General features: G+C 66.3%; 167 protein-coding genes and 6 pseudogenes (2 of these 173 only partly in view). 90 read left to right on the top strand and 83 right to left on the bottom strand.

The annotated features are described in order from the left end of the window. Positions 1-345, bottom strand: the start of a protein-coding gene (locus tag JQT59_RS12425; protein ID WP_213576382.1) for a tyrosine-type recombinase/integrase. 807 nt of this gene lie to the left of the window's left edge; the window shows 345 of its 1152 coding nt (coding positions 1-345); its start codon is at positions 343-345; its stop codon lies beyond the left edge, outside the window. Between the two features lie 37 nt (positions 346-382). Next, complete coding sequence (locus JQT59_RS12420) at positions 383-697, bottom strand: hypothetical protein (protein WP_213576381.1); 315 nt, start codon at positions 695-697, stop codon at positions 383-385. A gap of 34 nt (positions 698-731) precedes the next feature. Here JQT59_RS12420 and JQT59_RS12415 point away from each other — a divergent pair, with 34 nt between their 5' ends. Both JQT59_RS12415 and JQT59_RS12410 read left to right on the top strand, forming a co-directional pair. After that, entirely contained in the window at positions 732-1016 is a 285-nt protein-coding gene (locus JQT59_RS12415) for a hypothetical protein (protein ID WP_213576380.1), read from the top strand. A 78-nt stretch (positions 1017-1094) separates the two neighbouring features. Then, a complete protein-coding gene (locus JQT59_RS12410) occupies positions 1095-1388 on the top strand; it encodes a DUF1330 domain-containing protein (protein ID WP_213576379.1) in 294 nt (97 codons plus the stop codon). A gap of 48 nt (positions 1389-1436) precedes the next feature. Here JQT59_RS12410 and JQT59_RS12405 read toward each other — a convergent pair whose 3' ends face one another. After that, entirely contained in the window at positions 1437-1697 is a 261-nt protein-coding gene (locus JQT59_RS12405; protein WP_213576378.1) for a hypothetical protein, read from the bottom strand. A gap of 73 nt (positions 1698-1770) precedes the next feature. On the opposite strand from JQT59_RS12405, the pseudogene JQT59_RS12400 reads away from it, so the two are divergent. After that, positions 1771-2214, top strand: a pseudogene (locus tag JQT59_RS12400) (VOC family protein); the annotation flags it as partial. Positions 2215-2217: 3 nt separating this feature from the next. Here the strand turns inward: JQT59_RS12400 and JQT59_RS12395 are convergent. After that, the gene (locus tag JQT59_RS12395; RefSeq protein ID WP_213576377.1) at positions 2218-3141 is read right to left on the bottom strand and encodes an alpha/beta fold hydrolase; all 924 of its coding nucleotides are present in this window, start codon (positions 3139-3141) and stop codon (positions 2218-2220) included. Positions 3142-3190: 49 nt separating this feature from the next. Continuing rightward, positions 3191-3805, bottom strand: a complete 615-nt coding sequence (locus JQT59_RS12390) for a TetR/AcrR family transcriptional regulator (protein ID WP_213576376.1) — start codon at positions 3803-3805, stop codon at positions 3191-3193. Between the two features lie 86 nt (positions 3806-3891). Between JQT59_RS12390 and JQT59_RS12385 the strand changes: the two genes are divergently transcribed. From JQT59_RS12385 to JQT59_RS12375, 3 genes are all read left to right on the top strand, one after another. Beyond that, positions 3892-5247: a cytochrome P450 gene (locus tag JQT59_RS12385; RefSeq protein WP_213576375.1), complete on the top strand. Its 1356-nt coding sequence runs from the start codon at positions 3892-3894 to the stop codon at positions 5245-5247. Positions 5248-5283: 36 nt separating this feature from the next. Next, a complete protein-coding gene (locus JQT59_RS12380) occupies positions 5284-6441 on the top strand; it encodes an alkaline phosphatase family protein (protein WP_213576374.1) in 1158 nt (385 codons plus the stop codon). A 74-nt stretch (positions 6442-6515) separates the two neighbouring features. Further along, positions 6516-7277, top strand: a complete 762-nt coding sequence (locus tag JQT59_RS12375; protein ID WP_213576373.1) for an HNH endonuclease family protein — start codon at positions 6516-6518, stop codon at positions 7275-7277. On the opposite strand, the gene JQT59_RS12370 is transcribed toward JQT59_RS12375, so the two are convergent. Beyond that, complete coding sequence (locus JQT59_RS12370) at positions 7278-7925, bottom strand: DUF3060 domain-containing protein (RefSeq protein ID WP_213576372.1); 648 nt, start codon at positions 7923-7925, stop codon at positions 7278-7280. A gap of 138 nt (positions 7926-8063) precedes the next feature. Beyond that, the gene (locus tag JQT59_RS12365; RefSeq protein ID WP_109333248.1) at positions 8064-9083 is read right to left on the bottom strand and encodes a beta-ketoacyl-ACP synthase III; all 1020 of its coding nucleotides are present in this window, start codon (positions 9081-9083) and stop codon (positions 8064-8066) included. Between the two features lie 285 nt (positions 9084-9368). Between JQT59_RS12365 and JQT59_RS12360 the strand changes: the two genes are divergently transcribed. From JQT59_RS12360 to JQT59_RS12350, 3 genes are all read left to right on the top strand, one after another. Continuing rightward, the gene (locus JQT59_RS12360) at positions 9369-10484 is read left to right on the top strand and encodes a glycoside hydrolase family 183 protein (RefSeq protein ID WP_213576371.1); all 1116 of its coding nucleotides are present in this window, start codon (positions 9369-9371) and stop codon (positions 10482-10484) included. 57 nt (positions 10485-10541) lie between these two features. Next, positions 10542-11165, top strand: coding sequence for a class I SAM-dependent methyltransferase (locus JQT59_RS12355; RefSeq protein ID WP_213576370.1), 624 nt, complete (start codon positions 10542-10544; stop codon positions 11163-11165). Between the two features lie 82 nt (positions 11166-11247). Further along, the gene (locus tag JQT59_RS12350) at positions 11248-13083 is read left to right on the top strand and encodes an acyl-CoA dehydrogenase (RefSeq protein WP_159924157.1); all 1836 of its coding nucleotides are present in this window, start codon (positions 11248-11250) and stop codon (positions 13081-13083) included. A gap of 107 nt (positions 13084-13190) precedes the next feature. Here JQT59_RS12350 and JQT59_RS12345 read toward each other — a convergent pair whose 3' ends face one another. The 3 genes from JQT59_RS12345 to JQT59_RS12335 form a co-directional block, all read right to left on the bottom strand. Further along, positions 13191-14186: a hypothetical protein gene (locus tag JQT59_RS12345; protein ID WP_213576369.1), complete on the bottom strand. Its 996-nt coding sequence runs from the start codon at positions 14184-14186 to the stop codon at positions 13191-13193. A gap of 143 nt (positions 14187-14329) precedes the next feature. Then, a complete protein-coding gene (locus JQT59_RS12340; RefSeq protein ID WP_213576368.1) occupies positions 14330-16522 on the bottom strand; it encodes a VanW family protein in 2193 nt (730 codons plus the stop codon). 330 nt (positions 16523-16852) lie between these two features. Beyond that, the gene (locus JQT59_RS12335) at positions 16853-18199 is read right to left on the bottom strand and encodes an acetyl-CoA C-acetyltransferase (RefSeq protein ID WP_213576367.1); all 1347 of its coding nucleotides are present in this window, start codon (positions 18197-18199) and stop codon (positions 16853-16855) included. 131 nt (positions 18200-18330) lie between these two features. Between JQT59_RS12335 and JQT59_RS12330 the strand changes: the two genes are divergently transcribed. Next, complete coding sequence (locus JQT59_RS12330) at positions 18331-19677, top strand: 3-oxoacyl-ACP reductase (protein ID WP_213576366.1); 1347 nt, start codon at positions 18331-18333, stop codon at positions 19675-19677. Next, positions 19677-20540: a MaoC/PaaZ C-terminal domain-containing protein gene (locus tag JQT59_RS12325; RefSeq protein WP_213576365.1), complete on the top strand. Its 864-nt coding sequence runs from the start codon at positions 19677-19679 to the stop codon at positions 20538-20540. Before JQT59_RS12330 ends, JQT59_RS12325 begins: the two co-directional genes overlap by 1 nt. 54 nt (positions 20541-20594) lie before the next feature. On the opposite strand, the gene JQT59_RS12320 is transcribed toward JQT59_RS12325, so the two are convergent. Together JQT59_RS12320 and JQT59_RS12315 are read right to left on the bottom strand one after the other, a co-directional pair. Beyond that, positions 20595-21194 carry a TetR/AcrR family transcriptional regulator gene (locus tag JQT59_RS12320; protein ID WP_213577680.1) on the bottom strand — a complete coding sequence of 200 codons (600 nt, stop codon included), beginning with the start codon at positions 21192-21194 and terminating at the stop codon, positions 20595-20597. Positions 21195-21380: 186 nt separating this feature from the next. Then, positions 21381-22562, bottom strand: coding sequence for a glycoside hydrolase family 3 N-terminal domain-containing protein (locus JQT59_RS12315; RefSeq protein WP_213576364.1), 1182 nt, complete (start codon positions 22560-22562; stop codon positions 21381-21383). Positions 22563-22678: 116 nt separating this feature from the next. Here JQT59_RS12315 and JQT59_RS12310 point away from each other — a divergent pair, with 116 nt between their 5' ends. The 4 genes from JQT59_RS12310 to JQT59_RS37995 all read left to right on the top strand — a co-directional run bounded on the left by JQT59_RS12310 (position 22679) and on the right by JQT59_RS37995 (position 28963). Continuing rightward, on the top strand, positions 22679-23149 hold the full coding sequence (locus tag JQT59_RS12310) for a universal stress protein (protein WP_109333266.1): 471 nt from the start codon (positions 22679-22681) through the stop codon (positions 23147-23149). A gap of 41 nt (positions 23150-23190) precedes the next feature. Beyond that, positions 23191-24282 carry an isochorismate synthase gene (locus tag JQT59_RS12305; RefSeq protein ID WP_213576363.1) on the top strand — a complete coding sequence of 364 codons (1092 nt, stop codon included), beginning with the start codon at positions 23191-23193 and terminating at the stop codon, positions 24280-24282. Positions 24283-24423: 141 nt separating this feature from the next. Next, positions 24424-24597, top strand: coding sequence for a DUF2613 domain-containing protein (locus tag JQT59_RS12300; RefSeq protein ID WP_159924141.1), 174 nt, complete (start codon positions 24424-24426; stop codon positions 24595-24597). A gap of 46 nt (positions 24598-24643) precedes the next feature. After that, positions 24644-28963, top strand: a complete 4320-nt coding sequence (locus JQT59_RS37995) for an alpha-(1->3)-arabinofuranosyltransferase domain-containing protein (RefSeq protein WP_213577678.1) — start codon at positions 24644-24646, stop codon at positions 28961-28963. A gap of 23 nt (positions 28964-28986) precedes the next feature. On the opposite strand, the pseudogene JQT59_RS12290 reads toward JQT59_RS37995, so the two are convergent. Then, positions 28987-30051: pseudogene (locus JQT59_RS12290) on the bottom strand (acyltransferase family protein); the annotation flags it as partial. Between the two features lie 220 nt (positions 30052-30271). Here JQT59_RS12290 and pgfA point away from each other — a divergent pair. Continuing rightward, positions 30272-31420 (top strand): cell envelope lipid trafficking protein PgfA, encoded by a 1149-nt coding sequence (gene pgfA / locus JQT59_RS12285; protein WP_109333274.1) that lies wholly within the window; start codon positions 30272-30274, stop codon positions 31418-31420. Between the two features lie 121 nt (positions 31421-31541). Here pgfA and JQT59_RS12280 read toward each other — a convergent pair whose 3' ends face one another. Further along, positions 31542-32744 carry a polysaccharide biosynthesis protein gene (locus tag JQT59_RS12280; protein ID WP_213576362.1) on the bottom strand — a complete coding sequence of 401 codons (1203 nt, stop codon included), beginning with the start codon at positions 32742-32744 and terminating at the stop codon, positions 31542-31544. Between the two features lie 54 nt (positions 32745-32798). Here JQT59_RS12280 and JQT59_RS12275 point away from each other — a divergent pair, with 54 nt between their 5' ends. Further along, entirely contained in the window at positions 32799-34553 is a 1755-nt protein-coding gene (locus JQT59_RS12275) for an MmpA family trehalose lipid delivery protein (RefSeq protein WP_213576361.1), read from the top strand. On the opposite strand, the gene JQT59_RS12270 is transcribed toward JQT59_RS12275, so the two are convergent. Beyond that, positions 34461-35714: a glycosyltransferase family 4 protein gene (locus tag JQT59_RS12270; protein ID WP_213577670.1), complete on the bottom strand. Its 1254-nt coding sequence runs from the start codon at positions 35712-35714 to the stop codon at positions 34461-34463. The genes JQT59_RS12275 and JQT59_RS12270 overlap by 93 nt on opposite strands. 172 nt (positions 35715-35886) lie before the next feature. Between JQT59_RS12270 and JQT59_RS12265 the strand changes: the two genes are divergently transcribed. The 5 genes from JQT59_RS12265 to JQT59_RS12245 all read left to right on the top strand — a co-directional run bounded on the left by JQT59_RS12265 (position 35887) and on the right by JQT59_RS12245 (position 41417). Beyond that, a complete protein-coding gene (locus JQT59_RS12265) occupies positions 35887-36642 on the top strand; it encodes a class I SAM-dependent methyltransferase (protein ID WP_213577668.1) in 756 nt (251 codons plus the stop codon). Between the two features lie 2 nt (positions 36643-36644). Next, positions 36645-37529 (top strand): ROK family protein, encoded by an 885-nt coding sequence (locus JQT59_RS12260; protein WP_213576360.1) that lies wholly within the window; start codon positions 36645-36647, stop codon positions 37527-37529. A gap of 105 nt (positions 37530-37634) precedes the next feature. Next, a complete protein-coding gene (locus JQT59_RS12255) occupies positions 37635-38798 on the top strand; it encodes a phosphotransferase family protein (protein ID WP_213576359.1) in 1164 nt (387 codons plus the stop codon). After that, on the top strand, positions 38795-39937 hold the full coding sequence (locus tag JQT59_RS12250; RefSeq protein ID WP_213576358.1) for an Rv3169 family protein: 1143 nt from the start codon (positions 38795-38797) through the stop codon (positions 39935-39937). Before JQT59_RS12255 ends, JQT59_RS12250 begins: the two co-directional genes overlap by 4 nt. Positions 39938-39968: 31 nt before the next feature. After that, positions 39969-41417 carry an aldehyde dehydrogenase gene (locus tag JQT59_RS12245; RefSeq protein ID WP_213576357.1) on the top strand — a complete coding sequence of 483 codons (1449 nt, stop codon included), beginning with the start codon at positions 39969-39971 and terminating at the stop codon, positions 41415-41417. A gap of 76 nt (positions 41418-41493) precedes the next feature. Here JQT59_RS12245 and JQT59_RS12240 read toward each other — a convergent pair whose 3' ends face one another. After that, positions 41494-41994, bottom strand: coding sequence for a hypothetical protein (locus tag JQT59_RS12240; RefSeq protein ID WP_230989960.1), 501 nt, complete (start codon positions 41992-41994; stop codon positions 41494-41496). Between the two features lie 144 nt (positions 41995-42138). On the opposite strand from JQT59_RS12240, the gene JQT59_RS12235 reads away from it, so the two are divergent. Next, the gene (locus JQT59_RS12235) at positions 42139-42618 is read left to right on the top strand and encodes a VOC family protein (protein WP_213576356.1); all 480 of its coding nucleotides are present in this window, start codon (positions 42139-42141) and stop codon (positions 42616-42618) included. Positions 42619-42698: 80 nt separating this feature from the next. Here JQT59_RS12235 and JQT59_RS12230 read toward each other — a convergent pair whose 3' ends face one another. The 4 genes from JQT59_RS12230 to JQT59_RS12215 form a co-directional block, all read right to left on the bottom strand. Then, the gene (locus JQT59_RS12230; RefSeq protein ID WP_159924125.1) at positions 42699-44528 is read right to left on the bottom strand and encodes a phosphoenolpyruvate carboxykinase (GTP); all 1830 of its coding nucleotides are present in this window, start codon (positions 44526-44528) and stop codon (positions 42699-42701) included. Between the two features lie 279 nt (positions 44529-44807). Then, the gene (locus JQT59_RS12225) at positions 44808-45119 is read right to left on the bottom strand and encodes a DUF6802 family protein (protein ID WP_213576355.1); all 312 of its coding nucleotides are present in this window, start codon (positions 45117-45119) and stop codon (positions 44808-44810) included. Between the two features lie 92 nt (positions 45120-45211). Further along, on the bottom strand, positions 45212-46666 hold the full coding sequence (locus JQT59_RS12220) for a GTPase Era family protein (protein WP_249354360.1): 1455 nt from the start codon (positions 46664-46666) through the stop codon (positions 45212-45214). Between the two features lie 8 nt (positions 46667-46674). After that, complete coding sequence (locus JQT59_RS12215; protein ID WP_213576353.1) at positions 46675-47721, bottom strand: hypothetical protein; 1047 nt, start codon at positions 47719-47721, stop codon at positions 46675-46677. 122 nt (positions 47722-47843) lie between these two features. Between JQT59_RS12215 and trmB the strand changes: the two genes are divergently transcribed. The 3 genes from trmB to JQT59_RS12200 are packed head-to-tail and all read left to right on the top strand — an operon-like array spanning position 47844 to position 52388. Then, the gene (gene trmB / locus JQT59_RS12210; RefSeq protein WP_213576352.1) at positions 47844-48620 is read left to right on the top strand and encodes a tRNA (guanosine(46)-N7)-methyltransferase TrmB; all 777 of its coding nucleotides are present in this window, start codon (positions 47844-47846) and stop codon (positions 48618-48620) included. Further along, positions 48617-49351 carry an NYN domain-containing protein gene (locus JQT59_RS12205; protein WP_208960440.1) on the top strand — a complete coding sequence of 245 codons (735 nt, stop codon included), beginning with the start codon at positions 48617-48619 and terminating at the stop codon, positions 49349-49351. The genes trmB and JQT59_RS12205 overlap by 4 nt, the downstream gene beginning before the upstream one ends. Positions 49352-49361: 10 nt before the next feature. After that, a complete protein-coding gene (locus tag JQT59_RS12200) occupies positions 49362-52388 on the top strand; it encodes an MMPL family transporter (protein WP_213576351.1) in 3027 nt (1008 codons plus the stop codon). On the opposite strand, the gene JQT59_RS12195 is transcribed toward JQT59_RS12200, so the two are convergent. The 5 genes from JQT59_RS12195 to JQT59_RS12175 form a co-directional block, all read right to left on the bottom strand. Next, positions 52363-54273: a DUF2339 domain-containing protein gene (locus JQT59_RS12195; RefSeq protein ID WP_213576350.1), complete on the bottom strand. Its 1911-nt coding sequence runs from the start codon at positions 54271-54273 to the stop codon at positions 52363-52365. The two genes, JQT59_RS12200 and JQT59_RS12195, sit on opposite strands and share 26 nt — an antisense overlap. A gap of 78 nt (positions 54274-54351) precedes the next feature. Beyond that, a complete protein-coding gene (locus tag JQT59_RS12190) occupies positions 54352-55014 on the bottom strand; it encodes a DUF1707 SHOCT-like domain-containing protein (protein ID WP_213576349.1) in 663 nt (220 codons plus the stop codon). Positions 55015-55086: 72 nt separating this feature from the next. Next, complete coding sequence (locus tag JQT59_RS12185) at positions 55087-55755, bottom strand: response regulator (protein ID WP_213576348.1); 669 nt, start codon at positions 55753-55755, stop codon at positions 55087-55089. Further along, positions 55748-56956, bottom strand: a complete 1209-nt coding sequence (gene macS, locus JQT59_RS12180) for a MacS family sensor histidine kinase (RefSeq protein ID WP_213576347.1) — start codon at positions 56954-56956, stop codon at positions 55748-55750. The genes JQT59_RS12185 and macS overlap by 8 nt, the downstream gene beginning before the upstream one ends. Continuing rightward, complete coding sequence (locus JQT59_RS12175; protein WP_249354591.1) at positions 56953-58092, bottom strand: AI-2E family transporter; 1140 nt, start codon at positions 58090-58092, stop codon at positions 56953-56955. The genes macS and JQT59_RS12175 overlap by 4 nt, the downstream gene beginning before the upstream one ends. 244 nt (positions 58093-58336) lie before the next feature. Between JQT59_RS12175 and JQT59_RS12170 the strand changes: the two genes are divergently transcribed. Beyond that, positions 58337-59794, top strand: a complete 1458-nt coding sequence (locus tag JQT59_RS12170; protein WP_213576346.1) for an adenylate/guanylate cyclase domain-containing protein — start codon at positions 58337-58339, stop codon at positions 59792-59794. Between the two features lie 28 nt (positions 59795-59822). After that, positions 59823-60944, top strand: a complete 1122-nt coding sequence (locus tag JQT59_RS12165) for a lysylphosphatidylglycerol synthase transmembrane domain-containing protein (protein WP_213576345.1) — start codon at positions 59823-59825, stop codon at positions 60942-60944. On the opposite strand, the gene JQT59_RS12160 is transcribed toward JQT59_RS12165, so the two are convergent. Further along, positions 60941-61183, bottom strand: a complete 243-nt coding sequence (locus JQT59_RS12160) for a helix-turn-helix domain-containing protein (RefSeq protein ID WP_213577665.1) — start codon at positions 61181-61183, stop codon at positions 60941-60943. The two genes, JQT59_RS12165 and JQT59_RS12160, sit on opposite strands and share 4 nt — an antisense overlap. A 545-nt stretch (positions 61184-61728) precedes the next feature. On the opposite strand from JQT59_RS12160, the gene JQT59_RS12155 reads away from it, so the two are divergent. Together JQT59_RS12155 and JQT59_RS12150 are read left to right on the top strand one after the other, a co-directional pair. After that, on the top strand, positions 61729-62106 hold the full coding sequence (locus JQT59_RS12155) for a DUF3054 domain-containing protein (RefSeq protein WP_213576344.1): 378 nt from the start codon (positions 61729-61731) through the stop codon (positions 62104-62106). A 60-nt stretch (positions 62107-62166) separates the two neighbouring features. Continuing rightward, positions 62167-63639: a peptide MFS transporter gene (locus JQT59_RS12150; protein WP_213576343.1), complete on the top strand. Its 1473-nt coding sequence runs from the start codon at positions 62167-62169 to the stop codon at positions 63637-63639. A gap of 21 nt (positions 63640-63660) precedes the next feature. Here JQT59_RS12150 and JQT59_RS12145 read toward each other — a convergent pair whose 3' ends face one another. The 3 genes from JQT59_RS12145 to JQT59_RS12135 form a co-directional block, all read right to left on the bottom strand. After that, positions 63661-64398 (bottom strand): sulfite exporter TauE/SafE family protein, encoded by a 738-nt coding sequence (locus JQT59_RS12145; protein WP_159924101.1) that lies wholly within the window; start codon positions 64396-64398, stop codon positions 63661-63663. An 87-nt stretch (positions 64399-64485) separates the two neighbouring features. After that, the gene (locus tag JQT59_RS12140) at positions 64486-66165 is read right to left on the bottom strand and encodes an NTF2-like N-terminal transpeptidase domain-containing protein (protein ID WP_213577664.1); all 1680 of its coding nucleotides are present in this window, start codon (positions 66163-66165) and stop codon (positions 64486-64488) included. A gap of 97 nt (positions 66166-66262) precedes the next feature. Beyond that, positions 66263-68065, bottom strand: coding sequence for a penicillin-binding transpeptidase domain-containing protein (locus JQT59_RS12135; RefSeq protein ID WP_213576342.1), 1803 nt, complete (start codon positions 68063-68065; stop codon positions 66263-66265). 94 nt (positions 68066-68159) lie between these two features. On the opposite strand from JQT59_RS12135, the gene abmR reads away from it, so the two are divergent. The 3 genes from abmR (at position 68160) to JQT59_RS12120 (ending at position 71267) form a co-directional block, all read left to right on the top strand. After that, on the top strand, positions 68160-68726 hold the full coding sequence (abmR, locus tag JQT59_RS12130) for an ATP-binding transcription factor AbmR (RefSeq protein ID WP_109333322.1): 567 nt from the start codon (positions 68160-68162) through the stop codon (positions 68724-68726). Between the two features lie 140 nt (positions 68727-68866). After that, entirely contained in the window at positions 68867-70447 is a 1581-nt protein-coding gene (locus JQT59_RS12125) for an ABC-F family ATP-binding cassette domain-containing protein (RefSeq protein ID WP_213576341.1), read from the top strand. A 13-nt stretch (positions 70448-70460) separates the two neighbouring features. Then, positions 70461-71267 carry an alpha/beta fold hydrolase gene (locus JQT59_RS12120; protein WP_213577663.1) on the top strand — a complete coding sequence of 269 codons (807 nt, stop codon included), beginning with the start codon at positions 70461-70463 and terminating at the stop codon, positions 71265-71267. A gap of 4 nt (positions 71268-71271) precedes the next feature. On the opposite strand, the gene JQT59_RS12115 is transcribed toward JQT59_RS12120, so the two are convergent. Further along, the gene (locus JQT59_RS12115; protein WP_213576340.1) at positions 71272-71649 is read right to left on the bottom strand and encodes a VOC family protein; all 378 of its coding nucleotides are present in this window, start codon (positions 71647-71649) and stop codon (positions 71272-71274) included. Positions 71650-71869: 220 nt separating this feature from the next. Between JQT59_RS12115 and JQT59_RS37690 the strand changes: the two are divergent. Further along, positions 71870-71995: pseudogene (locus JQT59_RS37690) on the top strand (transposase); the annotation flags it as partial. A 61-nt stretch (positions 71996-72056) separates the two neighbouring features. Further along, positions 72057-72293, top strand: coding sequence for a transposase (locus JQT59_RS36895; RefSeq protein WP_249354359.1), 237 nt, complete (start codon positions 72057-72059; stop codon positions 72291-72293). A gap of 248 nt (positions 72294-72541) precedes the next feature. Here JQT59_RS36895 and JQT59_RS12105 read toward each other — a convergent pair whose 3' ends face one another. Both JQT59_RS12105 and JQT59_RS12100 read right to left on the bottom strand, forming a co-directional pair. Continuing rightward, positions 72542-73777, bottom strand: coding sequence for an acyl-CoA dehydrogenase family protein (locus JQT59_RS12105; RefSeq protein WP_213576339.1), 1236 nt, complete (start codon positions 73775-73777; stop codon positions 72542-72544). 87 nt (positions 73778-73864) lie between these two features. Beyond that, positions 73865-75166: an alpha/beta hydrolase gene (locus tag JQT59_RS12100; RefSeq protein ID WP_213576338.1), complete on the bottom strand. Its 1302-nt coding sequence runs from the start codon at positions 75164-75166 to the stop codon at positions 73865-73867. Positions 75167-75232: 66 nt separating this feature from the next. On the opposite strand from JQT59_RS12100, the gene JQT59_RS12095 reads away from it, so the two are divergent. Then, complete coding sequence (locus tag JQT59_RS12095; protein WP_213576337.1) at positions 75233-75820, top strand: phosphoribosylanthranilate isomerase; 588 nt, start codon at positions 75233-75235, stop codon at positions 75818-75820. A gap of 1 nt (position 75821) precedes the next feature. Here JQT59_RS12095 and JQT59_RS12090 read toward each other — a convergent pair whose 3' ends face one another. Together JQT59_RS12090 and JQT59_RS12085 are read right to left on the bottom strand one after the other, a co-directional pair. Further along, positions 75822-76718, bottom strand: a complete 897-nt coding sequence (locus JQT59_RS12090) for an alpha/beta fold hydrolase (RefSeq protein ID WP_213576336.1) — start codon at positions 76716-76718, stop codon at positions 75822-75824. Positions 76719-76734: 16 nt separating this feature from the next. After that, complete coding sequence (locus JQT59_RS12085; protein ID WP_213576335.1) at positions 76735-77379, bottom strand: alpha/beta hydrolase family protein; 645 nt, start codon at positions 77377-77379, stop codon at positions 76735-76737. Positions 77380-77508: 129 nt separating this feature from the next. Here JQT59_RS12085 and JQT59_RS12080 point away from each other — a divergent pair, with 129 nt between their 5' ends. The 3 genes from JQT59_RS12080 to JQT59_RS12070 all read left to right on the top strand — a co-directional run bounded on the left by JQT59_RS12080 (position 77509) and on the right by JQT59_RS12070 (position 78499). Beyond that, positions 77509-78015: a hypothetical protein gene (locus tag JQT59_RS12080; RefSeq protein ID WP_213576334.1), complete on the top strand. Its 507-nt coding sequence runs from the start codon at positions 77509-77511 to the stop codon at positions 78013-78015. 87 nt (positions 78016-78102) lie between these two features. Next, on the top strand, positions 78103-78309 hold the full coding sequence (locus tag JQT59_RS12075) for a hypothetical protein (RefSeq protein WP_159924088.1): 207 nt from the start codon (positions 78103-78105) through the stop codon (positions 78307-78309). Between the two features lie 34 nt (positions 78310-78343). Then, positions 78344-78499, top strand: coding sequence for a DUF6131 family protein (locus JQT59_RS12070; protein WP_201453406.1), 156 nt, complete (start codon positions 78344-78346; stop codon positions 78497-78499). A 116-nt stretch (positions 78500-78615) separates the two neighbouring features. On the opposite strand, the gene JQT59_RS12065 is transcribed toward JQT59_RS12070, so the two are convergent. After that, the gene (locus tag JQT59_RS12065; protein WP_249354357.1) at positions 78616-79455 is read right to left on the bottom strand and encodes a ZIP family metal transporter; all 840 of its coding nucleotides are present in this window, start codon (positions 79453-79455) and stop codon (positions 78616-78618) included. A gap of 85 nt (positions 79456-79540) precedes the next feature. Here JQT59_RS12065 and JQT59_RS12060 point away from each other — a divergent pair, with 85 nt between their 5' ends. Further along, the gene (locus tag JQT59_RS12060) at positions 79541-80458 is read left to right on the top strand and encodes an amidohydrolase family protein (RefSeq protein ID WP_213576333.1); all 918 of its coding nucleotides are present in this window, start codon (positions 79541-79543) and stop codon (positions 80456-80458) included. Between the two features lie 72 nt (positions 80459-80530). Here JQT59_RS12060 and JQT59_RS12055 read toward each other — a convergent pair whose 3' ends face one another. Next, on the bottom strand, positions 80531-80710 hold the full coding sequence (locus tag JQT59_RS12055; RefSeq protein WP_213576332.1) for a hypothetical protein: 180 nt from the start codon (positions 80708-80710) through the stop codon (positions 80531-80533). 337 nt (positions 80711-81047) lie between these two features. On the opposite strand from JQT59_RS12055, the gene JQT59_RS12050 reads away from it, so the two are divergent. Further along, positions 81048-81812, top strand: a complete 765-nt coding sequence (locus tag JQT59_RS12050; RefSeq protein ID WP_213576331.1) for a pirin family protein — start codon at positions 81048-81050, stop codon at positions 81810-81812. Positions 81813-81831: 19 nt separating this feature from the next. After that, on the top strand, positions 81832-83781 hold the full coding sequence (locus JQT59_RS12045) for a M13 family metallopeptidase (RefSeq protein ID WP_213576330.1): 1950 nt from the start codon (positions 81832-81834) through the stop codon (positions 83779-83781). Between the two features lie 87 nt (positions 83782-83868). On the opposite strand, the gene JQT59_RS12040 is transcribed toward JQT59_RS12045, so the two are convergent. The 7 genes from JQT59_RS12040 to JQT59_RS12010 form a co-directional block, all read right to left on the bottom strand. Then, on the bottom strand, positions 83869-84780 hold the full coding sequence (locus JQT59_RS12040) for a L,D-transpeptidase (protein ID WP_109333345.1): 912 nt from the start codon (positions 84778-84780) through the stop codon (positions 83869-83871). Between the two features lie 164 nt (positions 84781-84944). Then, the gene (locus JQT59_RS12035; RefSeq protein ID WP_213576329.1) at positions 84945-86630 is read right to left on the bottom strand and encodes an FAD-dependent oxidoreductase; all 1686 of its coding nucleotides are present in this window, start codon (positions 86628-86630) and stop codon (positions 84945-84947) included. A gap of 127 nt (positions 86631-86757) precedes the next feature. Then, on the bottom strand, positions 86758-86979 hold the full coding sequence (locus JQT59_RS12030; RefSeq protein WP_213577661.1) for a dodecin: 222 nt from the start codon (positions 86977-86979) through the stop codon (positions 86758-86760). Between the two features lie 17 nt (positions 86980-86996). Further along, positions 86997-88202, bottom strand: a complete 1206-nt coding sequence (locus JQT59_RS12025; protein WP_109333349.1) for a serine hydrolase domain-containing protein — start codon at positions 88200-88202, stop codon at positions 86997-86999. 90 nt (positions 88203-88292) lie between these two features. Beyond that, positions 88293-88808, bottom strand: a complete 516-nt coding sequence (locus tag JQT59_RS12020) for a DUF6764 family protein (RefSeq protein ID WP_213576328.1) — start codon at positions 88806-88808, stop codon at positions 88293-88295. Positions 88809-88864: 56 nt separating this feature from the next. Next, entirely contained in the window at positions 88865-89893 is a 1029-nt protein-coding gene (locus JQT59_RS12015) for a DNA polymerase domain-containing protein (protein ID WP_213576327.1), read from the bottom strand. After that, positions 89893-90936, bottom strand: a complete 1044-nt coding sequence (locus tag JQT59_RS12010; RefSeq protein ID WP_213576326.1) for an ATP-dependent DNA ligase — start codon at positions 90934-90936, stop codon at positions 89893-89895. The genes JQT59_RS12015 and JQT59_RS12010 overlap by 1 nt, the downstream gene beginning before the upstream one ends. Positions 90937-91106: 170 nt before the next feature. Here JQT59_RS12010 and lppU point away from each other — a divergent pair, with 170 nt between their 5' ends. Continuing rightward, positions 91107-91697 (top strand): LppU family putative lipoprotein, encoded by a 591-nt coding sequence (gene lppU / locus JQT59_RS12005; protein ID WP_109333357.1) that lies wholly within the window; start codon positions 91107-91109, stop codon positions 91695-91697. 76 nt (positions 91698-91773) lie between these two features. On the opposite strand, the gene JQT59_RS12000 is transcribed toward lppU, so the two are convergent. The 5 genes and pseudogenes from JQT59_RS12000 to JQT59_RS11990 all read right to left on the bottom strand — a co-directional run bounded on the left by JQT59_RS12000 (position 91774) and on the right by JQT59_RS11990 (position 121133). After that, complete coding sequence (locus tag JQT59_RS12000) at positions 91774-92904, bottom strand: magnesium and cobalt transport protein CorA (RefSeq protein ID WP_213576325.1); 1131 nt, start codon at positions 92902-92904, stop codon at positions 91774-91776. 237 nt (positions 92905-93141) lie between these two features. Next, positions 93142-105672 (bottom strand): non-ribosomal peptide synthetase, encoded by a 12531-nt coding sequence (locus JQT59_RS36885; RefSeq protein WP_349307014.1) that lies wholly within the window; start codon positions 105670-105672, stop codon positions 93142-93144. Next, the gene (locus tag JQT59_RS37990; protein ID WP_349307013.1) at positions 105663-106325 is read right to left on the bottom strand and encodes an AMP-binding protein; all 663 of its coding nucleotides are present in this window, start codon (positions 106323-106325) and stop codon (positions 105663-105665) included. Before JQT59_RS37990 ends, JQT59_RS36885 begins: the two co-directional genes overlap by 10 nt. 112 nt (positions 106326-106437) lie before the next feature. After that, positions 106438-119806, bottom strand: a pseudogene (locus JQT59_RS38350) (amino acid adenylation domain-containing protein). A gap of 229 nt (positions 119807-120035) precedes the next feature. Then, positions 120036-121133, bottom strand: coding sequence for a hypothetical protein (locus JQT59_RS11990; protein WP_213576324.1), 1098 nt, complete (start codon positions 121131-121133; stop codon positions 120036-120038). Between the two features lie 322 nt (positions 121134-121455). On the opposite strand from JQT59_RS11990, the gene JQT59_RS11985 reads away from it, so the two are divergent. Next, positions 121456-123198: a sigma-54-dependent Fis family transcriptional regulator gene (locus JQT59_RS11985; protein WP_249354354.1), complete on the top strand. Its 1743-nt coding sequence runs from the start codon at positions 121456-121458 to the stop codon at positions 123196-123198. 40 nt (positions 123199-123238) lie between these two features. Here the strand turns inward: JQT59_RS11985 and nudC are convergent, their stop codons facing one another. Then, positions 123239-124141: an NAD(+) diphosphatase gene (nudC, locus tag JQT59_RS11980; RefSeq protein ID WP_213576323.1), complete on the bottom strand. Its 903-nt coding sequence runs from the start codon at positions 124139-124141 to the stop codon at positions 123239-123241. Between the two features lie 71 nt (positions 124142-124212). Beyond that, complete coding sequence (locus tag JQT59_RS11975) at positions 124213-124956, bottom strand: alpha/beta fold hydrolase (protein WP_213575209.1); 744 nt, start codon at positions 124954-124956, stop codon at positions 124213-124215. 221 nt (positions 124957-125177) lie between these two features. Here JQT59_RS11975 and lipP1 point away from each other — a divergent pair, with 221 nt between their 5' ends. From lipP1 to JQT59_RS11960, 3 genes and pseudogenes are all read left to right on the top strand, one after another. Continuing rightward, a complete protein-coding gene (gene lipP1 / locus JQT59_RS11970) occupies positions 125178-126110 on the top strand; it encodes a LipP1 family hormone-sensitive lipase (RefSeq protein ID WP_213576322.1) in 933 nt (310 codons plus the stop codon). Between the two features lie 166 nt (positions 126111-126276). Then, positions 126277-127500, top strand: coding sequence for a CaiB/BaiF CoA transferase family protein (locus JQT59_RS11965; RefSeq protein WP_213576321.1), 1224 nt, complete (start codon positions 126277-126279; stop codon positions 127498-127500). 250 nt (positions 127501-127750) lie between these two features. Beyond that, a pseudogene (locus tag JQT59_RS11960) lies at positions 127751-128077 on the top strand (acyl-CoA dehydrogenase); the annotation flags it as partial. Positions 128078-128696: 619 nt separating this feature from the next. On the opposite strand, the gene JQT59_RS11955 reads toward JQT59_RS11960, so the two are convergent. The 4 genes from JQT59_RS11955 to JQT59_RS11940 all read right to left on the bottom strand — a co-directional run bounded on the left by JQT59_RS11955 (position 128697) and on the right by JQT59_RS11940 (position 133994). After that, the gene (locus JQT59_RS11955; RefSeq protein WP_213576319.1) at positions 128697-129602 is read right to left on the bottom strand and encodes an alpha/beta hydrolase; all 906 of its coding nucleotides are present in this window, start codon (positions 129600-129602) and stop codon (positions 128697-128699) included. 45 nt (positions 129603-129647) lie between these two features. After that, entirely contained in the window at positions 129648-131264 is a 1617-nt protein-coding gene (locus JQT59_RS11950) for a flavin-containing monooxygenase (RefSeq protein ID WP_213576318.1), read from the bottom strand. Positions 131265-131381: 117 nt separating this feature from the next. Further along, positions 131382-132854 carry an aldehyde dehydrogenase family protein gene (locus JQT59_RS11945; RefSeq protein WP_213576317.1) on the bottom strand — a complete coding sequence of 491 codons (1473 nt, stop codon included), beginning with the start codon at positions 132852-132854 and terminating at the stop codon, positions 131382-131384. An 855-nt stretch (positions 132855-133709) separates the two neighbouring features. Then, positions 133710-133994: a YciI family protein gene (locus JQT59_RS11940; RefSeq protein WP_213576316.1), complete on the bottom strand. Its 285-nt coding sequence runs from the start codon at positions 133992-133994 to the stop codon at positions 133710-133712. A 278-nt stretch (positions 133995-134272) separates the two neighbouring features. Between JQT59_RS11940 and JQT59_RS11935 the strand changes: the two genes are divergently transcribed. Continuing rightward, positions 134273-134620: a hypothetical protein gene (locus JQT59_RS11935; protein ID WP_213577658.1), complete on the top strand. Its 348-nt coding sequence runs from the start codon at positions 134273-134275 to the stop codon at positions 134618-134620. Beyond that, a complete protein-coding gene (locus tag JQT59_RS11930) occupies positions 134613-135263 on the top strand; it encodes a Dabb family protein (protein ID WP_213576315.1) in 651 nt (216 codons plus the stop codon). The genes JQT59_RS11935 and JQT59_RS11930 overlap by 8 nt, the downstream gene beginning before the upstream one ends. Before the next feature lie 69 nt (positions 135264-135332). Here JQT59_RS11930 and JQT59_RS11925 read toward each other — a convergent pair whose 3' ends face one another. The 3 genes from JQT59_RS11925 to JQT59_RS11915 all read right to left on the bottom strand — a co-directional run bounded on the left by JQT59_RS11925 (position 135333) and on the right by JQT59_RS11915 (position 163911). Continuing rightward, positions 135333-136271, bottom strand: a complete 939-nt coding sequence (locus JQT59_RS11925; RefSeq protein ID WP_213576314.1) for an alpha/beta hydrolase — start codon at positions 136269-136271, stop codon at positions 135333-135335. Positions 136272-136418: 147 nt separating this feature from the next. After that, on the bottom strand, positions 136419-137105 hold the full coding sequence (locus tag JQT59_RS11920; protein WP_213576313.1) for a DNA alkylation repair protein: 687 nt from the start codon (positions 137103-137105) through the stop codon (positions 136419-136421). A gap of 121 nt (positions 137106-137226) precedes the next feature. Next, positions 137227-163911, bottom strand: a complete 26685-nt coding sequence (locus JQT59_RS11915; protein ID WP_213576312.1) for a non-ribosomal peptide synthase/polyketide synthase — start codon at positions 163909-163911, stop codon at positions 137227-137229. Positions 163912-164158: 247 nt separating this feature from the next. On the opposite strand from JQT59_RS11915, the gene JQT59_RS11910 reads away from it, so the two are divergent. From JQT59_RS11910 to JQT59_RS11900, 3 genes are all read left to right on the top strand, one after another. Then, positions 164159-164857, top strand: a complete 699-nt coding sequence (locus tag JQT59_RS11910; protein WP_213576311.1) for a TetR family transcriptional regulator — start codon at positions 164159-164161, stop codon at positions 164855-164857. Between the two features lie 162 nt (positions 164858-165019). Then, positions 165020-166180: an acyl-CoA dehydrogenase gene (locus tag JQT59_RS11905; RefSeq protein WP_109333462.1), complete on the top strand. Its 1161-nt coding sequence runs from the start codon at positions 165020-165022 to the stop codon at positions 166178-166180. 75 nt (positions 166181-166255) lie between these two features. Beyond that, a complete protein-coding gene (locus JQT59_RS11900; RefSeq protein ID WP_109333464.1) occupies positions 166256-167104 on the top strand; it encodes a 3-hydroxybutyryl-CoA dehydrogenase in 849 nt (282 codons plus the stop codon). Here JQT59_RS11900 and ubiG read toward each other — a convergent pair. Further along, positions 167101-167925, bottom strand: a complete 825-nt coding sequence (ubiG, locus tag JQT59_RS11895) for a bifunctional 2-polyprenyl-6-hydroxyphenol methylase/3-demethylubiquinol 3-O-methyltransferase UbiG (RefSeq protein ID WP_249354352.1) — start codon at positions 167923-167925, stop codon at positions 167101-167103. The genes JQT59_RS11900 and ubiG overlap by 4 nt on opposite strands. Between ubiG and JQT59_RS11890 the strand changes: the two genes are divergently transcribed. From JQT59_RS11890 to JQT59_RS11875, 4 genes are all read left to right on the top strand, one after another. Further along, entirely contained in the window at positions 167918-169288 is a 1371-nt protein-coding gene (locus tag JQT59_RS11890; RefSeq protein WP_249354350.1) for a hypothetical protein, read from the top strand. The genes ubiG and JQT59_RS11890 overlap by 8 nt on opposite strands. A 17-nt stretch (positions 169289-169305) precedes the next feature. Continuing rightward, the gene (locus JQT59_RS11885; RefSeq protein ID WP_213576308.1) at positions 169306-170565 is read left to right on the top strand and encodes a serine hydrolase domain-containing protein; all 1260 of its coding nucleotides are present in this window, start codon (positions 169306-169308) and stop codon (positions 170563-170565) included. A 1-nt stretch (position 170566) separates the two neighbouring features. Next, positions 170567-172036: an MFS transporter gene (locus tag JQT59_RS11880; protein WP_213576307.1), complete on the top strand. Its 1470-nt coding sequence runs from the start codon at positions 170567-170569 to the stop codon at positions 172034-172036. Between the two features lie 65 nt (positions 172037-172101). Next, a complete protein-coding gene (locus JQT59_RS11875) occupies positions 172102-172545 on the top strand; it encodes an RNA-binding S4 domain-containing protein (RefSeq protein ID WP_213576306.1) in 444 nt (147 codons plus the stop codon). On the opposite strand, the gene JQT59_RS11870 is transcribed toward JQT59_RS11875, so the two are convergent. The 4 genes from JQT59_RS11870 to JQT59_RS11855 all read right to left on the bottom strand — a co-directional run bounded on the left by JQT59_RS11870 (position 172516) and on the right by JQT59_RS11855 (position 177420). Further along, positions 172516-173430, bottom strand: a complete 915-nt coding sequence (locus JQT59_RS11870) for a diacylglycerol kinase (protein WP_213576305.1) — start codon at positions 173428-173430, stop codon at positions 172516-172518. The genes JQT59_RS11875 and JQT59_RS11870 overlap by 30 nt on opposite strands. Continuing rightward, positions 173427-175007, bottom strand: a complete 1581-nt coding sequence (locus JQT59_RS11865) for an FAD-binding oxidoreductase (RefSeq protein WP_213577656.1) — start codon at positions 175005-175007, stop codon at positions 173427-173429. Before JQT59_RS11865 ends, JQT59_RS11870 begins: the two co-directional genes overlap by 4 nt. Positions 175008-175096: 89 nt before the next feature. Continuing rightward, positions 175097-176365, bottom strand: a complete 1269-nt coding sequence (locus JQT59_RS11860) for an MFS transporter (protein WP_213576304.1) — start codon at positions 176363-176365, stop codon at positions 175097-175099. 44 nt (positions 176366-176409) lie between these two features. Next, positions 176410-177420, bottom strand: a complete 1011-nt coding sequence (locus JQT59_RS11855) for an aldo/keto reductase (protein WP_397517772.1) — start codon at positions 177418-177420, stop codon at positions 176410-176412. Between the two features lie 125 nt (positions 177421-177545). On the opposite strand from JQT59_RS11855, the gene ilvD reads away from it, so the two are divergent. Next, positions 177546-179240: a dihydroxy-acid dehydratase gene (gene ilvD, locus JQT59_RS11850; protein ID WP_159923954.1), complete on the top strand. Its 1695-nt coding sequence runs from the start codon at positions 177546-177548 to the stop codon at positions 179238-179240. Positions 179241-179308: 68 nt separating this feature from the next. On the opposite strand, the gene JQT59_RS11845 is transcribed toward ilvD, so the two are convergent. Next, complete coding sequence (locus JQT59_RS11845) at positions 179309-179962, bottom strand: S1 family peptidase (RefSeq protein ID WP_213576302.1); 654 nt, start codon at positions 179960-179962, stop codon at positions 179309-179311. A 170-nt stretch (positions 179963-180132) separates the two neighbouring features. Then, a complete protein-coding gene (locus JQT59_RS11840; RefSeq protein WP_213576301.1) occupies positions 180133-180843 on the bottom strand; it encodes a DUF6319 family protein in 711 nt (236 codons plus the stop codon). Between the two features lie 151 nt (positions 180844-180994). Between JQT59_RS11840 and JQT59_RS11835 the strand changes: the two genes are divergently transcribed. Continuing rightward, on the top strand, positions 180995-182044 hold the full coding sequence (locus JQT59_RS11835) for an adenylate/guanylate cyclase domain-containing protein (RefSeq protein ID WP_213576300.1): 1050 nt from the start codon (positions 180995-180997) through the stop codon (positions 182042-182044). Positions 182045-182255: 211 nt separating this feature from the next. On the opposite strand, the gene JQT59_RS11830 is transcribed toward JQT59_RS11835, so the two are convergent. Then, a complete protein-coding gene (locus JQT59_RS11830) occupies positions 182256-182918 on the bottom strand; it encodes a TetR/AcrR family transcriptional regulator (RefSeq protein WP_213576299.1) in 663 nt (220 codons plus the stop codon). Between the two features lie 168 nt (positions 182919-183086). On the opposite strand from JQT59_RS11830, the gene JQT59_RS11825 reads away from it, so the two are divergent. After that, the gene (locus JQT59_RS11825; RefSeq protein ID WP_213577654.1) at positions 183087-184607 is read left to right on the top strand and encodes an MFS transporter; all 1521 of its coding nucleotides are present in this window, start codon (positions 183087-183089) and stop codon (positions 184605-184607) included. A 100-nt stretch (positions 184608-184707) separates the two neighbouring features. Next, positions 184708-185604: an AurF N-oxygenase family protein gene (locus JQT59_RS11820; protein ID WP_109333487.1), complete on the top strand. Its 897-nt coding sequence runs from the start codon at positions 184708-184710 to the stop codon at positions 185602-185604. Between the two features lies 1 nt (position 185605). Here the strand turns inward: JQT59_RS11820 and JQT59_RS11815 are convergent, their stop codons facing one another. Beyond that, positions 185606-187891, bottom strand: coding sequence for a SulP family inorganic anion transporter (locus JQT59_RS11815; protein ID WP_213576298.1), 2286 nt, complete (start codon positions 187889-187891; stop codon positions 185606-185608). Positions 187892-188157: 266 nt separating this feature from the next. Between JQT59_RS11815 and JQT59_RS11810 the strand changes: the two genes are divergently transcribed. Next, positions 188158-188565: a DUF302 domain-containing protein gene (locus tag JQT59_RS11810; protein ID WP_213576297.1), complete on the top strand. Its 408-nt coding sequence runs from the start codon at positions 188158-188160 to the stop codon at positions 188563-188565. A 17-nt stretch (positions 188566-188582) separates the two neighbouring features. Here JQT59_RS11810 and JQT59_RS11805 read toward each other — a convergent pair whose 3' ends face one another. Continuing rightward, the gene (locus tag JQT59_RS11805) at positions 188583-189041 is read right to left on the bottom strand and encodes a carboxymuconolactone decarboxylase family protein (RefSeq protein WP_213576296.1); all 459 of its coding nucleotides are present in this window, start codon (positions 189039-189041) and stop codon (positions 188583-188585) included. A gap of 49 nt (positions 189042-189090) precedes the next feature. Between JQT59_RS11805 and pdxR the strand changes: the two genes are divergently transcribed. From pdxR to JQT59_RS11790, 3 genes are all read left to right on the top strand, one after another. After that, on the top strand, positions 189091-190500 hold the full coding sequence (gene pdxR, locus JQT59_RS11800) for a MocR-like pyridoxine biosynthesis transcription factor PdxR (protein WP_213576295.1): 1410 nt from the start codon (positions 189091-189093) through the stop codon (positions 190498-190500). Between the two features lie 218 nt (positions 190501-190718). Continuing rightward, positions 190719-191255 (top strand): OsmC family protein, encoded by a 537-nt coding sequence (locus JQT59_RS11795; RefSeq protein ID WP_213576294.1) that lies wholly within the window; start codon positions 190719-190721, stop codon positions 191253-191255. A 40-nt stretch (positions 191256-191295) separates the two neighbouring features. Then, the gene (locus tag JQT59_RS11790) at positions 191296-192597 is read left to right on the top strand and encodes a bifunctional o-acetylhomoserine/o-acetylserine sulfhydrylase (RefSeq protein WP_213576293.1); all 1302 of its coding nucleotides are present in this window, start codon (positions 191296-191298) and stop codon (positions 192595-192597) included. Positions 192598-192672: 75 nt separating this feature from the next. Here the strand turns inward: JQT59_RS11790 and JQT59_RS11785 are convergent, their stop codons facing one another. Together JQT59_RS11785 and JQT59_RS11780 are read right to left on the bottom strand one after the other, a co-directional pair. Then, complete coding sequence (locus JQT59_RS11785; protein WP_249354587.1) at positions 192673-194976, bottom strand: serine/threonine-protein kinase; 2304 nt, start codon at positions 194974-194976, stop codon at positions 192673-192675. Between the two features lie 89 nt (positions 194977-195065). Further along, a complete protein-coding gene (locus JQT59_RS11780; RefSeq protein ID WP_213576292.1) occupies positions 195066-195761 on the bottom strand; it encodes a TetR/AcrR family transcriptional regulator in 696 nt (231 codons plus the stop codon). A gap of 95 nt (positions 195762-195856) precedes the next feature. Between JQT59_RS11780 and JQT59_RS11775 the strand changes: the two genes are divergently transcribed. The 6 genes from JQT59_RS11775 to JQT59_RS11750 are packed head-to-tail and all read left to right on the top strand — an operon-like array spanning position 195857 to position 202641. Beyond that, positions 195857-197041 (top strand): lipid-transfer protein, encoded by a 1185-nt coding sequence (locus JQT59_RS11775; protein WP_213576291.1) that lies wholly within the window; start codon positions 195857-195859, stop codon positions 197039-197041. Between the two features lie 40 nt (positions 197042-197081). Beyond that, complete coding sequence (locus JQT59_RS11770; protein WP_109333505.1) at positions 197082-197513, top strand: type II toxin-antitoxin system Rv0910 family toxin; 432 nt, start codon at positions 197082-197084, stop codon at positions 197511-197513. A gap of 5 nt (positions 197514-197518) precedes the next feature. Next, a complete protein-coding gene (locus tag JQT59_RS11765; protein ID WP_213576290.1) occupies positions 197519-198394 on the top strand; it encodes a MaoC/PaaZ C-terminal domain-containing protein in 876 nt (291 codons plus the stop codon). Between the two features lie 12 nt (positions 198395-198406). Beyond that, the gene (locus JQT59_RS11760) at positions 198407-199276 is read left to right on the top strand and encodes an SDR family oxidoreductase (RefSeq protein ID WP_213576289.1); all 870 of its coding nucleotides are present in this window, start codon (positions 198407-198409) and stop codon (positions 199274-199276) included. 12 nt (positions 199277-199288) lie between these two features. Beyond that, the gene (locus JQT59_RS11755) at positions 199289-201502 is read left to right on the top strand and encodes an acyl-CoA dehydrogenase family protein (RefSeq protein WP_213576288.1); all 2214 of its coding nucleotides are present in this window, start codon (positions 199289-199291) and stop codon (positions 201500-201502) included. Next, positions 201499-202641 carry a CaiB/BaiF CoA transferase family protein gene (locus tag JQT59_RS11750; RefSeq protein WP_213576287.1) on the top strand — a complete coding sequence of 381 codons (1143 nt, stop codon included), beginning with the start codon at positions 201499-201501 and terminating at the stop codon, positions 202639-202641. The genes JQT59_RS11755 and JQT59_RS11750 overlap by 4 nt, the downstream gene beginning before the upstream one ends. 11 nt (positions 202642-202652) lie before the next feature. On the opposite strand, the gene JQT59_RS11745 is transcribed toward JQT59_RS11750, so the two are convergent. Both JQT59_RS11745 and JQT59_RS11740 read right to left on the bottom strand, forming a co-directional pair. After that, on the bottom strand, positions 202653-203114 hold the full coding sequence (locus JQT59_RS11745; RefSeq protein WP_213576286.1) for a PPOX class F420-dependent oxidoreductase: 462 nt from the start codon (positions 203112-203114) through the stop codon (positions 202653-202655). Positions 203115-203179: 65 nt separating this feature from the next. Beyond that, entirely contained in the window at positions 203180-203620 is a 441-nt protein-coding gene (locus JQT59_RS11740) for an Lrp/AsnC family transcriptional regulator (RefSeq protein WP_213576285.1), read from the bottom strand. Between the two features lie 80 nt (positions 203621-203700). Between JQT59_RS11740 and JQT59_RS11735 the strand changes: the two genes are divergently transcribed. Together JQT59_RS11735 and JQT59_RS36855 are read left to right on the top strand one after the other, a co-directional pair. Continuing rightward, on the top strand, positions 203701-204441 hold the full coding sequence (locus JQT59_RS11735; protein ID WP_213576284.1) for an AzlC family ABC transporter permease: 741 nt from the start codon (positions 203701-203703) through the stop codon (positions 204439-204441). After that, positions 204434-204763 (top strand): branched-chain amino acid transporter permease, encoded by a 330-nt coding sequence (locus JQT59_RS36855; protein WP_249354348.1) that lies wholly within the window; start codon positions 204434-204436, stop codon positions 204761-204763. Before JQT59_RS11735 ends, JQT59_RS36855 begins: the two co-directional genes overlap by 8 nt. Here JQT59_RS36855 and JQT59_RS11730 read toward each other — a convergent pair. Then, positions 204764-206161: pseudogene (locus JQT59_RS11730) on the bottom strand (diguanylate cyclase domain-containing protein); the annotation flags it as partial. Between the two features lie 136 nt (positions 206162-206297). Between JQT59_RS11730 and JQT59_RS11725 the strand changes: the two are divergent. Next, complete coding sequence (locus JQT59_RS11725) at positions 206298-207185, top strand: DUF8686 domain-containing protein (RefSeq protein ID WP_213576282.1); 888 nt, start codon at positions 206298-206300, stop codon at positions 207183-207185. A 5-nt stretch (positions 207186-207190) separates the two neighbouring features. On the opposite strand, the gene JQT59_RS11720 is transcribed toward JQT59_RS11725, so the two are convergent. Then, the gene (locus JQT59_RS11720) at positions 207191-207550 is read right to left on the bottom strand and encodes an Rv2640c family ArsR-like transcriptional regulator (RefSeq protein WP_109333523.1); all 360 of its coding nucleotides are present in this window, start codon (positions 207548-207550) and stop codon (positions 207191-207193) included. Between the two features lie 92 nt (positions 207551-207642). Here JQT59_RS11720 and JQT59_RS11715 point away from each other — a divergent pair, with 92 nt between their 5' ends. Further along, the gene (locus JQT59_RS11715; RefSeq protein WP_213576281.1) at positions 207643-208068 is read left to right on the top strand and encodes an ArsI/CadI family heavy metal resistance metalloenzyme; all 426 of its coding nucleotides are present in this window, start codon (positions 207643-207645) and stop codon (positions 208066-208068) included. Positions 208069-208132: 64 nt separating this feature from the next. Here JQT59_RS11715 and JQT59_RS11710 read toward each other — a convergent pair whose 3' ends face one another. Continuing rightward, on the bottom strand, positions 208133-209008 hold the full coding sequence (locus JQT59_RS11710; protein WP_213576280.1) for an amidohydrolase family protein: 876 nt from the start codon (positions 209006-209008) through the stop codon (positions 208133-208135). 49 nt (positions 209009-209057) lie between these two features. Further along, positions 209058-209576 (bottom strand): ribonuclease H family protein, encoded by a 519-nt coding sequence (locus JQT59_RS11705; RefSeq protein WP_213576279.1) that lies wholly within the window; start codon positions 209574-209576, stop codon positions 209058-209060. 82 nt (positions 209577-209658) lie between these two features. Here JQT59_RS11705 and JQT59_RS11700 point away from each other — a divergent pair, with 82 nt between their 5' ends. From JQT59_RS11700 to JQT59_RS11660, 9 genes are all read left to right on the top strand, one after another. Beyond that, positions 209659-210585, top strand: a complete 927-nt coding sequence (locus JQT59_RS11700; RefSeq protein WP_213576278.1) for a DNA-3-methyladenine glycosylase family protein — start codon at positions 209659-209661, stop codon at positions 210583-210585. 113 nt (positions 210586-210698) lie between these two features. Continuing rightward, entirely contained in the window at positions 210699-211406 is a 708-nt protein-coding gene (locus JQT59_RS11695; protein ID WP_213576277.1) for an energy-coupling factor ABC transporter permease, read from the top strand. After that, positions 211403-211762, top strand: a complete 360-nt coding sequence (locus JQT59_RS11690; RefSeq protein ID WP_213576276.1) for a PDGLE domain-containing protein — start codon at positions 211403-211405, stop codon at positions 211760-211762. Before JQT59_RS11695 ends, JQT59_RS11690 begins: the two co-directional genes overlap by 4 nt. A gap of 2 nt (positions 211763-211764) precedes the next feature. Then, on the top strand, positions 211765-212529 hold the full coding sequence (cbiQ, locus tag JQT59_RS11685; protein WP_213576275.1) for a cobalt ECF transporter T component CbiQ: 765 nt from the start codon (positions 211765-211767) through the stop codon (positions 212527-212529). Next, positions 212526-213338: an energy-coupling factor ABC transporter ATP-binding protein gene (locus JQT59_RS11680; protein WP_213576274.1), complete on the top strand. Its 813-nt coding sequence runs from the start codon at positions 212526-212528 to the stop codon at positions 213336-213338. The genes cbiQ and JQT59_RS11680 overlap by 4 nt, the downstream gene beginning before the upstream one ends. Before the next feature lie 37 nt (positions 213339-213375). Next, a complete protein-coding gene (locus JQT59_RS11675) occupies positions 213376-214440 on the top strand; it encodes a class I SAM-dependent methyltransferase (protein WP_213576273.1) in 1065 nt (354 codons plus the stop codon). Positions 214441-214799: 359 nt separating this feature from the next. Continuing rightward, the gene (locus tag JQT59_RS11670; RefSeq protein ID WP_213576272.1) at positions 214800-215225 is read left to right on the top strand and encodes a hypothetical protein; all 426 of its coding nucleotides are present in this window, start codon (positions 214800-214802) and stop codon (positions 215223-215225) included. 111 nt (positions 215226-215336) lie between these two features. Continuing rightward, the gene (locus tag JQT59_RS11665; RefSeq protein ID WP_213576271.1) at positions 215337-215807 is read left to right on the top strand and encodes a MarR family winged helix-turn-helix transcriptional regulator; all 471 of its coding nucleotides are present in this window, start codon (positions 215337-215339) and stop codon (positions 215805-215807) included. Then, a complete protein-coding gene (locus tag JQT59_RS11660) occupies positions 215804-216199 on the top strand; it encodes a DUF5313 family protein (RefSeq protein ID WP_213576270.1) in 396 nt (131 codons plus the stop codon). Before JQT59_RS11665 ends, JQT59_RS11660 begins: the two co-directional genes overlap by 4 nt. Positions 216200-216496: 297 nt before the next feature. On the opposite strand, the gene JQT59_RS11655 is transcribed toward JQT59_RS11660, so the two are convergent. From JQT59_RS11655 to JQT59_RS11640, 4 genes are all read right to left on the bottom strand, one after another. Further along, on the bottom strand, positions 216497-216868 hold the full coding sequence (locus tag JQT59_RS11655; RefSeq protein ID WP_249354347.1) for a type II toxin-antitoxin system VapC family toxin: 372 nt from the start codon (positions 216866-216868) through the stop codon (positions 216497-216499). 5 nt (positions 216869-216873) lie between these two features. Further along, entirely contained in the window at positions 216874-217122 is a 249-nt protein-coding gene (locus tag JQT59_RS11650; protein WP_249354346.1) for a type II toxin-antitoxin system Phd/YefM family antitoxin, read from the bottom strand. Between the two features lie 88 nt (positions 217123-217210). Beyond that, positions 217211-218407 (bottom strand): CaiB/BaiF CoA transferase family protein, encoded by a 1197-nt coding sequence (locus JQT59_RS11645; RefSeq protein ID WP_213576269.1) that lies wholly within the window; start codon positions 218405-218407, stop codon positions 217211-217213. 8 nt (positions 218408-218415) lie between these two features. Beyond that, positions 218416-218781, bottom strand: a complete 366-nt coding sequence (locus JQT59_RS11640; RefSeq protein WP_213576268.1) for an ArsR/SmtB family transcription factor — start codon at positions 218779-218781, stop codon at positions 218416-218418. A 162-nt stretch (positions 218782-218943) separates the two neighbouring features. On the opposite strand from JQT59_RS11640, the gene JQT59_RS11635 reads away from it, so the two are divergent. From JQT59_RS11635 to JQT59_RS11610, 6 genes are read left to right on the top strand one after another with little or no spacing between them, the layout of a single operon-like run. Next, positions 218944-220512, top strand: coding sequence for a long-chain-fatty-acid--CoA ligase (locus JQT59_RS11635; RefSeq protein WP_213576267.1), 1569 nt, complete (start codon positions 218944-218946; stop codon positions 220510-220512). Continuing rightward, the gene (locus JQT59_RS11630; protein ID WP_213576266.1) at positions 220509-221564 is read left to right on the top strand and encodes an MBL fold metallo-hydrolase; all 1056 of its coding nucleotides are present in this window, start codon (positions 220509-220511) and stop codon (positions 221562-221564) included. The genes JQT59_RS11635 and JQT59_RS11630 overlap by 4 nt, the downstream gene beginning before the upstream one ends. A gap of 10 nt (positions 221565-221574) precedes the next feature. Continuing rightward, positions 221575-222336, top strand: coding sequence for a crotonase/enoyl-CoA hydratase family protein (locus tag JQT59_RS11625; RefSeq protein ID WP_213576265.1), 762 nt, complete (start codon positions 221575-221577; stop codon positions 222334-222336). Continuing rightward, positions 222333-223136 carry an enoyl-CoA hydratase/isomerase family protein gene (locus tag JQT59_RS11620; protein WP_213576264.1) on the top strand — a complete coding sequence of 268 codons (804 nt, stop codon included), beginning with the start codon at positions 222333-222335 and terminating at the stop codon, positions 223134-223136. The genes JQT59_RS11625 and JQT59_RS11620 overlap by 4 nt, the downstream gene beginning before the upstream one ends. Positions 223137-223140: 4 nt before the next feature. Continuing rightward, on the top strand, positions 223141-224016 hold the full coding sequence (locus JQT59_RS11615) for a LysR family transcriptional regulator (RefSeq protein WP_213576263.1): 876 nt from the start codon (positions 223141-223143) through the stop codon (positions 224014-224016). Between the two features lie 4 nt (positions 224017-224020). Further along, a complete protein-coding gene (locus JQT59_RS11610) occupies positions 224021-224908 on the top strand; it encodes a LysR family transcriptional regulator (RefSeq protein ID WP_213576262.1) in 888 nt (295 codons plus the stop codon). 4 nt (positions 224909-224912) lie between these two features. Here JQT59_RS11610 and JQT59_RS11605 read toward each other — a convergent pair whose 3' ends face one another. Both JQT59_RS11605 and fabG read right to left on the bottom strand, forming a co-directional pair. Beyond that, the gene (locus JQT59_RS11605) at positions 224913-226124 is read right to left on the bottom strand and encodes an acetyl-CoA C-acetyltransferase (protein WP_213576261.1); all 1212 of its coding nucleotides are present in this window, start codon (positions 226122-226124) and stop codon (positions 224913-224915) included. A 40-nt stretch (positions 226125-226164) separates the two neighbouring features. Further along, a complete protein-coding gene (gene fabG, locus JQT59_RS11600; RefSeq protein WP_208960314.1) occupies positions 226165-226905 on the bottom strand; it encodes a 3-oxoacyl-ACP reductase FabG in 741 nt (246 codons plus the stop codon). A gap of 198 nt (positions 226906-227103) precedes the next feature. Between fabG and JQT59_RS11595 the strand changes: the two genes are divergently transcribed. Continuing rightward, on the top strand, positions 227104-228267 hold the full coding sequence (locus JQT59_RS11595; RefSeq protein ID WP_213577646.1) for an acyl-CoA dehydrogenase family protein: 1164 nt from the start codon (positions 227104-227106) through the stop codon (positions 228265-228267). Between the two features lie 60 nt (positions 228268-228327). On the opposite strand, the gene JQT59_RS11590 is transcribed toward JQT59_RS11595, so the two are convergent. Both JQT59_RS11590 and JQT59_RS11585 read right to left on the bottom strand, forming a co-directional pair. Next, the gene (locus tag JQT59_RS11590; protein WP_213577644.1) at positions 228328-229935 is read right to left on the bottom strand and encodes a class I adenylate-forming enzyme family protein; all 1608 of its coding nucleotides are present in this window, start codon (positions 229933-229935) and stop codon (positions 228328-228330) included. Positions 229936-229986: 51 nt separating this feature from the next. After that, on the bottom strand, positions 229987-230686 hold the 3' portion of the coding sequence (locus tag JQT59_RS11585; RefSeq protein ID WP_109333685.1) for an SDR family NAD(P)-dependent oxidoreductase. The gene runs 65 nt beyond the window's last position; the window shows 700 of its 765 coding nt (coding positions 66-765); its start codon lies beyond the right edge, outside the window; the stop codon is at positions 229987-229989.

The following is a 230686-nucleotide window of genomic DNA, read 5'->3' as shown; positions in this document are numbered from 1 at the left end:
CCAGGTCAGCGTGACTGCGCGGACCATGGCGACCGGGTGGGCCCCGGATCCTCCGGGCAGGTCGCCGGGATCGAGGTTGAGGCCGGCCCAGAGAAGTTTGGCCCAGAGGTCATCGGCGATCACCCGCGGGTCGGGTCCTTGCAGTGCCCGGATGCTGCGCGGGGTTTCCAACGCTCGCGCGGGGTCGAACCGACGCGAGATCCAGTCCCAGTCCTGGATATCGCGGAAGAAGGTGCGGACGATGCGGATGTAGGTGCGTTTCATTTTCGCCGACAAAGGTTTTCCGAGCTGTTCGATGCGGCTGTCACGCCAGCTCTCCGATTGGATGTGGTCGCCGACACGCATGCCGTCGACCCAGGCCGAGCAGGTCTGCCGTGTCCAGTCAGCGGGCCCGGTGATATCGGCATGGTCGGCGGCGATGCCGCCCCATGGAACGATTCGAACGCCAGCAGGCAGCGGTCACCGCCACGATGGTCGGCAAGGTGTACAGCAGCATGTAGGCGATGACCTGCCATCCTCCGTACTGCTCGAGTATTTGTCCTCCCGCGCGGGAAGGCTCGGACAGCCAGAAGAGTGCCAATCCGAAGACGACGATCGCGGCATAGATGAAAGGGTTGCGGGTCGAGCCGCGCTCTACTCGTCGGCTCCGTGGTCCAGGTGTCGTCTTCGCTTCCAGTGCCCCAGATGATGACAACACCGAGTATTGCTCCTCTGGCGAGCATCGCGAAGCAATGCGTGACCTGGCGGATCAACGACAGATCGGTCAGATGCGGTGCGATCCAGCTCTGGAAGTGGGGGTCGCGGGTTACGGCGGCGCAGCGCCAAAGGACCAACATGACGGTCAGGCGTCGTTCGAGGAGCGGGTCGCGGATGACCAGCAGCCGCAGACTGCGACGGCGATCAGAATCCCCATCAGCGGCCAGGCCAGCAGGGTCGGCGTAGTCGAGGTCAACGTCTTCCCCGCAACGCTTGGTTCGCTCGGCCCGCGAGCGGCGCCGCGTGGGGCGTTCGGGTAGTGCTCCGATTGCTGTGGCCGTTCTCTCGTCCGTGCCTTCGCATAGGCTCAAGCATCAAAATCGAGCACAGGAGGCACCGTGGCCAAAGGCTATTGGGTCAGCGTCTACCGCACCATCGCGGATCCCGAAAAGTTGGCTGCCTACGACAAATTGGCTGGTCCAGCCGTCAAAGCCGCAGGCGGGCGACTACTCTCCCGGGGCAGCCGGGTAACCGCACACGACGCCGGAATCGCGGAACGGACCATCCTGATCGAGTTCGACACCTTCGAACAAGCAGTCGCCGCACGTGCCAGCGCGCCCTATCAGCAGGCCCTGGCCACACTCGCTGATGGTGTCGAGCGTGACTTCCGCATCATCGAAGGCCTCGGCTGACGACCCAAGCTGTATTTGAAATCTGTCAGAAGACGGTGCGTCGCCTCTCTACTCCTCCGGCACGTCAGGACCGAACCGAAGTACCAACAACCCAACCAACCGCACCATGAGCTCAGCATCCCGCTGATCAGGCGACTGTGCGTCATGCGCATTAGACCGCTGCTTACGCACCGACACAACCCATTTCACGAGATCCTCGAGCGCATTTGCCAGAGGCGTGTCGACACCCGCAAGCCATCCCTGCTTCTTCGCGGCTTTGAGTTGATCCCCCAGCGAACCGCCCGAATATCCCAACGCCTCGAGGAGCATCTCCAGCGCCGTACCCGCGTCTGTGATGGCATCAGCCGGTTTGCCTGCCGACAACTCGGCAACCGCCTCCCCCATCCTCGCCGATCCCGCCGGCGCGGTCATCGGGGTCTGGCAGGCAGATCAGCACAGCGGCTTCGGACTCGTCGACGAACCGGGAGCCCCCGTCTGGCACGAGACGCTCTCACGCAACTATGCGGCCGTGCTCCCTTTCTATGCGGACGTGTTCGGCTGGTCCTACGAATCCATGGGCGAATCAACCGAATTCCGCTACTCCGAGGCGAAGATCGGCGACCGGATGGTGGCCGGCATCATGGATGCCGACGCGTTCCTTCCCGAGGGCGTGCCGTCGTTCTGGCAGTTCTACCTCGGTGTCGACGATGCGGACGCCGCGGTGGCCCGGGTGACCGAGCTGGGCGGAAGCGTCCAGCGCGAACCGGAGGACAGCCCGTTCGGCAGGCTGGCGTCGGTGGCCGATCCGTTGGGCGCGTCCTTCCAGATCATGGGAATGCGGTCGTAACCGCTACGGCGCGGACGAGTTCGCGTCGCGCGCGTCCCAGATGTCGAGCAGCGACGTGAGGATCTCCTCGGCCATGCCCAGCCCACCAAGGTGACTCTCGCCGCGCATCGTGTGAAACTCGGCATCCGGCAACATCGAGACCATGTGCTCCCCGTGCCGGTGCGGGATGATGTGGTCGCAGTCGCCGTGCCACCAGCGGACCGGAGTCTTCACCTCGTTCACCCGGAACCCCCAGTCCCGCGCGAACAGCACCAGGTCGGCGAAGGGTGCACTGAGCTGCTTGCGGCCACCGTTGAGCAGGTCGTCGAGGAACATCGCCTTGAACTCCGGGCGGGCCAGGAGGCGCCGGTCCCCCTCGGGCGACAGCCGCCCGTACAGGTCGATGATCGGGGAGGCGAACGGCCTGGCCAAGCGAATGACGGAGCTGGCCACCAGCCCGATGGGGATGCCGCCGGCCGCCAACGCCGGCGCTGCCAGCACCGCGAGGTCCATGAGCCCGCTGCGGATGGCGTCCGGCCCCTGCGTGGGCGCGACTCCACCGAGAATGCCGACGGCGACCACGCGGTCGGGCATCGCGTATGCCGCGCCCAGCGTGTAAGGGCCACCGCCCGACAGCCCCACGATGGCCATCTGGTCGATCCCCAGCGTGTCGGCGACGATACCCAGATCCTCGGAGAAGTCGAGCACCGATTCGTATCGGAAGGACGTCGAGGAGCCGACACCCGGCCGGTCGATGCCGATCAGCCGCAGATGGTGCTTCTCGGCGAACACCCGGGCCTCGGTCGGCACCTGACGACGCGCGCCCGGCGTGCCGTGCAGCCAGATGACCGCACGACCCTGGGCGGCTCCGAACTCGGCGAAACCGATCCGTCGTCCCTCGCGTACGGCTACTGTGCCCTCCAACTGCGGGCGTGCGATATCGATCATGCGCACAGCTTCCCACGTGACCCCGGTCACGATTTCGACCAGGTCCCGGTCAGCGGTGGGCGGTGGACGTGAACTGGTAGGTCGCCGCGTCGACGATCTGTTCCGGCGACACCTCGATCTCGCCGTTCAACCACGCGGTGATCAACTCCGACAGCCCACCGACGAACAGCAGGGCGGTGATCTCGTCCTGCGGCGACGACCACGCGCGGTCCCCGTAGAGCGCCTTGGACTCTTCTGCAACCATCGACGCGAACGCGCGCAGCAACTGACGGCGTCGTGTGCGCAGCGGTTCGGCACCCGCCGATTCGATGATCGACACCCTCCCCTTCCGCGGATCCTCCGTGAGAATCTCCACGAACGTCGCGATCGCCGCTCGCGCGCGCACTTCGGGATCTCCGGTGACCGTCTGCAGGGTGGCGTGCGCCGCCTCCCGCACCTCCTCGGCGATCCCCTCGATGACCTGTACCAGCAGATCGTCGCGACTGCGGAAGCTCTCGTAGAAATATCGTTCGGTCAGTTTTGCCTCTGCACAGATCGCGGTCATGGTGGCCTTGTCACCGACCGTCCCGAAGAGCTGCAACCCGGCTTCCAGCAGCCGTGCACGGCGATCTGCGGCCCGCTCCTGCGAACTTCTGCCGCGGTACTGCCGCGCCGGCTGAGTCATTCCTCGATGTTGACAGACCGTCCAGTGTGACGCACACTACACACAACTGACAGAGCGTCCTGTCACATCCTCGACGAGGAGAGCCGATGCCCAAGCTTCTTGCTCCCCCACCTCCCGACAGCACCCTGAGTCCCATCGCCGGTAACGCCGGACTTCCCATCATCGGACTGGGACTCGACTACATCCGCGACCCCATGGGACTGCTCGAAAGCCGCTGGGAGCGGTACGGGCCCGTGTCCTGGCTGAGCATGGCGGGCAAGCGGTGGGTCACCGTCATGGGACCGGACGGCTGCCAGACGGTGCTGCAGAACAAGGACCGGGCGTTCGCCAACGGTGACGGCTGGAGCGTGCTCATCGGCCCGTTCTTCCACCGCGGTCTCATGCTTCTCGACGGCGACGAACACCTCGCGCATCGGCGAATACTGCAGCAGGCGTTCACTCGCGAACGGCTGTCCCGCTACACCGAGGCACTGCACCCCGCCGTCGCGGGTGCGTTGGACGGTTGGCACCCGCGGGCAGGCTTCGCCGCATACCCGGCGTTGAAGGAACTGACGCTGGATCTGGCCACGAGCATCTTCATGGGCGGCGCCGAGGGGTCGTCGCACCAGGAGATGGTCGAGGTCAACAGGGCCTTCATCGATTGCGTCCAGGCTGCCACCTCCGTGGTTCGCTTCCCGTTGCCGGGCACTCGCTGGAAGCGTGGAATCGACGGGCGAGCACGCCTCGAGAAGTTCTTCCGCCGATACCTACCCGCCCGCAGGGCCGGCACGGGCGACGACCTGTTCACCACGCTGTGCCACATCGAATCCGAAGACGGACAACGGTTCAGCGACGACGACGTCATCAACCACATGATCTTTCTGCTGATGGCTGCGCACGACACGTCCACGATCACGCTGTCGACGATGATGCAGTATCTGGGTCAGCATCCGGAATGGCAGGAGCGATGCCGTCGGCAGTCGGCGGCGCTGGGAACGTCCACGCCGAGTTACGACCAGCTCGACGAGCTCACCGACCTCGACCTCGTCATGAAGGAGTGCATGCGGCTGGTGCCGCCGGTCCCGGTGGTGTCCCGGCGGGCGGTCAAGGACACGGAGGTGTTGGGTCGTTACATTCCACGGGGCTCGTACGTGTCGGTGGTCGTGCACTTCACCCACCACATGGCCGAATACTGGCCGGATCCGGAGAAGTTCGATCCCGAACGTTTCGCACCCGAGCGACGGGAAGACAAGATTCACCGATACGCCTGGGAGCCGTTCGGCGGGGGTGTGCACAAATGCCTCGGCATGCATTTCGCCGGCGCCGAGATCAAGACGGTCATGCATCACCTGCTCCAGCGTTTCGACTGGCACGTCGATCCCGGATACCGCGCGCCGCTCAACTACACCTCCCTGCCGTACCCCTCCGACGGGCAACCCGTCGACCTTCGTCACCGGTTGTGATCACGACGGGCGCCGTCCATCCCGCATAGTGGACCCATGACCACTACGGCGCCTGCGCTCGACGTGTACTCGCAGCCCACTCTGTCCACCCTCATGCCGTCCGTTCTGGCCTCGCTCGGGGTGGCGGGTGAAGCGAACCCCCTCGAGCTGCCGGACAGCCGGCACACCGTTGTGCTGCTTCTCGACGGGTTGGGCTGGAACGCACTGAATCAGCATCGAGACCACGCGCCATTTCTGCGCAGCCTCCCGGGCCGGCCGATTCGAGCCGGGTTTCCCACCACGACGGCAACCAGCATCGCTTCCCTCGGCACCGGATTACCGTCGGGCAGTCACGGCATCACCGGGTACCAGTCATACGTCCGTGAGGTTTCCGGCACGCTGAATTGGTTGTCGTGGCGGGCGGGGCGCCGAGGCGACGAACTCGCACGCCTCGTCCCCGAGGTCGCCCTGCCGACACCCACTGTGTTCGAACGCGCTGCGGCAGACGGAATTCGGTGCGCCAACGTGCTACCGGCAAAATTCGACGGGTCCGGTCTCACCCGAGCGGTGCTGCGCGGTGGAACCTTCACCGGCATACATGCGTACGGTGATCTGATCGCGCAGGTGATCACCGCCTCCCGTACCGGCGACCGCACCCTCACCTACTGCTATCTCAGCGAAATCGACACCCTCGGACACGTGTACGGTCCGGGATCGGAGTCGTGGACACAGCAAGTGGCCATCGTCGACGCACTCGCCGAAAATCTCGCCCGCGCCCTCGCGACCGTACCCGGAAACCCCACTCTGTACATCACCGCCGATCACGGCATGGTCACCGTGGACGACGTCGACAAGCTGGACTTCGATGCGGATTCGAGGTTGTCGGACGGCGTCATCGCACTCGCCGGCGAGCCCCGGTGCCGGCACGTGCACACCCGGACCGGAGCCGCCGGCGACGTGGCAGCCCGGTGGCGGCAAGCACTCGGCCCTCGTATGTGGATCGGCACGAGAGACGAGGCGATCACTGCCGGGCTGTTCGGCCCCGCCGTTCGATCCGACATCGCCGGGCGTATCGGTGACGTCGTGGCGATCGCACTGGACGGTGTCGCGGTGGTGCGGCGAAAGAAGGAGTCGCGGTTGTCCGCCCTTCCCGGTCAACACGGCGCACTCACCGACGACGAGTTGCTGATTCCCCTGCTGCACACCGCCGGCTAGTCCCGGGTCGGCCACCGGCACTGCGGGCCACTCCTGATAGAAATAGCGAACGCTGTTGAATCCAGGAGACATTCATGCCCCGCACTGCGGTACCGAATCATCGCACCATCATCTCGACCGTCAGAAGCAGGTGGCCCTGGATCCTCGCCGCCATCGCCGTCATCGTGCTTGCAGCGATGCTGGCCCCGCAGTCCGACGACACCCTCGCCGCTGGCACCGGCCCGCCCATCCTGCCGGAAGCCACTGACGCACAGCAGATACAAACGGCGTTCGCACAGTTGGCAACCCTCGAAGTCAAGGGCCGCGCGCCCAAGACCGGATACGACCGGGAACTCTTCGGCAGCAGCTGGACCGACAACGTCTCCGTCGAACTCGGCCGCAACGGCTGCGACACCCGCAACGACATCCTGCGACGCGACCTCGTCGACATCACCTCTCGGGATCGCACCCGAAACTGCGTCGTGCAGTCCGGGACGCTGCGAGACCTCTACACCGGCAGCGTCATTGCCTTCACCCGTGGCCCGAAGACGTCGGACGCGGTGCAGATCGACCACGTGGTCGCGCTGTCCGACGCGTGGCAGAAGGGCGCCCAGCTCCTCGACGCCCAGACACGGGCCGACCTCGCGAACGATCCGCGCAACCTCCAGGCGGTGGACGGTCCCACGAACCAACGCAAGAGCGATGCGGACGCCTCCACCTGGCTGCCGCCACTGAAGAACTACCGATGCACCTATGTCGCCCGGCAGGTGGAAGTGAAAGCGGCATACCGCCTCTGGGTCACCCCAGCCGAGCGCGACGCCATGGCCGGTGTGCTCACCGAGTGCGGCGCGCGGTGACTACTGCCCCGGTGCGGTGAGCCGGTTCTCCGAGCCCGAGTCGGACACCGGAGCGGCGGCACCGGTCTCCCAGTCCACCGAGTTGTTCGACCCGGTCAGCTCCAGACTGTCCATCTCCTGTGCGCGCACGAAGTTGTCGTTGCCACTCACCGTCGTCACACCCGAGTCGTCCACGGTGATCGAGTTACCGCTGCCGGCGACCGAGATCCGGCCGGCCTGCTTACCCACCACTGTCACACCGTTGCCCTGCACCTCGATGGCCTCCACCGTCTCGATGTTCGCACTGTTGGTGCGCCCGGCGACGGTGAGAGTGCCGGTGCGGCCGCCGATCACGTTGGTGTCCTGGCCACGGATCAGCACGGCGTCCGAGCTGCCGATGTCGACCGACACGCCGTTGGCCTCGATCGTGACCGTGCCGCATTCCCCGTCGAGCACGATGCCCGCCCCGTCCCGGTTGACGACGACATCCCGGCCGGCACAGTCACCACCGGCGTTCAGCTCGACAGCCGAATCTCCGGACGACGACGCGGCGCGGTCGTCCGACGCCACGTTTCCGCACCCGGTGAGGCACGCGGCGCCGACCGTCAGGAAGACGGAAGCGGTCAGAACGGGCACGCGGATGCCGCCGCCCTGCCGTGTCACGTTCATCGATCCCTGCCTTCTCGTCCCGGACCCCTGCTTTCTCTTCGCGACAGAGGGTGTCACGCCCGCAGTACAAGCGGGCAGTGACCTCGCCCGAAACCTCGGGGCCACGAGCACACCGCGGCCCCGAGGTCGGGTAGGGGATCAGCTCTTCGGGAGGGCCGGCATCGTCACGACCTGGGCGGCATACGACAGCCCGGCCCCGAACGCGAGAAGCAGGGCAGTGTCGCCCGGCTTCGTGTCGCCGGACTTCAGCATGGCCTCCATGGCCAGGGGTACCGAGGCAGCCGACGTATTGCCGCTCTCGGCGATGTCGTCGGAGACGGGAACACTCTCCGGCAGCTTCATGCTCCGAGCGATGACCTCGGTGATCCGCGAATTGGCCTGGTGCGGGACGAATGCATCGAGGTCGTCCACGGTCATGCCGGCCTTCTCGACCGCACGCAGTGCCACCTTGCCCATCTCGAAGGCGGCCCAGCGGAATACCGCGGTTCCGGCCATCTTGATGTACGGGCGAGTGGCGCCCGGCGTCGTGATGTATTCGTACCAATCCAGGTCCTGCACGATGGCGTCGGCCTGCGAGCCGTCCGACCCCCACTCCACCGGTCCGATACCGGCGACGTCACTCTTGCCGACCACGACGGCGCCCGCGCCGTCGCCGAAGATGAATCGGGTCGAGCGGTCGGTGGGGTCGGTGGTGATGCTCATCTTCTCTACACCCACCACCAGGGCGTAGTCGATGGAACCGCCGCGGACCATGTCCGACGCCACGGCCAGGGCGGTGCAGAATCCCGCGCAACCGCCCCCGAGGTCGAAAGCGCCCGGGCCGTTGGTGCCCAGCGCGTCGGCGACCACCGCGGCGGCGGGCGGTGTCAGCAGGAGGTACGTCGACGTGGCGACGATGACACACCCGATCTGCTCGGGAGCGATACCGCTCGCCGCGATCGCCTCGCGGCCCGCGGCGATCGACATCGTGACCACGTTCTCGTCCTCCGCGGCGAAGCGGCGATTGCGGATGCCGGAGCGGGACTGGATCCACTCGTCATTCGAGTCGATCAGCTCACAGATCTCGTCATTGGTGACGACCCGTTCCGGCCGGTACACGCCGAGCCCGAGAAGGGCGGACTGCCGACCTCCGGTCAGGGTGGCAATCTGCTTTCCCATCGATCGATCTCCTCATCAGGTCCCGCGTCGTCTCCGCGCGGTGTGGACTGGCTCGTTCCACACGTTACGTCGGCACCGCCCCAGCGGGTAGCACCGGTTACTGTTACTCGTCGGTAACCTCGAGCCGTCGTGTCCGGACAGAAACGAACGCGCTACTCGAAGCGACACTTCGGCGGGACCCGACTTGCTAGACTTCCCTCGATTTCCAGCAGTTGATCACCGGTAGGGGGAAGGGTCCCACGGACCCGGGGAAGCCGCCTGCTGCTAGAGATGGAGTACCACTTCGTGAAGCGCACCACAGCCCTTGCCGCAGCGTCAATCGCCAGCGTCGCCGCGTCGTTGATCGCCTTCGCCGTACCGGCCGCGGCAAACCCGAACGTCGTCAACCCCATTCCAGGGCTCAACGGCACCAACGGTATCCCGCATCTCACCGGCCGCACCCAAGCCGTCGCCCAGCAGACCGGCCTACTCAGCCCGAACCGCACCCAGGACGCCAACGTCCTCGGCACAGACCTCGGCATCATGTGGGACAACGGCCAGGGGCAGGTCCTCACCGCGTTCGGTGACTCCGCCGGGCTCGGACTGCCCAACCTGCTGTCGGGCAGCATCTGGGCGTGGCGCAGCAGCACCCTGTTCCGCAGTTCCGACGGCATCCTTTCCGACGGCATGAACTTCGACAGTTCCCCGCGCGACATCTTCGGGCAGTCCAAGGAACTCGTTCCCAGCCCCAAGATCCCGTTCGTCGAGATCAGCCGCATCCCCACCGCAGGTGTCGCCGTGGGCAACACCCAGGTGATGAGCATGATGTCGGTGAAGAACTGGGGTCCCGCGGGAACGTGGGACACCAACTATTCCGGTCTCGCCTACTCGCACGACAACGGCGAGAACTGGACCGTCGCACCCGAAACCCAGCGCCCGAACGTCGGAGGCAACGCCAACTTCCAGATGAGCGCGTTCGTCAAGGGTGGTGGCTTCGTCTACCAGTACGGAACGCCGGCAGGCCGCGGCGGACTCGTCCACGTCGCGCGCGTCCCCGAGGCCCAGATCATGGACCTCGGCGCCTACGAGTACTTCGACGGCGGCAAGTGGATCAAGGGGAACCCGGACGTCGCCAAGCCGATCGTCGCCGGCGGCGTCGGTGAGTTGTCCGTTGCCTACAACGAATACCTCGGACAGTTCCTCATGCTGACCACCGACCACAACAACTCCGTCGTGATGCGCCGCTCCCCCTCGATCACCGGACCATGGAGCGGACCCGAGACCCTCGTCGACGCCCGGGAACTCCCCAGCGCGTACGGCGCGTACATCCACCCGTGGTCGTCCGGACCCGACCTCTACTTCCTCACCACGGTGCACAGCAACTACAACGTGCTGTTGATGCGCACCACCTTGACTCCCTGAGTCCCGAGTCGCTCCACGTTTTCCTCCATGGCCCCGACGCGCACTAGCGTCGGGGCCATGGACGCATCTGACTGGGACGAGCGGTATTCACACAGCGAACTGGTGTGGGGTGCGCCACCCAACGCCGTGGTGGTCGAGCAGGCCACCGCACTCAACCGGGGTCGGGCGCTCGACCTGGCCTGTGGGGAGGGCCGCAACGCGCTGTGGCTCGCCACCCGCGGGTGGGAAGTGACGGGGCTCGACTACTCCGCTGTCGCGATCGACAAGGCCCGGCGAGTGGCGGCCGAAGCACCTCGCTCGGTGCGCGAACGGCTCGACTACCGCGTTGCCGATGTCACCGAATCCGACTTCGACACCGAGTACGACCTCGTCCTCGTCATCTACCTCCATCTGCCGCCTGCGGAGCGTCGCAAGGTTGTGAACCGCGCCATATCCGCGTTGAAACCTGATGGAATCCTCATGATTCTGGGGCATGACGCCGTTAACTTGTCGCAAGGAGTCGGGGGGCCGCAGGATCCCGAAATACTGTTCACCCCAGAGGATTTGACGACCGAGCTGAATGGGCGCGTCGACATCGATCTTGCAGAACGGCGCTTCCGCGAGACGGATGCAGGAACCGCGATCGACGCACTCGTCGTGGCACACCGCCCGAGTCTTGGCAGTCGGGATATTGGGGCGTAATATCGGCGATGTTACCGACGAGTAATAACTTGGGCGGTACTTACTGATAGACCGCACCATCTCACTGGGAGAGACAGAAGACATGGGCCATTACAAGAGCAACGTCCGCGACCTGGAGTTCAACCTCTTCGAGGTCCTCGGTCTCGAGCAGCCGCTGAGCGAAGGCGTGTGGGGCGATCTCGACGCCGACACCGTCCGCAATATGCTCAGCGAAGTTGCCCGCCTCGCCGAGGGACCGCTGGGTGAGGCGTTTGCCGACGCCGACCGCAACCCTCCGGTCTTCGATCCCGAAACCCACACCGTCACGCTGCCGGAGTCCTTCAAGAAATCCTTCCGCGCACTGTGGGACGCCGAGTGGTTCCGCATGGGCATCTCCGAAGAGATCGGCGGCGTTCCCGTCCCCCGCTCCGTGGTCTGGGCCATCGGAGAGCTGATCCTCGGCTCGCAGCCGGCCGCGCACATGTACCAGGCCGGACCCGCGTTCGCGGACGTGCTGTTCCACAACGGCACCGAGGAGCAGAAGAAGTGGGCCGCCACCATCGTCGAGCGCGGCTGGGGTGCCACCATGGTCCTCACCGAGCCCGACGCCGGATCCGACGTGGGCGCGGGCCGCACCAAGGCGATAAAGCAGGACGACGGCTCCTGGCACATCGAAGGCGTCAAGCGGTTCATCACCTCCGCAGACTCCGACGACCTCTTCGAGAACATCTTCCACCTCGTTCTCGCCCGCCCCGAGGGCGCGGGACCGGGCACCAAGGGCCTGTCCCTGTTCTTCGTCCCGAAGACGCATTTCAACTTCGAAACCAACGAGTTCGGTGAACGCAACGGCGTCTTCGTCACCAACGTCGAGCACAAGATGGGCCTCAAGGTCTCCGCCACGTGTGAGGTCACCTTCGGCGGCCACGGCGTCCCGGCCCAGGGCTGGCTCGTCGGCGAGGTCCACAACGGCATCGCGCAGATGTTCGACGTCATCGAGCACGCCCGCATGATGGTGGGCACCAAGGCAATTGCCACACTGTCGACCGGGTACCTCAACGCGCTCGACTACGCCAAGGAACGCGTCCAGGGCGCCGACCTCACGCAGATGACGGACAAGACCGCCCCGCGCGTCACCATCACGCATCACCCCGACGTCCGGCGCGCCCTCGCCATGCAGAAGGCGTACTCGGAGGGCCTGCGCGCCGTGTACCTCTACACCGCCGCACACCAGGACGAGGCCACCGCCAAGCTCGTCTCCGGTGCCGACAAGGACCTCGCGTTCCGCGTCAACGACCTGCTGCTGCCCATCGTCAAGGGTGTCGGCTCCGAACGGGCGTACCAGTACCTGACCGAAAGCCTGCAGACCTTCGGTGGCTCCGGCTTCCTGCAGGACTACCCCATCGAGCAGTACATCCGCGACGCCAAGATCGACTCGCTGTACGAGGGCACCACCGCCATCCAGGCCCAGGACTTCTTCTTCCGGAAGATCGCTCGCGACCGCGGCGTGGCACTCGCCCATGTCTCCGGCGAGATCAAGAAGTTCATCGACAGCGAGGCAGGCAACGGTCGCCTCAAGGCGGAGCGCGCCCTGCTCGCCACCGCGCTCGACGACGTCCAGACCATGGCCGCCACCCTCACCGGCTACCTCATGGGCGCCCAGGAGCAGCCGTCCGAGCTGTACAAGGTCGGACTCGGTTCCGTGCGTTTCCTCCTCGCCGTCGGTGACCTGATGATCGGCTGGCAGCTGCTGCGTCACTCGGAGATCGCGATCAAGGCGCTCGACGAAGGTGCGTCCGACAAGGACAAGGCGTTCTACGAGGGCAAGGTCGCCATCGCGTCCTTCTTCGCCAAGAACGTCCTCCCCGAACTCACCGCTATCCGCGGCATCATCGCGAACATCGACAACGACATCATGGAGCTCGACGAAGCCGCGTTCTGATCGGCTCGAGCTTCTGGTTTCCGCAGACGCACCCCTTTTCCGCACACGCACCGCTTTTCGGACCTTATTCCGGGTGCGTCTGCAGAGGAGGGGTGCGTTTTCGATGCTCACAGAGTGCGCAGCGTCAGCTGCCGCGGCGCGGGCAGCGCCGAGGGCTCAACCCTTCCCGACGGAGGAAACGATGCGCCTCCTCGTGCGAGGACCCGCCGGATGCGGGTAGCGAGCCGAAGAGGATCACCCAGGTCTTCCCATGTCCATCGGACCATCTGGAAGCCGAGCTCTCGCATCGCATCTTCGCGCCGTTTCTCGTCGAACACCGCGTCGCCCGGTTCTTGACCAGGTTTCAGCAACCGGGCGTATTTCACGCGTCCGTCGAATTCGCCCAGGAACGCCGAGCTCTCGATGTAGAAGTCGACGCGGCCGAGGATCCTGTCGTCGTATCCCCGAACCACACCCTGCTGGGATGGCGGGGGAAGCCCCATTGCCGCGAACATCACTCGACTGCGGGATTCCCCGACACTTTCGCTGTATCCGGTGAGAAAGTGCACCACACGGCGGGCAGCACTCACACCCTTCAGGCCCTGAGCAGATGCGAGTTCGCATTCCAATTCGTCGCGCCTGATACCGAAGGTCCGAACGGCCGCGTCTCCTGTCACAACGGCCTGCTCGAATGGGAGCGTGCGGCCGAGATCCACGATCATCCGTGACGGAGTGGTCACGAGGTACCCGTCCACCTCCACAACGTGGTCGTTCAGTGACGAGCAATGCACCGCCACACGGTTCTTGATGCGCCCGCCACCCTGGCGATTTCTGGTGAAGTGCACCCGCTCGAGTGGCGTTCTCCACACTGGTAATCCGTATACGACAGCTGCCGATTGGTGACTCAGTACTACGTCCCGCGACATCCGGGGAACCGCGGCGTCGATCAGAAGCCGGTGACGTGCTTCGGGCGTCGCGCGCTTGAACGCCGGTTCGACGAGATACGCGCCGAAACCGAGCCGTCGCCACTCTCCTCGCGAGTAGCGGCGCCGTATCTCGTCGTCTGTGAAACCGGCCGCTAGTGCGTCCTGCCTCAGGATCAACTCCGCCGGATCGTGTTCCATAGCGTTGATCCTCGCGGGCGCACACTTCAGCCGCATTACCGATCTTCGATCTGTGGACAACTCCCGCACAGCCGCACCCCTTCTCGGCATCCGCATACGAAATGGGGCGCGAGAATGAGTGCGCTTGCCCAGAAGGGGTGCGGCTACTCGCCGTCGTCCGGGTCGGGCCTGGGGGTCGGGGACGGGGCGGTGGTGGACGGAGAGGTGGGGGCAGCCGCGGGGGTGCGATCGTCGGGCTTGGGGGCGGGGACAGGTTCGGGTGCTTCGCACTTCACGATCGGCACGGGGTCGTAGCGCACGGTCCGGGTGTTGCGGGAGATTTCCCGGCCGGTGGCGCGGTCGGTGATCACGCGGGTGTCGCTGGCTGTGAAACCCGGCGCGCCGCTCGACGGGATGCAGTGATCCCCGGCGGGCAAGGTGACCGTATCGGGAGTGGTGGGTCTGGTGCGATTGCCGGTGATCGAGTCGACGTCGACGGTCTTGGTGCCCCAGAACCTGATCGTCAGTTCGGAACTGCCGCCGATCGCCTGGATCATGACCCCGGTCTTCGCGGTGTTGCGGAACTGGAGATCGATGGCCCCTTCGAAGACCGTGGCCTCCCGCGCCTCCGGATAGCGCGAAATGTAGTAGGAGTGCTCGGTGTGCGCCACGTCTTCCATGCCGGCGAAGTAGGCCGCGTTGTAGAGCGTCGTCGCCACCTGACTGACACCGCCGCCGACGGCCGTATCCGGGCGGCCGTTGTTGATGATCCCCGACTCCACGTAACCCTGAGCGGCTCCACGCGGACCGGTGTGTCCGTTGAGGGAGAACGTGTCGCCGGGCTTGATCAGCGCACCGTTGATTTCGCTGGCCGCCAGCCTGATGTTGGTACCCGAAGCCGCGGAGAAGCCGCCGGTGGTGAATTCGCTGATCACCTCGTTGACGCCGAGGGCTTGCGCCGCCTCGGTGGTCAGGGCCGGCGGGACCGGGCCGTACACGGCCGGGGTGGTGTGCGAACCGGGAGTCGCGAGGAGCTGCGGCAATGTCTCCAATGTCTTGGGCCACTGGATCAGGTCACCGACGACTGCGGGAACGACGCGGGGCGATCCCCCGTCGAGCGTGATCGTGGCGTCCTTGGGCGCGATCTCCGTCGAGACGAGCTGCGGTGCGAGTATTCCGATCGCAGCGTCGACGTTGTACTCGGGCGTCAAGCCACCGTTCCCGTCCGGGCGGAATCCGAGCACGGCGCCGATCTGCTGCCGCGGAAGGGTGGCGACCGAGCCGTTGCGGCCCGGGACGACCAGGTCAGCGGAGGCGGCCGGCACCGCGATCTCGTCGAGCGCCCTCTGGACGCCCTCTTTGGTCACGGTTACCGGCACCGCGTCGACGGGCAACTCCACCGGGCCGCCGAACGCCCATTTCTCCACGATTGCCGCCTCGGCGCCCTCGCCGTTCAGGTTCTGGCCCGCGGACGGATCGACGGGAACAGGTGTGGGCCCCTCGAACACCACCGTTCCCTCGCGGGAAGCTCGGTCGGTGCGCGACCGCAGGTTGTCGACAGCAGCCGCCAACGCGGACTCGTCGCGCGTCGACACGACACCGATCTCGTCGGAGGTGAAGAACGATGCCACTCGGGTGAACGGATTGAGTGGCTGGGCATCGGCCCGGTCGAGCGTGGCCTGCCAGTCGACATCGAGTCCCGCCTGGGCAGGCACGAGCTCGGCGAATACGTCGCCGGCCTTCACCGACACCGGCTGATTCACGCGCGGCCCGACCTGCGCTTGCAGGACAGCTTCGGCGTCGGCTCGGGATGAACCGCCCACGTCGACCCCGGCCACCGTCACTCCGCGCGGCAGTTTCCCGGACGACATCGCGAGGTCGGCGGCGTAGGCGATGCCGATGATCGCGAAGACACCACCGATGACCGCGGCGATCTTTCCCCACCGGGGCCCCTTCGGACCACCCGCGTCGACGGGCGGAGCTGAGGGGGGTGGCACGTCGCCGGTCGGTTCTCCGCCCGCCGGAGGCGCCGCTTGGGGTGGTGGCGGAGGTGCGGGCGCGAGAACTGGGGGTTCGTCGTCGGCCGGAACTGCCGTGTACGCCTGTGTCGGTCCGCTCGCGGCGTCCGGTGTGATCACCGGGATCACCTGGGTCTCGTCCTCGTTGGGCGCAGGTTCCACCCACAGCGGTTCGGGGCGTGATGCCAGATCGCCGAGGTCCAGTCGAGTGGTGGGCGCGTCGTCGTCAGCGCTCGGCGGTGTGGGCTGAGGGTCGGGCGATACCGGGTTCTCGGGAGCAGCATCAGGCGTCGACCGTTGGGGTGCTGCGCTCCCTGCTTCGCGGTCTTCGTCGTTCACCGTGGCCCTCTCACCGAGTATCTTCGTTGCCGGCTTCAGCTTGCCGTCGGCGCTCGGTGCATTTCAAGCGGCGTCCGATTTCAGCGATCTCCGGTCCGGACCCCCCACGACAGACTACCGGCCGCCGAAAATGCAGGAGCCCCGCGCTGCTGCCAGGTCGGGGGTCAGGCAGCAACACGGGGCTGATGGGAGTATCGCCAGCTAATCTCCAGCGTTACACCTGCGGAGAAATATTTCGGGGATTCAACCACCCCTCGTCGCCGGATCCCCTCGCTGGACGCGCGCGAACTGGCCTTTCCGATCCGACAGCTACCGGAAAGGCCAGTCGAATCACGCCTCTATGATTGCCGTCACACCCTGCCCGCCGGCGGCGCAGATCGAGATCAATCCGCGGGCCGAACCGTTGGTGCCGGCCTTCTCGTGAAGCATCTTCGCCAGCGACGCCACGATGCGCCCGCCCGTCGCCGCGAACGGGTGACCGGCCGCCAGCGACGACCCGTTGACGTTCAGCTTGCTGCGGTCGATCGAGCCGAGGGCGCCATCGAGCCCCAGACGTTCCTTGCAGTACTCATCCGACTCGAACGCCTGCAGCGTCGCGAGAACGACGGACGCGAAGGCTTCGTGGATCTCGTAGTAGTCGAAGTCCTGCAGGGTGAGGCCGTTGCGGGCCAGCAGCCGCGGGATGGCATAGGTGGGGGCCATGAGCAGGCCGTCCTTGCCGTGGATGTAGTCGACGGACGCGGTTTCGGAGTCGACGAGATGGGCCAGCACCGGCAACTTGCGCTCGGCCGCCCACTCCTCGCTCGACAGCAGGACCGCGGACGCTCCATCGGTGAGCGGCGTGGAGTTTCCGGCGGTCATCGTCGCATCGCCCGCCTTCACCCCGAACACCGGCTTCAGCGTGGACAGCTTCTCGACGGTGGACCCCGGACGCAGGTTGTCGTCGCGGGTGAGGCCCAGGAACGGGGTCACCAGATCGTCGAAGAATCCGCGGTCGTAGGCGGCGGCCATGTTCTTGTGGCTCGCGGCGGCCAGCTCGTCCTGGTCCTCGCGTCGAACGCCGAACTCCTTGGCAGTGATCGCCGCATGCTCGCCCATGGACAGGCCGGTGCGGGGTTCACCGTTGCGGGGGATCTCGATACCCAGCATCGACGGCCGCACGTTGGCGAGCAGCTTGATGCGATCGCCCGTGCTCTTTGCCCGGTTCAGCGACAGCAGGAACTCGCGAAGGTCGTCGTTGACGCCGATCGGTGCGTCGGACGTGGTGTCGACACCGCCACCGATACCGGCGTCGATGCGCCCCGCCGCGATCGCGTCACCGACGGCGACGATCGACTGGAGGCCGGTACCGCACGCCTGCTGCAGGTCGAAGGCGGGCGTGTACGGGCTGAGCGCGCTGCCGAGCACACATTCCCGCATCAGGTTGAAGTCGCGGCTGTGCTTGAGAACCGCACCACCCGCGACGAGTCCGAGCTTCTCGCCCTGCAGATGGAAACGACTTACCAAGCCGTCGAGGGTCGCGGTGAACATGTCCTGGTTGGACGCCTGTGCGTACGCCTTGTCCGAGCGTGCGAACGGGATGCGATTGCCGCCGACGATGGCGACGGGACGCTGCTGCTTCCCGCCTGGCTTCGGCGTCGCGTCGGAGTTCGAATTGGTGCGAGCTTTGCTGGTCACTGACGTCTCCAAGGATCTGGTGCGATTACCTGTTGGCTACTATTCTTACTCAGGAGTAAGTTACTTGTCGACACCGCACTTCTTTCTGTGCTCGGTGACTGACCGCCAAACGACGAGAAGAAGGTAGGACCGTGGCAGCCAGCAAGGGAGCTCCCGACATCTATTCCCAGTTTCTGTCCTCCGCGCCAGGGGCGTTCATCGCCGCGAAGGCGGGCCTGCCCCGGCCCGAGAACCTGCGGCGTTACAAGCACGGCGAGCCGCCCCTCGCCGGCCCGGTCCTGATCGGGGGCAAGGGCCGTCTGGTCGAGCCGCTTCGCGCGTTGCTCTCCGATTACCCGGCCGCCTCCGCCGCCGACGACAACTTCGGCGCCCTGGTGTTCGACGCCACCGGCATCGGCCAGGTCACCGAACTCGAGCAGCTGTTCGAGTTCTTTCAGCCGGTCATCCGGAACCTCGCGCCGTCCGCTCGCGTCGTCGTCCTCGGAACCACTCCCGAAGAGACCTCCGACGTCGACGAGCACGTTGCCCAGCGCGCCCTCGAAGGCTTCACCCGCAGCGTCGGCAAAGAGGTGAAGCGAGGCGCCACCGCGCAACTCGTCTACGTCTCCCCGAAAGCGTCACCTGGACTCTCCGGCGTGGAGTCGACGCTCCGGTTCCTGCTTTCCGCCAAGTCCGCGTTCGTCAGCGGTCAGGTCATCCGCGTCGGCGCCGAGGATTCCACCGCCCCCGCGGACTGGGACAAGCCGCTCGACGGCAAGGTCGCCATCGTGACCGGTGCGGCGCGCGGCATCGGTGCCACCATCGCCGAGGTGCTGTCCCGCGACGGTGCGCATGTCATCTGCGCCGACATCCCGGCGGCCGGCGACGCCCTGTCCGAGACGGCCAACAAGGTCGGCGGCACGTCCTTCGCCCTGGATGTGACTGCCCCTGACGCGGCCGACAAGCTCGCCGAGCACGTCCTCGAACGCCACGGCGGCGCAGACATCATCGTCCACAACGCCGGTATCACCCGGGACAAGACGCTCGCCAACATGGACGAGGGCCGGTGGAACATGGTGATGGGTGTCAATCTCCTTGCACCGCAAAAGATCACTGAGTCGCTGGTCGCCAAGGGTGCACTGAAGGAAGGCGGCCGGGTGATCGACGTGTCCTCCATCGCCGGCATCGCCGGTAACCGTGGCCAGACCAACTACGGGACCTCCAAGGCCGGCGTCATCGGGCTCGTCGAAGCATCGGCGCCCGTTCTTGCGGAGAAGAACATCACCATCAACGCCGTCGCTCCGGGCTTCATCGAGACCGCCATGACCGCGGCCATCCCCTTCGCCACCCGCGAGGCCGGACGCCGCATGAGCTCGCTGCTGCAGGGCGGTCAGACCGTCGACGTCGCCGAGACGGTCGCATACTTCGCCAATCCCGCGTCCAACGCCGTCACCGGACAGGTCGTCCGTGTCTGCGGCCAGAGCTTGCTGGGCGCCTGATGGCGGGCAAAGTGGTCGAACTTCCCGGAATGCCGGGCACTCTCGACATCTACGCCCGTGCCGTGCGCAGCGCGCTTCCGGTCGTCGGGGCGAGCGGTGACAGTGCCCCGGACACCACACTGACGCTCAGCGGCGTCAAGGTGGACCCCGACAACCTCGCGGCGTACGACAGGGTCACCGGCCTGCGTTTCGGCGACACCCTGCCGTTGACCTACCCGTTCACGCTGGTGTTCCCGATCGTCATGAAGCTGATGGTTTCGGACGGATTCCCGTTCCCCGCCATCGGTTCCGTCCACGCCGAGAACGTGATCGAACAGTTTCGTCCCATCTCGGTGAGTGAGCCGCTGGACGTATCGGTGCACGCCGAGAATCTCCGCGAGCATCGCAAGGGTCTGCTGATCGACGTGGTCAGCGAGATCCGGGTGGGACGCGAACTGGTGTGGCGGCAGACGTCGAGTTTCCTGCGGCAGCAGAAGACGTCGCTGTCCGGCCAGCCGGGTCCCGAACCGAAACCGGAAGAGGTGCCGCCGCCGCCCCTTCGCACGTTGCGGGTCGACCAGAAGACGATCAGCAAGTACGCCGGGGTGTCGGGCGATCGCAACCCGATTCACGTGTCGACGTTGGGCGCCAAGGCCTTCGGCTTCCCGAAGACCATCGCGCACGGCATGTGGAGTGCGGCCGCCGTGCTCGGCTCCGTGGAGGGCCGGATTCCCGAGGCCGTCACCTACAGCGTGCGCTTCGGCAAGCCCATCCTGTTGCCGGCCACACTGAATGTCTACGCCGACCATGCGGGTGAAGGCTGGGAGTTGTCGCTCAAGCACCCGAAGAAGGGGTATCCACACCTCACGGCGACGCTGCGGTAGCTCATGCCGGGGCGAATGTACCTTTCGACACGACCAAGGCGTCGAAAGGTACATTCACTCCGGCTTCTTCTTGCCGGCGAGACCCCGCCACGCCAGCGACTCCAGCAGGTCGGCAGCCGCGTGCACCTCGACCTCGCCGCCGGCCACCCGGTCGGCGACTGCCTCACCGGCACCGACCAGGGCGATAGCGATGAGTTCGAAGTCCTGGCCCGGATCCGGGTCCTTGGTGCTGGACTGCAGCAGGTGCGCGGTCAATTCGATCAACCGGTCGCGGCTCGACTGCACCGATCCCACGAACGCTTGCTGACCCATCGCCTGCCGGTACAGCACCATCCACGACTTGCGGTGCGCTCCGACGAAGCCGAGAAAGCCCTCGAGCGCCCGGCGCAGTTGCTCACGCGGACTGAGTCCGGGATCTCCGGCCGGCGCGAGCGCCTCGACGAAACGCAGACCCTCACGCTGGATGCATGCGGCGAACAACTCGTCCTTGGAACCGTAATACAGGTAGAGCATCGGCTTGGAGATTGCCGCCTTGGCGGCGATCGCGTCCATCGAGGTCTCGTGAAAGCCCCTGTCGGAGAAGACGTCGACGGCCGCATCCAGCATCTGCTGCTCGCGCACTGCGCGAGGCAATCGCTTGGTGCCGCCGGCCATTCGTCCTCCAATATTCGTCGAACCCGCCATCTTACTCTACGGTAAGAAAACGGGCCCCACCTGGCGAACGAACTTCTACGCAGCCACGTATCAGGGCACACTGTACTGGCCGCTCACCCGGGACACTCCGGGAGGGCCGGGTTCGAGCCGACCTACGCAGGCCGACCCGAAGCCTGTGGGCACCCACTAGCAGGGCAAGGCACCCTTCGCGCGCGCCACGGTCAGCACCGCGTCGTCGACCCGTTGCTGCGGCAACTTACCCGAGGCCACAACGCTTTCGAGGTGGTCGAGCACGCGCGGGACGTCGTCGGTGGTGAGCCAGAGGGCGATGTCGACGCCGGACGCCAGTGACGTCTCGACTGCCTCGGTGATGTCGTAGCGGTCGGTGATCGCCTGCATACCGCTGAGGTCGTCGGTGAAAATCGGACCCGTGAACGGAGGGGCGCCGTAGCCGGTTCCCCCGCGCAGTAGGGCTACGGCGTCGGGACTGATGCTGGCCGGAATGCCGGGGGCGGTCAGTCCGGGCACCTCGAGGTGGCCCAGCATGACACCGACGCCCGTGGTGACGAGGTCGCGATACGGAACCAGATCGTAGGTCTGCAGCTGCTCGAGCGGCGGAGTGGTGACTGCTCCGGTGTGCGAGTCGCCCGAGGCCGACCCGTGACCGGGGAAATGCTTGATCACCGGCAGAATTCCGGCGTCGCGCATGCCGCGGGCGTACGCGTCGGCGTACCGGGTGACGACCGCCGGATCGTCGGAATAGGAGCGGTCACCGATCACACTGTCGTCGGGCTGGGAGCTCACATCGACGTCGGGCGCGAAGTTGACGGTCACTCCGAGATCCTTCAGCCCGCGCCCTCGCTCCAGAGCCATCCGATAGGTCTCTTCCTCGGTCATGGTGGCTGCGGTCTGCCGCGCGGAGGGGTCCGGTCCGAGCAGGTCCTCGACGCGCGACACGCGCCCGCCCTCCTCGTCGATGGTCACCATCAGTGGAAGCGCGGAAGCCGACGCCACCTGCGGAACCTCCCGGCCGGCGAGCATGGCCTCATCGGTCCAGCTGCCGATGAAGATGCCACCCACCTGCTCGTTCCGCACCACCTGAGCGGCGTCGGCGGTCCCCGTCACGCCGACGTTCAACAACTGAGCCAGCTTGCGCCGCAACGGCAGAGACTGCAGGAAGTTCGTTTCGCACGACACCGGAGCGGCAGTGGGCACATCGGTATGCGAGGCCGGCTCCGCCGTGGTCGGGGACGACGGTGTCGAGGACGGTGCCGTGGAGGACGACGGCGCGGCAGTGTCGCCGCCCGAGGAGCACCCGGCGACCAGGCCGGTACAGGCGACGAGCGCGAGGGCATACTTGATCCGCATGCCCCCGACGGTAGCCCAGTGACCGGAATCGTCGTCCCGGCCACTCCGAATCTCCTGTCAAGACCGGCACTCTTGGTAATCTGGTGGGTGAAAGGTCCCTTTCCCAGGAGGTCGTCGTGCCTGCAGGTCTGATGTTGATCGCTTACGACGGATCCGACAACGCCAAACGCGCGGTGCAGTGCGCGGGACGCTTTCTCGCCTCCAATCGCGCTGTGCTGGTGACGGTATGGGAACCGATGGTCCGTCAGGCCGCACGCATGTCGGGACTGTCCGGGGTGATGCAGCCCGAGTGGGTCCCCGACGAGGAGACCGAGGACGTCGCCTTCTCGGACGCCAAGGTCACCAACGCCGAAGGTATCGAACTCGCCGAGGCCGCCGGACTGACCACGCAAGGCCGAACCATCGAATGCACCACCACGATCTGGACGGCAATAGTCGAGACCGCCGACGAACTCGGCGTGGACATCATCGTCACAGGGACCCGGGGCACGACGGGACTGCGGTCCCTGCTGCAGAGCAGCGTCGCCGATCACGTGCTGCGGCACAGCCACCGTCCCGTGCTGATCGTGCCGCCCTGCGGCAAGTGATCGGATGAGGGCTGCGCAGGCCGACTACTGTCGGCAGCACCATGGACGGCTTCCTCCTCTCCCGCGCCGACCGGACGTTACGCACAGTCGGCGCCCGCAGTAGATACGACTCCGCGTCGGCGGCGATCACCGCGCTCGCCGACGGTGACACCGAACTCGTCGTCGGCGCATTGCCGTTCGATCCCGCCCGTCCGGCTGCGCTGACCGCTCCCGCCTCGTCGGAAGTCACGAGCGGCCCGTGGCGGCCCCCTCGCGTGGAGCGCCTCCCTGCCGTCCGCGTGGCTCGGCAGGTACCCGAGCCGGCCGAACACGTAGCCCGGGTCGGTGCTCTCGTCGACCGCCTGCGGAGCGGCGCGCTGGGAAAGGTGGTGGCCGCGCGCAGCATCGTCCTGGCGTCGGAGACACCGGTCGATCCGGAGGCGTTGGCGGCGCGGCTGATTCAGTCGAACCCCCTGGCCAACGGGTTCGCCGTCGACCTCACGTCGGCCGGCGACGGTTTTCGCGGCCACAGCCTCGTCGGTGCGAGCCCCGAAATGTTGATCAGCCGTCGCGGCCGCTCGATCACCTGCCGTCCCCTCGCCGGGACCGCGCCGCGGCGCGCCGATCCCGGCGCCGATGAACGCGAAGGTCGCGGGCTCCTGGACTCGACGAAGAACCTGGCCGAGCACGCATTCGTCACCGCCTGGATCGAGGAGGTCCTCGCCCCGCTGTGCACAGAGCTGACCATCCCCGACGCGCCCGTCCTGACCAGCACTCATGAGGTGTGGCATCTCGCGACACCGATCCGGGGGCTCTTGCGCGACCCGGCAACCGACGCACTCACTCTTGCGACACTGCTGCATCCCACCCCCGCCGTGTGCGGCACCCCTTCCGACCTGGCGCTGGCCGCCATTCGCGAGGTGGAAGAGGAACGGCGGTTCTACGGCGGCGCCGTCGGATGGTGCGACGCGCAGGGAGACGGCGACTGGGTGGTAGCCATCCGCTGCGCCGAGATCACCGCCGACGGCCTCGGGGTGCTCGCGACCGCGGGCGGCGGCATCGTCGCCGGATCGGACCCTCGATCCGAGCTGGATGAGACGACTGCCAAGCTCCGCACCCTACTGGGAGCGCTCGGAGTGGTCGCTGCAGACTGACGCCGCCACTCGCACTCGCCCGGACCTGCGGGAAAGGCACCAATGACCAGCCAGACGGGCCGCGAGTGATACCTTGGCCCGAGCAATTCGTACGCGGCGGTAAGTCGCGCGCGTCGATGGCACGACGGTGGGAGATGTGAGATGGCGAAGTTCCTGGTGCCCGGTGTGATCAGCGCTGTGGCCGGTGTTGCTCTCGGCGCTGTGGCGACTTTCGGCATCACGGCAGCGGCACAGGACAACACCCGCCCCGAGATCGACCGGAGCGGCAACGCAGACTCCTCACTGCTGAACCAGGTTGAGTACGGCAGCCGCTGAGAGCGCCGGCTTCGCGAGTTCCCGCACTACCTCCGAGCCGGTGGCCATGTCGTCCATGGCCCCCTCGGTGGAGCCTCTGTCCCGACGGTGGTTGTTCGGCGCCTCTGTCGTAGCGTTCTTCCTCTCGTTTCTGCAAACTCCCGGCCGGCTCGCGGCCGACACCAAATATGACCTCACCCAGAATCCGATCGGATTCCTGGAACGGGCTGCACATCAGTGGAGCAGCCAGGCGCCGATGGGCCAGGTCCAGAACCAGGCCTACGGGTACTTTTTTCCGCACGGTGCCTTCTTCGCGCTCGGCGACGTCCTCAGCATTCCTCCCTGGATAACCCAACGCGTGTGGTGGGCCCTGCTGCTCGTGGCGGGGTTCTGGGGCATCGTCCGTCTCGCGGAGGCCCTCGGCGTCGGGAGTCGGTCTTCGCGCGTCATCGCCGGAATCGCCTTCGCACTTTCCCCACGCGTCCTCACCACCCTCGGCTCGATCTCCTCGGAAACTCTGCCGATGATGCTGGCCCCGTGGGTTCTGCTGCCGCTCGTCGTGGCGTTCGGCAATCCGAGTCCCGCAGTCCGCTCCCCGCTACTGTCGCGTTCACCTGCGCGGCTGGCGGCACAGTCGGCGCTGGCGGTGGCGCTGATGGGTGCGGTGAATGCCGTCGCGACCGCCGCAGCATGCCTGGTGGCGGGCCTCTGGTGGATATCGCACCGGCCCAACCGACGCTGGTGGACGTTCACCGTGTGGTGGTTTCCGTTTCTCGCACTCGCCACCCTGTGGTGGATCGTCCCGCTCCTGCTCCTCGGGAAGGTGAGCCCGCCGTTCCTCGACTACATCGAATCCTCCGGGGTGACCACCCAGTGGACCTCGCTCGCCGAGATCCTCCGCGGCACCGACAGCTGGACGCCGTTCGTCTCCCCCGAGCGCATCGCCGGTGCCGTCCTCGTCACCCAGCCCGCCGCGGTTGCCGCCACCGGAGTCATCGCGGCGGCCGGGCTGGCGGGACTGTGCATGCGCGCGATGCCTGCGCGCGGACGCCTCGTGCTCATCCTGTTCGTCGGCGTCACCGGACTGGCCGCCGGCTACATCGGTGAACTCGGATCTCCCGTCGCGGAACAGGTGCGTCTGTTCCTCGACTCCACCGGCGCTCCGCTGCGCAACGTGCACAAGCTCGAGCCGCTGGTGCGGCTACCGCTGGTCCTCGGACTCGCTCATCTGCTCGCCCAGGTGCCCTTGCCGGGTTCGGTCCCGGCGGTACGGTGGCGCCGCGCCCTCGCTCATCCCGAACGCGAACCGATGGTCGCGGTCACCAGCCTGGTCCTCGTCGCCCTGACGCTCGCCACCTCCCTGGCCTGGACGGGGAAGCTCGCACCGCGCGGGACCTATCCGGAAGTGCCCGACTACTGGCAGCAGGCCGCGACGTGGCTCGAGCACAACGCCGGCGGAACGAGCCCGGACGGGTCCGACGCCGAGCGAGCACTCGTCGTACCGGGTGCGCCTTTCGGCAGTCAGGTGTGGGGTCTGACGCGCGACGAACCGATCCAGGCGCTGGCAACCACACCGTGGGCGTCCCGCGACGCGGTCCCGCTCACCCCGCCCGGCACGATCCGCGCGATGGACTCGGTCCAGCGCCTCATCACCGACGGCCGCCCGTCGGACGGTCTGGCACCGACATTGCTCGGCCAGGGCATCCACTACCTGGTACTCCGCAACGATCTCGATCCCGACACCTCGCGGTCGACGCGACCGATCATGGCCCACCAAGCGGTCACGGGCTCACCCGGTCTGACCCGGGTGGCCGGATTCGGCGAGGACATCGGGCCCGGCGAGGTGGACGGCCTCGTGATCGACAGCGATCTCCGGCCTCGGTATCCGGCCATCGAGATCTTCGCGGTGTCGATGCCGGACGGCTCCCCGGCGACGAGCGGGCCCTACACCGCCGACCTCGACGACGTCCCGCTCGTGCAGGGCGGCCCGGAGTCGCTGCAGCGCTTGCGGGAGAACGGGACCCTTCCCGGGGCGGGGCCGGTGCTCCTCGCGGCCGATGCCCAGCGGGCCGGGTTGCCGGTGCACGACGTCACCGTCACCGACACTCCCCGGAACCGCGAGACCGATTACGGTCAGGTCGACAACCACAGCTCGGCGCTGCGGTCCCCGGAGGACGCGCGCCGCACCCACAACCTAGTACCCGACTATCCGGTGGCTGATACACCGCTGGTCGAGGGCAGGTGGGAAGGTGCCCGGCTCAGCGTGTCCAGTGCTGCGTCCGACGCCACACAGCTGGGCGGAACCTCACCTGCCAGCAGTGCCGCCGCGACCGTGGACGGTGACCCCGCGACGGGCTGGTTCAGCAACGGCATCGAGCGGGCACTCGGCCAGTGGCTTCAGATCGACTTCGACACTCCTCCGACGAGCTCCCTGCTGCAGATCACAACGAGCCCGGCGGCCATCGGCGCCCCCGTCCGCTGGATGGAGGTGTCCACACCCAACGGCAGCACCGCCGTCAAGGTGGATGCCCCCGGGAAACCGATCACGGTGTCCGTCCCGGGCGGCAACACTCCGTGGGTGCGCATCACCGCCACCCGCACCGAGAACGGTTCCGCCGGAACTCAATTCGGGATCAGCGAGGTGTCGGTGCAGGATTTCTCGCGCCGCGACGCACCACCCGTGACCGTCCCGATCCGATACCGCACGGTGCTGCCTCCCACCCCCGACGGCGCGTCGGTGTCCGGGTGGAACCTCACCCAGGAGTTGCCCGGCCGCAATGCCTGCGCCGAGGCCCCCGACCGTGTCCGCTGCAGCAACGCCTTCGCGCTGCCGCCGGAAGAGGCCGGCACTTTCCAGCGCACCTTGTCGGTGCCCGCCCCCACCGCCGTCACACCGCAACTCACGGTGCGGGCACGCCACGGCGCCGCGCTCGAAGAGCTTCTGACCCGCCCGGACCGACCGACTGCGCAAGGCACGAGCAACATCGGCGATCTGCGCGGATCCGCCTTCGCCGCCACCGATGGTGACCCGCGGACCAGCTGGTCGGCCATGCAGGACACCACCAGCGACAAAGGGGCGAAACCCACACTCACCCTTCACCTTCCGGAGCCCACACTCGTCACAGGCCTCGAGCTGACCCCCAGTGCAGGAGCCATACCCGCCGCTCCGAAGACGGTCGCCGTCGACCTCGGCGACGGCCCTCAGGTCCGAGAGGTCGGCGACAATCTCACCGTCGCCGTGGAACCCCGCGTGACGGATCGGATCGTGCTCAGCCTGGTGTCGTGGGAGGACGTTCTCGATCAGAACGCCCTCGGCTTCGCACAGCTGCAACCCGCAGGGCTCGCCGAGGTCGGGGTGCTGGGTGCGGACGGCGCCTTGCTGCCGGGGTCGGGCCCCAGCGACGACTCCGGTGACCACCCGGTCTCGGTGCCCTGCGAGGAGGGCCCGGTGATCTCGGTCGCCGGACGCCTCGTGCGCACCAGCGTCTCCACCACCGCGGAACAGTTGCTGTCGGGAGACCCCGTGCCGGCCACGCTGTGCGATTCGCCCGCCGCCGTTCCGCTCGCCGCCGGCGCGCAGGACGTTTTCGTGCAACCCGGGTCGGCCTTCTTCGTCGACGATCTCCGCCTCGACGCGGGCGCGGACGCGCGTGCGGTGCCCACCGAACAGATGTCGACCACTGCCTGGACAGAGAACCATCGGAAACTTTCCGTTTCCCGGTCGGAATCCGATCGCCTCGTCGTCGTCCCCGAGAGCACCAATGTCGGCTGGATCGCCACCGCACCGGATGGACGCGAACTTGCCCCCGTCGTCGTCGACGGGTGGCAGCAGGGGTGGATCCTGCCGGCTGGAACAGAGGGCACCGTCACCCTCGACTTCCCCACCGACCGCTGGTACCGCCTGGGCATCTTCGGCGGGCTTCTGCTCCTCGTACCGCTGATCGCAGCGGCATGCCTGCCTCGGCGCGCACGGGAAGCAGTCCGGGACCCCGGCGCCGCGCCGAGGACATGGGGCAGCGTGACAGCCGGATGGCTGGGACTTCTCGTGGCGTCGACGGTGATCGCCGGGCCGGTCGGCGGCGCGACAACCATCCTGCTGACCGCGCTCGCCGCCGGCCTGATCCAGTTACGCGGATCTACCACCACGGCAAGGGTTCTCGTCGGCGTAGCAGGTGCCTCCACGATGCTCGGGGTGGCGATGCTTTCCACCGGACCGTGGCGTGCGCCCGGTGGATACGTGGGGCACTCGTTCCTCGTTCAGTTCCCGGTGCTGGTGGCGTTGATCGCCGCCGGACTCGCCGTGCTGCCTGTCGGTGGCTCCGCGACCGCGCGGCGGGTGTTCCACCGGATGACTGCGCGCCGGGCCGGTTCCTCCACCAGCGCGTAGCTGGCCGAGGCCACCGCAATACTGAGCACCGCGGTGAGAATCAGTACGTAGACGAAGTGCCCGGCGAACGGCACGAGACCGAATACCGGAAAGACGATCGAGAGCACCGCCAGGTGCCAGATGAAGATTCCGTACGACCAACGGCCGACGGCCAGAGCAACAGGACTGGCCAGGAATCGGTGCCGCGACGTGTCGGACAACACCAGCGGAGCCATCAGCGCGAAGCTCATCACGGCACCGAGAGCCATCTTGATGGCGTATTGCCACGGTTCGGGTCGTACCAGCCCCTCCGGCCCGGCGAGCTCAGTGGTGGTGAGAGCGAAGGCCACCGCCACGACGAGGAACATCGCGACCCGGTGCCGTGCCCAGCGGTGCATCCGCCCGGGTGGGCACACCGACAACTCGGCCAGTACCATCCCCGCGCCGAACCACGGCAGGTATCCGGGCAACCAATTGTCGTGATGGATGCCCTCCGGCGCCGGTATGGGCAGGAAGGCCCACGTCAGGCTCACCGCGATGAGGGCCGTGATCGCGGGGATCCGCAGTCGGGCGGCCGAGCCTCGCAGTCGGACCAACGCGAAGGCCAGAAGAGGAAGCACCAGATAGAACGCCACCTCCACCGACAGGCTCCACATCTGGGTGAGCCCGTCCGTGAGGGTCAGCGGCACGAACACCTGCACGAGACCGAGATTCGCCCACCAGGTGCGGAAACTCGCGTGCGCGGTGGGGAGGAAAGTAAGGACGACCGCCACCGCGACCCAGTAAGCGGGCAGGATGCGCGTGGCCCGCGACAACCAGTACCTCACCATTCCCTGCGCGGGTCCCAAGCCCCGTGCAGCCCCGGCGTGCCCGCGCCACAACAAGAACCCCGACAGCGCGAAGAACACAGCCACCGCCAGATCGAACCGTCCCCAGATCCGACCCGAAACCGCGGTGTGCGTCGCTCCCGTCTGGAAGGCGACATGCGTCACCAGCACACCGAGCGCGGCGAGCCCACGCATTCCCTCGAGGGCGGGAATGAACCCTCGAGGTGTGTCGCGGGTCTCGGCGGGCGCCGGCGCCTCCGAGGTCGGAACTGAACTGGTCATCAACAACAGTGTGCCTGGTCCCGGCCTCGAGACGGAAAACTGTGCCCGTGTCACTTCGCTGGAGAAGCGCCGGTGCGTTTACTATCCGATGGGGCAAATGGGCCTTCGGGACTGTTAGTGTTTTGCCTCACGTGGTGTCGATGTGGGCTCCATGCGATCCGTGCAGCCATGCTGCCGGTGGGGGAATCTCAATCGACAGAATTGGGTTAGGAGAGACAGCATGGCGGAGCGCTCAGGGCCGAGCCGGATACTTGCTTGCATTCTGGTGGGCCTCGGTGCCTTCCTCTTGGCCGTCGCCATACTCATTCCCACCTACACGGTGGGCAAGTTGGAGAAGACGCCGTTGGACCTCGAAGTGACGACGATTGCCGAAGGCTCCGGCAGCGTACTCAACTCGCAGGCTCTCCTCGCAGGCAAGGCCGAAGTAAACACGAACGTTCCACTGGTGTCACAGCGCTACGTCACCACCGAAGACCCCGCGAACGCGGACGTCGTCACTCTCCAGGCGGGGCAGACGCTGCGGCGCACCGACAAGCAGGGCGACACCGGCCTGCTGTCCGCGATCGTCGACCGCAACACCGTCGACCGCCAGACGTCGATGCCGACGAACGACCCGGTCGGCACCATCCAGACGCAGCCCAACCAGCCTGCCGAGGAAGTTCCGCGCGACGGACTGCAGTACAAGTTCCCGTTCAACGCGGAGCAGAAGAGCTACCCCTACTTCGACCTCAGCGCTCGCGCCACGCAGGACATCAACTTCGTCGAGGAGACGGAGATCAACGGCCTGAAGGTGTACCACTACAACCAGACCATCGAGCCGGTCGATCTGTCGAAGGTGGTCAACTCGCCCACCAACAAGCTGACCCTGCCCGCCGAAGCCTGGGGCGTCCCCGGCGGCACGCTGCCCGTCACCATGACGCGCTGGTACACCAACGTCCGCGACCTGTGGGTCGAGCCCGAAACCGGTGTCGTCGTCAAGGGCCAGGAGCAGCTGCACCAGTACTACGCCCGCAACAAGGCCCGGCCCGAAATCGACGTCCTGAAGGTCGAACTGCCCTTCAACGAGGAGACCATCGAGTACCAGGTCCAGCAGGCCCGTGACGGGATGGACAAGATCAGCACCTTCGGGCGCACCGTCCCGATCATCGCGGGCATCCTCGGCCTCATCGCACTGATCGCGGGCATCATCCTCGGACTCCGCGGCGGCAAGGGCCCGCAGCCGGCCCGGACCACCGGCGGAGGCGTACCCCCTGCGGAAGGTGGACGCCACTATGAGGGTTCGGACGCGCCGACGGAACAGCACGACTGGACCACGGACAAGACCGAAGAAATTCCGGTCGCCGATCCGCGCAGGTACGACCAGCGGTAGAGCAGTCCACCCGGACACCACGAAGACACGACGAAGGGGACCTCGGAAATAACCGGGGTCCCCTTCGTCGTGTCTACGGCCGGTGGGCTGGGTGCCGCACGAAGCGACCCGAGCGAGCGACCTAGACCGCTACCGCGTGCCGGGCGCTCCGGACCGCGAGAACGCTTGCGACCACTGCGGTGCTCGCCGCAGCGGTGACGGCCACACCGATGAACTGACCGACGGTGGAGGCGAGGGTGAGCATGCCGGCCATTTCGACGGCGAATCCGATCCAGGCAATGACCGCAAGGTACGTCCGCTCCCCGGCGATGGCGGACAGCAAGGCGCCTTGGAGCACCGCAAGGCAGGCCCCCTGGAGGGCGAACAGCCACAGCAGTGACTGCACCGGCTGGTACGCCTCGCCGACGAGGAGTGGAACGAGCGGGGCGCTCACTGCGACGACCGCGACCAAAACGGCGCCGAGGCCGACCAGGACGGCGATCGCCGATCGGACTGCCTGCACGGAGTGCGCTGGGCTGGCCATCCGGGGATACAGCACCACACCGACCGCCTGCGGAAGCCAGAACGCGGCTTTGGTCGCGACCGCGCCGAGGGCGTAGAGACCGGCGTCGTCGTTGCTGAGGACTATGCGGGCCAGGACGAGGTCCATCGACGACAACGCGATCAGCGCCAACTGCACCTGCGACGCCTTCAGGACGGCCGCGACTCCGATGGGCGTGCTCGTCGCCCCGGCCGGGTCCGGGTCGGCGAACACTCGCGCGGCCAGAGCGACGACCCCCGTTCCGACTGCACTGGCGGCGAGCGCGAATCCCGGTCCTCCACCCACGGCGAGGACTACGACGGCGGGGGCGACCTTCGCTATCCCGGCGCCGGCGAGGACGATGCTGAGGGGACCGAAACGCGCGGCGCCCTGCAGGAGTCCCTGTTCGGTGGCGAGCAGGACCAGCATCGGCGCGGTGATCAACGCGGAGACGGTGGCGAGCATGCCCGTCTCCAGTGCCCATGAGACTGCGGGTGCGAGGAGAATCGCCGCGATTCCGACGATGACGGCACATCGATAGCCGAGTTGACGCACCGCATGCGCACCCCTGCCCCTGACCACTTCGCGCGCGACGACGGTCTGCAGCGCCAGGGCCGGCACGGCGAGAACCAGCTGGGCGGCCAGCAGGCTCGCGAATTCGCCGTAACCGGCAGGACCGAGCCAGCGGCTGGCGGGAAGATGCAGCAGGTAGGACGCGACGTTCGCGACCATCGACCCGGCCGTCACCATCGTCGCTCCGGCGACTGCCGAGGTGGTGAGGCTCTGGCGGGTCATGCGCCCCATGATGCACTACGCGGCGGACGAGCCGAGCTGATGTACCACGTATCGTGGCCGCTCATGACCGCCCGGAACCGAACACTGTCCGTTCCGGCGGGCTACAGCCTGGTCTTGGCCGCGGTGATTCTCGGCCCTCTTTTCGGACCCGGATATCTGCTGCTGCGTGACGCGGTGAGCACACCACGTTCGTATCCGACGGATTCGGCGTTGGGTCTGACGGATGCCGCCGCGCGCGCGGTACCGCAGGACGCGCTGATCGCGGCGTTGAGCACGATCGTCGACGGTGGTCTGGTGGTGAAAGCGGTCCTGTTTCTCGCCCTCTGGGCCGCCGGCTGGGGCGCGGCCCGGATGGTTCGCGCCGTGCTGCCCACGGCAGGGCTCGGCTCCCAGCTGGTGGGTTCGACGGTGATGCTGTGGAACCCATACGTAGCCGAGCGACTACTCCAAGGTCATTGGAGCCTGCTGGCCGGGTATGCGGCGCTGCCGTGGACGGTGTGTGCCGCGCTCGCCATTCGTCGGGGTCGCCGGGCGGGCTGGTTCGCGCTCGCCGCCTGCTTCGCGGCAGCAGGCCTCACCCCGACCGGTGTGATGCTCGCGGCAGTGACGGCGCTGGCGGTCCTGGTGGTTCCGGGCGGGCGGTCGTCTGCGCCGTGGCGGTCGGCCGGTGTGTTGGTGCTGTTCGGTCTCGCGAGCGCGCCCTGGCTGGCGGCCACCGCGCTCTCCACGGGTGGTGCCGACAGCTCCGACCCCGCCGGGGTCGCGGCCTTCGCGGCGCGCGCCGAGCCGGGACTCGCGACAGTGGGCAGCCTGCTCGGACTCGGCGGGGTGTGGAACGACGCTGCCGTCCCGAACAGTCGCATGACGCTGTTCGCCCTGGTGGGAACGGCGATGTTGCTCGCCGTGGTCCTCTGCGGCGTACCGGCGTTGTGGCGGCGACGTCGCCATCCCGTGGTGAAGGCCCTCGCGGTCCTCGCCGTGGCAGCGGTGGTGATGCCGACGATCGGCGCGACGCCCTGGGGTCTCGACCTCGGCCGGTGGGCGGTCCAGAACGTGCCCGGCGCCGGCCTGTTCCGGGACGGTCAGAAGTGGGTGGCCGCGGCGGCACCGCTCTACGTTCTGGCCGCGGCCGCGGCGGTGCTGCGACGCCCCGCCCTCTGGTCGGTGTCGGCCGTCTTGATCGTGGTGCTGGCCCTGCCCGACCTCGTGTGGGGTGTGGGCGGCGCGCTCCGGCCGGTTCGGTACCCACAATCCTGGGAGCAGGTGACGTCCCGGCTCGAGGCCCAACCGGACAGCGGCGACGTCGCAGTACTGCCCACCGGCATGTTCCGGCGATTCCCGTACAGCGGAAAGGCTGCGGTCCTGGACCCGGCGCCCCGCCTGCTGCCCGTGGACGTCCTGCAGTCGGGTGAACTGGTGGTGGACGGGCGTGCCGTCGCAGGCGAGGGTTCCCGCGCGCAGAAGGTGGAACGGGTCCTCCAGGGCGGGGGTTCGCCCTCGGATCTGGCGTCGCTCGGCGTGCGCTGGGTGCTCGTCGAGCGCGACACGCCCGGGCCGCACGGGCAATCCGCGAACACATTGGCGGCGCTGCAACCGTGGTACTCGGACGAGCATCTCGCGTTGTATCGAGTGGACGGCGACGTGACGGCCCGGCAGGCATCCGCGCAGATGCGGGCGACGGTGATCGCAGCACACGCGCTGTGGGCAGCGCTGCTGATCGGCGGACTACTCGGCGCCGGCGTGTTCGAGTCCCTGAAGCACGCGGAGCGTGCGGTCCCGCGCCTCCGGACGCGGCAGGACCGGCGACACCAGTCCTGAGGTCCGAAGACCTGCGGCGGTACCGGCGAGCACCTCGTGTACACCGTTGCCGGTCTGCTCCCAGGAGAATTCTCCCGCACGCACACGTGCCTTCTCACCGAGAACCATGCGAGTCTCCGCGTCGAGGAGCAACGCGCTGACGGCCGCCGTGAGGTCGCCGACATCAGCGGTGGCGGCGTCGATGCCGCCGACGAGGACCCCGGTCACGCCGTCGACGATCGAATCCGTCAGGCCCTTGGAGCTGCGGTAACCGACGGTCGGAACACCGTGCTGCGCAGCCTCGATCACCGCGAGACCCCATCCCTCCTTGCGGGATGGCATCACGTGCACCCACGACTGTGAGAGCAGTTCGTGTTTGCGCGACTCGTCCACGTGGCCGTGGAAGGTCACTGCATGACCGATGCCGAGTTCGTGGGCACGGTCTCGGAGGTTCTGTTCCCACCAGCCGCCGCCGATGACGTCCAGGTGCAAGTCGGCGATCGTAAGCCGCAGCGCCGCAACAGCTTCCAGGGCGTCCTCGATCTGCTTGTGCGGGACGAGACGCGAGAGGACACACACGCTCGGGTGGCCGGTCCGGGTCTGCGCGGAGCCCACCGCGACGCCGACGGGAATGTCGTCGGCACCGTTGCGCACGACGGCGATCCGTTCGCGCTCGACACCGAGTTCGACCAGTTCGTCGGCCGAGGGCAGCGACACGGTGAGGTACTGGTTGTCGCGGTGAGTACGCGGGGACAGTCGCGATTCCACCCACCAGCCGATCTTGCCGACCAGCCTTCCTGCGACGGGCCACTGCTCGCGGTGGCAGTGATGCACCAGCAGCGTCACCGGTGCACCCGCGACGGTGCGGGAGAAGAAGGGGATGCCGTTCTGGGTATCGATGACAGCGTCCGGCCGGATGCCCTTGAGGGGTCCGAACCCGAGCCGGCCTGCCGCAATGGCCGCCAGCGCCCGCGGGTAGACGCTGTACCGACCGCCCGCGCGACTGATCTCGATACCGTCGACCGTCTCTTTCTTGGGCGCGCCCCGGTAACCGGCGGTCCGCAGAGTCACCTTGATTCCCCGCGCGGCGAGCTGCGCCCCGACCTGCTCGAGATACCGCTCACTCCCGCCACCCTGCGGGTGCCCGGTGTCTCGCCAGCAGAGCAGCAGAACCTCGTGCACGTTCATGAACTCCTGTGGTCGGTGCGGCTCTTTCTCGGTCCGAGGCGGGGTTGCCGCTCGATAGTCCTCGAACACCCTATCGGTCGTACTGGGTCGAGCGTTGCAGCGTCGCGCAGGATTGCCGTCCGCTGGGCCCCAGTCGCTAAGGTTCTTATCCGTGACGACGCCACCCGTGACCCGACGATTCGGTCGACGGGCAACCTTGAAGCGGTCGTTCGGGCTGCTGAGCGACTTCCGGCACGAGCAGACCGCGCCCGAGCTGTTCTACGGGGCACTGGCCCGCGATTCGGTCGAGCTGATCGGCGACCTGTACTGCGGACTCACCGACCAGGACCTCACCGGGACTACGGTGCTCGACGTGGGCGGCGGACCGGGTTACTTCGCCGATGTCTTCCTGGAGGCCGGTGCCCGTTACGTCCCGGTGGAGCCCGACCCGTCGGAGATGCACGCAGCCGGTCTGACCGTGGGCGGGGCCATCCGCGGTTCGGGGCTCGCGTTGCCGTTCCGCACGTCCTCGGTGGACATCTGTTTCTCCTCCAATGTGGCCGAGCACGTCAGCAAGCCGTGGGCGATGGCCGACGAGATGGTCCGGGTCACGAAACCCGGCGGCCTGATCGTCTTGTCGTACACGTTGTGGTGGGGCCCGTTCGGCGGGCACGAAACCGGCCCGTGGCATGCGCTGGGTGGTGAATACGCTGCCCGCCGGTACGCCCGGAAGACCGGTCGTGAACCCAAGAACCGCTACGGCGTGTCGTTGTTCAAAGTCGGTGCCACCGAAGGTCTTCGGTGGGCCGAACGCACCACCGACGCCGAGCTCCTCGCAGCGTTTCCTCGCTACCATCCGCGGTGGGCGTGGTGGATGGTGCGGGTCCCGGGGCTGCGCGAGTTTCTGGTGAGCAATCTCGTCCTCGTGCTGAAGAAGCGCTGACCGTGGCCCGCCTGGCGCTCGACATCGGCGGCACCAAGATCGCCGCGGGGCTGGTCGCAGAAGGCGGCACCGTCCCGGAACCGTCGATCACCCCGACCCCCACGTCCGGTGTCTGGGACGCGTGCGCGACGCTGTTGCGCGAAGTCGCTGCCGACGCCACGATCACCTCCGTCGGCATCGCCTGCGCGGGACCGGTCGACTCGACGGGCGGTCGTGTCGCCCCCATCAATATCGACGAGTGGTCGGCCGGGTTCGGCCTGGTCGACGCCGTCCGCGACCTCTTCCCCGACGCGCGGACGCGGCTCGCCATGGACGGTGCCGCGGCTGCCCTCGGCGAGCATCGCCACGGAGCCGGGCGCGGAACGTCGGATCTCGTCTCCCTGGTGGTCTCGACGGGCATCGGCGGCGGTGTGGTTCTCGGCGGACGTATCGCGACCGGGCGCACGGGGAATGCCGGGCACATCGGTCACCTGGTGGTTCCGGGTGGCACCGAGGCCTGCACCTGCGGCGGTGTCGGCTGCCTCGAAACGGTGGCGAGCGGTCCCGCGGCCGTGCGATGGGCGCGTTCGCAGGGCTGGCACGGTACGACGGGCATCGACATCGCGGCATCGGCCGTGTCGGGCGATCCTGTGGCCGTCGCAGCCCTCGACCGCGCGGGTACCGCCCTGGGCGTCGCCATCGCCTCCGCCGCGGCGTTGCTCGATATCGACCTCGCCGTCGTCGGCGGCGGATTCGCCCAGGCCGGTCCGGGCCTGTGGCAGCCTCTGCGCGCGGCCGCCGCCCGGCATGCCCGCTTGACGTTCGTCTCGGATCTGCGCGTCGTACCCGCGGAGTTGGGCGCCTCCGGAACGCTCGTCGGGGCCGGAGTTCTCGCGCTCGACAGCTGAAGCCCCCGTCGATCCGGGCGCCAGTTCTCCCCCTCTATTCCGAAATTCTGTAACGTGTTCTAGTGTTCAGGGTCACACCACGTTCAGTCGAGGAGGAGGTGACTCGTGGGCACGAGCGCTGCCCGATCTGCCGACGACTCCACCCATCAGTCCGAGGTCGCCCGACCCAGCAGCTCCAAGCGCGACCCCGAGATCCTGCGCGAACGGCTCGAGCGGTGGCTGTCCGCCCAACTGCCGGTCGGCACTGCCGCCGAGGTCACGCACGTCCACCTTCCCGACGCCAACGGAATGTCCAGCGAAACCATCCTGTTCGACGCCGTGTGGTCGGGCGAACGACATCCGCTGGTCGCCCGGGTAGCCCCGGCCGACAGCACCATGCCCGTCTTCCCCCGCTACGACCTCGACAACCAGTTCCAGGTGATGGCCCAGGTCCGCGAACATTCGTCGGTCCCTGTCCCGGTCGTCTACTGGTCCGAGACGAATCCGGAACCACTCGGTGCGCCGTTCTTCGTCATGGCCCGGGTGTCCGGTCAGGTCCCGCCGGACGTGATGCCGTACAACTTCGGGTCCTGGGTGACCGAGGCGACCGACGCCCAGCGCGCACTACTGCAGCACACCTCGGTGGAGGTGCTCGCGAAACTGCACGACATCGACCGCCCGTGGGACCGGTTCGATTTCCTGCGGCTCCCCGATGCCGGCCCGACGGCCGCCGAGTCCCTCGCCGCGCACATCCGCCAGCAGCGTGAGTACTACGAGTGGACCACCCTGTCGGGGCCGCGGTCCCCGCTGATCGAGCGCAGCTTCGCCTGGCTCGAGGAAAACCGCCCCGACGATTCGTCACCCGCCGTCTTCTGCTGGGGAGACGCCCGCATCGGCAACATCATGTACGAAGATTTCCGGCCGGTGGCGGTACTCGACTGGGAGATGGCCACACTCGGACCGCGTGAACTCGACCTCGGATGGATGGCGTACCTGCATCGGTTCTTCGAAGACATTGCCGAAGTCGCAGGCCTGGGCGGTCTGCCCGACTTCCTGCGCGTCGACGAGATCGCCGCGACCTACGAGGAACTGACGGGCCACGCTCCCCGCAACCTCGAGTACTACACCGTGTACGCCGCGCTACGGCAGGCCACCATCATGCTGCGAATCCAGACCCGCGCCATCCACTTCGGGCAAGCCGTCGCACCGGAAGACCCCGACGACATGATCATGCACCGCGCCTCGCTCGAAGCGATGCTCGACGGCACGTACGGGGAGAAGCTCCGATGAACGCAGACTTCGCGGGCAATCCGCTGTCACCGATGGACGACTACCCGGTGCATCAGGTGGCCGAGCCGATCCGCCGGGTGGGTACGTCCGACCGGAATTTCTACGACCGCTATTACTTCAATTGTTACCCGTCGGCCGAGACGGATCTGTTCCTCATCGTCGGTCTCGGCCAGTACCCCAATCTCGGTGTGGCGGACGCGTTCGCGGTGCTACGCCGCGGTGACGACCACATCGTCGTGCGCGGTTCCAGGGCCCTCGGTCCCGACCGCTCCGACACCACTGTCGGACCCTTCCGCGTCGAGGTCCTCGAGGGGCTGCAACGACTGCGGATCGTGCTCGAACCCGGCGAGTACGACCTCTCGTTCGACCTCACCTTCGACGCCGCCGTCCCCGCGACGCTCGAGCCACGACATTTCCGCCGCCAGCTCGAACGGGTCACGTTCGACACCAGCCGTTTCGTCCAGACCGGTACCTGGACAGGCGAGCTGACGATCGATGGAGCACCACGAACGGTCACGCCGGACAGCTGGCGCGGCAACCGCGACCGGTCGTGGGGAGTACGCCCGGTCGGCGAATCCGAGCCGCCCGGCAGACGCGCCGTGGATGGTATCCAGAACTTCTTCTGGATCTACTCGGTCATGCAGTTCGACGACTACTCGATCTGCGTGGTGCTGCAAGAAGACGAACGCGGCAGGCGCATCGTCGAAGAGGCGGTCCGCATCTGGCCCGACGACGGTCGTGAGCCCGAGTGGCTGGGCAGGCCCGAGCACGAGCTGAAATTCGAGCCCGGCACCCGGGACGTGACCGCGGCTTCACTCACCTTCCACCTGCCCGGGCGTGAGACCGTCAGCGTCACCTGCGAATTCCTGGTGTCGAATTTCATCGGGATCGGCACCGGCTACGGGCTCGAAGCCGACTGGCGGCACGGGATGTGGCAGGGCGAACTGGTGGTTCAAGGACTGCGCAAGCAGGCGTCCGAGATCGATCCGGGACTGCGCATGTTCTGCCCCGTCGACAATCTGACCCGCTTCCGCCTGGACGACGGCGGCGACACCGTGGGCACGGGACTTTTCGAAGTCGCGGCGATCGGCCCACACGCACGTTATGGATTCGACAGTTTCACCGACACCGCTCGCTGACCGGGTGGGCAATCAACGAGGGAATGGAAGAATGACCGACTACGACAAGCTCTACATCGGCGGCAAGTGGGTGGCGCCGTCCACCGATCAGGTGCTCGAAGTGTTCTCTCCCGCAACCGAAGAACGTGTCGGCTCGGTTCCGGTTGCCGGGCCGCAGGACATCGACGCCGCCGTCGCCGCCGCAAGGCGCGCATTCGACGACGGCCCGTGGCCACGCATGTCGCCCACCGAACGGGCTCAGGTGATCGCGAAGGCCGCGAAACTTCTCGAAGAACGCGCGGCCGACATCGCGGGCGTGCTCTCGTCGGAGATGGGTCAACCTCCCGCGTCGGTGCAGATGATGCAGGTGACCCCGTCCCTCGCCACGATCAACTATTTCGCCGGACTCGCCGATTCGTTTCCGTGGACGGAAGAACGTTCGGGTGCGTTCGGCCGCTCCCGCGTCACTCGGGAACCGGTCGGTGTCGTGGCCGCCGTGATCGCCTGGAACGTGCCCCTCTTCCTGGCGATCAACAAGTTGGGCCCGGCCATGCTCGCCGGGTGCACCATGGTACTCAAACCGGCCCCGGAATCACCGCTGACCACCAATATCGTCGGCGAGATCTTCACCGAGGCCGGTCTGCCCGAGGGTGTGCTGTCGCTCGTGCCCGGTGGCACCGAGACGGGTGAGTACCTGGTCTCGCACCCCGACATCGACAAAATCACCTTCACCGGCTCCACCGCGGTGGGCCGCAAGATCGGCGCCATCGCGGCGCAGAATCTCAAGCGCTGTTCCCTCGAGCTGGGCGGCAAGTCCGCCGCGATCGTCCTCGAGGACGCCGATCTCGCGTCGACGATGCCGATGCTCGTGATGTCCGGGCTGATGAACACCGGTCAGGCCTGCGTCGGTCAGACCCGCATCCTGGCGCCGCGGTCGCGGTACGACGAAGTGGTCGAGGGCATGGTGGCCACCGCCGCTTTCTTCCCTGTCGGACTACCGTCCGACCCGGCGGCGCAGCTCGGTCCTCTGATCTCCGAGAAGCAGCGGGAACGAGTCGAGGGCTACATCGCCAAGGGCAAGGAGGAAGGTGCGCGCCTGGTGCTGGGCGGCGGACGTCCAGCAGGCCTCGAGACCGGGTACTTCGTGGAGCCGACGATCTTCGCGGACGTCGACAACTCCATGACCATCGCCCGGGAAGAGATATTCGGACCCGTGCTGTGCGTGATTCCCTACGATTCCGTGGACGAGGCCATCAAGATCGCGAACGACTCCGACTACGGGCTCGCCGGCTCGGTGTACACCACCGATGTCGAGAAGGGCCTCGAGGTGGCAGCCCAGGTCCGCACCGGTACCTACGGAATCAATTGGTACGCCTTCGATCCCGGTTCCCCGTTCGGCGGATACAAGAACTCGGGCATCGGGCGCGAGGACGGACCGGAAGGTGTCGAAGCCTTCTGTGAGACCAAGTCCGTGCTCTACCCGCCCGGCTACACAGACTAGGCGGCTCCGCCGCTCGTGCACCTTTCTGGTAGCTGCTGCTACCAGAAAGGTGCACGAGCGCGAAGCGCTTCGACGTCTAGCTGCCGAACTGGATGCCATCCAGCGGGCCGCCGACGAAGACGATCTGCGGCAGCGTGGTCTGCGGGTTCGCGACGGTACTGAGCGAGAGGCACTCGCCGATCACCGCGTAGGCGCCGTCCGCGAGTTCCGATGTGGTGAACGTCTTGACCGCGTCACCGGTGGCGTTCGCAACCACCCGTTCGGGCAGTGGAGTCATCCACGCCGCAAATCCCGGCTGGAGAACGACGGCGGGGTTGGAGAGGACTTCCGGAAGCCTGGTGGCGTCGAACGCGACTGCACCACAAGACTGTGGATCGGTGAGCTCGAAGACATTCGGGTTGGTCACCGTGATGTCGAGGGTGTTTCCGTCCACCTCGGTCACCACGGTCGGAGGGGCTACCTCCGTTGCTGCCGAAGCAGTCGCCGGCATGGCCATGGATACGGCGGCCGCAGCGGCCGCGGCACATGCGGCACCTCCGGCGAGTCGCTTCATGCCCTTACTGGTTCCTGGCTGCATTCGTCAATCCTTTCGTCGGTGAGCTTCGAAATCATGACACTTACAGACCGAATGGTATGGGATTGGCGGCAGTCCTGCCGGGTTCCCTCCGAATCGGTCGGGTTTGTTCAATGCAGACACCTGCCCGGGCGGCACACTGGGACCATGACCAATCCAGACGCTGTGCGCCCTGTCCCGCACGGATACACGACAATTACGCCGTATCTGGTGGTGGCCGGCGGAGCCGCGGCCATCGACTACTACACCGAGGTGTTCGGCGCGACCGTTGTTCAGCGCATGGACGGCCCCGACGGTTCCGTCATGCACGCCGAGCTCGACTTCGGCAACGGCCGGCTACAGCTCAGTGATCCGATGCCGACGATGGGCCTCCACGCACCCGACGGCACGAACACCGTCAACCATTCGTATGTGTTGTATTGCGAGGACGTCGATGCCACGTTCCGCCGCGCTGTCGAGCGCGGGGCAACCGTGTTCGAGGAGCCGTCCACTTTCGTCACCGGTGACCGCTTCGGCTCCATCCTCGACCCATTCGGGCACCGGTGGGCGATCATGACCCGCGTCGAGAACGTCTCGGACGAGGAGGCCCAGCGGCGGGTCGAAAAGTGGGCAGCAACGCAGGGCTGACCGTAATCTGCCCCTTCGACGCCGAATGCCGCAGTGTTCAGTCAGACTGAACTACTGCGGCATTCGGTGATGTACAGGGACTAGCCGAGGCGCTGCTTGAGTGCCTCGAACTCGTCACGAATGCCGGACGGCACCTTCTCGCCGAGGAACTCGAACCATTCCTCGATGAGGGGCAACTCCTGCTTCCACTCGTCGACGTTCACCTTCAGTGCCTCGTCCACGTCCGCCGTGTTCACGTCGAGACCGTCCAGCTCGAGGTCCGCGGCGGTGGGGACGTAACCGATCGGGGTCGACTCGGCGCCGGCCTTGTGCTCGATGCGGTCGACGATCCACTTCAGGACGCGCGAGTTCTCGCCGAAACCTGGCCACAGGAAGCGGCCGTCGTCGCCACGGCGGAACCAGTTGACGTAGAAGATCTTCGGCAGCTTCTGGGCGTCGGCGTTCTTGCCGACGTTGATCCAGTGGTTCAGGTAGTCACCGGCGTTGTAGCCGATGAACGGCAGCATCGCCATCGGGTCGCGGCGCACGGTGCCCACGGCACCTTCCGCCGCTGCGGTCTGCTCGGACGACAGGGTGGCACCGAGGAACGTGCCGTGCTGCCAGTCGAACGACTCGCTGACCAACGGGACCGTGGTCTTGCGACGTCCACCGAACAGAATCGCCGAGATCGGAACACCCTGCGGGTCGTCCCACTCGGGAGCGAGGATGGGGCACTGCGACATGGGGGTGGTGTACCGCGAGTTCGGGTGGGCGGCCTTCTCGCCGGACTCGGGCGTCCAATCGTTGCCCTTCCAGTCCGTCAGATGCTGCGGGTCGCCTTCGAGGCCTTCCCACCACACATCGCCGTCGTCGGTGAGGGCGACGTTGGTGAAGAGCGTGTTGCCCGACTCCATCGTCTTCATGGCGTTCGGGTTGGAACCATGGTTCGTGCCCGGTGCGACACCGAAGAATCCGAACTCCGGGTTGACGGCGTACAGGCGGCCGTCTTCGCCGAATCGCATCCACGCGATGTCGTCACCGAGGGTCTCGGCGCGCCAGCCCGGAACGGTGGGCTGGATCATGGCGAGGTTGGTTTTGCCACATGCGCTCGGGAAGGCGGCGGCGATGTAGTACGCCTTGTCTTCCGGCGAAATGAGCTTGAGGATCAGCATGTGCTCGGCCAGCCAGCCCTCGTCGTGGGCCATGGCCGAGGCGATGCGCAGCGAGTAGCACTTCTTGCCGAGCAGGGCGTTGCCGCCGTAGCCGGAACCGTAGCTCCAGATTTCCCGGGTCTCGGGGAAGTGGGTGATGTACTTGGTGTCGCTGCACGGCCACGGCACGTCGGCCTGACCCTCTTCGAGGGGAGCACCCACCGAGTGCAGTGCCTTGACGAACGGCTTGTCCTTGCCCAGCTTCTCGAGGGCAGCGGTACCCATGCGCGTCATGATCCGCATGGAGACGACCACGTACTCGGAGTCGGTGATCTCGACGCCCAGTTTCGGATCCTCGGCACCGAGAGGTCCCATGCAGAACGGGACGACATACATGGTCCGACCCCGCATCGAACCGCGGTAGAGGTCGGTCATGAGGGCCTTCATCTCGGCCGGGTCCATCCAATTGTTGGTGGGACCGGCTCCGATCTCCTCGTTGGTGCAGATGTAGGTCCGCGATTCGACACGTGCCACATCCGACGGGTCGGAGTTGCCGAGGAACGAGTTCGGCTTCTTCTCCTCGTTGAGGCGGGTGAACGTACCGGCGTCGACCAGTTGCGAGGTCAGTCGATCCCATTCGTCATCCGAGCCGTCTGCAAAGACGACGCGATCGGGCTGCGTGAGTTCGGCAACCTCTCGAACCCAGGCGAGCAGCTCACTGTGCTCCGTGGGGGGCGTGCCGTCAGTTCCGTTCAGACCGGGAATGGTCGCTGAGGTCATCAAACTCTCCTGGGGTGAGCCGGAACCGGACCATCTGCCGTCCGTTGCGAAAGAGCCCCTCGCAACGAGTGCCAGACGGTCCGATTTTCCCCTCTCGGCGGGGTCCAGCCAGGCCGTCCATGCCACATGGAAGACGCGGGCGCCGGGTGTCCTATCCCTAGAGGTTAACGCCGCGGGTCCCATCTAGGGGAACCGGGTGCGGTCGCAAAGGTCACAGAAACGATTCAGTAGAGCCGTCCGGCGCCTTTCCCGCGTCTGACGGGCGTTTTCGGGGAGATACTAGCCGTTACCGAGGGTCCCGTCATCAGTCTGTTTCCACTGCGCGACGCCGTCCGTGCCGCGGTGGAATTCCCAGGATGCGTACGCGCCGTTGTCGGAGATCGTCGTCAGGTGGTCGGCATCCCCGTCGCCGTCCATATCCGAGACGACTACCAGGGCATTTCCGGATTCGAAGGTCTGCGTATCCAGCAGGCCGTCACCGTCGATGTCATGCGTGGGAGTGGTCAGAGCGACCGCTCCGGAATCCTCACCGAACGTGTCCGGGTCGAACGAGGGCACATCGGGGACCAGAAAACTCTCAGCGGTGGCCACGGCGATCTCCCTTCACACCCACAGTTTCACAGAGAGGCGGACGCAATTCAACATGGTTCCACACACATATGGACACATTCGGCCGACCACCTCTACGTAGTCTGACGTTCCGGACGATGTTTCGGTTCCCTCGAGTTGTCGCGAATTTCCCGAAGCCCGCGATCGATGGCCGCGATGTCCCGTTCGCACGAAGCGAGCTGACCGTTGCGCCTCGACGTCAGTTTCCGCAGCTCTCCGTCGATCGACGCCACCCGAGTGTCGACCTCCTGGGCGCGCGACCTGCTCTCCTCGAGGATCATCTCGCTGATCTCAGCTTCGGCGGACAACAACCGGCCGAGAACCAGCTGCTCCCATTGCGCACGCACGGTCGTGAGCGACTCGGTGGCCCACTGACGCACGTGGGAACGCTCGGCGATGTGACCACGCGCCCGGGCGAGCCACCACGCCACCACGCCGCCGAGGGTCAGGGTGAGCGGAACGGACGCGATGTCGAGGGCGGGCACCACAGACAACGGTGCCACCATCAGGCGGCCCAGCCCGAGACCCGCCGATGCCCCGATCAGGATCGTCATGCGGTCTTCCAGCCCCCGGTGGCGAGGTTCGGGGCGTCCCGAGGCGAGGTAATCGGGTTTCGGGCCGGTGTCTCGCGGAGCGGGCGCGGCGACACCGGCGCGCGTACGCAGGTGGTCGAGTCGCGTGGTCACCACGCCTTCGAGGTCCGCGCCCAGCTGCGCCACGACGTCGGCGAGTCGGTCCGGGTAGTCGGCGAGATCCGCACGTCCCGCCCGATCGATGTCGGCGCGCACCGCCGCCCCCGCCGCCCGGATCTGCGTGGACACCTCATGTATCAATTCGACCTTGCCGAGCTGCACCTCGCTGCGCAGTCGAGCAACCCGCTCGGCACGCCGGCCATCGCGGTGGGCGAGCAGGTGGGCCCGTTCGGCACGAAGGTCGGCACCGGAATCGGCCTCCCGGATGGATCGGTCGGTGGCCACGATCATCCGGCGAGTCTGCTCGAGAACCCTTTCGGTGCCCGACCGCGCGCTCCTCGATTGGCCGTCTGCCGCGGACAGGAGGGCCTCGAGCAGTGCCTCGACCCCGGATCCGCGTGCCGGGGCGCGCCCGGCTCCGGCCGCGACCGGGTGGATGGTCACGTCGGCGAACCGCTCCGCATGACCGGCGAGCAAGGCGCGGTCACGCTCGCGGACTGTGGCCCACTCTCTGTGGACATCGATTTTCGTCAGGGCGAACACCACCGGGCATGCGGGACGCAAGACCACATCGAGAACGGCCAGTTCCTCGCGCCCGAGTGGCGCGGCGGCGTCGAGCACCATCAGCACCACGCCGGCGTCGAGCGGGTCGTCGACGAGATCGAAGGCGGACTCGTCGAGGGAACGGAGCGCGTCGACGAGGGTGGTCTTGCCCGCCCGACGTGGCCCGGCGACGAAGAGCTCGTGTCCGGAATCGGTCCGGGCCCCGAGCCGGACAGTTGCTGCGGGATTCCACCGGGAAACGACATCGACGGTCTCCGCGGGCAGATCCGTCAACTCCTGCGTCATCCGGGCCCGCGGGCGGCGAGGGTCCGGCTGTCGTCCGGACTGCCGCCCATCCGCTGCCAAATACGTAGGTAATGCCGCCGGACGTCGACGATGGCCCGTCGTTGCCGGGCAGTGGGGATTCCACTGAGTTGCGTGCGCCACCAGTGCGCGCACCGGGCGGCGTCCTCGGCGGTGTCTGGCTCGGCCGGGGCCTCCTGAATCCAGCCGACGAGGTGGAGTCGGCCGGCCGCGGCCGCGAGCGCCACGGCGGCATCTCCCGCGAGGTACTCCTCGAGTGCGTCGCGAACCCCGGCGTTGCGGGCCGCCAACGAGCGGAGAGAAAGGAGCGCACACTCGCCTCGGCCCGCCCGGACGTGCGCCACTCGAGCGGCGACCGCTCCCACTACCTCGTCCACACCGCTGGCCGTGCGCAACAGGGCGGTGACTGCCGGTGCGTCGAGTTGCGGATTCGCCTCGAGCGCCGCGCTCGCTACCGCGACACCGTGGGCATCCCACACTGACGAAAGGTCGCGCGGACGCTGACGAAGGACGGGCAGGTCGGCCTCCGTCACAGCCCGTGCGGTCGCCAGGAAGCCGATGAGCGGAAGCACGGGCAGGCCGGCGTCCGACGAGCACTCCGCCGCCCGCGCGAGCGCCGCCACCCACACGTCGGCCGGCTCGCGTGATTCGCCGAGTGCGTCCACCTTGTTGAGTACGAGCAGTGCGCGCTCGGCGTCCACCCCGGCGACTGCCACACGATCGGCGGCACGCACCGATTCGACGAGAACACACACCACGACGTCACCGTCCAGAACGGGGTCGGGCGCGCCGGGCACATCGAGCGGGCCGGGCTCTTCGATCACGGCACCCGGAATTGCACCTTCTTTTACTGCGGTCGCGACAGTGGTTCTCCCCACACCCGCACGACCGGTGATGTGCACACGAATCGGCGCGCGGAGAAGTGCCGCGACTTCCCGAACGCTCTCCCCCGCCGCACGGTCCGATACCGCCACCCGATCTGCGAGTTCGTCCAATTCCCCGCCCCCGGCATCTACAGTGCCCATGACGCGATCACCCCCCTTCGTACCGTCAGGATTCTGTCAGACTTCCGCGAAACCGGCGTGGGCAACCATGCAGGCTGCGCCGCCGATCCACCAGAAAGTCTCAATGTCAACTTCAGACCCGTATGCCAGAAACGCCCCCCATGCGTGACAATGGTCCGGTGAACCACGCCGATCAGGAAGCACCCGCCGTCCCTGTGGAGGGACAGACTCCGCGTAAGACGGGATCTCGACTGCACCCCCGGGTGACGAGTTTCCGCTCCCGCCGGGGGGCGCTGACCTCTGCCCAGCAGGAGTCGTGGGATCGGCAGTGGCCGAAAATCGGTGCCGAGGTCTCGGACACCCGCCTCGACGCGGCCGCCTGGTTCGGGCGCGACGCACCTCTGATCCTCGAGATCGGCTCGGGCACCGGAACCGCCACAGCGGCGATGGCGAAAGCCGAACCGCACGTGAATCTGATGGCCGTCGAGGTGTACCGCCCCGGGCTCGCACAGCTACTGCAGCAGATCGAGCGCGACGGCATCCCCAACATCCGTGTTCTGCGCGGTGACGCCATGGACGTTCTCGAGAACATGGTCGAACCCGAATCGCTGACCGGTGTCCGTGTCTTCTTCCCGGACCCGTGGCCGAAGGCCCGTCACCACAAGCGCCGCCTGTTGCAAGCCCCCACCTTTGCGCTGATCGCGAGTCGGTTGAAGCCCGGTGGTGTGTTGCACGTTGCAACCGATCACGTCGAGTATGCCGAGGCGATCGCCGAGGCGGGAAACGCGGAACCGCTGTTGACCTCCCTCGACTGGGAGTCCCCGATGACACACGAGCGTCCGGTGACGAAGTTCGAAGACAAGGCCCATCAGGTCGGGAGTGCGATCACCGAGTTGATTTGGGGGAAGATCAGGTCATGAGCGTCAGCGAGCAGTACATCTCCGGCGGGTTGCCTGCGGGCTCTGCCGGCACCGCGGTGTCGTCAGGATCTCCCGTGGTGGGTGCGCGTGACGGACGCCACCAGAAGCGAGTCCTTCTCGTCTGGGACGCGCCGAACCTCGACATGGGCCTGGGCGCCATCCTCGGCGGTCGCCCGACGGCGGCCTACCGGCCACGATTCGACGCCCTCGGCCGCTGGCTCCTCTCCCGGACCGCCGAACTGTCGGCGTCCGGCACCGACACACTCGAACCCGAAGCGACCGTCTTCACCAATATCGCGGCTGGCAGCGCCGATGTTGTGAGACCGTGGGTCGAAGCCTTGCGTAATGTGGGCTTCGCGGTGTTCGCCAAGCCGAAGATCGATGAGGACAGCGACGTCGACTCCGACATGCTGGACCACATCGCGCTCCGGCATGGTGAGGGGCTGGCCGGTGTCATGGTCGCCTCCGCCGACGGTCAGGCATTTCGTGAACCGTTGGAGAACATCGCCGCGACCGGCATACCGGTCCAGATACTCGGGTTCCGCGAGCACGCCAGCTGGGCGGTTGCGTCCGATCTTCTGGACTTCGTCGATCTCGAGGACATCCCCGGCGTGTTCCGGGAACCACTTCCTCGGGTCAGCCTCGACACATTGCCCGACGAGGGTGCCTGGTTGCAGCCGTTCCGACCGCTTTCCGCCCTGCTCGTCGGGCGGAAGAGTGCTGCCGAGTAGGAGTTGATCAGTGTTCGCGAGCTGGGGAAGCGTCGTCTACCGGGCCCGATTCACCGTCATCGGCATCATGGTGGCTTTGTTGCTCGGTTCCGCCGCATACGGTTTGGGTTTGGAGAAGCATCTCAGCCAGTCCGGCTGGGATGATCCGGGCTCGGAATCGGTCGCCGCGTCCAAGCTTGCCGACAGCACCTTCGGCCGCGACACCAACAGTGATGTGGTGGCGCTCTACACGGCTCCCGAAGGCAAGACCATCGAGGATCCGGAGTTTCAGGCGAAGATCGTCGCCAACCTCGAATCGCTGGCCGCGGAACACCCCGACAAGATCCTCAAGATCAACGGCGGGTACTTCAAGGTCGGGTCTGCCCCCACTCTGAGCGCCGCCTCGAGCCCGGACAAGCAGCACGCGATCGAGAGCATCGCCATCGTCGGTGACAACGACACCGAGGTCACCGCCAACTTCCGCGACATCAAGGACGAGTTCTACATCGACGGCGTCGACGTGCAGCTCGCCGGCTTGCAACCGGTGTCGGGCGCGTTGAACGACACGATGGCCAAGGACATCAAGCGGATGGAGATCCTCGCGATCCCGGCCGTCGGCCTCCTGCTCTTCTTCGTGTTCGGTGGTGTCGTGGCGGCGGCGCTGCCGCTGATCATCGGCGGTCTCACCGTGGTCGGCGCCAACGGTGTCGTCCGTCTCATCACCAACTTCACCGAGGTCAACTCGTTCGTCGCGCCCGTGGTCTCCCTCGTGGGTCTCGGCCTCGCCATCGACTATGGCTTGTTCGTCGTCAGCCGTTTCCGAGAAGAGATGGCGGAGGGGTACGACACCCGCTCCGCCGTCCGGAGAACAGTGATGACCGCGGGTCGCACCGTGGTGTTCTCGGCCACCATGATCGTCGCCAGCCTCGGTGGTCTGCTGCTGTTCCCGCAGGGCTTCCTGAAGTCCGTTGCCTACGGCGCCATCGCGACGGTGGGACTCGCGGCGCTCACGTCCATCACGGTCCTGCCCGCGATTCTGGGCATCCTGGGCAAGCGCATCGACGCCCTCAGTTTCGAGCGCTTCCGTCAAACCAAGAACACGGAGGAAATCGAGGCCAGCGTCTGGGGCCGCCTCACCCGCTGGGTGATGCGCAATCCGCTGAAGGTCACCATCCCGATCGTGGTCGGGCTGCTCCTGTTGATCGTCCCGTTGACGGGCATCAAGTTCGGTGGCATCAACGAGACGTACCTGCCGCCGGACAGCTCGACTCGTGCCGCGCAGGAACAGTTCGACGAGATCTTCCCCAGCATGCGCACCGAACCCGTCAAGCTGGTGGTGTCGAACGCCGATAACAAGGCGCTGGGCCAGATCATCAAGGAAGCCAGCGGCGCGCCGGGCCTGATCGAGAAGTTCTCCCCGGAGGGCGCGGTCAAGGACGGCGTCGTCGTCCTCAAGGCGGGCCTGGTGGACCGCAACGAGTCGAAGCCCACGATCGACTATCTGCGCGCGATGGACGCTCCCGACGGCGCGCAGGTGCTGGTCGGTGGAACGCCGGCCATCGAGCAGGACAGTATCGCCGCACTGCTCGAACACCTGCCCACGATGGTGATCTCTGTCCTTTTCCTGACGACGTTGCTGATGTTCCTGACGTTCGGGTCCCTGGTGCTGCCGATCAAGGCCGCGCTGATGAGCGCCTTGGGTCTCGGCTCCACCCTCGGCATCTTGACCTGGATCTTCATCGACGGTCACGGGTCGGCCTGGTTGAACTTCACCCCGGGCCCGATCATGTCGCCGGTGCTGGTGCTCATCATCGCCATCGTCTACGGCCTCTCCACCGACTATGAGGTGTTCCTGCTCTCACGCATGGTGGAGGCGCGTGCGCAGGGCGCGAGTACCACGGAATCCATCCGCATCGGCACCGCACACACCGGGCGGATCATCACCGCCGCCGCCCTCATCCTCATCGTCGTCACGGGCGCGTTCGGGTTCTCGGAACTGGTGATGATGAAGTACATCTCCTACGGCATGATTGCCGCGCTGATCATCGACGCGACCCTCATCCGTATGTTCCTCGTCCCGGCCACGATGAAGCTTCTCGGCGACGACTGCTGGTGGGCGCCCGCCTGGATGAAACGCATCCAGGAGAAGACGGGTCTCGCCGAGCCGATCCTCGACAGCGAACTGATGCCTGCGGACGTCCCCGAACTGACCCCTGTGGGAGCAGCACCACCGCGCAGGAAGCCTTCGGCGCCGCCGGCTCCCCGTAAGCCCGAACCGCTCACCGAGCCGATTCCGCTCGTCACCGCTCAGGCGCTCGCCGCGAAGATATCCGAGGACGAGGCGAAAGCACGGCGCGCGGAGACCGAGGCCCGGAGGTCGGCCACGGGCAGGCCTGCCCAGCCGCCGAAGCCGGTCGACGACGCACCACCGGCCGAGCCCCCCACCACGGTTCTGCCCTCGCCGGCTGCTCCGCGTCCTGCCACCGCTCCGTCGCGCACCAAGCGGCAGACCCATCCCGCGCAACCGCCTCGCCCGGCCCAGCAGCCGCCCCGGCAAGCGACCCCGGCTCCCGGCCCTGCCACGCAGTCTCGACCGATCGAGAGTTGGCTCGCAGACCTGCGGTCCACCTCCGCGGCCGGACCCCGGCCGGTCTCGTCACCCGCGGAACCGCGGCCGAGCACGCCCACGCAGCAGACGCCGTCGCTTCCCACCCGAGCGCCGCGTTCGGTGCCGGCGCCGTACGAGCAGGAGACCCCCCAGTCGTCTCCTGCCCGGCCGGTTCCCTCGATGCCGACCCGGCGTCGTGCTTTGCCCGACCCCCCGGACCCCGCGAGCAGCACTCGACGCGCGGGCACCAACGGCAACTCGGGTGCCACCGGCGGCACGGCACACGGCAGTCCTGCCAACAACGGCGGCACGGGGACCAACGGCTCCCGTCGACGCGGTGTCGAACACCCGCCGACCGACGTGGAAGACACGTCGAGCGGCAGGCACCGCGCGGACGACGGCAACGCTGTCAGCGTCAGCGAACTCATCGCTCGGCAGAATCGGCGCTGACCGACGAGCCGCGCCCGGAGTCGCGCTCCGCGAACTCCCTGGCGTAACGCGTACCCACGAGCAGGAGCAGCAGGCCGACCACCAGGAAGGCGAGTACGCGGAACAGGCCGTCGAGCATGGCCAGGTCGAACACGAACAGTTTGGCCAGCGCGGCCGCAGTCAGCGCCAGTCCGGCTCCCAGTGCGGTGTGGGCATACTCGCGGTGAGCCAGACCGAACACGAGAGCAGCAGTGGCGGCCATCATCCACACGATCGTGGCGACGCAGTGACCGGCGATGAAGCCGACGGATGTGCCCGCAATCGTCGTACCCACCGACACTGCGACCGTGGTGACCGCGTAGAGGACCACGAGTCCGGCAAGGACCCAGACGGGTTGTGCGGTAGCGCTGCGGATCAGCCGCAACGAGTGCGCGTACCAGACGAGCAACACCACCGTGCCGACGAGAACCAACCCGGACAGCACAGTCGTGATCCCGAGCAGGTCGACCGCGCTGTCCTCGTCGACGAGGACGAACGGCGGGGCGCTGTCGAGGAAGATCAGACCACCGATCACCGCGAACGCTGCACCGACCGCGTAGGCGATGCGTGAGGACACCTGGCCACCGATGGTGAGGAACAACGTTGCCATCCCGAGTACGACGAGCGGTGCACTCTCTCCACCGGCACCGACCAGGCACGCGAGCAGCAGCGCGAGGGCCCCGGTGCCTGCGAGCGCACTGCGCGCATGCAGAGGCAGCGGCCGCACCACCATCCAGGTTCCGAACATTGCGGCTGCGAGGCCGAGTGTGATCAAGGTGGACTGCACTCGGCCGAAGAGGTCCGACACCAGAAGCATGGGGACTGCGGTGGTCACGATCATCGCTGTCGCGGTGATGTCACGAGAATCTCTCCGGAGCAGCATGATCGACGAGACCAGACCGAACGACGCGACCAGCACCGCACTGGCCAACGCCCAGTTCCTCATCTGCCCGTCGTTCGCCTCGAGGTCGACGATCACGATCAGCAGCGCAATCACCACGGGAAGGGTGCGCGTAATCGCCAGATACGGCCACACGCGGCCGAGTTGGGCCGGGAAGCCGGCCACCTGTACTACGAAGAGGAATCCGATCAGGGTGAGCGATATTCCGTCGGTCAGGACCGGGGCGAGCACCGCGGCACCCGTCACGACCAGTACTGCGAGCGGTTGCGACGACCATCTGACGGCCAGAGCGACGCCGACTCCGGCGACCCCGAGTGCCACGACCATCGCCAGGGCTGGAAGCAGCCAGTGATACACGACGGCGACGGCGACCACGTCGAGATACGCACCGGCGATACCCGTTGCGGTGAGGGCGATGCCGCCGACCCTGCCACCGGGTCGGTCGAACACACGGGCACCGAGGAGAACGAGCACCACTGACAAAATCGCTCCGGAGGCGACCCGCAGTCCCGGACCGAAGAACCCGGCCTGGGCGGCCAGCACCAGCAGCATGACAACCCCGATGAGCGTCACACCCACACCCGCGACCGCGAGGATGCGGCTGATGACCCCGTCGCGTTGCCACCACGGTTCCCGGGCCACTCTGGACGGCGGGATGGGTACAGGCCGGAACTGCGGCGGCGCTTGGGATACCGGAGGTAGAGGCGCAGAAGGATGAGGGGCCGGCGGCCGGTACATCGGCTGCGGAGGTTGCTGGGCTTGCGGAGGTTGCGCCCATCCGGGCTGCGGTGCGGGTCCGGGCCGAGGTGCCGGCTCGGAGGAAGGCTGCGAAACGGTCGACAACTGCGCCTGCAGGATGGCGAGATTTTCGCCCACGTGCCGCATCTGCTGGCCGAGTGCGGAGAAATCGCCGGACAGCTGGGCGATCAGGCGCGGATCGACGGAGGGATTCCCGGGTGTGGACATGCATTCATCGTCCGGCGACCAGTCCGTCCGCACATGAGTAGACCTACTCGAGCGGGGTGGGGGTTTCGACGAACCCGCTTACTGGAACATGTTGCGGAGCGAGGTGCCGAACGGATGCCGGGCCGTGACTGTGCCGAACCGGACTTTGCCGCGCACCACCAGGTGCAGGGGGCCGATGGGCGGGCCGCTGCGCACCTTGTTGGTGGCGCTGCCGCCCACTGTCTCTATCCCGTTGAGATCGACGGTCGCCTCGGCGGGGACGATCAGGGTGAGCGAGCTCGCGTAGTCGTCGACATCGAGGTACACCACCTGGGTCGCCATGACTGCGCGGGTGAAGTCGAGATTCACGCTCGACACCCGGGTGTCCACTTTCAGGGACGCCGGCACACTCCACGAACCGGTGCGGGTGATGGAGGACATCCGACCCCGGATGATCTCACCGGGCGGCGGCACGGACACGTGGTGGCCTACCGACGGTGCAGGTGCCGGCGAGGGTGGGACCGGCCGCGCGGCGTACGGCCGGTCGGGATACGGGGGCGGGACGAACTCCGAGATCAGCTGAATTCCCGGCAGGTCGACGAGGACGGCGTTGAGTTCGCCGCGCGTTTTCGCGGCCAGCGCCGTGTCCATTCGTTCTGTGAACTCCCCCAGCGACAGCATCCCCTGGCCGACTGCTCGCTGCAGCAGTTCACCGACGTGTTCGCGCTCCGCATCGGATACGCGTAGATCCCGTGCCTCCATGCCGACCAGGTTAGTGCGCCTCCGCCGCCCGTGAGTACTTGTTAACAACGCGTTGTCAACAAGTACTCACGGCTACTCGAGGCCCTGCTCAATGGCGTACCGGGTCAGTTCGACGCGGTTGGCCAACTGCAGCTTGCGCAAGGTGGCCTGCACGTGGTTCTCGACGGTGCGGTGACTGAGCGACAACTTGGTTGCGATCTGCTTGGCGCTCAATCCTTTCGCGACGAAACGCAGGACCTCCGTCTCCCGCTCGGTGAGCTTCGGAACGGCCGGTCCCCGCTCATCGGCGGGCGCACTCGACATCCGGCGATACTCGCCGAGAACCAGGCCGGCGAGGCCCGGTGTGAAGACGGCCTGCCCGGCGGCGGTGGCTCGCACCGCCTCCCGCAGCTCCTCCACCGACGCGCTCTTCACGAGGTACCCGGATGCACCCGCCTTCACGGCGTCGAGGACGTCGTCGCGTTCCGACGACGCCGACAGCACGAGGACCCGGCTGTCGGGCGACACCTCGAGTACCGCAGCGGTGGCGGTCGCCCCGTTTCCGTCGGGCAGCTGCATGTCCATGAGTACGACGTCCGGGCGCGCTGCGGCGGCGCGGCGGCCTGCGGCGGCGACGCCGTCAGCCGTCGCGACGACGGTGAACCCGGCGCCCTCGAGGTCCCGGGCGACGGCGTCCCGCCACATCGGGTGATCGTCGACCACCATCACCGTGATCTGACCACCGGCCTGCTCCTCATCCATCCCGGTCCTCTCCTTTCGGCACGCGGATCTCCCATTCGGTGCCCTGCCCGGGTTCGGTGTCGAGTTCGGCAGTTCCGCCGAGTACTCGGACCCGCCCCAGGATCGACTTCGATATTCCCATGCGTCCTTCGGCTTCCGCCTCGGCCAGCCTGCCGGGGGCGATCCCGGCGCCGTCGTCGCGCACGCTGACGATCACGTCGTCCCCGAGATCTTCGAGCAGCACGTAAGCCCTGGCGCCGGCCCCGGCATGCTGCACCACATTGGACAGCGCCGTGTCGACGATCGCGGCCAGTTCCGTGGCCCTTCCCCGCTCGATCGTCACCGGATCGGCCGGCGTCGACACCGACACCGTGGTGCTGGCCCGGGTGCTCAGGAGGAGCCGCAGGTCGATCGCCGCGCCGCCCAGGTCTGCGGTCACCCCGGCGCCCTGTTCGGAGATCAGCATGCGCAGCGCCACCTCCTGCTCCCCCGCCAGGTCCGCGAGCTCGGCTGCGGGACCACCGATTTCGTTTCCGCGCCGACGAACGAGGGCAAGTACCTGGAGAACCCCGTCGTGGACTTCGCGGGCGAGGCGTTCGCGTTCCTCCGTCGCCGCTGCCAGCCGTACGGCCCGTTCCAGCTGGGTCTGCGCCCGTCTCGCCGTCGTGGTGGCCAGGCCGAGAGCAAGTCCGACCGACACCAGCACAGGCGCCGTGGCGTCACGCCACAAATCGAGGTTGACCTGGTCGCGCACCACCGCGCTCACAGTCGCCATCAGGACGCCCGATGCCATCCCCAGCCACGGCCCGCCGAAGACAGCGGCCGAGATCACCGCGTTGGTGACCCACAACGTCGTCGGCAGAGTCTGGTGGTGCTGATACCAGTCGGGGTCGGACACGAGTCTCGTCGACGCCATCAAGGCGATGACGACGAGTTGGTCCGCGATGACGATCTGATAGCGCGGGATCTTCCCGTGCGAGAGCAGCACCGCCGAGACTCCCGACCACACCGCCATCAGCGCAACGAAGAACCAGCTCAGCCGTTGATGGGAGTAGTACTGAACGGACACGAACTGGTAGCTGATTGCATACACCAGGGTGACCAGCCGGAACGCCTGCGCCGCACGCCACAGCGGTGCATCCGGCTGGGTGTCTCGCTCCGCGGCGGCTCGCACAGTCGGCCGGTAGTGCAGCCGAGTGCGGCGCTCATGGTCGTCGGTCATGGGGAACTGTCGGATCGAGAGTGTTGCGGTTCATCCGGTTCGTCAGGTTCTGCCGGATAGAGCGGAACGGCGGGATCGTCGACCTCGATCGCATCGAACGTGGCCTCGGGGTCCCCGGACAGCAGCGAACGGACCGCCGTGTTGAGCACGGCGACGATGGGAACGGCGAGTAGCCCGCCGACGATCCCAGCGAGCACGATTCCGGTCGTGATCGCGAGAACCACCGCGAGGGGATGCAGCCGGACGGCGCGACCGAGCAACAGCGGTTGCAGCACGTGGGCCTCGAGCTGCATCACGCCGATGATGATGCCCAGCACGATCAGTGCGGTGAGGAAGCCTTTGGTGACGAGGGCGACGAGGACAGCGAGAAAGCCGGTGAGGAACGCGCCGACGATCGGGATGAACGCACCGATGAAGACCAGCGACGCCAGGGGAAGTGCGAGAGGCACCCCGAGGATGGCGAGTCCCGCACCGATGCCGATGGCGTCGGCGGCTGCGACCGCAACGGTGGCGCGGACGTAACCGATGAGCGAGCCGAACCCCTGGCTTCCGGCCAGCCGAACGCGCGGGCGGGAAGCAGCAGGCACGAGCCGGGTGACGAACTCCCAGATCTGGCTTCCGCCGTAGAGGAAGAAGATGAGAGTGAACAGGGTCAGCAGTGCCCCGGTGAAGATCTCCCCGATGACGGTGGCCGTGGTCAGCGCACCGCTGGTGAGCTGCTCGCGGTTGTCCTGGATCGACTTGACCACGGAGTCGCCGGCCTGGTGGATCTGATCCTCGCTGAAGTGGAACGGCCCATTGGTGAACCAGTTCTGAATCTGGTCGATGCTCGCCTCGAACTGGGCGGTCAGCCCGGGAAGACCCGCGACGAACTGTTCGACCACGAACGTCATGATCCCGGCGACGACGCCTATGGACACGACCAGGATTACCACCACCGCCGCCGATCGGGGCACACCCTTCTCCTGCAGCCAGTCCACGAGTGGCACGAGGAGAGCCGAGGCAAGCAGTGCGAGCCCCACGGGAATGAGCACGGTGTCGAGCCTGGCGACGATGTAGCCGAGAGTCAGCAGCCCGGCAAAGATGACGAGCAGGCGCCACGTCCACTCCGCCGCCACCCGCACGACCGGATGCACGGACGCGGAGGCACGGTGCCTACGTTCCGCTGCGGTCACCGGTGCCGAGCCCTCGTTCGAGTTCACCTGCGGAGCGTATCGAGCTTCACCAGGTTGCCGGGGAGTTCGCGCCCGAATCAGGCGTGTCCGGACCCAATAGGGGATGTGTCCTGCGCTCCCGAACTTGCCCACCGCTAAATTGAACGGCGTGCGGAAATCATATAGAGCGATCGCGGCGACGGTTCGCAGCAGGTGGCCGCTCTATATGGTCTCGATGCTCCTCGCCAATTTCATCGGCGCCATCCTGGTTTTCGCGTTTGTGCGCTATGGCGTGCCGATCCCCGAGTCGCAGGCCATCATCGCCGACCGGGTGCGCAACGTCGCGATCTTCGGCGGCTACCTGGCCTTCGCCGCGGTGGTGAGTCTCGCTGCGGCAGCGATGATGCTGCGGTCCGTCATCCGCTGGCAATTACGCGGCGGCCCGCCCACCCGCAGTGAACAGATGTCGGCGCTGCACGCACCGCTACGGCAGGCGATCGTGCATCTGGTCCTGTGGATACTCGGCGGCATCATCTTCGTGCTGCTCACCATCACCGAGATGCCCGAACTCGCGGTCGCGGTGATCGTCACGGTGTGCATGGCCGCGACCACCACGTTCGGCTTCACCTACATGCTCGGGGAACGCATTCTGCGCCCGGTGGCGGCGCGCGCCCTCAGCGAGGGGGAATTCGACCGGACCATGGCCCCCGGGGTCGGCACCCGCCTGGCGATGACCTGGGGCCTGGGCACATTGATGCCCGTCATCGGCATCATCCTGCTCTGCGTCACGCAGTTGACCACCGACCTCGTGTTCTCCCCCAACGCACTCGCCTGGGCGATCATGCTGCTGTCGATCATCGCGATCGCACAGGCCTTCGCACTGTCGATGCTGACTGCCAGCCAGATCTCCGACCCCATCAAGCAGTTGCGGCGGGCCATCGAACGGGTCCAGCGCGGCGCCACCGACGTGCGGGTGGAAGTGTTCGACGGAAGCGAGATCGGACGGTTGCAGGTCGGGTTCAACCGGATGATGCGCGAGTCCGACGAGCGGCGACTGCTGCGTGAACTGTTCGGTCAACATGTCGGTGAGGACGTGGCACGGCGAGCACTCCAGTTCGGCACCGAACTCGGCGGCGAGACGAGGTTCGTGGCCGTTCTGTTCGTCGACATGGTCGGGTCCACCGGTGCGGCGGCCGAACGTCCGCCCGGCGAGGTGGTGAATCTGCTCAACGAGTTCTTCCGCGTCGTCGTCGATGTGATCGACCGACACCACGGATTCGTCAACAAGTTCATGGGTGACGCGGCCCTCGCAATCTTCGGCGCCCCGCTCGACCGCCCCGACGCCCCGACCGCCGCACTGGCCGCCGCGCGGGAGCTGAGGTTCGCGCTCCACGAGATCACCGGTCTCGACATCGGCATCGGCGTGTCCGCGGGCCTGGCCGTCGCCGGAAATATCGGGGCCGCAGAAAGATTCGAATACACCGTCATCGGCGACCCCGTCAACGAGGCGTCGCGCCTCACCGAGCTCGCCAAGCTCCATCCAAGCCGCGTCCTGGCGTCCACCAGCGCGCTGTACTTCGCCGACGAGGAAGAGCAGGCACACTGGGAGCTGGGCGAACAGGTGCAGTTACGTGGGCGTCGTCGCAACACCCATCTGGCTTGGCCGGAGGACTATCCGGAGTAATCCGCTACCCGTTGGTTACGCTTGGGATGTGGCCCTGCCTCGTTCCGACCCGCCCACTGCCGAGCCTCCTCGGCAGCGAAGTCGATTCTGGTGGATCAAATGGCTGCTCGGGGCCGGGCTGCTCGCCCTCCTGACCATCGAGGGCATCTACTTGTGGCCGACCCTCAGCGATTCGTGGAAAGCACTCACCGAAATCCACTGGGGATGGGTCGCTGCCTGCATCGCGGCGCAGACGGTGTCGCTGAGCGGCTACGGCGCCGTCCAGCAGCGGTTGCTGCGAGCCGGAGGCGTCGTCGTCTCCCAGTTGAAGTCCGTCTCCGTCATCTACGCGAGCACTGCGATGGCCGTCAGCCTGCCGGCAGGCCAGGTCTTCTCCACCGCGTTCACGTACAAGCAGACCCGCAAGTGGGGCGCGACGCCTGTCGTCGCATCGTGGCAGCTCGCGATCTCCGGGGTGATCGCCGCAGGCAGCCTCGCGTTCCTCGGCGTGGCCGGCGCGTTCGCCGTCGGAACCAGAGTCAGCCCCATCACCCTGGTGCTGTCGCTGATCGCCGCTTTTGCCCTGTTCTACGGCTTGCGATACATATCCCGTAACCCCGACTGCATCGAGTCGACGGGACATCGGGTTCTCACTCGGTACAACAGGTTCCGTAAGAACCCCCCGGAAACAGGCGTCGAGCGGTGGAAGGAGATCCTCAGCCAGCTCGATTCGGTGGAGCTGGGCCGGCGCGATTCCCTCGCCGCCTTCGGGTGGTCGGCGGTGCACCGACTCGCCGATGTGGCCTGCCTGGGGTTCGCCTGCTGGGCCGTCGGCGCCGAACCCTCGTTCGCCGGTTTGCTCATCGCGTTCGCTGCCGCCAAGGCGGTTGCCAGTATTCCGCTGGCACCGGGGGGACTCGGGTTCGTCGACGGCACCTTGATCGCCACCCTGACGGCGGCGGGAACGACGGCATCGCAGGCGCTCGCAGCCGTCTTCGTCTACCGCATGGTCAGTTACATACTCGTGGCCCTGATCGGGTGGATCGTCTTCCTCATTCTCTTCCGCCACAACCAGCACGAGGACCTGGAGATGGACCTCGAGTTCGAACGCCGGGAGCAGCCAGGGGCGGAACACACCCCGCACAGCACCGGCGAAGCCGACACTGCCTAGCGGCTGGTATTTTCGCGCCGAGCCTCGGCGAGCTGATCTTCGAGCGAGATGATGCGGCAGGCCGCTTCAACTGCCGTGCCGCTGTCCACGAGCTCCCGGACGCGGGCGGCAAGCCGCAGCTGACGCCGCGAATAGCGGCGATGCCCGCCCTCCGAGCGGTACGCCACCAGCAATCCCATGTCGTCGAGACTCCGAAGAAACGCTGCGGTGACACCGAGAAGATCGGCGGCGCGCCCCATGGTGTATGCGGGGTAGTCGTCGTTGTCGAGTTCATTGGTTGTGCCGGTGGAGTTATCCACAGTTCCTGCGTCGAGCCCTTCGTTGCGTTGTAAGGGACCCCGGCGCGAGCTCGCGCCGGGGTCCGAAGGGGTTATAGCTGCACCGGCCGCGGCCGGCACAAGGACAAGACATTCATTGCATACGGATCCTGATGATGGATACGCAACACCCGCCTCTCACCTCGACTTCTTGTGAACAGCGTGAGTAGCTGACCTTCTCCTTCTCACGCCGGGTGTTCGGGGGGCGGAGCCACCTCTTCGTCCTTCCGGCTCCGCCCCGTGCCTTCGTCTTTCCTCGGTAGCCCGTCGGCTACCCCGCTAGTTGATTCCCTCTGTTGACGATCAATACTTTAGAACCGTCGCTACCAAAAGTCTACAGTCTCGGCTGGAGATTTCGAGGAGATGGTCAGCACGGTCCACGTCGCCCCGGATGCTGCGCATCCTCCACAAGAACAAGAGTCGGCCGTGCCCGTGGGTCGCATGTGCCGCCGCATTACGCTGACCGGGTGAAGAAGTTCCTTCCCGCACTCGTCGTCGATGTCGTGCTCGTGGTCGTCTTCTGCGCCATCGGCCGCCGGAGCCACGACGAAGCCAACGCGCTGACGGGACTCGCCATCACGGCGTGGCCATTCCTCAGTGGCCTCGCCGTCGGCTGGCTCGCGACCGTAGCGCTGTACCGCGACAAGTTCGACGCCGTGTTGATCGTGCCGACGGGGCTGCTGGTGTGGTTCTCGACGCTGGTGGTCGGCATGCTGCTCCGCGTCGTCAGCGGTCAGGGCACGGCATTCAGTTTCATCCTGGTAGCGGGCACTGTTCTGGCGGTGTTCCTTCTCGGCTGGCGTGCGGTCGCGAGAGCCGTCACGAAGGTACGCACACCCAGCTGATCGGCAGCGGATCCGCCGCGTCGCCGCCCGAACCGACGTGCGAAGTGGGACAGTCGTTGCATGAGTGACACCGTCGATCCGCGGCAGGACGAAAAGCGAGCCGACACCGGTTTCTTCGGCCAGCCGTTTGCCCTCGCGAACCTGTTCGGCGTGGAGATGTGGGAGAGGTTCTCGTTCTACGGGATGCAGGGCATCCTGATCTACTACCTCTACTACTCGGCAGCCGACGGCGGCCTCGGAATCTCCGAGGCCTCGGCCACCAGCATCGTCGGCGCCTACGGCGGCACGGTGTACCTCTCGACGATCCTCGGAGCGTGGATCGCCGACCGGCTCCTGGGCTCCGAGCGCACCCTGTTCTACAGCGCGGTACTCGTCATGCTCGGGCACATCGCACTGGCCGTCTTCCCGGGCCTGTGGGGTGTGGGGGTCGGACTCGTTTGCGTGGCCTTCGGCAGTGGCGGTCTGAAGGCGAACGCCACCTCGCTGGTCGGCGACCTCTACGACGAGCACGACGAGCGCCGCGACGCCGGGTTCTCCATCTTCTACATGGGTATCAACCTCGGCGCCCTCGTCGGCCCCCTGCTGACCGGCTGGGCGCAGGACACCATGGGCTTCCACGCCGGTTTCGCCCTCGCCGCCGTCGGTATGGCGTTCGGTCTGGTTCAGTACACGCTGGGCCGCAAACATCTGCGCGGCATCGGTGCGACCGCCCCCAACCCTCTTCCGTCGGACCAGCGCACCAAGTGGATCGCCATCGCCGCCGCAGCAGTGATCGTGATCGCCGCGGCGTGCCTGACCGGTCTGGTCACCACGAGCAACATGTCGGATGTCGTCGTGGCGCTCACTGTTGTCGCGGCCGTCGGCTACTTCGCCATCATCCTGTCGAGTCGCCGCATCACCGCGATCGAGCGGAGCCGGGTCTACGCGTTCATTCCGATGTTCATCGCGAGTGCCGTCTTCTGGTCGCTGTTCCAGCAGCAGTTCACCACCGTCGCGGTCTACTCCGACAAGCGACTCGACCGCAACCTGTTCGGATGGGACTTCCCGCCCTCCTGGGTGCAATCGATCAACCCGGTCTTCATCATCATTTTCGCGGGCGTGTTCGCCGCCGCATGGACGAAGCTCGGGCCGCGCCAGCCGTCCTCCCCCGTCAAGTTCGCGATGGGCACGATGATCATGGGGCTGGCGTTTCTGGCGTTCATTCCGATGTCCGGTGGTGGCGCCAACAGCGCTCCACTCCTCGGCCTGTGCGGCATTCTCCTGCTGTTCACCTTCGCGGAACTGCTCCTGTCGCCGGTCGGGTTGTCGCTGTCGACCAAGCTCGCGCCGGAGGCTTTCCACACGCAGATGGTTGCCCTGTTCTTCCTGTCCGTGGCGCTGGGTACCGCGATGGCGGGCACGTTGGCCGGTTTCTACAACGAGAACAACGAGGTTCCCTACTTCACCGCTATCGGCCTCGGGTCCATCGCGGTGGGCGTGCTGCTGGCGGTCGGCTCACCGTGGATCAAGCGTCTGATGAAGGGAGTGCACTGACCGCGGTTCGTGGTCGTCCGCTCACCGCATCCACAGCCACCCGGCGAGGCCGAACCCCGCCACCGCGATCACGACACGGAGTATCGACGGCGGAATCCGCTTGACCACCGGCGGACCGCACCAACCCCCAGCAAGGGCACCGATCGCCATCGCCGCCGCTGCGCCCCAGTGAACGGGTCCGAACACCGCGAAGCCGAGAGCCGCCACGAGGTTCGCGATACCCAAAAGGAAGCTTTTCAAGATGGTGGCGCGCCAGATCGTCTCGGACGTGAGGATCAACGCGCTCGCCAGGAAGATCACGCCGGCTCCCGCGCCGAAATAGCCGCCGTAGATTGCGACGACGAACAGGGACAGCATGTAGGTACGGGGCAGGTCGCGCTCCCCTGCGAACGCGCGGATCCGCGGCTGCAAGAGCAGGGCAAGCGCGGCGAACGCCACCATGAACGGCACGACGGCCTCGAAGGAACCCTCGGGGGCACCCAGGAGGATCGCTGCCCCGACTATTCCACCCGCAGCGGACGCCAGCACCCAGCGCCACAGCTTCGGGCCCGTGTCCGCCACCTCGCGCGTCGAGTTGGAGAGCGCGCCGACGCCGACGGCCACCATCGCAACGGTGTTGGTGACGTTCGCGGTGACAGGCGGCAGTCCCGCTGCGAGCAGGGCCGGGTACGACACGATGGAGGCCAGTCCGGTGACGAAGCCGACCAGTCCCGCGAAGAACCCCGCGACGACGAGTAGACCGATATCGAGCAGGGGCACAGGTGAAAAACTTACCCTTGCGTACTTGCTCCTTCAGCGCCGCCGCGCTCCTTCGGCGCCGCCGTACGTCGCCGGTGGGCGCAGGGGTCAGCTCGCCGGCTTGGCCATTTCCCGGAACAGCATGTCGGTCATCTTCACGGCGCGGTCGCCACCGTCCGCGTCGGCAACGAGAACCGCGAAGGCGAGGTCTCCGCGGGATCCGTAGAACCAGCGGTCATCGCCGCTGGCCCCGTTCATGCCGATGAGGTCGGGGTAGCCGTTCAGCAGAGAAGCGCCGCCGCGCACCACGTTGTCCCGCATCATTGCACGCAGCTGATCGGTGACGTTCGCGGGAAGCGGCTGCGCCGCCACCTCGGTGGTCCCCGGCTGACCCTGCACGATCATCGGTGCGGGCGCACTGCCCCGGGCGATCGACGCCGCCACCATCGCCATTCCGAACGGTGTCACGGCGGGCAGGTCCTCGTTCTTGCGGTTCATCACTTGGTTCATTCCCGATTGGTCGGCAGTGAACACCGCGGTCTGGTGGTCGAGCCCCGGAACGTTGTAGTTCATCCCGAGTCCGAATTGGTTCCCTGCCTTCGCGATGTCCTCCATCGACAGCGACGACGGGTCGACGCCCTTCTGCAGTCCGGCGGCCTTCTTGATCAGGTCGAGGTTCGACCCGGCCGGGTAGAGACCCTGGAAGGTGATCGGCCCCTGCTCCATCGCCTGGTTGTTCTGCGCGGCGGCGAGAACGGCCCCTGTGGACGGCTGGATCGCGATGATCGAGGCCGGGGTGCCCACACTGACCACCGCTTCCTCTGCAGCCAGCTGCAGCCGCGAATCCATGGTGGCGACGATGTCTGGTCCGGGTGGGCCCTGGAATCCCGCCTGCGGGATCAGCGTGCCGTCGGGATCGACGAGGTGGACGGCCCAGCCGGCGGTGGCGTCACGGTTCGCTTGCCACACCTTCCGCAGCGGGTCGAGCAGCGGAGTGGTGATGCGGCGATCCGCTGTGATCAGTTTCGGTGTCTTGATCACCACGACCCCGGGGATGTTCAAGTCCTCCTCCAGGTACAGGTAGTCCTGATCGCGCAGGAGGACTGCGGTGACCTGCTCTCCCGGTTTCTGGGCGAGATCGGCCATCATCGTGTCTGCCGTCACCAGCGGAGCCACCGGTTCGAGGACTTCGGCCAGGCGGCGGGTGGTCGCGACGGGATCCGCCATCGTGGCCGGATCCAAGGTGATCGCATTGATGGTCTGCTCGTTCATCAGCAGCGCACCGGCGGCGTCGAAAATCCTGGGCGGAGCGGCGTCCGTCCGGTCGTAGCGGACGACACGCCCGTTGCCGAGGTCGGGCGCGAGGATCGACGGATCCCACGAGATGCGCCAGCCCACCGACAGATGCCGCACGCCGCCCTGCACCTGATAGCTCCAGTCCTTGCCCTCACCGAAGTTCCACGCGGCACCGACGGTGAAGAACCCGGAGTCGGAACCGAGGTCCATGAACTGGGTGAGGTCGAACTGGGCGTCCTCGGGTTTCAAGCCGTCGAACATCTGCTGAATCGCCGACTCTGCGGCGTTGGGATACGAGGTGTGTGCGGCAGCGGCAGCGGCATCGCGCTCGTTCAGCGCTTCGACGAAGGAGGCGACGACCGACTTGGCGTCGGCCTCCTCTGACGACATCACGCAGGACGCCAGAACGACCGCTGATATCACAGCCGTTACGAGGGCGATCACGTATTTGTTGCGGCGTCCAAGCGATCGTCCATTCCCCATGTCCACCATCTTGCTTTCAGTCACATGCGTAACAAGCACAACTTGCCTACGAAGGAGTTACGGTTGAGCCACAACTTATCTCGCCGAGCACGACCAGCGAACCGGTTTAGCGCAGAAAACGCCCCGCGGCCTGCACAGCAGGGGCCGAGCTGTCTCCTGTGGCGACAAATACGGCAAATGCGAGATCGTCCTTGATTCCGACGAACCAGCCGTGTGCCGGACCGTTACCGGACTCCGCCGTGCCGGTTTTTCCGAGCAGTCCCGGAATGTCCTGCAGCGCAGTAGCGGTACCGCCGGTCACAGTTTCACGCATCATAGTCCGCAGATCCGCGGTCACCTCGGCAGGCACCGGCGGGGCCGACCGATCGGCAGTGCCCGGTTGCCCCGTCACGATCATGGGCGCCGGCGTGGAGCCGTGAGCGATCGATGCCGCGACCAATGCCATTCCGAAGGGGGACGCCGTAACCTGACCCTGACCGATCGCCGATTCGACACGGGCCGCCGAACTGTCGGCGATGGGTACGTTGCCGGTCACGGTTGTCAAACCCGGTGTCACATAATCCACCCCGAGTCCGAACTGCAGGGCCGCGTTCTGCAAGGCATCGGCCGGAAGCCCCACAGCCAACCGGCCCATCGTGGTATTGCACGATCGGGCGAAGGCGGTGTGCAGCGGGACCTGACCCAGGTCGAATTGGTCGTCATTGGGTATCTGTCTGCCCTCGATGTTCTCGGTTCCCGGGCAGGGCAGCACCGTGTCGATGGTGGCGGATCCGGCCTGCAGGGCAGCCGACGTCGTGACCGTCTTGAAGGTGGACCCCGGCGGGTACAGCCCGGTGAGCGCGATCGGGCCGAGCGCGTCGGCGGGAGCGTTCTGCGCGACCGCCAGCACGGCACCGGTGGACGGGCGCAGGGCGACGATCGCGGCTTGCTGCGGCATGTCCGCCAGAGCCCGCTCGGCCGCCGCCTGCATCGGGAGGTCGAGGGTGGTCGTGATGTCGGGGGCGACGGGGCCGTCCTCCCCCGCGATACTCTCCGCCGAGCCGTCGGCTGAGACCAACTGGACGGCCCACCCGGCGGACGCGTCCTGCCCCTGCTGCCACAGGTCGGCGAGTCCGGACAGCGTCGGGGATGCGAGTGCCTTGTCGGTGCTCAGCAGTCGCGCCTGCGGGACGAGCGTCACCCCCGGAAGTGCAGTCAGTTGCGCCTCGATGGGCGCCAGATCTTCCGCACGCAGGCTGAGCGCGGTGACGGGTTTGCCCTGGGCATCGGCCACATCCTTCTGCAGTGACGCCGGGGTGATCGTGGGTGCGAGGGGGGTCAGCAGCGCTGCGACTGCGGCGGTGTCCGCACCCTGGTCCAGGTTCACCAGAGTGACCACTTGCTCCGTGAGTATCGGCGCGCCCGACGACGACAGAACCTTCGGCGGCCGCCCGGTCGTCGGGGTGTAGCGAACGGTCGTGTCTTCCGTGAGCCCGGGCGCAAGCACGGCCGGGTCCCAGGTGATCTTCCAGTCGTCACCCTGCTTCGCCGCGTTGCCACTCGTGCTGTACTTCCACTCCTGACCCTCGGCGAAGGGCCAGGTGACCTCCATCGTGAAGGTTCCGGCGTCGTCGCCCGACTCCTGCACTTCGGTACGGGCGAAGGTTCCGTCCTTGTTGCCGAGCCCGTCGTAGAGGGCGGTGATGGCCGCCGATGCGGCGGCGGGGTCGGTGGTGAGGGCCGCGGCTGCCTGGACGTCGTCGGCATTCAGAGCATCGACGAACTCCTGGCTGACGGTGTCCGGCTGATCCGGTCCGAAGAGGCCGCAGGCGGACAACGTCATCACGAGGACGGCTATGCCGGCGGCGGCCTTACGCCTGGGGCCGGTGGGACTGTGACGAACTGTTGAGGTGCGCACGTAGTCGATCATGCCTGAGATGCTGGCGGCCCTGACGATAAGGGTGTAATCATGTAATCAGTGCTTCGTCACACAGACAGAGCACCCAGGCTCCCAGGAGGACGCCATGAAGAACGCCCAGGCCCCCGGAGACCGCCGTTTCGGTCGTCCCGGCGGATGGCAGCAAGCAGATGTTCCCGATGCGAGCGACGCGGCCGACTGGTTCGCCGGCCGACTGCCCGACGACTGGTTCACCGGGCCGGCCACCGTCGAGGTCGACCGTGAGGAAATCGTCGTCGTGGGAGAGCTGCCTCCCGTCGAGTCCGGCGACTCCGCCTCGGAGGCCGCCGTCGACGGGCGCATCGCACGCTTCCGCGAGAGCACTCGCGCCGACCGAATGCGCATCGCACACGAGGCCGAACTCCGCTACGGACGGAAGGTGGCGTGGGGAGTCACCCTCGACGGCCGCCGCTCGCTGTTCACTCACCTCGCCGTACCGGTGATGACTCGACTTCGCCAGCCCGAACGCAAGGTTCTCGACACACTGGTCGACGCCGGGGTGGCGCGATCTCGCTCGGACGCCCTGATGTGGACGGTTCGACTCGCAGGCAAGCACAGTGAGCAGTGGCTCACCGAACTGCGCGAGGCGATGGCGAAGGTGGACGAATTGCGCGCGGACGGCCCGCAGATTTAATTCGATTGCCGCGGCATCGGGTGGGCCTTACCCTGAACTCACCCGATGCGCAGAGGGCGCGTCAGACGAAAGGACACGGGCCGTTGCTCCTGACGAGGTAGTTCCGCGAGTCTTAATCCGCACACACCTCGGAGTACCCCATGGCCCAGTCATATCTGTCCCTGTCCGATCTCACTTTTTCGTGGCCTGACGGCGAACCGGTCTTCCACGGCGTCGACGCCGTGTTCGGCTCGGGGCGTACCGGCGTGGTCGGCCTCAACGGCACCGGAAAATCCACCCTCCTTCGCTTGATCGCCGGCGTACTGCAGCCCGACCGGGGGTCGATCGTCACACGCGGCGAGGTGGCCTACCTGCCGCAGGACATCACCCTCGATCCGGGTCTGCGGGTAGACCGCATCCTCGGTATCGCCGATCTTCGCCAGTCGCTGCACCGGATCGAATCCGGGGTGGGCACGCCCGAGGACTTCGACGCTGCCCAGGGTCGCTGGGACATCGAGGAACGCGCGATCTCGACGCTGCACAAACTTGGGCTCGAGCGGGTGCTCGGCTCCGCGAGCGACCTCGATCGCACGGTCGGCACACTGTCCGGGGGTGAAACGGTCCTGCTCGGCCTCACCGCAAAGCTGCTGACCGAACCGGAGATACTTCTGCTCGACGAGCCCACCAACAATCTGGACGGAAGTTCGCGCCGCAGGCTCTACTCCGTCGTCGAGCAGTTCTCGGGCGCCATGCTGGTGGTCAGCCACGACCGTGATCTGCTCGACCTGATGGACGCCACCGCGGAGCTGCGCGGCGGCGGCATCCGGATGTTCGGCGGCAACTTCAGCGTCTACCAGGAGATCGTGGAGGCGGAGCAGGAAGCTGCATTGGCCGCGGTACGGGACGCGCGTGGCGACGTACAGAAGCAGAAACGGGAGCTCGCCGAGGCGCGGATCAAGTTGGATCGGCGCAAACGCTACGGCCAGAAGATGTTCGAGACCAAGCGTGAACCGAAGATCGTGATGGGGATGCGGAAGCGTCAAGCTCAGGAATCGGCGGGGAAGCTGCGAAACAACCACATCGCGAAGGTCGACGAGGCCAGGGAGTCGTTGACGGAAGCGGAGAGTGCAGTCCGGGACGACCGCGAGGTACGCATCGAACTTCCCGACACGGAGGTGCATTCGGGCCAGGACGTGATTTCGGTGCAGGACCTGGAACTCGGCAGCGGACAACGGGTGTCGCTCCACGTAGTCGGGCCGGAACGTATCGCACTGGTCGGGCGCAACGGTATCGGCAAGACGACGCTGCTCGACGCAATCGTCGCAGCGGGACCGCGCGTACCGTTCAAGTCCCTGCCACAACGGCTCGACGTCTTCGACGAGACGCTCACGGTGGCGCAGAATGTCGCCGCCGCCGCGCCGCATGCCTCGCAGGAGCAGATTCGCGCACAATTGGCCCGGTTTCTGTTCCGCGGGAACGACTCCGACGTGCTCGCCTCGGCATTGTCGGGCGGCGAACGGTTACGCGCAGCTCTCGCAACGATGTTGCTGGCCGAACCTGCACCCCGCCTGCTACTGCTGGACGAGCCGACGAACAACCTCGACCTCCCGAGTCTGTCGCATCTCACGCAGGCGCTCCACAGTTTTCGGGGAGCACTGATCGTGGTGAGTCACGACCGTCGTTTTCTCGAGGACATCGGGGTGACGCGGCGGCTGGAACTCACCGAGGACGGGCTGCTGTAGGACCGGCGGGAAGATCGTGCACACTGGGCGGGTGAAGCACGCTACCAATCCCGTCGACGGTATCCGGGTCGCGTACGAGACCGTCGGCGACGGGGAACCCTTCGTCCTCATCCACGGCACTGCGCTGTCACATGCCATCTGGCGCGGGTTCGGTTACGTTCGCGCACTTCGGGATCGGTACCAGTTGATCCTTGTCGACCTCCGTGGACACGGCCGCAGCGACAAACCACACGAGCCGGCCTCGTATGCCATGGACTTGATGAGCGCCGACATCGTGGCGGTCCTCGACGAGGTCGGGCTGCCCAGCGCGCACGTTCTGGGCTATTCGCTCGGTGGGCGTGTCGCGCTGGCACTGGCGGTTCAGAATCCCGAACGCATCGAGAGTCTGATCATCGGAGGCGGCAGCAGCCTCCCGCAGGCCGGCGCTTTCGATCGCTTGTTCTTCCCCGGCTGCATCGATGTGCTCGAGCGGGACGGGATGGATGCGTTCCTCGAACGATGGAATGCCCGGCGCTCCTGGCCGATCGACGCAGGAACCCGTGCGGCATTCAAAGCCAACGACGCGAAGGCATTGGCCGCGTACATGCGGCGTTCGGGTGACGAACCGGGTGTAGACGACGAGGTGCTACGTCGGATAACCGTCCCGACGCTGCTGTTCGTCGGATCCAAGGATGCCGAACGTTTGGGGGACACGCAGCGGGCGGCGTCCCTCATTCCAGGGGCGTCGAAGGTGATTCTTCCTGGCTTCGACCACTCGAGCACGGTGGCCGCGAGCACCGAAGTGCTCGCGGCCGTCGAGCCGTTCCTCGCTTCGGTGTGAACGGCTACACCCACTCCACCAACTGGATGATCACTCCGTTCGGGTCGCTCATCTGGAAGTAGCGCTCACCCCAGGGTTCCGTTTCGATGGGCGTGACGATCGGTACACCCTCTGCCTGCAGCCGCTCGTACTCGGCGTCGATGCCGTCGACGACCAGCGCGATGAGCAGTCCCTGCCCGGCCGCACCCGCGATGTGCGCGGGCTTGAACGTTTCGAGTCCTGTCCGCAGGAAGACCAGGCCGAAGCCGACGTCCTCACGTTTCAGCGACACGAATCCGTCGGCTGCCATGTCCTCGACGAAACCGAGATGGGTCTTGGCGAAATCGGCCGATGCAGTCGGGTCGGCGACGTTCAGTGACAGTGCGCTTGCCGTGACCTTCACAGTGGTGTCCTTTCCTTGACGACACCCCTCTAACGTACGCCGTACGATATTTGTTCCCGGGGCGTCGACGACCTCAGAGGGTGTTTGAGAACTCGCAATCGCGGGCGTGTGCCTCGCTGAGAATCGAAGAAAGCGGGCTCCTGGTTGGGCCGGTGAGTACCAAGTCCCCGACCACACCAGGAGCCCACAATGAGATCATCGCCGATTCCGCCATCCCCGTCGTGTCCGCCCACGCGGCGGGCGGGCACGGTTGCGCGGTGGTATCGCGTGGCGGCAACTGCCGATGGAGTTCCCGCCAGCCCGGACGGTGTACGCGGTCTTCGCCCGCTGGCCCCACAGCGGCCCGTGGCAGCGCATCCTCGACACACGCTGCGCGACCGCCTGCGGGTGCGTGACGGGCAGGACCGGTGCCCGACCGCGGCGATCATCGACTCGCAGACGGTGCCAGCCGCCGATACCGTGCCCCGATCGAGCCGCGGCTGGGCGGCAAGAGAACGAACGGCGTCAAGCGACACGTTGCTGTGGATGAAAACGGACTGCTGCTCGCCATCGTCGTCACCGCTGCCTCGATCCAGGACCGCGACGCCGCGCACCGACTCCTGACCGCACTGCGGGGCAGTTCAGCAGTTATCCCGGACGTTTGACTGCATAGGCGAAAGATGTTCTCGCCCTTCCTATGCAAATCATCAAACGCATCCCCGGCCCCACCGGTTTCCACGTCCGATCCCGCGTGTGGGTGATCGAGAGAAGTCTCGCGTGGATCAACAAGCACCGCCGCTGCGTGCGAGACTACGAAACCAGACCCGACCACCACGAGGCCATGGTTCACATCGCGACGATCGCGACCATGACCAGGCGGCTCGCCCGAACCTGACGGTTTTCAAACGCACTCTCAGACGCCGAGCAGACCCTTCGCGATGTGCGTCACCTGAATTTCGTTGCTCCCGGCGTAGATCATCAGCGACTTCGCGTCGCGCGCCAGCTGCTCGACCCGGTACTCGGCCATGTAGCCGTTACCACCGAACAACTGCACCGCCTCCATCGCCACCTCGGTGGCCGCGCGCGAGGAGTACAACTTCATCGCCGACGCCTCTGCCAGCGTCACCGGGTCCCCCGCCTCCGCCCGTTCGATGGCATTGAAGACCATGTTCTGCACGTTCATCCGGGCAATCTCCATCTCGGCCAACTTGAGCTGCACCAGCTGGAACTGTGCGATCTCCTTGCCCCACAACTTGCGGGACTTGGCGTAGTCGACACACAGACGGTGACATTCGTTGATGATCCCGAGCGACAACGAGGCGATGCCGATACGTTCGGCGGCGAAGCTCTCCTTCGCACTGGACTTCCCGTCCGATGCGCCGCCCTCTTCGGTCTCGCCGAGCAGCCGATCGCGGCCGACGCGGACGTTGTCGAAGAACAACTCACCGGTGGGCGAGGAGTTCATCCCCATTTTCTTGAACGGCGCCCCCTGGGTGAGACCCTCCATGCCGGCGTCGAGGACGAACGTGAGCACCTTGCGGTCGCGGCGGTCGATCGACGCATCGCCGTCGTCGAGCTTCGCGTACACGATCATGACGTCGGCATAGGGCCCGTTGGTGATGAAGGTCTTCTGCCCGTTGAGGATGTAGTCGTCTCCGTCGCGCCGGACATAGGACTTCATGCCACCGAAGGCGTCCGAGCCGGAATCGGGTTCGGTGATGGCCCAAGCGCCCACCTTCTCGAAGGTGACCAGGGCGGGTAGCCAACGTTCCTTCTGCGCCAGAGTGCCTCGACTGCGGATGGTGCCCGCCGCCAGGCCGAGGCTCACGCCGAGGGAGGCGACGAGCCCGAGACTCACTCCCGCCAGCTCGGCATTCATGATGACGCCCATGCTGCCCGCACCGAGGCCGGCCGATTTCTCGCCTTTCTCCGCGGATTCGGGGTCGTCGCCGCGTTCGCGGGCCAGCGACTTCTCGAGGGCGTCCCGCGCCATCTCGTCGATACCGAAGGTGGCGAAGAGCTTGCGGATGATGTCGAACGGAGGCAACTCCCCGGTCTCGAGCTTGTCGACGTGGGGTCGAATCTCCTTGTCGATGAAGCCGCGGATCGCGTCGCGGAACATCAGATCGGTGTCGGACCACTGATACATGCCGGGGACTCCAGTCGCTGAAAAGACAAGAACACTTACCCGCAAATATAGAACAGGTTCTCGTTATTGGGAACGAGACCACACCCGCTACCGGATCAGTCCCAACCGCTGCGCCAGCCAGGGCGTTTCCTTCTCCAGTCCGGCAGACCACACGGCGAAGCTGTGACCCCCGGGGACCTCGAGGTACTGCACATCCATGCCCGCATCCTTCGCAGCCTGGAAAACCTTCTGCGCGCCGGGCCGGTAGTCCGCGTCATCGCTGCCGACGACGAAGACCCCGGCCGAGTCCGGGTACTTCTTCGTCGCCATCAAATCGAGCGGATTGACTTTCTCGAATGCAGACTCGCTTCCGCCGAACGCTGCATCGAGCGTCCTCTGACGATCACCGAGTGTGGGCTCCTCCTGCCCGGAGATGTCGAGGAACGTGGGGTACACCTCGGGATAGTTGGTCGCCATCTGCAGCGAACAAGTGCCGCCGTAGGAGAGGCCGCCTATCGCCCAGGCCCGGGGGTCCCGATTGACCTGAAGGTTCGAGGTCACCCAGGCCGGAACATCTTTGGCCAGATAGGTGGCCACGTTGCCCATGGGCGAGTCGACGCACAACGGGTTCGCGATCTGTGAACCGGTAGCGTCCGCGACCACCACGACGGGAGCGAGACCTTCGTGCTCGGCCGCGAAGGCATCCATCGTAGAGGTCAGCTTGCCTCCCGCGAGCCAGTCCTCCGGAGCGCCGGGCTGGCCGGCGAGAAGTACCAGCACAGGCAGCAAAGGTCGAGGGTTCGTGAAATACGCAGGAGGCAGATAGATTTCGGCGTCTCTGGCGGTGAAATTCGATTGCGTGGCGGGGATGTGCGCGGTGAGGACGCGACCCTCATCGTCCATCCCCGGCGGAGGAGTCCACGACGCGTCGAGTGGCGTCCCGGTGACAACCTTCTCGGTGACACCCCCCAGATCGTGAAGATCCACGCGATCGAACGGTTCGTCCCCGAAAGCGGTGCCCACAGTGGGATACGCGTCGAACACCAGATTGATCTGCGTCGCCGACGCGAGCACGACGGCGATCACCGCCAGTACCGACACCGCCGCCGATGCCGCCGTACGTCCGGCCCGAATCCTCGGAATCAGCAACAGAATTGCGGTCAGACCCACCCCGATCCACACATAGATGGAAATTTCGATCGGGTCGGGAAAGGGTTTGAGGACCTTCTCGACGGCGATATAGACGGCGAGGGCGACCACGGCGGCCACGGCGAGACAGAGCGGCAGGGCTTTCCTGCGAAACCACGGGGGGCGGGCGGCCAGCAACCACACGCCACCGAGTGCGCCCAGGCCGGTGAGAATCCAGGGCAAAGGCCCTGAAATCACGCTGAGGTCGCTGAGCCATTCCACGTCACGAAGCCTAGAGCGCGAACCCGCACTGCGTCGGCTACTCGAAGCGACCGTTAAAATCATGTGGTGACATTCATCAAGGTCTGCGGTCTGCGTGACCAAGCCTCGGTCGATCTGGCCGTGCGACTCGGTGTCGACGCCGTGGGCTTCGTCTTCGCCGAGAGCGTGCGCCGAATCGCGGTGGAGGATGCGGCGTCGCTGATCCGCTCCGTCACCGGTCCCACCGTGGCGGTGGGGGTGTTCAAGGGAAGTTCTGTGCCGGACGTGATCGAGATCGCGGCCGCAGCCGGGCTCGGCACCGTCCAGGTGCACGATGTGAGGTCCGCCGAGGACGTCACCCGATTGCGAGAGGCAGGGCTCACGGTGATCCGTGCGGTGGTTGCCGGGGATTCGTCCGGCGATTTCGGGGCCGACCGCCTCCTCGTCGACGGGGCGACAGCCGGCGCGGGAGTGCCGTGGGACTGGGCGGGGCAGGCCCGACCCGACGGTGAGTGGATCCTCGCCGGCGGCCTGAATCCCGGCAACGTCCGGACCGCAATCGACGCCACCGGCGCGTGGGGTGTCGACGTGTCGAGCGGTGTGGAATCTTCCCGCGGCGTCAAGGACGCGGCGCTGATCGAGCAGTTCGTTTCCGCGGTCCGATCAGGGGCGTGACTCAGTCGGGCATCCCTGTCACGGAATCTTCGGCGTCCCAGGAGGCAAGGACGGTGCGGATACCCACCACTAACGCCAACGGCTGGTCGATCATCACGTGATGCCCCGCGTCCGGGATGTCCGTCACCAGCGCGGTCGGGCCGAATCGCGCCCTCATAGTCCTCATCATCTCTTCGTCGACGATCCCGTTCTCGGCACGGAAGAACGCGATGCGGCAGCGGGGTTCTGCCGCGACCAGCCGATCGCTGCCGCTGCGGGCGAAGAATCCGGGGTCGAACTTCCACGACCAGCCGCCCTCCACCTCCCGCATCGAGGTCTCCGCGACGTGGTCGCGGACGGCCGGAACCGCCGACTCCTGCGGCGGCACGAACCGGAAATGGGCGAGCGCATCGGCCTTGCTCGAATACACCTTCTTGGGCCCGAACGCCCGCTGCTGCCGCGCCGCTTCCTCCTCGGGTGTCTGGGCGCGAACGGGTGAATCGATCAGTTGGACCCCGGCCAGATCCTCGCCGAACAACTGGGCGGCCACATACGACACCATTCCGCCCATGCTGTGTCCGACGAAGACCGGTGGACCGGAGATACCAGCGGGTTTCGCGACGGCCAGGGCCTCTTCGGCCCACTGCTCGAGCCCGTAGTGCTCACGAGAGTCACTGTCTCCGTGTCCGGAAAGATCGAGAGCGACCACCCGTCGTCCGGTGGCCAGCATGGGCGCGACGTGATCCCACCACCTGCTGTGTGCCGCTCCACCGTGCACCAACACGATTCCGGGGGATCCCGTCGGCCCCCACGCGCGGTACCGAATCTGTGCGCCGGCCACATCTACCTGGCCCACCTCCACCGGGCAGGCCAGGGCCGAGGCGAACCAGCGGGGCACGTCACGCTGCACGTTGCACATCAATCGAACATACCGATCACTTTTCCCGACGCTGACGAAGGTCGAACATCGCGGCGACAGCACGGTCGACGACGGGAAACTTGTCCGGGGCCAGGTCGTGGCGCGCACCGTCGAACTCGACGAGGATCGTCGTCGCCGGAATCAGTTCGAGTGCCGATTCCATTTCTTCGGTGGTCGCGAACGGATCCTTCGAACCATGCACGATCACTGCCGGCGTACGCAGGTCCGGGAAATGGTCTGTGCGAGGCTTCTCGGGTTTCGCCGGTGGATGCAGCGGATACGACAGCAACAGGAGGGCATCGATCCCGGCGGGCACCTCCGCGGCCAGCATGGACGCTTGACGACCGCCGTACGAATGCCCGCCGGCCCACACCGGCCCGGGCCCGAAGTCACGCATGACGGCGACGGCCTCCGCAACGCCCTCGCGATCCTCCGCCGCCCTCGACGGATGCGGCGGGCCCGACGCACGGCGCTGCCGAAAGGGAAGATCAAATAGCAGGACCAGCACGCCTCGTTCCACGAAACCTTCGGCCACCGCTCGTAACAGCTTTGTGTCGCAGTTACTTCCCGCCCCGTGCGTCAGCACCAACCCGGCCACCGGATCACCCTCCGGGCGATGCAACTGCCCCCGCACCCCCTGCTTCTGCAGCAGTTCACTCATTCGATCACGGTAGCCGGTTCCGTTCCCTGGCCACCGCGCCCGCCCACAGGTTGGTTTCGATTGGCTTTCGATCTGTTTGCCGAGGGGGTCAAGTGGGTATCTTTACCCTACGACTGCTGGGAGTAGCACATGGATACCACCACGACCGTCATCTGGATCGTCGTCGCGATCGTCGTCGTCCTTGCCCTGATCGCGCTGGCCGTTGCCGCATCGCGCAAGCGCAAGCAAGCACGGCTCCACGAGGCCCAGGACATCCGTGCGAAAGCCCAGGAACAGGCTTCCATCGTCGGGCAGCGTGAAGCGATCGCCGATCAGACTGCCGCCGAGGCACGGCGGGCCCAGGCAGATGCCGAGGCCAAAGCCGCGGAGGCGTCGCGACTTCAGCACGAGGCGGCGACGCACCAGCGCACTGCCAGCACGTCCCGGGAAGAGCTGGACAAGGAGTGGAAGCGGGCCGACAAGCTCGATCCCACCACCAAGTCCACGAATGCGGACGCGAACACGAACACGAACACGGACACGACCGGCACCACCCGGTCGAACGACACTCGGTCCAATGACGTGCGATCGAATGAGACCCGATCGAACGACACGCCAGGTGCCCATTCAAAGCCGACCGATACAACACCGACGTAACAGTCGGCGCGGCCTGCCTCGCCCCACAGAAGCAAAGTGTGACACTGTGCACCGGCTCGAGCCGGCACTCACCATGGGAGGTCGGAAATGCGCATCGGACGACTCGTCACGATCATCGTCGTGGTGTGGTTGATCATCGGGGCTATCGCCGTCTGGCAGCGCGGCTACTTCAAAGAGGCCAACGCCGACTGCGCCAGCGCGGGCACCATCGCCGTGACCGTCATCGCGGGCCCACTGAACTACGCAGGCGTGAACCCGAAGGTGAATTGTGAAGTGCCACAGCCGAGTCAGTAGTCTCGGTCCGTCGAAAAGGAAATGAGGCAATACCGTGATCATCCTCGGAATCATTCTGCTGATCATCGGTCTCGTCGCGAAGATTTCGATCCTCACGACAATCGGGATCATCCTCCTGGTCATCGGTCTCGTCCTGATGGTGCTCGGTACGACAGGGCGCGCCGTCGGCGGGCGAAAATACTGGTATTGACGGCTCGACCGTCCTCCGGTAACTGACCCTCTCCGACCGCTGTCGATCCCGACGGCGGTCGGAGACGCACGGGGATGGCAACCGGTCCGGCTGTCCGGATTTCAGCTGTCCGGGCTTCAGACGGTGGCGAGGACGTACGAGAGAACGAAGCCGGCCGCAGTACTCAACGCGACTGTCGGACCGCCTTTTTCGTATGCCTCGGGCATGAGGGTGTCGGCGAGCGAGGCCAGTACGGCGCCGGCGGCGAATGCAAGTGGCAGAGATATCGTCTCGGGTGAACTCGTGGCCAGCGGCCCCGCGCCGATGACGACGGCCGCGGTGAGCAAAGCTGCGCACACCACCCAGGTGCCGAGAACGAAGGCCTGCGTTCTTCCCTGTGCGCGCATCGATGCACTGCCGACCAATGCCTCGGGAAAGTTGGAGACGAAGATCGCGACGAGAAGGGTTACGCCCCCGGTACCCTCACCGAGAGACACGCCGAGCGCAATGTTTTCCGGCACGCCGTCGAGCGTCACCGCGGCGAGGAGGGCGAATCCGGCCATCCCGCTCACAGAAGCCGTCGAGGGGGCAGTCTCCGACGCCGCTGCGTCGAGGTCGAGTTTCTCACTCCCCTGACGTTGTCGATGCGTGCCCTCCGCGAGACGGTCGAGCCGCTCGCTGAGAACGGTGAAGACTACGGCCCCCACAGCCAGTCCGAGCACCGCCCGCCAGATACCGCCCTTCTCATACGACTCCTCGAAGAGTTCGAAGGTCAACGCAGTAATCAGGGCGCCCGAGGCAAACGCCAGCATGCCGGCGAGCATGCGTTTGGGAACGGTGAATCGGCCGCCGACCAGCGCTCCGATAACCAGTGCGCTCGACGCGATCACCCCGAAGATCAGCGACTCGATGATGATGATGCCTCCACGTGCGGAGAAGGCCCGATGACCTTCATGGATACACCGAGTACCCCGCACAGACGAGTTTGCGCAGCACCGACGAGATCATGTGGTTCAGCGGACAAAATGCGACGGCACCAGCCGGATGGTAGAAGATCGCACCATGGCTTCTCGTTCGTGGATCGACACCCATGTCCATCTCGTCGACTTTCTGCAAGCTCCCGCCGATACCGCCGAGCTGCGCGACGCGCTCGTCCGTAACGGAGCCCGGCGTGCCGTAGTCTTCGGTCTTCCGGTGAAAAAGAAATGGTCGGTCGCCGAGCCCGTTCGGCCCGACTACTACCTCGACGACAATGCACCGTGCCACTACCATTCGCTGACCGATGCGACCGTCCTCGACCTTCTCCCCGACCTCGAGGCGGAGGGGAAGCTCGAGGTGGCGCCGTTGATCTGCGGCTTCGATCCCACCGACAAGCTGGCGATCGACCACCTGGAATTCGTCTGGAGCCGCTCGGACCGGTGGGCCGGCGTCGGCGAGGTGATGTTCCGCCACGACGATCTCACCAACCTGACACTCGGCGACGTTCCCGCACCCGATCACGAGGCCATGGACGCGGTTCTCGATTTCTGCGCCCAGCGGAAGGTCCCGATCTCCCTGCACCACGACTCGGCGTCACCGGGCCTGCCGGACCGGCACGAATACGTCGGTAAGCTCGAGAATGCGCTCGACCGGCATCCGACCACCTCGGTGGTCTGGTGCCATGCCGGTGTCTTCCGCCGCACCCGTCCCTCCAACCAGCTGGATCTGGTGCGCCAACTGATAGAACGTCACGCCCGCCTGACCATCGAACTGTCCTGGGTGTTGCTCGACCACATCACCGACGGCACCGTTACCGACCCGGACTGGATCGCACTTCTCGCCCGCCACCCCGATCGCTTCGTGGTCGGCACCGACACCGTCGCAAGCGCGGATACCGTCGACACCCGCGCCCGCCAGATTCACGCCCTGCTCGAGGCTCTCCCCGACCCCGCCGCGAGGTGCGTCGCCCAGGACAACGCGCAGGCACTGTGGTTCCCCTGACAGCGCGCAACCGCGCCTGTGAGTACTTATCAACCGTGGAAGGTTAAGAAGTACTCACGGGTGCCGGAGGCGCTACTCGGGAGCCTGATCCTCGGGCTCTACCGGCTCGACTTCTGCACGATCGGACGCGTTGCCCTCGACTCCTTTGGCCTCACGCTCGGCGGTCAGACGGTCTTCCATGTCGTCGACGAGGTCGGCAATCCGCTGATGCTCGGGGAGGTGCTGACCATGTCGATCTTGGTTCGCCTTCATCACGCTCCTTCCGGGTGGGTGCGGGAGTTCGGTATCGGTCCGACTCGGGTCCACACATTTCGAACTGTACGCCGATCGACGTCCGGCGTCGGGAAATGCGACACGGTACTGGACGCCCGTCCTGGTTGCGAAACACCGACAGTGAAACGCGTTGCAGACCAGTGGCATACGCTCGACGGCACTGCGAATGTTCCACCGCGCTCTACTATTTCGCCATTGTGGTGGACTATCCGCTTCGATACGGCGCGGACTTCGATACGCAATCGACACCGTCTTGTGCATACGGACGGCGAGCACCTCGTACTCTGGACCCGGTACCACCCGAAGGAGGATCGAGATGCCGGCAGTCACCACTCCCCACGTCTACGTGCACCGCGCCGGAGATCGGCTGAAAACCAGGATTTCCTGGTTGGATTCGAAGCATTCGTTCTCCTTCGGTCAGCACTACGACCCCGACAACACCCATCACGGACTTCTGCTCGTGAACAACGACGACACCGTGCTTCCGGGACAGGGATTCGAGACTCATCCCCACAAGGACATGGAGATTGTCACCTGGGTGTTGCGTGGCTCACTCGTGCACCAGGATTCGATCGGCCATTCGGGCATCATCTATCCCGGTCTCGCTCAACGCATGAGTGCGGGCACAGGAATCATGCATTCGGAGAAGAACGACAGCTGGCGGCTGGCCGGCGAAGAGCACCACGAACCCGTTCATTTCGTGCAGATGTGGGTGGTGCCCGACGAGGCAGGACTGACACCGAGTTACGAACAGCTCGAGATCGAGGACGAGATCCTCAAGGGTGGACTGGTACCGGTGGCGTCCGGAATGCCCGAATACCGCGACCATTCGGCGATCCGCATCAACAACAAGCACGCCGCACTGCACGTCGCCCGCATCTTTCCCGGCACACCCATCAGGTTGCCCGAGGCACCGTTCCTGCACGTCTTCATTACTCAGGGCACCGCCGACATGGAAGGTGTCGGCACCCTGTACGAGGGCGATGCCGTCCGTACCAGCGCATCCGGCGGTCAGGAGATCTCCTCGCATTCCGGCGCAGAGGTGCTGGTCTGGGAAATGCACGCCCGCATCGGCGGGTAAACGGTGTAAGTATGGAGCCATGACCACGGCTCAACGCTCAGGCATCGACCTCACACACCTCGGCAGCGGCATCCGTGCCCAGGACGACCTCTTCCTCCACGTCAACGGCGGCTGGATCGACAGTTACGAGATACCCGCGGATCGGGCCATCGACGGCGCGTTCCGCACGCTGTACGACAAGGCCGAAGTCGACGTCCAGAACATCATCGCGGAGGCTGCCGGTTCGGGCGCTCCGGCAGGGACCGACGCTCAGCGAATCGGCGACCTGTACGGCAGCTTCATGGACTCCGACGTCGTGGAAGCCGCAGGCCTCAGGCCGATCGCCGACGAACTCGCAGCCGTCACCGAGGCAGGCGATCTCTCGGCGCTGGCCGGAGTGATCGGCCGCCTGCAGCGGACGGGCGTGGGCGGCGCGGTCGGCCACTACGTCGACACGGACGCCAAGAACTCCGAACGCTATCTGGTGCACTTCAGCCAATCCGGCCTCGGACTGCCCGACGAGTCCTACTACCGCCAGGACGAGCACGCGGAGATCCGGGCCGCGTACGTGGCGCACATCGGCAAAATGTTCGAGCTCGCCGGTGTCGGGTACGACGCCCAGCGCGTGTTCGACATGGAGACGAAGATCGCGGCCGGACACTGGGACGTCGTGAAACGGCGCGATGCGGAATTGAGCTACAACCTGGTAACCCTCGACCAGCTGCCGGAAGGCCTGGATTGGGCTGCGTGGATCGACGGGCTGGGCGGCACCCGTGATCAGTTCGCCGAGATCGTGGTCCGCCAGCCCGACTTCCTCACCACACTCACCGCGCTATGGACGTCCGAGGATCTGGAGACGTGGAAGGCGTGGGCCACGTGGAACGTCATCCGCTCACGGGCGCCGTACCTGACGCAGGCACTCGTCGACGAGAATTTCGCGTTCTACGGTAAGACGCTGACCGGAACCGAGGAGAACCGTGAGCGCTGGAAGCGCGGGGTGTCCCTGGTTCAGGACCTCCTCGGTGAGGCCGTCGGAAAGTTCTACGTCGAGCGTCACTTCCCCGCCGACGCCAAGGCCCGTATGCAGGAACTCGTCGCCAACCTGCAGGAGGCGTACCGCCGCAACATCGCCGACCTCGAGTGGATGAGCCCCGCGACCCGTGAGGCCGCGCTGCGCAAGCTCGAGAAGTTCACGCCGAAGATCGGCTACCCGGACAAGTGGCGCGACTACTCGTCGGTCACCATCTCCCGCGACGACCTGGTGGGCAACTATCGGCGCGGGTACGCGGCCGAGTACGACCGCGACCTGGGCAAAGTGGGTGGTCCCGTCGACCGCGACGAATGGTTCATGACCCCGCAGACGGTGAACGCCTACTACAACCCGGGCATGAACGAAATCGTGTTTCCGGCCGCTATCCTGCAGCCGCCGTTCTTCGACGCCGCCGCCGACGATGCCGCTAATTACGGCGGAATCGGTGCGGTCATCGGCCACGAGATCGGCCACGGATTCGACGACCAGGGCGCCAAGTACGACGGTGACGGGAACATGGTCGACTGGTGGACCGACGACGATCGCAGTGAGTTCGGAAAGCGCACCAAGGCTCTGATCGAGCAGTACAACCAGTTCGAGCCGAAGGCACTGCCCGGCCATGCGGTGAATGGGGAGTTCACGATCGGCGAGAACATCGGCGACCTCGGTGGCCTCTCCATCGCGATCGCCGCCTACAAGATCGCGACGGAGGGAACCGAGCCTCCGGTACTCGACGGGCTCACCGGTCTACAGCGCGTGTTCTTCGGCTGGGCGCAGGTGTGGCGGACCAAGGCACGCGATGCCGAAGCTCTCCGGCGTCTCGCGGTTGATCCGCACTCGCCGCCGGAGTTCCGGTGCAACGGAGTGGTGCGCAACCTCGACACCTTCCACGACGCGTTCGACGTCCAGCCCGGCGACGCCCTGTATCTCGATCCGGAGCAGCGCGTCAAGATCTGGTAGCGCCGGTCCCCCACCGACGCCCCGCTTGGAAAGCCCGTAGCCCGCACAGCGAACTGTGCGGGCTACGGCATGGTGTTCGGATCAGGTTCAGCGGTTCCAGTCGCCCAGACCGTCGGAGCCGCTGAGCACTCCACCGGCGGTGTTCTGCACGACCACCGCGTCGCCCTTCTTGGAGTTCTCGTAGAACCACTTGGCGTCCTCGGTGCTCACGTTGAGGCACCCGTGGCTGACGTTGGTGTTGCCCTGCGCGTCCAACGACCACGGCGCGGCGTGGACGAAGATGCCGCTGTACGACATGCGCGTGGCGTACTCGACGTAGGTGCGGTACCCCTCCTCGGAGTCGACCGGCACCCCGTACGTGGACGAATCCATGTACATGTCGCGGAACTTCTCGCCGATGATGTAGGTGCCGTTGGGGGTCTCGTGACCCGGCTTACCCATCGAGGTCGGCATGGTCTTGACCACCTCACCGTTGCGGGTGATCGTGATCTGCTTGGTATTGTCGTCGGCGGTCGCCACCAAGGCGTCGCCGATGGTGAACGTGGAATGCGCGTCTCCGGCATCCACGGTGACCTGCGTGTTGGCCGGCCAGAAGTCGGTGGGCTTCCAGCGCACCTGGCTGTCGTTGATCCAGTAGAAGCCACCCTCGACGGGTTGGCTGGTGGTGACCTTGATGGCACGCTCGGCGGCGGCGCGGTCACCGATCGCCTCGTTGAACCGGATGATCACCGGCTGCGCGACACCCACGACCTCACCCTCACCGGGGTTGAGGGACGGTGCCGAGAAGTTGGCCGGCGCGGGCGCCGGTTCGGGTAGCGGAAGCTGCGGGGCGCTGGGCAGACCGGGAAGGGTGGGAATCTCCGGTCCACCGGGGAACAGCGGGACGGCCTGGGCGGGTCCTACCAGCGCCGTTCCGGAAACCACCACTCCGGCCACTGCGACGGCGACGCGCGATGACCAGCGCTGATTCCGCGAAGTACAGATTCCTGTCTTGCCCATATGACCACTCTCGTTCGACGACGTGTACTGACGCGCGTCCCCGACGGACCTAACAATCGCGCACAGCCATTAACACACATCATCCGGCGCCGAGCAATTTACCCGCAATCGTTGCCGCTCTGCGCCCTGTGAGTATTTGTTATCACTGGACTGTCAAGAAGTGCTCACGGCGAGGTATCGGCGCGGGCTGCGGCCAGCATGCTGTCGATGGTCACGAGCTTGGTGCGGGACCGACCCGCGGCCCGGCCCCCGGCGCGCTCGGTTTTGTCGATACGCTGCCAACCTTGGTAGTCGATCGCATTGGGCGCCCGTTCGGCAATCAACCGGTCGAGGGCCTCCCGGTCTTCGGGCGCGTCGAGCCGGCCCGCCGAGAAATCATCGATCACCATGTGCACGGTCTCGGCCGAGCAGTACTTGTTCGTGCCGATCACGCCTGTCGGTCCCCGTTTGATCCACCCCGCCACGTAGACACCGGGGATCGGCGTTCCCGTCTCCGGGTCGATCACCCGCCCGTTCTCGTTGGGGATGACCCCGCGCCGGTCGTCGAAAGGGAGCCCCGCCACCGGACGGCCGCGATATCCGATCGATCGCAGGATCAGCCCGGTGTCGAGCGTCTCGATGACATCCGACGGTTTGGCGCCGAGAACCCCGGAGGCGTCCGCGACCATCTCGTTGCGGGCGATTCGCACGGATTGAACGTGCCCGTCACCGAGGATGTCGACCGGTGAGGTGAGGAAGCGAAGCACGATGCGCTTGCGTGCGGGGTCGGCGGCCCGCTGCGCGAACTCCTCCACCTGCTTCACCTTCAACTGCAGCGACGGCTCCGCATCGTCCGCGTCGACGAGTGCACGGCTGGCCGGATCGAGCACGGCTTCCTCGGAGTCGACGACGACGTCCACGTTGGGCATCCGGCCCAAGGCAAGGAGTTCGGGGTTGGTGTATGCCGCCTGGGCAGGACCCCTACGCCCGAGGATCACTACCTCCCGGATGTTGCTCGACCGCAGCGCTTCGAGCGCATGGTCCGCCAGATCCGTGGTCGCCAGGACATCGGGATCGGTGACCAGGATCCGGGCCACGTCGAGAGCCACGTTGCCGTTGCCGACGATCACGGCACGCTCGCCGGAGAGGTCGAACGTGCGGTCGGCGTAGTCGGGATGGCCGTTGTACCAGGCGACGAACTCGGTGGCCGCATGGCTGCCCGGCAGATCCTCGCCGGGTATGTCGAGCCTGCGGTCACCCGCAGCGCCTACTGCGTAGATCACGGCGTGGTGGTGCCGCAGCAATTCGTCGTGGGTGACGTCCTCGCCGACTGCCACGTTGAAGTGGCAATGCACATTCCGTTTGCCCACTGCCGAACGGAACTGATCGGTGACACCCTTCGTGCCCGGATGATCGGGGGCGACACCGGCGCGCACCAACCCGTACGGGGTGGGCAGGCGCTCGAACATGTCGACCTCCATGCGCGGTTTGGCGGTCAGTTCCATCGCGGCGTAACAGGCCGCGGGACCGGACCCGACGATCGCGACGTGCAGCGTGCCGAGCGCGGCGTCGATCGATGGCAGCTTCACCGGATCCGGCCAGTCGGGACCGATGGGGTGTTTGGTGTAGTACTGCGCATTGATGTCGAGGTAGGGGGCGTCGACTTCTTCGAGGTCGTTCTCGGCATAGATGGCCTCGACCGGGCATTCCTCGACGCAGGCACCGCAGTCGATGCAGGTGTCGGGGTCGATGTACAGCATTTCCGTGGTCGCGAACGGTTTCTCGTCCGGTGTGGGATGGATGCAGTTGACCGGACAGACATCGACGCACGAGGCGTCGTTGCAGCAAGGCTGCGTAATCACATAAGTCACGGCTCTCCCCTACCTGAGTACACGCAGTCCGACGTCGACTGGAAGCCCAGACTATAACGTGTTCCACTTTTGCGCGAGGGTGTGACGAAGGGGACGTTCGCCAGGACAGCGTCCGTCCCCGCTCCCGTCAGACCGCTCCGCCCGGCTCCAGCCGGAATCCGACCTTGAGTGTCACCTGGAAGTGCGCCACCGCACCATCCTCGATGTGACCCCGTGTCGAGACCACCTCGAACCATTCGAGGTTGCGTACGGTCTCCTGCGCGCGCACGACGGCGTTTTTGATGGCGCCGTCGATGCTGTCTCCCGACGAACCTACGACCTCGACGACCCGGTACACGTGATCACTCATCATGATTCCTTTCGTGGTTACTTGTCGTTACGTACGAGCGCTTGCGCTTCGACCCCGAGCCGCGCCAGACGCAGATCACCGAGAGCGGTGAACGAACTGCCGAGCCGGTTGGTGACGAAGCCGAGGGACAACCCGCTGTCGAGGTCCGCATAGGCCCCGGACCCGCCGACGCCGTAGTGCCCGATCGCGTTCCGTGGTTGCTCTCGGGACGCCAGGATCGGGCGGTGATAGCCGAGCGACCACTGGGGCCGGATACCGAGCACGTAATCGCGGTCGCGGGTCTGCACGGTCGACATCTGCTCGATGGTGGACCGGCGCAGGAAACGGCGTCCGTCGAGCACACCGCCGTTCGCGATCGCGCCGTACATGCGGGCGAGGGCGCGGGCACTGAACACACCGTTCCATCCAGGCATCACTGCGCCGTGCACGGCCGGGTTGCGCACCAGCACGTCGAATCCGGTGGGCATGGCCGCCTCGGCGAGCCCGCGCGTGGGGCCGACGCGCGCGAGGACGGTGGACGTGAGCTCCCAGTTCAATCCAGCAGGGTTGATGTGCGGAAACAGCTTTGCGATCCGTGGCCGGTGCTGTTCCGGGACCAGGTACCAGAAGTCGTCGATTCCGAGGGGACCGGCGATCTCCTCCTCCACCACCCGGACGAACGGTTTCGCCGTCACCCGTGCGACGAGTTCGGCTACCAACCACCCATAGGTGACGGCGTGATAACCCGGACCGCGGAGTCTGCGTGGGTCGGCCGGTGTCGACGCGAGAGCCTGCACGACCGCGTCGTAGTCGAGTAAATCGAGTGGGCTGCGCATCAGACCTCGCACTCGATGCAAACCGGCGCGATGCGTCAGCAGGTCGCGGACCGTGATGGCGTCCTTACCTGCCGCACCGAACTCGGGCCAGTAGTCGGCCACTCTCGCGTCGTAATCGAGCAGACCGCGCTCGGCCAGCCTGTGCACGACGGTGCTGGCCACCCCTTTGCCCGTCGAGAACGACAAGGCGACGGTGTCGCGGTCCCAGCGGCGATCACGATCGGCCCAACCCGCCCAGATATCCAGCACCTTCTCACCGCGGAAATACGCGGTGAGCGCGCCGCCACCCTGCTGAGGCTGTCGGTACATCGCGAAGAAGCGGTCGGCGAGGGGAAGGAACCGAGGGTCCACATGCAACTCGGTCCGGGGCGCGGCCGCGGGCCTGTGACTTCGAACGCTGGTCGTCATCGACCACCTCCGATCTACTGCCGCTTCATGCGGCAGATGCGTCAGCCCACTGTGACTGCCGTCACCATACGACGCCGACCGGGGGTGTGATCAGGAAACCCGCCAGACCGTTACCCCATCGGTGAAACATGCTTGACCTGCAAGGAAATTGATGGCAAGCGCAGGCCCGCCGGAGCACACGACACCGCGGGCCGGGTCGGCGACGAGGGCCTGACCCCCTGGGCCGCTCAACACCAGCGCGGGGCCTGATCCGGCGACCGTACCGATGGCGACGCTTTTCGGTCCGATCGCGATCGCGGCAACGCCGCCGCCGCGAGCTTCGGCGGCGCCGACACCCCCGCCGACGCCGGCGCCGAGTGCCGCCCCCGCCTCGGCGGCGTCGGCGAAACCGACGCCATCGTTGCCGAGCGCTGCAGAGTTGCTGCTCGGGTCGGATTTCGCGCCACACGCGGTGCGGTCGATGATCGAGGTGGTGTCGCGGCCCGGAGGTGACACGCAGGACAACGATCCTGCCGACGCGGTGGCCGGCGTCGTCATCAGAGTTCCGAATGCCGTCGCAACGACACCGAGAACGAGTCCGGCAGCACCGGCTGTCGAACGCTCCATGAAGACCTCCCCATGTTCGGACGCAACTCGCCCGCCTGAGCGTACGTCAGCGTCGGCTACTTTCGGTCTCGGTCCCGACTCGGTTGCACTCGCTTCGGTTCGCCCGGCATCTTGGGATAGTTAGGCGGGTACGGGAGATCGCCCAGGCCGTTCGCGGCGTCCCGGTCTGCCATGTCGAGCAGGACGTCGAGCGACTGCTCCACGTCACGGATGGTCGCCATGGGGTCTCCACGCTTGTCGAGCAGGGCGGGCACGGTGGCGATGGTGAAGTCGTCAGGGTCGACGTCGATGAGTTCCGCCCAGGTCACCGGCGTCGACACCGTCGCGATAGGAGTCTTGCGGGCGGAGTACGCGGAGGCGATGGTCTTGTCGCGCGCATTCTGGTTGAAGTCGAGGAAGATTCGTTCACCGCGTTCCTCCTTCCACCACGACGTAGTGGCCCGGTCGCCGCTGCGCCGCTCGATCTCCCGCGCGAGGGCGATGCCGGCCCGGCGCACCTCCACGAAGTCCCACCGCTGCGCGATGCTCAGATAGACGTGCAGGCCACGACCACCCGACGTCTTCGGGAAGCCGACCAGGCCGAGCTCGTCCAGTAGGGGCTGCACGACGTCGAGGGCCACCGCACGGGCATCGTCGAAGCCGGTGCCGGGCTGCGGGTCCAGGTCGATCCGCAGCTCGTCGGGATGGTCGACGTCGGGGCAGCGGACCGCCCAGGGATGGAAGGTGATGTTGCCGAGGTTCGCAGCCCACACGATGTCGGGTGCGCTGCGGACGCGGAGTACATCCGCCTTTCGTCCCGACGGGAAAGTGACCTCGCAGGAACCGACGTGTTCCGGACGCTTGGCCGGCACGCGCTTCTGGTAGATCTCCTCGCCTTCGACTCCGTCGGGGAACCGCTGCAGATGCGTCGGCCGGTCCCGCAGCGCATCCAGCAGCGCACCCTGCAGGGCGACGGAGCGGTAGTACTCCACGAGGTGCCGTTTGGTGCCGCCGTCCGCACCGAGTTTCGGGTAGTAGATCTTGTCGGGGTTCGACAGGCGAACGGCGACGCCGTCCACGTCGAGTTCGACGGCCGGGCTCGCCATCACGAACCCCCGGCCAGCACGTCGGAAAGGTCGTATCGCACCGGAACCTCCAGTTGTTCGAATGTGCACTCGTCGGGCGTCCGGTCCGGTCGCCAGCGCAGGAACCGCGCGGCGTGCCGGAAGCGTGCGCCTTCCATCTGGTCATACGCCACCTCGACCACCCGTTCAGGTCGTAGTGGCACCCACGTGCGGTCGTTGCCCGACCGCCAGCGGGTGGGCTCACCCTCGGCGACGACGTCGTCACCGACCCGCAGCTCTTCCAACTCGGCGAGCAGTTCGATTCGCCTCGCCGAGGTGAAGGCCGACGCACCGCCCACCATCGACAGCTGGTCACCGTCGTAGAGCCCGAGAAGCATCGACCCGATTCCGGGCTGGCTCTTGTGGGGCCGGTAGCCGATGACGACGCAGTCGGCGGTGCGGGCGTGCTTCACCTTCACCATTTCCCGCTTGTTCGGCAGGTACGGCCCGGCGAGCTTTTTCGCCACCACTCCGTCGAGGCCGGCGCCCTCGAACGTCTGGAACCACTCGGTTGCCAGCTCGCTCGACTCCGTGGCCGCGGTGACATGGCAACTGGGACCGCCACCGACGGCGCCGACCAGCTCCTGTCTGCGGGTCGAGAAGTCCTCACGACTGAGATCCCGGTCGCCCAGGACCAGCAGGTCGAAGGCGACGAATTGAGCCGGGGTCTGCTCGGACAGCAGTGTCACTCGGCTCTCCGCCGGATGAATGCGCTCCGACAAGGATTCCCAGTCGAGCCGGGTGTGGCCGTCGACAGTGCGCGGCACCACGAGCTCACCGTCCACCACACAGCGCTCCGGGAGCTCGGCGACGGCGGCCCGAACCATCTCGGGGAAGTACCTGGCCAGGTCTTTTCCGCCGCGGGAGCCGAGCACCACCTCGTCGCCGTCCCGGAAAACGAGGGCCCGAAAGCCGTCCCACTTGGGCTCGTACGACCACATGAGACCCGACTCCGGTTGCGTCGGAACGGACGACGCGGACTTCGCGAGCATCGGTTGCAGGGGAGGCATCACGGGGAGATCCACCCGTCCATAGTGTCATTACGATTGGTAAATCTGTGACCGATGTAATCAAATAATGCGCGACACGGCATGCGCGTGGAGCCGGGATGGCAAGCGGTCATCCGGGAAGGTAGGTGGCACCGCCATCCCGGAAATTCGGGTGGCACTGCCATCCAGAACGAGGTGGGGTTGAGATGGCAGGTCTGGTTCGGCGGGTGTGCACCGCGGTCGTCGCACTGTCGGCGACGGCGGTTCTCGTCACGGGGTGCGGTTCGGAGGTCACTCCCACGGCAGTGCCGGAGTCGGGGGCTTCGGCCACTACCACTGAGTCGACGACCGTGATCGACGGACAGGAAGGTGTGGACGCCGGCGGAGACGTCGACTTCGAAGTAGCGATCGGCGAGTGCGTCAAGCTCGGCGGCACGATCACCGACGCCGAGATCGACAAGGCGGCGTGCGGCAGCCCCGAGTCGAACTACAAGGTGATCGCCAAGGCGGAGCAGAACAGCCAGTGCATCAGCGACGCCGACTCGTACTACTACGAGACCCTCGGCGGAGTCGAGCAGGGCGCGATCTGCCTCGACGTCGACTGGGTCATCGGCGGATGCATGGATGTCGGTGGTGAGGATCCCAAGCGCATCGAGTGCACCGACCCCACCGCCGTCGACGGGGTGAAAGTGACCGAAATCGTGCAGGGCGCCACGTCCGTGGATTCGTGCACCACGTCCTCCAACGGCTACGAATACCCCGAGCGCAAGTTCGTCGTCTGTGTTGATGAGCTCTGACAGCCCGAGGCTGCGGGTCGACGAGCCTTAACTGGTTGTCAGGTCGGCTGCGGGTTCACCCGCAGCCGACCTGACCTCACAACCAGCCACGCCGTTTGAAGATGGTGTACAGGCCCGCGCACGTGAGCATCATCAGCGACAGGGCGAACGGGTATCCGCCCACCCAGTGCAGTTCCGGCATGTGGTCGAAATTCATGCCATACACCGTCCCGATGAGGGTGGGGGCGAACAGGATTGCCGCCCAGGCCGATACCTTCTTGATTTCTTCGTTCTGCGCGTAGCTCGCCTGGGTGAGGTTCCGCATCTCCTCGTTCTGTTCCTGCGACACCAGAGTCGCGTTGACGGTGAGGATGTTGCCGAGCAACTGGCGGAATCCGTCCGCCCGCTCCACGACGACCGTCGCGTGATCGGTAACGTCACGGAGATACCGCTGCAGTTCCTCGTCGGTGTTGTACTTCTCGAATCCCGCCGACAGCCCGCGCAGCATTCCGAGCAGCGGCCTTGTGGCCCTCTGGAATTCGATGACCTCACGCGTGAGTTCGTAGATTCGCCGCGACACACCGGGTTCGCCGCTGAACACTTCGGTTTCGATCTCGTCGATGTCGTTCTGCAGGCCCGACACCACCGGGGCGTAGCCGTCGACCACCGCGTCGAGGATTGCGTACAGGACCGCCTCGGGTCCCAGCTTCAGCAGGTCCGGGTTCCCTTCCATCCTCCTGCGCACCGCCGACAGGTCGGGTGACTCACTGTGCCGCACGGTGAGCACGAATGTCGGCCCACAGAAGATGTGCAGCTCGCCGAATTCGACGCGCTCGGTTTCGTCGCAGTACCGTGCGGCCCGCAGCACCACGAACAACGTTTCGCCGTAGCGTTCGAGTTTGGGACGCTGGTGCGCGACGATCGCGTCCTCGACCGCCAGCTCGTGAAGATCGAATTGCGCTGCTGCAGCGTACAACTGGGCGTCGTTGGGCCGGTACATGCCGATCCAGGCCATCGACGACGCGTCCGGCAAGCTGCCCAGCGCCTCCGACAGCGTGGCCGGTGTCGCGATCTTCTTTCCGTCACGATAGACGGCGCTGTTGACCACAGTTTCTTCGGCCGGCGTCGGTTCGGGTGCGCGACGCGGGGCGACGTGACCGGTCTCGGCGTCGGACAGACCGGCGGAACGGCTCGGGAGCAGGGAACGAATGGGACGCAATTGTGGCATGGCACTGGTCTTTCGAGGAAGGATGCGTGCAAGTGGACACACGACTGTGAAACCGTTCCCCGGCGAGGTGAAACGGTTTCAGTAGATACTGGGAGGTTGGCTTCTCATCGGACGCCTCACCTCCACTTCCTCGACATGCTCACAGACGCGAGCGGCGACTGCACTCTGCAGACCGCAGGACAGACTACTCCTGTCGGGCCGATTCAGGGAAGCAGGGCCATTCCCGCCCTGGCCGGGTCACCGTTCACGAACCTCGAGCGAGCGTGCCAGGACGGGCCCGATGACGGCGAGGGACTGCGGTTCGATCATGTCGTTGTGCCCGCAATCGACGGGCTGCTCGTCGATCCGGCCGGTCACGAGCGACCGCCACTCCTCGGCGGACCGCGCGCGGGCGCCGCCGTCTCCGTTGCGCACGGCAGGGAAGAAGAGCACGTTGCCGTCGTACACCCGCGGAACGAACCGGCACCCGAGACGCTGGGAGTTCTCGTACCCCGCAGCGATCCGTTCGAGATGCTCTGCGGTGACGCCGGCTTCGGCCCCGAATGTTTCACCGAGCAACTGGGCCGCACGCTCGTAGGTGAGCTGGTTGTCCGACAGGTCTGTCTCCACGCCGAGGCCCCGGAGCAGCTCCCGCAGGTCGAGCTGACCGACTGCGGGTTGCTCTCCGTCCTCGGGGTAGCTGTCCATGAGGGCGAGGGTGGCCACCTCGTCCCCCGAGGCCCGGAGTTCGACGGCCATGGCATGTGCGATGACCCCGCCGAGCGACCAGCCCAACAGGTCGTAGGGACCTTCGGGCTGTATGTTCCTGATCTCTTCGACGTAGCGGCGGGCGAGTTGTTCGATCGACTCGGGTAACGGCTCACCGCTGATCGCGGGAAGCTGCAGTCCGTACACCGGCCGGTCCGGCGGTAGGTACCGGACGAGGCCGGCGTAGCCCCACGAGAGCCCGATTCCCGGGTGCACGCAGAACAACGGGGTACCTCTTCCCTGCGCCCGCAAGGGAATCACGACGGCGAGTGCCTCTTCCACACCGGTGGCGCGGGCCGGCAGTTCGAGACGGTGGGCGATCCCCGCAGGCGTGGGGTCGAGGAACATCCATTGCAGCGGAACCGTCCGCTCCAGTCTGGCCTCGAGGGCGCTGACGATCCGGGTGGCGAGGAGGGAGTTACCGCCGAGGTCGAAGAAGCTGTCCGCGACGCCGACCCGCTCCACGCCGAGGACCTCGGCGAACGCTTCCACGATTACGCGTTCGGTGTCCGTGGCCGGTGCCCGGAACGTCGCTCCACTGGAACCGAATTCTGGTGCGGGCAGCGCTTTTCGGTCGAGTTTGCCGACAGGGGTCATCGGGATTTCGTCGAGGACGATCACCGCGGCCGGCGTCATGTGTGCGGGCAGGCGCTCGGACGCGTAGGTGCGCAGTTCCGTGGGCCGCACCTCCTGTCCCTCCTGTACCCGCACATACGAGGCGAGTACGGCGTCGCCTGAGGGAGCTGTGTGACCGATGGTGGCAGCAAAGGCGACCGCCGGATGACGGGCGAGCACGGCGTCGATCTCGCCGAGCTCGATGCGGAAGCCGCGGACCTTGACCTGGAAGTCGCTGCGCCCGATGTACTCGAGGGTGTGCGGTGTGACATCCCCCGTCGCCGGACTCGCCGACTTGCGCCAGCGCACCACGTCGCCGGTCCGGTACATCCGGCATCCCGGCTCGCAGAAGGGGCAGGCGACGAAGCGTTCGGAGGTGAGCGCCGCCCGATTGTGGTACCCGCGTGCCATACCCGGCCCGACGATGTATAACTCGCCGTGCACGCCGACGGGCACCGGTTGCAGTCGCTCGTCGAGGACCAGGAACGCAAGTCCTACTGCCGGCCCCCCGATGTTCACCCCTTCACCGGCATGCATCGGGGCGCTGACACTCGCCTGGATGGTGGTTTCCGTGGGTCCGTACCCGCTGTGCAGGCTGCGACCCGGCGCCCACTGCGCGACCACCTCCGGCGGGCATGCCTCGCCGACCAGGTCGAGGACACGAAGCGAGTGGAGTTCGTCGTTGTCGAGCGCCGCCAGCGCGGTGGGTGTGATGGTGGCATGGGTGACGCGCTCGCGCCGGAACAGATGAGCCAGTTCGCTGCCACCGACGATGGTGGGCGGCACGATCACCACCCGCGCCCCGGCGCTGAACGCCATCATCAGTTCGAACACCGACGCATCGAAACTCGGGGACGCCAGATGCGACACCCTGGCCTCGGGCGTGACCTCGAAGCAGTCGCGCGTTTCCGCGGTGAAGTTCGCCATGCCCTGGTGAGTGACGACGACGCCCTTCGGTTTCCCCGTCGAGCCGGAGGTATAGATGAGATACGCCGGATGGGCGAGTAACAATCGGCTCGTCCGGTCCTCATCTGTCAGTGGCGCGGACGACTCCGCCGCCATCTGCTCGGTGACGTTTTCGTCGTCCAGCACCAGCCACGCAACAGTGTCCGGCAAAGTGGCTCGGTGAGCTCGCACGGTGAGGCCCAACGAGGCTTGGCAGTCGGTGAGCATGAAGTCGATGCGTTCGCGTGGGTAGGCCGGATCGACGGGCACGAAGGCCGCGCCTGCCTTGGTGACCGACCAGATCGAGACCACAGCTTCGATCGAGCGGGGCATTCCGAGCGCGACGAAGGTCTCCGGCCCCACCCCACGGCCACGGAGGACGCGGGCCAACCGGTTGGACCACTCGTCGAGTTCGCGGTAACGCACGTGCCTGCCCTCGCAGGACAGCGCCACCGAGTCGGGGTCGAGTGCGGCGGCAGCGGTGAGCAGGTCGGGCCACAGTTCCGGGCGCATGTCGGGTGCGCCGCGGGCAGGAACCAGGGCCCGCGTCTCCACCTCGTCGAGGAGCGGGAGGTCGCCGACCGGCCGGTCGGGGTTCTCGGTCACAGCGTCGAGAATCCGCAGGAACCGGTCGGCGAAACCTCGGACGGTGCCGGCATCGAAGAGATCGGTCGCGAAATCGATGGCGCCATCCATGCCTGCCGGTGCACCGTTCACGTCGAACTTCTCGGCCAGGAGGAATTCGAGATCCACCTTGACGACGGCGAGTTCGGGATCGAGTGCACGAACCTCCAGATCCGGCAGTGTCAGCACTGGTTGCTCGTTGTTCTGGAACTCGAGGGAGACCTGGACGATCGGTGAGTGCGCCGTCGATCGAGTCGGCCCCACTGCCTCCACCACGCGTTCGAAGGGAACGTCGGCGTGGGTGAAGGCACCGAGGTCGACATCACGGCACTGGGCCGCCAGGGTGGTGAAGGACGTTGCGGAATCGACCTGCGTGCGCAGGGCGAGCGTGCCCACGAACATGCCGACCAGATCGTCGAGCGCGGGTTCTCCGCGGCCGGCGATCGGCGTTCCGATCACGACGTCGTCGGTGCGGCCGAGCCGTGACAGCAGCACGGCGAGTGCGGCATGGACGGTCATGAACTCCGTGGAGCGAAGGCGCCGCGACAGTTCTTTGATCCGTCGATGGAGGCCGCGGTCGACGGTGAAGCCGATGCGGCCGCCGCGGAAGGATTGCTGGGGAGGTCGGTCGTAATCGGTGGGCAGTTCGAGGAGGTCGGGTGTTCCTGCCAGCACATTCCTCCAGTAGGCGAGCTGCGTCCCGATCAGCGACTCGGGGTCGTCGGCCGAGCCCAGCAGCTCCCGTTGCCACAGGGTGTAGTCGGCGTACTGCACCGGCAGCGGTGCCCACGCGGGCGCGTCGCCGCGGGCACGGGCTTCGTATGCCGTCATCACGTCGTGCACCAGCGGGACCATCGAGAACCCGTCCGCCGAGATGTGATGCACCACAACGGCAAGCACGTGCTCGGTGGCGGTGAGCGAGAACAGGCGCACCCGCAGCGGTACCCGCGCGGTGACATCGAATCCCGCCGACACCAGCCGGGTCAGCTTCTCTCGCAGATGACGCTCGTCCACCACGGCGACCGGGATCAGTGTGAGCGCTGCGCTCTCGGCGGGCAGAATTCGTTGGACGGGCCCGTCCTCGCCGATCGGGAACGTCGTTCGCAGGGACTCGTGCCGGGTAAAGACATCGGTGATCGCCGAGCTCAGCGCCCGCACATCGAGCGCACCGCTCAGTCGGACCACGATCGGGATGTTGTAGGCGGCCGAGGTGGTGTCGAGTTGGTTGACGAACCACATGCGCTGCTGAGCGAACGACAGCGGGATGTTCTCGGGTCGCGTGCGGGGTGCGAGCACCGGGCGTTCGGACTGCCGCGCACCGGCGTGCTCGATCCGTGCGGCCAGCGCGGCCACGGTGGGCGCCTCGAACAGGTCACGGACCCCACAGTCGATGCCGAGCAACGCCCGCAACCGGGCCATCGCGCGGGTCGCGCTGAGGGAATTGCCGCCGAGGTCGAAGAATCCGGCATCGGCACCCACCCGTCCTAGTCCGAGTACGTCCGCGAAGACGTCGGCTACCGCTTCCTCGATCGGGTCGGCCGGCGGCCGGTATGGACCTGTCGTGGACAGGAAGTCGGGCTCCGGCAGTGCCGTGCGGTCCAGCTTGCCGACTGCCGTCAACGGGATTCGATCCAGCAGGACGATCGAGAACGGCACCATGTGCGACGGCAGACGGCGCTCGAGACTCCTGGTGAGCACGGCACTGTCGAGGACGCGACCCGCTGTCGGCACGACGTAGGACACCAGCAGCGTGTCACCGGCGGGACCGCGGTGCGCGATCGTGGCCGCGAACCCGACGTCCGGCTCCGACATGAGGGTGGCGTCGATCTCGCCGAGTTCTACGCGGAAACCCCGGACCTTGACCTGGAAGTCGCTGCGGCCCAGGTACTCGATGCTGTGGTCGGCGGTCCACCGCACGACATCCCCGGTGCGGTACATCCTTTCGCCGGGTCGTGTGGGATCAGCGACGAACCGTTCGGCCGTGAGCGCGGGTCGACGGTGATAGCCGCGGGCCAGACCTGCCCCGGCGAGATACAGCTCGCCCGGAACTCCGACCGGGACCGGTTGCAATCGGGTGTCGAGTACCAGTTCCGTCACGCCGCGGATGGGGCCGCCGATGGTGATCGGACCGCCGGGAACCAGCGGTTCGCTGATGTTGGACATGATCGTCGTCTCGGTCGGCCCGTACCCGTTGTACAGCCGACGGCCCGGTGCCCAGCGAGCGATCAGATCGGGTGGGCACGCTTCACCGCCGAACACCACGTCCGCCAGGTGATCCAACCCGGCTGGGTCGAGTGACGCCAGCGCCGCGGTGGTGATGAACGCGTGGGTGACCTCCCGTTCCGCGAGGAGCCGTGCCAGATCTTCGCCGCCGAATACCGTGGGCGGCGCGATCACCATCGTCGCGCCGGCCCCGAAGGCCTGCAGATACTCGTATACCGAACCGTCGAAGCTGGGCGTCGAGAAGTGCAGCGTGCGCGATTGCACTGTCGCGCCGGATCTTTCAAGTTGCTCGAGGGCGAAGTTGTCGAGACCACGATGGGTGACGAGGACACCCTTGGGCACGCCCGTGGACCCTGAGGTGTAGACGAGATACGCGGCGGTGTCCAGCACGATCGGACCGGTCCGCTCGACTGCGGTGACCGGGGCCCGCGAACAATCGGCGCATTCGGTTGTGAAGTCGGGGTGGTCCAGCATCAGCCAGTGTGCGGTGCCGGGGAGGCGGCCACGGTGCTGCGTAGTGGTCACGCCGAGTGCGGCTCCGGAATCGGCGAGCATATGCCTGATTCGCTCGTCGGGGTAGCTGGGGTCGATCGGCACGAACGCCGCCCCCGTCTTCGCCACCGCCCACACCGACAGCATGGAGTCGAGGGACCGCGGTATTCCGATGGCCACGAAGCTCTCCGGTCCGACACCGCGGGCGATGAGTGCGCGCGCCAGACGATTCGACCGCTCGTCCAGCTCGCGGTAGCTCACGTGCTCGTCTTCGAAGGACAGTGCGATCGCGTCCGGATCGAGCGCGGCGGCATCGGCAAAAATTTCGGGCAGAGTGCGGGCCGACCCGCCCGGACGACCGCGGACCGGAACCAGCTCGGTGCGCTCGTCGTCGGTGAGCAGCGACAGCGCGGCCAACGGCTGTTCCGGCCGGGTGCACGCGTCGAGAACCCGCAGCACACGCCCGGCGATGCCTTCGACTGCGTCCGCCGCGAAGACGTCGGGCAGGTACTCGAACTTCAGGTGGAGACGAGTGTCGACAGACGCGACCAGGCTCAGCGGGTAATGCGCAGCATCGTGCGCATCCACCCCCGCCACGCGCATCCCGGCGATATCGGTGTCGGTCGACAGCCCGGCGCGATCGACCGGGTACGACTCGAACACGGTCAAGGTGTCGAAGCCGACCTCGGGCCCCGCGGCGCGCTGAATCTCGGCCAGACCCAGGTAGTGGTGATCCAGCAACGCCGCCTGCTCGGCCTGGACACGTTCGAGGAGCGCACCCATCGATTCTTCGGGACGTAGTTCGATCCGGACGGGCAATGTGTTGATGAACAGGCCGATCATCGTCTCGATGCCCGCCAGCTCGGGAGGCCGCCCCGAGACGGTGGCACCGAACAGTACGTCGTCGCGGCCGGTCAACGTACCGAGCACAATTCCCCAGCACACCTGGACGAGAGTGTTGATCGTCACCCCGCGAGAACGCGCCAGCTCGCGCAGGCGGGTGGTCTCGTCCTCGTCCAGGTCGAACACCCACTCCTGAGGAACGGTGGACAACTGCCGCCGACGTTCGACGGCTGCTGAATCATCCCTCGCTCCGCTCGCCCCGGTCGCCCGGGCTGCCAACAGGGTCGGACCCTCCACCCCCGCCAGAGCCCGGGCCCACACCGCCCGGGAGGGTTCGAGATCCCGGTGCTTCATCCACGCCAGATAGTCGCGGTAGCCGCGCACACGTGGGAGGGGTGACGGGTCACCGTCGGTGGCGTAGAGCGTCAGCAACTCCGTGATCAGCAGCGGCATCGACCAGCCGTCGAGAAGGATGTGATGGTTGGCCGACACCAGCCGGTATCGGTTCTGTGCCAACGTGATCAGAGTGAAGCGGATCAGCGGCGCAGAGGTCAGGTCGAACGGGCGGATCCTGTCTTCGGCCTCCAGTCGCCTGATCTCGGACGCCGCCGCGGTGTCGTCGAGCGCGGTCAGATCGACCTCACGCCAGGGCACCTCGACGTGTCGCCGGACGACTTGCATGGTGTTGCCCTCGGCGTCGTGCAGGAAAGCGGTGCGTAGGTTGGCGTGTCTGTCGACCAGAGCGGCGACCGCGCGACGCAGGCGAGGTGCATCCACCTCACCGCGAAGGTCGAGACCGATCTGCACGAGGTAGGCATCGACGGAGGCGTCGGCAAGCTCGGCCTGAAAGAGCATGCCGAATTGCAGAGGCGACAGCGGCCACACATCGGTCAGGTCGGGGCAGCGACGTTCGAGGGTCTCGATCGCATCCTGCCCCAGTTCGACGAGATCGAAATCCGATGGCGTGAAGCCGCCGCCGCCCGACTCGACGTGCGCACCGAGGGCGGCGAGTGCCTGTACCCACAGTTGCGCGAGTTCGTCGACCTCGTCGCGGGTGAGGACGCCCGGCGGGTAACTCCACGTGGATTTCAGCTGCGGGCCTTCGCCCGCGTCGATGGTCATCGCATTGACGTCGACGACCGCCGCGACGGGTAGGTCTGCAACCGCCTTCTCGCGTAGGGCGGGTTCGTCGACGGGCACCCATCCCTCGGCGTTCTCCGGAGCTGTTCCGCCCATTCTGCCGAGATAGTTGAAACTGACCTGCGGAGGCGACAGTCGTGAAAGTGTCTCCGTAGTTTCGTTGTTCAGGTGCCGGAGCAGTCCGAAGCCGATGCCGTGGTCGGGTACGGCGAGGAGTATTTCCTTGACAGCCTTCACCGCGGCTCCTGCGGACGGGCCTCCCGCGAACGCGTCGTCGAGGTCCACTCCGCTGAGATCGAAACGCACGGGGAAGATGGTGGTGAACCATCCGACCGTGCGGGAGAGATCTGCCCCGGGTACCACCTGCTCTTCACGGCCGTGGCCTTCGAGATTCACCAAGGCGTCCTCGACATCGATCCTCCGGTGTCGCCGCCACCGGATCAGCGCCATGGTCAGCGCCGTCAACAGCCCGTCTCCCACGCTGCCGTGGAATGCCTGTGGCACGGTCGTCAGCAGTGTCTCGCTCAACGGGGCCGGAAGGTGCACTTCCACGTCCTCGGCGGTGAGGGCGGTGTCCGATTCGGCCACGGGGCGTGAGCCCAGGATGGGGTCGGGCGCGTCCAGTATCCGTTGCCACAGTTCGAGTTCGGCTGTTCGACGAGGCTCGTGCGCGGCGTCGGCGAGTGCATACGCCCATCGGCGCATCGACGTTCCCGGTGGCTCCAGCACCGGTGTCGCACCGGACTGCAGTTGCGCGCACGCCGTGGCGAGGTCCGGGATCATGATCCGCCAGGACACTCCGTCCATCGCCAGATGATGGACGGCGATCAGCAACCGGCCATCCCCCCGGCGACCCGCGTCGAGCCAGACCACCTGCATCATCACACCCGACCCGGGATCAAGCCGATCGAGGGCTGCGTCGAGTTCCCTCGCGGCGAGATCGGAGACGTCGTCACCGTCCACCGGCACCCGGCGTACGAGCGTGGCCGCCCGCACCGCCCCTTCGGCTTGCACCTCCATCGACCAGCCCTCTTCGGTGTGCGAGGTGCGGTACAGACGCGACCGCAGGAGGTCGTACCGATCCAGCAGGGCCTGGACGGCCCGCGTCAGGGTGTCCTCGTCCAAGGTCGCAGGCACGGTGAACAGTGCGGTCTGCGAGTAACGCCGGAAATCTCCGCCTCGGCCGAGGAGCCACCGCACTATCGGGGTCAACGGAATCTCCCCGACACCGCCACCGGGCAGCTCCTCCAGAATCACCGCCTGGTCACCCTGTCCGGCGATTTCGGCCAGAGCCGCAACGGTTCTACGTTCGAACACGTCTCGCGGCGAGATCACCACCCCGGCTGCCTTGGCGCGGGTGACCAGCTGGATGGACATGATCGAATCGCCACCGATGGCGAAGAACGAGTCGTCGACGCCCACCGTGTCGAGGCCCAGGACCTCGGCGAACAGGCCGGCGAGAATGCGTTCGGTCTCGGTGAGGGAGGTACGGCTCGTGGTGACCTGTCGACCGAAGTCCGGTTCGGGCAGAGCTTTCCGGTCGAGCTTGCCGTTCGCCGTCAACGGCATCTCGTCGAGAACCACCACTGCTGCCGGCACCATGTGCGAAGCCAGCCTCTCTGCGGCTGCGTCGATGAGCACAGCCGGGTCGATCGATACGCCGGTCTCCGGCACGGCGTACCCCACCAATCGACTCCCGTGCACCGTCACCGCCGACTGCGCCACTCCTTCACACGCGAGGAGAGCCGACTCCACCTCACCGAGTTCGATCCGGTAACCCTTCACCTGCACCTGGAGGTCATTGCGGCCGAGGTACTCCAGCTGCCCGTCGCGGTTCCACCTGCCGAGGTCACCGGTCCGGTACATCCGGGACTCCGGCAGGAACGGGTCGGGAACGAACCGGGCGGACGTGAGGGCGGGACGGCCGAGGTATCCGCGCGACACCTGCTCCCCTGCGACGTACAGTTCCCCGATCACGCCCGGCGGCACCGGATGCAGCCGGTCGTCGAGGACGTAGACGCGCAGCCCGGGTAGGCCCCGGCCGATCACGGATGCGGGCTGCTCCGTCACGGTGTCCCGGTCGATCGGCAGGTGGCTGACATGCACCGTCGTTTCCGTGATGCCGTACATATTGACCAGAACCGGCGCGGTGTCGTCCCGGCGTGCGTACCAGCGCTGCAGTTGCGCGAATTCGAGGGCTTCCCCACCGAAGATCACGTACCGGAGGGACAGTGCGGGACCACCGGCCAGACGATCCGCTTCTGCCAACTGGTAAAAGGCAGTGGGAGTTTGGTTCAGGACTGTGACGTATTCGCCGCGCAGGAGTTCGAGGAACTTCTCGGGTGAGCGCGCGGTGAAGTAGTCCACCAGTACCAGCCGGCCACCGTGCGCGAGCGCTCCCCACATCTCCCACACCGAGAAGTCGAATGCGGCGGAATGGAACATGGTCCACACGTCGTCGGGCCCGAAACCGAACAGCGACTGGGTTTGTGCCAGCAAGGCAACCACGTTGCGATGTGAGACCTGCACACCCTTCGGCCGTCCGGTGGAGCCCGACGTGTAGATCACGTACGCCACCGAGTCCGGGTGCAACGGACTGCACCGGTCGACATCCGTGATCGGCAGGGGCGAGAAGCGTTGCACCGCGGTCAGCGTGTCGGGGTCGTCCACGATAATGACCGGGGCGCAGGCAGTATCGACAACCGGTGCGTCCGCGGTGGTGGTCAGTACACATCTCGGCTGGGCATCGCTCAGCAGGAAGGTCAGCCGTTCCGGAGGAGAGGCTACATCGACAGGGAGGTACCCGGCGCCCGACTTCACCACTGCCAGAGCCGCAACCACCAAGTCGACGGAACGCGTCATGACCACGGCCACCAGTGTTTCCGCGCCCGCTCCCTGGTCGGCCAGCAGTCTCGCGAGCCGGTTCGCCCGGTCGTCGAGTTCCCGGTAGGTCACGGACGAGCCGTCACAGCGCACGGCGACGGCATCGCCGGCGGCGGCCACCACACGGTCGAAAACGTCCGCCAACGTCGACGGCGCGACGTGCTGTGCCGGTCGATGCGCGGAGGTGAGCACGAACTCGCGCTCGGCCGGGAGGAGGAGGTCGACGTCGTCCACGAGCACCGTCGGGTCTGCCGACACGGTCTCGACCACATGGAGGAAGCGCTGCGCGAGACGCTCGACCGATGTGCGGTCGAATACGTCGGTCGCGTAACGGAAGCCGGCGGTGATCCCGGTCGGCATCCCGTTCTCGCCGAGCCGCTCTGCGAGGCTCAGCTGCAAGTCGAATTGCGCCACCTCGAGATCGACGTCGAGGGATTCGACTGCCAACCCCGGCAGCTCCAGGCGTACGCGCGTGTCGTTCCGGAACTCGAGGAGCACCTGGAACAGGGGTGTGTGCGCAGTGGACCGCTCGGGCACCAACTCGTCTACGAGCCGCTCGAACGGGATGTCCGCGTGCTCGAATGCGCCGAGGTCAGCTGAGCGCACCTCGGTGAGTACGTCGGCGAACGATGCCCCTGACGGCACCGACGTGCGGAGCACGAGCGTATTGACGAACATCCCCACTACATCGTCGAGCGCCCGGTGGCCGCGGCCCGCGATCGGCGTTCCCACCACCACGTCGTGTGAGCCCGACAGCCGTTGGAGCAGCACTGCCCAGGCCGCGTGCATCACTATGAACAGAGTCGAACGAGCTTGGCGTGCAAGGTCGAGCAAGGCGGAATGCACGGCAGGCGCGATGTCGCGGGTGACGACGGCACCCCGGGAGGATCTTTGTCTGGGTCGCGGTCGGTCCAGGGGCAACGGCACAACCTCCGGGCTGCCCGACAGCGTCCGGATCCAGTAGCCGAGTTGCTCCGACAGCACCGACTCGGGCTGGTCCTCGGTGCCCAGGACCTCGCGCTGCCACAGGCTGTAGTCGGCGTACTGCACGGGCAGCGGTGCCCAGCCGGGCGCGCGCTGTTGTTTGCGCGCGGTGTAGGCAAGCATCACATCGCGCGCCAGGGGCGTCATCGAGAAGCCGTCGGCCGCAATGTGATGTACGGCGAGGGCCAGGACGTGACTCTCGGGAGCGAGGCTCACCAACGTCACCCGGATGGGCAGTTCCTCGGTGACATCGAATCCCTTGCCGAAAAAGGTGGCGAGGAGATCTCGAAGGTCCCGTTCGGTAGCGGATGTCGAATCCAGTTCGGGGATGGCGGTTCTCGTCTCCACGATGACTTGATGGGGTCCGTCGGCAGAACCGGGATACATGGTACGCAGTGTCTCGTGCCGTTCGATGACGTCACCGAGTGCCGCCCGGAGAGTCGGCAGGTCTATCACGCCGTCCAGACGTAGCGCAACCGGAATGTTGTATGCCGGTGAGGAGGTGTCGAACTGGTTGATGAACCACATACGCTGTTGCGCCAGAGAAAGGGGAAGCCGATCGGGCCGCGGTCGCGCGGTCAGTTCCGGGGTAACGGAGTTCGTCAGCAGGGACGGCCCGATCCGATCGGCCAGGTCGGATACCACGGGGTTGTCGAACAGCACGCCCACAGCGAGTGTCGTCTCCAGCGCGCTGTTGATGCGGGCCACCGCCCTGGTGGCGCTGAGCGAATCGCCACCGAGTGCGAAGAAGCTGTCGTCCGCGCCGACGCGGTCGACACCGAGGACGTCAGCGAAAGCTGTGGCGACAGACTGCTCCACGGGTGTCGTCGGAGCGCGATACCCCGCTGTGGTGAAGTGGGGTTCGGGGAGGGCCTTGCGGTCGAGCTTGCCATTCACCGTCACCGGCAACTCATCGAGCACCACCACCACCGACGGCACCATATACCCCGGCAACACCCCCGCCGCCCACTCCACCACCGCCCGACCCTCCACCACCACCCCACACTCAGGCACCACATACCCCACCACAAACTCCCCACCCGACCCACCCCGCAACACCACCACCGCCTGCGCCACACCCCCATACCGCAACAACACCGCCTCGATCTCCCCCAACTCCACCCGCTGCCCCCGCAACTTCACCTGAAAATCCACCCGACCCACATACTCGAGCTCCCCACCCGACAACCACCGAACCCGATCCCCCGTCCGATACAACCGCGAACCACACCCGAACGGATTCGCCACAAACCGATCCGCCGTCAAATCCACCCGACCCCGATACCCCCGCGCCAACTGCACACCCCCACATACAACTCCCCCACCACCCCCACCGGCACCGGCCGCAACCACCCATCCAACACAAACACCTGCGTATTCCACACCGGAACCCCGATCGGCACCCCCACCACATCCGCATCGGTCACCTCATGAAACGTCACATCCACCGACGCCTCCGTCGGCCCATACAAGTTATGCACCCGCACACCCGGCACCAACCCCCGCATCCTCGACGCCACCGACGCCGACAACGCCTCCCCCGACGCGAACACCCGCCGCACACTCACACACCGCGCCACCGCCGGCTCCGCCGTGAACACCGCCAACATCGACGGCACGAAATGCGCCGTCGTCACCCCATTTTCGACGATCACATCCACAAGATAAGCCGGATCACGATGCCCACCCGGCTCCGCCACCACCAACCGCGCCCCCACCATCAACGGCCAGAACAACTCCCACACCGACACATCGAACGTCACCGGCGTCTTCAACAACACCACATCATCCGAACCCAGCCCATACTCCCCCTGCATCCACAACAACCGATTCACAATGCCCGCATGCGAAACCACCACCCCCTTCGGCCGACCCGTCGAACCCGACGTGAACATCACATACGCCGGATTCTCCCCACGCAACACCCCCAACCGCTCCCCATCCGAAATCGGCTCCCCGAAAACCCCGACACATCAACAACATCCAACTCCACCACCACAACCGAACCCGGCAACCCCACCCGATCCACCGACGTACTCAACACCAACACCGGAGCGGCCACACCCAACACATACTCCACCCGCTCCACCGGCTGATCCACATCCACCGGCACATACCCACCCCCGCCTCGAGCACCGCATAAATCCCCACCACCAACTCCACCGACCGCCCCACCGCAACCCCCACCAACGACTCCGGACCCACCCCCAACCCCATCAACAACCGCGCCAACCGACGCACCCGCACACCGAACTCCCCATACGACAACACCACCGAACCGAACACCACCGCCACCGCATCCGGCACACACCCCACCCGCTCCTCGAACAACCCCACCAACGACACCCCCGGCACCACACACCCCGTCGCATTCCACCCCCCCAACACCAACTCCCGCTCACCCGGCGCGAAGAGATCGACGTCGCCTACCAGAGTGTCGACGTCCCGGGAGATGGTGCCGAGAATTGCGCTCAGTCGCCCCGCGATTCGGGTGACCGTCTCGTGGTCGATGGCACCGGCTTGGTAGCGAAGGCTCAACCGGAGTTGCGGTTCGAGACTCGTCATCAGGGTGAGGGGATAGTGTGTGGCGTCGCGGGCATCGACGCCCGTCACTCGCATGCCTGCGATGTCGGTGTCCTCGCCCAAGCCGGACGTGTCGATCGGATACGATTCGAACACCGACAGCGTGTCGAACAGGGTTCCCAGACCGACTCGCTGCTGAATTTCACCGAGCCCGACGTGGTGGTGATCGAGCAGGGCAGTCTGCTCCCCCTGCATGCGGCCGAGCAGTTCCGCGAAGGTCTCCGCCGGGTTCACCCGCACCCGCACCGGCAGGGTGTTGATGAACAACCCCACCATGTCCTCGACGCCGGGTAGGTGCGGCGGTCGCCCCGAGACCGTGGCGCCGAAAACCACGTCGTCGCGGGAGAGCAACCGCGACAACAACACTCCCCACGCCGCCTGGATCACCGTGTTCATTGTGCCGCCGAGGCGCCGTGTCACCGCGTCCAGCGGGGCGATCACATCGGCGGGCAGGTCGACGTCGACCTCGCCGGGCACTCCGTACTGCATCGCCGACGCGTGCGGCGCCACCAGTGTCGGCTCCTCGACGCCGTCGAGGGCCCCCTCCCAGGCCCGCGCCGATGTCTCTCGGTCGCGGTTCGCTACCCATTCCAGATAGGTGCTGTACGACGGTGCCTCCGGCAGGATATCTGGGCTGTCATCGGCGTAACGCACGAGCAATTCCCGCACGAGCAGCGGCATCGACCAGCCGTCCAGGACGATGTGATGGTTGGTGATGACGAGCACGTAGCTGCCAGGACTCGTATGCAGCAACATGAATCGCACGAGCGGGGGTGCTTCGAGATCGAACCGGGCGCTGCGGTCTTCGTCGAGGAGGCGTGTCAACTCCGCAGCGGCCTCCGGCCCGTGTCCGGTCAGATCCACCTCCCGCCACGGCGCCTCCACCGCATCGAGCACCAGCTGCACCGGAACCCCGTCGTCGTCGTAGACGAACGCGGACCGCAAGTTCGCGTGGTGGGCCAGCAGTCCGGCCGCGGCAGCCCGCAGACGCTCGGCGTCGACGGTCCCCTCCAGGTCGATCCGCATTTGTGCCGTGTAGACGTCCACCCTGTCGGTGACGAGCGACGTGTGGAAGAGCAATCCCGACTGCAGCGGCGACAGCGACCACACGTCACGCAGCGCCGGAAACCGCTCTTCCCAGCGCTCGATCTGCTGCTGGCTGACCGACACCAGCGGCACATCGGACGGTGTCAGCCCGCCCGCTCCCGGCCGCGCCACGTGCGCCGCAAGTCCGCCGAGCGCGCTGCGCCACAGATTCGCGAAGGCCGTGACCCCGGCGTGGTCGAGTACGCCGCGGGGATAGGCGATCGTCGCCCTCAGGCGGGGGCCGTCGGGGCGGTCGTCGACCAGGGCGTTGATGTCGAGAACGGATGCAACGGGCATGTCGGTGTTCTGGGTTCCGCCGAGCGTGCTCTCCACCGGGAGCCAGTCCTCCCTTCCGCCTGTGGTGACGACCCGGCCCAGATAGTTGAAACTGACCTGGGGAGAACGGAACCGGCGAAGCGACATTGCCGTGTCATCGTCCAGGTAGCGCAGCATTCCGAAACCGATCCCGTGATCCGGAATGGCGAGCAACTGTTCTTTGACCGCCTTGACTGCCTGCCCTGCCGCGCGGCCTCCGGTCAGGGCGTTGTCGACATCGATTCCGGTGAGGTTCACTCTCACCGGGTACACAGTGGTGAACCAGCCGACGGTGCGGGACACATCCGCGCCCGCGACGACGTGCTCCTCGCGTCCGTGCCCTTCGAGTGTGATAACGGTGTCCGCTGCGGCACTGCCCTGTTCGCCTTGCCAGGCGGTCAGTGCCAATGCCAGCGCGGTCAGCAGCCCGTCGCCGACGCTGCCGTGGAAGACCGCCGGAAGCGTGGTGAGCAGGTCGGCGGTCACGCTCGACGGCACGTCGACGGTGACCGTGTCCACGGTCGCGGCGACGTCGACTTCGGGGTTCAGCGGACGCGAACCGATCAACGGATCTGTGCCGTCGAGAATTGTCTCCCACATCGGCAGTTCCGGCATTCGTTGCGGCACCGCGTCGCGCAGGCCATGCGACCACCGCCGCATCGACGTTCCAACGTCCGGCAGAGTAGGAGTCGCGCCCACCTGAAGCTGAGTGCACACCGACGCGAGGTCGGCGACGAGAATGCGCCACGACACACCGTCGACCGCGAGGTGATGGACCACCACGAGTAGGCGCCCGACGCCGTTCGGAACGTCGAACCACACCACCCGCAGCATGGCTGCGCCGGCCGGATCCAGGTGGTCGGCCGCAGCATCGAGTTCTGCGGCCGCGAGCGCTGTGAAGCCGTCCCCGTCGACCGTCTCGACCGGCAAGTGGCGAACCAACCCCTGCGCCCGCACCGATCCCGGCGACAGCACTTCCATACCCTGGTCGTCGGCGAGCAATCGTGCCCGGAGCATGTCGTGCCGATCGAGCAACGCGTCCACGGCACCCTCGAGAACGTCCCGAGTGAGGCCGGCGGGGGCCGCGAGCAGCAGCGCTTGGGAGAACCTGTCGAGTCGGCCGCCGCTGCGTTCGATCAACCAGCGGGCCACCGGCGTCAAGGGCAGGGTGCCGACGCCCCCGCCCGGCATCTCATCGAGCGCGACTGGACCTCCGTCGTCGAATCGCGCCACCTCCGCGAGGCCGGCCACCGTTCTGCGATCGAACACGTCTCGGGGAGAGAGGATTACCCCGGCGGCCTTGGCGCGGGCCACCAACTGTATCGACATGATGCTGTCGCCGCCGAGCGCGAAGAAATCGGCCGTGGCACCTACCGAGTCGATCCCGAGAACATCCGCGAACAGTCCCGCGAGAAGCTCCTCGGTCTCCGTTCGCGGCGGCCGGCTCTGCGACGCAGAGGCTCCGAAGTCGGGGGCGGGAAGTGCTGTGCGATCGAGCTTCCCGTGAACAGTCAGCGGAAGCGAATCGAGCACGACCAGCGCGGCCGGCACCATATACAACGCCAACCGGCCACCGACGAAGTCGAGCACCGCCCTCGGGTCGATCGACACGCCGGATTCCGGCACGAGGTAACCGATCAGCCGATCAGCACTGCCGTCCCCGTTCCACACGCTTGCGACGGCCTGGGCCACATCGTCGTGGGCAAGCAGGGCGGACTCGATCTCACCGAGTTCGATGCGAAAGCCCCGGATCTTCACCTGGGTGTCGTTGCGGCCGAGGTATTCCAGTTGCCCGTCCCTCGTCCAACGCACCCGATCCCCGGTGCGATACATCCGGCTGCCCGCCGGGCCGAAGGGATCGGCGACGAAGCGTTCGGCCGTCAGAGTGATCCGCCGGTGATAGCCGCGCGCGAGGGCGGCGCCTGCGAGATACAACTCCCCGGGCACATTTACCGGGACCGGCTGCAGACGTGAGTCGAGCACGACCTCGGAGAAGCCACGAGTAGGCGCGCCGATGGTGACCGCCGCCTCCGGTACCAGTGCGTCGCTGATACTGGACACGACTGTCGCTTCGGTCGGACCGTACGCGTTGAACATTCGCCTGCCCGGTGCCCACCCCGCACATAGTTCCGGGGGACACGCTTCGCCGCCTGTGACCACGCACTCGAGGTCGGTGAGTTGAGCGGTATCGACCGACGCCAGCGCGGCCGGGGTGACGAAGCAATGCGTCACCCGCTCGGCTTCCAGGAGTTGCGTCAGTTCGGCGCCGCCGTACACGGTCGGTGGTGCGATCACCATGGTGGCGGCCGCCCCGACGGCCAACAGCAATTCCAGTACGGAGGCATCGAAGCTCGGTGACGCGAAATGCAGCACTCTGGACGCGGCCGTCGTGGCGAAAGTCTCCCGCTCCTGCAGGGCGAAATCTGCCAGGCCGCGATGCGTGGTCACCACGCCTTTGGGTCGTCCCGTCGACCCCGAGGTGTAGATCAGGTAGGCCGGATTGTCGAGCCGGACCGGCGAAGTCCGCTCGTCCTCGGTGACTGCCGACGCCGGGTACGTCGACAGCCCGTCCGCTTCGTCCACCGCCAGCCACGGCAACCCGCCGGGCAGTGCGCTGCGTTGCGACGAAGTCGTCACACCCAACACGGCCCCGGAGTCGGTGAGCATGTATTCGATGCGCGCCGCCGGGTGCTGGGGATCCACCGGAAGGAACGCGGCACCCGACTTGGCCACCCCCCACACGGCCAGAACGGACTCGACGGAACGGGGCACGCACACGGCCACCACGGTTTCCGGCCCGGCCCCACGCTCGATCAAACCGCGAGCCAATTGATTCGAACGCTCATCGAGTTCGCGGTAGCGCACGTGACGACTCTCGAAGACCAATGCGACGGCGTCCGGATCGTGGGCGACCGCCGCCGCGAGCAGTTCCGGCAGCGTCCGCGCTGCACCCGCCACAGCGCCCGTCACCGGAATCAGGTCGGCGCGTTCGCGAACGCCGAGGATGTCGATGTCACCCACCGGGGCGTCCGGGCCGGCCGTGACGGTCGCGAGGATGCGCTGGAGTCGTTCCGCGAACCCGGCCACCGTAGCCTCGTCGAAGAGGTCGGTCGCATAACCGAGTCCCGCGGTGATCCCTCCGGGGTTGCCATCCGCGTCCACGTTCTCGGCCAGCGTCAACTGGAGGTCGAAGTTTGCGGTCTCGATCGCCACATCGATGCTCCGCACCCGCAGATTCGGCAGTTCCAGCGTGGGCCGCTCGATGTTCTGGAATTCGAACATCACCTGGAACAGCGGTGAGTAGGCCGTCGAGCGGGACGGACTCACTGCCTCCACCACGCGTTCGAACGGAATATCGGCGTGCATGAAGGCACCGAGGTCGGTTTCCCGAACATTGTCCAAGAACTCGGTGAAGGTGGCGCCGCCGTCGACTCGGGTGCGGAGGACGAGCGTGTTCACGAACATCCCCACCACGTCGTCGAGTTCACGCTCACCACGCCCGGCGATCGGCGTCCCGACGGCGATGTCATCGGACCCGCTCAGTCGTGCCAACAAGATCGCCAGCGCGGCATGCACTGTCATGAACACCGTCGTTGTGTGTTGCCGCGCCAGCGCCACCACTCCGGCGTGAATCTCCGGAGCGATCTCGAACTCGACGCGTCCGCCGCGAAGTGATCGGACAGCCGGTCGGGGACGGTCGGTGGGTAGGTCCAGTACTTCGGGCAGGTCCGACAGCGCGGTGGTCCAATAGGCCAGCTGTCTCGACATCGGCGAGGTTTCCTCTGCCTCCGAGCCCAGCCACTCGTACTGCCACAGCGTGTAATCGGCGTACTGCACGGGGAGCGGGTCCCAATTCGGCGCAGTTCCATTCACTCTCGACACGTACGCGTCCATGACGTCGCGGGCCAGCGGAGACATCGAGAAGCCGTCGGCCGCAATGTGGTGCACGACCACCGCGAGCACGTGCGCATTCTCGTCGAGTTGGAAAAGGTTCGCGCGCAGTGGAACCTGCTGCGTCACGTCGAATCCCTCGGACAGCACCCGCAGGGCGCGTGCACGGAGTTCGGCCTCTCCCGTCACACCGACCGGAGTGAGGTGGGGCAGCGCGCTCGTCGTCGGCACGATCACCTGACGCGGTCCGTGGTCGGTGAGGGGGAAGATGGTGCGCACGGCCTCGTGCCGCTCGATCACGTCGGCGACCGCCGCCTGGAGCGCAGGTATGTCGAGTTCACCCTCCAGCCTCAACGCAAACGCCACGTTGTATGCGGACGAGGAGGTGTCGAATTGGTTGATGAACCACATCCGCTGTTGGGCGGGTGACACCGGGACTTCCGCGCCGGTTTCCCTCGCCTTCAGCGGCGGGCGGGATTCACGCCCTTCGTGCGACTGCGCCAGCATCGCCAAGCCGGCCGCGGTCGGCGCGTCGAACACGTCGCGAACGCTGATCCGGTTTCCGACAGCGGCATTGACGCGCGCCACCAAGCGAGTGGCCGTCAGGGAGTTTCCGCCCATGGCAAAGAAGTTGTCGTTCACTCCCACCCGCGGAATTCCGAGCAGGTCGGCGACAACCGCAGTCACTATCTCCTCGAACACGCCACGGGGAGCGACGTATCCGGGCATCTCGGCGCCGAAGTCGGGCTCGGGGAGGGCCTTGCGGTCGAGCTTGCCATTCACCGTCACCGGCAACTCATCGAGCACCACCACCACCGACGGCACCATATACCCCGGCAACACCCCCGCCGCCCACTCCACCACCGCCCGACCCTCCACCACCACCCCACACTCAGGCACCACATACCCCACCACAAACTCCCCACCCGACCCACCCCGCAACACCACCACCGCCTGCGCCACACCCCCATACCGCAACAACACCGCCTCGATCTCCCCAACTCCACCCGCTGCCCCCGCAACTTCACCTGAAAATCCACCCGACCCACATACTCGAGCTCCCCACCCGACAACCACCGAACCCGATCCCCCGTCCGATACAACCGCGAACCACACCCGAACGGATTCGCCACAAACCGATCCGCCGTCAAATCCACCCGACCCCGATACCCCCGCGCCAACTGCACACCCCCACATACAACTCCCCCACCACCCCCACCGGCACCGGCCGCAACCACCCATCCAACACAAACACCTGCGTATTCCACACCGGAACCCCGATCGGCACCCCCACCACATCCGCATCGGTCACCTCATGAAACGTCACATCCACCGACGCCTCCGTCGGCCCATACAAGTTATGCACCCGCACACCCGGCACCAACCCCCGCATCCTCGACGCCACCGACGCCGACAACGCCTCCCCCGACGCGAACACCCGCCGCACACTCACACACCGCGCCACCGCCGGCTCCGCCGTGAACACCGCCAACATCGACGGCACGAAATGCGCCGTCGTCACCCCATTTTCGACGATCACATCCACAAGATAAGCCGGATCACGATGCCCACCCGGCTCCGCCACCACCAACCGCGCCCCCACCATCAACGGCCAGAACAACTCCCACACCGACACATCGAACGTCACCGGCGTCTTCAACAACACCACATCATCCGAACCCAGCCCATACTCCCCTGCATCCACAACAACCGATTCACAATGCCCGCATGCGAAACCACCACCCCCTTCGGCCGACCCGTCGAACCCGACGTGAACATCACATACGCCGGATTCTCCCCACGCAACACCCCCAACCGCTCCCCATCCGAAATCGGCTCCCCGAAAACCCCGACACATCAACAACATCCAACTCCACCACCACAACCGAACCCGGCAACCCCACCCGATCCACCGACGTACTCAACACCAACACCGGAGCGGCCACACCCAACACATACTCCACCCGCTCCACCGGCTGATCCACATCCACCGGCACATACCCACCCCCGCCTCGAGCACCGCATAAATCCCCACCACCAACTCCACCGACCGCCCCACCGCAATCCCCACCAACGACTCCGGACCCACCCCCAACCCCATCAACAACCGCGCCAACCGACGCACCCGCACACCGAACTCCCCATACGACAACACCACCGAACCGAACACCACCGCCACCGCATCCGGCACACACCCCACCCGCTCCTCGAACAACCCCACCAACGACACCCCCGGCACCACACACCCCGTCGCATTCCACCCCCCCAACACCAACTCCCGCTCACCCGGCGCGAGGATGTCGATAGTGCCCAGTGCCGCAATCGGATCCGCCGTCACAGCCCGTAGAATTCGGAGGAAACGCTCCCCGAAGCCCACCACCGTCGGCCTGTCGAAGACATCCGTCGCGAATGTGAAGGTTGCGGAGATACCTGCGGGACTGCCGGATTCGTCGTAGTGCTCCGCGAGCGTCAACTGCAGATCGAACTGGGACACACCGGTGTCGACCTCGATGACCTCTGCGGTCAGTCCCGGCAGTTCCAGGTGAGCCGTCGCTGTGTTCCGGAATTCCAACATAACCTGGAACAAGGGTGAATAGCTGGTCGACCGGCCGGGATCGAGCGCCTCCACGACACTCTCGAACGGCACTTCCATGTGCCCGAACGCTCCGAGGTCGGCGTCCCGTGCACGAGAAATCATGTCGTCGAATGTGATTCCGGAATCCACGGCGGTTCGCAGAACCAACGTGTTGACGAACATCCCCACCAGGTCATCGAGCGCTGCTTCGCCGCGTCCCGCGATCGGCGTCCCGATCGCGATGTCGTCGGATCCGCTCAGCCGCGCCGCCAGCACCGCCAGAGCCGCGTGCATCACCATGAACATCGTCGCATCATGTTGACGCGCGAGCACCAGAAGCTCCCGATGTAGTTTCGCAGGCACCGAGAACGGGGCAACGTCGCCTCGCAGCGTCCGGTTCGCGGGTCGCGGACGATCCAAGGGAAGGGTTATCGCGTCGGGGAGGCCGGCGAGTGTCTTCTTCCAGTAGTCCAATTGCGCCGACATCACGCTCTCGGGGTCCTGATCACTGCCGAGGACGGCCCGTTGCCACAGGCTGTAGTCGGCGTACTGAACCGGGAGTGGGAGCCAGTCCGGCATCTGCTGGCGAACTCGCGCGGAGTACGCCACCATCAGGTCGTGTGCCAGCGGTGCCAGCGAAGCGCCATCCGCGGCGATGTGGTGGACCACGAGAAGGAGGACGTGCTCGTCGGGGCCGGTTCGCAGCAGTGCACCACGCACGGGTACTTCACCGCTGACGTCGAAACCCTGGTGAATCAGCGCGCCAATATGTTCGCGAACCTCGTGCTCGTTGTCGACGACTTTCGGCGTGAGGTCGGGAACCACCTGCGGCGCAGTCACGATCGATTGTTCCGGTCCTGCTGCCGAGTCCGGATACCTGGTGCGCAGGGATTCGTGTCGTTCGATGACATCCTCGGCGGCGGCCCGGAGTGCCTCCACGTCGAGGGTGCCGGACAGTCGGACCGCCATGGGAATGTTGTATGCAGGCGAAGTGGGGTCGAACTGATTGATGAACCACACGCGCTGCTGCGCAAGCGAGAGGGGTATGCGGTCCGGACGCTCGCGTGCGACCAGAGTCAGGCGGTCGGTTCTCCGCACGTCCGCAGGCTCGATCCGCCCTGCCAACTTTTTCACCGTCGGCGCCTCGAAAAGGTCCCGGACACCGAGGTCGACGCTCAGCGCGGCGTTGACGCGAGCGATTACTCTGGTTGCCACGAGGGAGTTTCCACCGAGATCGAAGAAGTCGTCGTCGACACCGATATGCTCCACTCCCAGCACGTCCACGAATACCTGCGCGACAGTCTGCTCCACCGGATTTGCCGGTGCGCGACGCTCGGTGGCCGCGCCGCCGAATTCCGGCGCAGGCAGGGCCGCACGGTCGAGCTTTCCCACTCGCGTCAACGGCATCTCGTCCAGCACCATGATCGCGGACGGAACGAGGTGTCGCGGCAGCTGCTTTCGGGCATAGTCCATCACATCGGCAGTCGAGAGCCGCTGGCCGGGAACCGGCAGTACATACGACACGAGGACGGTGTCACCGGACGGAGCGGTCCGCGGTATCGTCACCGCAGTTCTCACCCACGGATGAGTGTGGAGAACCGTGTCGATCTCGCCGGGTTCCACACGGAACCCACGGATCTTCACCTGGAAGTCGCTGCGACCCACGTACTCGATCGTGTGATCGGCCCGCCACCGTACGACATCTCCGGTTCGGTACATTCGGCGGCCGGGGTCGCCGAAAGGATTGGCGACGAAGCGTTCCGCGGTCAGCGCCGGCTTGCCGTGATAGCCGCGCGCCAGCGCGTCACCCGAGAGGTAGAGTTCCCCGGCCACTCCGATCGGTACCGGTGTCATCCGCGCGTCGAGGACCACCTCGTGGAATCCGCGGAGCGGACCGCCCAGGGTGATCGCTCCCGCAGGCGACATCGGTTCACTGATGTTCGCCATGATGGTGGTCTCGGTCGGTCCGTATGCGTTGCACAACCTGCGGCCCGGGGCCCACCGCTTCACCAGTTCGGGCGGACACATCTCGCCGCCGAACACCACGTCCTGGAAGTCGGTGAGTCCGTCCGGGTCGATGGATCCGAGCGCAGCGGTAGTGATGAACCCGTGAGTGACCCGCTCGAGTTTCAGGATCCGGGCCAACTCGGTGCCGCCGTATATCGTCGGCGGAACAATCACCATGGTGGCACCGGCACCGAAGGCCTGGAGATACTCGAACAGGGACGCGTCGAAGCTCGGTGTGGAGAAGTGCAGGGTCCGTGAGGTCTGCGTCGCTCCGAATCGGAGGCGCTGCTCCACGGCGAAGCTGTCCAGGCCACTGTGGGTGACCGACACGCCTTTGGGGAGGCCCGTCGAACCGGACGTATAGATCAGATAGGCCACGTTCTCCATGCGCAGCGGTCGCACCCGTTCGTTGTCGGTGACGGCGGACACCGGCAAAGCCGCACAGCGGGTACGGAACTCGGCGTCATCGAGGAGCAGCCACGGAATCGAATCGGGCAGCCGGGATCGCTCGGCAGACACCGTCACACCCACGGCGACTCCGGAATCGGTGAGCATGTGCGCGATGCGCTCGGCCGGATAGTTCGGGTCCACCGGCACGAATGCCGCGCCCGATTTCGCGACCGCCAGCATCGACAGAACCGACTCGATCGAGCGCGGCAAGCCCAGCGCGACAGCGTTCTCCGGACCGATCCCACGTGCGATCAAGACCCGCGCCACTTGGTTGGAGCGCTCGTCCAATTCTCGATATGTCACCTCGACGCCGCGAAAAGTGAGTGCGATGCGGTCAGGATGGTTTCTTGCTGCCATGTCGAACACTTCGGGCAGCGTGCGTTCGGATCGACCCGGCACTCCCGATACGGGGACGAGAGTGGCTCGTTCCGGGTCGGTGAGGATATCAATCTCGCCGACACCTGTCTCCGGGTTTGCGGTGACCGTCTCCAGGATGCGCCGAAATCGCATTCCGAGCCCGACCACCGTCTCCGGGTCGAACAGATCGGTGGCGAATCCGAGACTCACCGTGATTCCGGACGGAGTGCCGTCGGCATCGAAGAATTCTTCCGTCGCCACCCGAAGGTCGAATCGGCCGATCTCGGGCCGGACACCCTCCGGATCGTCGCGACGCTCGAGAAGCACCTGGACAATCGGCGAATATGCCGCGGAATCGCCGATCTCGAGCGCCCCCACCACCTGCTCGAATGGAACATCCCCATGTTCGAACGCTTCCTCTTCCACCTCGCGCACGTGGTCGAGCAGGGCGGTGAAGGCCAGGTCCGGTCGGACGCGCGTCCGCAGCACCACGATGTTCCGGCCGCCGGCCACGGCGGCAGTCGTCCCGACGGCCACATCCGAGGTACCGACAAGCCGGCTCAGGAGAACTGCCAGGGCTGCGTGCAGCACCCGGAAGACTGTCGTGCCGTGCTCCGATGCCAGCGCGACCACCCGGCGATGTGTTTCGGCACCGATCGGGAGTCCCACCCGGTCTTCCCGCAGGGATTGCACGGCGGGCCGGGTTCGATCGGAGGGCAGATTCAGCACCTCGGTAAGACCCGACAAGCGTGCTTTCCAGTACTCGAGGTGACCTGCTTCGAGGCGTAATCGCTCACCCATGCGGGCGGTCGCGCGGTGCACGGTCGACAGGGGCACGTGCGTGTCGACCGCGATGAACTCCTCGAGCAACTCGACGAATTGCCGGTGATGCGTGCGCAGCGCCGCGTCCTCGTACCGATCCGGATTCGCCCGGAAATCGACGGAGACGGCTGCCGGCGTGCCGCTGGAATACACGTTGACCAGCAGATCCTCCACCGGGCCCGAGGTGACGATGTGGTATTCGCCCACCAAATCGCCCAGCTGGACGTCGTGCGGGAAAAGCATGACGTTGACCATGGGCCCGTACAGCCGGGCGGCACTGCTCGCGCTCATGTCGCGGCGGATGTCGTCGATGCTGCACCTTTGATGGCGCAGCGCTCCCATCAGTTCACGCTGAACCCGCGACACGAGGGCCCCGACCGTGTCCCCTTCCTCGACCGAGATCGACAGTGGCGCGACATTGACCATCATGCCGCCGGAATTGCGCAGCAACGACGTGGTCCGGCCGGACAGGGGAACGTGCACGAGTACATCGGTTTTTCCGGTCAGGCGCGACAGGTAGCAGGCGAAGGCGGCGATGATGGTGGCTGCGGCGGCCGCCGTTGCCTGCCTGCCGGACCCGTGGAGGCCGGTAGTCGCCGCCTCGGACAGCACGGCGCTTTCGACTTTGCTCCTGGCCACGGCGGGCGCGGGCCGCTCGGCCAGGGTCGATCCCTCTACGGCCTCGATGCGTTGTGCCCAGTACGTCCGATCCGCCGTGTACCTATCCGAGGATCGATAGCGGGCGTCGATGTCGTACAGCTCGCGCAGGGTCGCTGCCCGACTCTGGTCCGGCTCCCGCGCGCTCACCGAGGCCGAATACCGGTGCGCGATGCGGCTGAGCATCGTCATGGCAGCGTATCCGTCGAGGGCGACGTGGTGGATGCGGCTGTACCAGAGGTAGTGCGACTCGCCCACACACAAGATCGACGTCTCGACCAGTCGATCGGCCTCGAGGTCGAGTGGGGTTCGGTAGTCCTTGTCCATCCAGTCGTGGGCAGCCGCGACCGGGTCGTTCTCGCCGCGGAAGTCGAGGAAGGCGATCGACGTGTCGGTCGTGTGGTCCACGTACTGCATCGGCCGGCCGTCGACCTCGACCACCTTCAGAAAGGGTGACTGAAATTCGCGACCGGCGGCGACGGTTTCCTTCCGCAACAGGTCGACGTCGAGGTCGCCGTGCAGCTCCACGTACTGCGCGATCGAAATCGGCACCGCGGGCTCGAGTTGCTGCGCGAACCAGGTGGCACGCTGCGCCGCGGACAGCGGGAAGAGTGCCGCGTCCGGATTGTGTGTCAGCGGGTTGGGCGTGTCGAGACGTTTCACGGCGGCTCCTCCGCGTACGGTATCCCCGACCGAAGAAATCGTGGCCGCGTCCGAACCTGGACACGCGCTTGTGTGAGGCGGACGCTTCTCCCCGCCCCCCGGCTCATCCGTTCGGCTTCACCACAAAACACAACACTTCATGCTTGCATAGCCGCGCGCCTCTTTTGGGCGGATTCGGCCGGTCGCGATGGCCGGTGTTTCAGGTCTGCTGAGCTGTGCAAACCCGCGATCATCCCGTTTCGTTCGACCGACTCCGCGTCTCCTCGACGCGTTGCCGCTGCCGGACCCCGTACGCCGCCTCCGTGACGGCGGCGTCGTCCTCGAGGCCCGACCCGAGCGCCCCACCGATGGTGGCGATGGACGCCAGCAGCCAGGCGAGCGTGAGGTAATCGGAGAAGTTGACCCCGTGCCCCAGAATGCGGGACAGCAGTTCCGGGGGAAGAGTGAGACACGCGGTGAACAGCAGCAGGCAGAACAGAGCCACGTGAAGGACGATCACGCCGATGACCAGGGTGACGACGGTTGCGGTGTTGTACAGCACCGAGCGGTCGCGTTCCTCCGGTGACTTAGGCCGCTCCCAGAGTTCATGATCGAGGATCAGCCAGAGAATCATCGCTACGATCGACAGGACCGTTGCCGCACTCATACGCCACGGACCCATCGTGTCGGCGAACATCCAGATAGTGCTGGTGGCCAGCGCGACAGCACCAGTGGCGAAGGCGCCGACGAGGACCTTCGACAGTCCGGTGACCAAGCGCCACGGCCGGTTGGCCCGCACCATCCCCGACAGCAGTCGAAGTCGCCGCAGACCCGAGGGCGCGAAATACCGGATGCCGTCCTCGATCTGCACACACGGGAACCGTCGCGCCGCGCCCGGCGCCGTCAGTTCCGGTTCACCGAGGATGCGGGCGATCGCGAGTTCGGTGACGGTGCGGACGCGGCCCTCGATGTCGACTCCCCCCACCCCGACGACCGAGATGAGCGCAAACAGGTGGTCGGCGCTGACGTCGGCTATTACCGGCAGGGTGTCCTCGCGGCGCGGCAGATCGGTGAGGTACACGACGATGTCCTCCCCCTCGGAGGACGGATCGACCGCGTCGATGACATCTGCGAAATTCGCTTGCTCGTCTGAGAGGTAGGGCTTGCTTCGCACGCACGTCGTCCACCGGCGCTCGAGCCGGTCACGGCTCCGGAGGCGCTCCGGCAGGTACTCCGCGACGCGTTCCGCGAGAACCGCAGGCTTGCCCGGATCCGCGATCAACAGCACCGAAGCCCGCTCACCCGTGGAACCGGGTTGCCCTCTCTGCAGGTGGTCGTTCGCCTTCACCTCCTTCGCGTACCCGCTCGGTCCGACCCGAAACTAGTAGCGCGGTCTTTCCGCCGCACAGCAGTCACCTTCACACTGCCTCCGACTGCACCGGCTGGCTCGTGCGGGACTTGCAGGTGCCACCTGATCAGCGAGCGGACTGTAGCAAAACAGGACACTGCGACCGATGTGAGCCAAGTTACATTTACCGGGAGGAAATCAGCTCCGGAAATCCCCTGACCAGTTGTGTAAGGTGGTTATGAGTATCGACAAGGCGCGTCGCGAGCCATGGAACGAACGTGAACGATTCCGGACATCAGCGCCATCACGAGAGAATCAAGAGTTGAGCAATCTCCGACCCGAGATCGAAGCGTCGTGGCGACGGTGTGAAGTTATCGGCGTCTCGTCCGGCGATGACGATCTTCCCTACACGCCGGACGTGGATCGTGACAGCCGGTTGAGAAGAGCCGCCGATCCCGTGATCGACAACCTCGTCCTCCACCTGCTGGACGCCCCCGCGACCATCCTGCTGGCCGATTCCGCCGCGCAGATTGTCGACCGCAGGGCTGGCAACGCTGGGTTGCGAGCGCGTTTGGACCGCGCCTACGTGGCACCCGGATTCCGGTATGCCGAGGAGGACACCGGCACCAACGGGATCGGCACCGCGTTGGAGGAGCGACGACCGTTCCAGGTCAGCGGTGGCGAGCACTACCGTGAGGCGCTGCAGAGCCTGGCGTGCGTCGGTGTTCCTATCATCCATCCGATCACTCGCACCGTGGAGGGGATACTCGACATCACCTCCAACCTGTCGGATTCCAACGCGCTGATGGGCGCCCTGGCGAAATCAGCCGTTCGCGAAATTCAGTCGCGCCTCTATGCCGAGTCCTCCGATCGCGAGCAACGGCTTCTCCAGTCCTTCCTGCAGGCCTCTCGCCGCGGCTCCTCCGCAGTGGTGTCCTTGAACCAGGATGTCATCATGACCACTCCGATGGCCGCGCAGATCATCGACACGTCCGACCAAGCGCTCCTCTGGGATTGGGCATGCCGAATGCTCGCCGGCCGTGACGAATTCATCGGGGAAGTCAGGCTCGCCGACAACGTCACGGTATCCGCGACTGCACGTAGAGTCGGAGACTCCCGATCGCCGGCGGGCATCGTCATCGAGATGCGGCAGCATCTCCGCGATACGAAGAAGTCGTCCGCCCATCAATTGGCATCAGCCTCCTCCGTCGAAAAACGCGCGGAGACTGTCAAGATTCCCGGCCGCAGCTTGTCGACGAAACGACTGCAGACCGAACTCGAGCGGCTCGCCTCGATCGACGCGCCTGTCCTCGTCACCGGAGAACCCGGCGTCGGCAAGTTCTTCGCCGCGAGCGCCCTCCACCGGATGCAGGATGCCGACGGCCGTTTCACCGTGTTCGACGCTGCTACCGCCTCTGTCGACCCCGACGCGTGGATTGCCGGACTGGTCAATTGGAACAAGGTCGACGGCGCCCTTATCATCCGGCACCTCGATCTCCTGCCGGAAAAACTGGTCCCCAACGTCTGCGCGGTCCTCAGTGAGGCAGTCGACCATCGCGCTCAGATCATTGCCACCGCCGGCGAAGCGATCCGTCAAGGTCCCGCCGGACGACTGTGCGATCATTTCATGCGCCGCATCGAGATCGATCCACTGCGACTTCGGTCCGAAGATATCGCTGACATCAGTGTCGCCCTACTACGTAAGCACTCCCCCGACCGCAACGGCCTGCGACTGCAACCCGCTGCTCTGCAACTGCTGGTCGCGCGGGATTGGCCGGGAAATGTCCGAGAACTCGAATCGGTTCTGGCGTCCTCGCTCCTGCGGGCGATGGGCTCCGACATCGGAGTGCAGCATCTGCCCGACGGATACCGCGACGGTGATCTACGCCGCCGAAATGCCTCGACGTCGCTCGAATTGGCGGAGCGTGACGCGTTGCTCAAAGCACTCGTCGAAACCGACGGCAACAAACTACTGGCTGCGCAACGCCTGGGAGTAGCTCGCTCCACCCTCTACCGCAAAATGCGCGCCCTGGGGATCGACGGAAGCCGGTTCCTTCCGCAGTAGCGCCAGTCGATGACGGAACCGTGCCGACCGAGACAGAGCGTCAGTCACCGGCTCGCGCCCACGCCTCGAGCATGCGCCTCGCAATCGAGGCTGCACCGGGCAACAACACGTGCGCATCCGACCGGCTCGTCCAATCCCCGGCAGCCAGAGCCTCCCGTACCTCCGCGCGGGTGCACCAGAGAGCTTCGCTGATCTCGCCATCCCTGAAGACGAGCTCGTCTCGGGGGTCGGCCGTCGCATGGAATCCGAGCATGAGGGAGCGCGGGAAGGGCCAGGGCTGACTTCCGACGTAGACCACATCGGAGACCGTGAGACCGACCTCCTCCGCAACTTCCCGTGCCACACAGCTTTCCAGAGACTCGCCCGCCTCGACGAAGCCCGCCAGCGTCGAGAAATTCCGCGCCGTCCAGTTCGCCTGACGCGCCAGCAGTACTCGGTCTGCCCCGTCGTGCACCAGACAAATGATCGCCGGATCGGTACGCGGATATTCCTCCCGACCACACGCCGTGCACACGCGCATCCAGCCACCCGAGGTGATCGTTGCCGGCGCCCCATCCTTGACGCAGAAGGGGGCATCGTCTTGCCACGTCAGCAATGCCACCGCTGTGACATACCGGTCAGTGTCGGCAGCCTCGAGGAGTGCTCCGTGTGAGCGCAGGTCACCGACCTCGACCGCGGTTCCCGCAGAAGAATCCTCATCGGGGAACTCGTCGCGCACCGCCCACTCGTGGACCGTGCCACAGACGCCGAGCAACACGGCACGCGCGGGAGGCTCGGAGTACAGGTCGGCGGCCGGTTCCAGCATCAGTTGTCTGTCGACAAGCCGGACCTGACCGCGACCGTTCACGCGAAGTATTCGGGCATCCGGCCACGCCTCCACCCACGCGGTCGTGTCGTCACGCACCGAGACGGGACGGCTCACCGTCACAACGTGATTCAACATTGTGAGAATCCTCCCTGGATTCGTGACTCGAACGTGGCATGGTCGGAACCCGGGTTGCGTTCCCGGCCAGATCAGTACAGAGATTGCTCCGACAACGCCACCGTCTCCCGAGCGTTCTCCACCATGGGGTAGTGCCCGGCTTTGCCCTGAACGGTCTTCAGATTCCCGTTCTTCAACGCCGCCAACGTGTCCCCGAGGTATTCGGCCGTGACAAACGGGTCGCTTTCACCCACGATCAGGGTGGTAGGCCCCTCGTACGTGCCCATCCGGTCGAGGAAGTCGGGACTGGTCCAGTTCTTCAGGTAGGACTCCCACGTCGCCTGGTCCATCGTCGAGCGGTTGCGGTCGACCAGGTTCTTCAAATCTGTCTCGTCGATGTATGGCGCCAAGGCGCCCCGGATGGCTGCACCCGGATCTGCCCAGGCCGCGGCAAAAGATTCGTAGGTCGCCTGGTCGAGAGGGGTACCCGCCGGGGAGACGGGCGTCAGTGCGACGACCGAGGTCACGCGTTCAGGTGCGAGGGTCGCCACCCGAAGAGCTGTGGTGCCGCCCATCGAATGTCCGAGAACGGAAAAGGTCGACCACCCGAGCTGATCGGCGGCGCCGAGGGCGACCGCGGCCATCCCGTCGATTCCGTCGGCCGGTGCCTCGGGACGGTTCACCCCGTATCCCGGAAAGTCGACGTACGCGTAGGTGAAGCGGGACTGATCCGTCAAGGCGCGTGCGGTGAGCCACACGCTGCTGTCCAGTGCCCAGCCGTGCAACACCAAGACCCGATGGTCACCGTTTCCTTCGATCGCTGCAATCGCGTTCATTGCCGTACCTCCCTGTCGGCGACGCTGAAACTCCAGCCGTCGGTTGATCACTCCGAACGAACCTAGAACCGCAGTAGGGCGTCTGCGTGTCCGATTGTGAAACACACCCACGCGGCGGATGCATGTGCCATTTTCGGACACTTTCCGCGCCGGACGCACCCATAGTGTGGCGCCACCTGCCTGCTGAACAGACTTGCCCATGACACGAAGGAGAACACACCATGGCACTCGATCCTGCGGTCAAGAATTTGATAGACACTCTGAACGAGCAGGGACTGAAGTCGTTCGAGCAGATGAGCATTGCTGAAGTCCGTGAGGTCGTCGAGTCCTTCAGCGGCCTCCAGGCACCGAAGGCAGACGTCGCGCGTGTTGTCGATACGGTCTACCCCGGACCCGGTGGCGATCAGGCAATTCGCCTCTACATCCCGGAGTCCGAAACTCCGCTGCCGGTCGTGGTGTACATCCACGGTGGTGGCTGGGTCGCCGGCAGCCTCGACGTCACCGAGCAGCCATGCCGCGCGCTGGCCTCCGACGCGCAAGTTATCGTCGCCGCACCGAGTTACCGGAAGGCACCCGAGCACAAGTTTCCTGCCGCACCCGAAGATGCGTTCGCCGCACTGAACTGGGTGATCGAGCACGCAGCCGAATTCGGTGGCGACAGCACGCGGGTAGCCGTCATGGGCGACAGCGCCGGAGGCAACCTGGCCGCGGTCACAGCCCTCCGAGCGCGCGACACCGGCGGCCCGGCATTACGCGCTCAGGTATTGATCTACCCGGTCATCGACGGCACGGCACGATTCCCGTCGCGCGAGGAGAACGCCGAGGGGTACCTGATCACCACGCAGGCGATCGACTGGTTCTGGGAGCAGTACCTGGCCACCCCGGAAGACGCTGAGAATCCGTATGCCTCCCCGGCCAAGGCTGCGGATCTGTCGGGGCTTCCCTCGACCCTGCTGTTACTCAACGAATACGAGGTCACTCGGGACGAGGGCGTGGACTACGGCCGGCGGCTGGCCGACCAAGGCGTCCCCGTGCAGGTCGAACTGTATGAAGGCCTTGTCCATGCCGTGTACTGGATGACCGGTGCCATTCCGCGCAGCGCTGAACTACACAGCGCCGTCGTCGAATTCCTCGGCAAGCAGTTCGCCGACTGAAACACTGCCGAGCGAGTACGCAACTGCCCCTAGAGGCTCCATTCCCTCCGAGTGGTCACCACCCAACGCAATGTTACGTATATCTGTAATAAACTCCTTTATTGCGGAAACCTACCCCGACTGTCATAGTCATAAAAATGCTTCCTGTGCAGCGAAAGAGGTTTCAGTGGAACTCACACCCGGCGCTCTCCATGGTCTGCGCGTCATCGATCTGACGACCGTGATCATGGGCCCCTTCGCCACCGCAACCCTCGCCGACATGGGCGCAGACGTCATCAAGGTCGAGAGCCTCGACGGTGACATGAGCCGAGATGTCGGTTCCCGCCGCCATGAAGGGATGAGCGCTCTGACACTCAACCTCCAGCGCAACAAGCGCAGCATCGCGATCAACCTTGCCTCCGAGGAGGGCCGCGAAATCCTCGACGATCTGGTGCGCAATGCCGATGTGCTGGTGACAAATCTACGGCCACGCTCCCGGCAGAAGTTGGGCATCACCTATGAGCGGCTCTCGGAGAACAATCCGGGACTGATCCTCTGCACCGCACAGGCATACGGCTCCGAGACCGCTTTTCGGGACTATCCCGCCTATGACGACATCGTGCAAGCAGCGTCAGGCGCCGCGAAACTCACGGAACTCATCGACGGTGAACCGCGTTATGCCCCATACGTCATCGCCGACAAGGTCGTCGGTCTCTACATCGTCATCGCCGTCCTCGCCGCCGCGATGGAGAAGAACCAAACCGGCCTCGGCCAGGAGGTCGACGTGCCGATGGTCGACGCAATGATCGGTTTCAACCTCGTCGAACACTTCGGTGGCCACACCTTCGCCCCGGCCGAAGGGAACTTCGGATGGGCGCGCGTGCTCACACCGGAACGAGTTCCACACCAAACAGCCGACGGCTGGATTTGCATCATGCCGTACTCGGCGAAGAACTGGAACGACTTCTTCACCGTCGCCGGGCGCGGCGACCTGGTGAACAACCCCCGCTACGCCTCGGTGAACGACCGCCACACTCACATGGGCGAACTTCTCTCAGCGATCCGAGAGGCCGTCCCGTGCCGAACCACCCAGGAATGGCTGACCTTGTGTGAGGCACACGGAATTCCCGCGTCCGACCTACTCGATCTCGCCCACGCGCACGAGAACCCCTATGTTCTGGACCAGGAACTGATCACCAAGCGTGAACATCCCACCGAAGGCGAGTATTACGCCACCCGCACTCCGTTCGCGATGTCGCGCACACCGATCTCGTTCAGCCGGCACGCTCCCCTGCTCGGCGAGGACACCTTCACCATCCTCGAAGATCTCGGTTACTCCGCCGATCGCATCCATGCGCTGGCCGATACATCCGTCGTCAGGGCGACGTCGCCTCAGGGGACCTCTTCCTGAACGGTACCCTCGCGCAGCAGCGCCCACGGGGCATCGACCAGGCCACGCCAGGGCTGGTAGGGCTCGAGTATGTCTCTGCCGTTCACTGCGTTTGCGGTCGTATAACGTTCGTGACGGCCAGTTCTCATAATACGGGCTGGACGAGACGGCAGGCAGGAATTGCCGAGTGTCCAGCTGACACCGCCTTGCGGATCGTCGACGGCACACGCGTGATGCGCTGATGTACCCACATCGATCCCGACTCGAGCGGTCGGACTCGCTGATCCGCCACCTTTTCCTGCGAGGCGCTCTCACCTGAGCGCCGCAGGTGTGTACTGCCCTCGACCGCATCCTCGCTCTCTTCGTCACGCACACCACCGAAGAAGTGCAATTCGGATGCCCTTGGGCCAGTTTAAAGCCGAGTGACGTCCTCGAACTCCTGATTGCCGTCGCCCGGTCGTGCGCCGGCCATATGGCATCGGTCGTCGTCCATCATGGCAACCAGGTACACGGCGCGATCGGCAAAACCCGCGTGGACGAGCTGCAGGAATCTACCGATCCCACCCTGGCGTGGCGCTCGGAATTCGGATCCGCCCACGACTAGGAGAAGAAAGAACTCCGTGGAAGCGTCAATTCACTTCCACGGAGTTCTTCGTTTCTCGGGCACGTCACTCGTCAGTGGAGGCGGCCGTTCGCTTCTCCCTGACGGTGTTGACTCCCCCCGTGTGATCGGTCATCTGCTGAACCAGCGCCTGCAGGGCAGCGGGTATTTCGCGCAGCCTGTCGAGGCTGGTGCTGTCCCTCGCGCAAGAGCCTCGTGGCCATCCGTACCGAGTGAGGCGTATCGCTGCCACCCGGCCAGGAGCGCGCGCTTCGTCGAGCAGCCGCGTGCCACCGTCACCCGGGATGATTTCCACTTCACGAAGCTCCCTTTCACCGGCAACGGAGGTCGCACCTGGGGCGAGGTCGCATCTCGCACCGATGGCAGGGCAGTTTGCGGCTGTCTCGATGAACCCGTCGCCTAGAAAGAGGACTGGACGATCCATGAGTGTACTTCCCCTGTCTTCACTGCGATCGATCCTTCGCCTGGTGCCCGACCGGCACGAACTCGGCGGCGGCCTAGACCGGTGTAGATCGGTCTAGGCCGCCGCCGCGAACACCTTCACCCCTTGTCGCCGAGAACCTTCGCCTTCACACGCATGCTGCGCATTTGAGGTTCAGGCGAGGCCCAACTTGGGACGCAGCCACTGGGCGATCCGGCTCAGCGCTTGGTCCGCCTCGGGTGCCCGACCCGCATTGAAGTGGAATACGTGCTGTTGCTCATCGACCACGTCGAGCACCACCTCGCCGCTCACCTTCTCGATCAATTCGGCCAACCGACGTGAGTCATCCAGTAGCGTCTCATAGCCTCCGACCGATACATATACCGGAGGGAAGTCGGTGTAGTCGCTGAGCAGTGGGTTCGCCCGCGGGTCCGTTGCATCTGCGGGTTCGGAGAGAAACATTCCCCGCATCGTTTCCAGAACCGCCCTCTTCGCCAAAACGTCGACCGCGTCGTTCGATTCGACCGTCATCCCCTTGATCTCCATATCGAGCCATGGTGAAAGCGCGACGACGGCGGCAGGAGTGGGAAGGTCCAGACCCGCGAGCTCGAACGTTGTCGAGATCGCGAGATTGGCGCCCGCCGAGTCGCCGACGGTCGCCGTGTACTCCGCCTTGTAACCCTGCGTGCGGAGCCACTTGTGGACGGCCATGCAATCTTCGAGTTGGGCTGGGTGCTTGTGCTCCGGCGCGAGCCGGAAGTCCACGATCAGGGCGCGAACACCCGCCAATTTAGCCAGGTGTGCTGCAAGCTTGCGGTGTGAGAAGCGTGAACCCGTCGCGAAGCCGCCACCGTGGGTAAAGACGATCACGCGGTCTTCTGCGGCCCCCAGAGGCTTGGCCCACATTGCCGGCACACCGTTGGCTGTCACTTCCTCATAGGTGACGTCGGTAGGCTCGATGGTCGGAAGATGCCACTCTTCGAACATATCTCGCTGACTGGCGAGGTCCATTCCTTCGGACCGGGTAAGCCACGACGCGTACAGGTCGTTGAGGAACAGGGATTCTTTGCTCACGGACATGTGTTGCTCACTTTCATCACTACTCGAGGGAGGGAGATTGACTGTTCAGGAAAGCGCGAAGCCCTTGTATCCCGCACACACGGTCTCGTCCCACTTGGCCAGGTAGAGGGGAAGACCACCGGGGTAGTTCAGCAACTGCCGCGGCTTACCCGGGACGTTGGCACCCATGTACCAGGAGTCGGCTCTGTCGTAGAGCGCCTCGGCCGTCAGCTCGGCGACGTGATCGGACCAGGCAGCATCCGCATCCGCCTCGGATTCGATACGGCTCAATCCGTTGTCCCGCATGTAGTCGATGGTGTTGATGACGAGGTCACCTTGGATCTCGGCGCAGCTGGGCCCGTTGCAGAAGCCCGACGGGCTGAGTGGTCCGTAGAGGAACAGCAGGTTGGGGAATCCTGCCGTCGCGACCCCGAGGTTTGCCTGCACGCCGTTCGACCACTTGTCCCGGAGCAACGTACCGTCGGTGCCGCGAATGTCGATGGCGGTCAGGCCACCGGTGACGGCATCGAAGCCGGTTGCATAAACGATGATGTCGAACTCGTGCTCTTCCGAAGCGGTCTTCAGCCCGGTGGGCGTGATCGTCTCGATCGGGTCCTCGTGCAGATCGACGAGACGCACGTTGTCCTGGTTGAAGATGTCGTAGTAGGTCTGCTCGAGCGAGGGGCGCTTCACGCCGAAGGGGTACGCCTTCTTCATCGGCGCCAGCTTCTCGGCGATCACCGGGTCCTTGATCCGGGCACGCGTCCGGTCACGCCAGAACTCGTAGGCCGTGTCATTTGCGGCATCGTCGACGAAGACGTCTTGGTACGTTCCGAGCCAGAACTCGAAACCGTGCTCCCACAGTCGCTCATAGGTGGCGGTTCGCTCTTCGTCGCTCACCTCGAGGGCTGACTTGGGAATGAAGTCGAAGTCGAAGCCGGAGAATGACGCCGGACGACGACTGAATCGGTCCGCCAGATCGGACCTGATTTTCGAGTTGTCCTCGTCGGAGAGCCGACGCTGACGCATCGGGAGCGCCTGAACGGGGGTGCGCTGGAAAATGGTCAGCTGTGCGGCTTCCTTCGACGCCTCCTGAGCGACCTGCACGCCGCTGGCGCCGGTACCGATGATGGCGACTCGCTTTCCTGCGAAATCGATTCCGCCTTCGGGCCACAGACCGGTGTGGTGGTTGATCCCTGCGAAGCTGTCCATTCCCGGGAGATTCGGGAAGATCGGCTTTGCTGCGAATCCGGTGCACAGAACGAAGTACTGGCAGACGAAAAGGTTTCCGTTTTCCGCGGTCACGGTCCACTTGTTCGCGGTCTCGTCGAACTCGGCGGACGCGACCCGGGTGTTGTAGTAGATGTCCTTGCTCAGGTCGAGCTTCGCATCGACGTACTTGAAGTAGCGGCGCAGTTCGTCACCTCCGGGGTAGAGCTCGGAGAACCCGAAGTCATCCCATAGGTCGGGGCGCGTGAACTGGTAGATGGGACCTTCGCTGTCTACTCGGGCACCCGGGTAGCGGTTCCAGTGCCAGATTCCGCCCAGGTCCTCACCCGCCTCGACTACTTTCACCGAGTACCCTCGACTCCGCAGATTCTCGAGCTGGTACAATCCGGCGAATCCTGCTCCTACGACGAGCACGTCAAGTACTTCGGTCACGGCTGGTGCGGTAGTGCTCATTGTTGTCTCCTCTTGTTACCGAGTGTTGCTTGGGGTTTGATGCTGGATTTTGCTGATTGGGCTGTGTGTCGCAGACTGTGTTGAGCTGGCTTATGGGAATCCCGTCCGGCGTGGCTTCTAGGTCCAGCGGACATACGCGGTCTTGGTGGTTGTGAAGAAGGTACGTGCAGCCTTCCCCTGTTCTCTGCTCATGCTGCTCGAGCTCTTGAGCCCACCGAACGGCACATGTGGCTCGACACTGCTGGTTTCGCGATTGATGTGCACCAACCCCGATTGTGTGCGCCGGATGAAGGTCATCGCGGTCGCGATGTCTCTGGTGAACACTCCGGAGGACAGTCCGTAGTCCGTGTCGTTCGCGGCCTTCAGCGCATCGTCGAAACCATCGACTTCCTGCACGGTCACGACCGGTCCGAAGATCTCCTCCCGGACGAGCCTGCTCTTCTCCGACACTCCCGTCAGGATGGTGGGTGCGATATAGCAAGTGTCGGAATCGAACTCCCGCCTCGTGAGAAACTGGACGTTCTCGTCGCGGGCGAGTTGCAGGTAGCCGGCCACCGTGTCACGTTGCTCCACCGAGGCCAGTGGGCCGATATCGGTGGCCGCGTCGTACGGATTACCGACGACGAGCGCGTCAGCGTGCTTCACCAGCAATTCTCGTAGTCTGGGAGCGACGGCGCGGTCGACGTAAACCCGGCTCGTCGCGGTGCAGCGCTGTCCCGTGTGGAGCATCGCGCTCTTCACGATCTGTAGCGCTGCATCCTCGACATCGGCGTCGGCGAGAACAATGGACGGGTTCTTGCCGCCCAGCTCCAGCTGGACCTTGATGTTGCGATCGGCGACGGCCTGACGGAGTCGCGACCCGACTGCACCCGAACCGGTGAAGGTCAAGGCTGCGAGTCGCGGATTCCCGGTGAGTGCCGCCGAGAGCTTTCTACCACTGCCTGTCACCAGATTCACGACCCCCGCGGGCAACCCGGCTTCTGCGAGAATCCTCGTCAGGAACACTGCGGATCCGCAGGCCGGTTCGGCGGGCTTCCACACAACCGCGTTCCCGAAACCTATTGCCGCCGCGATCTTCCACGCCGGAAGCGCGAAAGGGAAGTTCCACGGTGTGACTACACAGACGACGCCGAGCGGCTCCTCTACCGTCATCAGCATCGTGCGTGAGTCGGCACTGGGGTATGTCTCTCCACTGGGTTGCAGTATCTCACCGGCGTAGTAGCGGAGGATGGCGACACTGCGCAGGACCTCGGCGCGTGCGTCACGGATCGCCTTCCCCATGTCTGCGGTGATAGTGAGGGCAGCTTCGTGAACGCGACTTTCCAAAAGATCAGCGGCAGAACGGAGATAGTTCGACCGCTCAATTGCTGTCGTCTCGCACCACGCTGGTTGAGCACCGCCTGCGGCCGCGTACGCAGCCTCGACATTACTGGGAGTCGCTGAAGCGTAGATTCCCGTCACACGGCGGAGATCGGAAGGATCTACACGCTCGAAAGTGTCGGTGGCGGTGCTCCATCGACCTGCGATATACAGCGTTGTCCCGTCAGCGATCGATGACGGCGACGTTGGGCTGTCCAAGTTCACGGACATCTTTGTTCCCCGATCTGTGTAGGCGCAGAGGTGGTTGGAATCGCCCCTCGGCGCGGAGGTGTTGTGTCTCATCACCCGCACGCGCAAAGCGGCAGGTGTGCCGGTATGAGATCTTCTCGGCAATCTTGTAGTGCGTACTGTGACCGCGGGCGGGTCGATATCGGACTTTCCGGTCTCAGTGCAGTCGAGCGGCGGTAGTCGAAGTGATTGGGGAACCACTCTTTTGCGGCGATACCCAGTGGCTGCCAAAAGCCCTCGGACACCTCACAAAACGATTCAGCAATGACCACTCGAGTGACTTGGAACACGCTGTAGGACAAGCATGACACCCGGCCTCCCAAAACACAATAGAGGAATATTTTACGTATATAGGCAATTTTCGAATGCATGTGGCGGGAAGATGCGCGACAAAGCCCGGCCGATCGAGTAGCTCGAGCAATCGCTGAGTTCCCCAGTGATTTCGGTGAATGGCCGAATCGCGCTCCGGGCAGATGCGAGCCAATTTGACTTGCCTTCAAGGACTTCGAAACCCAGCGCTCGAGAGCAGGTATGACCGTCACTCCCGATCGCCGACGCCATTGTTCAGCGAGAAGGGCACGTGAGTTGGCAGCCGCGACTGTGGCTGGAACTAATGCAATTTCATAGGAAAAGAAGACTTTATTCCCTTATCACCACCGGCAAGGTTGCCGGGCCACGCAAATCGCTAGGAAGGCACCTGGCGGAGGTGAGGTTCAGAATAAGAGAACCGCAGCAAGTTCGTCTGAACCAACACCGCCGACCAAGTACTTACCGCGGCAAACCACCAAGTAGCTTCAACAGCGAGCCACTAGGGACTGAGGTGTGCCGCAATCGCCGTTAGACGCCGACGAGAGGGCCTATTACTGGATTCCATTGGTAGATGCGCTCTCCTACGACGACGCCCTGCTTGACGTAAGGATCCTCCGCAAGCAGAGAACGCAAGGCGTCTTCGCTGTCCGCTTTGAATACCAGTAAGGCTCCGGCGCCGTCGACCCAGGCGCCTGCCTCCTGCAGCAAGCCTCGGGCAGCGGCATCCTTGACGAAAATCAGATGTTCGGCATGCGCAGCCTCTTTGACCGACGCATCGGTGGTATACGACCAGATCACAGCGAACAAGGCCATGGTTGCTCCTCAAACGGGGGAATGAAACGGCTCCGAATATGCGCATGAACTGCACACTCGAAAAGGGTAGAAGTACGGATGAGGTGACTCGTGTCCTATTTCGCGACACTGATTGCTCCATGAGTGGAGGTATGAAACGGAATCGGATCTGACCAGCGTGTCGCAACCGTCCGTCGAGGTCCTCGATGACGTTCGCGCCCGTCTCACCGGAGCCGCACCTCTCCCGCCAAGAGGGAGATCCTCTGCTCCAGCGACTCGAGTGCCGTTACGTTCAGGCCATGGTAGGCGAGAAGGTATACGTGGTCGATCGTGTGGTCACAAAACCCGGACGTGCCCGGGAGTTCGTCGACGCGTACGTCACCGAGTACGTACCGGGGGGACGGACACGCGGAATGACCCTGGATCGAATTCTCGTCAGCCCCCCGATCTGGTGGGCGGACGAGCCCAACACCATCACGATCACGTGGGTGGTCGACGGGGTCGACGCCTGGTGGGACATGACCCGGCGGGGCCGCCCCGACCCGGATCTCGGCCGGTGGTGGTCGCGGATGGACCCGATGATCCTCGACCGAACCCGTTCCATGGCGGCAGCGGCCGAGGACGTCGACGGTGTGTGCGATGTATAACGTCACGAGGGTCGTCCACTTCACCGAGGCAGCCGATGCCACTGCGCGGGACGAGTACGCGAACAATGCGCGTCAGGCCATCCTTGCCGCCGGCGTGAAACGGTTACTCATCGCCCCGACTTTGCCCGGGGTCATCAACGGCGGCGACCTGATCGTGCACCTGCAGCTCGCCGACACCGCCGCCTGGCGGAAACGCGCGGACGACATCGACTCCGCACTTTCGCAGCCGATTGCCGACCGAGTCGACGGGGTCGAGTACGCCCCCGGACTCGGCGGTCGGGGGCCCGGACAGCATTCGAGCCGCCTGTACCGCGCACTGCTGCTCCGTGTGGAGTCGGGTACACCGGACTCCGTCGTCCAACGGTTCGAGCGGGAACTACTCCGCATGCCCGACCATATTTCATCGATCACGGCGTGGCAGCTCAGCAGAGTCGACGCGGCCCTCGGTCCGCAGCGGTGGACTCACGTGTTCGAGCAGGAGTTCACCAACCACGGTGCCGTGATGGGGCAATACCTGAATCATCCGATCCACTGGAGCGTCGTGGACCGGTGGTTCGACCCCGAATGCACCGACATCATCGTCCGAGACCGGGTGTGCCATACCTTCTGTGAACTCTACGACCTCGTCATCCCCGACCGGTAGCTCCCCCGAAAAGCGCTGTGGTGCGGCCGGACCGGTGGCCAGCCGACCGCACCACAGGTAGCGCGGGTGCTATGCGTTATCGAGTACGTCGCGCATCATTTCCCAGATCTGTTCGCGTGCCGGCGCGGTGAGCGAGAGCGAAGGGAAGGTCAGGAATCCGTGGAACAGTCCGTCGAACCGGTGATGCCGGACTAGGACACCGTCCGCGGTGAGGCGCGCCGCGTACGCATCACCCGATGAGCACGGCGGATCGAGTTCGGCGGTAATCACCACCGCCGGCGGCAGACCGGCCAGTGTCTCCGCCCGGGTGGGAACGAGACGCACATCCTCGGTCCCGTTCGGCGCATACTGCTGCCAGTACCACTTCATCGCCTCGGTGGTGTTGTAGTACCCGGTCCCGTAGAGGCGGTACGACTCGGTGTCGAAGTCGTCGTCGATCACCGGATACAGCAGCACCTGCGCGGCGACGGCCGGGCCGCCCCGGTCGCGGGCCGCAATCGCGACCGTCGCGGCGAGGTTACCTCCGGCGCTGTCGCCCGCCAGTGCGATCCGGGTGGGGTCGCCGCCGTACTCGGCGGCGTTCTTCGAGGTCCACTCCAGGGCAGCGTAGACGTCGTCGTGCGCGGCCGGGCCGGCGTACTCGGGGGCCAATCGGTAGTCGACCGACACCACGACCACGCCTGCACCTTGCGCCATGGAGCGGCACAGTTCGTCGTGGCTGTCGAGGTCGCAAAAAACGAATCCGCCACCGTGGGCGAACACCACCACAGGCAGTTCCGGATCGTCGCAATGCGGCCGGAAAATTCGTAGCGCGAGGTTGCCGTCGGCAGTCTCGATCGTGAGATCGGTGACCTCACGCATGTCCGGTAGGTGCTGCAAGGGTGCGCGCCGATCGCGGATCAACTCACGCAGTTCCGTGGGCGGCACGGCCGTGATGTCCGGAAACCCTGCATCGAGGGTGGCGAGCATCGCTGCAACTTCGGGATGCAGGGTGGGTCGAACTGCCATGGTGTGGTCTCCTGGTCGGTCGGCGCGTTCCTGCGGTCACGGTAAGCGCGCCGCCGGATCAGCCGGAACCAGGATTCCCGATCAGCGGTCGCCCATCAGCCAACCGGTTCTGCTTCGCGAATCTTCATGTCGTCATTGCTCGTCGGCTTACTTGTTCTGTTGTCGGTTCACCATCTCGGTGATCCAGACCGGCGCGAACGGTGAGGTGCAGTTCGGGGGCGTCGGGTAATCCTCGAGCACGCGCAGCCGCTCGCCGATGTCGATGGCGCGTGCTCGGTGCTCGGCGTGCTCGATTCCGATTTGCGCCAAGCAGGAATTCATCGCCCACTGCAGGCGATCCGGGGCATCCTTCATCTGCGCTTCGATGATGTCGAGCAGTCCTGTGAGGTCGAGGCCCTCGGGTTTCTTCGCCACGCGATCGGTGGTCAGCGCCCAGCCGGCACTCGCGACCACCGGATCCGGATCGGCGAACCAGGCCAGGCGTAGCTCCTCGGCGTGCGGGTTCTTCTTCACGACGTAGTTGACGAGCCAGTCGTGCACCTTGGGTGTGCGCGCCTGTCGCAGCATGGCATTCAATTCGTCACGCTCGAACGCCTTCGGGCGGCAGATCAGGATCGCCAGCAGTCTCGCCGCGCTGTCATCGGTGTCCCAGAGCTCGCGGGCGAGTTCCTGCTGGGTCTTCAGCCGCTTGGCAAGTGCGCGCAGTTTGCCGAGGTTCACGCCGTGGTCGTCACCGTGCTTGACGTTCACCTCGCGGACCCTCGGGTCCGCGAGCTCTGCCAGCTCGGCCAACACCTCGGCCACCGTTGTGGGGTTCGCCGTCGTCTGAGCCATGTCTCTTTCCTGTCCGTCGCGTGGGAAACAGGTTACGACGAGGGGTCGACACGTTGCTGACCTGCAGTATCGACGGCTGTGGTGTTGCCGAGGTTGGTGGCGGCCCAGGTGGCGAGCAGGGTCATGGCGTCGGCCGACGATCTTCGAGGTATCGCGTCAGCACGGGTCCGATGACGGCGAGGGACTGCGGCTCGATCATGTCGTTGTGGCCGCAGTCCACCGGGTGCTCGTCGATGTTCCCGGTGACGAGGGGTTGCCATTCCTGCGCCGACCGCGGTCGCGTGGTGGTGTCGTCGGCGGCGGTCGCCGGGAAGATGAGCAGGCTGCCGTCGTACACCTGGGGCACGAAGCGGTGGACCAGGTTCCGGGAGTTCTCGTACCCGGCGTTGATCCGCTCGAGATGCTCGGCTCGCACCCCGGAATCGGTTCCCCAGGATTCGTTGAGCAGCCGGGCCGCTTCTTCGTAGGTGAGGTCGCCCTCGATGTCGACGACGAGACCGAGTCCGCGTAGGAGATCGCGCATGTCGAGCTTCCCGAACAGTGGGTCCTCACCGTTGTCGGGATAGCTGTCCATCACGGCCAGCACCCCGACCTCGTCACCGGCGTGTTGTAGTTCGACGGCCATGGCGTGGGCGATCACGCCGCCGAGCGACCAGCCGAGCAGGTCGTACGGGCCCTCGGGCTGGATTGCCTTCATTTCCTCGACGTAGCGGTGCGCAAGTTGCTCGAGGGACGAGTATTCGCCGTCACCGCTGATCGTGGGCAGTTGCAGTCCGTAGACGGGGCGGTCGGCGGGCAGGTGACGGACGAGGCCGGCGTACCCCCAGGAGAGTCCGATGCCGGGGTGCACGCAGAACAGCGGGCGTCCTGTGCCCTCGCTGCGCAGCGGAATCAGTACCGCCAGCACATCCTCCACTCCTCCCGCGGCAGTCGGCAGGGCGAGTCGGCGGGCAATCCCGGACGGTGTCGGGTCGAGGAACATCCACTGCAACGGGATCTTTCGGTCCAGTCTTTGCTGAAGTTCCCCGGCCACCTTGGTGGCGAGCAGTGAGTTGCCGCTCCGCTCGAAGAAGTTGTCGTCCGCACCTATTCCGTCGACGCCGAGGATCTCGGCGAAGACGTCGACGACCAACGCCTCGAGATCGTTCGCGGGCAGCCGGAAGCGGTGCCCGGAGAGGAACTCCGGCGCCGGAAGGGCGGCACGGTCCAACTTTCCCACCGGGGTCAGCGGAATTTGATCGAGCACGACAATGGCGGCGGGCACCATGTGGGCGGGTAGCCGCTCACCGACGAAGCGGATCAGTTCGGCGGTGTCGACGTTCCCGCCTCCCGCCGGGCGCACATAGGACACGAGCAGTGACTCGCCACTCGGCCCGGACCGGCCGATCGTCACGGCATACCCGACCGCGGGGTGATCGGTGAGAGCGGCGTCGATCTCTCCGGGCTCGATGCGGAAACCGCGGATCTTCACCTGGAAGTCACTGCGGCTCACATACTCGAGCGTTCCGTCCCGCCGCCACCGCACCACGTCCCCGGTGCGATACATCCGCTCCCCCGGAGCACCCCACGGGGCGGCCACGAAACGCGACGCCGTCAACGCAGGCCGACGATGATAGCCCGCGGCCAATGCCCGACCCGACACGTAGAGCTCGCCCACCACACCCACCGGAACCGGCCGCATCCGGGAGTCGAGGACCACCTCCGACACACCCCGGGTGGGAGCTCCGAGGGTGATCGGCTCACCCGGCACCAGAGCGGCACTGATGTTCGACATGATCGTGGTTTCGGTGGGCCCGTAGGCATTGAACATCCGGCGGCCCGGTGCCCAGCGGGCGACGAGTTCCGGTGGGCACGCTTCCCCGGCGACGACCAGCGTGCGCAAGGATTCGAAGCCGACGGGGTCCATCGACGCCAGCGCCGTGGGAGTGACGAACCCGTGGGACACTCGTTCGCTGCCGAGAAGTTCGGCCAGTTCTGTGCCGCCGTAGATCGTGGGCGGCGCGATCACCAGGGTGGCACCCGCACAGAATGCCATGACCAATTCGAATACCGACGCATCGAAGCTCGGCGAGGCGAAGTGCAGTACCCGGGAGTGATCGGTGACGGCGAGCACGTCGCGTTCCTCGGCCGCCAGATTCGCCAGGCCACGGTGGGTGACCGTCACACCCTTCGGTGTTCCGGTGGAGCCCGACGTGTAGATCAAGTAGGCGGAATGCCATTCGTGCAGCGGCGCAGTGCGATCAGCATCGGTGACCGGGTCGGGCGACTGTACGGCTATCCGGTTCTCTTCATCCGGATCGTCGAGCACGAGCCAGGTCACCAGGTCGGGCAGGCGACCTCGATGTGCGCGGACCGTGATGCCGGACACCGCGGCGGAGTCGGCGAGCATGTGCTCGATCCGCTCGAGGGGATACCCCGGATCGACGGGCAGGAACGCCGCGCCGGTCCGGGCGACGGACCACACCGACAGCACCGACTCGACCGACCGCGACACGCTCAGGGCCACCGAAGTTCCCGGTCCGACACCCAGCTCGATCAGTCTGCGCGCCAGGCGGTTCGAGGCCTCGTCGAGTTCGCGGTACGACATCGACCGACCCTCATAACGGATCGCTGCCGCGGCCGGGTCGTGCTCGGCTGCCGCAGTCAGCAGGTCCGGCAGCAACAGAGCGGGCGCATCGAGCGGTCCCCGGGCCGGCGTCAGTTCCGCGACCTCGTCGGCGCGAAGTATCTCGATGTCGCCGACGGGGATTCCCGGCTCCGCCGTAACGGCGGTGAGGATACGCACGAACCGCTCCGCGAAGCCCTGTACCGTGCTTGCGTCGAACAGGTCGGTGGCGAAGTCGATGGCACCGTCCATCCCCTCCGCCGCGCCGTCCGCGTCGAATTTCTCGGCGAGAATTACCTCGAGGTCGACCTTCACGACGTCGAGGGCAGGGTCGAGGCCCTCCACCCGCAGTCCCGGCAACGCCAGCGCGGGGCGCTCGTTGTTCTGGAACTCCAGGGAAACCTGGAAGATCGGTGAATGAGCGGTAGAGCGCACCGGTCCCACCGCGTCCACCACGCGCTCGAAGGGAACGTCGGCATGCGCGAACGCAGCGAGGTCCGCGTCCCGCACCTGCGCGAGGAGACCCGAGAAGGGTTGCCCCGGTTCGACGGTACTGCGCAGGGCGAGCGTGCCGACGAACATCCCCACCAGATCGTCGAGTGCCGCTTCCCCACGTCCGGCGATGGGGGTGCCGATCACGACGTCCCCGGTACCGCCGAGGCGGCCGAGTAGCACGGCCAGCGCGGCGTGGACGATCATGAACTCCGTCGAGTGATGCAGCCGCGCCGCTGCCCGGATGCGCTCATGCAGTTGGGCATCCACCACGAACCGCACCCGGTCGCCGATGAACGACTGCTGAGCGGGCCGGTGATGATCGGTCGGAAGTTCGAGAAGTTCGGGGACCCCGGACAGGTTCGACTCCCAGAAGGCGAGTTGCCGCGACAGCAACGACTCGGGATCGTCCTCGGAGCCCAGCAGTCGCCGCTGCCACAGCGTGTAATCGGCGTACTGGACCGGGAGCGGCGTCCAGGCCGGTGGCACGCCCCGGACGCGGGATTCGTAGGCGATCATCACGTCGCGCACCAGCGGCGCCATCGAGAATCCGTCCGCCGAGATGTGGTGGACCACCACGGCGAGTGTGGAAGTGGCGCCGCCGAGAGTGAACAGGGCGATGCGCAGCGGCGGGAAGGTGGTGACGTCGAAGCCGGTCGACACGAGCCGCGTCAGTTCCTGCCCCAGCGCGGCCTCGTCGGTGAGGGCGATCGGGGTGAGATCGGGAACCGCCGGTTCGAGTATTTCCTGCACGGGTTCACCGTCCCTGAGCGGGAAGCGGGTGCGCAGCGATTCGTGTCTGGTCACGACGTTGGTGAGCGCGGAAGTCAGTGCGTCGACGTCGAGTTCGCCGGTGAGCCGCACCAGCATCGGAATGTTGTATGCCGGCGACGACGTATCGAACTGGTTGATGAACCACATGCGCTGCTGGGCGTAGGACAGCGGGATGCGGTCGGGGCGCGGCCCCGCCGTGAGGGTGGGGCGACCCGACGGGCCGGCGCCCGCGTGTTCGATGCGCGCGGCCAACGCGGCGACCGTCGGCGCCTCGAACAGCACCCGGACGCCGACATCGGCGCCGAGGGCACCGCGGAGACGCGCCACGGCGCGGGTGGCGCTGAGGGAGTTGCCGCCGAGGTCGAAGAAGTTGCCGTCCGCACCTACGCGGTCGATGCCCAGGACCTCGGCGAACGTGTCGGCCACCGTCTCCTCGACCGGATTCGCGGGTGCGCGGTATTCGCCTGCGGCAAGTCCGAAATCGGGTATCGGCAGGGCCCTGCGGTCGAGCTTGCCGACCGCGGTGAGCGGGATCTTCTCCAGCACGGTGATCGACGACGGCACCATGTGGCCGGGCAGACGTTCGGCGAGGTGCCGGCCGATCTCGGCAGTGTCGAGTTGGCGGCCGGGTATCGGCACCACGTACGACGCGAGGAGCGTGTCGCCCGCGGGACCGCGATACGCGACGGTGACCGCGAACCGGACGTTCGGCTCGTCCGCGAGGGTGGCGTCGATCTCGCCGAGCTCGATGCGGAATCCACGAACCTTCACCTGGAAGTCGCGACGGCCCACGTACTCGATGGTCCGGTCGGCCGTCCAGCGCACGATATCGCCGGTGCGATACATGCGTTCGCCGGATCCTTCGGGGTCGGCCACGAAACGTTCGGCGGTGAGCCCGGGACGGCGGTGGTAACCGCGAGCCAGACCCGCCCCGGCCACGTACAGCTCTCCCGGGACACCCACGGGCACCGGCTGCAAGCGGGCGTCCAGTACCAGCTCGGTGACCCCGCGGATCGGTCCGCCGATCGTGATGCGCTCACCGGCGACCAGGGGCTCGCTGATGTTCGACATGATCGTGGTCTCGGTGGGCCCGTAACCGTTGTACAGCCGGCGGCCGGGCGCCCACCGGGACACGAGGTCGGGTGGGCAGGCTTCCCCGCCGACGGTGACGTCGGTGAAGTGGTCCAGTCCAGCCGGATCGAGGGACGCGAGCGCCGAGGTGGTGACGAACGCGTGGGTGACACGTCTACGTGTGATGAGGTCGGCGAGTTCGTCACCGCCGAATGTGGTGGGTGGCGCGATTACCATCGTCGCTCCGGCTCCGAACGCCAGCAAGTATTCGAACGCGGCCCCGTCGAAACTCGGTGTCGAGAAGTGCAGTGTCCGGGATCCCGGGCCGGCCGCGTACCGGGCGAGTTGTTCGCGCGCGAAGTTGTCGAGGCCGCGATGTGACACCACGACACCCTTGGGCAGGCCGGTGGAACCCGATGTGTAGACGAGGTAGGCGGCGGTGTCGAGGGTGACGGGAGCCGCGCGTTCGGTGTCGGTCACCGGCACCGCGGACGCGGCAGCGCACTCGTCGACGAACGACGGTTCGTCGAGAACGAGCCAGGTGGTGTCGCCGGACAGCCGGGGCCGATGTTCCGCGGTCGTCAGGCCTAGGGCGCATCCGGAATCGGTGAGCATGTGCGCGATGCGCTCGTCGGGATAATTCGGGTCGACCGGGACGAAGACGGCCCCGGCCTTGGCCACCGCCCATAGGCACAGCATCGACTCGACCGAGCGCGGAATGCCGACGGCCACAGATATTTCGGGGCCGGTGCCGCGGGAGAGGAGGACGCGCGCGAGGCGGTTCGACAGTTCGTCGAGCTCCCGGTAGGACACGTCACGCTCGCCGGACGAGAGCGCCACCGCATCGGGATCCTGCGCTGCCGCGTCCGCGAATAGTTGTGCGAGCGTTCGGGCGGAGACGCCCGACGCGCCGCGCACCGGCACCAACGTGTCGCGCTCGTGATCGGTGAGCAGCGACAGTCCCGCGAGCGGTACGTCGGGTCCGCCGCAGGCTTCGAGCACCCGCACCACCCGGTCCGCGATGCTCTCGACCGCGCGCGCGTCGAAGAGGTCGGGCAGGTATTCGAACTTCAGGTGCAGCCTGGCCTCGGCCGAGGCGACGAGACTCAGTGGGTAGTGGGCGGCGTCGGCAGCCTCCACGCCGATTACCCGCAGGCCCGCGATATCGGTGTCTTCCGACATCCCGGCGCGGTCCACCGGATACGACTCGAACACCGTCAGCGTGTCGAACCCCACGCCCGCCCCCGCGACTTCCTGTATCTGCGCGAGACCGGTGTAGTGGTGATCGAGCATGGCCGCCTGTTCGGCCTGCACCCGCTCGAGCAGCGCGCCCAACGTGTCGTCGGGGCGCAACGTCACCCGCACCGGGACGGTGTTGATGAACAGGCCGATCATCGTCTCGATGCCGGACAGCTCCGGCGGCCGCCCGGACACGGTCGCGCCGAACACGACGTCGTCCCGTCCGGTGAGCATCCCGAGCACGATTGCCCAGGCGGTCTGCACGATGCTGTTGAGGGTCAACCCCCGCGAACGCGCGAACTCGCGCAACCGGTCGGTCCGGTCCTCGTCGAGGTCGAACACCCACTCCCGCGACACGGTGGACAGGCGCCGGGCCCGGTCCCCGGGGACGAGCAACGTCGGTTCCTCCACGCCGGCAAGGGCATTTGCCCACGCCCGGGCCGATGCGTCGGGGTCACGTCCGGTCATCCACGCCAGGTAGTCGCGATAGTCGCGCACCCGCGGCAACGGTGACAGGTCGGCGTCCGTGGCATACAGCGTGAGCAGTTCCCGGATCAGCAACGGCATCGACCAGCCGTCGAGGAGGATGTGATGGTTCGTCGACACCAGCCGGTATCGACCGCCCGGCATGGTCACGAGCAGGAACCGGATCAGCGGGGCCGTCGCCATGTCGAACGGGGTGGTCCGGTCGGCCGCGAGCAGCCGCTCGAGTTCGACGACGGCCCCCTCGTCACCGAACGTACTCAGATCGATCTCCCGCCACGGCACCGTCACTCCGCGTTCCACGACCTGGACGGCCCGCCCTTCGGTGTCGTGGACGAAGGCGGTGCGCACATTGGGGTGCCGCTCGAGGAGTGCGGCGGCCGCCCGGTGCAGCCGGGACGCGTCCACGTGGCCGCCGAGTTCGAGGCTCAGTTGGACGAGGTAGGCATCCACCGACTCGTCGGCGAGTTCCGCATGGAACAACATGCCCGCCTGCAACGGCGACAGCGGCCACACGTCGACCATCGACGGGTAACGCCGCTCCAGGTCGTCGATCGCACCCTGATCGAGAGGGACCAGGTTCAGATCGGACGGGGTGAAACCGCCGCCACCGGACTTCACCTGCGTGGTCAGGGCGGCGAGGGCCGACACCCACAGCTGCGCCAGCTCACCGACATCCGCGGTGGTGAGCACCCCGAGCGGGAACGCCCACGTGGCGGCCAGTTCGGGGCCCTCACCGGAGTCGGTGGTTCTGGCGTTCACGTCGACGGCAGCAGGCACGGGCAGACCCGTGTGTGCGGCCTCGGCCAGTCCGGCCTCGGAAATCGGCATCCAATCGCCGTCCCCGGAGGCGGCGGCACCGAGCCTGCCGAGGTAGTTGAAGCTCAGCTGCGGTGAAGGCAGAGCCGACAGCGGGAGCGCCGTCTGGGGATTGAGATACCGCAGAAGGCCGAAACCGATGCCGTGGTCGGGGATGGCGTGCAGTTGCTCCTTCACGGTCTTGAGGGCGACCGCCGCCGCCGGGCCCCCGGCGAAGGCGTCGTCCACATCCACCCCGGTGAGGTCGAGCCGGACGGGGAAGATGCTGGTGAACCAGCCCACCGTCCGGGCGAGATCCGCCCCCGGTACCACCTGCTCCTCACGTCCGTGTCCTTCGAGAGTGACGAGGGCGCCCTCGGATTCGATTCCGCGTGCCCGCCGCCATCGCACCAGCGCCAGGGTCAGGGCCGTCAGCAAGCCGTCCCCCACGCTGCCGTGGAAGGCCTGCGGGACGGCGGTCAGCAGCGCCTCGGTCACGTCCACCGGCACCCGGACCTCGACCTCGGCGGTCCGGATGTCGGATGCGGTGAGGGTTCGAGAGCCGAGCAGGGGGTCCGGTGCGCCGAGCATCCCTCGCCACAACGCGAGTTCCTCGGTGCGACTGGGTTCCAGCGCTGCGTCGGCAAGCCCGTGCGCCCACCGGCGCATCGACGTTCCGACGGGGGGCAGGGCCGGCGACACCCCCGACTGCACCTGGGCGCACGCCGTGGCGAGGTCGGGGATCAGGATCCGCCACGACACCCCGTCGACGACGACGTGATGGGCGACGATCAACAGCCGTCCGGCGGTCCGGGGGGTGGCCGCGCTCTCGAACAACACCACCTGAACCATCACGCCCGACTCCGGGTCGAGCCGGTCGGTGGCCGCGTCGAGTTCCCGCGCAGCGATGTCACCGAACGTCTCGTGTCCTCGGTCGGTGTCCGGGACGTCGAGGGGCACCGTGCGCACGACCGCGGTGGCCCGCATCCAGCCGGTCGGCTGCACCGCCATCGACCAACCGTGCTCCGCCCGTTCGCTTCGGGACAGCCGAGCCCGCAGTATGTCGTGACGGTCGACGACCGCCTGCAGGGCCGCCGTCAGCGTGGCCGCGTCCAGGTCGGCGGGGGTGGTGAACAGTGCGGCCTGCGAGTACCGGCGGAAGTCTCCTCCCCTGCCCAGCATCCACTGCACGATCGGCGTGAGGGGAACCTCGCCGACACCTCCCCCGGGCAACTCGTCGAGGGTGACCGCCTGCTCTCCCGCCGTGGCGATCTCGGCGAGGGCGGCCACGGTTTTGCGCTCGAACACGTCCCGCGGGGTGATGCCCACCCCGGACGCCTTCGCCCGGGTGACGAGCTGGATCGACATGATGGAGTCGCCGCCGACGGCGAAGAACGAGTCGTCGACGCCGACCGACTCGAGGCCCAGCACCTCGGCGAACAGATCGGCGAGTATGCGTTCCGTCTCGGTTGCCGGAACACGCCCGATCGACACCTGCCGCCCGAAGTCGGGATCGGGCAGCGCACGCCGGTCGAGCTTTCCGTTCACCGTGAGCGGCAGGCTCTCGAGCACCACCACGGCGGCAGGAACCATGTGCGCGGCGAGCCGGCCGCCCAGCGTTTCGATGATCCACGACGGGTCCAGCGACCGGCCAGCCTCGGGTACGACGTATCCCACCAATCGTTCACGGCGCGACAACACGACCGACTGCGCCACCCCTTCGCAGGCGAGGAGCGCGGATTCCACCTCGCCGAGCTCGATCCGGAAGCCCTTCACCTGAACCTGGAAGTCGTTGCGGCCGAGGTACTCCAGCTGCCCGTCCGCATTCCACCGACCCAGGTCGCCCGACCGGTACATCCGGGAACCCGGCACGTACGGATCTGCGACGAACCGGGTGGAGGTGAGGGCGAACCGGCCGAGGTATCCACGCGAGACCTGCGCGCCCGACACGTAGAGCTCCCCCACCACTCCCGGCGCCACCGGGTGGAGTCGCCCGTCGAGCACGTACACGCGCAGTCCCGGAAGTGCCCGCCCGATGACGGATGCCGAGGCCCCGGCGGCGAGCGCCTCGGTCATCGGCAGGTGACTGACATGCACTGTCGTCTCCGTGATGCCGTACATATTGACCAACGTCGGCGCCGAGTCGTCGTGCCGGCTGTACCAGCGGATCAGTTGCGCCAGGTCGAGGGCTTCACCGCCGAAGATGACGTAACGCAATGCCAACTCGGTGCTGCCGGCCACCCGGTCCTCCTCCGCCAGTTGGTAGAAGGCGGTAGGTGTCTGGTTCAGCACGGTCACCCGCTCGTCGCGGAGTAATCGCAGGAACGTGTCGGGTGTCCTCGTGGTGAAGTAGTCGACCACCACGAGCCGTCCGCCGTGGAGGAGTGCCCCCCACAGCTCCCAGACGGAGAAATCGAACGCAGCAGAGTGGAACATGGTCCACACGTCGGAGGCGTCGAACTCGAAGAGCGCCCGAGTGTGTGCAAAGAGGGTGCCGACGTTGCGGTGTGATACCTGAACGCCTTTCGGTTGCCCCGTCGACCCCGACGTGTAGATGACGTACGCGACGGTATCCGGGTGCAGGGGTCCGGTCCGTTCCGCGTCGGACACCGGCTGGGCCGACACACCACCCAGTTCGGCCACGACGCCGGGGCTGTCCACAGCGATGGTCGGAAAGCCTTGTGCGCGCACCGATTCGGCTTCCGCCTCGGTGGTCAGCACGCACACCGGCCTTGCGTCGGCGAACAGGAACGCCAGCCGCTCGGCCGGGTACGTGACGTCAACCGGAACATACCCTGCGCCCGACTTCACCACCGCAAGCAACGCCACCACGAGATCGAGGGATCGTGCTGCAGCCACCGCTACCAGCGATTCGGGGCCTGCGCCTCGGGCGATCAGGAGCCGTGCGAGGCGGTTCGACCTCGCGTCGAGTTCTCGGTACGTGAGCGAAGCGCCCTCGTACACGACGGCTGTCGCTGCGAGGTTCCGTTCCGCGGCACGGGCGAAGAGCTCCGGCAGCGTCGCCACCGGCGCGGACGCGGCAGGGGCGGCGACGGGGAGGAGGCGGTCGCGTTCGCCTGGGTCGAGGATGTCGATGTCCCCGACGGGCGTGTACGCGTCGGAGGTCACCGATTCGAGTAGACGCACGAAGCGCTCCCCGAGACGGAGGACGGATGCGCGATCGAGCACGTCGGTGGCGTATCGGAGACCCGCGCCGATTCCGGCGGGGGCGCCGTCCTCGTCGACGTGTTCGGCGAGGCTCAGCTCGAGGTCGAACTTCGCAACGCCGAGATCGACCTCGAGCGAGTCGACGACGAGGCCGGGCAGCTCGAGGCGGGTGCCGGTGGCGTTGCGGAACTCGATGAGTACCTGGAACAGCGGGGCGTGAGCGGTCGACCGCTCGGGGGCGAGCTGATCGACCAGTCGTTCGAACGGGATGTCGGCGTGCTCGAATGCACCGAGGTCCACCGACCGCACCCCGGTGAGCACCTCGGAGAAAGATGCCCCGCCGTCCACCGGAGTCCGGAGAACCAGGGTGTTGACGAACATCCCCACGACGTCGTCGAGTACCGCCTGCCCCCGGCCGGCGACCGGTGTGCCGATCGGAACGTCGTCCGTTCCCGACAACCTCGACAGCAACACGGCAAAGGCCGCATGAACCACCATGAACAGCGTCGAATTATGCTCGGAGGCCATCTCGTTCAGCGCTGTGTGCAGCTGCGCGGGCACGGTGAACTCCACGACGTCGCCGCGGTACGAGCGCTGGGCCGGGCGCGGCCGGTCCAGCGGGATCTGCAGCACCTCCGGTATCCCGGACAGGGTGCGGGTCCAGTACCCGAGTTGTCTCGACACGACGGAATCGGGGTCCTCCTCGGTGCCGAGAACGCTCCGTTGCCACACGCTGAAGTCGGCGTACTGCACCGGCAGCGGAGTCCACGCGGGTGTCTCCCCCATGGTTCTGGCGGTGTACGCGAGCATGATGTCGCGGGCCAGCGGCATCATCGAGAACCCGTCGGCCGCGATGTGATGGACCACGATGGCGAGGACGTGTGACTCGGCGTCGATCTCGAAAAGAGTTGCCCGGAAGGGCACGTCGACGGTCACGTCGAAGCCGGTGGCGGCCAGGGCGGCGATCGCGTCCCGCAGATCACGGTCACCGGACACTGTCACCGGATGCAGGGATGGGGTTGCCCGCCCCGGATCGACGATGACCTGGTGCGGCCCGTCGATCGAACCGGGAAACACGGTGCGCAGGGATTCGTGCCGCTCCACGACGTCGCCGACCGACGCGAGCAGGGCAGCACGGTCGAGTACACCGGTCAGTCGCAGTGCGATCGGAATGTTGTACGCGGGCGAAGACGTGTCGAACTGGTTGATGAACCACATGCGCTGTTGCGCCAGCGACAACGGTATCCGCTCGGGACGCGGCCGGGCAGTGAGAGCCTCCGAGGGAACACTCGCGGTGGCCGCCGACTCGATCCGCACGGCGAGGTCTCCCACTACCGGTGCGTCGAACAGGGCGGCCACCCCGATCCCGGCGTCGAGTGCTGCGTTGATGCGTGCGACCGCGCGAGTGGCGCTGAGTGAATCGCCACCCAGTTCGAAGAAGCTGTCGTCGACCCCGACCCGCGCGATTCCGAGGACCTCCGAGAAGACCCGTGCGACAGCTTCTTCGACCGGTGTGGCAGGCGCCCGGAAACCCGTGGACGTCGACGCGAAGTCGGGTGCCGGCAACGCTTTCCGGTCTAGTTTGCCGACGGGTGTCAGAGGGATCTCGTCGAGTACGACGACGGCGGCGGGAACCATGTACTTGGGCAGGATGCGGCCCGCGAACGCGAGTACCTCGGGCGCCACCACTTCCTCGCCGTCGTGCGGCAGGACATACGACACCAGCGCCATGTCGCCGAGCGGGCCGGGCCTGCCCACGGTGGCGGCGAAGTCCAGATTCGGGTGGGTGGTGAGGACGGAGTCGATCTCTCCGAGCTCGACCCGCTGTCCGCGAATCTTGACCTGGAAGTCGCTGCGCCCGAGATACTCCAGGGTGTGGTCATGGCGCCACCGCACGACATCACCGGTACGGTACATCCGGCCGGAACCGTGGGGATTGGCAACGAACCGTTCGGCGGTGAGCGACGGACGACGGTGGTACCCGCGGGCCAGGGCCGGTCCCGAAATGTACAGTTCGCCCGGCACCCCGGCCGGCACCGGCTGCAGCCGCGGGTCGAGAACGGACAGGGTGATGCCGCGCACCGGGCTGCCGATCGTGACCGGCTCACCCGGGATCATCGGCCGGCTCAACGTGGTGAGAATTGTGGCCTCGGTGGGTCCGTACCCGTTGAACATGGCCCGGCCCACACCCCAGTTGGCCACCAGTTCGTCACCGACCGCATCGCCGGCCACCACGAGCACCTCGAGATGCTCGATGCCGTCGCGGTCCACTGTGGCGAGTACCGCCGGAGTGATGCAGGCGTGGGTGACGCGTTCGCGCCGCAGCAGCGCCGCGAGTTCCGCACCGCCGTAGATTCCGGGTGGCGCGATGACCAGCGTCGCCCCGGCGGCGCACGACTGGATCAGCTCGAGGATGGCCACATCGAAACTGGGAGAACAGATGTGGAGGCAGCGCGCCTCACGGGAGATGACGTAGTGCGCGCTCTGCTCGGCGAGAAGATTCGCCAGTCCGCGGTGGGTGACGACGACACCTTTCGGTCGGCCGGTCGAGCCGGACGTATAGATCGCGTACGCGGCGTGGTCGACGAGCAGCAGCGAACGGCGATCGACATCGGTGACGCGAGCGCAGGACGCGGCGGCCAGAGTGTCGTCGACACCCGGGTCGTCGAGCACCAGCCACGGCACCGAATCGGGTAGGCGGTGCCGGTACGCGGAGGTCGTCACCCCGAGCGCCGCACCGGAGTCGGCGAGCATGTGCTCGATGCGGTCGGCGGGATAGTTCGGGTCCACCGGCACGAACGCAGCACCAGCCTTGGTGACCGACCACACCGACAGCACCGACTCCGGTGAGCGCGGAAGGCCGAGTGCCACGAACGTTTCCGGTCCGGCGCCCCGCCCGATCAGCACGCGAGCCAGGGCGTTGGATCGCTCGTCGAGTTCGCGGTAACTCGTCTCCCGTCCCTCGAAGAGGAGAGCGGCGGCGCCGGGACGCTCTCCGGCCGACTGGGTGAGCAACTCGGGCAGCGTGCGTGGTGCACCGGACGGTGCGCCGGACACGGCGGTGTATTCCTGCAGTTCCGCCTCCGACAGCAGGGTGAGCCGGGCGAGCGGAATGTCGATGTCCGACAGCATGATCTGCAGGACCCGGGCGACCCGGGCCGCCACCGACTCGGCGAACTCGCTGTCGATCACGGCCGGCTGGTATCGCAGTCGCAGGTGCAGTCCCGTGTCCACGTGCGCGATCAGGGTGAGGGGATAGTGGGTGGCGTCGATCCCCTCGACCCCCGCGAGCCGCATGCCGTCGATGTCCGTGTTCTCCGACAGCCCCATCCGGTCCACCGGGTACGACTCGAACACGGTCAACGTGTCGAAGACGGCACCGTCTCCTGCGGCGCGCTGGATTTCTGTCAGGCCCACGTAGTGGTGGTCGAGGAGGGCGGACTGTTCGGCCTGGAACCGTTCGAGGATTTCGGCGAGTGTCTCCTCGCGGCGCAGGCGCAGCCGGACGGGCACGGTGTTGATGAACAGGCCGACCATCGACTCGATCCCGGCGATCGCGGGCGGACGTCCGGACACTGTGGCTCCGAACGTGACGTCCTCGCGGGTGCTCAGCGTCGCGAGTACCAGCCCCCAGGCGACCTGCACAAGCGTGTTGGTCGTGAGACCGCGCGCGCGGGCGAGTGCCTCGAGCACCCGGGTCTTCTCGTCTCCCACGTCCAGGCGCACGTCCTCCGGGTCGGCGAAGCTCGGCTCGCCGCGCGCGGCGGGTGCCACGATGGTCGGCTCGTCCGCGCCGGCGAGTGCGGACACCCAGGCGCCGGTGGACCGTTCGGAATCCTGTGTCGCAATCCAATGCAGGTAGTCACGGTAGGAGGTGACCGCCGGGAGCGCGGTGGTGTCGCCCGCGGTGGCGTACAGGACGAGCAGGTCCTTGATCACCAAGGGCGTCGACCAGCCGTCGAGAAGGATGTGGTGGTGCGTGAGCACCAGTCGGTAACGCCCGGGTGCGGTGTGCAGCAGCGTGAATCGCAGCAGCGGAGCCGCGGCCATGTCGAACGGGAGTGCGCGGTCCATGGCCATCGCCGCCGCAACTTCGGCGGTGATCCGGGAGTTCGGCTGCCCGGACAGGTCGATGTGTGACCACGGCGCCGTGACGGATGCGAGGACTACCTGCACCGGTCCCGTGCTGGTCTCGGCGAATGCCACTCGCAGGTTGGAATGCCGGTCGAGCAGGCCTTGCGCGGCACGGCGTAGGCGGGCGGCGTCGACGACGCCGTGCAGGTCGAGCACCAACTGGACCATGTAGGCGTCGACGTGTTCCTCGGACAACTGGGCATGGAACAGCAGGCCCGCCTGCAACGGCGACAGCGGCCAGATGTCCGCGAGTGCGGGATAGGTGTTCTCCAGGCGGTCGATGTCCGCCTGCCCGACGGACACCAGATCGAGATCGGAGGGCGTCAGGCCGCCGGCGTCGGGCCGGTTCGCGTGTTCGGCCAGCAGGGTGAGGGTGCGAATCCAGAGGTCGGCGAGCTCTTCCACGTCCGTACTGCGGAGCACACCGGTCGGGAACGTCCACGTTGCCGTGAGGACGGGGTCGCCGTCCCGGACGGTCGTCGCGGCGTTGACATCCACGACCCACGCCACCGGCATGTCGGGGTTCTGTGTTCCCCCGAGATCGGAGCTGCCCTCGACGGGAAGCCAGGGCACGTCACCCGCGCTGGTCGCCACCCGGCCGAGGTAGTTGAAGCTCACCTGCGGCGGCGGGAACCGGCGGAGCATCTCCGCGGTCTCCGGGTACAGGTACCGGAGCAGCCCGAACCCGATTCCGTGGTCGGGGATCGCGAGGAGTTGTTCCTTGACCGTCTTGATCGCGGTTCCGGCAGCGGCACCGCCCGCGAGGACGGCATCGACATCGATACCGGTGAGGTCGAGACGTGCGGGAAACAGGCTGGTGAACCAGCCGACGGTCCGGGACAGGTCGGCACCGGGGACGACATGGTCCTCACGACCGTGGCCTTCGAGATTGATCAGGGCATCGGTCGTGTCGACACCGCGCTGCCGACGCCAACGGATCATGGCCAGCGCCAGCGCGGTGAGAAGGCCGTCACCGACGGTGCCGTGGAACGCCGCGGGAAGAGTGGTGAGCAGGGCGCCCGTCACCCTCGGCGGAACCTCGACGGTGATACTGCCCTGTGCAGTGTCGACGTCGATCGCCGGATCCAGCGGCCGGGAGCCGAGGAGTGGGTCGGCGCCGTCGAGCATCGCTCGCCACAGCTCGACTTCGTCGCGTCGTCGTTCCGCGGCGTCCACCAGTCCGTGCGCCCATCTCCGCATCGACGTGCCGATGCCCGGCAACGCCGCGGTGAAGCCTTCGGCGATGCGTGCGTGCGCCGCAGCCAGATCGGTGATCAGGATGCGCCACGACACCCCGTCGACCACCAGGTGATGGGCGACCAGCAGCAGACGTCCGAGTCCGTCGGGGCCGTCGAACCACAGCACCTGCACCATGCTGGCGGTGGCCGGATCCAGCCGGTCCGCCGCCGCGTCGAGTTCGGCCGCCGCGATCGTGGCGAACTTCTCGCCGTCGAGCGAGGTGACGGGTACCCGGTGGATCACCGCTTCCGGGGACACGGCCCCCGAAGGCAGCACCGTCATCCCCCACTGCCCGCCCAGGCCTTCCTGCCCGTCGTCCCGGGTGAGTCGTGCACGCAGCATGTCGTGCCGATCCAGCACCGCGCCGACGGCACCGACGAGATCCTCGTGGGTGAGCCCGGGGGGCGCCGTCACCAGCACCGCCTGGGAGAAGCGGTTCAGTTTGCCCCCGCTGCGGTCGAGCATCCACGCGACGACGGGGGTCGGCGGTACCGCGCCGACACCGCCACCGGGAAGTTCCTCGAGGACAACGGAATCCGGTCGCTCGCGGTGGGCCGCCTCAGCAAGGCCCGCCACGGTGCGGCGCTCGAAGACATCACGCGGCGAGAGGATCAGACCCGCGGCCTTCGCCCGCGCCACCAACTGGATGGACATGATGCTGTCGCCGCCCAGCGCGAAGAACGAGTCCTCCACCCCCACCGACTCCAGTCCCAGCACGTCCCGGAACAACGCGGCAAGCAGTTCCTCCGTCTCCGTGCCGGGCGCCCGGCCGCCGGTGACGACAGCACCGAAATCCGGTTCCGGCAATGCCTTCCGGTCGAGCTTTCCGTGAACGGTCAGCGGCAGCGCCTCGATCACCACGATCGCGGCAGGCACCATGTACGACGCCAGGCGCGCACCGGCGAAGTCGAGGAGAGCCCCCGTGTCGAGGACGGCCCCGGGCACCGGAACCACGTACCCGACCAGGCGATCGGCCGACCCTGCACTGTGCCGCACGTCCGCGACGGCGGCCGCCACATCCTCGTGTGCGAGCAACGCCGAGGCCACCTCGCCCAGTTCGATCCGGAAGCCGCGGATCTTCACCTGGAAGTCGGTGCGCCCCAGATACTCCAGTTGCCCGTCCTTCATCCACCGCACGAGGTCACCGGTCCGGTACATTCTGCTGCCGGCCGGCCCGAACGGGTTGGCGACGAAACGTTCGGCGGTGAGGGCGTAGCGGCGGTGATACCCGCGCGCGAGCGCCGGACCGGCAAGATACAACTCGCCCGCGATTCCCACCGGCACCGGCTGCAACCGCGCGTCGAGGACGGCCTCACCGAAGCCGAGAGTGGGTGCCCCGATGGTCACCGGCTCACCCGGCACCATCGGGGAACTGATACTCGACACCACCGTCGACTCGGTCGGCCCGTACGCGTCGAACATGTTCCGGCCCGGCGCCCAGCGTGCCACCAGCTCGGGTGGGCAAGCCTCGCCGCCCGTGACCACACAGACCAGGTCGTCGAGCCCGGCAGGATCGACAGAGGCCAGCGCCGCAGGCGTCACGAAACAGTGGGTGACCCGCTCGCGACGCAGCAGGTCCGACAATTCCTCGCCGCCGAATACGGACGGCGACGCGATCACCATCGTGGCGCCCGGCCCCACCGCGAGCATCAGCTCGAGGATCGAGGCGTCGAAGCTCGGGGAGGCGAAGTGCAGCGCTCGTGCCGTCGACGTCGTGGCGAACGTGCGCTGTTGCGCAGCAGCGAAATTCGCCAGACCGCGGTGTGTGGTCACTACTCCCTTCGGTCTGCCGGTCGAACCCGATGTGTAGATCAGATACGCTGGGTGATCGACCTGCAGGGCCGACGTCCGGTCGGAATCCGACACCGCCGTCGCCGGGAGAAGCGCCAGCTCCGCTTTCATCCCGGGATCGTCGAGCGCCAGCCACGGAAGCGCACCCGGAAGAGACGGCCGGAGCTCGGCCGTCGTGAGGCCGGCCACCGCGCCGGAGTCGTCGAGCATGTACTCGATGCGCTCGGCGGGATGGTTGGGGTCGACCGGCACGAAGGCGGCGCCGGACTTCGCCACCGCCCACACCGCCGTTACCGACTCGATCGACCTCGACAATGCAAGCGCAACCACATGTTCCGGACCCACCCCGCGTGCGATCAAGAGCCGCGCGAGCCGGTTCGACCGGTCGTCGAGGTCACGGTAGGTCACGCGCTGCCCCTCGAACGACAGCGCCTCGGCGGCCGGGTCCACGGCGGCGGCGTCGATCAACAGTTCGGGCAACGTGCGCGCGGGCACGCCGGGGCCACCGGTCACCGAGGTCAGGGCGGCACGCTCCGGTGGGGCGAGCACGTCGACGTCGCCGACCCGGACGTCGGGATCGGCCGCGACGGCGGTCAGGATCCGGACCAGACGCTCCGCGAAGCCGGCCACGGTGCCTTCGTCGAAGATGTCGGTGGCGTACCCGAGCGCGGCGGTGATACCGGCGGGAGCGCCGTCACTGTCGGTGCTCTCGCGCATGCTTACCTGCAGGTCGAAGTTGATCGTGTCGAAGGGGAGGTCCAGCGCTTCGACGTGCAGACCCGGCAGCTCCAGTACGGGCCGCTCGGTGTTCTGGAATTCGAGCATCACCTGGAACAGCGGCGAATACTCCGTCGACCGCGAGGGTCGTAGGCTTTCGACAACCCGCTCGAACGGGACGTCCGCATGGGTGAACGCACCCAGGTCGGTCTCGCGTACCCCGGTGAGGAGTTCGGCGAACGTGCGGGCTGCATCGACGCGGGTGCGGAGCACGAGGGTATTCACGAACATTCCCACCACGTCGTCGAGCGCGGCCTCGCCTCGTCCCGCGATCGGGGTGCCGACGGCGATGTCGTCCGAGGCGCTCAGTCGCGACAGCAACACCGCCAAGGCCGCGTGCAGGGCCATGAAGACTGTGGAGCCGTGGGTGCGCGCGACCTGCACGATGTCCTGGTGGAGTTCGGGAGGAATTCTGAACTCGACGCGGCCGCCCTGCAGAGAACGGGCAGGCGGACGCGGCCGGTCCGTGGGAAGTTCCAGCACGTCCGGAAGGTCGGCGAGCGTGGTTGTCCAGTAGCCGAGTTGACGTGCGAGCGGCGACGACGGATCGTTCTCGGGACCGAGCCAGTCCCGCTGCCACAGGGTGTAATCGGCGTACTGAACCGGCAGGGGGCGCCAATCCGGTGCAGTCTCATGGTGTCTGGCGGTGTACGCGGCCAGAACGTCGCGGGCCAGCGGCACCATGGAGAAGCCGTCGGCGGCGATATGGTGTACCACGACGGCGAGCACGTGTTCGGCAACGCCCCGCTCGAACAGCCGGGCTCGTAGCGGGGTTTCCACGGTCACATCGAACCCCGTCGACAGTAACCGGTCGACCTGCTCACGGAGGTTGTCCAGGCCGGTGGTGGGCTCCGGATGAAGAATCGGCACCGCCTCGGCGGCGGGCAGTATCACCTGCCGCGGCCCCTGATCGGTCAGAGGAAAGACGGTGCGGAGCGACTCGTGCCGCTCGACGACGTCGGTGATCGCCGCCTGCAGGGCAGGTACATCGAGCGTGCCGGCGAGCCGCAGGGCGATAGCAACGTTGTAGGCCGCAGACGCGGTGTCGAATTGGTTGATGAACCACATCCGCTGCTGCGCAAGCGACACAGGGACCTCGCGCGCCGGATCCCTCGGGGCCAGCGTCGGCCGCGCCCAGTCCACCGCGATCCCCGCCTCGGCACGGGCGGCGAGCCCGGCCACTGTGGGAGCGTCGAACACGTCGCGCACGCCGAGACGGTCCCCGACTGCGGCATTGATGCGCGCCACCAGCCGGGTGGCGGTCAGCGAGTTCCCGCCCAGGTCGAAGAAGTTGTCGTGCGCTCCCACCCGCGCGATGCCGAGAAGGTCGGCGAACACCGCGGCGACGATCTCCTCCACCGGGTTGCGGGGAGCGACGAACCCGACCGTCGCCGTGCCGAAGTCCGGTTCCGGCAGCGCTTTACGATCCAGCTTGCCGTTCACGGTCAGAGGCAGCGCGTCGAGAACCACCACTGCCGACGGCACCATGTACGTGGGTACCGACGCCCCGACCGCATCGAGTACGGCTGCCGGGTCGACGGCGGCGCCCGCCTCGGGAACGACGTACCCCACCAACCGATCGCCGTCACGGTCGTCGATGCGGACCACCACCACCGCTTGCGCCACCCCGGCACACGCGGCGAGGGCCGCCTCCACTTCGCCGAGTTCGACCCGGAAGCCGCGAAGCTGTACCTGGAAGTCGCTGCGGCCCACGTACTCGAGCCGACCGTGGGGGCCCCACCGCACGATGTCGCCGGAACGATACATGCGCGCACCCACCCGGTCGCGGGCGAAGGGGTCGGCAACGAAACGGTGTGCCGTCAGCTCGGATCGGCCCACGTACCCGCGGGACACCTGTTCGCCGGACACGTACAACTCGCCGACCACACCGGGCGGCACCGGATGGAGCCGGCCGTCGAGGACATACACCCGCAACCCCGGAAGCCCGCCGCCGATCACCGACCCGGACGCGGCGGACACCAGCGCGCGATCGAGCGCGAGGAAGCTGACGTGCACCGTGGTCTCGGTGATGCCGTACATGTTGACGAGTACCGGTGCACGGTCGTCGTGCCGGGAGTACCACCGGCCGAGTTGACCGATGTCGAGCGCTTCACCACCGAAGATCACGTATCGCAACGACAGAGCCGACCCGTCGGCGTCCTCGACCACGCTCGCCGCACGATCCGCCTCCATCAGCTGGTAGAAGGCAGTCGGCGTCTGGTTCAACACCGTCACCCGCTCCCGCTGCAGCAGTTCGAGGAAGGTATCGGGCGACCGTGCGGTGAAGTAGTCGACCACGACCAGCCGGCCACCGTGGACTAGTGCCCCCCACAGTTCCCACACGGAGAAGTCGAAGGCGTACGAATGGAAGAGGGTCCACACATCGGACGAGTCGAACCCGAACAGGTCCCGGGTGTTGGCGAGCAACGCGACCACACAGCGGTGCGATACCTGAACACCTTTCGGGCGTCCGGTCGATCCCGACGTGAAGATGACGTAGGCGACGGCGTCTGCCCGCAGCGGACGCAACCGGTCCGAGTCGGTGACGGGCAGGCCCGAGAAGCTGTTCAGGGCCCGGTGCGTCGCCGGATCGTCGATCACCACCAGCGCAGTGCCGTCCGGCGCCAGGGCCCCGAACTCCGCACTCACCACAGCACACACCGGGTGCGCATCCTCGAACATCGCGGCCACCCGCTCGGCAGGATAGCTGACGTCGACCGGGACGTAGCCGCCGCCGGCCCCGAGCACCGCCAGCAACGCAACAAGCAGGTTCGGTGTCCTGTCCACCATCACCGCGACCAGCGATTCGGTACCGACACCACGCGCAATCAGCAATCGAGCCAACCGATTTGCGCGTTCCTCGAGTTCGGCGTAGGTAATCCTGTCTTCGCCACACACCACCGCGACGGCATCCGGGGTCCGCGCCGCCGCGCGTGCGAACAATTCGACGAGGGTGAGCGAGCCGGCGCGGACGCCCTCGTGATTCCACTGGTCCAGCACGAGACCGCGCTCGACCGCGCCCATGACGTCGATGTCCCCGACCGTCGTGGCCGGATCCGTCACGACCGCCCGCAGTACGCGGAGGAGCCGTTCCCCGAATCTGAGCACCGACGCGCGGTCGAAGACGTCGGTGGCGTACAGAAAGCCCGCCGACATGCCTGCCGCAGAACCCTTGTCGTCGTAGTGCTCCGCCAGAGAGAGTTGCAGGTCGAACTTGGCGACACCCGGGTCGACGTCCACCGCTTCGACGGTCAGGCCGGGCAGCTCCAGGTGCGCTCGCACCGTGTTCTGGAACTCCAGCAACACCTGGAACAGCGGTGAATACGACGTCGAACGCACCGGAGCGAGTTCGTCCACGACGCTCTCGAAGGGCACATCGGTATGCCCGAACGCAGCGAGGTCCGTGTCACGGGCCTGGGCGAGCACGTCGATGAAGGAGGCGTCCGGCCGGACCCGGGTCCGGAGCACCAGCGTGTTGACGAACATCCCCACCAGGTCGTCCAGCGCCGCCTCACCGCGCCCCGCGATCGGTGTGCCCACGGCCACGTCGCCCGATCCCGACATGCGTGACAGCAACACGGCGAAGGCCGCGTGCATCACCATGAACAGCGTCGCATTGTGCTCGCGCGCAAGCAGAAGCAGTTGCCGGTGTAGACCTGCGTCGATGGGGAACGACGCGCATCGCCCCTGAAGTGACCGTGCGGCGGGCCGGTTCCGGTCGAGCGGCAGATCGGTGACCTCGGGCAGTTCCGCCAACGTATCCCGCCAATACCCGAGCTGCCGGGACATGAGACTGCCGGAATCCTCGGGGCTACCGAGGAGCGCACGCTGCCACACGCTGTAGTCGGCGTACTGCACCGGCAACGGTTCCCAGTTGGGCCGGGCACCCGCCCGCCGGGCGGAATACGCCACCATGAGATCGCGGGCCAGCGGTGCGAGCGACGCACCGTCGGCCGAGATGTGGTGCACCACCATGACGAGCACGTGTTCGTCCGGGCCGATCCACAGCAGCGCGGCGCGCAGCGGCACGGCCCGGCTGACGTCGAACCCCACGGCGAGAAGCGTCTCGATCCGCTCGTTCAGCGACTCGTCGCCGTCGACCCGCGGGGTGAGGTCAGGAACAACCTGTGCTGCGTCGACGATCTCCTGATACGGGCCGTCCGCCGACGCGGGGTACTTGGTGCGCAGCGCTTCGTGCCGCTCGATCACGTCACCGACCGCGTCCCTCAAGGTGTCCGAGTCGAGCGGACCGAGGAGCCGTACCGCCATCGGAATGTTGTAAGCCACCGAACCCGTGTCGAACTGATTGAGGAACCACATCCGCTGCTGCGCCAGTGACAGCGGGATCCGGTCGGGCCGCTCACCTCGAACGAGAGGCCGGCGATCCGCGAGTTCCATTCCCGCACGCCGGATATGCGCGGCCAGCAGTTCGGCGGTGGGTGCATCGAACAGGGCACGCACGCCCACGTCCGATCCCAAAGCGGCATTGATCCGCGCGATCACCCGCGTCGCAACCAGCGAGTTGCCGCCGAGGTCGAAGAAACTGTCGTCGACGCTGATCCGCTCGACACCGAGAATCTCCGTGAAGACCTCGACGATCGACTCCTCCACCGGATCGGCAGGCGCCCGGAACTCCGCGGCGGCGGACAAGAACTTCGGTTCCGGCAATGCTGCCCGGTCCACCTTCCCGACCGGGTTCAACGGGATGTCGTCCAGTACCATGATGACCGCGGGCACCATGTACGCCGGCAACCGATTCCGCACCTGCCGCAACAGTTCGGCGGTCTGGATCGGCCTGCCGGCCGCCGGCACGACGTAGGACACCAGCACGGTGTCCCCGGACGGGCCCGGCCGCCCGATCGTGACCGCGAACCGCACGTCCTGATGCGCCTGCAGTAAGGCATCGATCTCGCCGAGCTCGATCCGGAATCCTCGAACCTTCACCTGGAAGTCGCTGCGCCGCAGATATTCCAGCGTGTAGTCGGGTCGCCATCGCACTACGTCGCCGGTGCGGTACATCCGCCCGGGGCCGTACGGGTCGGCGACGAACCGCACAGCGGTGAGCGCGGGCCGTCCGTGATAACCCCTGGCCACGCCGGCACCGGCGATGTACAACTCGCCCGGCGCGCCGACGGGTACCGGATGCAGCCGAGCGTCCAGGACCACCTGCTGGGTGCCGCGGATCGGCCCACCCAGGGTGATCGGGCCGCCGGGTGTCATCGGCGCACTGATGTTCGCCATCACGGTGGTCTCGGTGGGGCCGTACGCGTTGTGCAACCGGCGGCCCGGCGCCCACCGGGCCACCAGTTCGGGCGGGCAGGCCTCCCCGCCCACGACGACGTCGAGGAAGTCGCCGAGCGAATCCGGCGGAATCGTACTGAGCGCCGCCGTGGTGATGAAGCCGTGGGTGACGCGCTCCGATCGCAGTACATCGGCGATCTCCGTGCCCCCGTAGGTGGTCGGCGGCACGATCACCATCGTCGCCCCCACCCCGAATGCCTGCAGGTACTCGAACACGGACGCGTCGAAACTGGGCGTCGAGAAGTGCAGCGTGCGAGACGATCTCGTGGCGCCGAACCGCTCCCGTTGGTCGACCGCGAAGGAGTCCAGACCACGGTGCGTGACGACCACGCCTTTGGGCCGCCCCGTGGAGCCCGACGTGTAGATCAGGTACGCGGCGCTGTCGAGCGACACCGGCCCATTGAGGTCTGCCTCGGTCAGCGGCGCGTCGGACCGGGCGGCGCACTCGGACCGGAAATCGGGATCGTCGAGCGCCAGCCACGGGATCGAGTCGGGCAACCGCTCACGCAGCGCTTCTTCCGTCAGACCGACCACCGCACCGGAGTCGCCGAGCATGTAGTTGATTCGGTCGGCGGGATAGTTCGGGTCCACCGGCACGAACGCCGCACCCGTCTTGGTGACCGCCCATACCGAGGCCACCGACCGGAACGACCGCGGCAATGCCGTCGCCACGAACGACTCCGGGCCCACCCCACGATCGATCAGCATTCGCGCGACCCGGGTCGACCAGCTGTCCAATTCCCGATAGGACACCTCCTCGCCCTGCTGGTACAGAGCCGTCGCCGCCGGATCGAGCGCCGCAGCGTCTGCCAACAGGGTGGGCAGGGTTCGCTCGGACCGGCCGGGTATGCCGCGCACCGGAGTCAGCGCGGCACGTTCCTGGTCGGACAGGATGGCGATGTCGCCGATCGGAACGTCCGGGTCCGCGGCCACCGCGTCGAGGATGCGGCCGAAGCGTTCGGCCGCGATGCGAATGGTGTGAGGGTCGAACAGGTCCGCGGCAAAGCCGAATTCGACGGTGACGCCTGCCGGTTCACCCGACTCGTCGATCGCCTCGGTGACCGACGCGCACAGATCGAGGCCGGCGACGGGCGCACTGCGCGCGCTGTCTTCCCGGGTGTCGAGGAGCACCTGGAAGATCGGCGCGTACGCATCCGACACCGAGATGTCGAGTTCCCGCACCAGACGCTGGAACGGGACCTCGGTGTGTGCCGTCGCCTCGGCGGCGACGTCCCGGACCTGATGCAGGAAGTCCCGGAACGACGCCTCGCCCGCGTACCGGGTCCGGACCACGACGACATCGGTGCGCTCGCTCACGTCCACCGGGATTCCCACGGCGAGGTCCTCGCTGCCGGTGACCCGGCCGAGCAGAACCGACAGAGCCGCGAGGAACACCGTGCGGGTGGTGGTGCCCGCGGCCGCGGCGAGTCCGGCGACACGTCGGTGCAGCGCACCCGTCAGCATCACGGACACTCGATCACTCGCCTGCGACAGCTGCGCGGGCCGTGGCCGGTCACTGGGCAACGGCAGCAGGTCGGGCAGCCCACCCAGCTGCCTGCGCCAGTACTCCACTTCCGCCGCGTCGCGCAGCAGGCGCTCACCGGTGCGGGCACTGATTCGGTGAACACCGTCCACCCGCGACTGCGGATCGGCGGTGGCGAGTTCCTCGAGCAGCTCCAGGAACTGACGATGATGCTCCCGCAGCTCGGTGCGCTCGTAACGGCTGGGGTTGGCCCGGAAGTCGACGAAGATCTTGGTCGGGGTCCCGCTCTGGTACACGTTGATCAGCAGGTCTTCCACCGGCCCGGACGTGACGATGTGGAAATCCCCCGTGAGGGGGCCCAACGCCACCTCCTGACGGAACAGCATGACGTTCACCATGGGCCCGTACAGCTCCGCCGCCTTGTCACCGGCATCGCGGCGGATGTCGTCGAGACTGCACCGCTGATGCCGCAACGCGCCCACCAATTCGCGCTGCACCCGTTCGACGAGCTCGCCGACGGTGTCCTCCCCGCGGACACTGACCGGCAACGGCGCCACGTTGACCAGCATCCCGCCGGAATTGCGCAGCACCGCTGTGGTCCGCGCCGACACCGGGATGGTCACCAGCACATCGGTCCGGCCGGTACGCCGCGACAAATAGCAGGCGGCAGCCGCGATGAGGATGGCCGCCGACAGACTGTCGCGGGAATCGAGCACCGCCACCACGGCCTCGGACAGCGCGGCGCTCTCGACCGTGCTGGTGGCCGACACGTGTCCCGTCGTGCGAGCCAGGGTGGTCCCCTCGACCCCGGCCACCCGCTGCGCCCAGTACTCCCGGTCGCTGACGAATCGGTCGGACGTGCGGTACCGGTTGTCGAGGTCGTACAGCTGCCGCAGGCTCACCGCACGGTTCGCATCCGGCGCCCGACCGGCAACCGACGCGGAGTAGCGGTGCGCGATGCGGCGCAGCATCGTCATGGCACCGTATCCGTCGAGCGCCACGTGGTGAATCCGGCTGTACCAGAGGAAGTGCGTGTCACCGATCTGCAGGATGGACGTCTCCACCAGGCGATCGGTGCTCAGGTCTATCGGGGTGACGTAGTCACGTTCCATCCAGTCGTGCGCCGCCGCCTCCGGATTGTCTTCGCCAGAGAAGTCGAGGTAGGCGATCGACGTGTCGGTCGCATGGTCGACGTACTGCAGCGGCTGACCGTCGATGTCGTCGACCTTGAGCAACGGCGACTCGAACTCGCGAGCCGCCTCGACCGTCTCCCGCCGGAGCAGGTCGACGTCGAGGGCGCCCGTGAATTCGACGTACTGGGCGATGAAGATCGGGACCCTGGGTTCGAGTTGCTGAGCGAACCAGGTGGCCCGTTGCGCTGCCGACAGGGGAAACGGTTCCGCGTGACCCGGACCCGAACTGACCGTTTTCTGCGATTTGGCGGGTGCCACTGTCTTTCCCTTCGGAAACGGATCCCCGACAGGATCAGCGCGCGCGGTGAGTCTGCCGAGACAGAGGGAGGCGGGAGCCGGCGCTCTTCTCCCGTCTCCGGAATGGGTACCTCACGTAGTCCAGGGCACACTCGAACTCGACCTCGCCCCGCCCTCACCAGGACGGACACACTATTTACGAGTATCCGCCCCGCGGAGCACCGGCGTCCAGGAAACGGCAGGTTCGGCACCGATGGATACTGAGGCCATGCCCGAGCGACTCGACACCCCAGGGATCGATGCGGCGGACTTCCGGGTCCATGTCGTCACCCAGGCCATTCGTCTCTTCGCCGAGAACGGCTACGAGGCCACGACCGTCGAGCAGATCGCGACGGCCGCGGGCGTGTCCCGCCGCACCTTCTTCCGTCAGTTCCGCTCCAAGGAAGACGTGATCTTCGCCGACCACGAATCGTTGCTCCAGCAGGCGGGCGACTACCTGACGTCGGAATCCGACGACCCGTGGGCGGCGGTCTGCAGCACCGCCTGCCTGGTGTTCGACCGGTTTCAGGAGAACCGGGAACTGTCCGAGCGCCGGTACCGGGTGGTGCAGCGCGTCCCGGCGCTGCGCGACCGTGAGATCGTGACCGGCGTGCGGTACGAGCGACTGTTCGTCGACTACCTCCGGAACGTGGTCCCTACCGAGCCGGTGTTGAAGGTGATCGGGTTCGCGGCCGCCGTCACCGCGTGCCACAACCATCTCCTGCGGAACATGATCAAGGGTGATCCGGCGGCCACCGCCGATGCGCTGGAGCGCGCCCTGCTCGACGTTCGGCGGACGTTCGGGGTCGCCGCGGGCGCGCCGTCGCGGGAACAGAATGCGGTGGTTGTCGTGTCGTATCCGCCGGGGACCCCGGTGGACACAATTACGGATGGCATCGCGGCGCAGTTGTCGCAGCGTCATCCCTGAGGTGCCCGTCACTCTTGACTGGCACTCAGTGCCGTGGTTGACTGCACAGTACTAGCAGTACTATGCCCGACGACGAACATTGTGGCACGCGTGGCCGAAGGTAGCCCTGGCACGGAGTGCCGCTCGAGTTCGATGCCGTTGCAATCGACAAGGAGCGCCAACATGGCCGGAAATCCGGACTTCGATCTGTTCAAGCTCGCAGAAGAGCACGACGAACTGCGGTCCGCGATCCGCGCGCTCTCCGAGAAGGAGATCGCGCCATACGCGAAGGAAGTGGACGAGGACTCGCGGTTCCCCGAGGAAGCGCTCACCGCTCTCGTGAACTCGGGATTCAACGCCATTCACGTTCCGGAGCAGTACGACGGCCAGGGCGCCGACTCGGTCGCCACCTGCATCGTGATCGAAGAGGTCGCCCGCGTCTGCGGCTCCTCCTCCCTGATTCCTGCAGTGAACAAACTGGGCACCATGGGCCTGATCCTCAACGGCTCCGAGGAACTCAAGCAGCAGGTGCTGCCGCAGCTGGCTTCCGGTGAGGCGATGGCCTCGTACGCCCTCTCCGAGCGCGAAGCCGGGTCGGACGCGGCGAGCATGCGCACCCGCGCGAAGCAGGAGGGTGACGACTGGATCCTCAACGGGTCCAAGTGCTGGATCACCAACGGCGGCAAGTCGAGCTGGTACACCGTCATGGCCGTCACCGACGCCGACAAGGGTGCCAACGGCATCTCCGCGTTCATGGTGCACAAGGACGACGAGGGCTTCGTCGTCGGCCCCAAGGAGAAGAAGCTCGGCATCAAGGGCTCACCCACCGCGGAGCTGTACTTCGAGAACTGCAAGATCCCCGGAGACCGCATCATCGGCGAGCCCGGCACCGGCTTCAAGACGGCGCTGCAGACCCTCGACCACACCCGGCCGACCATCGGCGCGCAGGCCGTCGGCCTCGCGCAGGGCGCTCTCGACGCGGCGATCGCGTACACCAAGGACCGCAAACAGTTCGGCAAGTCGATCAGCGACTTCCAGGCCGTGCAGTTCATGCTCGCTGACATGGCGATGAAGGTCGAGGCCGCGCGCCTCATGGTGTACACCTCCGCCGCCCGCGCGGAGCGTGGCGAGAAGAACCTCGGTTTCATCTCCGCCGCCGCCAAGTGCTTTGCGTCGGACGTCGCCATGGAGGTCACCACGGACGCAGTCCAGCTGTTCGGTGGAGCCGGCTACACCACGGACTTCCCTGTCGAACGCATGATGCGGGATGCGAAGATCACCCAGATTTACGAAGGCACCAACCAGATCCAGCGCGTCGTCATGTCGCGTGCCCTGTTGAAGTAGGCGGCTACGCCGCCCGTGAGTGGTTAGCGAGTCTCTGGACTCGCTAACCACTCACGGGCATGACTAAGGAGAATCGTGGAACTAGTAGGAGTGATCGGCGGTGGCACCATGGGCGCCGGCATCGCCGAGGTATGTATCAAGGCCGGTAGTTCGGTGCTGATCCTCGAAACCAAGCAGGAGTACGCCGAGGCCGCGCAGGGCCGGATCGAGAAATCGCTGGCCCGAGCGGTGAAGGCAGGCAAGCTCGACCAGGACGCCGCGGACGCCGCCCTCGCCCGCGTACGCGTCACCCTCGACATCGACGACTTCGCGGACCGCGACCTCGTGATCGAGGCCGCACCGGAGATCGAGTCGCTCAAGGTCGACATCTTCCAGAAGCTCGACAAGATCGTGAAGCCGTCCGGCATCCTGGCGTCGAACACGTCGTCCATTCCGCTGATCAAGATGGCCAATGCCACTCAGCGCCCCGGACAGGTCGTCGGTATCCACTTCTTCAACCCGGTTCCGGTGATGCCGCTGGTCGAGATCGTGGTCAGCCTGGTCACCTCCGAGGAGACCGTCACCGTAGTCACCGACTACGTCAAGAACACCCTGCGCAAGAAGACGGTGCGTGCCGGCGACCGCGCGGGATTCATCGTCAATGCACTCCTCATCCCGTACCTCACGTCAGCGGTCCGCATGCTCGAGTCGGGCTACGCCACCGCCGAGGACATCGACGAGGCGATGAAGGGCGGCTGCGGCTACCCGATGGGTCCGCTGACCCTCATCGACACCGTCGGCCTCGACATCACGCTGGCCGCGGCGGAGTCGCTGTATGCCGAGTTCGCCGAGCCCCACTACGCCCCGCCGACGCTGCTCAAGCGCAAGGTCGATGCGGGACACCTGGGCAAGAAGAGCGGCAAGGGTTTCTACGACTACAGCTAGTTCCGCGTCTGCGGGAGCCCGTCGCGACGTCGCGGCGGGCTTTCGCCGTTCTTGACCGCGTACCCCATGTAGGAGATGGCGGTGCTGCGCACCTGCCCGAAGTCGAGTCGGCGGCTCAGCTCTCCGTAGGTCAGTGTTCGCCCGCCTGCCCGGGCGAGGTCGAGGAGGCGCAGTGGATTTTTCGACCGCGGCCCGAGTCCGACGATCTCTCCGAGTCGCAGCCCGTGCCGCTCCATCACGGATTCCAATTCCTGCGGCCGCACGCACATGGACCAGTCGTGGATGGGTGTATCGAACATTCTGGTCATACGCCATTCCTGCATGATCTTGATGGCAACCAGTTTGCTGACGAAGGTCCGGTTGATGGTGTCGAACAGGTACAGGCCACCCGGCTTCAGCGCCCTGGCCGTCTCGGCGATCACGCCGTCGAGATCGGAGACGTGTTCGAGGACATCGCAGCAGTAGACGACGTCGAACGAGGCGTCGGGCACCGGCAATTTCTCCCCGGCACCGATGCGGTACTCGATGTCCAGGGCGGCGTCGGTGGCGTGCCTGCGCGCCGTAGCGATCGACACCTCCGAGGGGTCGACCCCGACCACCCGGAAACCGATGTGGGTGAACTCCTCGGCGAGGAATCCGCCGCCGGAGCCGACGTCGAGCGCGCAGAGGCCGCGATAGTCGGACCCCAGATGCTCGGTGAGCACCGTGCGGAAGTATGCGAAACGTCCCGGTGTGAGGCTGCCGTGCAGCATGTTCAGTGGGTTGTCCTCCTCCCACCACGACTCGCCTCGACGGTTGTAGACGTCGTTGTCGATGACCACGGACCACCTTCCCGACCCAGGACGCACGAAGACACGGTCCACCCTTCCCCTGCGCGTCGATCTCTTCAACCCGGCGGGTGTGCGCGATGCTCGTTCCATGACAATCCGGGCCGCACACGTCGGCATGGTGCTGGGTGGGTTCGCCGTCGGCGTGGCGTCGACCTCGCCGATGCCCACCGAATACGCGTTCGTGATCGTGGGCTCCCACGACGGGACGCTGTACACCAGCGGCGTCGTCGGCGCAGTCCTCGGCGCGCTCGTCGCCGTGGTGGTGGCTGCACGCCTGCGCGCCCGACTCGGCCTGGCGATGTCGGCAGTGTCCGGCCTGACGCTTCTGGCGATCGGCCCGGTGGTCGGGTCTTCACCGGTCGTGCTGTACACCAACGGGATCGGTGTGGGACTTCTGCTGGGCGGATTGGCGGGTCTGTCCGGCGCGAGCGACCGCGCCCGACTCCAGACCGCCCTCGCGGCGGGCGTGGTCGGCGGGTTGCTCCTGGCGGGACCACTCGACCAGTACCGGCACTCCACCGCTGTGCCCACGAGGTATGCGGACTACCTACTCGAGCCGCCGCACAACACGGATCTGCTCGCCCTGGCGTTCCTCGCCGTGACCGCGATCGTGGTCATGGTCGCGCTGCAGTCCGGCGACTTCGACGTGTCGTCGGAGTCCTCGCCCGACCGCCCCACCAGGCCGCTGGTGGTCGGATTGGTCCTGCCGGTGCTCGGACTGCTCCTGTACTGGCAGCTCGTCCGGGCGATCGATGCGCTGGGTACCGGCCCCGCAGTGCAGGATCGGTGGATACTCGGGGTCGCTCTGGTTCCGGTCGTCATCGCCGCGGCAGTGTGGTTGGAGAACCGCACCGGAACAGTGCTTCTCGCGGCGACGGCGTTCATCGCGGCGAGTGAGGGCGCGCAGACGGCCTGGTTCACGGATTCGTGGCTGTGGTTACTCGTTCCCGCCGCACTGGTGGCGCTCGGCGCGGCACTCGGCCGGATACTGCCCCAACCCCTGTTCGGCATCGCGGCGCTCGCGCTCGTGGCGGTGTCGGCGGTCTTCGACACGGCGCCCTGGGACAATCTGCACACCGGTGCCGTGGTGCTTCTGCTGCCGGCCGCCGCCGCGTTCACCCTGACGGCGAGCCTGCCGTCGAGCGCCCCCGTGGTGACCACGTCGCTGGCTGGACCGGCGGCGTTCGCGATTCCCCTGACAGCCGATTTCGGTTGGACCGCGTATGCGCCCCTGAAGGGAGGCGATTCCGCGTTCGAACCGAGCGCGTGGGACGGAATGTCGACCGCGGCTCCGGTGGTCGCGGTGGTGGCGTGCGGGCTGACGATCGCCTATCTCCAGCGCCGACCGGCCTGATAGTGCCAAGCTGGTTCATGGCACTTCATCGGCGGGCTTTCCTGTTGGCGTGCGTCCTGGCTCTGGGAGCTGCGTGCACGACCACCGATCCGGCGTCGGGCCCGGCCACCTCAGCGAGCGCAGCCGCGTCCGGAACGGAATCCGCAGATCCGGCGCAGGCGGCCGGGGTGATGACGCTCGTGCGCGACGCGATGGCGCAGGCCCACCTGCGGGCGGTGATCGTTCGTGTCACGGTGGACGGCAAGGAAATCGTCACCGAGGCCGTCGGCGAGTCGATGACGGGAGTGCCGGCCACCACCGACATGCACTTCCGCAACGGCGCGGTAGCCATCTCGTACGTGTCCACGCTGCTGCTCCAACTCGTCGACGAGAAAAAGGTGAGCCTCGACGACAAGGTGTCGACGTGGCTGCCCGACATTCCCCATACCGACCGCGTGACGCTCCGTCAGCTCGCCCAGATGACCTCGGGCTACGTCGATTACGTGCTCGGCAACACCGACTTCGACAAGGCGATCTACGCCGACCCCTTCCATAATTGGACCCCAGAAGAACTCCTGGCCTACTCCACCTCCAAGCCACTGCTCTACGAGCCCGGAACCAACTGGAACTACGCCCACACCAATTACGTCATTCTCGGGTTGGCGCTCGAGAAGATCACCGGTCAGCCGATGACGACGCTCATGCAGGACAAGGTGCTCGGACCACTCGGCCTGGACAACACCACGGATCCGGGGACGGCGGCGATCACCGAACCGGTCCTGCACGCGTTCTCGTCCGAGCGACGGGAGGCACTGCAGATTTCACCCGGCACCTCGTTCTACGAGGAATCGACATTCTGGAACCCGTCGTGGACGATCACCCACGGCGCCATCCAGACCTCGAACATCTACGACCTCCACGACACTGCGATAGCAGTCGGCACAGGCACACTCCTCTCCCGCGAGTCGTACGAGGCCATGACCTCGACGGACCTGCGGGGCAAGACGACGACCCTGCCCGGCTGCCCCACGTGCTTCCCGCAATCGGACGACTACACCTACGGGCTCGGGCAGCCCATCGTCGGCAACTGGTTGATGCAGAATCCCCTCTTCAGCGGATACGCGGCGGCCGAGGCGTACTTGCCGTCGAAGAAGATCGCGATCGCCGTGGCCGTCACCTACGACCAAGCCGCGTTCGACGACACCGGTGCGTACAAGAACGAGGCCGATATTCTGTTCCGGAAAATCGGCGCGTATCTCGCTCCCGACGACGCTCCGGGCATTCCGGCCGGAGCCTGACATGGCGGCGGCTCTCCGATTGAACACACGACAGGGCCGTTGGGTTGTCGTCGCCACCGTCCTCGGCTCCGGCCTTGCCCTTCTGGACGGCACGGTGGTGAATATCGCGTTGCCGCACATCGGCGAGGATCTCGGGTCGGGTGTCGAGGGTTTGCAGTGGACCCTCAGTGGTTACACCCTGGCGTTGGCGTCCCTGATTCTGCTGGGTGGGGCTCTCGGCGACCGCTGGGGCCGCAGACGTGTCTTCGTCTGGGGGACAGTATGGTTCACCGTGGCGTCGGTGCTGTGCGGCCTCGCGCCCGACATCACCTTCCTGGTGGTCGCCCGCATTCTTCAGGGAATCGGAGCCGCGCTGTTGACTCCGGGAAGTCTCGCCTTGATTTCGGCGTCCCTGCACGAGGACGACCGCGGTGCGGCGATCGGACTGTGGTCCGGACTCGGCGGGGTGGCCGGGGCGATCGGGCCGTTGCTCGGCGGGTGGCTGGTGGAAGTGGCGGGGTGGCGATCCGTTTTCTTCCTGAACGTTCCCCTGGCCGCCGTGGTCATCTGGGCGTCTATTCGCCACATACCCGAAAGCCGCGACCCTCATCCGCCGGATCATCTGGATGTCCTCGGGTCGGCGTTCGCGGTGCTCGGGCTGGGCGCCCTCACCTACGGGCTGATCGAAATGAATCCGATCGCCGGTGTGGGCGGGGCCGTGGCGCTCACCGCGTTCGTCGTGGTGGAACGCCGATCCCCCGATGCCCTCGTGCCGCCCGCGCTTTTCAGGTCCCGCATGTTCGTGGCAGCGAACCTGGTGACTTTCGCCGTATACGCGGCTATCGGTGGGGTTTTCTTCCTGTTGGTGATGCAGCTTCAGCTGGTGGCGGGTTATTCGCCGGTTGCCGCCGGCCTTGCCACCATGCCGATCACCCTCGCAATGCTGGCCCTCTCCTCCCGCGCCGGTCGCTATTCGCAGAAGCACGGTCCCCGACTGCCGATGACGGTCGGCCCCGCGCTCGCGGCCATTGGCCTACTCCTCATGACACGGATCGGGTCCGAGGCGTCGTACTGGTCCGACGTCCTGCCCGGCGTGATCGTGTTCGGACTCGGACTGTCGGCCATCGTCGCCCCGCTGACCACCGCGGTTCTCGGGTCGGTTCCCGTCGAACAGGCAGGTATCGCGTCCGGGGTCAACAACGCCGTGGCGCGCACCAGCCAGCTACTCGCCGTGGCCGCGCTGCCTGGCCTCGCCGGGATCGACGCTGCCAGCCTGGCCGAACCCGACAGCTTCTCGCAGGGCTTCCGGATCGCGATGTACCTGTGCGTCGCCATGCTCGTCGTCGGCGCGATCATCGCAGCCGCCCTCATTCGCACGCCGGCGGCGCCGGCACAGGTTCCCCCAGATTCCGTTGCCTGCCAACCACATTGCGACGTCACCGGCCCCGCGGTACAACCGACCAGTGTCCGGTCCGGTACTGGTCCGGAATGACCCGCAGTCCGGCCTTGCCCTGCGCTCGCTGGCACCGGTTGTGGAATGAGGGCCTCCGCTTATCGATGTCCGACCTCTCGTATTCTGTTCGCGTGGTGATTTCCGGTACCGACCCCGCGACCGTGCGCGTCGACAGCTGGACCTGGGCGGTCCGGCTGTTCAAGACGCGCTCGGCGGCAGCTGCGGCGTGCCGGTCGGGGCACGTGCGGGTCAACGGCTCCCCGGCCAAGCCTGCGCAGCCGGTGAAGGTGGGCGACGAGGTCCGTATTCGCGCCGCCGGAACCGAGCGCATCGTGGAAGTGACCCGCCCCATCGCCAAGCGAGTCGGTGCTGTCATCGCCGCGGAGTGCTACACCGACAACACACCGCCACCTCCTCCTCTCGAGGTTCTCGCCTCTCTTCCCCGACGCGACCGCGGGGCCGGCCGGCCGACCAAACGCGAACGTCGGGAGATGGATCGGCTCCGTGGGATGACGGACTCAGACCGGGGTGTGGCTGAGGATGTGTAGCGCGCCGGGCACGGCCTCGATCGTTACCGGGAGCGGACCGACGCGGTCACCGTCCGCGTAGGCCGTGATGCCGTCGCACCGCAACCGCACCGTCCGCGAACGGTAGGTCTGCACTTCGGGAAGATCGACATGGGTGCCCTTGTAGACCCTGGGGAACAACCGGACCAGTCGCGCCCGTGATCCGTATCCCACCACGGTGACGTCGAGAAGGCCGTCGGCCTTGTTCGCTCGGGGGCAGATCTGCATTCCACCGCCGTAGGATCGGCCGTTGCCCACCGCAACCAACGTGGCGTCCACCTGCACGGTGGCGTCGTCCAGTTCGATCGAATAGTCTAGGGGACGAAGCCGCGTGAGCTCCGCCAGCATGGCCAGGTTGTACCGCATCGGCCCCTTGGGCCACGTCATCCGATTGGCCCGATCGGTGACGAGCGAATCGAAACCGCTCGCCACCACCGTGCCCGCCCAGACGACCGCCCCATCCGTGAGCGTGATCCGGGCGAGATCCGACTCCTGGACCTCACCGTCCGCGATCACATCGGCCGCCGCGACCGGATCGCCGACGGGAACCCCGAACTCGCGCGCATGATCGTTTCCGGTACCTGCGGGGATCAGTCCGATCGGTGTTCCCGACCGGGCCGCGGCCTGCAAGCCGATGCTGATCGCACCGTCCCCACCGACGACGACCAGCGCATCGGTGCCGTCATCGATAGCCCGGCGGGCGAGCGTGCGCGCATGCTCGGCGTCGGTCCCGATGATCTCGGTGACCGTCACACCGCGTTCACGCAGCCGCGCCACGCCCTTACGTCCGGCAACCGGGGCGTGGCCGTGCCCGGCCAGCGGGTTGATCAGGACCGTGACCCGCTCGACGGTCTTCGTCGTGCTCACGGAATCAACTTCCCGGGGTTGAGGATTCCGGCCGGGTCCACGGCATCCTTGATCGCCCGCAGGATGGTGACCCCGAGGTCGCCGATCTCCTTCCGCATCCACGGGCGGTGGTCGACGCCGACCGCGTGGTGATGCGTGATGGTCCCGCCGGCGGCGACGATCGCGTCACCCGCAGCGGTCTTCGCTTGTCGCCATTGTTCGAGTGGGTCCGCCGCCTGAGCGCAGACCACGGTGAAGTACAACGAGGCCCCCGTCGGATACGTGTGGGAGATGTGACACAGGACGAGCGGTGGAGTGCCCTGCTCGGACAGCGCCGAGGTGAGCGCCGTCGTGACCGCAGCACGGAGCGCGGCGAGATTGCCCCAGTGCGTGGAGGTTTCGAGGGTTTCGCAAAGTGCACCGGCGTCGAGCAGGGAGTCGCGTAGATACGGTGCATCGAAACGTCCGTGCTCCCAGCTGTTCCCGGGATCCGCCCCCAATGACGTGCCACCGTGCGCCCGCAGCACCGCGCGAGCCTCGGCTACCCGCTCGGCGGTGTGCGCGGCGGTGCCTTCGAACGTGGTGATCGCCAGGCAGCCACCGGCGACGGCCTCGTCACCGATCTTGTCCGTGGTCGCCAGATTCACACCGGTTTCGGCCTCGTCCGACAGTCGCAGCACGGTGGGAACAGCACCTTCCTGCCGCAGGGCGCGCAGGGCGGCGGCGCCCGTCTCGAAGTCGGGGAAGTTCCAGCCCTCACGGACGGTCGACTCGGGAACGGCATGCACCCGCACGCGCACCCGGGTGATCACGCCGAGAGTTCCCTCCGAGCCGACGAACAACTCCCCCAGGTCCGGTCCCGCAGCGGACGCCGGCGCCCGACCCGTGTCGAGAATCCCGGCAGGAGTGACGACGCGCAGCCCCTCCACCATGTCCTCGAACCGCCCGTAGCCGGCGGACGCCTGCCCCGAGGACCGGGTCGCCGCGAAGCCGCCGATGGTGGCGAACCGGAAGCTCTGCGGGAAGTGCCCCAGCGACAAGCCGTGCACCCCCAACAGCTCTTCGGCATGCGGTCCCGTCACACCGGCGCCCAGTGTCGCGACACCGGACTCGGCATCGAGGTCGAGTAGGGTGTCGAACCTCCGCAGATCGAGCGACACGACGGCGGCGAATCGGTCGCGCACCGGATCGAGACCGCCCACGACGCTCGTGCCACCCCCGAACGGCACCACGGCGATCGCGTTGTCCGTGCAGTAGCGCAGCACTTCACCCACCTCGTCGTCGGTTCCCGGGGTGATCACTGCGTCTGGCGCATCCTGTGGTTCCGAGCTGCGACGACGCAGCAGGTCGAGAGTGCTTTTTCCGCCGGCACGCAGAAGGCGATCGGTGTGCGCGGTACTGCAGAACCGCTCCCCGACGATGGTCGCCAGGGCAGCCTGGTCCTTCTCGGACAGGGCGCTCGGCGCGAGGACGACGTCGTCCGGGTCCCGCTCCGGAGCCTCGGTGATCGACACCCCCAGCGCCTGCTGCAGCAGCGCTGTGATCCCGTCGGAGAGAACCTTCCGCTTCTCCGGCGCACCCCAGGCATCCCACTGCATCGGGGGTGCCGTCATGACGGCCTGATCATCCGATCGCTCATTGCTCATGCGTTATAGTGTTACACATCATGTAAGAGTGTAACTAGGCTTCAGCGTCGACCGCGCTCCCGCCACACCTGCCGGATGGGTCGCAACACCAGTCCCATCTGCCTGCGGGTCTTGCCGCGGGTCACCAGCACACCGATGATCGCGACCGCCCAGACCGGGTACTGCACCAGCCAGGCCACGCGGAACGCCGCGAACGAGTACCCGCCCATCGCGTCGAGGATCAGCCCCATCGCCTGAATGACCAGCAACGAAGCGAGGAAGCCGCCGATGTTGACCATCCCCTGTGCGGTACCCATGCTCGTGCTCGGGTTGAACATGCGGGCGTAGTCGAACCCGATCATCGAACCGGGACCGCCCACCGAGACCACCACCACGAGCAGGACCAGCATCCACATCGGCGCGGGCTCCGAAAGAGCGAGGACCGCCGTCCACATCGCGGCGTTGCTGATCATGATCGACAACACGAGGTATGACCGGCGCATGGGGAAACGTCCACTGAGGACGCCGATGATCGGTCCCGCGACGATCGCCGAGATCACCGACAGGGTGAGCAGCGAGCCCGCCTCCGCCGCTGATAGACCCTGCGCAGACCGCAGGTACGGCACCCCCCACAGCAGCGCGAACGTGGTCATCGAGAACTGCGTGCCCATGTGCGTGAAGAAACCGAGCCGAGTGCCGGGACGCGCCCACACGGTTCTGATCTGCCGCCCCACCTCCCGCAGTCCCGCGGGCGCGGCCACTACCTCGAGGCCGGGCGGCGAGTTCCGGATCACCGAGACGGCCAGCACGAACGACAGCAACCCCAGGGAGGCGGCGCTGCCGTAGGCGAAGTTCCATCCGGGACCGTTGAGCAACAGCATCAACGGCAATGCCGACAGGATCTGGCCGATCTGCCCGAAGATGCCGGTCAACTGGGACACCAGCGGGACGCGTCGCGGCGCAAACCATTGCGGCACCAGACGCAGCACCGAAATGAACGTCATCGCGTCGCCGATCCCGACGAGCACCCGCGCGGCAATGGCGATCGGCAGCGATTCGGTGACCGCGAGAAGCATCTGCGCCGACGCCATGATGAGGGCGCCGGCCGCGATCATGCGCCGCGAACCGTACCGGTCGAGGAGTACTCCCGCCGGAATCTGCATTCCCGCGTACACCACGATCTGCAGTACGACGAAGCCGGAGAGCACGCTCGGACTGATCGAAAACCGTTCGGTCGCAGCGAGACCCGAAACACCGAACGACGTGCGGTGGAGGACGGCGACGATATAGGCGATGACCCCGACACCCCACACCAACCACACTCTGCTCATCGCAGATCAAACTACTCCCCGGCGACCGTTACCCGCCGGTTGCGCTACTCCCGCCCGAAGGACACCCACTGGGGATCGGCCGAGCGGTGGCCGACGGTGAGATCGGCGAGCAGGTCGAGACGGGCGATCTGGTCGTCGGTGAGCGTCAGCGCGAGCGCACCGGCATTCTCGGTGACGCGGGCAGCGAACCGGGTCCCGGGAATGGACACCGTCGGCAGCCCGAATGCGCGTCCTTTCGCGTCGAGCCACGCCAACGACACCTGGGCGGGGGTCGCCTCGAGTTCGGCGGCCACCTCGCGAATCACATCGAGCACCTTCGAGTTCGCGGTCAGTGCGTCGTCACCGAAGCGCGGGAAGCGCCGGCGCAGGTCGTGCTCGCCCAGGGCGGTCGGGTCGTAGGTGCCGGTGAGGAAGCCGCGCCCGACCGGCGAGTACGGGACGAATCCGATGCCGAGCTCTGCCGCTGCAGGGACGACGTGCCGTTCCACGTCGCGGCTCCAGATGCTCCACTCGCTCTGGATCGCGGCGATAGGGTGCACTCCCGACGCTCGCCGCAGTTCGTCCCCGGTGGCCTCGGACAGTCCGATGTGCCGGACCTTGCCTGCGGCGACCTGTTCGGCGATAGCCCCGACGGTCTCCTCGATCGGCACGGTCGGGTCGACGCGGTGCAGGTAGTAGAGGTCGACGTGGTCGACACCGAGCCGGGCCAGCGAAGCCTCGAGCGCCTGCGCCACGTACTCGGGCTTGCCGTTGATGCCGCGCTGACCGTTGGCGATGTTGCCCACGAGACCGAACTTGGTGGCCAGTTGCACTTCGTCGCGGCGCTCCCTCAGGACCTCGCCCACCGCCACCTCACTGGCACCTCCGCCGTACACGTCGGCCGTATCGATGAACGTCACACCGATGTCGATTGCATGGTGCAGGGTCGCGAGGGCTTCACCGGGATCCACGGGTCCGTACACCGGGGCGACGGACATGGCGCCGTATCCCTGCGCACTCACGGTCAGCCCGTCGGACAGTTGCACGGTGGGGAGGGAGTTACTCATGCCGACCATCTTTACCGACTGCGTTGCACCGTGCACCCTCTGGGATCGGGCTGATCGATATGCGGGTCGGGTAGCTCCGGCCTGCCACCGGATTCGGGCGACCGGGCTGTCGGCGCACGCCTAGGCTGTGACTCATGACAATCTCGGATCCGAAACCCCGCAGCCGCGACGTCACCGACGGACTGGAGAAGACCGCAGCCCGCGGAATGCTCCGCGCGGTGGGCATGGGCGACGACGACTGGGGGAAATCGCAGATCGGCGTCGCATCGTCGTGGAACGAAATCACCCCCTGCAATCTCTCGCTCGACCGCCTCGCGAAGTCGGTGAAGGACGGGGTTCATTCCGGCGGTGGATACCCGCTCGAGTTCGGCACCATCTCCGTCTCCGACGGGATCTCCATGGGGCACGAAGGCATGCACTTCTCCTTGGTGTCGCGCGAGGTGATCGCCGACAGCGTCGAAACGGTCATGCAGGCCGAGCGCCTCGACGGTTCGGTCCTCCTCGCCGGGTGCGACAAATCGCTGCCCGGGATGCTGATGGCCGCCGCACGGCTCGACCTGGCCAGCGTCTTCCTCTACGCCGGTTCCATCCTGCCCGGTATCGCGAAACTGTCCGACGGCAGCGAACGACAGGTCACCATCATCGACGCGTTCGAAGCAGTCGGCGCCTGCTCCCGCGGACTGATGAGTCGGGAGGATGTCGACACCATCGAGCGCGCCATCTGTCCCGGCGAAGGTGCTTGCGGCGGAATGTATACCGCCAACACCATGGCCAGTGCCGCGGAAGCACTGGGTATGTCCCTTCCCGGCAGCGCCGCTCCCCCGGCGACGGACCGCCGCCGCGACGGCTTCGCCCGGCGCAGCGGCGAAGCGGTGGTCGAACTGCTTCGCCGGGGCATCACCACCAGCGACATCCTCACCAAAGAGGCATTCGAGAACGCGATCGCCGTCGTCATGGCGTTCGGTGGATCCACCAACGCCGTCCTGCACCTCCTCGCCATCGCTCACGAAGCCGGGGTCGAACTGACCCTCGACGACTTCAGTCGGGTCGGAGCGCGTGTCCCGCACCTGGCGGATGTCAAACCGTTCGGCTCGCACGTCATGACGGATGTCGACCACATCGGTGGTGTTCCCGTCGTCATGAAGGCACTCCTCGACGCCGGACTCCTCCACGGCGACTGCCTGACGGTCACCGGCAAGACCATGGCGGAGAACCTCGCGGACATCGCGCCTCCGGACCCGGACGGCAAGGTGCTCCGCGCGATGAGTTCACCGATCCACCCGACCGGTGGCATCACGATCCTGAAGGGGTCACTCGCACCCGGGGGTGCCGTGGTGAAGTCGGCGGGTTTCGACTCCGACGTGTTCACCGGCACTGCCCGCGTCTTCGACCGCGAGCGAGCCGCCATGGACGCCCTCGAGGACGGCACCATCACCAGTGGTGACGTGGTCGTCATCCGCTACGAGGGACCCAAGGGCGGTCCCGGAATGCGGGAGATGCTGGCCATCACCGCCGCGATCAAGGGCGCCGGCCTCGGCAAGGACGTGCTGCTCCTCACCGACGGCCGCTTCTCCGGCGGCACCACCGGCCTGTGCGTCGGCCACGTCGCACCCGAGGCAGTCGACGCCGGGCCCATCGCCTTCGTTCGCGACGGCGATCAGATTCGGCTCGATGTGGGCACCGGAACGCTGGACCTGCTCGTCGATGAAGACGAACTCACCGCTCGGAAGAACGGGTGGGAGCCGCTCCCGCCGCGCTATACGCGTGGCGTTCTGGCCAAGTACACCAAGCTGGTCGGCTCCGCTTCCGGCGGCGCTGTCTGCGGCTAGGCGCTCCGCGCCCGTGAGTGGTTGACGAGTCCAGAGACTCGTTAACCACTCACGAGCGCCAAAGGCGCCTAAATGGGCCGGAAGCCTGCGCCCGGACCGCCGCTCGCATTCATGTCGCCGACGATCACCGACATGTTGGTTCCGATCTCCGGGCCGATGCACGGGGCAGCCAGATACGCATTCACCATGGCAACGAGGGTGGTACCGACGACCAGCGGTGCACCGGAATCGCCCTCCACCACGCACGCCTGCGTCCACGTCTCCTGGGTTTGCATCAGGTCGCCGTACACGATTCCGCAGGTGTTGCCGGTGGTTCGTCCTTCCTTGCATGCGACCTGCGGGAAGCTGGCCGGGGCACCGATCTGGGTGATGGTGACATTGCCGACCCGGTTGACCGGCACCACCTTCCCCCGATCGAACTGGATCACCGCATAGTCGAGCGCCGGGTTCGACTTCACGAACGTGCCCACCACTCCGGTGTCCAACGCAGCTTCGGAGACCACGGTGGAACCGACATCACCACAATGGCCCGCCGTCACACCGACCAGGCGACCGCCGCTGTCATTCCCGATCGTGGTGAGCGTGCACACCAACTCGTCATTCACCACGATCCCCGACCCACCCCCGAGGACCGCCGGGGGCACGGCCGTCGCGATACCACTGCCTAGAAAACCCAGAATTCCCACCGTGGCTGCAACAACCGCCGCGAATCGTTTCAACATTGTTCGAACCTTCCCGGAAAATGAGCCCCGACGGCCGCGTGTCTCCCCATAAGAATCCCACCCCGCCCATTGCGCGCGTGGGGGAATGCGACGGAGAATCGCGGCCGCCAGCCAGCTCACTCCCCGGCGCCGAGCGCCACAGCTCACTCCCCGGCGCCGAGCGCCACAGCTCACTCCCCGGCGCCGAGCGCCTCCAGCGCCTTCCGGGCGTCCTCGAGTTGCCTGCTCAGCTCCTCGACCCGCGCCGCGGCGAGGTTGCGCGCCGCAACGATGATCGACTCGACGGCCTCGATCGCCGTCTCCTCGCCCAGTTCGCGCACGGCCCGCTCCACGGCCTCCGGCGAGACGGGGACGGCCTTACCCGGACGTTTGGCCCCGTGCGCGACGGTGACACTCCAGTCGTTGTCCGCTCCGGCGTGGATGGTGACGCTCACGCCGGCGGGGGCTTTCTTCGTTGTCCGTTTCGCGGGCGTCGCGGCGGGTTTCGGTGCGGCAGCGACGGGCTCGGTCGCCGACACGGTGCTCGGCGCCGGAGCCTTGGCGGCGGCGGGCGGACCGGGCTCGATCTCCTGGTGGACAACGGGCTTTGCGGGTGCGATCGCGGCTGCGGTCTTCGGAGCCGGAAGACGTTTCATCATGAGCTCCTCCGCTTCGAACGGAAGCTCGTCGTCGACACCCTTGGGCCGAATCATCACCGTATTACCCTGCACCGAAAGAGCTCTCGCCGACGCGCCTGCTTCGAGACGAAGACTCGGCATCGCCTCGCGGAGATACACGGTGGCGCGTCTGCCCTCCGCGATCGCGGCAGCGAGGGTCTCGAGATTCTCCGCTGTCAGGTGATCCGGTGTGGCGGCTGCACCGGAACGTCTACGGGGCGGCATGGCGCTGTCCTTTCTGGGGTGATCTCGCGAACGGGCTCGTGAGCCCAGCAACTCTCGCACACACCACCGACGTTTCCGCACCGGGCAGGCCCGCACAATGGCAGATTGAGAGCAGATCGAAGGCAAGGGATGAGCGCGCGAGAGGACAGCAGTGGTCGCGGACACCAATGACGACGAGACGGAGACGGTTCCGGAGGTCGAGCCGAGCCTGCTCCGCGACATCCAGGCCGACCTGGAGGAGTCGCTGCTCGGTGGCCCTCGGCGATACACCCGGCTGGAGATCGCCGAGTTCGCGGGAGTATCGGTCGAACGGGCCGACCGACTGTGGGTGTCCATGGGTTACGCAGTGGACACCGACCCTCAAGGGGTGATGTTCACCGAGGGAGACATCGAAGCCCTGCGCACCATCGCGTCTCTCGTCGATCGAGGGATCATCTCGCCGGACCGCGAAGTGGCGGCTGCCCGTGCGCTCGGCCAATCGATGTCCAGGCTGGCCGAGTGGCAGGTGTCGCTGATCAGCACCCACATCATCGAACAGCTCGCCGGCTCCACCGATAGTGACCCGGAAGCGATCCGGCGGCAGGTGCGCGAACTGACCGCCGACATCCTCCCCGCGGTCGAGTCGCTGCAGGCTTACGTGTGGCGACGGCACATCGCGTCCACGACGGGCCGCAACGTCGGCAACCCGGGCGAGGAAGTGGCGAGCCGCACCCTGGTCGTCGGCTTCGCGGATATCGTCGGGTACACCTCACTCACCCGCCAATTGGGCGCGCGGGATCTCGCCGACCTGCTGGAACGGTTCGAGTCGGCTTCGGCGTCCGTGATCAGCGGACACCACGGCTGGGTGGTGAAAACCGTGGGCGACGAGGTGATGTTCGCGGTCGAGTCGCCGGCCGACGCCGCCGCCATCGCCTTCACTCTTCAGGAACAGGTACTCCCCGACGAGGGCGACCCGAATCTCCGGGTGGGCCTCGCGATGGGACCCGCTCTCGTACGATTCGGGGATCTCTACGGCTCCGTCGTCAACACCGCGGCGAGACTGACAAGTTCGGCACGTCCCGGCACGGTGCTGATCGACGACGAGCTCGCCGGCGCACTGGCCGACACCCCCGGCTGCTATCTCAAGCAGCTACGACCACGACGGGTCCGGGGCATACGGCGGCTCGAGCAGTACGTGCTGCGACGAGACCGCGAAGGCTAATTCTCTGGTGTCAGCTTCCGAAGGGCAGGGTTCCCGGCGGAATGGAGTATCCACTGCTTCCTGCGGCTACCCCGCCCCACGCACCGAGGATCCAGTTGAGTGCTTCAGTGATCATCGAGAAAGCCCTTCCCACATCATCTTGTCGACACGACCGGCAATTGGGTGCCGGGCGCAGGTGCCACGGTAACGAGGCGGTCCCGAGCTGTCGACGTCACAGAGCCCGAGCTGGCGGAACCTCGGCAATCACCGGCGACGGCCGCGACGCGACCTGCGCGGCCCGCGCGGCCAGGAAGTCGTCGACTATCCGTTCGCAGGCCTCCCGACCCAGCGGGGTCAGCGTCGCGAGGCGGGTGAAGACGAGTGGGCCGACCAGTTGCGCGAGCGCGAGGTCGTAGTCGAACTCACCGAGCTGCTCGGCGGCCTCCGGCGTCCCGAAGATCCGGTCGAACGCCGCCCGGTACTGTTCCACGATCGTCTGCCTCAGCGTGCGCAGTTCCGGCTTGTCGGACTCCAGCGCAGCGGCACTGGAATAGTCCTCCAGCGCGGGGCCCATTCCCAGCCAGCACATCGCGGTGACGTGCATCGGCGCGCTCTCGATCAGGGTGGCCTGACTGACCATCAACTCGACCAGCTGGTCCCGGAGATCGCCCTCCTCGGACACGGTCGGAGCGGGTGGAATGAGTCGTCCGAATGCAGCGGCCACCAATTCTGTGCCGTTGCCGAAATGCCGGTACAGCGTGGCACGCGCCACTTTCGCCAGTGCGGTCACGGCATCGATGGTGACGGCTTCCGTACCGCCCTTGGCGAGCAAGGTCGTCGCTGCGTCGAGAAGCCTCGCGCGGGAACGCTGCTTGCGGGGATCCTGCTCGGTCATCTGCGCCGCCGTTCTCGCCGTGGTCACCACTTGTGAACTAACAGTCTACCAACGATACTGACAGTCTCATTTCCTATCGGGAGGACCACCGTGCATCCTCGCAACGAGGCACCACAGGCACAGGCCGACCAACCGGACACGACTGGATGGACGTTCCGGCAGATATGGATGCTGGTGGTTTCCTGCTGCGCGGTCGCGCTCGTCGTCGCAGCGATGGCGGCGCTGAACACGGCATTGCCGGACCTGGCACGCGACACCGGGGCCACCCAGAGTCAGCTCACCTGGATCGTTGACGGCTACACCCTGACGCTCGCGGCCCTACTCCTGCCCGCAGGCGCGCTCGGGGATCGGTACGGCCGGCGGGAACTCCTCATGGTGGGACTGCTCGTTTTCGGCGCCGCCACCGCCGTGCCCCTCATCAACGACGCGCCTGAGTGGATCATCGGATCGCGAGTCGCTGCGGGAGTGGGGGCAGCCTTTGTGATGCCCGCGACGCTGTCGCTGCTCACAGCGGGTTTTCCGCCGTCGCAGCGCGGGCGGGCCGTGGGCATCTGGTCCGGCGTGGCCGGTTCGGGTGCCATCGCCGGAATGCTGGTGTCCGGCGCACTTCTCGAAAAGTGGTCGTGGATGGCGATCTTCGTCAGCCTCGCGGTGGTGTCCGGGCTCATCCTGCTCGTCAGCTTCACCATTCCCTCGTCCAGGGACGCGAGCCATTCTCCGCTCGACCTGCCCGGCACCGCATTGATCGTGACCGCCGTAGGCATGTTCGTCTTCGGCACCATCGAGGCCCCACATCGGGGCTGGCTGGATCCTGTCGTCCTGATTCTGCTCGTCGGCGGACTCGTCGCCGCCGGCGTCTTCGCCTGGGTGGAACTCCGCCGACAACATCCCCTTCTCGACGTGCGGTTGTTCGGCAATCGCGCCTTCGGGTCGGGGTCGATGTCACTGCTCCTGCAGTTTCTCGCCACCCTCGGGCTCTTCTTCCTGGCGATCCAGTACCTGCAGTTGGTGCTGGACTACTCGCCCCTGCAGTCCGCGCTGGCGCTCGCTCCCATTGCGGTGCCGGTCGTCGTGATGTCTGCCGTTATGCCGCTGGTCGTCCCGCACGTCGGGCTCCGGCCACTCCTGGCGGCCGGCACCGCCATCCTCGGCGCGGGAATCTTCCTGCTGGTTCGCCTGGATGCGGATTCGAGCTATCTGGACGTGTCCTTCCCCCTCATCGTCGCCGCCTTGGGCATCGGGCTGTGCACCGCACCTGCCACCGCTGCGATCGTCCAAAACACTCCAGACGCCAAGCAGGGCGTCGCCTCTGCAGTCAACGACGCCGCCCGGGAGATCGGGTCGGCCATCGGAGTGGCCCTGGCGGGCAGCATCCTCGCCACCGGCTACAGCCGGAACGTCCAGCCGGCGGTCGACGCACTTCCCGAACAAGCGAAGGAACCGGTCTCCGGCTCACTGGCTGCGGCACTGCACGTCGCGGAATTGGCCGGCCCACAGGGAGAGCAGCTGGCGACGTTCGCGCGCGACGCATTCCTGAAGGGAATGGACGAGGCCTCAGTCGTCCTGGCCGGAGTGTTGTTCGCCTCCGCGCTCCTCCTCGGGGTCTGGGCGCCCGGTCGCCGACACCCGTCGGTTCGCGTCGATGCAGCCGAGCGGGATGCCGCCGAGAGAACGGCCGACATCGACTGAATGAACGTTGCCCTTGTGACCCCAGTCATTGTATCGTTCAGTATCAGTAACACGCTGTCACACTTAATTGACCGCACCGGCCACTGATCAAGGGGTAGTCATGACCGCATCGATTGTCGTCTCCGACCGCGAAGAGACCGCTCAGCGCCTGCTGGCGTCCTCGGCCCGGAAGTCCTACGACCCGATGGTGGAGGTCGACTGGGAAGCACCCATTCCCGACGACAAGTTCGGGCTCACGCCCGAGTGGAGCACCCTGTACGGCACCGCGCTGTGGGACGAGATGACCGACGCGCAGAAAATCGAGCTCACCAAGCACGAGGCGGCGAGCGTCTCGAGCGTCGGGTTGTGGTTCGAGATCCTGTTGATGCAGATGCTGCTCCGCGACGTGTACGGGCGCGACAAGCACTCCCGGCACGTCCAGTTCGCTCTCACCGAGGTGGCCGACGAGTGCCGCCACTCGGTGATGTTCGCTCGCGCCGGCGAACGCCTCGACATGCCGAGTTACGGCCCGCACCCCGTGATCCACAAGCTCGGACGTATCTGGGGTGGCTTCTTCAAGGGCGCCAATGCGTACGCCAGCGTGATGGCCGCCGAGGAGATCCTCGACATGATGCAGCGCGACTTCATGAAGGACGAGCGGGTCCAGCCCGTCACTCGGACGGTGAGCAAGATCCACGTCCTCGAGGAAGCTCGACACATCCGCTTCGCACGTGAGGAAGTCGGACGACGCATCGAGGGCGCCAGCTGGGCACGACTGCAGCTGGAGCGCCTCAACACGGCCGTCGTCGTCTACTTCGTCATGAAGAGCATGATCCGCAAAGAGGTGTACTCGAATGCCGGCCTCGATCCGGAGCGCGCCATCGCGGAGGCCAAGCGGAACCAGCATTACAAGGACACCGTCCGCACGTCCGGTTCAAAGCTGATGCAGTTCCTCGACAGCGTCGGCCTCGTCGGCGGCCCGTCCAAGCGGCTATACAAGAAGGTCCACCTGCTCTGAGTCAGCTGGGCACAGTGTCCAGATAGGACACACCGGTCGAGGTGATTTCGAGTACGCGTGCAGAAGGGATGTCGAAGAACATTCCCGCCACGCGCACTCGTCCCTCGGCCGCTGCTGCGCCGACCACCGGATGCCGTTGCAGGGTCTGTAGCTGTACCGCGACGTTGACCATGCCCAACCGGTCCACTTCGTCGAAGCCGAGTTCCTCAGCCGCACGTGCCACCGGATGACCACTGAGGAGCGCCTTGTGGCTCGGCTGCGCGAACGTCAGCCACTGCTCGACGGGTCCCTGCTCGGTGAGGGAGTGATCGTCTCGTTGTCCTCCCTGTCCGAGTACAGCTTTCATGGCGCCGCAACCCGAGTGGCCGCACACGATGACGGAGCTGACGCCCAGTTCCTCCAATGCGAACGTCAGCCCGGCTTCGACCGACACGTCCTGTCGGCCCACCGGGACGAGATTGCCGACATTGCGCACCGTGAAGAGATCGCCCGGACCGCTGCTGGTGATCACGTTGGGCACGATGCGGGAATCGGAACAGGTGAGGAACAGCGAATCGGGGCTCTGACCGTCCTTCAGGTCGTCGAGGTGCGACTGTAGGTGCGCGGCGTTGCGCCGGTGGTACTCGGCCACTCCCGCCAGCAGTGGGCGCAGGGCGACCGGCGTGGAGTCGTCTGCCCGAGAGTGCCGCGGCTGCCAGCTTTTCCAGGGGGCAAACCTCCGGGCGCTCGCCACTCCGACCCCGCGCTGTGGAGGCGCGTCACCGACGGAGTCCATGTCGACGGTGCCGAGAGCATCGATCACCACAATTCCACCCGACCGCTCATGGTGCCGCTTCCACTCGTCGATCGCCTCGAACATGGCGTGGTCCAGAAAGTCGACGGCCAGTTCCACGGTGACGTGCGCACCGTCGGGCACCTTCGCGAGCAGCCCGGTCAATGCAGGCATGGACAGGAAGCTGCATGACCCCTCGACGGTCACGCGCCACCGACCGGAGTCCTCGGATTCGGAACCACCGATGGGCTCCGCGCGCATCTTCGGGTGGATGACCCGCCACAGCAGCAGGATCACGGCGAGAGCCAGGCCCAGGAGCACTCCCTCGAGCAGGTTGAGGAAGACGACACCCGCCACGGTGAACCCGTACACCCACAGGTCGCCGGTGCGCCGGGCCGTGCGCAGGTCGGCGAGCTTGACGAGCTGGATGCCGATCACGATGAGCAGTCCGGCGAGCGCGGCCATCGGGATCTGCTGGACCAGCGCGGTCAGCAGCGCAGCGAAGACGAGAATCCACACTCCGTGCAGTACCGCGGACGCCCGGGTTCGGGCACCCGCCGCGACGTTGGTGGAACTCCGCACGATCACACCGGTGACCGGCAATCCGCCGATCAGCCCCGAAACCATGTTGGCCGATCCCTGGCCGACGAGTTCCCGGTTGAATTCGGTTCTTTCGCCGCCGTGCATCTTGTCCACCGCGACTGCGGAGAGCAGGCTCTCGACACTGGCGATCAGCGCCACCGTGAGCACACCGGTTGCCACCGCCAGCCACGGGCCTTGTGGCATCGCAGGGCGCGACAGCGCGTCGAACAACGAGCCGTCCAACGTGATTCGATCGACGTCGAGCGGAAGAACCAGTGAGGCAAGGGTGGCCACCGCAACCGCGACGAGCGGTCCGGGGAGCATGCCGAACTTGCGTGGCACCTTCTTCCACAGCAACAGGATGGCGATCACGGCCGATCCGATGAGAACCTCGCCGTATCGTACGGATGCGAGCTGAGACGGAAGCTGCGTGATGTTGGCCCACGTCGAGCTGTGTGATCCACCTCCGAGGAGAACGTGAATCTGCTGAAAAGCGATGGTGATTCCGATCCCGGCCAGCATTGCATGAACCACGACGGGGGCGATCGCCAAGGCAGCTCGCGCAATTCGACTGAGCCCGAAGATGATCTGCAGGAATCCGGCCGCGACGGTGATGGCACAGGTGGCGCGCCACCCGAAGGTACCTACCAATTCTGCTACTACGACGGTCAATCCGGCCGCCGGACCGCTGACCTGAAGGGGTGATCCGCCGATCGATCCGGCCACCACGCCGCCGACGATCGCGGCGACGAGGCCCGCCATGACCGGGGCATCGGAGGCGATGGCGATTCCGAGCGACAGCGGCAGGGCGACGAGGAAGACGACGAGCGACGCAGGCACGTCGTACCGGGCGTTGCGTCGCAACCTCTCACCGAGGGTCGGTCCGGGGACGGCAGCGGATGGGGGCGCTTTCTCATTCTCGAGGATCGACATGTCGACACCTTACGGTGACGACCGGGCGAAACGCCCGAATCGGATGTCGCCCTGTGGCATGTGTCACCGACACTGAAGGTTTCGCGCGAACACAATGAAAACAACTGGACAACAGGCATATACATCGGGACCCTGTCGTCAGGCCCTCCGGCCGAGGCGGGACGTTCGCTGCGCCCACAACGTCTCACGGCGCCTCGTGCACCATATGCTTCGCCTACCGCGCGGGGTATCGTGGGAGAGGAAAGCAGCCCCGAGGGAGCACCATCATGAAGCTCGCACTGTCGACGACTTTGCACACCTCGTTCGATGACGCCGTCGAGCGCACCCGCCAGGCTCTGGCCGAGCAGGGGTTCGGAGTGCTCACCGAGATCGATATGAAAGCCACCCTGAAGGCGAAGCTCGGTGAGGATATGGAGGACTATCTGATCCTCGGAGCCTGTAATCCGCCGCTCGCGCACCGCGCGGTCGACGTGAACCGGCAGATCGGCTTGCTCCTGCCCTGCAACGTGGTGGTGCGCGCCGATACGTCCGCCGAGAACACGATCATCATCGACGCGATGAATCCGGCGCTGATGGTGTCCGTGGCCGAGGAGCAGGGCCTCTGTGAGGTCGCGGACGAGGCCACCACCAAGCTGCAGGCAGCCATCGACGCCCTCACCGCGCAGAACGTCTGACCACGCCGCCGCCGAAGTCAGCGCACCTTCGGCGTCTTCCTCGTGCTCACAGCGATCCGATTCCAGGCATTGATCGTGAGAATCAGGGAGATGAGCTGAGCCAGCTCGGCCTCGTCGAAATGCTCCTCGGCCTGCTCATACACCGAGTCGGGGACGAATCCGTCGGTCAACACCGTGATCGACTCGGCCAAGGCGAACGCCGCCCGCTCCTTCTCGGTGTACAGGCCGTGCGCCTCCTCCCAGGCGTTGAGGAGAAACAGCTTCTGTTCACTCACCCCGATCTTCCTGGCGTCGGCAGTGTGCATGTCGATGCACCACGCGCAGTGGTTGATCTGGGAACACCGGGTGAGTACCAGCTCGACCAGCTCGGGGTCGAGTCCCTGACGAGCCGCGGCGTCGAGGGCAATCATTGCCTTGTATACGGCGGGCGCCTTCTTCGCGATGTCGACCCGCGTCTTACGTTCCGTTGTGGTCATAAGACAAGACTATGCAGCCAGTAGCCCAGGTTCGTGGTTCAATCCGGTCATGGAAAGTTGGGCCAATTCGGGCGTGGGACGGGATCTCCACCTCGACATGGCGTCCTCGTCCGGCACACCGTCGACCACGCCGCGCGCCGACCTGGTCACGGCGCTGCGCACGGCCATCTGTTCGGGCCGACTCCGGCCCGGCACCGTCCTGCCACCGTCGCGCACCCTCGCGGCCGACTTCGGTCTCGCACGCAACACGGTGGCAGGCGCGTACGCCGAGCTCGTCGCCGAAGGCTGGCTCACTGCACGCCAGGGTTCGGGCACCCGGGTGGCGGACCGCGCCCGGGAGCCGCAGCAAACCTCCCACAAGCGTCGGGGCGTCCCGCCTCCACCACCGATGAGTCTGATGCCCGGCTCCCCCGATGTCGCAGAGTTCCCGCGAACCGCCTGGACAGCCGCGGCACGACGCGCCCTGACAGCGGCACCCCATGACGCGTTCGGCCCCGGCGACCCACGGGGACGGATCGAATTACGCCGCGCGGTAGCCGAATACGTCACCCGCACGCGAGGCGTCCGCGCCGACCCGGAGTCGGTGGTGGTGAGCGCGAGTTCCGGACACGGATTGTGGCTGCTCGCCCGTGCTCTCGGCGGCCCGATCGGAGTGGAGAGTTACGGGTTACATCTGCACCGCGCGCTCCTCGGTGATGCCGGGGTGGCCACCGTTCCGTTGGAACTCGACGATCGGGGCGCGCACCCTCCCGATGTGACAGGCCACTCTCTCACCGCGGCACTCGTCACGCCGGCGCACCAGTTCCCGACCGGTGGCCCGCTTCACCCCAGTCGGAGAACCGCTTTCGTGGACTGGGCGAGCAGTACGGGCGCGGTGGTGATCGAAGACGATTACGACGGCGAATTCCGCTACGACCGACAGCCCGTCGGTGCGCTCCAAGGTCTGGCGCCCGAACACGTGGTGTATCTCGGCACCGTGAGCAAAAGCCTGTCCCCCGCGGTGCGCGTGGGCTGGATGGTGCTCCCCGATCGGCTGATCGACGACGTGCTGGCGGTCAAGGGTGACTACGAAAGGTGGGTCAGCGCTACGGAACAGCTCACCCTCGCCGAATTCATCGGGTGCGGCGGGCTCGATCGGCACGTCCGTCGGATGCGCACCCTGTACCGCCGACGCCGCGACACCCTGGTTGCCACCCTGGCATCTCGCGCACCGCACGTGCACGTCGCCGGCATCGCGGCCGGATTGCACGTCGTACTCGAACTTCCAGCAGGAACGGAAGAGGCCACGATGGCACGTGCCGAGGCGCTGGGTCTGGCCGTCATCGGTCTGCGCACGTTCCGCCATCCGGATGCAGAAGACGATCGGCCGGACGGTCTCGTCGTCGGCTACAGCACACCGTCGTCCGCGCGCTTCGCCGCCACACTCGACGCACTGTGCCGGGCGCTGCCCACCCGCTGAGCGCATTTCCTATAGGACTAGTCGGAATGCGTGTCTTCCGGTTACAGTCTGTTCCGTGACCGACTTCCGCGCGATCGATTCCGGCGAGCTGCTGACGCGGCGACGCCATGTCGATTTCGCGTTGGTGTGTACCTCAGGGTGTCCGAGTCTCTGATCGGACTCATCCCGGCGTGACGTTTTTCCCCAATCCCGTACACCCTCCGTTCGAAGGATTCGTCATGTCTGCCACCGATACCGCGTCACTGTCACACCTGTCGTCCGTCATCGCCGCCACCTCCGACGCCGTTGCCCAGAATCCCGCCAACGCCCAGGTCGTGTTCCGCGCGTCCGCCCAGGCGCACGACGCTGTGGCCAGCACAGTCACCCTCGGCAAGTACAGCGTCGAGGTGGACGAACCGCCCGCGCTCGGTGGTGACAACGCCGCCGCCAACCCTGTCGAGTACTACCTCGCGTCGCTGCTGTCCTGCCAGGTGGTCACCTACCGCTTCTGGGCCGACAAGCTCGGAATCCGAGTGGACGACATCTCCGCCCGGGCCGAGGGAGATCTCGACGTGCGTGGGTTCTTCGGCTTCGACGAGTCCGTCCGTACCGGGTTCGGCGAAGTGCGCGTCGTCGTGACACTGACCGGCCCGGAATCGCGCGAGCGCTACCGCGAGCTGCAGGAAGCGGTGGATGCACACTGCCCCGTCCTCGATCTCACTCGCAATTCGACCCCGGTCCACACCGTGGTCGAAACACTTACCAGCGAAAACTGATTCACCACATCCACCTCACCGAATTCGGAGTACATCACTCGTGACCGAGAGCACCGACCCCAGCATCAACTGGTCGTTCGAGACGAAGCAGATCCACGCAGGGCAGACATCCGACGCCACCACGAAGGCGCGGGCACTGCCGATCTACCAGACCACCTCGTACACCTTCGACAACACCGATCATGCTGCCGCACTGTTCGGCCTGGCCGAGCCGGGCAACATCTACACCCGCATCATGAACCCCACCCAGGACGCCGTCGAGCAGCGCATCGCCGCACTCGAAGGGGGCGTCGCCGCGCTGCTGCTGTCCTCCGGGCAGGCCGCGGAGACCTTCGCGATCCTCAACCTCGCCGAGGCCGGGGACCACATCGTCTCCAGCCCATACCTCTACGGCGGCACCTACAATCTCTTCCACTACACGTTGCCCAAGCTCGGCATCGAGGTGTCGTTCGTCGAGGATCCCGACGACCTCGGGCAGTGGGCGTCGGCCGTCCGGCCGAACACCAGGGCATTCTACGGCGAGACCATCGCCAACCCCAAGAATCACATCCTCGATCTGCCAGGGATCTCGAAGGTCGCGCACGACAACGGCCTTCCGCTGATCGTCGACAACACGGTGGCCACGCCGTACCTGCTCCAGCCGTTGAAGCACGGAGCCGACATCGTCGTGCATTCGGCCACCAAATACCTCGGCGGGCACGGCACGGCGATCGCCGGTGTGATCGTCGACGGCGGCACCTTCGACTGGACCCAGGGCCGGCACCCGAACTTCACCACCCCCGACCCCAGTTACCACGGTGTCGTCTTCGCCGATCTGGGTGCTCCCGCATTTGCACTGAAGGCGCGCGTGCAGTTGCTGCGCGACCTCGGTTCCGCGGTGGCCCCGTTCAACGCATTCCTCATCGCTCAGGGCATCGAAACGCTGAGCCTGCGTCTCGAACGGCACGTTGCCAACGCCCAGAAGGTCGCCGAATACCTCGAAGCCCGCAGCGAGGTGACGACGGTGGCCTACGCCGGTCTCGCGTCTTCACCCTGGCACGAGCGCGCACAGCAGCTGACCCCCAAGGGAGCCGGCGCCATCGTGACGTTCGAACTCGCCGGGGGCGTCGACGCCGGTAAGAAATTCGTCAATGCGCTGACCCTGCACAGCCATGTCGCCAACATCGGTGACGTGCGCTCCCTGGTGATCCATCCCGCGTCCACCACCCATTCGCAGTTGACTCCGGAGGAGCAGCTCGCCGCCGGGGTCACGCCCGGGCTGGTCCGCCTGGCCGTGGGCATCGAAGGTATCGACGACATCCTGGCCGACCTCGACGCCGGGTTTGCCGCAGCGAGCGTCTGATTCGGAAGACGAGAGGGTGCGGGGCGCTCGGCCCCGCACCCTCTCGCGTCGGATCGTCCGCGCTCGTACGGACGCTCACTCGTGCCGGGGTACGCCCGACACCACGCGGGAAAGTGCGTGTAAGTCTTCCGTCAGCAGGCGAAACAGCCAGTACGCCGCGACGAACGCGAAGACACTTCCGACACACAGCACACGTAGCGCGACCACCACGTGCGGTAGGTCTTCCGGGGGAATGAACGTTGCACCCGCGACACCGAGCAACGGCACCGCGGCGGCCGCGGCCAGGAAGAACATGCTGCGCCGACCCAGCCGGTGCAGCATGCGGGCGTCGGCAGCACTGATCTCCCCGTGCGGCAGGAAGACCGGGTACAGGCAGCGGACGGCATAGAAGTTGACGAAGAAGAACGGATAGACGACGGCGATGGCGCCGCAGACCAGTTGTGCGGCCGTGAAGTGGACGACCGTGTTCCACGGCACCTCACTTCCACTGATCTGCAGCGTGGCCGGGACGATGATGCCGGTCACCGCCCACAGTCCGAGACACAGTAGGGCGCATCGCTGTCCGAGCAGCAGGGTGTCTTTGCGGGCGCGGGCGAGGTGGCCGCCGTCATACGCCTTTCCCTTCCGTAGGCCGCCGGCAACCGTGGTCAGATACAGAGTCATCGAGACGGTGCCCACCACCCCGATCACAAATGCCGTGGCGTAGTCGATTCGCGTGATGCGCTCGAAACTGTTCTGCGCGGTGGGCGGTAGCTTGCTGATGATCAGCGTGGTGTTGTGTTGATAGCTGTACAGAATTGCCAGGAGATTCGGTACTGCGATGGCGAGGAACATGATCGGGTGCGTCCACCGTCGCATCCGCAACCGCCAACTTCCCGGTGGTGGATCGACGAGATCGCGGGCGTGAGCATCGAGACACACGTCGAACTGTTGGGACATTTCGGCGCCGGTGGAGAACCGATCCGTCGGCTCGGGCTCGAGCGACTTCAGCAGCACTCGCCGCAGCGCGCTCGGGCAGTCGTCCGGCAGGTCCGCGATCGCGGGTTCGTGACGGCCGCGGCGTCGTTCGAGCATCGCGTCGAGGGTGGTGCGATCTCCGGGCGGGTGCGTTGCCAGTTCCGCGTCGGGGCCGGTGTCACCGGAGGGCGTGTCGTCGAAAGGCTTTCTCCCGGTGAGCAGTTCCCACAGCACCACGGCAAGCGAGTACAAATCACTTCGGGTGTCGAGGTCTGCCGCGGTCCCCGGCCGATCTGGATGGATCGCCTCGAGCTGCTCCGGCGACATGTACGCGAGTGAACCACCGAAGTACGCGACCGGACTGGTTCCGGGAAGAGTCTCGCTGAAGCTGATGTTGAAATCGGCCAGCTTGGGGACGCCCTCTGCCGTCAGCAGCACGTTGGCGGGTTTGATGTCGCGGTGTAGAACACCGTGTGTGCCGGCGTAGTCGAGGGCCTCGGCCAATCGGCGGCCCAGCCACGCCACGGTCTCCGGCCACGACAGGGCTGCGACCTCCTGACGTACCCGGGATTCACTGGGCCGTATCTCGCCCTTGCTGACCAACTCCCGATCGACTGCCTCGAGCAGCAGAAGTCCGGTACGCATGCCGGGCGCCGTCTCGCGCACTCGCGCGACCACCCCGAGCAACGTGCCACCCGGCACATACTGCATGTACAGCAATCGCAGCATTCGATCGGCGAGGAGGCGCTGATCGAAGACCCGGACGATGTAGTCGTGATCGAACTGGGCGAGGGTTTGCGGCTCGGTTCCGTGGTCCTCGGAAATCTTCACCGCGACCAGTCGTTGCATCGACCGCTGACGGGCGAGGAAGACCCGGGCAAACGCTCCCCGCCCCAGGACCGTCATCAAGTCGAAGTCGTCGACCCGCTGCCCGACGTCGAGATCGCCGAGTTCCATACTCCTCAGGGCCGGCGCCGCGGAGGTGTGTTCGCGGTGGTGGATCGACGTGCTGTGGTACTCGCCGGTGCTCAGCAATTTTTCGAGTTCGTCGGCCTGCGCCGGAAACGTCCGCGTGTATTCCGAGGCGTCGACCGGCTGACCGCTACGCCTGCGTAGATGGAATTCCTCGTAGATCAGGTCTGGCGGTAGCGGCCACCTGCCGAGCTCGGGAAGCTCGTCGCGATACTCGGCCAGCCGCTTCGGGTGGTCGCCGCGGCGCCACCGCTTTTCCAGATCGACCTTGATCAACTCGATCAGCGACACCCTGCGCAGCGCCGGATCAGCGGGCAGGTAATCGGTGAGGTCCGGAGCGGAGTCGGACGACTCCCACGCAGCCGCGAATCGCCCGACGATGTCTCCGACCGCGGTCGACTGTGGCGGCGGGCCGCTGGACACCGTCGCTTCCGGTGTCGGTCGGACCAAGCGCGTCACAAGCTTCTCGGACGCTAGCGGTCGTTCCGTGAACCTCGCCCGGAGAACATGCAGACCATCGTAGCCCGACGATCCCCGCGCTACTGCAGTTCGGATACGGGGGTGGTGAGGTCGATGTGAACGCCGATGCCCTGCAGGTTTCCCTGCAGCACCTGCCAGATCGAGACCTCGAGAAACTGCGCCACCTCGTCACTGCCCAGTGTCGACTGCGGATTGCTCAGCCATCGGTTGACGCTCGCATCCACCAGCCCCACCAATCCGAAGGCCAGCGGCTCCGCAAGATCTGCGTTGTCCGCCACCTTCTCCAGCACGGCCGCCAGCAGGCCGGCGAGCTGGAGTGCGATGGCGGTCTTCGTCCCGGTCACGACACGCGAACCGGTAGTGCGCCTGCTCGGCGACCCGGTGCCGAGGAATTGGTGCAGACGGGGGAATTCGACGATCCACGCCAGGTACGTCTCCACGGCCCGCGCGATGGCTTCACCTACCGTCCCCTCCGGGGTCAGCGTCGGCGCGAGGTCTGCCATCAGACGTTCGATGATGCGTCCGCGGAGCTGCTCGTCGAGGTCGCCCCGGTCGGTGAAGATGCGGTAGACCACCGATCGTGGGACGTCGGCGCGCTGCGCGATCTGCTGCACCCCGACGTCGGGGCCGTCCTCGTTGATGGCGTCCATCGCGGCATCGAGAATCCGGCTTCGGCGTTCCGCCTTGTGATCCTCCCAGCGGGTGGCGCGACCGTCCCCGAGGGGCGAGGTGGCGGTGTCGACTTTGTCCGGCATCCGCCATACGTTACTCACCACGTAGTTGACTGGACAGCACGTCTCACATACTTTTGGTGGACAGCGTGTCACACACACATTTCTCAGGAGCCGCAATGGGTAACAGGGTGTTCGTGGTCGGAGTCGGGATGACAAAGTTCGAGAAGCCCGGCGCACGCGAATGGGACTATCCGGACATGGCGCGGGAGGCCGGCGGCAAGGCCCTGGCCGATGCCGGAATCGACTATCCGCTCGTCGAGCAGGCGTACGTGGGGTATGTGTACGGCGAGTCGACGTCGGGGCAGCGCGCCGTCTACGAACTCGGCCTCACCGGCATCCCGATCATCAACGTCAACAACAACTGCTCGACGGGGTCGACCGCCCTGTTCCTCGCCACGTCGGCGATCCGAAGCGGTCAGGTCGACTGCGCACTGGCACTCGGCTTCGAGAAGATGCAGGCCGGTTCGCTCGGGTCCACGTACGACGATCGCGAACAGCCGATGATGCGCCACCTCCTCGCGCTCGCGGAACTGCAGGAGTTCGCGATGCCGCCCGCGCCGTACATGTTCGGCGCAGCCGGTAAGGAGCACATGGAGCGATACGGCACCACCGCGGAACAGTTCGCCAGAATCGGCGTCAAGAACCACCGCCACTCACAGAACAACCCCTACGCCCAGTTCCAGGACGAGTACACGCTCGACCAGATCCTCGACTCGAAGCAGATCTACGGTCCCCTCACCAAGTTGCAGTGCTCCCCGACATCCGACGGCTCCGGCGCGGTGATCGTGGCCAGTGAAGATTTCGTCGAGAAGCACGACCTCGCCGGTCAGGCAGTCGAGATCGTCGGGCAATCGATGGTGACCGATCTCCCCAGCACGTTCGAGGACAGGAGTGCAATCAGCCTGGTCGGTGCAGACATGACCCGCACGGCCGCCGCTCGCGTCTACGAACAGGCCGGGATCGGTCCCGAAGACATCGACGTCATCGAACTGCACGACTGCTTCTCCACCAACGAATTGCTCACCTACGAGGCGCTCGGTCTCTGCGCCGAGGGCGAGGGCGGCAAACTCGTCGACAACGACGACACCACGTATGGCGGACGCTGGGTAGTCAACCCGTCCGGCGGTCTGATTTCCAAGGGACACCCGCTGGGCGCCACCGGACTTGCCCAATGCAGCGAACTCACCTGGCAGCTCAGGGGAACCGCAGACGCACGGCAGGTCGACGGCGCGAGCGTCGCCCTCCAGCACAACATCGGCCTCGGGGGCGCAGTAGTCGTCACCGCGTACCGCACTCTCTGAAATTCTTCCCACCCACCTCGAACACACCTAGGAGTAACTCATGGCTTCCGTTTCCGTCTCCGCTGCGCTTCCCGCCTCCCCCGACAAGGTGTGGGACGAGCTGTCCAACCTGTCCCGCTGGGAAGAGTGGCTCACGATCCACCAGTCGTGGAAGAGCGAGGTCCCCGCCGAGGTGGCACTCGGATCGAAGTTCACCGAGGTGGTCTCCGTGATGGGCATGGCCAACAAGATCGAGTGGACCGTCACCGAGGTGCAGGTGCCCGAAATGGTGAAGATCTCCGGCACCGGCATGGCGGGTGTCACCGTCGAATTCACGCTGAAGGTCGAGCCGGACGGCGCCGGATCCAAGGCGATCATCGACGCAAGCTTCACCGGCACGATGATCGTCGGCCCCATCGGGAAGGCCGTCGCCAAGAACGCGAAAGCGGATCTGGAGGCGTCCCTGGCCGGGTTCGCCGACATGGTGGGTTGATCCGCATGACCACCCCGACAGTCGAATTCGACACGAGTGGTCTCGGCGAGTGGACGGATCCGGAGCGGTTCGAGGTTACTGCCGAGCGCATCGCCGAATACGCCGCGGCCACCAACGATCCCATCGAACGCCACCTCGCCGGAGAGGTCGCACCACCGGTGTTCGCCGTGGTACCGGCGTTCACCTCGATGGCGCCGGCCGCACTGTCCGTCGCCCCGGTCGAACTGCTCATGAAGCTCGTGCACGGGGAACAGGATTTCTCCTTCCACCGTCCGATCCGCCCCGGCGACAACCTCGTGGTCCGCGCGAAGCCGATCGGATTCGAGGGGCGGGCGAACGGTTCCACCGTCGTCGTGTACGTCGAAACCCGCACAGAGCAGGGCGAGCTCGTCAACGAGCAGTGGATGACCGCATTTTTCCGGAAGGTCGATGCGGGAGCCGGACTCGGCGCGCAGGCACCTGTACACCGGTTCGACGAATCCCTTCGCAGGCAGGCGCCGGTAGCGTCGATCACCCAGCACATCGACGACGACCAGACGTTCCGGTACTCGCCTGCCTCCGGTGATCCGATGCCGATCCACCTGGACGACGAGATCGCGCGGATGTCCGGGCTCCCCGGAATCATCAACCACGGTCTGTGCACCATGGCGTTCACCTCGTGGGCGGCGCTCACCGAACTTGCCGACGGCCGGGTCGAACGTCTCCGCAGGCTCGCGGTGCGGTTCGCCAAGCCAGTCCTGCCCGGCCAGGACATCACCACGCAGTTCCGGCAGGTCGCCGAGTCCACAGGCGGGACAACGTCGTACGCCTACGAGACGACCGTCGGCGACGAACTCGTCATCAAGGACGGCCTCGCCGTCATCGCGGACACCGAGTCTTAGGAGTACGTACACATGGGAACACTCGACGGACGGGTAGCCATCGTCACCGGCGCCGGGCGCGGGATCGGGCGGGAGCACGCCCTGCTCTTCGCCCGGGAGGGGGCCGCCGTGGTCGTCAACGACCTCGGCGGTGCGAACGACGGTACCGGCGAGGACGCAGGCCCCGCCCAGCAGGTGGTCGACGAGATCGTCTCCGGCGGCGGCACTGCCGTGGCGAACACCGACAACGTGGCGTCCTGGGACGGTGCCGAAGCGCTCGTCAATCAGGCGGTCAGGGAGTTCGGCCGGCTCGACGTCCTGGTGAACAACGCGGGCATCCTGCGCGACGCCTTCATCGCGGGAATGTCCGAAAGCCAATGGGACGCCGTCATAGCCGTGCACCTCAAGGGACATGCCGCGACGCTGCATCATGCAGCGGCGTACTGGAAAGCGCAGACCAAGGCGGGCAAGACGGTGAACGCCTCCGTGATCAACACCGCTTCCGCGTCCGGCACGTTCATGCCCAACGCCGGGCAGGGCAACTACGGCGCCGCGAAGGCGGGTATCGCCGCGCTGACGCTCGTCGCAGCCGACGAGCTCGAGCGGTACGGCGTCCGGGTCAACGCGATCGCGCCGATCGCCCGCACCCGGTTGACGCTGGCCACTCCCGGTATGGGCGCATTGTTCGCCGAAGAGGTGCCGGAAGGTGAGTTCGACGCATTCAGTCCGGCCAACATCTCCCCGCTCGTCGCCCGGCTCGCGGATGCGGACTGCAAGATCACGGGCAAGGTGTTTGCGGTGCAGGGCGGAGCCATCTCCGAACTGGCCGGCTGGCACGACGTGAAGACCATCGAGAGCGACGGCCCGTGGACCGTCGCAGACCTCGCCGACCGGCTCGGCTGAAGGGTTTCGGACATGGCCAAGAATACGTATGAACTGGGCCTCGGGCTCACCGAGGAGCATCGCGCCCTCGCCGATTCCGTTCGGGCCTTCGCCGAACGCGCCATCACGTCCGAGCAGGTGCGTGCCGCGGTCGAGTCGAAAGGCGAGGACAAGTTCCCGCCGTTCTGGGACGCACTCGCCGGCCAGGAACTGCTGGGCCTGCACATCCCCGAGGACAAGGGCGGCCACGGCGCCGGGCTGCTCACCCTGGCCGTCGCGCTGGAGGCGCTCGGCCGCACGGTGGCCCCCGGCCCGTTCGTTCCGACCGCACTGTCCGCCGCCCTCGTCGCGGCCGCGGATTCCAAGGTCGGAATCGAGCTGATCCCCGCCCTTCTCGATGGATCACGCACCGCCGCGGTCGCCTTGGGCACCGCGCTCCACGCGCAGGTGCACGACGGCGGATACCGGATCACGGGAAGCGCAGACGCCGTCCTCGGCGGCGAGCACGCCGACATCCTGCTCCTGCCGATCACCGTCGGCAACGACGTCCGCTGGGCCGTCGTCGAGTCGGCAGACGTCACCGTCACCGCGCAGGACAGCATCGATGTACTGCGAGGCTCGGCAAGAATCACGGCAGACGGCGTTCACGTCGGCGCCGATCGGATCCTCGACGGACTGAGTGAACGACGCGTCCGATCGATCGCCGCCGTCGTGCTGGGCGCCGAAGCGATCGGCGTGATGTCGTGGTGTGTCTCCACTGCGGCCGAATACGCCAAGGTCCGTGTGCAATTCGGTCGTCCCATCGGGCAGTTCCAGGGCGTCAAGCACAAGTGCGCCCACATGGGCATCGCCCTGGAGAAGGCCCGCGCCGTGTTGTGGGATGCCGCGTCCGCCCTCGACAACGGCGACGACACCGCAGATTTCGCCGCGGACATCGCCGCCGTCATCGTTCCCGATGCCGCGGTGCAGTGCGCGCAGGACTGTATCCAGGTCCACGGCGGCATCGGATTCACCTGGGAACATGACGCGCACCTGTATTACCGGCGGGCACTGGCCATCCGGGGGCTCCTCGGTACCCGCGAGGAGCGGGCTACCCGCGTCGCCGAACAGTCGCTCGCCGGCACCGCCCGCTCCTCCGAACTGGAACTGCCGGACGAGGCCGAGGCGATTCGGACGCAGGTACGGGCGGAACTCGCCCCGCTCGTCGACCTCGGCGAGGACGACCAGTTGATTGCCCTCGGCGACGGCGGCTGGGTGCAGCCGCACCTGCCGAAGCCGTACGGCCGCAGCGCATCCCCACTCGAACAGATCGTCATCGCCCAGGAGATCAAGGCGGCCGGAATTCCGATGCCGCAGCTGCTGATGGGCGGCTGGGCCGTGCAGGCCGTCGTCGCCCACGGCACCGAGTCGCAGAAGCAGGACCTCGCCGTCCCCACCCTGCGCGGAGATCTGGTGTGGTGCCAACTGTTCAGCGAACCGGGCGCCGGCTCCGACCTCGCGTCGCTGACCACGAAGGCGGAGAAGGTCGACGGCGGCTGGAAGGTGACCGGCCAGAAGATCTGGACCACCGTGGCACAGTTCTCCGACTGGGCCATGCTGATCGCCCGCACCGACCCGTCGAAGCCGAAGCACGAGGGCATCACCTACTTCGTCCTCGACATGTCGACACCGGGGGTCACCGTCCGGCCGCTGCGCGAGATGACCGGGTCGGCGCTGTTCAACGAAGTCTTCCTCGACGACGTGTTCATCCCGGACGAGAACGTGGTCGGGAACGTGAACGACGGCTGGAACGTGGCCCGCACGACCCTCGCGGGCGAGCGGGTGGCACTCAGCCAGAAGATGGAGGCCTACGCCACCGACAAGGACCTGCTCCACTTCGCCCGCGGGCGCAACCTCGGACCGTTGGCACGGTACCGCGTCGGCGAACTGGTGGCCGAAAGCCAGGCCATCGATTTGATCGGCTCCCGGATTGTGCTGAAGCAGTTGTCGGGGGCGGACGTGAGCACCACGTCGAGCGTCGGCAAGTTACTCGGCATGGGCCTCGGGCAGGCGATCGCCGAGTTCGTCGTCGCCGAATTGGGACCGGCCGGTGCCGTGAGCATTCCGGGTGAGCCGAGCGACAAGGCGATGGAGCAGTTGATCGCCGGCCGGGCCACCACCATCTACGGTGGCACGACCGAGGTGCAGCTCAACGTGATCGGGGAGCGCATGCTCGGACTGCCTCGCGACGCGCAGGGGGTGTCGTGACCGGCGGGCCGCTGAGCGGGCTGACCGTCGTCGAGATCGCGAGCCTCGCGCCCGCCCCGTTCGGCTGCATGATCCTCGCCGACCTCGGCGCGGACGTGATCCGCGTCGAACGGGCCGGCGACGGCGGCAACGGGCTGATGGCACCCTCGGGTGTACTCGACCGCGGACGACGATCGATCGCCGTGAACCTGCGCACCCCGGAGGGGCTGGAAGCCGTTCTGGCACTACTCGAGTCAGCCGACATCCTCGTCGAGGGTTTCCGTCCCGGCGTCGCGGAACGGCTGGGCATCGGCCCCGACGACTGCCTGTCCCGCAACCCCGGCCTGATCTACGGGCGCATGACCGGCTGGGGTCAGGAGGGACCCCTCGCGGCGCGAGCCGGGCACGACATCAACTACATCGCGCTCGCGGGCGCGCTCGAACCCATCGGGCGCGCCGGCGAGCGGCCGGTGCCGCCGTTGAACCTGTTGGGCGACTTCGGCGGTGGCGGCCTGATGTTGACGATGGGGATCCTGGCCGCGCTGCACGAGCGTTCCCGGTCGGGCCGCGGACAGGTGGTGGACACGTCGATGGTCGACGGGGCGGCGCTGCTGACGGCGTTCGTCCACGGCATGAACGCCGCCGGGCTGTGGCAGGAGGGCCGCGGGCGGAACGTCCTCGACGGCGCAGCCGCGTTCTACGACACCTACGAGTGCGCCGACGGTCTGCACGTGGCGGTCGGGTGCGTCGAACCGCACTTCTATGGTGAACTCCTCGACGTGCTGGGGTTGAGCGGCGAGGAACTGCCGTTGCAGTACGACCTCGATGCGGCGCCGGAACTGAAGAAGCGCCTCGCCGAGGTGTTCGCGACCCGACCGCGGGACGAATGGGCGGCACTGTTCGCCGATTCCGACGCGTGCGTGTCGCCCGTCCTCTCGCCGTGGGAAGCGCACGAACACCCCCACAACAAGGAACGGGAGACGTTCGTCGAGGTGGGTGGCATCCGCCAGCCCGCACCGGCACCGCGTTTCAGCCGCACCCCGGCGCCCGTTCCCCGGCCGGCGCCGCGGCCCGGGCAGGACACCGATGCGATCCTCGCGCAGGCCGGCTACGACGCGGCGGGCATCGAGCGCCTGCGCTCGGCGGGTGCCGTCGAGTAGGTGACGGGGACCTATCCGCGATCGGTATCCGGTGGGAAGCCACCGGTCGCGATGGGTCCCCACTCGTCGATGGTGATCCGGATGAGGGTTTTGTTCTGCTTCCGCATGGCGTCGCGGTACTCGTCCCAGTCGGGATGCTCGCCGGAGATTCCGCGGAAGTACTCGACCAGAGGTTCGAGCGCATCGGGCATGTCCAGTACCTCGGCCGTGCCGTCGATCTGCACGTAGGCACCGTTGAACTCGTCGGACAGTACGCACACGCTCACGGCGGGGTCGTGCCGCACGTTCGCGGCCTTGGCGCGCTGCGGGTAGGTGGAGACGACGATACGTCCCTCCGCGTCGAGTCCCGACGTGACCGGGGAAATCTGCAGGCCCCCGGACCTCTTGCGGGTGATCAGCACGCTCCGGTGCCGGGGACGGACGAAGTCGAGCAACTCCTCACGCGACACGTGCTGTGCGGTAGCGACGGCCATGGTGCACCTTCTCTTCTCGACGGGTCAGTGCCATCACCCTAGGCGGACCTGGTGACGGGAACTGATCAGTCGACGCTCTTGATCGTCTTCATCGTGATCAGCGAGGTGACCCGCGATACCGCCGGAAGTCCCCCGAGTTTCGTCACCATGAACCGCTCGTAGGTGGCAAGGTCGCGTACGGCAACGCGGATGAAGTAGTCGGGGATCCCGAACAGACGCCGACATTCGATCACCTCGTCGAACGCAGCCACACGCGACTCGAACTGCTCGATGGTGGCCTGGTCGTTCACCCCGATCTCGGCCGTGACGATCACCTGGAAACCACGATCGAGCGCTTCTTGACTGACGACCGCGCGGTAGCCGGTGATGATTCCGTCCGCCTCGAGCTTCTTGACGCGCCGCAGACACGGCGACGGAGTCAGGCCGACGAGATCGGCCAGCTCGGTGTTGGTCAGACTCGAGTCCCGGCGCAGATGCGACAAGATTGCGTGATCGATGGCGTCCATTGATCAATTATTGCGCACAAGCCACTGTATAAGCATTTGTTCGCAATCGCTCACCTCGACGATCGCTATACCTTTGCGTAGTGACCGAATCAGCACCCCACTCGACGGCCGTCGTTGCCGGCGCCGAGGCTCCGCCTTCCTCGGAAATACGCGGCGCACTCCGAGCCTCACTCCCCGTCGGAATCGGGCTGTTTCCCCTCGGTATCGCCCTCGGGGTCCTCGTCGTGCAACAAGGGCTGAGCCCGTGGTGGGCACTGGTCTTCACGTCACTGATCTATGCCGGTTCACTCGAATTCGTCGCCGTGGGACTGGTGACCGCGATGACGCCACTGCCCTACATCGCACTGACAGCACTGCTCGTGAATTTTCGGCACGTCTTCTACGCGCTCAGCTTTCCGCTCGAGACGATCAAGGGCAGGCCGGCACGCCTCTACAGCATGTTCGCGCTCACCGACGAGGCCTACGCCATGGCGGTCACCAGCGACCGCAAAACGGTGTCCGGGCGGATGATCGTGTACACACAGCTGTACCTCCACGCCTATTGGATCGGCGGCGCCGGGCTCGGTGCCGTTGCCGCGCAATGGATCCCGGACAATATCGTCGGCATGGAATTCGCGCTGACCGCGTTGTTCGTCGTACTGTCCATCGAGGCCGTCCGAGCGCAGCGTGGCCTCGCAGTTCCCCTGTTGGGCGTCACCTGCGCTGTGGTCGCGCGCCTGGTCGACGTCGATCACATGCTGCCGCTGGCAATGGGGGCATTCGTGAGTCTTCTCGTCCTTCGATACGTCCTCACTCCACAGAAGGGTGCCGCAGATGCCTGAGTCGGGTTACCTACTCGCCGCCGTGGCCATCATGGCGATTGTCACCTTCGCCCTCCGCGCCGTCCCGTTCGCGGTTCTCCACCCACTGCGTTCCTCGGCGCTGGTCGGATATCTCGGCGTGTTCATGCCGGCCGGAATCATGTCGATCCTGGTGGTCTACTCGCTGAAGAACGTGTCGATCAACGTCCCGGCGCACGGATTACCCGAACTGCTCGCCGTGGCAGCAACGGCTGTGGTGCACCTGTGGCGGAAGAATGCGGTGCTCTCGATCGTGGTCGGGACCGGACTGTACGTGATCCTGATGAACTGGGTGTTCGGCTGAGTAGAGGGCGTACCCGCCGGCACCTCCTGCCTTCGCCCGATACATCGCCGAGTCCGCGCGGCGAACCAACTCTTCCCGCGTGCAATCCGGATCCGAGAGGGCGATTCCGACGCTGCCACTGATCGGCAACTGGAGGTGTGCAACCTGGTTCAGCATCGTGAGGCTGTCGGTGATGCCCTTGGCGACGGCAATTGCCTCGTCGGCATCCGCCAGGTGCTCGCACACGACGACGAATTCGTCGCCCCCGATCCGCGCGACAGTGTCGTTCGGACGCACTGCCGAGCGCAGATGCTCGGCGAGGACGACGAGTACGTCGTCACCACCGGCATGGCCGAGGCTGTCGTTCTGGATTTTGAAGTCGTCGAGGTCGATGAGCAGCAGAGCCATGACCGTACTCTCGCGACGTGCCGCGTCGAGCGCCGAATCGATGCGTCTGCGAGCCAGCGTCAGGTTCGGCAATCCCGTGAGGGGGTCGTGCAAACTTTGATGCAGCAGTTGCGCTTCCGCCTCGATACGGCGGATCGCCGCCGACAGCACACCCGTCACCGAGCGGAGAAAGGACAGATCCCGGTCGGTGTAGTCGCGGGGGCGATGACTGTGCGCGGTGAGAACTCCCCACACGGGGTCGGCACCGATCGGTACACACACCCCGCTCTGTAGTGCACGCCTGGTCATCGCTGTGGTGGAGAAGCGGGTCTCCTGGGTTCTGTCGCGGCACACCACCACCGATTCGGCCGCGGCCGCATATCCAGGCTGTGAGCCCGTACCGGGTGCAAAGCTCGCCGGTCCCGGCGCCGGACCCCGGTACGCGAGAACGGTCAGTTCTTCCCCTCCGCCAGAGATCCGGGCAATGGAGGTACAGCGCACACCCATCAGCGCCGTAGCTGCCCTGGTCGCCGCGTCGAGAAGTTCGTCGAGGTTACCGTCGACGGCGAGTTGGCTCAGCTCGGCGATCGCCTGTTGCTCGCGGGCCCGGTACGCGGCCGCTTCGAGCGCGCTGTGCAGCCGGCGTTCTTCGATCTGCGCACTGCGGCGATCGTGCGCAATCGAGGCAATCACCGCCGGACCGGAGTTGTCGGATTCCACCACGAACGTCGAGATCAGCATGGGGATCGGCTCCCCGGTCACGAAGTGGCGGAGCTCAGTGAGCCCGGACCACTCCCCCCGTTCCACGAGTGCCGACTCCACTTCGGGCGCCTGCACGAGACCGACATCGGTGAAGAACTCCGCCGTCGTCCTCGAGTAGGCGTCGGCGGCGGTGGTGAAGCCCATGAGGCGGGCGCCCGCCGGATTGAGGAAGACGATCCGGCCGGAGACGAATTCCGACAGCACTACCAGCGTCGGGGCCTGCTCGAGGACTGCGAGAAGCATCTGTGAGTTCTGCAGTCGCGATTCCATTGCGGCTCCTCCCTAGCCAGTGGTGCCGTCCACGATATGTCGCAGGTACCCGCGCGTGACGACCGAGCCTGCTTCCGCATCGATCGAGACCACCGATCGACGAACCCGCCCACCCCAACGGCGGTATGTTGCGACGGTGGCAGCCGAGTCACCACTCCTCCTGCGTCACCGGCTCCAATGGGTCGCGGCGGCGCTTCTCCTCGCGCTCGTCTACGCCGCGTCCCTCACCGTCTACGGGTTGAGCAGCAACGCGATCGAGGACGACGCGCCATTCACCATCGACGACGACGTGATCATGGTGCTCGTCACCGCGAAGTCGCTGCAGCCGACGGTCGACCGGATGCAGGCAGAGGTGACGATCGCCGCCGGTCAGGATTACCTCCATGCCAACGGCGACACCCTCAACCGAGATATCACTCTCCTGCTCGTCCCCAGCACCAGCCACGAGCAGATCGTTTTCCGCGAAGGCACCGCGCCCACCACGTTCGACACCGAGTTCATCGCGAACGGCAACGCCGCCACGTGGCCCTTCGACCGGTTCGAGGTGAATCCGATGGTGGTCGAGGCCTACGAGGGCCTCGGCGCCCAACGCGAATTGGTACCCACGGGTGTTCTCCTGGACGGGCGGGTCGACGGATGGAAGGCGAAGGCCGAACCGGTCGCGGTCGACACCGACATCTCCCGGAACGGCATCGGCGTCGACGTGCGGTTGGCGCGCACAGGCGGAAACCTCATCTACGCCGGAATTCTCCTCCTGATGATGACGACCCTCGCCGTTCTCGCCGCCTTCGTCGCATTGCAGACGTTCCGGCGCAAGCGGGCAGTCGACACCGACATGCTCGGCTGGATGGCTGCAATGCTGTTCGCCGTCGTACCCCTGCGCGGGATCCTGCCGGGCAGCCCGCCGATCGGGTCGTGGGTCGACATTGCGCTCACGGTCTGGGTGGTGTCCACGCTGGTCGCGTCACTCGCACTGTTCGTGTTCTGCTGGTGGCGCGACAGCGAGCCCGCGAAAGGAACGTGACCGCGCTACGAGCAGCAGTTCGGATCCAGCACGAAGCGCAGCGCCTCGAGCGCGTCGCGTTGTGGACGGTAATAGACGTTCATTCCGCGCCGGGTGGGGACCACCATGCCTGCCTTCTTCAGTTGCCCCAGGTGATGACTGACGGTCGATTCGGATACACCGACACCGTCGGCGAGGTCGCACGTACAGACCTCACCCTCGCTGGCGGACAACAGGATCGACATCAGCTTGATGCGCACCGGATCGGCAAGAGCCTTGAGCCGCACAGCCACCTCGAGCGCCCCATCGTCCGAGATGGGCCCCGACGCGACCGGGGCGCAGCAGAGTGGTGACGTCGCATCGATCAGGGGCAAGGCCTTGGGCATGAATCCATTGTGCCCACCTTCTTGACATACGTCAAAAAGGTGGCGCATAGTGGAGAAGTAATTCGATATACATCGAAAAGGTGGAGGATCTCATGTCCCGCGTACAGCTCGCCCTCAACGTCGACGACCTCGGTCAGGCCGTCTCGTTCTACTCCAAGCTCTTCGGCACAGCGCCCGCGAAACTAAAGGAGGGGTACGCCAATTTCGCCATCACCGAGCCCCCACTCAAGCTCGTGTTGTTCGAAAACCCCGGTGCGGGCGGCACCATCAATCACCTTGGCGTCGAGGTGGAATCGAGTGATGCCGTGCACTCGGAAATCGCCAGGCTGACCGAGGAAGGGCTGTTCACCGAGGAAGAACTCGGGACCACCTGTTGCTTCGCCAGCCAGGACAAGGTGTGGGTCACCGGGCCCGCCGGCGAGAAATGGGAGGTGTATACGGTGCTCGCCGACAGCGACACGTTCGGCAATGCGCCCGCCCTCGAGCAGGACGCCCCGACCGCGTGCTGTGGGTCGTAATCCTTCAGCCTCCTCAGGGGTCTCCGATCCGCCGGCGCGAGCTCACCAACTCCCCGCCGGCGGATCAGTCGAGCGCGAACAGCGCCGCAGCGTTGTCGTGACACACCGAGCGAAGCCAGTCCTCACCGAGATCGAACCGGGTCAGACCCTCGAGTGCGTCCAGGTACGGATACGGGATGTTGGGATAGTCGCTTCCGAACAGGATGCGTTCCTGCAGGTCGGACAGCCGGTGTACAGCGTCACGCGGAAACGGGGTCGCCTCCTCGGTGTAATCGGTGAACGCCATCGTGGTGTCGAGGTACACACCGGAATAGCGTCCCGCGAGCTCGAGGAACTCCCGATACTCGGGCAAGCCCATGTGGGCGATGATCAGGCGGAGTCGGGGGTACCGCGCCAGCAATTCGCCGATCGGCTCGGGGCCGGTGTACTTGCCCGGCGCGGGACCGGATCCGCAATGGATGACCACCGGCACACCCGCGTCCTGCAACGCTCCCCACACCGGGTCGAGCAACGGGTCGCCCGGGGAATAGTCGCCGACCTGAATGTGGGATTTGAACACCCGGGTGCCCGACTCGATTGCCTCGGACACGTACGCGGCCGCGGATTCTTCCGGATAGAACGTCGCCGTCCGGAGGCAGTCGGGCGTGTGGTGAGCGAAGTCGGCCGCCCACTGATTCAGCCACGCGGCCATCTCCGGCTTGTGCGGATAGATCATGGACGTGAACCGTCGAACCCCGAACGCACGAAGTTGCTCGACGCGCACGTCCTCCTCGTGCCGGTAGCGGATCGGCCACGCTCGCCCGGTGAGGGGGCCCACCGCGTCGAAGTACCGCCAGACCTTCTCCATCACGTTGGCGGGCATGAAGTGGGTGTGGACGTCGACGATGCCGGGCAACCCCAGCGCCCGCCAGAACTCCCGCACCCGCAGATCCTCGGTCACGACTTCTCCTCGATACAGACTTCTCCCGGTACCGGGTGAACCGACAGGATCAGAACAGGGTGAACGCTTCTTCGGCCTCCGCAGGGGCCGCGACCACGGGTGTAGCGGGAGCCGGAGGGGGCGCAGCTACCGGCTCACCGGATGCGACGGCCCGTGCCGCCTCACCGGCGAGTACGTCGGCCATCTCGTTGTAGTGGTTGCCGACGTGACCGCGTACCCAACGGAACCGCACGGGTCCGGAACGCTCGATGATGGCCTGGTCGATGGCCTGGACCAAAGGAAGATTCTTCACGGGGGCACCGGCCGCCGTCTTCCAGCCCTTCCGCTTCCAACCGGGCAGCCATTCCGATGCGCACTTGATGGCGTACTGGGAATCCGACTCGATCAGGAGCGGATCGGGTCCGGGATGCGCGGTGATCGCCTCGAGCAGCGCCCGCAGCTCGGCGATCTGGTTGGTTCCCGACGGTTCACCACCGGATCGGCTGGGACCTTCGTGATTGACCCATGCCCAGCCGATCGCCCCACCGGGGTTACGCAGACAGGATCCGTCGGTACTCACGATGATCATGGCTGGGACTTTACGTGCGCGCCCCGACAACCGCCGGTAGCGGTGGCCGACATGTCGCCGGAGGGCGGATACGCTGCTTGCGATGACGGCTTCGCTGGAGGTGGTCGAGACCACCGTGACCGCGCGGCGTCCACTGGACGTCGCGATGACGTTGCACCCCCTTCAGCGCGGTAAGGGCGACCCCTGTCACCGGCGTGCGGTCGACGGCTCCATCTGGCGGACGTCGGTGCAACCGTCCGGTCCGGTCACCTATCGCCTCACGCAAAGCGACCGGCACACCGTCCACTGTCAGGCCTGGGGCGAGGGTGCCCGCGAGTTGGCGGATGGGCTGAACCGGCTCGTCGGCGAGCAGGACGAGTGCGAAGACTTCGCGCCGGAGCACCCGATCCTCGCCGAGGCCCACCGCCGCTTCCCGCACCTGCGTCTGGGGCGCACCGACCGGGTGATGGAAGCCCTGGTCCCGGCCATCCTCGAGCAGCGGGTCCACGGCATCGCCGCGTTCGCGTCGTGGCGGCGTCTGGTGTGGAAATTCGGCACACCCGCCCCAGGCCCGGCGCCCGACGGAATGCGGGTACCTCCCACCGCGCACGTGTGGCGGCGAGTCCCGTCGTGGGAGTTCCACCGCGTGAACGTGGACCCCGGCCGTGCCCGCACCATCGTGCGTTGCGCCCAGGTCGCGGACCGCCTGGAGAAGATCGTCGACCTGTCCCCCGAGGAAGCGACCCGCCGCTTGATGTCCATCCCAGGGGTCGGCATCTGGACCGCGGCCGAGGTGTCGCAACGTGCGCTCGGTGATGCGGATGCGCTGTCCGTCGGCGACTACCACCTGGCGTCGATGGTCGGGTGGTCGTTACTCGGCAAGCCCCTCGACGACGCCGAGATGGTGGCGTACATGGAACCGGTTCGCCCGCATCGTTATCGCGCCGTGCGGTTACTGCTGGTCAGTGGCAACGCGATCAAACCCAAGTTCGGACCGCGAACCCCCGTCGTGGACCACAGCTGGCACTGAGAGTTCGGTGGTTGCAGAACACAGCTGTCGCGGGACCCATGAACAGCTGTTCAAGTGTTCACACGAGAAACTAGACTGCAGAGACGGGACAGCTGCCGGCTGAGGAGGGTGACATGGAGTCCGTAGCCATGCACATGAGTGACGGGCTGATCAATGCCCCGACGTCGGTCCTCTTCCTCGCCGTCGCGGCGGTGGGGCTCGCTGTCGCCGCGTGGCGGGCCCGTTCCGAACTCGACGATCGCACCGCCCCCATGGCCGGTCTCGTAGCTGCCTTCATCTTCGCGGTGCAGATGGTGAACTTTCCCGTCCTTCCCGGGGTGAGCGGACATCTCCTCGGTGGTGCACTGGCGGCCATTCTCGTGGGGCCCTACACGGGTGCGCTGTGCATCGCGATCGTCCTGGTCGTTCAGGCGCTGCTCTTCGCGGACGGCGGGCTGACAGCCTTGGGTGCGAACATCACGAACATGGCGATCATCGGGGTGACGGTCGGCTACGTCGTCGCGCTAGTCCTGCGCCGACTCGCACGACCCGAGGATCTTCGTCTCCGCGTGCTGGGCGCTCTCGCGTTCACCGCTGCGCTGTGCGGAACCGTCGCGGCGTCGATGGGCTTCGTCCTCGAGTACGCCATCGGCGGTCAGCCCGCTGCCGACGGCGCCACTGCGCTCGGCTCGGTGGCGGCCTACGTTCTCGGCGCCCACATCCTGATCGGAATCGGCGAAGGAATCATCACCGCCGTCACGGTCACGGCGGTGGCCCGGGCCCGACCCGACCTCGTGTACCTGCTCCGGACCACGCCGCGCGACGTGTCGGTGGGCGCATGAGCGTGTCGACGTGGTCGTTCCGCCGCTTCCTTCTCGGTTTCGCGCTGGCGGTACTGCTCATTGCCGGGGTGCTGTCCTCTCTGGCGAGCTCGAGTCCGGACGGCCTCGACGCTGCCACGACACGCGGATGCGACACCGTCGAGACCGACACCGGCGCGGCACTGGTCGGGGACTGCATTGCGAAGAACGCCGAGGACCACCACTTGTCGGCATCCCCGCTCGCCGACTACACGGTGAGCGGACGATCGGGTTTCACCGGGGTGGCCGGAATCATCGGTGCGGCCGCGACCTTCGTCGTCGCAGCCGCCGCATTTCGGCTCCTCGCCCGCGGACGGCGTCACCGAGCCGGACCCTGATCATGAGTTCCGGTCACGCGCAGCCGCTTTATCTCCACGGCACATCTGCAGTTCACCGTCTCCCCGTCGAGGTGAAGATCGTGTGTGCGATGGTGACGGTGTTCGCGGTGGTGGCCACGCCCCGCGAGGCGTTCTGGGCCTTTGCCGTGTACCTCGCAGTCCTGGCGGTGGTGTGGCACATCGCCGGAATCGCCCTGACCTGGCTCGCCCCGCGCATGCTGATCGAACTGCCCTTCGTCACATTGGCCCTGTTGTTGCCCTTCGCGGAGGGCGGCGAGCAGACGACGGTCCTCGGATTGTCGCTGTCGGTGGCCGGACTGCACGCCGCGTGGGGGATCCTGGTGAAGGGCACTCTCGGGGTGCTGGTGTCACTCACGCTCGCCGCCACCACCCCCGCCCGCGATCTGCCGGTGGGACTTGCCCATCTGCACGTGCCCGCCATGTTCACCACGATCGTGGTTCTCATGCTGCGGTACCTCGATCTACTCACCTCGGAGGTCGCCCGGATGCGCACCGCACGCTTGTCCCGGGGTGACGATCCGCGGACACTTCGCCAGATCGGCGCCACCGCGCAGGGTGTGGGCGGATTGTTCGTCCGTTCCTACGAGCGGGGCGAGCGCGTACACCTGGCCATGCTGTCGCGCGGGTTCACGGGGGCTGTTCCCACAGTCGGTGCTCCTCCGGCGTCCGCCGCGGCGTGGTCGGCCGGCCTCGTCCCCGCCGTCTGCGCGGCGGGTATCTGCCTCGCGGCCTGGACCCTCCGATGACGGCCGCCGTGCACCTCGAGGGTGTGTCGTATTCCTACCCGGATGGCAGGAAGGCACTCGACCGAATCGACCTCACCGTGAGCCCGGGCGAACGGGTAGCGGTTCTCGGCCCGAACGGTGCCGGCAAGACCACTCTGATGCTGCACCTCAACGGAATTCTGACCGCCTCGGACGGTCGAGTCACCATCGGTGGGGTACCGGTGTCGCACAACACCGACCGGAACACGCTGCGCGAGGTGCGGCGGCGGGTCGGCATCGTCTTCCAGGACCCGGACGATCAGCTCTTCATGCCCTCCGTCGCGCAGGACGTCTCCTTCGGCCCGGCAAATTTCGGTGTCACCGGTGCGGCACTCGACGACCGGGTGCGCATCGCGTTGGCCGCCGTCGACATGATGTCGCATGCCAATCGCAATCCCGTTCATCTGTCGGTGGGGCAACGGCGTCGGGTCGCCCTGGCCACCGTCCTCGCGTGCGCTCCGGACGTGCTGGTGCTGGACGAGCCGTCGAGCAACCTCGATCCGGTTGCCCGGCGTGAACTGGCCGAAGTCCTGCTCGGGGTGGACACCACCCAACTGCTGGTAACCCATGACCTTCCGTACGCTGCGCAGTTGTGCACCCGCGCGGTGATTCTCGACGAAGGCCAGGTGGTGGCGGACGGACCGATCCTCGACCTGCTCGCCGACACAGACCTGCTCGCCCGCCACCGCCTCGAGTTGCCGTGGGGTTTCCAGCTTCCCGGACGCTCGACCGACTCCGGCGCGAATGTGCACTGCGAGCAACCGAAACGGGGACATCGGCTACCGCGGTAGGTCACCATGAGGGGACCACCCACACCGGAGGTCAGCGATGCCCACACCCGGAGCCGACGCAGTGGCGCAACGCGTCTTCGACGCCTCCCTCGGCGCAATCGACATACTCTCCATTCATCTGGGAGATCGACTCGGCTGGTATCGAAGTCTCGCACATCAGGGCCCCGCAACAGCGGACGAACTGGCCGAACGCACCTCGACCCATCCGCGGTACGCACAGGAGTGGCTCGAACAACAGGCGGTGACAGGGCTGCTCACCGCAGACGGCGGCAGCCCCCGGAGATTCACGTTGGAGCCCGGTGCGGCCGAAGTGTTCACCGATGAGAAAAGCCTGGCCTACCTGGCGCCGCTGGCCCGGATTTTCGTCGCCGCCACCACACAGATGCCCGCGCTGATCGAGGCGTATCGCACGGGAGGCGGTGTGGGATGGGCACAGTACGGTGTCGATGCAAGGGAATCGCAGGCGGATATGAATCGGCCGTGGTACGAGCAGGTTCTGCCGGGAGCGCTCGCATCGGTACCCGAGGTCGACGCACTTCTGCGCACCCCCGGTGCCGCCATCGCCGATGTCGGATGTGGGGGCGCGTGGTCCACGATCGCCCTGGCGCGCGCCTATCCCGATGCCCGGCTGGATGGTTACGACATCGACGGCGCCACTGTCGAACTCGCGAAACACAACGTCCGCGATCAAGGGGATGTTGCCGACCGGATCACAATCACCGAGTCGGATGCAGCGGGCATTCCGGAGGGCGCCTATACCGCTGCATTCGCCTTCGAGTGCATTCACGACATGCCTGCACCTGTCGCCGTATTGACGGCGATACGCAAGGCTCTGGCACCCGGTGGAGTCATGATCGTCATGGACGAGGCGGTGGACGACGAGTTCTCGGCACCGGGAAGCGACATCGAGCGGTTGATGTACGGATTCAGCCTGACCGTGTGCCTGCCGGACGGAATGAGTTCCAGTCCGAGTGCCGCCACCGGAACGGTCATGCGTCCGAACACCTTGCGAAAGTACGCCGAGGCTGCCGGTTTCGGCTCGATGGACATCCTTCCCATCGAAGACTTCGGGTTCTGGCGTTTCTACCGGCTGACCGTGTGACACCTCGTGCCGGTGAGGCGTATGTAACGAATTTTGCGTAAACGCCGAAAAGTGGGATACCCGAAGGGGGAAGATGTTCAGCAAGCGACTAGGCATGGGAAGCACCATGACACTGCAGGATTGCACAGGGTTGGACACGCTCCTCATAGCCACGACGCGCGTGCCCTGCCCCCTTCGCCCCTCCACGCCGAGAGATGAATTCGGGAGGGCTATGGAGTAGGCGACTCACCGGGGAGCATCACCGCGCACCCACATATGCATGTAGCCGTTCGGTACTTCCAGCGAATATGGTCCACGCACAACAATGTTCGGTGCTCAGGTGGAGTCCGTGTTCGACCTACGACATGGTGGGAATTCTCATGAAACTTCTCAGAACTCTGGCATTGTCCATTTTCGTCGTCGCTGCGATGGTAGTCGGCGCCGGCACGGCCTACGCCGATCCCGGCACGCAGGGAATCGACTGGAGCCAGCCCTTGATGACCCCGACCGCCGAAGGCAGTAGCCAGGTGGCTGAACAGTTCTTTCCGGAAAATGACGCCAAACAGGCCGCCTTCGACAACATGACCAGCGAGATCAACACCGGTTGGAACAACGCGGGCCTGCAGGGCATGGCCATCGGTTCCAATGTGGGCATGGCAATCGGGTGCGTCTCGATCTTCCCCAACTTCATCGCCGGATGCATCATCGGCGCCGTCGTCGGCACGATTGCAGGAGCCGTGATCGGTGTCGGTGTGGGAAATCCGAACGCGCAGCCCGCGGTGGAGCAGTTCTTCGCCACACCCTGAGCGAAGAGCGAACCGCAGCCCGGCCCTACACAGGCCGGGCTGCGGTGTTTTAACTCACCTTTAGTTAGTGGGCGATTGGTTAGTGCACGAACTATCGGTTACCCTGAGCTGGTGACCACGAACGTTGCCGAAGACCCCCTCGCACTCGACAGGCAGGTGTGTTTCGCACTGGCGGTCGCCAATCGAGCAGTCCTGGGCGTCTATCGGCCGATCCTCGAACCGTTGGGACTCACTCATCCGCAGTACCTGGTGATGCTGGCCCTGTGGGGTACCTCCCCCATGTCGGTCAAGGAGATCGGCAACGCCCTGCAACTCGATTCCCCCACGCTGTCGCCGCTGCTCAAGCGACTCGAATCGTCCGGGCTTCTCACCCGTACCCGCAGCGCGGACGACGAACGCCAGCTCGTCGTCGAATTGACCGACGCGGGCAAGGCGCTGCGCGCACAAGCCGAAAAAGTGCCACCCGCCGTAGTCGAAGCACTCGGAGTGGAACTGTCCGAACTGATGGAACTGCACAGCGTGCTGACCCGCATCAACGCCGCGGCCGTCAAGGCAGGCGCGCTGGGAGGAGTGGACAAGTGACCAATCGAAGCCGCGGTGCCCGGATCCGGCCGACGCCCTTTCAATGGCTCGGCTACGCGTTCGGACGCAGATTGCCCGACTCGATGCAGGACTGGGTTCGGAACGATCTGATCGGTGACTGGGCTGTGCCGCGACACCTCGTCCGCAGCATGGTGCCGTTCATTCCGGTGTTCGCGGCCTTCTTCCTCTTCCCCGGGCCCGTGTGGTTACGCGGTTCCATGGTGCTGCTCGGGGTGTTCCTCGCCCTCTTCTACAGCGTCGCCTACATGGCGCAGAACCGATCACGCCGCCTCGAAAAGCACGGACTTCCGCCCGACTTGGAAAACCCGAAAGCCAGACGCCGGCACGACGCCGAACGGGCCGCGTACTACCGGGCGCATCCCCGTGTGTGAGAGCTGAGATCCTTCGGGGTGTCCTGATCGACGCCCCGCTTCCGGAGACGTGCCGATCAGCTCGAGGCTGTCACATAGCGCGCCCTGATAGCGCCCGATCGACAACCGGTGAGGGATCGTCTACCGGCGACGGGCTCACTGCAGCGGTCGGTTTCAGAGTCGTGATCGCCGCGCCGATACGGCCAGGTTCGGTACAGGTATGCGAGGCAGTGTGGCGATGCCGCCAGCCCGCGGCATCAACTTTTACCAGCCCGCCTGTACAAAATACGAATTCGCTTTACCGGTCACACGGTGCCGTCAGAGTGTGGCGACATCCAGCAGGTGTTCGATGCCGCGAAGGTCGTCGGCGTTGCGTGTCACGAGTCGGGCGTTGTTCGCGTGCGCGGTGGCGGCGATCATCAGATCGAGGGCTCGGGGCTGAGGTTTGCGGCCGTATGCTCGCACCGCTGCGGTCAACTGCCCGTAGCTTCGAGCGACACCGGCGTCGACGGGTAGGGGTTCGAATTTGCGTTCCACGGCGATCAGTCGCTGCAACCTCTGAGCACGCTGCAGCGCGGTGGTCGCGACCAGGAGTCCGAAGTGCAATTCGGCCAGGCTCACGGCACTGATCGCGACCTCCCCGTCAATGGGCGGGACATCGTTCGCGATGAGGATGCTCGTATCGAGCACAGTCCTCACCGGGATGCCCAGGGGTCCGCGATCGGATCGTCGATCAGATTGCGGTCGGCTTCCCACGTCGGATCGGTATCCGTCTGGAAGATGTCGGCGACCTCGTCGAAGGCACACCACGTCTTCCGCCCGGCCGGGCCGAGGATTGCGCTCGGCCTGCCGGCGACCGTGATCAGCATCGTCTCCCCGGCTTCGGCACGTTTGACGTAGTCACTGGCATGCTGGCGCAGTTCCTTCAACCCGAGACTCTCCACACCCTCATGGTAGCACTAATGCTACTTTGACTTACCAGGTTGATCAGCGACTCATCGCCGATAGTCAGGACTCGGAGGCCCTACCACGTCAGCCGACCACGCCGGCCTTCCGCATCGCTGCGATGTCCGCAGCCGAGCACCCCAGCTCACCGAGGACCTGATCGGTGTGCTCACCGAGAGCCGGAATGTCACCCATCCTCATCTCCACATCGGCGAATGTCATCGGGGGCAGCACTGCGCTGATCTGTCCCACCTCGCTGCCGACCTGACGCCAGCGGTCACGTTCCTTCAACTGCGGATGGTCGATCAAGCCGCTCATATCGTTCAGCTCCGCTGCCGGAATGCCGGAATCCGCCAGTGCCTGGTCGAGGGCCGCGCGGGTGAACTTCTTCGTCTCCTCGGCGACGAGGGCATCCACCTCTTCGCGATGTTGGACCCGCAGCATGTTGGTCGCATAGCGCGGATGATCGGCGAGTTCGGGTTTAGCGAAGACCTCGGTGACCAACTGCCGCCACCCCCGATCGTTCTGGACCCCGATCAGGATGTTGCCGTCGAGGGTGGGGTACGCGTCGTACGGAACGATGGCGGCGTGTCCGAGTCCGACACGAGGGATCTGCCGGTCGGCGTACATCTTCATGTACATCGGGTGGCCCAGCCACTCCGCGGTCGCGTCGAACATCGACACGTCGATTTGCGCGCCCACCCCGGTTCGTTCACGTCGGAACAGCGCACTCAGGATCGACGTCAGCGCATACATTCCCGCCGCGATATCGGACACCGGCACTCCGGTCTTGGTGGCCGTCTCGGGTGTTCCGGTCACGGAGATCATGCCGGTTTCGGCCTGCACCAGCATGTCGTACGCCTTGCGTTCCCGCCTCGGTCCCGCTGTCCCGTAACCCGACATGTTCGCCACGATCAGCGCGGTGTGTTCCGCGCGCAACGCCTCGGTCCCGAAACCGAGTCTGCTCGCCGCATCGGGCGCCAGATTCTGCACGAACACGTCGGCACTCGCGATCAACCTCAGGACAGCATCCCGCCCCACCTCGGATTTGAGGTCGACACAGAACGATTCCTTCCCTCGGTTCAACCAGACGAAATGTGAGGCCTCGCCGAAGACGGCGTCGTCGTAGTTGCGTGCGAAGTCGCCTTCCCCGACGCGCTCCACCTTGATCACCCGCGCGCCCATGTCCGCCAGATGACGGGTGGCGAGGGGAGCGGCCACAGCTTGCTCGAGAGCGACGACGGTGATTCCGTCGAGTGGCAGCGTTCCGGGGTCGTTCTCCATGTGGGACTTCACCGTTCCGATTTCGATTCCGGGTGATCGTGATAGTGCGTGGCGCCGATCGCGTGCAGCAACTGGTGCACGGTGTCGTCCGAGAGCCGATAGCGCATCGAGCGGCCGTCGCGCGTGGCCGATACCCAGCCTTGGTGGCGCAGCAGCCGCAGTGCGTGCGAGACGGCGGTACCGCTCATCTCGAGCGCTGCCGCGAGGTCACCGACACAGATCCCCGGCGCGTGGTGCAGGCACAGCAGCAACCGGAGGCGGTTGCCGTCCGACAACAATTCGAAGCGGTTCGCCCACCCCTCGATGTCGGGGCTGTGCAGCGCCGCCGCAGCGCGCTGAACGTCCTCGGGGTTCAGCGCAGGAGTGGGAGCCACTCGGCCAGTCTACAAACGGCCTGACCGCGCCCATGTGCGCATACATAGGCGATCGCTAAGTGTCCGTGCGGTCACGCGTCTTTGTCACCGGCTCGGCGGGGTGGTCGACTGGCGGGACGTGGTACCGGGCGTCGGGTCCCCCAGTCTTCGAGGAGAGCATTTGTGAATGGGCTGCATCTTCCCCAACGCGTCCGGCACCATGCCGCCGAACGCCCCGACGCGCCGGCGGTGACGTGGGGAAACACCACCCTCACGTTCGCGGAGTTCGACCGGCGGACGACTCGCATCGCGGCAGCGCTGTCGTCGTTAGCATCCGGTACCGGTGCACGTGTCGGGGCGTTGCTGCGGATGCGCCTCGAGGGCGCGGAGTGCTTCGTCGCCGCCGCCAAGTCCGGGCTCGTGTTCGTGCCGCTGAATTGGCGCCTGCCCGCCGCCGAGGCTGCCGCGATCGCCGTCGACGCGGCGCTCGAGGTGCTGATCGTCGAGGCCGAGTTCGCGGAGACGGCCGAAGTAGTACGCGAAGCACTCCCCGGTCTGGTCGTCGTACTCGTCGACGACGTGTCGGAGGGAATCCTGCCCGGGGTGTGGACGTGGGATCGGCTCGCCGCTTCGGGCAGCGACACCGACCCGGGGCTGGGCGACGATCCGGACGCGGAGTTGCTTCAGCTGTATACGTCGGGCACCACCGGCGCACCGAAAGGTGTGGTCGCGACGCACCGTAATCTCCACAACGAGCCCGAGGCGCTGCGGATCTACCGGTGGCGCACCGACTCGGTGGCCCTCGACGCCCTCCCGTTGTTCCACATCGCCGGGGCCGGGTGGCTGAGCACCAGCCTGTCCGCGGGAGTGCACGTGGTTCTCCTCGGCGCCTTCGACGCGCGCCACGTCGCCGAACTCGTCGAACGACACCGCATCACCCATGCGTTCCTGGTCCCCTCGGCGATTCAGATGCTGCTGGACCTGCCGGGGCTGAGCGAGCGCGACCTGTCCAGTCTCCAACTGATCGCGTACGGTTCGGCGCCGATCACCCCCACCCTGTTGCGCCGCGCCATCGACCGGTTCGGCTGTGCCTTCGTGCAGCGGTACGGGATGACGGAGACGACGGGATCGGTCACGGCACTCACCGCCGAGGACCACGATCCGGCCGGTGACCGTGCCTACCTGCTGCGTTCCGCCGGCACGCCGATGCCGGGCGTCGAGCTGGCGATCCGGGACATCGCCACCGGCGCCGATCTCCCGGCCGGGGTGTCCGGCGAAATCGTGTGCCGTTCCCGCAACAATGTCGCAGGGTATTGGCACCGACCCGACGAGACAGCGCGACTCTTCACTCCCGACGGCTTCTTGCGCACCGGCGACATCGGGCATCTCGACGCCGACGGATATCTGTTCGTCACCGACCGGGTGAAAGACATGATCATCACCGGGGGTGAGAACGTGTATCCGATCGAGGTCGAGTCGGTGCTGGCCGAGCATCCCGCGGTGGCGGAGGTCGCCGTGATCGGTGTTCCCGACCGGACGTGGGGTGAAGCCGTCACCGCCGTGATCCGGATAGCCGAGGGTGCGGACCCGACCGTCGCCGAACTTCTCGCCTTCTGCGCCGGGCGGCTCGCGTCGTACAAGAAACCGCGGCACATTCGATTCGTGACCTCGCTTCCCCGCAACGCCGGCGGCAAGGTACTCAAGCGCACGTTACGCGAAAACCTCAGTACGGCGGAGGTGGTGCCGTCGTGATCGTCACCGAAGAGGTCGGCACCGTTCAGCGCGAGGCGTGGGCCCGCGGGGTGCTGCCACCGGTCGAGAGCGTACGTCCGGGATTGTGGTCGATTCCGGTGCCGATGCCCCGGAACCCGTTGCGCTACGTGCTGATCTACGCACTTGCACTCCCCGACGGACTCGCGCTGATCGACGTCGGTTGGGACTCCGAGGAGTCCTGGCTGGCTCTCTGCGACGGTATCGCACAGACGGGTCACCACGTCACCGTCGTCCGGTACGCCGCCGTCACCCATCTGCACCCCGACCACTTCGGTCTCGCACCGAGACTGCGGGAGGTGAGCGGCGCCGCCCTCGCGATGCACGCTGCGGACGCCACACTGCTCGGCCACCGCACCCCGGACGACGACACCGCCGACGAACGGACGTGGGAACTTCAGCTCGACCGGCTCGGTGCCCCCGTCGAGGTTCGCTCCGCCGCCCGTGTCGATCTGGTCCGATTCGGTCCCGGCGAGTACATCGACGTGGTGCTCGACGACGGCGCTCCGCTGAACCTGCCCGGCTGGGATCTGCAGGCGGTCTGGACACCGGGCCACACTCCGGGCCATCTGACCTTCGTGGACGAACGCCACGGACTGCTGTTCAGCGGCGACCACATGCTTCCCCGCATCAGCCCCAACATCTCGACAATCCCCGGCGAGCTGGACAACCCGTTGCACCGCTACCTGCTCTCGCTGCACGCCACCACCACCATGCCGGACGGACTGGTGCTCCCGGCCCACGAGTACCGGTTCCGCGGAATCGCCGACCGGGCGCAGCAGCTGATGAGTCACCACGAGGAGCGGTTCGCGGAAATTGTCGCCGCCCTCCGTGACCGCCCCGAGTCGACGGCGTGGGAGATCTCGACGAACGTGTCGTGGTCGCGCCCGTTCGATTCCATGTCCGACCGTCTCCTGCGTCTCGCGGTTCGCGAAACGCATGCCCACCTGCTGGTACTCGCCGACCGCGGACACATCCGCTCGCTCGGCGGCCATCCGGAACGCTGGACACTTCCCATTACCCCGACACCGTAGAAGGACACCCATGAACGTGGTTCTCACCGATTTCGCCGACGGCGTCGCCGTCATCACCCTCAACCGCCCGGAAGCGAAGAACGCCGTCGACCTCGAGGTCGCCAAGGCCCTCGCCGCCGCCGTCGACGAGTTCGAAGAGCGCCCCGACCTCACCATCGCCATTCTCACCGGCGCCGGCGGGACATTTTGCGCCGGAATGGATCTCAAGGCCTTCTCCCGCGGTGAACGCCCGTCGCTGCCCGGGCGGGGCTTCGGTGGGCTCACCGAAGCTCCGCCGACGAAGCCACTGATCGCCGCCGTGGAGGGTTGGGCTCTGGCCGGCGGGTGCGAGCTGGCGTTATCGGCCGACATCATCGTCGCGGCGAGGGACGCCAAGTTCGGTATTCCCGAGGTGAAGCGCGGATTGGCCGCAGCCGCAGGCGGTTTGCTGCGGCTACCGAAGGTGCTGCCTTACCCGATCGCCATGGAGATGGCAATCACCGGCGACCCGCTCACGGCGGAAGCGGCCCACGCGCACGGCCTCGTCAACCACCTCACCGAACCCGGCGAGGCACTTCCCACCGCACGCGCGCTGGCCGCGCGCGTCGCCACCAACGGTCCCCTCGCGGTCCGGGCCACCAAGCAGGTAGTCGCGATGGCTGCCCGATACACCGACCCCGACGCGTTTGCCGCGCAGCGGCAGTACCTCGACCCGGTGTTCGCATCCGAGGATGCGCAGGAAGGTGCGCGGGCGTTCGCCGAGAAGCGGTCACCCGCGTGGTCCGGCCGATGAGCGGGGACACGGTATCGGTGACCCGCGACGGCGCTGTGGCCACCGTGACCCTGAATCGGCCCGACCGCATGAACGCGCTGACGCTGGACGCGTTCGTCGAGTTCGAGGACGCTCTGCGTGTGCTCGAAGCGGAGCGCCAGATACGTGCCGTCATCGTCACCGGCGCGGGCGGCAACTTCTGCACGGGCGCCGACGTCGAACGACGGACCGGGCAGCATCCTCTCGACCGGATGCGGACGATCAATTCGGTCGCCGCGACCCTTGCCGAATTTCCGAAGCCGGTGATCGCCCAGATGGAGGGTTACGCCGTGGGTGCCGGGTGGAATCTCGCCCTGCTCTGCGACCTCGTGGTGGCCTCCACGACGGCGAAGTTCAGTCAAATCTTCGCGAAACGGGGACTGTCGGTCGACTTCGGCGGGTCGTGGGTGCTTCCCCGGCTCGTGGGGCTACACCAGGCCAAGCGCCTGGTCATGCTCGCCGAGATGGTCGACGCCGCAGAGGCCCACGCTCTCGGACTGGTATCGGTGCTGGCGGAGCCAGCCGAACTCGAAACGGTCACGCAGGACCTCGCGCGCCGGCTCGCCGCCGGACCGCCCGTCGCGGTGACCCAGTCGGCCCGGCTCCTCGAACAGGGGTCGTCCTCGTCGCTGCGCGAGGCGCTGGAGAACGAGGCGCGAGCGCAGGCCGTCAACTTCGCAACCGATGCGCCGGACGCCTTCCGGGCGTTCGCCCTGAAACGCCCTCCCGCGTTCACCGGTGAATGGGTGGTGCCGAGCGCGACCACGGCTTCCGTACGATGACCGGGTGGACCTGCATCTCGTCACCTATTTCGTCGCGGTAGTCGATCACGGCGGAATCACCAGGGCGGCGCAGTCCCTGTACATTTCCCAACCGTCGCTGTCGCAGGCCATTCGCACTCTCGAACGTCGCCTCGGAGTAACCCTGTTCGATCGCACGGGCCGACGGCTCGAGCTGACCGAGGCGGGCCGGACACTGGACGTGGCGGCGCGGCGCATCCTCACCGATGTCGAACGGGCGAAAGCGAAGGTGGCGGCGGTCCGTGAACTCGAATCCGGCCGGGTCGACGTGGTCACGTACTCGGCGTTCTCGATCGACCCGATCGTCGGACTGGTCCGCCGATTCCGCCGGCAGTATCCGCGGATCACGGTCCGCATCATCGACAGCGACGGCCCTACCGGCGTCCTCGGGGCGTTGCGACGCGGTGAGGCGGAGCTCGGGGTGATCGACCTGTCCGTGGATCACAGCGCTCTGCTGTCGGTCCCGATCGGCGAGCAGGAGCTGGTGCTTGCCGTGCCCGACCAGCTCGCAGCCGCCCTTCCCGACCCCGTACCCCGCTCTGCCCTGCGCCAGGTCCCGTTGATTCAGGATCTGGGTGACAAGAGTGACGCGGCGCTGATTTTCGAACTTCTCGGGGAAAACACGGACAACGTCGTCGTCGACTGCTCGCATCCGAGCGCCACCTGGGACCTGGTCCAGCGCGGGGCGGGCGCGACCGTCCTTCCCCGTGTCGTCGCCGAACAGGAACTGCGCGGTGTGACGATCCGGTCGTTGTCACCGCGGTTGACCCGTCCCGTCGGCCTGGTGCAGCGCTCCGGACCGAGTTCGCCGGCGGCCGCAGCGTTCGTCGCGAGCGCACACGACACGTCGGCAAGGGGCTGAGCACATGGAGTTACGTCAGGTCGAGTACTTCCTCGCCGTCGTCGAGCACGAGGGCATAGGCGGTGCCGCCGCATCGCTGGGCGTCGCCCAGCCGACCATCTCCCAAGCATTGCGGGGTCTCGAGCGGGAACTGGGCGTTCAACTGTTCCATCGCATCGGCCGGGGCATGGTTCTCAGCGCCGCCGGACGAAGCATGGTGGGCCCGAGCCGCCAGATCCTGCGCGACGTCACCGCCGTCGAGGATCTACTGGCCACCGCCGACGGAGAACTCGCCGGCCGCCTCGACATGATGGCGTTTCCCGCCCTGGTCCTCGGCCCGCTCGTCGACCTGGTCGCCGAGTTCCGGCGGGCCTACCCGAAAGTGGCGGTGCGGTTCGGTGAGCTGAAATCCGAAGCACAGGCCGCCTCCCTGATCGAGGACGGGCACTGCGAGTTCGTCGTCGCACATCTGCCCCTCGACGAAGACGGCCTCGACGTGGTGGAGCTGGGTGAGCAGGAGTACTGGCTCGTGTATCCCGCCGACACCGAGGTCCCGGACGGACCGGTCCCGCTGTCCGCACTTCCCAAGGTACCCATGGTGTTCGTGCCCCGCGGTCACTCCCTCGCCGACGAAATCGAAGAAGCGATTCGTCACGCAGGGGCACGGCCGCCCCTGGCCGTGTTGTCCGATCACCGGGAGGCGCGGCTTCCCTTGGTACTGGCCGGAATCGGCGGCACCCTGGTGGAGAGGTCGATCGCGGAGTCAGCCCGCGACCGCGCGATCGTGCGCGAAGTGGAACCGAGATTCGCCCGGAGATTCGGGATCGCCTTCGATCCGGAAACGCTGTCGCCCGTGGGACGCGCGTTCGTCGAACTCATCCGCGCGCGTGCCACCGGCCCACAGAGCGATTAGCCTTCTACGCCACTCGTTCGAACACTGCGGCCAGGCCCTGCCCACCACCGATGCACATCGTCTCGAGCCCGTACCGCGCGTCACGGCGATCGAGCTCCCGTGCCAGGCTCGCCAGCATCCGTACCCCCGTGGCACCGACAGGATGACCGACGGAGATTCCGGAACCGTGGACATTGGTGCGATCCAGATCCGCGGCGCCGAAATCCCATTCGCGCATCACGGCCAGCGCTTGCGCCGCGAACGCCTCGTTGAGTTCGATCAGGTCGATGTCGGAGAGGGTGAGCCCGGCCTTGCGCAGCGCGACCTCGGTGGCCGGGACCGGGCCGATGCCCATGATTTTCGGTGCGACACCGGCCGCGCCCCAGGACACCATGCGCACGAGCGGACGCAGACCGAGCCGTTCCGCGGTCTGCATCGTGGTGACGAGACACATTGCTGCAGCGTCATTCTGGCCGCTGGCGTTGCCCGCGGTGACAGTGGATTCCGGATCGGTGTTGCCCAGAATCGGTTTCAGGGCAGCCAGCGATTCGAGTGAGATGTCGGGACGAGGATGCTCGTCGGTGTCGATCACCTGCTCACCGGCGCGGCTGCGCACGGTGACCGGCACAATTTCTTCGGCGAGGATGCCGTTCTTCTGCGCCGTGACGGCTCTGGTGTGCGAAGACACCGCGAGCTCGTCCTGCTCGGTGCGTGAGATGCCGTATTCGCGACGGAGGTTCTCTGCCGTCTCGATCATGCCCCCGGGAACCGGGTAGAAGCGGCCGCCCGCGGTGGACCGGGCGCGCACGAGACTGTCGTGCATCTGCACACCGGATCGTGCTCCACCCCAACGTATATCGGTGGAATAGAAGGACGCGTTGCTCATCGACTCGGTGCCCCCGGCTACCACGAGCTCGTTGTCACCGGCCGCCACTTGCATTGCCGCCTGGATGACGGCCTGCAGACCGGATCCGCATCTGCGGTCGATGTGCATGCCGGGCACGGTGATCGGCAGCCCCGCATCCAGGGCTACCACACGGCCGATCGCAGGCGCCTCACTGTTCGCGTTGCAGTGGCCGAGGACGACGTCTTCGATGTCGGACGGCTCGACGCCTGTGCGGTCGAGCAGTCCTTTCAGGGCAGCGACACCGAGATCGACGGCGGTGAGGGACTGGAACATGCCGCCGTACCGTCCGATGGGAGTGCGGACGGGTTCGCAGATGACGACTTCACGCATGATGGCCTTTCGGGGAAATGTCGGGAGGGTTCGGTGCGCGTCACATGAAGCGTCCACCGGTGACTTCGAGGACCGTGCCGGTCATGTACGACGAGAGGTCGGAGGCGAGGAACAGGGCAACGTTCGCTACCTCGCCGGCCTCGCCCGCACGCCCCATCGGGATTTCGCTCATCTTCTGGTCCCACGCCTTCTGCGGCATGGCCTCGGTCATGGCCGACCTGATGAGTCCCGGCGCGATCGCATTGACCCGGACACCGTGATGGGCCAGCTCCTTGGCCGCAGCTTTGCTGAGCCCGACGATGCCCGCCTTGGCCGCCGAGTAGTTCGTCTGCCCCACCATGCCGACCTTGCCGGACAGCGAGGAGATGTTGACGATGGCGCCGCGCTTGGCCTCCCGCATGATGGCGGCCGCCTTGCGGGTCCCGTTCCAGGTGCCCTTCAGGTGCACGTCGATGACCAGGTCGAAGTCGTTTTCGGTCATGGTGCGCATGGTCGCGTCGCGGGTGATCCCGGCGTTGTTGACCATCACGTCGAGCGAGCCGAAGCGTTGGACCGCTGCGCCCAGCATCTCGTCGACCTGCTCGGCGTGCACAACGTTGCATCGGACGGCGTGGGCGACGTCCGCGCCACCGAGCTTGTCGGCCGCTGCCGTGGCGGCGTCGAGGTCGAGGTCACCGATCACCACGCGGGCGCCGGCCTCGACGAAGGTCCGGGCAATTTCGAAGCCGATACCCTGGGCGCCTCCGGTGACGACGGCGGTGCGATTGGCGAGCAGTTCCATGGAAGTCCTTTCGACATGACGAGTGCCCTCCCGCCACTCGGGGGTTTCCGGCACCAGCCGAATATATCGGCGCAGAACCCTCCTGGACGGGTCGGAATCATCGGGATCTCCTATGGCGGCGTGGTCCGATTCGTATTGGACATGCGGCGACTACCATCCGACAGTGACTTCATGACAACTTTGCAGGCCGGTGATTCCATGACCACATCTCAGGTCGGCGACGACGATTTTCAGGACATCCTCGCCCAGACGCGCAGTTTCGTTCGCTCCGCTGTGGTTCCCCGCGAGCAGGAGATCATGGAGGCCGACGCGATCCCCGACGACATTCGCGAGGCCGCCAAAGCGATGGGACTGTTCGGGTACGCGATCCCACAGGAGTGGGGCGGACTCGGCTTGGACCTGACGCAGGATGTGGAACTGGCGATGGAGTTCGGTTACACGTCGCTGTCCCTGCGCTCGATGTTCGGTACGAACAACGGCATCGCGGGGCAGGTGCTGGTGGCGTTCGGCACGGACGAGCAGAAAACAACGTGGCTCGAGCGCATCGCGTCGGGCGAGGTGGTGGCGTCGTTCGCGCTCACCGAACCGGGCGCAGGCTCGGATCCCGCGGGACTGCGCACCAAAGCGACGCGGACCGGAGACGGCTGGATCATCAACGGCGAGAAGCGATTCATCACCAATGCGCCACTCGCGGACCTGTTCGTCGTGTTCGCCCGCACCCGCCCCGCAGACGCGGACGGCACCGGCATCGCCGTGTTCCTCGTTCCCGCCGACGCCGACGGAGTGCAGGTAGGCGCTAAGGACCGCAAGATGGGCCAGGAAGGTGCCTGGACCGCGGACGTGCATTTCACCGATGTGCGCGTGCCTGACTCCGCTCTCGTCGGGGGAAGCGAGGACGTCGGCTACCGTGCCGCGATGACGTCACTGGCGCGCGGCCGGGTGCACATCGCCGCGCTGTCGGTGGGTGCGGCCCAGCGCGCACTCGACGAGTCGGTGGCATACGCCGCCACCGCTACCCAGGGCGGCAGCGCGATCGGCGACTTTCAGCTGGTGCAGGCCATGATCGCCGATCAGCAGACCGGTGTGATGGCGGGGCGGGCACTCGTCCGGGACGCCGCCCGGGCGTGGGTGTCCGGTGAGGACCGGCGCATCGCGCCGTCGGTCGCCAAGCTTTTCTGCACGGAAATGGTGGGTAAGGTCGCCGACCTGGCGGTGCAGATCCACGGTGGCACCGGGTACATGCGGGACGTCCCCGTCGAACGCATATACCGTGACGTCCGTCTCCTGCGCCTCTACGAGGGCACCAGCGAGATCCAGCGGCTCATCATCGGACGAGGCCTGGTCAAGCGCGCGCAACACTGAAGGAATAGCAACCGGCCCCCACCGCTGAGAGCGTTGGGGGCCGGTAGCTTTCGTGGTTCTCTAGGTAGCTGCGACCTCGAGCAACTTCCGCAGAGTCGTCTTGAGAATCTTTCCCGCCGCCGACGTCGGCAACTGTTCCACCACCACCACGTCACGCACCTTCTTGTACGGCAGCACCCGCTCGGCCACGAACGCCGACACCGCATCCGGATCGACCGCCGCCCCCGGCATCGGGACGACGAACGCCACCGGCTCCTGACCGACGCTGCCGGCCTCTCTGCCGACGACGGCAGCGGAGGAGACGTCCGGGTGGGAGACCAAAATCTCCTCGAGCTCACGCGGATACACGTTGTAGCCCTTGTAGATCAGCATGTCCTTGGTGCGGTCGCAGATGAACAGGTAACCGTCCTCGTCGACGTACGCGATGTCACCGGTATCGAGCCAGCCGTCGACGTATTGCTGAGCGGTGATCTCGGGCAGATTCAGGTAACCGTCGGTGACCTGCGGGCCGCGGACCCACAGCTTGCCGCGGGTGTGGGCGTCGAATACGGCCCCGGAATCGTCGGCTGCACGGATCTGCACTTCGGTGTCGAACACCGGCAGACCCACACTCCCGAGTTTGTATGCGTCGGCTCCGGTCAGCGGCGCGGACGCGACGAGACAGGTGCCTTCGGTCAACCCGTACCCTTCGACCACTTTCGCCGAGGGGAACGCGCGGCCGAGTGCCTCGAGTGTGACGTGGTCGATCGGGGCCGCACCGGAGGAGACGACGCGCACCGAATCGGTGTTGCGGGTCGCCGCGTCGGGATGAGTGGCGACCGCATGCCACATTGCCGGGCTTCCCGTGATGTAGGTGGCACGGTGCTGCTCGATCAGTTCCAGCATCCTGCCGGGTTCGAACCGGCCGGCGAACACCTGAGTCGCCCCGCAGAGCAGCAGGAACGACATGTTGATCAGGGCGTGGGCATGGAACAGCGGCGACACGACGACCGTCGCCCCTACCCCGGGTTCCACACCGCGATCCCCCAGTTCCTCGAGAGGTCGCAACTCGATCCCACCGTCAGCGGTGGCACACACCGCATGTCCCGCTCGCCAGGCGACCATCTGGATCACGTTGGCGAGGACGTTGCGGTGCAGTACCCGAACACCTTTCGACAGGCCGGTGGTGCCGCCCGTGTAGGCGAGGTGGGCCACGTCGTCTCCGGTCACCGTCGAAGGGAACGGTGCGGCGACGTACCCGCGGACGAACTCGTCGAATCCGAGCTGTCCGCGACCTTGCCCGGCGGGCAGTCCCGCCACCACGATCGTGCGGACGGTGGTGCCGTCGGCAGCCGCGATGAGGTTGTCCAGTTGCCCGGGCTGGGTCACGGCCGCGACCGCACCCGTTTCCACAATCTGTGTGCGGAGTCCCGGCACGGGTTGCAGCGGGTTGACCAGGGTGACGGTTGCGCCGGCCCGCAGGGCGCCGTAGTACGCGACCACGAACTCGATGCAGTTGCCGAGGTGCAGGAGCACCACGTCACGTTCGGTCACGCCCGCGTCCCGCAACGCGGACGCGAATGCACCCGATCGCTGGTCGAGTTCACGGTAGGTGCACACCGTGTCGCCGTCGACCACCGCGGCCCGGTCTCCGTACAGGGCCGCCATGCTGGGCGGAAAGGCCGCCATGGTCAGTTCCGGGTAGTGCAGTACCGGCTTGTTCACGTGGGTCCTCACTGGTCAGCGGGGTGCCATGCGGATGGCACCGTCGAGGCGGATGGTCTCACCGTTGAGGTAGCCGTTCTCGAGGATCGAGCAGGCGAGTTGCCCGAACTCACTGGGCTTGCCCAGCCGCGACGGGCTGGGTACGGATTTCTCGAGTGACGCCCGCACGTCTTCGCGCAGGCGCGCGAGGAGCGGGGTGTCCATGATTCCCGGGGCGATGGTGCACACCCGGATGTTTCGGCTGGCCAGATCCCGCGCCGCCGTGACGGTCATTCCGACGATTCCGGCCTTCGACGCCGTGTAGTTGATCTGGCCGATCTGACCTTCGAATGCCGCCACGGAGGCAGTCAGCACGATCGCGCCGCGTTCGCCGTCGATCTCGTCGTGGCGGGCGATTCGTTCCGCTCCCAACCGCAGAGCGTTGAACGAGCCGACGAGGTTGAGGCGAATCACGAACTCGAAATCCTCGAGTGAGCCGGCCTTGCCGTCGTTGTCCAGGATCCGCATTCGTCGTCCCGCGCCGGCGCAGTGCACGATGCCGCGCAGTCCACCTCGTTCGTCGGCGACGTCGAGGGCCGCGGCGAATTGTTCGGGGTCGGTGATGTCGGCCGCGGCGAATTGCGCTGCGCTGCCGAGTTCTTTCGCCGCCGCCGCACCCTCGGAGTGGGGAAGGTCGATGAGCGTCACCTGAGCCCCGGCGTCCACCAGTCGGCGG

This window comes from Rhodococcus sp. USK13 (assembly GCF_018343855.1).
Classification (GTDB): domain Bacteria; phylum Actinomycetota; class Actinomycetes; order Mycobacteriales; family Mycobacteriaceae; genus Rhodococcus_F; species Rhodococcus_F oxybenzonivorans.
Note: the sequence above shows the minus strand (reverse complement) of the source record. Positions and strands in the feature narration are given on the sequence as shown.

Bases quoted from the DNA above. Each gene is read 5' to 3' on its own strand.
- JQT59_RS12150 (WP_213576343.1), top strand. From the start codon at position 62,167: ATGAGTGACACCGTCGATCCGCGGCAGGACGAAAAGCGAGCCGACACC.
- JQT59_RS11680 (WP_213576274.1), top strand. From the start codon at position 212,526: ATGACGGCCGCCGTGCACCTCGAGGGTGTGTCGTATTCCTACCCGGAT.
- JQT59_RS11645 (WP_213576269.1), bottom strand. From the start codon at position 218,407: ATGGAGAACGACCCCGGAACGCTGCCACTCGACGGAATCACCGTCGTC.
- JQT59_RS11765 (WP_213576290.1), top strand. From the start codon at position 197,519: ATGACCACCCCGACAGTCGAATTCGACACGAGTGGTCTCGGCGAGTGG.
- fabG (WP_208960314.1), bottom strand. From the start codon at position 226,905: ATGGAACTGCTCGCCAATCGCACCGCCGTCGTCACCGGAGGCGCCCAG.
- JQT59_RS12060 (WP_213576333.1), top strand. From the start codon at position 79,541: ATGGCTTCTCGTTCGTGGATCGACACCCATGTCCATCTCGTCGACTTT.
- JQT59_RS12205 (WP_208960440.1), top strand. From the start codon at position 48,617: ATGAGCGTCAGCGAGCAGTACATCTCCGGCGGGTTGCCTGCGGGCTCT.
- JQT59_RS11855 (WP_397517772.1), bottom strand. From the start codon at position 177,420: ATGGTCGGCATGAGTAACTCCCTCCCCACCGTGCAACTGTCCGACGGG.
- JQT59_RS11670 (WP_213576272.1), top strand. From the start codon at position 214,800: ATGAAACTTCTCAGAACTCTGGCATTGTCCATTTTCGTCGTCGCTGCG.
- nudC (WP_213576323.1), bottom strand. From the start codon at position 124,141: ATGTTGAATCACGTTGTGACGGTGAGCCGTCCCGTCTCGGTGCGTGAC.
- JQT59_RS11905 (WP_109333462.1), top strand. From the start codon at position 165,020: ATGGCCGGAAATCCGGACTTCGATCTGTTCAAGCTCGCAGAAGAGCAC.
- JQT59_RS11695 (WP_213576277.1), top strand. From the start codon at position 210,699: ATGGAGTCCGTAGCCATGCACATGAGTGACGGGCTGATCAATGCCCCG.
- JQT59_RS11590 (WP_213577644.1), bottom strand. From the start codon at position 229,935: ATGGCGGCCTTTCCGCCCAGCATGGCGGCCCTGTACGGAGACCGGGCC.
- JQT59_RS11775 (WP_213576291.1), top strand. From the start codon at position 195,857: ATGGGTAACAGGGTGTTCGTGGTCGGAGTCGGGATGACAAAGTTCGAG.
- JQT59_RS12000 (WP_213576325.1), bottom strand. From the start codon at position 92,904: ATGCCACAATTGCGTCCCATTCGTTCCCTGCTCCCGAGCCGTTCCGCC.
- JQT59_RS11910 (WP_213576311.1), top strand. From the start codon at position 164,159: ATGCCCGAGCGACTCGACACCCCAGGGATCGATGCGGCGGACTTCCGG.
- JQT59_RS12320 (WP_213577680.1), bottom strand. From the start codon at position 21,194: ATGGCCGGCGGCACCAAGCGATTGCCTCGCGCAGTGCGCGAGCAGCAG.
- JQT59_RS12375 (WP_213576373.1), top strand. From the start codon at position 6,516: ATGCCCCGCACTGCGGTACCGAATCATCGCACCATCATCTCGACCGTC.
- JQT59_RS12250 (WP_213576358.1), top strand. From the start codon at position 38,795: ATGAACGCAGACTTCGCGGGCAATCCGCTGTCACCGATGGACGACTAC.
- JQT59_RS12385 (WP_213576375.1), top strand. From the start codon at position 3,892: ATGCCCAAGCTTCTTGCTCCCCCACCTCCCGACAGCACCCTGAGTCCC.
- JQT59_RS12190 (WP_213576349.1), bottom strand. From the start codon at position 55,014: ATGGAGGCACGGGATCTACGCGTATCCGATGCGGAGCGCGAACACGTC.
- JQT59_RS11955 (WP_213576319.1), bottom strand. From the start codon at position 129,602: ATGTCCGTGAGCAAAGAATCCCTGTTCCTCAACGACCTGTACGCGTCG.
- JQT59_RS12280 (WP_213576362.1), bottom strand. From the start codon at position 32,744: ATGGGGCGCATGACCCGCCAGAGCCTCACCACCTCGGCAGTCGCCGGA.
- JQT59_RS12305 (WP_213576363.1), top strand. From the start codon at position 23,191: ATGGACGGCTTCCTCCTCTCCCGCGCCGACCGGACGTTACGCACAGTC.
- JQT59_RS11760 (WP_213576289.1), top strand. From the start codon at position 198,407: ATGGGAACACTCGACGGACGGGTAGCCATCGTCACCGGCGCCGGGCGC.
- JQT59_RS11715 (WP_213576281.1), top strand. From the start codon at position 207,643: ATGTCCCGCGTACAGCTCGCCCTCAACGTCGACGACCTCGGTCAGGCC.
- JQT59_RS12355 (WP_213576370.1), top strand. From the start codon at position 10,542: ATGGACGCATCTGACTGGGACGAGCGGTATTCACACAGCGAACTGGTG.
- macS (WP_213576347.1), bottom strand. From the start codon at position 56,956: ATGACCGACGACCATGAGCGCCGCACTCGGCTGCACTACCGGCCGACT.
- JQT59_RS12045 (WP_213576330.1), top strand. From the start codon at position 81,832: ATGACCACGGCTCAACGCTCAGGCATCGACCTCACACACCTCGGCAGC.
- JQT59_RS12140 (WP_213577664.1), bottom strand. From the start codon at position 66,165: ATGGTGGACATGGGGAATGGACGATCGCTTGGACGCCGCAACAAATAC.
- ilvD (WP_159923954.1), top strand. From the start codon at position 177,546: ATGACAATCTCGGATCCGAAACCCCGCAGCCGCGACGTCACCGACGGA.
- JQT59_RS11700 (WP_213576278.1), top strand. From the start codon at position 209,659: ATGACGGCTTCGCTGGAGGTGGTCGAGACCACCGTGACCGCGCGGCGT.
- JQT59_RS12185 (WP_213576348.1), bottom strand. From the start codon at position 55,755: ATGGATGAGGAGCAGGCCGGTGGTCAGATCACGGTGATGGTGGTCGAC.
- JQT59_RS12345 (WP_213576369.1), bottom strand. From the start codon at position 14,186: ATGGAACACGATCCGGCGGAGTTGATCCTGAGGCAGGACGCACTAGCG.
- JQT59_RS11810 (WP_213576297.1), top strand. From the start codon at position 188,158: ATGAAGCTCGCACTGTCGACGACTTTGCACACCTCGTTCGATGACGCC.
- JQT59_RS12055 (WP_213576332.1), bottom strand. From the start codon at position 80,710: ATGAAGGCGAACCAAGATCGACATGGTCAGCACCTCCCCGAGCATCAG.
- JQT59_RS12075 (WP_159924088.1), top strand. From the start codon at position 78,103: ATGCGCATCGGACGACTCGTCACGATCATCGTCGTGGTGTGGTTGATC.
- JQT59_RS11950 (WP_213576318.1), bottom strand. From the start codon at position 131,264: ATGAGCACTACCGCACCAGCCGTGACCGAAGTACTTGACGTGCTCGTC.
- JQT59_RS12030 (WP_213577661.1), bottom strand. From the start codon at position 86,979: ATGAGTGATCACGTGTACCGGGTCGTCGAGGTCGTAGGTTCGTCGGGA.
- JQT59_RS12170 (WP_213576346.1), top strand. From the start codon at position 58,337: ATGGTCTCGATGCTCCTCGCCAATTTCATCGGCGCCATCCTGGTTTTC.
- JQT59_RS12235 (WP_213576356.1), top strand. From the start codon at position 42,139: ATGACCAATCCAGACGCTGTGCGCCCTGTCCCGCACGGATACACGACA.
- JQT59_RS12025 (WP_109333349.1), bottom strand. From the start codon at position 88,202: ATGACGACCAGCGTTCGAAGTCACAGGCCCGCGGCCGCGCCCCGGACC.
- JQT59_RS11620 (WP_213576264.1), top strand. From the start codon at position 222,333: ATGAGCGGGGACACGGTATCGGTGACCCGCGACGGCGCTGTGGCCACC.
- JQT59_RS11880 (WP_213576307.1), top strand. From the start codon at position 170,567: ATGGCGGCGGCTCTCCGATTGAACACACGACAGGGCCGTTGGGTTGTC.
- JQT59_RS12135 (WP_213576342.1), bottom strand. From the start codon at position 68,065: ATGATCGACTACGTGCGCACCTCAACAGTTCGTCACAGTCCCACCGGC.
- JQT59_RS11675 (WP_213576273.1), top strand. From the start codon at position 213,376: ATGCCCACACCCGGAGCCGACGCAGTGGCGCAACGCGTCTTCGACGCC.
- JQT59_RS12325 (WP_213576365.1), top strand. From the start codon at position 19,677: ATGGCGGGCAAAGTGGTCGAACTTCCCGGAATGCCGGGCACTCTCGAC.
- JQT59_RS11795 (WP_213576294.1), top strand. From the start codon at position 190,719: ATGTCTGCCACCGATACCGCGTCACTGTCACACCTGTCGTCCGTCATC.
- JQT59_RS12240 (WP_230989960.1), bottom strand. From the start codon at position 41,994: ATGCAGCCAGGAACCAGTAAGGGCATGAAGCGACTCGCCGGAGGTGCC.
- JQT59_RS11705 (WP_213576279.1), bottom strand. From the start codon at position 209,576: ATGATCATCGTGAGTACCGACGGATCCTGTCTGCGTAACCCCGGTGGG.
- JQT59_RS11820 (WP_109333487.1), top strand. From the start codon at position 184,708: ATGACCGCATCGATTGTCGTCTCCGACCGCGAAGAGACCGCTCAGCGC.
- JQT59_RS11720 (WP_109333523.1), bottom strand. From the start codon at position 207,550: ATGCCCAAGGCCTTGCCCCTGATCGATGCGACGTCACCACTCTGCTGC.
- JQT59_RS11840 (WP_213576301.1), bottom strand. From the start codon at position 180,843: ATGCCGCCCCGTAGACGTTCCGGTGCAGCCGCCACACCGGATCACCTG.
- JQT59_RS12050 (WP_213576331.1), top strand. From the start codon at position 81,048: ATGCCGGCAGTCACCACTCCCCACGTCTACGTGCACCGCGCCGGAGAT.
- JQT59_RS11745 (WP_213576286.1), bottom strand. From the start codon at position 203,114: ATGGCCGTCGCTACCGCACAGCACGTGTCGCGTGAGGAGTTGCTCGAC.
- JQT59_RS11610 (WP_213576262.1), top strand. From the start codon at position 224,021: ATGGAGTTACGTCAGGTCGAGTACTTCCTCGCCGTCGTCGAGCACGAG.
- JQT59_RS12315 (WP_213576364.1), bottom strand. From the start codon at position 22,562: ATGCGGATCAAGTATGCCCTCGCGCTCGTCGCCTGTACCGGCCTGGTC.
- JQT59_RS12160 (WP_213577665.1), bottom strand. From the start codon at position 61,183: ATGGGGCGCGCCGCCGATCTTCTCGGTGTCACCGCAGCGTTTCTTCGG.
- JQT59_RS12415 (WP_213576380.1), top strand. From the start codon at position 732: ATGCGTGACCTGGCGGATCAACGACAGATCGGTCAGATGCGGTGCGAT.
- JQT59_RS12020 (WP_213576328.1), bottom strand. From the start codon at position 88,808: ATGGAGCGTTCGACAGCCGGTGCTGCCGGACTCGTTCTCGGTGTCGTT.
- JQT59_RS11875 (WP_213576306.1), top strand. From the start codon at position 172,102: ATGTCCGACCTCTCGTATTCTGTTCGCGTGGTGATTTCCGGTACCGAC.
- JQT59_RS11920 (WP_213576313.1), bottom strand. From the start codon at position 137,105: ATGGCTCAGACGACGGCGAACCCCACAACGGTGGCCGAGGTGTTGGCC.
- JQT59_RS11780 (WP_213576292.1), bottom strand. From the start codon at position 195,761: ATGCCGGACAAAGTCGACACCGCCACCTCGCCCCTCGGGGACGGTCGC.
- JQT59_RS12350 (WP_159924157.1), top strand. From the start codon at position 11,248: ATGGGCCATTACAAGAGCAACGTCCGCGACCTGGAGTTCAACCTCTTC.
- JQT59_RS12405 (WP_213576378.1), bottom strand. From the start codon at position 1,697: ATGCTCCTCGAGGCGTTGGGATATTCGGGCGGTTCGCTGGGGGATCAA.
- JQT59_RS12230 (WP_159924125.1), bottom strand. From the start codon at position 44,528: ATGACCTCAGCGACCATTCCCGGTCTGAACGGAACTGACGGCACGCCC.
- JQT59_RS11860 (WP_213576304.1), bottom strand. From the start codon at position 176,365: ATGAGCAGAGTGTGGTTGGTGTGGGGTGTCGGGGTCATCGCCTATATC.
- trmB (WP_213576352.1), top strand. From the start codon at position 47,844: ATGCCAGAAACGCCCCCCATGCGTGACAATGGTCCGGTGAACCACGCC.
- JQT59_RS11845 (WP_213576302.1), bottom strand. From the start codon at position 179,962: ATGTTGAAACGATTCGCGGCGGTTGTTGCAGCCACGGTGGGAATTCTG.
- JQT59_RS12195 (WP_213576350.1), bottom strand. From the start codon at position 54,273: ATGTCCACACCCGGGAATCCCTCCGTCGATCCGCGCCTGATCGCCCAG.
- pgfA (WP_109333274.1), top strand. From the start codon at position 30,272: ATGGCGGAGCGCTCAGGGCCGAGCCGGATACTTGCTTGCATTCTGGTG.
- JQT59_RS12390 (WP_213576376.1), bottom strand. From the start codon at position 3,805: ATGACTCAGCCGGCGCGGCAGTACCGCGGCAGAAGTTCGCAGGAGCGG.
- JQT59_RS12275 (WP_213576361.1), top strand. From the start codon at position 32,799: ATGACCGCCCGGAACCGAACACTGTCCGTTCCGGCGGGCTACAGCCTG.
- JQT59_RS12300 (WP_159924141.1), top strand. From the start codon at position 24,424: ATGGCGAAGTTCCTGGTGCCCGGTGTGATCAGCGCTGTGGCCGGTGTT.
- JQT59_RS12080 (WP_213576334.1), top strand. From the start codon at position 77,509: ATGGATACCACCACGACCGTCATCTGGATCGTCGTCGCGATCGTCGTC.
- JQT59_RS11935 (WP_213577658.1), top strand. From the start codon at position 134,273: ATGGTAGGCGAGAAGGTATACGTGGTCGATCGTGTGGTCACAAAACCC.
- JQT59_RS11595 (WP_213577646.1), top strand. From the start codon at position 227,104: ATGACCACATCTCAGGTCGGCGACGACGATTTTCAGGACATCCTCGCC.
- JQT59_RS12105 (WP_213576339.1), bottom strand. From the start codon at position 73,777: ATGTATCAGTGGTCCGACACCGATCTGATGTTCCGCGACGCGATCCGC.
- JQT59_RS11690 (WP_213576276.1), top strand. From the start codon at position 211,403: ATGAGCGTGTCGACGTGGTCGTTCCGCCGCTTCCTTCTCGGTTTCGCG.
- JQT59_RS12370 (WP_213576372.1), bottom strand. From the start codon at position 7,925: ATGAACGTGACACGGCAGGGCGGCGGCATCCGCGTGCCCGTTCTGACC.
- JQT59_RS12125 (WP_213576341.1), top strand. From the start codon at position 68,867: ATGGCCCAGTCATATCTGTCCCTGTCCGATCTCACTTTTTCGTGGCCT.
- JQT59_RS11865 (WP_213577656.1), bottom strand. From the start codon at position 175,007: ATGCAGTGGGATGCCTGGGGTGCGCCGGAGAAGCGGAAGGTTCTCTCC.
- JQT59_RS11825 (WP_213577654.1), top strand. From the start codon at position 183,087: ATGCTGGTGGTTTCCTGCTGCGCGGTCGCGCTCGTCGTCGCAGCGATG.
- JQT59_RS11740 (WP_213576285.1), bottom strand. From the start codon at position 203,620: ATGGACGCCATCGATCACGCAATCTTGTCGCATCTGCGCCGGGACTCG.
- JQT59_RS11930 (WP_213576315.1), top strand. From the start codon at position 134,613: ATGTATAACGTCACGAGGGTCGTCCACTTCACCGAGGCAGCCGATGCC.
- JQT59_RS37995 (WP_213577678.1), top strand. From the start codon at position 24,644: ATGTCGTCCATGGCCCCCTCGGTGGAGCCTCTGTCCCGACGGTGGTTG.
- JQT59_RS12040 (WP_109333345.1), bottom strand. From the start codon at position 84,780: ATGGGCAAGACAGGAATCTGTACTTCGCGGAATCAGCGCTGGTCATCG.
- JQT59_RS11805 (WP_213576296.1), bottom strand. From the start codon at position 189,041: ATGACCACAACGGAACGTAAGACGCGGGTCGACATCGCGAAGAAGGCG.
- lppU (WP_109333357.1), top strand. From the start codon at position 91,107: ATGGCAGGTCTGGTTCGGCGGGTGTGCACCGCGGTCGTCGCACTGTCG.
- lipP1 (WP_213576322.1), top strand. From the start codon at position 125,178: ATGGCACTCGATCCTGCGGTCAAGAATTTGATAGACACTCTGAACGAG.
- JQT59_RS11925 (WP_213576314.1), bottom strand. From the start codon at position 136,271: ATGGCAGTTCGACCCACCCTGCATCCCGAAGTTGCAGCGATGCTCGCC.
- JQT59_RS12245 (WP_213576357.1), top strand. From the start codon at position 39,969: ATGACCGACTACGACAAGCTCTACATCGGCGGCAAGTGGGTGGCGCCG.
- JQT59_RS12090 (WP_213576336.1), bottom strand. From the start codon at position 76,718: ATGTGCAACGTGCAGCGTGACGTGCCCCGCTGGTTCGCCTCGGCCCTG.
- JQT59_RS11940 (WP_213576316.1), bottom strand. From the start codon at position 133,994: ATGGCCTTGTTCGCTGTGATCTGGTCGTATACCACCGATGCGTCGGTC.
- JQT59_RS11605 (WP_213576261.1), bottom strand. From the start codon at position 226,124: ATGCGTGAAGTCGTCATCTGCGAACCCGTCCGCACTCCCATCGGACGG.
- JQT59_RS11770 (WP_109333505.1), top strand. From the start codon at position 197,082: ATGGCTTCCGTTTCCGTCTCCGCTGCGCTTCCCGCCTCCCCCGACAAG.
- JQT59_RS12395 (WP_213576377.1), bottom strand. From the start codon at position 3,141: ATGATCGATATCGCACGCCCGCAGTTGGAGGGCACAGTAGCCGTACGC.
- JQT59_RS11830 (WP_213576299.1), bottom strand. From the start codon at position 182,918: ATGACCGAGCAGGATCCCCGCAAGCAGCGTTCCCGCGCGAGGCTTCTC.
- JQT59_RS11975 (WP_213575209.1), bottom strand. From the start codon at position 124,956: ATGAACGCGATTGCAGCGATCGAAGGAAACGGTGACCATCGGGTCTTG.
- JQT59_RS11890 (WP_249354350.1), top strand. From the start codon at position 167,918: ATGACCACGGACCACCTTCCCGACCCAGGACGCACGAAGACACGGTCC.
- JQT59_RS36855 (WP_249354348.1), top strand. From the start codon at position 204,434: ATGCCTGAGTCGGGTTACCTACTCGCCGCCGTGGCCATCATGGCGATT.
- JQT59_RS12085 (WP_213576335.1), bottom strand. From the start codon at position 77,379: ATGAGTGAACTGCTGCAGAAGCAGGGGGTGCGGGGGCAGTTGCATCGC.
- JQT59_RS12380 (WP_213576374.1), top strand. From the start codon at position 5,284: ATGACCACTACGGCGCCTGCGCTCGACGTGTACTCGCAGCCCACTCTG.
- JQT59_RS11625 (WP_213576265.1), top strand. From the start codon at position 221,575: ATGAACGTGGTTCTCACCGATTTCGCCGACGGCGTCGCCGTCATCACC.
- JQT59_RS12365 (WP_109333248.1), bottom strand. From the start codon at position 9,083: ATGGGAAAGCAGATTGCCACCCTGACCGGAGGTCGGCAGTCCGCCCTT.
- JQT59_RS11815 (WP_213576298.1), bottom strand. From the start codon at position 187,891: ATGTCGATCCTCGAGAATGAGAAAGCGCCCCCATCCGCTGCCGTCCCC.
- abmR (WP_109333322.1), top strand. From the start codon at position 68,160: ATGAAGAACGCCCAGGCCCCCGGAGACCGCCGTTTCGGTCGTCCCGGC.
- JQT59_RS12215 (WP_213576353.1), bottom strand. From the start codon at position 47,721: ATGGGCACTGTAGATGCCGGGGGCGGGGAATTGGACGAACTCGCAGAT.
- JQT59_RS12015 (WP_213576327.1), bottom strand. From the start codon at position 89,893: ATGGCGAGCCCGGCCGTCGAACTCGACGTGGACGGCGTCGCCGTTCGC.
- JQT59_RS11885 (WP_213576308.1), top strand. From the start codon at position 169,306: ATGGCACTTCATCGGCGGGCTTTCCTGTTGGCGTGCGTCCTGGCTCTG.
- pdxR (WP_213576295.1), top strand. From the start codon at position 189,091: ATGGAAAGTTGGGCCAATTCGGGCGTGGGACGGGATCTCCACCTCGAC.
- JQT59_RS11945 (WP_213576317.1), bottom strand. From the start codon at position 132,854: ATGTCCGTGAACTTGGACAGCCCAACGTCGCCGTCATCGATCGCTGAC.
- cbiQ (WP_213576275.1), top strand. From the start codon at position 211,765: ATGAGTTCCGGTCACGCGCAGCCGCTTTATCTCCACGGCACATCTGCA.
- JQT59_RS11755 (WP_213576288.1), top strand. From the start codon at position 199,289: ATGGCCAAGAATACGTATGAACTGGGCCTCGGGCTCACCGAGGAGCAT.